At 58.6% G+C, this 227803-nt stretch carries 229 protein-coding genes, 4 tRNA genes and 1 riboswitch (1 of these 234 running past the window's edge); of the genes, 77 read left to right on the top strand and 156 right to left on the bottom strand.

The features are described from left to right. Positions 1–11 precede the first annotated feature (11 nt). The 7 genes from hisD (at position 12) to FB593_RS06855 (ending at position 4566) form a co-directional block, all read left to right on the top strand. The gene (gene hisD / locus FB593_RS06825) at positions 12–1310 is read left to right on the top strand and encodes a histidinol dehydrogenase (RefSeq protein ID WP_145166405.1); all 1299 of its coding nucleotides are present in this window, start codon (positions 12–14) and stop codon (positions 1308–1310) included. 3 nt (positions 1311–1313) lie between these two features. Beyond that, on the top strand, positions 1314–1787 hold the full coding sequence (locus tag FB593_RS06830) for a UPF0262 family protein (protein WP_003515052.1): 474 nt from the start codon (positions 1314–1316) through the stop codon (positions 1785–1787). Positions 1788–1789: 2 nt separating this feature from the next. Then, the gene (locus tag FB593_RS06835) at positions 1790–2278 is read left to right on the top strand and encodes a low molecular weight phosphatase family protein (RefSeq protein WP_065688347.1); all 489 of its coding nucleotides are present in this window, start codon (positions 1790–1792) and stop codon (positions 2276–2278) included. 210 nt (positions 2279–2488) lie between these two features. Next, positions 2489–2707, top strand: a complete 219-nt coding sequence (gene infA / locus FB593_RS06840; RefSeq protein ID WP_003493814.1) for a translation initiation factor IF-1 — start codon at positions 2489–2491, stop codon at positions 2705–2707. Positions 2708–2741: 34 nt separating this feature from the next. After that, positions 2742–3365, top strand: coding sequence for a Maf-like protein (locus FB593_RS06845; protein WP_003515050.1), 624 nt, complete (start codon positions 2742–2744; stop codon positions 3363–3365). Positions 3366–3368: 3 nt separating this feature from the next. Continuing rightward, the gene (yacG, locus tag FB593_RS06850; RefSeq protein WP_003515047.1) at positions 3369–3596 is read left to right on the top strand and encodes a DNA gyrase inhibitor YacG; all 228 of its coding nucleotides are present in this window, start codon (positions 3369–3371) and stop codon (positions 3594–3596) included. Positions 3597–3744: 148 nt separating this feature from the next. Beyond that, positions 3745–4566: a DUF6030 family protein gene (locus tag FB593_RS06855; protein WP_019564315.1), complete on the top strand. Its 822-nt coding sequence runs from the start codon at positions 3745–3747 to the stop codon at positions 4564–4566. A gap of 27 nt (positions 4567–4593) precedes the next feature. Here the strand turns inward: FB593_RS06855 and galE are convergent, their stop codons facing one another. The 3 genes from galE to mscL form a co-directional block, all read right to left on the bottom strand. Next, entirely contained in the window at positions 4594–5625 is a 1032-nt protein-coding gene (galE, locus tag FB593_RS06860; RefSeq protein ID WP_003515036.1) for a UDP-glucose 4-epimerase GalE, read from the bottom strand. A gap of 326 nt (positions 5626–5951) precedes the next feature. Next, positions 5952–7118: a pyridoxal phosphate-dependent aminotransferase gene (locus FB593_RS06865; protein WP_019564317.1), complete on the bottom strand. Its 1167-nt coding sequence runs from the start codon at positions 7116–7118 to the stop codon at positions 5952–5954. Positions 7119–7270: 152 nt separating this feature from the next. Next, a complete protein-coding gene (gene mscL / locus FB593_RS06870; protein WP_003515034.1) occupies positions 7271–7699 on the bottom strand; it encodes a large conductance mechanosensitive channel protein MscL in 429 nt (142 codons plus the stop codon). A 216-nt stretch (positions 7700–7915) separates the two neighbouring features. Between mscL and FB593_RS06875 the strand changes: the two genes are divergently transcribed. Then, entirely contained in the window at positions 7916–11425 is a 3510-nt protein-coding gene (locus FB593_RS06875; protein ID WP_013635457.1) for a hybrid sensor histidine kinase/response regulator, read from the top strand. Between the two features lie 55 nt (positions 11426–11480). On the opposite strand, the gene FB593_RS06880 is transcribed toward FB593_RS06875, so the two are convergent. The 13 genes from FB593_RS06880 to FB593_RS06940 form a co-directional block, all read right to left on the bottom strand. Continuing rightward, the gene (locus FB593_RS06880; RefSeq protein WP_003515028.1) at positions 11481–13328 is read right to left on the bottom strand and encodes a methyl-accepting chemotaxis protein; all 1848 of its coding nucleotides are present in this window, start codon (positions 13326–13328) and stop codon (positions 11481–11483) included. Positions 13329–13479: 151 nt separating this feature from the next. Then, positions 13480–14181: a transcriptional regulator VisR gene (gene visR, locus FB593_RS06885; RefSeq protein ID WP_003515015.1), complete on the bottom strand. Its 702-nt coding sequence runs from the start codon at positions 14179–14181 to the stop codon at positions 13480–13482. A 58-nt stretch (positions 14182–14239) separates the two neighbouring features. After that, entirely contained in the window at positions 14240–14971 is a 732-nt protein-coding gene (visN, locus tag FB593_RS06890) for a transcriptional regulator VisN (RefSeq protein ID WP_003515014.1), read from the bottom strand. Between the two features lie 371 nt (positions 14972–15342). Further along, complete coding sequence (fliF, locus tag FB593_RS06895) at positions 15343–17025, bottom strand: flagellar basal-body MS-ring/collar protein FliF (RefSeq protein WP_003515013.1); 1683 nt, start codon at positions 17023–17025, stop codon at positions 15343–15345. A 131-nt stretch (positions 17026–17156) separates the two neighbouring features. Then, positions 17157–17540 carry a chemotaxis protein CheT gene (gene cheT / locus FB593_RS06900; RefSeq protein ID WP_003515012.1) on the bottom strand — a complete coding sequence of 128 codons (384 nt, stop codon included), beginning with the start codon at positions 17538–17540 and terminating at the stop codon, positions 17157–17159. A 14-nt stretch (positions 17541–17554) separates the two neighbouring features. Next, on the bottom strand, positions 17555–18100 hold the full coding sequence (gene cheD, locus FB593_RS06905; RefSeq protein ID WP_003515010.1) for a chemoreceptor glutamine deamidase CheD: 546 nt from the start codon (positions 18098–18100) through the stop codon (positions 17555–17557). Further along, on the bottom strand, positions 18097–18486 hold the full coding sequence (gene cheY2 / locus FB593_RS06910) for a chemotaxis response regulator CheY2 (RefSeq protein WP_003515008.1): 390 nt from the start codon (positions 18484–18486) through the stop codon (positions 18097–18099). The genes cheD and cheY2 overlap by 4 nt, the downstream gene beginning before the upstream one ends. Continuing rightward, a complete protein-coding gene (cheB, locus tag FB593_RS06915; RefSeq protein WP_013635453.1) occupies positions 18486–19541 on the bottom strand; it encodes a protein-glutamate O-methylesterase CheB in 1056 nt (351 codons plus the stop codon). The genes cheY2 and cheB overlap by 1 nt, the downstream gene beginning before the upstream one ends. Beyond that, positions 19538–20446: a protein-glutamate O-methyltransferase CheR gene (cheR, locus tag FB593_RS06920; protein ID WP_019564320.1), complete on the bottom strand. Its 909-nt coding sequence runs from the start codon at positions 20444–20446 to the stop codon at positions 19538–19540. Before cheR ends, cheB begins: the two co-directional genes overlap by 4 nt. Before the next feature lie 13 nt (positions 20447–20459). Next, on the bottom strand, positions 20460–22727 hold the full coding sequence (locus FB593_RS06925; RefSeq protein WP_141193533.1) for a chemotaxis protein CheA: 2268 nt from the start codon (positions 22725–22727) through the stop codon (positions 20460–20462). A 16-nt stretch (positions 22728–22743) separates the two neighbouring features. Beyond that, positions 22744–23109, bottom strand: coding sequence for a chemotaxis response regulator CheY1 (gene cheY1, locus FB593_RS06930; protein ID WP_003493773.1), 366 nt, complete (start codon positions 23107–23109; stop codon positions 22744–22746). Further along, entirely contained in the window at positions 23106–23405 is a 300-nt protein-coding gene (locus tag FB593_RS06935) for an STAS domain-containing protein (RefSeq protein ID WP_003514997.1), read from the bottom strand. The genes cheY1 and FB593_RS06935 overlap by 4 nt, the downstream gene beginning before the upstream one ends. Further along, positions 23405–25000: a methyl-accepting chemotaxis protein gene (locus FB593_RS06940; RefSeq protein WP_244420493.1), complete on the bottom strand. Its 1596-nt coding sequence runs from the start codon at positions 24998–25000 to the stop codon at positions 23405–23407. The genes FB593_RS06935 and FB593_RS06940 overlap by 1 nt, the downstream gene beginning before the upstream one ends. A gap of 516 nt (positions 25001–25516) precedes the next feature. On the opposite strand from FB593_RS06940, the gene FB593_RS06945 reads away from it, so the two are divergent. The 7 genes from FB593_RS06945 (at position 25517) to mnhG (ending at position 32001) form a co-directional block, all read left to right on the top strand. After that, entirely contained in the window at positions 25517–25894 is a 378-nt protein-coding gene (locus FB593_RS06945; protein WP_038489792.1) for a hypothetical protein, read from the top strand. A gap of 106 nt (positions 25895–26000) precedes the next feature. After that, a complete protein-coding gene (locus tag FB593_RS06950) occupies positions 26001–28919 on the top strand; it encodes a monovalent cation/H+ antiporter subunit A (protein WP_003514994.1) in 2919 nt (972 codons plus the stop codon). After that, positions 28919–29254 carry a Na+/H+ antiporter subunit C gene (locus FB593_RS06955; RefSeq protein WP_003514993.1) on the top strand — a complete coding sequence of 112 codons (336 nt, stop codon included), beginning with the start codon at positions 28919–28921 and terminating at the stop codon, positions 29252–29254. Before FB593_RS06950 ends, FB593_RS06955 begins: the two co-directional genes overlap by 1 nt. After that, entirely contained in the window at positions 29251–30897 is a 1647-nt protein-coding gene (locus tag FB593_RS06960) for a monovalent cation/H+ antiporter subunit D (protein ID WP_003514992.1), read from the top strand. Before FB593_RS06955 ends, FB593_RS06960 begins: the two co-directional genes overlap by 4 nt. Next, positions 30894–31382 carry a Na+/H+ antiporter subunit E gene (locus tag FB593_RS06965; RefSeq protein WP_003514990.1) on the top strand — a complete coding sequence of 163 codons (489 nt, stop codon included), beginning with the start codon at positions 30894–30896 and terminating at the stop codon, positions 31380–31382. The genes FB593_RS06960 and FB593_RS06965 overlap by 4 nt, the downstream gene beginning before the upstream one ends. Continuing rightward, positions 31379–31660: a K+/H+ antiporter subunit F gene (locus FB593_RS06970; protein WP_003514989.1), complete on the top strand. Its 282-nt coding sequence runs from the start codon at positions 31379–31381 to the stop codon at positions 31658–31660. Before FB593_RS06965 ends, FB593_RS06970 begins: the two co-directional genes overlap by 4 nt. Continuing rightward, positions 31657–32001, top strand: coding sequence for a monovalent cation/H(+) antiporter subunit G (gene mnhG, locus FB593_RS06975; protein ID WP_003514988.1), 345 nt, complete (start codon positions 31657–31659; stop codon positions 31999–32001). The genes FB593_RS06970 and mnhG overlap by 4 nt, the downstream gene beginning before the upstream one ends. Before the next feature lie 246 nt (positions 32002–32247). Here the strand turns inward: mnhG and FB593_RS06980 are convergent. The 5 genes from FB593_RS06980 to FB593_RS07005 all read right to left on the bottom strand — a co-directional run bounded on the left by FB593_RS06980 (position 32248) and on the right by FB593_RS07005 (position 38642). Beyond that, positions 32248–32323: transfer RNA gene (locus tag FB593_RS06980), tRNA-Phe, on the bottom strand. A 285-nt stretch (positions 32324–32608) separates the two neighbouring features. Beyond that, positions 32609–33031: a hypothetical protein gene (locus FB593_RS06985; RefSeq protein WP_013635445.1), complete on the bottom strand. Its 423-nt coding sequence runs from the start codon at positions 33029–33031 to the stop codon at positions 32609–32611. A 169-nt stretch (positions 33032–33200) separates the two neighbouring features. After that, positions 33201–35417 carry a 3-hydroxyacyl-CoA dehydrogenase NAD-binding domain-containing protein gene (locus FB593_RS06990; protein ID WP_145166406.1) on the bottom strand — a complete coding sequence of 739 codons (2217 nt, stop codon included), beginning with the start codon at positions 35415–35417 and terminating at the stop codon, positions 33201–33203. 187 nt (positions 35418–35604) lie between these two features. Further along, entirely contained in the window at positions 35605–36813 is a 1209-nt protein-coding gene (locus tag FB593_RS07000) for an acetyl-CoA C-acetyltransferase (RefSeq protein WP_013635443.1), read from the bottom strand. Between the two features lie 32 nt (positions 36814–36845). Beyond that, a complete protein-coding gene (locus FB593_RS07005) occupies positions 36846–38642 on the bottom strand; it encodes an acyl-CoA dehydrogenase C-terminal domain-containing protein (protein WP_065658363.1) in 1797 nt (598 codons plus the stop codon). 376 nt (positions 38643–39018) lie between these two features. Here FB593_RS07005 and podJ point away from each other — a divergent pair, with 376 nt between their 5' ends. The 4 genes from podJ to FB593_RS07030 all read left to right on the top strand — a co-directional run bounded on the left by podJ (position 39019) and on the right by FB593_RS07030 (position 45401). Next, the gene (gene podJ, locus FB593_RS07015; protein ID WP_145166408.1) at positions 39019–42792 is read left to right on the top strand and encodes a cell division protein PodJ; all 3774 of its coding nucleotides are present in this window, start codon (positions 39019–39021) and stop codon (positions 42790–42792) included. Positions 42793–43055: 263 nt separating this feature from the next. Beyond that, positions 43056–43982, top strand: coding sequence for a sulfite exporter TauE/SafE family protein (locus tag FB593_RS07020; RefSeq protein WP_003514964.1), 927 nt, complete (start codon positions 43056–43058; stop codon positions 43980–43982). Beyond that, a complete protein-coding gene (locus FB593_RS07025; RefSeq protein ID WP_013635439.1) occupies positions 43979–44803 on the top strand; it encodes a TIGR02186 family protein in 825 nt (274 codons plus the stop codon). Before FB593_RS07020 ends, FB593_RS07025 begins: the two co-directional genes overlap by 4 nt. A gap of 160 nt (positions 44804–44963) precedes the next feature. Continuing rightward, positions 44964–45401: a universal stress protein gene (locus FB593_RS07030; protein WP_003514961.1), complete on the top strand. Its 438-nt coding sequence runs from the start codon at positions 44964–44966 to the stop codon at positions 45399–45401. An 18-nt stretch (positions 45402–45419) separates the two neighbouring features. On the opposite strand, the gene pdeM is transcribed toward FB593_RS07030, so the two are convergent. After that, positions 45420–46148, bottom strand: coding sequence for a ligase-associated DNA damage response endonuclease PdeM (gene pdeM, locus FB593_RS07035; RefSeq protein ID WP_025592414.1), 729 nt, complete (start codon positions 46146–46148; stop codon positions 45420–45422). Positions 46149–46182: 34 nt separating this feature from the next. Beyond that, positions 46183–48774, bottom strand: a complete 2592-nt coding sequence (locus FB593_RS07040; protein WP_321186259.1) for a ligase-associated DNA damage response DEXH box helicase — start codon at positions 48772–48774, stop codon at positions 46183–46185. A gap of 50 nt (positions 48775–48824) precedes the next feature. On the opposite strand from FB593_RS07040, the gene FB593_RS07045 reads away from it, so the two are divergent. Both FB593_RS07045 and FB593_RS07050 read left to right on the top strand, forming a co-directional pair. After that, positions 48825–49328, top strand: coding sequence for an RrF2 family transcriptional regulator (locus FB593_RS07045; protein ID WP_013635435.1), 504 nt, complete (start codon positions 48825–48827; stop codon positions 49326–49328). A 101-nt stretch (positions 49329–49429) separates the two neighbouring features. Further along, positions 49430–49891, top strand: a complete 462-nt coding sequence (locus tag FB593_RS07050; protein WP_065658364.1) for a carboxymuconolactone decarboxylase family protein — start codon at positions 49430–49432, stop codon at positions 49889–49891. Positions 49892–49917: 26 nt separating this feature from the next. Here the strand turns inward: FB593_RS07050 and FB593_RS07055 are convergent, their stop codons facing one another. The 3 genes from FB593_RS07055 to FB593_RS07065 all read right to left on the bottom strand — a co-directional run bounded on the left by FB593_RS07055 (position 49918) and on the right by FB593_RS07065 (position 52320). Next, the gene (locus FB593_RS07055; protein ID WP_003514952.1) at positions 49918–50559 is read right to left on the bottom strand and encodes a YitT family protein; all 642 of its coding nucleotides are present in this window, start codon (positions 50557–50559) and stop codon (positions 49918–49920) included. Between the two features lie 73 nt (positions 50560–50632). Further along, positions 50633–51244 carry a YitT family protein gene (locus FB593_RS07060; protein ID WP_025592410.1) on the bottom strand — a complete coding sequence of 204 codons (612 nt, stop codon included), beginning with the start codon at positions 51242–51244 and terminating at the stop codon, positions 50633–50635. 134 nt (positions 51245–51378) lie between these two features. Continuing rightward, entirely contained in the window at positions 51379–52320 is a 942-nt protein-coding gene (locus tag FB593_RS07065; RefSeq protein WP_162690611.1) for a class I SAM-dependent DNA methyltransferase, read from the bottom strand. 168 nt (positions 52321–52488) lie between these two features. On the opposite strand from FB593_RS07065, the gene FB593_RS07070 reads away from it, so the two are divergent. Beyond that, a complete protein-coding gene (locus FB593_RS07070) occupies positions 52489–52755 on the top strand; it encodes a DUF6460 domain-containing protein (RefSeq protein ID WP_003514949.1) in 267 nt (88 codons plus the stop codon). A gap of 1 nt (position 52756) precedes the next feature. Further along, positions 52757–53254 (top strand): CAP domain-containing protein, encoded by a 498-nt coding sequence (locus tag FB593_RS07075; protein ID WP_013635432.1) that lies wholly within the window; start codon positions 52757–52759, stop codon positions 53252–53254. 125 nt (positions 53255–53379) lie between these two features. Here FB593_RS07075 and FB593_RS07080 read toward each other — a convergent pair whose 3' ends face one another. Next, positions 53380–54471: a quinone-dependent dihydroorotate dehydrogenase gene (locus FB593_RS07080; RefSeq protein ID WP_003514947.1), complete on the bottom strand. Its 1092-nt coding sequence runs from the start codon at positions 54469–54471 to the stop codon at positions 53380–53382. Further along, positions 54471–54824 carry a DUF952 domain-containing protein gene (locus tag FB593_RS07085; protein WP_003514946.1) on the bottom strand — a complete coding sequence of 118 codons (354 nt, stop codon included), beginning with the start codon at positions 54822–54824 and terminating at the stop codon, positions 54471–54473. Before FB593_RS07085 ends, FB593_RS07080 begins: the two co-directional genes overlap by 1 nt. 244 nt (positions 54825–55068) lie before the next feature. Here FB593_RS07085 and FB593_RS07090 point away from each other — a divergent pair, with 244 nt between their 5' ends. Together FB593_RS07090 and FB593_RS07095 are read left to right on the top strand one after the other, a co-directional pair. Next, on the top strand, positions 55069–55719 hold the full coding sequence (locus FB593_RS07090) for a response regulator (RefSeq protein ID WP_003514945.1): 651 nt from the start codon (positions 55069–55071) through the stop codon (positions 55717–55719). Between the two features lie 111 nt (positions 55720–55830). Next, positions 55831–56481: a helix-turn-helix transcriptional regulator gene (locus FB593_RS07095; RefSeq protein ID WP_145166409.1), complete on the top strand. Its 651-nt coding sequence runs from the start codon at positions 55831–55833 to the stop codon at positions 56479–56481. Between the two features lie 74 nt (positions 56482–56555). Here the strand turns inward: FB593_RS07095 and FB593_RS07100 are convergent, their stop codons facing one another. Both FB593_RS07100 and uppY read right to left on the bottom strand, forming a co-directional pair. Next, positions 56556–57308, bottom strand: coding sequence for a polysaccharide deacetylase family protein (locus FB593_RS07100; RefSeq protein ID WP_080799448.1), 753 nt, complete (start codon positions 57306–57308; stop codon positions 56556–56558). Positions 57309–57335: 27 nt separating this feature from the next. Continuing rightward, positions 57336–58631 carry a Wzy-type polysaccharide biosynthesis protein UppY gene (gene uppY, locus FB593_RS07105; RefSeq protein ID WP_113292034.1) on the bottom strand — a complete coding sequence of 432 codons (1296 nt, stop codon included), beginning with the start codon at positions 58629–58631 and terminating at the stop codon, positions 57336–57338. Positions 58632–58981: 350 nt separating this feature from the next. Between uppY and uppX the strand changes: the two genes are divergently transcribed. Further along, positions 58982–60208, top strand: coding sequence for a Wzx-type polysaccharide biosynthesis protein UppX (uppX, locus tag FB593_RS07110; RefSeq protein ID WP_321186269.1), 1227 nt, complete (start codon positions 58982–58984; stop codon positions 60206–60208). A gap of 40 nt (positions 60209–60248) precedes the next feature. Here the strand turns inward: uppX and FB593_RS07115 are convergent, their stop codons facing one another. After that, the gene (locus FB593_RS07115) at positions 60249–61010 is read right to left on the bottom strand and encodes a transporter substrate-binding domain-containing protein (RefSeq protein WP_019564339.1); all 762 of its coding nucleotides are present in this window, start codon (positions 61008–61010) and stop codon (positions 60249–60251) included. Between the two features lie 170 nt (positions 61011–61180). Between FB593_RS07115 and FB593_RS07120 the strand changes: the two genes are divergently transcribed. After that, positions 61181–63118, top strand: coding sequence for a glycosyltransferase family 2 protein (locus FB593_RS07120; RefSeq protein WP_162696530.1), 1938 nt, complete (start codon positions 61181–61183; stop codon positions 63116–63118). Between the two features lie 135 nt (positions 63119–63253). Here the strand turns inward: FB593_RS07120 and FB593_RS07125 are convergent, their stop codons facing one another. The 4 genes from FB593_RS07125 to FB593_RS07140 form a co-directional block, all read right to left on the bottom strand. Beyond that, positions 63254–63547, bottom strand: coding sequence for a hypothetical protein (locus FB593_RS07125; protein ID WP_162696531.1), 294 nt, complete (start codon positions 63545–63547; stop codon positions 63254–63256). Positions 63548–63637: 90 nt separating this feature from the next. Beyond that, positions 63638–64324 (bottom strand): aquaporin Z, encoded by a 687-nt coding sequence (gene aqpZ, locus FB593_RS07130; protein ID WP_111782833.1) that lies wholly within the window; start codon positions 64322–64324, stop codon positions 63638–63640. A gap of 607 nt (positions 64325–64931) precedes the next feature. Further along, positions 64932–65633 (bottom strand): hypothetical protein, encoded by a 702-nt coding sequence (locus FB593_RS07135; protein WP_112401884.1) that lies wholly within the window; start codon positions 65631–65633, stop codon positions 64932–64934. Then, the gene (locus FB593_RS07140; protein ID WP_321186260.1) at positions 65630–66196 is read right to left on the bottom strand and encodes a helix-turn-helix domain-containing protein; all 567 of its coding nucleotides are present in this window, start codon (positions 66194–66196) and stop codon (positions 65630–65632) included. The genes FB593_RS07135 and FB593_RS07140 overlap by 4 nt, the downstream gene beginning before the upstream one ends. 233 nt (positions 66197–66429) lie before the next feature. Here FB593_RS07140 and FB593_RS07145 point away from each other — a divergent pair, with 233 nt between their 5' ends. The 4 genes from FB593_RS07145 to FB593_RS07160 all read left to right on the top strand — a co-directional run bounded on the left by FB593_RS07145 (position 66430) and on the right by FB593_RS07160 (position 67565). Beyond that, positions 66430–66669 carry a hypothetical protein gene (locus tag FB593_RS07145; protein WP_145166411.1) on the top strand — a complete coding sequence of 80 codons (240 nt, stop codon included), beginning with the start codon at positions 66430–66432 and terminating at the stop codon, positions 66667–66669. Positions 66670–66743: 74 nt separating this feature from the next. Then, positions 66744–66938 (top strand): hypothetical protein, encoded by a 195-nt coding sequence (locus FB593_RS07150; RefSeq protein ID WP_321186261.1) that lies wholly within the window; start codon positions 66744–66746, stop codon positions 66936–66938. Position 66939: 1 nt separating this feature from the next. Then, positions 66940–67248, top strand: a complete 309-nt coding sequence (locus FB593_RS07155; protein ID WP_111797784.1) for a hypothetical protein — start codon at positions 66940–66942, stop codon at positions 67246–67248. Continuing rightward, entirely contained in the window at positions 67245–67565 is a 321-nt protein-coding gene (locus FB593_RS07160; protein ID WP_145166412.1) for a hypothetical protein, read from the top strand. The genes FB593_RS07155 and FB593_RS07160 overlap by 4 nt, the downstream gene beginning before the upstream one ends. A gap of 20 nt (positions 67566–67585) precedes the next feature. On the opposite strand, the gene FB593_RS07165 is transcribed toward FB593_RS07160, so the two are convergent. The 6 genes from FB593_RS07165 to FB593_RS07190 all read right to left on the bottom strand — a co-directional run bounded on the left by FB593_RS07165 (position 67586) and on the right by FB593_RS07190 (position 71092). Further along, positions 67586–67909 carry a phage holin family protein gene (locus FB593_RS07165; protein ID WP_112401880.1) on the bottom strand — a complete coding sequence of 108 codons (324 nt, stop codon included), beginning with the start codon at positions 67907–67909 and terminating at the stop codon, positions 67586–67588. Between the two features lies 1 nt (position 67910). Then, positions 67911–68150 (bottom strand): hypothetical protein, encoded by a 240-nt coding sequence (locus tag FB593_RS27810; RefSeq protein WP_112401879.1) that lies wholly within the window; start codon positions 68148–68150, stop codon positions 67911–67913. A gap of 123 nt (positions 68151–68273) precedes the next feature. Continuing rightward, a complete protein-coding gene (locus FB593_RS07175) occupies positions 68274–69203 on the bottom strand; it encodes a glycoside hydrolase family protein (protein ID WP_145166413.1) in 930 nt (309 codons plus the stop codon). A 44-nt stretch (positions 69204–69247) separates the two neighbouring features. Continuing rightward, positions 69248–70408, bottom strand: coding sequence for a phage late control D family protein (locus FB593_RS07180; protein WP_112401877.1), 1161 nt, complete (start codon positions 70406–70408; stop codon positions 69248–69250). A gap of 2 nt (positions 70409–70410) precedes the next feature. Continuing rightward, positions 70411–70623, bottom strand: coding sequence for a tail protein X (locus tag FB593_RS07185; RefSeq protein ID WP_112401876.1), 213 nt, complete (start codon positions 70621–70623; stop codon positions 70411–70413). Positions 70624–70627: 4 nt separating this feature from the next. Further along, positions 70628–71092, bottom strand: coding sequence for a phage tail protein (locus FB593_RS07190; RefSeq protein ID WP_112401875.1), 465 nt, complete (start codon positions 71090–71092; stop codon positions 70628–70630). 75 nt (positions 71093–71167) lie between these two features. Between FB593_RS07190 and FB593_RS07195 the strand changes: the two genes are divergently transcribed. Beyond that, complete coding sequence (locus FB593_RS07195) at positions 71168–71494, top strand: hypothetical protein (RefSeq protein ID WP_112401874.1); 327 nt, start codon at positions 71168–71170, stop codon at positions 71492–71494. Between the two features lie 2 nt (positions 71495–71496). Here the strand turns inward: FB593_RS07195 and FB593_RS07200 are convergent, their stop codons facing one another. The 32 genes from FB593_RS07200 to FB593_RS07350 form a co-directional block, all read right to left on the bottom strand. After that, positions 71497–73644, bottom strand: a complete 2148-nt coding sequence (locus FB593_RS07200; RefSeq protein ID WP_145166414.1) for a phage tail tape measure protein — start codon at positions 73642–73644, stop codon at positions 71497–71499. A gap of 124 nt (positions 73645–73768) precedes the next feature. Further along, complete coding sequence (locus tag FB593_RS07205; protein WP_112401872.1) at positions 73769–74038, bottom strand: phage tail assembly protein; 270 nt, start codon at positions 74036–74038, stop codon at positions 73769–73771. Positions 74039–74113: 75 nt separating this feature from the next. After that, entirely contained in the window at positions 74114–74626 is a 513-nt protein-coding gene (locus FB593_RS07210; protein WP_080810748.1) for a phage major tail tube protein, read from the bottom strand. Between the two features lie 12 nt (positions 74627–74638). After that, positions 74639–76102: a phage tail sheath subtilisin-like domain-containing protein gene (locus tag FB593_RS07215; protein WP_145166415.1), complete on the bottom strand. Its 1464-nt coding sequence runs from the start codon at positions 76100–76102 to the stop codon at positions 74639–74641. A 116-nt stretch (positions 76103–76218) separates the two neighbouring features. Beyond that, positions 76219–76737, bottom strand: a complete 519-nt coding sequence (locus FB593_RS07220) for a DUF4376 domain-containing protein (protein WP_112401870.1) — start codon at positions 76735–76737, stop codon at positions 76219–76221. Between the two features lies 1 nt (position 76738). Next, entirely contained in the window at positions 76739–78115 is a 1377-nt protein-coding gene (locus tag FB593_RS07225) for a hypothetical protein (RefSeq protein WP_112401869.1), read from the bottom strand. A 61-nt stretch (positions 78116–78176) separates the two neighbouring features. Beyond that, positions 78177–78350 carry a hypothetical protein gene (locus FB593_RS27475; RefSeq protein WP_186447892.1) on the bottom strand — a complete coding sequence of 58 codons (174 nt, stop codon included), beginning with the start codon at positions 78348–78350 and terminating at the stop codon, positions 78177–78179. A gap of 9 nt (positions 78351–78359) precedes the next feature. Next, positions 78360–80621, bottom strand: coding sequence for a hypothetical protein (locus tag FB593_RS07230; RefSeq protein ID WP_145166416.1), 2262 nt, complete (start codon positions 80619–80621; stop codon positions 78360–78362). Positions 80622–80633: 12 nt separating this feature from the next. Further along, positions 80634–81299, bottom strand: a complete 666-nt coding sequence (locus FB593_RS07235) for a phage tail protein I (protein WP_145166417.1) — start codon at positions 81297–81299, stop codon at positions 80634–80636. Continuing rightward, on the bottom strand, positions 81296–82243 hold the full coding sequence (locus FB593_RS07240; protein ID WP_321186262.1) for a baseplate J/gp47 family protein: 948 nt from the start codon (positions 82241–82243) through the stop codon (positions 81296–81298). The genes FB593_RS07235 and FB593_RS07240 overlap by 4 nt, the downstream gene beginning before the upstream one ends. Positions 82244–82245: 2 nt before the next feature. Then, entirely contained in the window at positions 82246–82623 is a 378-nt protein-coding gene (locus FB593_RS07245; RefSeq protein WP_145166418.1) for a GPW/gp25 family protein, read from the bottom strand. Next, complete coding sequence (locus tag FB593_RS07250) at positions 82574–82771, bottom strand: hypothetical protein (RefSeq protein ID WP_112401865.1); 198 nt, start codon at positions 82769–82771, stop codon at positions 82574–82576. The genes FB593_RS07245 and FB593_RS07250 overlap by 50 nt, the downstream gene beginning before the upstream one ends. A 9-nt stretch (positions 82772–82780) precedes the next feature. Continuing rightward, the gene (locus tag FB593_RS07255) at positions 82781–83332 is read right to left on the bottom strand and encodes a phage baseplate assembly protein V (protein WP_145166419.1); all 552 of its coding nucleotides are present in this window, start codon (positions 83330–83332) and stop codon (positions 82781–82783) included. Further along, positions 83332–84078, bottom strand: a complete 747-nt coding sequence (locus tag FB593_RS07260) for a hypothetical protein (RefSeq protein ID WP_145166420.1) — start codon at positions 84076–84078, stop codon at positions 83332–83334. Before FB593_RS07260 ends, FB593_RS07255 begins: the two co-directional genes overlap by 1 nt. Positions 84079–84086: 8 nt before the next feature. After that, positions 84087–84551, bottom strand: a complete 465-nt coding sequence (locus tag FB593_RS07265; RefSeq protein ID WP_321186263.1) for a hypothetical protein — start codon at positions 84549–84551, stop codon at positions 84087–84089. Further along, positions 84466–84789 (bottom strand): DUF2190 family protein, encoded by a 324-nt coding sequence (locus tag FB593_RS07270; protein ID WP_145166421.1) that lies wholly within the window; start codon positions 84787–84789, stop codon positions 84466–84468. The genes FB593_RS07265 and FB593_RS07270 overlap by 86 nt, the downstream gene beginning before the upstream one ends. A gap of 75 nt (positions 84790–84864) precedes the next feature. Next, the gene (locus tag FB593_RS07275) at positions 84865–86523 is read right to left on the bottom strand and encodes a hypothetical protein (protein ID WP_145166422.1); all 1659 of its coding nucleotides are present in this window, start codon (positions 86521–86523) and stop codon (positions 84865–84867) included. Positions 86524–86620: 97 nt separating this feature from the next. Continuing rightward, complete coding sequence (locus FB593_RS07280; RefSeq protein ID WP_112161066.1) at positions 86621–87271, bottom strand: hypothetical protein; 651 nt, start codon at positions 87269–87271, stop codon at positions 86621–86623. After that, a complete protein-coding gene (locus tag FB593_RS07285; protein WP_145166423.1) occupies positions 87258–88805 on the bottom strand; it encodes a phage portal protein in 1548 nt (515 codons plus the stop codon). Before FB593_RS07285 ends, FB593_RS07280 begins: the two co-directional genes overlap by 14 nt. Next, complete coding sequence (locus tag FB593_RS07290; protein ID WP_003513776.1) at positions 88805–88999, bottom strand: phage head-tail joining protein; 195 nt, start codon at positions 88997–88999, stop codon at positions 88805–88807. The genes FB593_RS07285 and FB593_RS07290 overlap by 1 nt, the downstream gene beginning before the upstream one ends. Beyond that, entirely contained in the window at positions 88999–90780 is a 1782-nt protein-coding gene (locus FB593_RS07295; protein ID WP_112401856.1) for a phage terminase large subunit family protein, read from the bottom strand. Before FB593_RS07295 ends, FB593_RS07290 begins: the two co-directional genes overlap by 1 nt. After that, positions 90695–91429, bottom strand: coding sequence for a MerR family transcriptional regulator (locus FB593_RS07300; RefSeq protein ID WP_186447893.1), 735 nt, complete (start codon positions 91427–91429; stop codon positions 90695–90697). The genes FB593_RS07295 and FB593_RS07300 overlap by 86 nt, the downstream gene beginning before the upstream one ends. Before the next feature lie 160 nt (positions 91430–91589). Beyond that, positions 91590–92159 (bottom strand): hypothetical protein, encoded by a 570-nt coding sequence (locus FB593_RS07305; protein ID WP_145166424.1) that lies wholly within the window; start codon positions 92157–92159, stop codon positions 91590–91592. A 242-nt stretch (positions 92160–92401) separates the two neighbouring features. After that, positions 92402–93088 (bottom strand): transcription termination/antitermination protein NusG, encoded by a 687-nt coding sequence (gene nusG, locus FB593_RS07310; RefSeq protein WP_145166425.1) that lies wholly within the window; start codon positions 93086–93088, stop codon positions 92402–92404. Then, a complete protein-coding gene (locus tag FB593_RS07315) occupies positions 93078–94346 on the bottom strand; it encodes a helix-turn-helix domain-containing protein (protein WP_145166426.1) in 1269 nt (422 codons plus the stop codon). The genes nusG and FB593_RS07315 overlap by 11 nt, the downstream gene beginning before the upstream one ends. Continuing rightward, complete coding sequence (locus FB593_RS07320) at positions 94346–94639, bottom strand: hypothetical protein (RefSeq protein WP_010970900.1); 294 nt, start codon at positions 94637–94639, stop codon at positions 94346–94348. Before FB593_RS07320 ends, FB593_RS07315 begins: the two co-directional genes overlap by 1 nt. Beyond that, entirely contained in the window at positions 94636–95277 is a 642-nt protein-coding gene (locus tag FB593_RS07325; protein ID WP_321186264.1) for a hypothetical protein, read from the bottom strand. The genes FB593_RS07320 and FB593_RS07325 overlap by 4 nt, the downstream gene beginning before the upstream one ends. After that, entirely contained in the window at positions 95274–95909 is a 636-nt protein-coding gene (locus FB593_RS27815; RefSeq protein WP_321186265.1) for a DUF4031 domain-containing protein, read from the bottom strand. Before FB593_RS27815 ends, FB593_RS07325 begins: the two co-directional genes overlap by 4 nt. Next, on the bottom strand, positions 95906–97291 hold the full coding sequence (locus tag FB593_RS07335; RefSeq protein WP_186447894.1) for an SAM-dependent methyltransferase: 1386 nt from the start codon (positions 97289–97291) through the stop codon (positions 95906–95908). The genes FB593_RS27815 and FB593_RS07335 overlap by 4 nt, the downstream gene beginning before the upstream one ends. Further along, a complete protein-coding gene (locus FB593_RS07340) occupies positions 97291–97536 on the bottom strand; it encodes a hypothetical protein (protein WP_111827568.1) in 246 nt (81 codons plus the stop codon). The genes FB593_RS07335 and FB593_RS07340 overlap by 1 nt, the downstream gene beginning before the upstream one ends. Continuing rightward, on the bottom strand, positions 97533–98030 hold the full coding sequence (locus tag FB593_RS07345) for a hypothetical protein (protein WP_111827569.1): 498 nt from the start codon (positions 98028–98030) through the stop codon (positions 97533–97535). Before FB593_RS07345 ends, FB593_RS07340 begins: the two co-directional genes overlap by 4 nt. 209 nt (positions 98031–98239) lie before the next feature. Next, the gene (locus tag FB593_RS07350) at positions 98240–98548 is read right to left on the bottom strand and encodes a transcriptional regulator (protein ID WP_186447895.1); all 309 of its coding nucleotides are present in this window, start codon (positions 98546–98548) and stop codon (positions 98240–98242) included. Between FB593_RS07350 and FB593_RS07355 the strand changes: the two genes are divergently transcribed. From FB593_RS07355 to FB593_RS07395, 9 genes are all read left to right on the top strand, one after another. After that, the gene (locus FB593_RS07355) at positions 98547–99242 is read left to right on the top strand and encodes an XRE family transcriptional regulator (protein WP_111827570.1); all 696 of its coding nucleotides are present in this window, start codon (positions 98547–98549) and stop codon (positions 99240–99242) included. The genes FB593_RS07350 and FB593_RS07355 overlap by 2 nt on opposite strands. 498 nt (positions 99243–99740) lie before the next feature. Further along, positions 99741–100163, top strand: a complete 423-nt coding sequence (locus FB593_RS07365) for a tellurite resistance TerB family protein (protein WP_145166427.1) — start codon at positions 99741–99743, stop codon at positions 100161–100163. Then, positions 100163–100312, top strand: coding sequence for a hypothetical protein (locus tag FB593_RS27480; RefSeq protein ID WP_162691384.1), 150 nt, complete (start codon positions 100163–100165; stop codon positions 100310–100312). The genes FB593_RS07365 and FB593_RS27480 overlap by 1 nt, the downstream gene beginning before the upstream one ends. A 59-nt stretch (positions 100313–100371) precedes the next feature. Next, positions 100372–100563, top strand: coding sequence for a hypothetical protein (locus FB593_RS07370; protein ID WP_145166428.1), 192 nt, complete (start codon positions 100372–100374; stop codon positions 100561–100563). Between the two features lie 59 nt (positions 100564–100622). After that, on the top strand, positions 100623–100805 hold the full coding sequence (locus tag FB593_RS07375) for a hypothetical protein (RefSeq protein ID WP_111827574.1): 183 nt from the start codon (positions 100623–100625) through the stop codon (positions 100803–100805). Positions 100806–100834: 29 nt separating this feature from the next. After that, the gene (locus FB593_RS07380; RefSeq protein WP_111827575.1) at positions 100835–101167 is read left to right on the top strand and encodes a hypothetical protein; all 333 of its coding nucleotides are present in this window, start codon (positions 100835–100837) and stop codon (positions 101165–101167) included. 59 nt (positions 101168–101226) lie between these two features. After that, entirely contained in the window at positions 101227–102132 is a 906-nt protein-coding gene (locus tag FB593_RS07385; RefSeq protein WP_145166429.1) for a YfdQ family protein, read from the top strand. Between the two features lie 65 nt (positions 102133–102197). Continuing rightward, a complete protein-coding gene (locus FB593_RS07390; protein ID WP_145166430.1) occupies positions 102198–102428 on the top strand; it encodes a hypothetical protein in 231 nt (76 codons plus the stop codon). Further along, positions 102415–103437, top strand: a complete 1023-nt coding sequence (locus FB593_RS07395; RefSeq protein WP_145166431.1) for a tyrosine-type recombinase/integrase — start codon at positions 102415–102417, stop codon at positions 103435–103437. Before FB593_RS07390 ends, FB593_RS07395 begins: the two co-directional genes overlap by 14 nt. A gap of 949 nt (positions 103438–104386) precedes the next feature. Here the strand turns inward: FB593_RS07395 and FB593_RS07400 are convergent. The 7 genes from FB593_RS07400 to FB593_RS07430 all read right to left on the bottom strand — a co-directional run bounded on the left by FB593_RS07400 (position 104387) and on the right by FB593_RS07430 (position 109360). Next, positions 104387–105082, bottom strand: coding sequence for a hypothetical protein (locus tag FB593_RS07400; RefSeq protein WP_145166432.1), 696 nt, complete (start codon positions 105080–105082; stop codon positions 104387–104389). Continuing rightward, complete coding sequence (locus FB593_RS07405) at positions 105082–105864, bottom strand: hypothetical protein (protein ID WP_145166433.1); 783 nt, start codon at positions 105862–105864, stop codon at positions 105082–105084. The genes FB593_RS07400 and FB593_RS07405 overlap by 1 nt, the downstream gene beginning before the upstream one ends. After that, positions 105749–106522 (bottom strand): TIGR04255 family protein, encoded by a 774-nt coding sequence (locus FB593_RS07410; RefSeq protein ID WP_210246032.1) that lies wholly within the window; start codon positions 106520–106522, stop codon positions 105749–105751. The genes FB593_RS07405 and FB593_RS07410 overlap by 116 nt, the downstream gene beginning before the upstream one ends. A gap of 215 nt (positions 106523–106737) precedes the next feature. Next, the gene (locus FB593_RS07415; protein WP_145166435.1) at positions 106738–107340 is read right to left on the bottom strand and encodes a hypothetical protein; all 603 of its coding nucleotides are present in this window, start codon (positions 107338–107340) and stop codon (positions 106738–106740) included. 61 nt (positions 107341–107401) lie between these two features. Beyond that, positions 107402–107623 (bottom strand): hypothetical protein, encoded by a 222-nt coding sequence (locus FB593_RS07420; RefSeq protein WP_145166436.1) that lies wholly within the window; start codon positions 107621–107623, stop codon positions 107402–107404. Between the two features lie 509 nt (positions 107624–108132). Continuing rightward, positions 108133–108206 (bottom strand) — tRNA-Gly (locus FB593_RS07425). Between the two features lie 56 nt (positions 108207–108262). Then, on the bottom strand, positions 108263–109360 hold the full coding sequence (locus FB593_RS07430) for a 2'-deoxycytidine 5'-triphosphate deaminase (protein ID WP_003514935.1): 1098 nt from the start codon (positions 109358–109360) through the stop codon (positions 108263–108265). A 73-nt stretch (positions 109361–109433) separates the two neighbouring features. Further along, a riboswitch (SAM riboswitch) is annotated at positions 109434–109512 on the top strand. 42 nt (positions 109513–109554) lie between these two features. Here FB593_RS07430 and FB593_RS07435 point away from each other — a divergent pair. Continuing rightward, positions 109555–110739, top strand: coding sequence for an O-succinylhomoserine sulfhydrylase (locus FB593_RS07435; protein ID WP_003514934.1), 1185 nt, complete (start codon positions 109555–109557; stop codon positions 110737–110739). A gap of 236 nt (positions 110740–110975) precedes the next feature. Further along, positions 110976–111368: a Co2+/Mg2+ efflux protein ApaG gene (gene apaG / locus FB593_RS07440; protein WP_003514932.1), complete on the top strand. Its 393-nt coding sequence runs from the start codon at positions 110976–110978 to the stop codon at positions 111366–111368. Positions 111369–111406: 38 nt separating this feature from the next. Here apaG and FB593_RS07445 read toward each other — a convergent pair whose 3' ends face one another. From FB593_RS07445 to FB593_RS07455, 3 genes are all read right to left on the bottom strand, one after another. Beyond that, the gene (locus tag FB593_RS07445) at positions 111407–112396 is read right to left on the bottom strand and encodes an Hsp33 family molecular chaperone (protein WP_145166437.1); all 990 of its coding nucleotides are present in this window, start codon (positions 112394–112396) and stop codon (positions 111407–111409) included. A 223-nt stretch (positions 112397–112619) separates the two neighbouring features. Beyond that, positions 112620–113537, bottom strand: a complete 918-nt coding sequence (argF, locus tag FB593_RS07450) for an ornithine carbamoyltransferase (protein WP_003514928.1) — start codon at positions 113535–113537, stop codon at positions 112620–112622. Between the two features lie 54 nt (positions 113538–113591). Continuing rightward, positions 113592–114794: an aspartate aminotransferase family protein gene (locus FB593_RS07455; protein WP_145166438.1), complete on the bottom strand. Its 1203-nt coding sequence runs from the start codon at positions 114792–114794 to the stop codon at positions 113592–113594. Positions 114795–115224: 430 nt separating this feature from the next. On the opposite strand from FB593_RS07455, the gene FB593_RS07465 reads away from it, so the two are divergent. After that, positions 115225–115758, top strand: coding sequence for a GcrA family cell cycle regulator (locus tag FB593_RS07465; protein WP_003514924.1), 534 nt, complete (start codon positions 115225–115227; stop codon positions 115756–115758). 301 nt (positions 115759–116059) lie between these two features. Here the strand turns inward: FB593_RS07465 and phoB are convergent, their stop codons facing one another. The 7 genes from phoB to phoR form a co-directional block, all read right to left on the bottom strand. Then, entirely contained in the window at positions 116060–116743 is a 684-nt protein-coding gene (phoB, locus tag FB593_RS07470) for a phosphate regulon transcriptional regulator PhoB (protein ID WP_003493692.1), read from the bottom strand. 31 nt (positions 116744–116774) lie between these two features. After that, positions 116775–117500 (bottom strand): phosphate signaling complex protein PhoU, encoded by a 726-nt coding sequence (gene phoU / locus FB593_RS07475; protein ID WP_003514921.1) that lies wholly within the window; start codon positions 117498–117500, stop codon positions 116775–116777. Positions 117501–117598: 98 nt separating this feature from the next. Beyond that, positions 117599–118414 (bottom strand): phosphate ABC transporter ATP-binding protein PstB, encoded by an 816-nt coding sequence (gene pstB, locus FB593_RS07480; protein ID WP_003514913.1) that lies wholly within the window; start codon positions 118412–118414, stop codon positions 117599–117601. A gap of 14 nt (positions 118415–118428) precedes the next feature. Beyond that, positions 118429–119751: a phosphate ABC transporter permease PstA gene (pstA, locus tag FB593_RS07485; RefSeq protein WP_003514911.1), complete on the bottom strand. Its 1323-nt coding sequence runs from the start codon at positions 119749–119751 to the stop codon at positions 118429–118431. Continuing rightward, positions 119748–121232, bottom strand: coding sequence for a phosphate ABC transporter permease subunit PstC (gene pstC / locus FB593_RS07490; protein ID WP_003514909.1), 1485 nt, complete (start codon positions 121230–121232; stop codon positions 119748–119750). Before pstC ends, pstA begins: the two co-directional genes overlap by 4 nt. A 274-nt stretch (positions 121233–121506) precedes the next feature. Continuing rightward, positions 121507–122541: a substrate-binding domain-containing protein gene (locus tag FB593_RS07495; protein WP_003514907.1), complete on the bottom strand. Its 1035-nt coding sequence runs from the start codon at positions 122539–122541 to the stop codon at positions 121507–121509. A 195-nt stretch (positions 122542–122736) separates the two neighbouring features. Further along, positions 122737–123996, bottom strand: coding sequence for a phosphate regulon sensor histidine kinase PhoR (gene phoR, locus FB593_RS07500; RefSeq protein ID WP_046205579.1), 1260 nt, complete (start codon positions 123994–123996; stop codon positions 122737–122739). A gap of 240 nt (positions 123997–124236) precedes the next feature. On the opposite strand from phoR, the gene ppk2 reads away from it, so the two are divergent. Continuing rightward, entirely contained in the window at positions 124237–125118 is an 882-nt protein-coding gene (gene ppk2, locus FB593_RS07505; RefSeq protein ID WP_003514903.1) for a polyphosphate kinase 2, read from the top strand. Between the two features lie 61 nt (positions 125119–125179). Here the strand turns inward: ppk2 and FB593_RS07510 are convergent, their stop codons facing one another. Continuing rightward, entirely contained in the window at positions 125180–126325 is a 1146-nt protein-coding gene (locus tag FB593_RS07510) for a hypothetical protein (RefSeq protein ID WP_013635415.1), read from the bottom strand. A 255-nt stretch (positions 126326–126580) separates the two neighbouring features. On the opposite strand from FB593_RS07510, the gene FB593_RS07515 reads away from it, so the two are divergent. From FB593_RS07515 to FB593_RS07530, 4 genes are all read left to right on the top strand, one after another. Next, positions 126581–127543: an NAD(P)H-dependent flavin oxidoreductase gene (locus FB593_RS07515; protein WP_025592384.1), complete on the top strand. Its 963-nt coding sequence runs from the start codon at positions 126581–126583 to the stop codon at positions 127541–127543. Between the two features lie 137 nt (positions 127544–127680). Further along, positions 127681–127756, top strand: a tRNA-Thr gene (locus FB593_RS07520). Positions 127757–127923: 167 nt separating this feature from the next. Next, positions 127924–128082, top strand: a complete 159-nt coding sequence (locus tag FB593_RS07525) for a YqaE/Pmp3 family membrane protein (RefSeq protein ID WP_003514897.1) — start codon at positions 127924–127926, stop codon at positions 128080–128082. Between the two features lie 327 nt (positions 128083–128409). Beyond that, positions 128410–128652, top strand: coding sequence for a DUF982 domain-containing protein (locus FB593_RS07530; RefSeq protein WP_003514896.1), 243 nt, complete (start codon positions 128410–128412; stop codon positions 128650–128652). Positions 128653–128718: 66 nt separating this feature from the next. Here the strand turns inward: FB593_RS07530 and FB593_RS07535 are convergent, their stop codons facing one another. The 6 genes from FB593_RS07535 to FB593_RS07560 form a co-directional block, all read right to left on the bottom strand. Further along, positions 128719–129111: a PRC-barrel domain-containing protein gene (locus FB593_RS07535; RefSeq protein WP_003514894.1), complete on the bottom strand. Its 393-nt coding sequence runs from the start codon at positions 129109–129111 to the stop codon at positions 128719–128721. A gap of 128 nt (positions 129112–129239) precedes the next feature. Next, positions 129240–130121 (bottom strand): helix-turn-helix transcriptional regulator, encoded by an 882-nt coding sequence (locus FB593_RS07540; RefSeq protein ID WP_003514892.1) that lies wholly within the window; start codon positions 130119–130121, stop codon positions 129240–129242. Between the two features lie 102 nt (positions 130122–130223). Continuing rightward, positions 130224–132413: a TonB-dependent siderophore receptor gene (locus tag FB593_RS07545; RefSeq protein ID WP_080799606.1), complete on the bottom strand. Its 2190-nt coding sequence runs from the start codon at positions 132411–132413 to the stop codon at positions 130224–130226. A gap of 172 nt (positions 132414–132585) precedes the next feature. After that, positions 132586–134262, bottom strand: a complete 1677-nt coding sequence (locus tag FB593_RS07550; RefSeq protein WP_145166439.1) for an ABC transporter permease — start codon at positions 134260–134262, stop codon at positions 132586–132588. A gap of 72 nt (positions 134263–134334) precedes the next feature. After that, on the bottom strand, positions 134335–135351 hold the full coding sequence (locus tag FB593_RS07555; protein ID WP_112752218.1) for an extracellular solute-binding protein: 1017 nt from the start codon (positions 135349–135351) through the stop codon (positions 134335–134337). A gap of 153 nt (positions 135352–135504) precedes the next feature. Beyond that, positions 135505–136554 carry an ABC transporter ATP-binding protein gene (locus FB593_RS07560; protein WP_013635410.1) on the bottom strand — a complete coding sequence of 350 codons (1050 nt, stop codon included), beginning with the start codon at positions 136552–136554 and terminating at the stop codon, positions 135505–135507. A 355-nt stretch (positions 136555–136909) separates the two neighbouring features. On the opposite strand from FB593_RS07560, the gene FB593_RS07565 reads away from it, so the two are divergent. The 3 genes from FB593_RS07565 (at position 136910) to FB593_RS07575 (ending at position 141335) form a co-directional block, all read left to right on the top strand. Further along, positions 136910–138622 carry a long-chain fatty acid--CoA ligase gene (locus FB593_RS07565; protein ID WP_003514883.1) on the top strand — a complete coding sequence of 571 codons (1713 nt, stop codon included), beginning with the start codon at positions 136910–136912 and terminating at the stop codon, positions 138620–138622. Between the two features lie 127 nt (positions 138623–138749). After that, positions 138750–140375, top strand: coding sequence for a glucose-6-phosphate isomerase (gene pgi / locus FB593_RS07570; protein ID WP_013635408.1), 1626 nt, complete (start codon positions 138750–138752; stop codon positions 140373–140375). A gap of 90 nt (positions 140376–140465) precedes the next feature. Then, positions 140466–141335, top strand: coding sequence for an ornithine carbamoyltransferase (locus FB593_RS07575; protein ID WP_013635407.1), 870 nt, complete (start codon positions 140466–140468; stop codon positions 141333–141335). A 16-nt stretch (positions 141336–141351) separates the two neighbouring features. On the opposite strand, the gene FB593_RS07580 is transcribed toward FB593_RS07575, so the two are convergent. From FB593_RS07580 to FB593_RS07665, 17 genes are all read right to left on the bottom strand, one after another. After that, positions 141352–142080 (bottom strand): esterase family protein, encoded by a 729-nt coding sequence (locus tag FB593_RS07580; RefSeq protein WP_013635406.1) that lies wholly within the window; start codon positions 142078–142080, stop codon positions 141352–141354. Then, a complete protein-coding gene (locus tag FB593_RS07585) occupies positions 142077–143042 on the bottom strand; it encodes an acetylxylan esterase (protein ID WP_145166440.1) in 966 nt (321 codons plus the stop codon). The genes FB593_RS07580 and FB593_RS07585 overlap by 4 nt, the downstream gene beginning before the upstream one ends. A 124-nt stretch (positions 143043–143166) precedes the next feature. Beyond that, on the bottom strand, positions 143167–144093 hold the full coding sequence (locus tag FB593_RS07590; RefSeq protein ID WP_065659839.1) for a carbohydrate kinase family protein: 927 nt from the start codon (positions 144091–144093) through the stop codon (positions 143167–143169). A 97-nt stretch (positions 144094–144190) separates the two neighbouring features. Beyond that, complete coding sequence (locus FB593_RS07595) at positions 144191–144889, bottom strand: orotate phosphoribosyltransferase (RefSeq protein WP_003514873.1); 699 nt, start codon at positions 144887–144889, stop codon at positions 144191–144193. A gap of 64 nt (positions 144890–144953) precedes the next feature. Next, the gene (pyrC, locus tag FB593_RS07600; RefSeq protein ID WP_003514871.1) at positions 144954–145991 is read right to left on the bottom strand and encodes a dihydroorotase; all 1038 of its coding nucleotides are present in this window, start codon (positions 145989–145991) and stop codon (positions 144954–144956) included. Between the two features lie 113 nt (positions 145992–146104). After that, positions 146105–147142, bottom strand: coding sequence for a 4-hydroxyproline epimerase (locus tag FB593_RS07605; protein ID WP_013635403.1), 1038 nt, complete (start codon positions 147140–147142; stop codon positions 146105–146107). 128 nt (positions 147143–147270) lie between these two features. Further along, positions 147271–148593: an alpha/beta hydrolase gene (locus FB593_RS07610; RefSeq protein WP_013635402.1), complete on the bottom strand. Its 1323-nt coding sequence runs from the start codon at positions 148591–148593 to the stop codon at positions 147271–147273. A gap of 189 nt (positions 148594–148782) precedes the next feature. Then, a complete protein-coding gene (locus tag FB593_RS07615; protein ID WP_112290910.1) occupies positions 148783–150279 on the bottom strand; it encodes an acetyl-CoA hydrolase/transferase family protein in 1497 nt (498 codons plus the stop codon). 268 nt (positions 150280–150547) lie between these two features. Further along, on the bottom strand, positions 150548–151348 hold the full coding sequence (locus FB593_RS07620) for a phosphodiesterase (protein ID WP_065659837.1): 801 nt from the start codon (positions 151346–151348) through the stop codon (positions 150548–150550). A 65-nt stretch (positions 151349–151413) separates the two neighbouring features. Beyond that, on the bottom strand, positions 151414–152706 hold the full coding sequence (locus tag FB593_RS07625; protein WP_025592292.1) for an ABC transporter substrate-binding protein: 1293 nt from the start codon (positions 152704–152706) through the stop codon (positions 151414–151416). A 42-nt stretch (positions 152707–152748) separates the two neighbouring features. After that, a complete protein-coding gene (locus FB593_RS07630) occupies positions 152749–153570 on the bottom strand; it encodes a carbohydrate ABC transporter permease (protein WP_003514860.1) in 822 nt (273 codons plus the stop codon). Then, positions 153570–154496 carry a carbohydrate ABC transporter permease gene (locus FB593_RS07635; protein ID WP_065659836.1) on the bottom strand — a complete coding sequence of 309 codons (927 nt, stop codon included), beginning with the start codon at positions 154494–154496 and terminating at the stop codon, positions 153570–153572. The genes FB593_RS07630 and FB593_RS07635 overlap by 1 nt, the downstream gene beginning before the upstream one ends. Then, on the bottom strand, positions 154493–155638 hold the full coding sequence (locus tag FB593_RS07640; RefSeq protein WP_186447897.1) for an ABC transporter ATP-binding protein: 1146 nt from the start codon (positions 155636–155638) through the stop codon (positions 154493–154495). The genes FB593_RS07635 and FB593_RS07640 overlap by 4 nt, the downstream gene beginning before the upstream one ends. 217 nt (positions 155639–155855) lie before the next feature. Further along, positions 155856–156668, bottom strand: coding sequence for a class I SAM-dependent methyltransferase (locus tag FB593_RS07645; RefSeq protein ID WP_145166441.1), 813 nt, complete (start codon positions 156666–156668; stop codon positions 155856–155858). Between the two features lie 174 nt (positions 156669–156842). Next, positions 156843–156919: transfer RNA gene (locus FB593_RS07650), tRNA-Arg, on the bottom strand. Positions 156920–157136: 217 nt separating this feature from the next. Next, positions 157137–158555: a sensor histidine kinase gene (locus tag FB593_RS07660; RefSeq protein WP_034501842.1), complete on the bottom strand. Its 1419-nt coding sequence runs from the start codon at positions 158553–158555 to the stop codon at positions 157137–157139. Positions 158556–158810: 255 nt separating this feature from the next. After that, positions 158811–160838 carry a methyl-accepting chemotaxis protein gene (locus FB593_RS07665; RefSeq protein WP_003514848.1) on the bottom strand — a complete coding sequence of 676 codons (2028 nt, stop codon included), beginning with the start codon at positions 160836–160838 and terminating at the stop codon, positions 158811–158813. 348 nt (positions 160839–161186) lie between these two features. Here FB593_RS07665 and rpmH point away from each other — a divergent pair, with 348 nt between their 5' ends. Genes rpmH through yihA form a run of 4 tightly spaced genes read left to right on the top strand, consistent with a single transcriptional unit; the run spans position 161187 to position 164193 of the window. Beyond that, positions 161187–161324 carry a 50S ribosomal protein L34 gene (gene rpmH, locus FB593_RS07675; protein ID WP_013635393.1) on the top strand — a complete coding sequence of 46 codons (138 nt, stop codon included), beginning with the start codon at positions 161187–161189 and terminating at the stop codon, positions 161322–161324. A 36-nt stretch (positions 161325–161360) separates the two neighbouring features. Further along, positions 161361–161744, top strand: coding sequence for a ribonuclease P protein component (gene rnpA, locus FB593_RS07680; protein ID WP_003514841.1), 384 nt, complete (start codon positions 161361–161363; stop codon positions 161742–161744). Beyond that, positions 161744–163543: a membrane protein insertase YidC gene (gene yidC / locus FB593_RS07685; protein ID WP_003514840.1), complete on the top strand. Its 1800-nt coding sequence runs from the start codon at positions 161744–161746 to the stop codon at positions 163541–163543. Before rnpA ends, yidC begins: the two co-directional genes overlap by 1 nt. Next, entirely contained in the window at positions 163540–164193 is a 654-nt protein-coding gene (gene yihA, locus FB593_RS07690; RefSeq protein WP_003514838.1) for a ribosome biogenesis GTP-binding protein YihA/YsxC, read from the top strand. The genes yidC and yihA overlap by 4 nt, the downstream gene beginning before the upstream one ends. Positions 164194–164206: 13 nt before the next feature. Here yihA and FB593_RS07695 read toward each other — a convergent pair whose 3' ends face one another. Next, a complete protein-coding gene (locus FB593_RS07695) occupies positions 164207–164584 on the bottom strand; it encodes a hypothetical protein (RefSeq protein ID WP_003514836.1) in 378 nt (125 codons plus the stop codon). A 360-nt stretch (positions 164585–164944) separates the two neighbouring features. On the opposite strand from FB593_RS07695, the gene argB reads away from it, so the two are divergent. Beyond that, the gene (argB, locus tag FB593_RS07705; RefSeq protein WP_003514834.1) at positions 164945–165829 is read left to right on the top strand and encodes an acetylglutamate kinase; all 885 of its coding nucleotides are present in this window, start codon (positions 164945–164947) and stop codon (positions 165827–165829) included. 48 nt (positions 165830–165877) lie between these two features. Here argB and FB593_RS07710 read toward each other — a convergent pair whose 3' ends face one another. Further along, positions 165878–166795, bottom strand: coding sequence for a DMT family transporter (locus FB593_RS07710; protein ID WP_145166442.1), 918 nt, complete (start codon positions 166793–166795; stop codon positions 165878–165880). Between the two features lie 106 nt (positions 166796–166901). Between FB593_RS07710 and FB593_RS07715 the strand changes: the two genes are divergently transcribed. Next, entirely contained in the window at positions 166902–167615 is a 714-nt protein-coding gene (locus FB593_RS07715) for a pyrimidine 5'-nucleotidase (RefSeq protein ID WP_013635389.1), read from the top strand. A gap of 122 nt (positions 167616–167737) precedes the next feature. After that, positions 167738–168334: an EF-hand domain-containing protein gene (locus tag FB593_RS07720; protein WP_025592284.1), complete on the top strand. Its 597-nt coding sequence runs from the start codon at positions 167738–167740 to the stop codon at positions 168332–168334. A 43-nt stretch (positions 168335–168377) separates the two neighbouring features. Here FB593_RS07720 and FB593_RS07725 read toward each other — a convergent pair whose 3' ends face one another. Then, the gene (locus FB593_RS07725) at positions 168378–168635 is read right to left on the bottom strand and encodes a DUF1150 family protein (protein ID WP_003493591.1); all 258 of its coding nucleotides are present in this window, start codon (positions 168633–168635) and stop codon (positions 168378–168380) included. A 56-nt stretch (positions 168636–168691) separates the two neighbouring features. After that, on the bottom strand, positions 168692–169117 hold the full coding sequence (locus FB593_RS07730; RefSeq protein ID WP_019564411.1) for an Hsp20 family protein: 426 nt from the start codon (positions 169115–169117) through the stop codon (positions 168692–168694). Positions 169118–169329: 212 nt separating this feature from the next. Here FB593_RS07730 and FB593_RS07735 point away from each other — a divergent pair, with 212 nt between their 5' ends. Further along, entirely contained in the window at positions 169330–170274 is a 945-nt protein-coding gene (locus FB593_RS07735) for a nucleoside hydrolase (protein WP_013635386.1), read from the top strand. A gap of 70 nt (positions 170275–170344) precedes the next feature. On the opposite strand, the gene FB593_RS07740 is transcribed toward FB593_RS07735, so the two are convergent. Continuing rightward, entirely contained in the window at positions 170345–172690 is a 2346-nt protein-coding gene (locus FB593_RS07740) for a methyl-accepting chemotaxis protein (protein WP_145166508.1), read from the bottom strand. 166 nt (positions 172691–172856) lie between these two features. After that, entirely contained in the window at positions 172857–173717 is an 861-nt protein-coding gene (locus FB593_RS07745) for an LOG family protein (RefSeq protein WP_111795113.1), read from the bottom strand. 144 nt (positions 173718–173861) lie between these two features. Here FB593_RS07745 and dapD point away from each other — a divergent pair, with 144 nt between their 5' ends. The 3 genes from dapD to FB593_RS07760 are packed head-to-tail and all read left to right on the top strand — an operon-like array spanning position 173862 to position 176507. Further along, positions 173862–174716 carry a 2,3,4,5-tetrahydropyridine-2,6-dicarboxylate N-succinyltransferase gene (gene dapD / locus FB593_RS07750; protein ID WP_003514821.1) on the top strand — a complete coding sequence of 285 codons (855 nt, stop codon included), beginning with the start codon at positions 173862–173864 and terminating at the stop codon, positions 174714–174716. A 14-nt stretch (positions 174717–174730) separates the two neighbouring features. Further along, entirely contained in the window at positions 174731–175927 is a 1197-nt protein-coding gene (gene dapE / locus FB593_RS07755) for a succinyl-diaminopimelate desuccinylase (RefSeq protein ID WP_113473018.1), read from the top strand. After that, on the top strand, positions 175911–176507 hold the full coding sequence (locus tag FB593_RS07760; RefSeq protein WP_065661437.1) for a hypothetical protein: 597 nt from the start codon (positions 175911–175913) through the stop codon (positions 176505–176507). The genes dapE and FB593_RS07760 overlap by 17 nt, the downstream gene beginning before the upstream one ends. 15 nt (positions 176508–176522) lie before the next feature. Here the strand turns inward: FB593_RS07760 and truA are convergent, their stop codons facing one another. From truA to def, 3 genes are read right to left on the bottom strand one after another with little or no spacing between them, the layout of a single operon-like run. Next, positions 176523–177323 (bottom strand): tRNA pseudouridine(38-40) synthase TruA, encoded by an 801-nt coding sequence (gene truA, locus FB593_RS07765; protein WP_113473017.1) that lies wholly within the window; start codon positions 177321–177323, stop codon positions 176523–176525. Further along, positions 177323–178258, bottom strand: a complete 936-nt coding sequence (fmt, locus tag FB593_RS07770; protein ID WP_145166443.1) for a methionyl-tRNA formyltransferase — start codon at positions 178256–178258, stop codon at positions 177323–177325. Before fmt ends, truA begins: the two co-directional genes overlap by 1 nt. Before the next feature lie 47 nt (positions 178259–178305). Next, positions 178306–178818: a peptide deformylase gene (gene def / locus FB593_RS07775; RefSeq protein WP_003514812.1), complete on the bottom strand. Its 513-nt coding sequence runs from the start codon at positions 178816–178818 to the stop codon at positions 178306–178308. A gap of 148 nt (positions 178819–178966) precedes the next feature. Here def and FB593_RS07780 point away from each other — a divergent pair, with 148 nt between their 5' ends. Together FB593_RS07780 and FB593_RS07785 are read left to right on the top strand one after the other, a co-directional pair. Continuing rightward, positions 178967–180160, top strand: a complete 1194-nt coding sequence (locus FB593_RS07780; protein WP_041694298.1) for a DNA recombination protein RmuC — start codon at positions 178967–178969, stop codon at positions 180158–180160. A gap of 53 nt (positions 180161–180213) precedes the next feature. Then, entirely contained in the window at positions 180214–181113 is a 900-nt protein-coding gene (locus FB593_RS07785; RefSeq protein WP_013635377.1) for a ribokinase, read from the top strand. A 12-nt stretch (positions 181114–181125) separates the two neighbouring features. Here the strand turns inward: FB593_RS07785 and trmB are convergent, their stop codons facing one another. The 27 genes from trmB to sppA all read right to left on the bottom strand — a co-directional run bounded on the left by trmB (position 181126) and on the right by sppA (position 210379). After that, positions 181126–181824 (bottom strand): tRNA (guanosine(46)-N7)-methyltransferase TrmB, encoded by a 699-nt coding sequence (trmB, locus tag FB593_RS07790; protein WP_003514809.1) that lies wholly within the window; start codon positions 181822–181824, stop codon positions 181126–181128. A 173-nt stretch (positions 181825–181997) separates the two neighbouring features. Beyond that, entirely contained in the window at positions 181998–183260 is a 1263-nt protein-coding gene (gene metK, locus FB593_RS07795; protein ID WP_003514808.1) for a methionine adenosyltransferase, read from the bottom strand. Between the two features lie 188 nt (positions 183261–183448). After that, the gene (locus FB593_RS07800) at positions 183449–183868 is read right to left on the bottom strand and encodes a helix-turn-helix domain-containing protein (protein ID WP_003514807.1); all 420 of its coding nucleotides are present in this window, start codon (positions 183866–183868) and stop codon (positions 183449–183451) included. 134 nt (positions 183869–184002) lie between these two features. Next, a complete protein-coding gene (gene lnt / locus FB593_RS07805) occupies positions 184003–185592 on the bottom strand; it encodes an apolipoprotein N-acyltransferase (RefSeq protein WP_003514805.1) in 1590 nt (529 codons plus the stop codon). Positions 185593–185790: 198 nt separating this feature from the next. Continuing rightward, complete coding sequence (locus tag FB593_RS07810) at positions 185791–186936, bottom strand: hemolysin family protein (RefSeq protein ID WP_003514803.1); 1146 nt, start codon at positions 186934–186936, stop codon at positions 185791–185793. Between the two features lie 15 nt (positions 186937–186951). Further along, complete coding sequence (gene ybeY, locus FB593_RS07815; RefSeq protein ID WP_019564421.1) at positions 186952–187458, bottom strand: rRNA maturation RNase YbeY; 507 nt, start codon at positions 187456–187458, stop codon at positions 186952–186954. 9 nt (positions 187459–187467) lie between these two features. After that, positions 187468–188523 (bottom strand): PhoH family protein, encoded by a 1056-nt coding sequence (locus FB593_RS07820; protein ID WP_003514799.1) that lies wholly within the window; start codon positions 188521–188523, stop codon positions 187468–187470. Between the two features lie 40 nt (positions 188524–188563). Next, positions 188564–189967: a tRNA (N6-isopentenyl adenosine(37)-C2)-methylthiotransferase MiaB gene (gene miaB, locus FB593_RS07825; RefSeq protein WP_162632883.1), complete on the bottom strand. Its 1404-nt coding sequence runs from the start codon at positions 189965–189967 to the stop codon at positions 188564–188566. A 64-nt stretch (positions 189968–190031) separates the two neighbouring features. Continuing rightward, the gene (locus FB593_RS07830; RefSeq protein ID WP_003514789.1) at positions 190032–190826 is read right to left on the bottom strand and encodes a lysophospholipid acyltransferase family protein; all 795 of its coding nucleotides are present in this window, start codon (positions 190824–190826) and stop codon (positions 190032–190034) included. Between the two features lie 30 nt (positions 190827–190856). Then, a complete protein-coding gene (locus FB593_RS07835; RefSeq protein ID WP_003514787.1) occupies positions 190857–191285 on the bottom strand; it encodes a Fur family transcriptional regulator in 429 nt (142 codons plus the stop codon). 69 nt (positions 191286–191354) lie between these two features. Further along, complete coding sequence (locus tag FB593_RS07840) at positions 191355–191849, bottom strand: GNAT family N-acetyltransferase (protein WP_003514785.1); 495 nt, start codon at positions 191847–191849, stop codon at positions 191355–191357. 39 nt (positions 191850–191888) lie between these two features. Continuing rightward, the gene (gene tsaB / locus FB593_RS07845) at positions 191889–192557 is read right to left on the bottom strand and encodes a tRNA (adenosine(37)-N6)-threonylcarbamoyltransferase complex dimerization subunit type 1 TsaB (protein ID WP_013635371.1); all 669 of its coding nucleotides are present in this window, start codon (positions 192555–192557) and stop codon (positions 191889–191891) included. A 21-nt stretch (positions 192558–192578) separates the two neighbouring features. Next, on the bottom strand, positions 192579–193142 hold the full coding sequence (locus FB593_RS07850) for a NifU family protein (protein WP_003514783.1): 564 nt from the start codon (positions 193140–193142) through the stop codon (positions 192579–192581). Between the two features lie 169 nt (positions 193143–193311). Next, positions 193312–193803, bottom strand: coding sequence for a universal stress protein (locus tag FB593_RS07855; RefSeq protein ID WP_003514782.1), 492 nt, complete (start codon positions 193801–193803; stop codon positions 193312–193314). A gap of 115 nt (positions 193804–193918) precedes the next feature. After that, entirely contained in the window at positions 193919–194983 is a 1065-nt protein-coding gene (trpS, locus tag FB593_RS07860) for a tryptophan--tRNA ligase (RefSeq protein WP_003514781.1), read from the bottom strand. Positions 194984–195086: 103 nt separating this feature from the next. Beyond that, positions 195087–195491 (bottom strand): VOC family protein, encoded by a 405-nt coding sequence (locus tag FB593_RS07865; RefSeq protein WP_019564425.1) that lies wholly within the window; start codon positions 195489–195491, stop codon positions 195087–195089. Continuing rightward, a complete protein-coding gene (gene murJ / locus FB593_RS07870; RefSeq protein ID WP_003514779.1) occupies positions 195491–197080 on the bottom strand; it encodes a murein biosynthesis integral membrane protein MurJ in 1590 nt (529 codons plus the stop codon). Before murJ ends, FB593_RS07865 begins: the two co-directional genes overlap by 1 nt. A gap of 7 nt (positions 197081–197087) precedes the next feature. Then, positions 197088–199916, bottom strand: coding sequence for a [protein-PII] uridylyltransferase (locus FB593_RS07875; protein ID WP_003514778.1), 2829 nt, complete (start codon positions 199914–199916; stop codon positions 197088–197090). Between the two features lie 95 nt (positions 199917–200011). Beyond that, positions 200012–202663: a DNA mismatch repair protein MutS gene (gene mutS, locus FB593_RS07880; protein ID WP_080799660.1), complete on the bottom strand. Its 2652-nt coding sequence runs from the start codon at positions 202661–202663 to the stop codon at positions 200012–200014. Between the two features lie 190 nt (positions 202664–202853). After that, positions 202854–203735, bottom strand: a complete 882-nt coding sequence (locus FB593_RS07885; RefSeq protein WP_003514771.1) for a GNAT family N-acetyltransferase — start codon at positions 203733–203735, stop codon at positions 202854–202856. A 95-nt stretch (positions 203736–203830) separates the two neighbouring features. Further along, positions 203831–206062: a hybrid sensor histidine kinase/response regulator gene (locus FB593_RS07890; protein ID WP_065688380.1), complete on the bottom strand. Its 2232-nt coding sequence runs from the start codon at positions 206060–206062 to the stop codon at positions 203831–203833. 55 nt (positions 206063–206117) lie between these two features. Continuing rightward, positions 206118–206606 (bottom strand): signal peptidase II, encoded by a 489-nt coding sequence (lspA, locus tag FB593_RS07895; RefSeq protein WP_003514769.1) that lies wholly within the window; start codon positions 206604–206606, stop codon positions 206118–206120. Continuing rightward, on the bottom strand, positions 206606–207466 hold the full coding sequence (locus FB593_RS07900; RefSeq protein WP_145166444.1) for a TrmH family RNA methyltransferase: 861 nt from the start codon (positions 207464–207466) through the stop codon (positions 206606–206608). The genes lspA and FB593_RS07900 overlap by 1 nt, the downstream gene beginning before the upstream one ends. Next, a complete protein-coding gene (locus FB593_RS07905; RefSeq protein WP_145166445.1) occupies positions 207463–208596 on the bottom strand; it encodes a class I SAM-dependent methyltransferase in 1134 nt (377 codons plus the stop codon). Before FB593_RS07905 ends, FB593_RS07900 begins: the two co-directional genes overlap by 4 nt. Before the next feature lie 93 nt (positions 208597–208689). Then, on the bottom strand, positions 208690–209031 hold the full coding sequence (locus FB593_RS07910; RefSeq protein ID WP_003514766.1) for a LapA family protein: 342 nt from the start codon (positions 209029–209031) through the stop codon (positions 208690–208692). A gap of 65 nt (positions 209032–209096) precedes the next feature. Further along, complete coding sequence (locus FB593_RS07915; protein ID WP_219256707.1) at positions 209097–209423, bottom strand: integration host factor subunit beta; 327 nt, start codon at positions 209421–209423, stop codon at positions 209097–209099. Between the two features lie 2 nt (positions 209424–209425). Further along, positions 209426–210379 carry a signal peptide peptidase SppA gene (gene sppA, locus FB593_RS07920; protein WP_013635364.1) on the bottom strand — a complete coding sequence of 318 codons (954 nt, stop codon included), beginning with the start codon at positions 210377–210379 and terminating at the stop codon, positions 209426–209428. Between the two features lie 249 nt (positions 210380–210628). Here sppA and lptC point away from each other — a divergent pair, with 249 nt between their 5' ends. The 6 genes from lptC (at position 210629) to ptsN (ending at position 215757) form a co-directional block, all read left to right on the top strand. Further along, the gene (gene lptC, locus FB593_RS07925) at positions 210629–211294 is read left to right on the top strand and encodes an LPS export ABC transporter periplasmic protein LptC (protein ID WP_003514764.1); all 666 of its coding nucleotides are present in this window, start codon (positions 210629–210631) and stop codon (positions 211292–211294) included. Between the two features lie 13 nt (positions 211295–211307). Beyond that, on the top strand, positions 211308–211874 hold the full coding sequence (locus FB593_RS07930; RefSeq protein ID WP_003514763.1) for an LptA/OstA family protein: 567 nt from the start codon (positions 211308–211310) through the stop codon (positions 211872–211874). 9 nt (positions 211875–211883) lie between these two features. Then, positions 211884–212693 (top strand): LPS export ABC transporter ATP-binding protein, encoded by an 810-nt coding sequence (gene lptB, locus FB593_RS07935; RefSeq protein WP_003514762.1) that lies wholly within the window; start codon positions 211884–211886, stop codon positions 212691–212693. 153 nt (positions 212694–212846) lie between these two features. Further along, positions 212847–214397: an RNA polymerase factor sigma-54 gene (gene rpoN, locus FB593_RS07940; RefSeq protein ID WP_145166446.1), complete on the top strand. Its 1551-nt coding sequence runs from the start codon at positions 212847–212849 to the stop codon at positions 214395–214397. A 234-nt stretch (positions 214398–214631) separates the two neighbouring features. Continuing rightward, entirely contained in the window at positions 214632–215213 is a 582-nt protein-coding gene (gene hpf, locus FB593_RS07945) for a ribosome hibernation-promoting factor, HPF/YfiA family (RefSeq protein WP_003514759.1), read from the top strand. An 82-nt stretch (positions 215214–215295) separates the two neighbouring features. Next, on the top strand, positions 215296–215757 hold the full coding sequence (ptsN, locus tag FB593_RS07950; protein WP_003493488.1) for a PTS IIA-like nitrogen regulatory protein PtsN: 462 nt from the start codon (positions 215296–215298) through the stop codon (positions 215755–215757). Positions 215758–215887: 130 nt separating this feature from the next. On the opposite strand, the gene grpE is transcribed toward ptsN, so the two are convergent. Next, a complete protein-coding gene (gene grpE, locus FB593_RS07955) occupies positions 215888–216523 on the bottom strand; it encodes a nucleotide exchange factor GrpE (protein WP_003514756.1) in 636 nt (211 codons plus the stop codon). A gap of 113 nt (positions 216524–216636) precedes the next feature. Then, positions 216637–217728, bottom strand: a complete 1092-nt coding sequence (gene hrcA, locus FB593_RS07960; RefSeq protein WP_003514754.1) for a heat-inducible transcriptional repressor HrcA — start codon at positions 217726–217728, stop codon at positions 216637–216639. Between the two features lie 136 nt (positions 217729–217864). On the opposite strand from hrcA, the gene rph reads away from it, so the two are divergent. From rph to hemW, 3 genes are read left to right on the top strand one after another with little or no spacing between them, the layout of a single operon-like run. Continuing rightward, on the top strand, positions 217865–218581 hold the full coding sequence (gene rph / locus FB593_RS07965; RefSeq protein ID WP_003514752.1) for a ribonuclease PH: 717 nt from the start codon (positions 217865–217867) through the stop codon (positions 218579–218581). Between the two features lie 17 nt (positions 218582–218598). Then, positions 218599–219243, top strand: a complete 645-nt coding sequence (gene rdgB / locus FB593_RS07970; RefSeq protein ID WP_003514751.1) for an RdgB/HAM1 family non-canonical purine NTP pyrophosphatase — start codon at positions 218599–218601, stop codon at positions 219241–219243. A 5-nt stretch (positions 219244–219248) separates the two neighbouring features. Then, positions 219249–220448 (top strand): radical SAM family heme chaperone HemW, encoded by a 1200-nt coding sequence (gene hemW / locus FB593_RS07975; RefSeq protein WP_065703902.1) that lies wholly within the window; start codon positions 219249–219251, stop codon positions 220446–220448. A 74-nt stretch (positions 220449–220522) separates the two neighbouring features. On the opposite strand, the gene dnaA is transcribed toward hemW, so the two are convergent. The 4 genes from dnaA to mutM all read right to left on the bottom strand — a co-directional run bounded on the left by dnaA (position 220523) and on the right by mutM (position 225026). Next, positions 220523–221986 carry a chromosomal replication initiator protein DnaA gene (gene dnaA, locus FB593_RS07980; RefSeq protein WP_003514748.1) on the bottom strand — a complete coding sequence of 488 codons (1464 nt, stop codon included), beginning with the start codon at positions 221984–221986 and terminating at the stop codon, positions 220523–220525. An 871-nt stretch (positions 221987–222857) separates the two neighbouring features. Beyond that, positions 222858–223124, bottom strand: a complete 267-nt coding sequence (rpsT, locus tag FB593_RS07985; RefSeq protein ID WP_003493474.1) for a 30S ribosomal protein S20 — start codon at positions 223122–223124, stop codon at positions 222858–222860. Between the two features lie 194 nt (positions 223125–223318). After that, the gene (locus FB593_RS07990; RefSeq protein WP_003514743.1) at positions 223319–224092 is read right to left on the bottom strand and encodes an enoyl-CoA hydratase; all 774 of its coding nucleotides are present in this window, start codon (positions 224090–224092) and stop codon (positions 223319–223321) included. A gap of 31 nt (positions 224093–224123) precedes the next feature. Next, positions 224124–225026, bottom strand: coding sequence for a bifunctional DNA-formamidopyrimidine glycosylase/DNA-(apurinic or apyrimidinic site) lyase (gene mutM, locus FB593_RS07995; protein WP_080799679.1), 903 nt, complete (start codon positions 225024–225026; stop codon positions 224124–224126). A gap of 143 nt (positions 225027–225169) precedes the next feature. Here mutM and ubiE point away from each other — a divergent pair, with 143 nt between their 5' ends. From ubiE to FB593_RS08010, 3 genes are all read left to right on the top strand, one after another. Beyond that, entirely contained in the window at positions 225170–225946 is a 777-nt protein-coding gene (gene ubiE, locus FB593_RS08000; RefSeq protein ID WP_080799684.1) for a bifunctional demethylmenaquinone methyltransferase/2-methoxy-6-polyprenyl-1,4-benzoquinol methylase UbiE, read from the top strand. Positions 225947–225982: 36 nt separating this feature from the next. Beyond that, complete coding sequence (gene ubiB / locus FB593_RS08005; protein ID WP_019564439.1) at positions 225983–227557, top strand: 2-polyprenylphenol 6-hydroxylase; 1575 nt, start codon at positions 225983–225985, stop codon at positions 227555–227557. Between the two features lie 163 nt (positions 227558–227720). Then, positions 227721–227803 carry the 5' portion of a sterol desaturase family protein gene (locus FB593_RS08010; protein WP_013635359.1) on the top strand. 832 nt of this gene lie beyond the right edge of the window, so the window shows 83 of its 915 coding nt (coding positions 1–83); its start codon is at positions 227721–227723; its stop codon lies off the right edge, out of view.

The following is a 227803-nucleotide window of genomic DNA, read 5'->3' on the forward strand; positions in this document are numbered from 1 at the left end:
AGGGTAATGGCGTGGCAATCTGGCTGGAGCGGGCATCGGCTGATTTCGAACAGAAATTCGCTGCCTTCCTGACAACCAAGAGGGAAGTTTCGGAAGACGTCAACGCGACCGTTCGCGACATCATCGATGACGTCCGCAATCGCGGCGATGCGGCCCTTGCCCACTACTCCATTAAATTCGACGGCATCGATTTCTCGAAGGTCTCGATGCGGGTGACAGCGGAAGAGATCGATGCGGCCGTCGCAGCCGTTGACAGAAGTGTCATCGAAGCTCTCGAACTCGCAGCCCGGCGCATTGAAAAACACCATGCGCGGCAGATGCCGAAGGACGATATCTACGAAGACGAGATCGGTGTGGGCCTCGGTTCACGCTGGACGGCGATCGAAGCTGTCGGCCTTTATGTGCCCGGCGGCACCGCGAGCTATCCAAGCTCCGTCCTTATGAATGCTGTCCCGGCCAAGGTTGCCGGTGTCGAGCGTATCGTCATGGTCGTGCCGGCGAATGGCGGCGTGATAAACCCCGCCGTTCTTGCCGCCGCGCGCATCGCAGGTGTTGAGGAAATCTACCGCATTGGCGGCGCACAGGCCGTGGCTGCACTCGCCTACGGCACGGAAACAATCACGCCTGTCGCCAAGATTGTCGGCCCCGGCAATGCCTATGTGGCGGCCGCGAAACGGCATGTCTTCGGAACTGTCGGCATCGACATGATCGCCGGGCCCTCCGAAGTGCTTGTCATTGCCGACAGGGACAACGATCCGGATTGGCTGGCCGCCGATCTTCTGGCGCAAGCGGAGCATGACCGTGGCGCGCAGTCCATCCTCATCACCGACAATGCCGAACTCGGCAAGGCGGTGGAGGCGGCGGTGGAACGGCAGCTGAAACGGCTGTCGCGCGCCGAGACGGCAGCGGCGAGCTGGGCGGATTTCGGTGCGATCATTCTCGTCGAAAAGCTCACCGATGCCATTTCCTTGGCCAACCGCATTGCGGCCGAGCATCTGGAGCTTGCCGTTGACGATCCGGACGCGCTGATGGCGCATATCCGCAATGCCGGCGCGATCTTCGTCGGGCGCCATACGCCTGAGGTGATCGGCGATTATGTCGGCGGCTCCAACCACGTTCTGCCGACGGCGCGCTCAGCGCGCTTCTCTTCCGGCCTTTCGGTGCTGGATTTCGTCAAGCGTACCTCGATCCTGCGTCTCGGGCCTGAGCAGCTGCGGCAGCTTGCGCCGGCGGCGATCACCCTTGCCCGTTCGGAGGGGCTGGACGCGCATGCGCGCTCCGTCTCCATTCGCCTCAACCCGGAAAGTTAAGAGATGGCTTCAGGCGATTTCCGGCTCTGCGATGTGGTTCTGGACGATAGCATCGGCCGGTCCACGCCGGACGTGGAGCATGAACGCGCCGTCGCCATTTTCGATCTGATAGAGGAAAACACGTTCGAACCATTCGGCCATGAGGGCGGTCCATACCGTCTGCACATATCGCTGGTCGATGCCAAGCTGGTTTTCTCGATCAAGACCGAAGACGAGAAGGATGTCTCGACCCATATCCTGTCGCTGACGCCGTTTCGCCGCATCATCAAGGATTATTTCCTGATCTGCGAAAGCTATTACGAGGCGATACGCTCCTCCACTCCAAGCCAGATCGAGGCGATCGACATGGGCAGGCGGGGCATTCACAATGACGGCTCGCAGACTTTGATGGACCGGCTTTCCGGCAAGATCAAAATCGATTTCGATACTGCGCGCCGTCTCTTCACCCTTGTCTGTGTGCTTTATTGGCGGGGTTAGAGATGAGAGATCCCGCCACGGCTCCAAATGGGGGACAGGCTCCCAAATCGGTCCTCTTCATGTGCGGTATGAACTCCATCCGTTCTCCCATGGCCGAGGTCATCGCCAAACGACTGGTGGCACCCGGCATCTACATCCAGTCGGCCGGCGTGCGTGCGGGCGAGCGTGACCCCTTTGTGGATGCGGTGCTGGAAGAACAGGGATTTTCGCTCGGCAAACACAAACCGCGCACATTGGACGAGATCGAGGATGATTTTTTCGATCTGATCATTACATTGACACCCGAAGCTCATCACGCAGCACTTGAACTGACACGCTCGAACTCGCTCGACGTTGTCTATTGGCCAACCATGGACCCAACCGTCATCACCGGTACGCGGGACCAGATTCTGGATGCCTATCGCGAGGTGCGGGACCATCTTGCCAGGCTGATTACCGAACGCCTGCCAGGAAGGCCGCAGCCGGCGGCGGATACGCTTTCAAAAGACTGAGGTTGAGTGTCCGTTTCGATCGGACCAGACACTTCAAACGCCGCACAGGACAGGCATTTATTCGATCCGCACCTCCCACCTGGCGAAAATCGGTTCCGATTTTCGCCGTGATGCTTTAGAGGTTCACAAATGTGCCGGGATTGTGTAGTTTCCGCGCAATTTTCCCGGACACGACAGGTCCGGCACTATCAACAGGAAGAAAACCCTTACATGACAAAAGAAGAAGTCCTCGAATTCCCGGGCATCGTAACCGAATTGCTGCCGAACGCAACATTCCGCGTGAAGCTTGAGAACGAACACGAAATCATCGCCCACACGGCGGGCCGCATGCGCAAGAACCGTATCCGCGTTCTGGCGGGCGACAAGGTGCTGGTCGAAATGACGCCTTACGACCTGAGCAAGGGCCGCATCACCTATCGCTTCAAGTAATCCGTTTTCGGCATTCGGAAGCCCGGGCAGCGCAATGACCAACTCAAAACAAAAGCTCGTTCTGGCATCCGGTTCGCCGCGGCGTCTGGAACTATTGCACCAGATCGGCATCGAGCCGGCACGTCTGATGCCGATGGATATCGACGAAACGCCCGTAAAGCTTGAGCATCCGCGCACGCTGTGCCGTCGCCTGTCGCTACAGAAGGCCGAGGCTGCGCATGCGGCGCTGAAGAGCGAGCAGACGTGGAAAGACGCCTATGTTCTCGGCTCCGACACCGTGGTGGCCGTGGGTCGCCGCATTGTCGGCAAGGCGGAATATACCGAGGAGGCTTCCGCAGCGCTGCATCTTCTCTCGGGGCGCAGCCATTGGGTCTATACCGGCATCTGCCTTGTGACGCCCGGCGGCAAAATCCGTCAGAAGGTTGTGGAAACCAAGGTGCGTTTCAAACGCCTTACCACGCGCGAGATCGACGCCTATATCGCCTCCGGGCAATGGCGCGGCAAAGCCGGGGCCTATGGTATCCAGGGCATTGCCGGCTCATTCGTGCAGAAACTGACCGGCTCCTACACCAATGTCGTCGGCCTGCCGCTGTATGAGACCATGTCGCTTCTTTCCGGTGAAGGATTCGAGGTGACGTCGGGCTGGCTCGAAGGATAGACCATGACAAAATCATCTCCTGAAGGTTCGGGAAATGTCACGCCGCTTCGGAAAACGAAGCCATGTCCGGAGTGCGGGCGGCCCTCGACACGGGAAGACTATCCGTTCTGTTCGGATCGCTGCCGCTCGCTCGATCTCGCCCGCTGGCTGAACGGCTCCTACGCCATTCCTGTCGCCGACGACGAAAGCAGCGCGGACGAGCAGGACTCGTTCAAAAATTCCTCCGAATAACGTTGCGCCGCCGGAAAATCCGGCGGTGAAATACAGAATATTTTTAATGACCTTCAGCTCGCAGTATATTCACCGGGTTGCCGACAGCCCGAAAGCCATATCAAAAACCGGTTGACGCCCCTCCCCCGGCAGCCATTAGGGTTCCCCGATGGACGCAAGCCTGCAAAAAAGAGTAAGGCCTGGCGCGCTGCTGTTTGCGGTGCTGGCAGTTTGTCTTGCCATATTGGCAACGGTGCTGCTTGCCAATGACAAGAAACATCTCAAAAGCCTGCTGAGCTATCTCAACCTTGCGCCTGCCACACGCTCCGCCGAGCAGCCAGCCCGGATGAAGCCCGTCAAGCGGCAAAAGGTTACCGCCCAAAAGCTCAATCTGCCGCCGCATCTGCTGAAATTCGAGCAAGGCGGCGACAGGGCATCCTTTGCCCGCGACTTCGTTCTGTCCGGCAAGGACCTCTGCGACCGCTTTACCGCGGCGGGCTTTTCCAACCCGCAAGGCTGGCACGCAAGCCCGGTGAAGATCCGCAATTTCGAATGCATGGCCGACCTTGTGGTCGGGGACACGGCGAACGCCTCGGAACGGGCATCGCTTTTTCTCGACATCAGAGGCGAGGCGTCCGACGAGGTTCGCTCTATCAGGATGAAAGTGGTTGCGCCGCAGACACCTGATGGTGCCGTTATTCTGACGAAGCTTGAGGACGCGTTGGCGATGATCATCGAGCAGACCCGCTGGGCGGACCTCGCCAGCATGCTTGAGCCGGCACGCAGGCTGCAACCCTATCAGGCAGAGCATTTCGGTATTTCGGTCTCCCTAAAGCCGGAGCCGTCTGCGCCGCATCGGCTGAACCTGATTTTGCTGGCAACGGAACAATTGCCGGGACTGAAGCTCACGCGCAGCTTTTTCGACAGCGAGAAATGGCTTCCCGCTGCCACTCTTTCGGATCGACCGGTCCTCTATTTTTCCGTCAGGTAGAACCGCATCCCGAAAACCAACGGCCGCTCAGCCTATCGCTGCCAGTTTATGCCGCCCAGGCAGAATCCTGTCGCTTCGCTGGGCTTGACGTTTAGCCTCCCACTGAAGGGCCGTGCGAACGATGGTTGTGAGATCATTGAAACGCGGCGACCATCCGAGTTCCGACTGGATACGGCTCGAATCCGCAACCATCGTGGCAATGTCGCCGGCGCGGCGGGGACAGTGGATAACCGGGAAATCGTTTCCAGATTCCCGCTGCACGGCATGCAGCACGTCCAGTACCGAATAGCCGACGCCATAACCGCAATTGAGCGTTCGTGTGCCGCCACCAGCACGCAGATGCGCCATGGCGAGCATATGCGCGTCGATCAGATCGCTGACATGGATATAGTCGCGAACGCCGGTGCCGTCAGCGGTCGGATAATCTGTTCCGTAAACCTCCACCTTGTCGCGCCGGCCGGTTGCCGCTTCGCACGCTACCTTGATGAGGTTCGCCACACCCGTGGGGGACGGACCGGCACGGCCCTTCGGGTCGGCGCCAGCAACATTGAAGTAACGCAGCGCCACATAGTTGAAATCATGTGCCTGCACGACATCGCGCAACATGATTTCTGAGGCGAGTTTCGACAGGCCGTAGGGATTTTCCGGGCTGAGAACTGCCGTTTCCGGCACCGGGCCATCAAAGGGTTGGTTCCCATAGACCGCGGCAGTTGAAGAGAAGATGAAATTGCGGATACCATGACCGACTGCCGCCGCAACAAGGGCGCGGGTCGTGCCGGTATTGTTTTCGTAATATTCCAGTGGCTGGCTAATCGATTCAGGGACGCTGACGGAGCCAGCGAAGTGGAAAATGGTCTCGATCTGGTTGTGTTCGAAAATCTGGCCGAGCAAGTCGCGATCGGCGACGTCGCCGAGATAGAAACGCGCCGCTGGCGCGACCGCCCAACGTGATCCCGTCGAAAGACGGTCGACAACAACGACGTCTTCACCGGCGTCGAGCAAAGCCCACACCATGTGGCTTCCTATATAACCGGCCCCACCGGTGACCAGAACAGCCATGACATTACTTCCCTGTTTGCTTTTGTTGCGTCCATCAAAGCCAATAATTCTTCATCATTGATTACTTGCACAGCAAATACCCCACCTATCCCTCGCCCCTATGAAAAGGTGGCTTACGATTGGTTAGCGCAATGAAGTGTGTTTTATTTATTAGATGAAAATGTTCTCATAAATGGAACACAAGGCGCATAGCACAGAAAAGCCCGCACGTCGATTGGTACGCCGTGAGGTTGTAGTTTTAGCGGCTCGCCATGATTCTTTTGGTAGAAAATCTGCCTGCCGCGGCCAAATTCGGCGCGGCAGGGCGGGCTATCGCAGGATTGCGGTTATCTGCCGAGAATATAGGACGCAAGCCGATCGGCTGCGTCTTCGATCTGCTTTGGGTTGCGCAGGAAGCAGGCACGGAGAAACAGCTCTCCGCCTTGGCCGAATGCGGTGCCCGGCGCGAGGCCGACGCCGGTCTTGTCAACGATATCCAGAGCCGTGGCGCGGCTGTCGGTCACGCCGTCCACCTTGAGGAAGGCATAAAGAGCGCCATCCGGCTTCAATGTTTCCACGCGGTTCGTCGCGATCAGCGCATCGCAGAGAATGTCGCGGGATGTCAGAGCGCGTTCGTAGTTCTCGCGGACGAAACCGTCGCCATGGTCGAGAGCCGCGACTGCGCCGCGCTGCATGAACTGCGCCACGCCGGAGGTGGAATATTGAATAAGGTTCTCGATCACCTGCCCGATGACGGGTGGCGCCACAAGCCAGCCAACACGCCAGCCCGTCATGGACCAGTTCTTCGAAAAAGAATTGGCGAAGACGATTTTGTCATCCGGTTCCATCACGTCGAGGAACGACGGCGCACGGGTGCCGGTATAGTGATAAAGTGCGTAAATCTCATCCGCCACGATCCAGAGGTCGTGTTTGCGGGCGAGTGCCAGAACATCGCGAAGATTGTCTCGCGTTGCGGTCCAGCCGGTCGGGTTGGACGGCGTGTTGATAAAGAGCGCCTTCGTCTTACCGGTGATCGCACTTTCCAGCTTGCCGATATCGAGATCCCAGCGACCATCGTGGAAATCGATGCCGGCTGCGACCGCCTTTGCGCCCGCCACGCCGATGGCGGCAACAATATTGGGCCAGGTGGGCGTGAGATAGATCATCTCGTCGCCCGGCGAGGTCAGCGCCTGCACCGCAAGCGCAATCGCCTGCATGCCGGAACCTGTTACGTAAAAATGATCTGCGGATAGAGAGGCTGAAAAGTGACGCTCGTAGTAGCTGCTGAGCGCCTGGCGCAATTCGGGAATGCCGCGTTGCCAGGTATAGAAGGTCTCGCCATTGTTGAGCCCGTCGATGGCCGCCTTGTTGATGAAGTCCGGGCTCGGCAGATCGCCTTCGCCGACCCAAAGCGGCAGAAGATTGTCCCGTCCCCGGGCATAATTCACGACCTCGACAATGCCGCTCTCGGGAGCCGCCAGAGAGCGCGCACTCAGACTGTTCAAAATGGACATTAAAGACACTCCGTTTGGTGTCTTCTTATCGCATCGAACGGGCGATATGCATGATATTCCGTGCAACAGTCATGGATTTTCTTTATGGATGGATGCCCGGCGAGAGGAAGCTGACCCATGGTCAGCAATATCGCGCCGGGACAATCTAAGCTTCAGCGCGTCTTAAGCAGATCGCGGATTTCGGTAAGAAGCTTGACGTCTTCCGGCGGCGGAGCCGGTTCCGACTTTTCCTCGATCTTTTTCCGGTCGACAGAAGCGCGAAGCTTGTTGACCCCTTTGACCATCAGGAAAATGATCCAGGCGAGAATGAGGAAGTTGATGAGGACCGTGAGAAAGTTACCATAAGCGAAGACAGCGCCCTGATCGCGCGCGGCGGCAAGCGAGCTGGCGGTGACGCTGGAACTGAGCGGCAGGAAGTAGTTCGAAAAATCGAACCCGCCGAAAATCGCACCGACGATCGGCATGATAAGGTCGTTGACGACGGAATCGACGATCTTGCTGAACGCCGCCCCGATAATAACACCCACGGCCAGATCCATGACATTGCCACGGGCAATGAAGGTTTTAAATTCGTTAAGCATCAGATGGTCCCTCTCCTGCTTCGCGAGCTGAAGCTATGTGACTGTCCCTACGGGTTCAACCATATAGATTCCCTGTCCCATTTGGAATTCGTCAAGATTGCATTTATTAGGCTTTTTGCACGGTAGTCTTGAACTTTATGATCAGACCGCGCTCATTCTCAACGGCCCGGAATTCGCCTATGCTCGTTTTCAGGGATTGTTGCATGGGGAGGATGCGTGCTTCCTGGGTGGATCATATTCGGTTCGGCCTTCGCTTATGTCCTGCTGCTGTTTGCGGTTGCAAGTTATGGGGACAGGAACAGCCGGAAAAGAAACGCTCCCAAAAAGGGGCGGCCGTTCGTCTATGCGCTTAGCCTGGCGATCTATTGCACCTCCTGGACCTATTTCGGCGGCGTCGGGCTTGCGGCAGACAAGGGGCTGGAATTCCTTGGCATCTATACCGGGCCGATCCTTGCCTTCACCATCGGCATGCCGATCATTCGCCGCATCGTGGAGCTTGCCAAAACCGAAAAGCTGACGTCGGTTGCCGATTTCATTGCCGCCCGCTACGGCAAGAACTCCACCGTGGCGATGATTGTCGCCATCATCGCGCTTGTCGGCGCCATTCCCTATATCGCGCTGCAATTGAAGGCCGTTTCCAGTTCGGTGGCGACGATGGTCGATCCCGGCGATTACGGCATTGGCAGCGGCAACCTCTATTTCCTCGATCTGCCGCTGCTCGTCACCATCGTCATGGCGGGCTTCGCCGTCATGTTCGGCACCCGGCATACCGACGCCACCGAACACCAGGACGGGCTTATTCTGGCGATTTCAATGGAATCGCTCGTCAAGCTCGTCGCCATGTGCACCGTCGGCTTTTACGTTCTGTTCGTCCTATTCGACGGCCCCTCGCATTTGTGGGAACTTGCGTCGGGCAATGAACGGGCCATGCGGGCCATATCCTATCACACGCCCATCAGCCGCTGGATCGTGATGACCCTGCTTTCCGGTTTCGCGATCATCCTGTTGCCGCGCCAGTTCCATGTCACCGTGGTTGAAAATCGCACGCCGGAAGAGCTGCGCATGGCGGGGTTCCTGCTGCCGCTTTATCTGATTGCGATCAACATCTTCGTGCTGCCGATAGCGCTTGCCGGAATTTTGACGCTCGGCGCCAATGGCAACGCCGATCTTTACGTCCTGCAATTGCCGCTCGCGCATCAAATGCCGGTCGTTTCGCTGATTACCTTCATTGGCGGATTTTCAGCGGCGACCGCGATGGTGATCGTTGCCTCGGTCGCGCTGTCGATCATGATTTCCAACGACATCGTCATGCCGATCTTTTTGCGGCAGAAGCTGTTGAACCGCTCGCCGCACCGGGACAACTTTGCCAAAACGCTTCTCAACATCCGCAGAACAGCGATCTTTGCGGTGATGCTTCTGGGCTACGGCTACTACCGTGCGGCCGATAGTGCCACCGGGCTTGCCTCCATCGGCCTCCTGGCATTTGCCGCCATCGCCCAGATGGCCCCTGCCCTTTTCGGTGGGTTGTTCTGGCGGCGCGCCAATGCGCGCGGTGCGATTGCCGGTTTGAGTTCAGGCTTTTTTGTCTGGGCCTACCTGCTGTTTCTGCCAAGCTTCGGCGGGCCTGATAATTCGGAGGTCGCGGCCACCGTTCTCGGCTTCCTCTTTTCTGGCAGTACGGTCTTCAACGGTCCCGAGGCCGACCCTTTTGTGAACGCGGTCATCCTCAGCCTGCTCGTCAACAGCATGGCTTTCGTACTTGGCTCGCTTTCACGCAACCCGCGACCGGTGGAGCGCATCCAGTCCGGCATCTTCGTGAAGCGCCATTCGAAATCACAATTCGCCACGCGTGGCTGGAAAACCCGCGTCAGCGTCGGCGATCTCAAAAGCGCGATTGCCCGTTATCTCGGTGAAGAGCGCATGCTGCGCTCACTGGCGACCTATGAAAAGACGGCGGGCAGGAAGCTCAACGACGACCAGCCCGCCGACATGGCGCTGATCCATTTCTCCGAACAATTGCTGGGCAGCGCCATCGGCTCCTCCTCAGCCCGTCTCGTGCTTTCGATCATTCTCCAGAAGGCGGAGGACACCAGCGCCGACACGGCCTGGCTGCTGGATCAGGCAAGCGAGGCGCTGCAATATAATCAGGACATGCTGCAAACGGCGCTGGCGCAGATGGACCAGGGCATCGCCGTTTTCGACAGCTCGCAGCAGCTGACGATCTGGAACCGGCGCTTCCGCACCCTTCTCGATCTACCTGAGCAATTCGGGCAGGTGGGGCTGCCGCTGACGGACATCGTTTCCATGCTGCAGGAGCGCGGCGACATGCCGCCGGGCGACACGGAACAGCTGATCACCAGTTTCCTGACCATGGACCTGCCTTTCTCGCTGGTGCTTGGCGGCGGTGAGCGCATCATCGAAGTGCGCTCCAACACTATGCCGGACAAGGGTATCGTCGCCACCTTCACCGATATCACGCAGAGAGTGGCGAGCGATCAGGCACTGAAACAGGCCAATGAAACGCTGGAACAGCGGGTGGCGGAACGAACCGTCGAGCTTACCCGCGTCAACCGCGAACTTGCGGAGGCAAGGGCATCGGCCGACGAGGCGAACATCGGCAAGACACGGTTTTTTGCTGCCGCCGGCCACGATATCCTCCAGCCGCTGAATGCCGCGCGGCTTTATTCCTCCTCGCTGGTCGAGCGGCTTGGCGCCTCGGGGGAAAGCGATCTCGTCCAGAACATCGATTCGGCGCTCGAGTCGGTAGAGACCATTCTCGGCGCGGTGCTCGATATTTCCCGCCTCGACACCGGTTCGATGAAAGCGCGCATGACATCGGTGCCGCTGAACGAGCTGCTGAAACGCATCGAAACCGATTTCGCGCCTATGGCGCAGGAAAAGAACCTCGATCTCGTGGTCATGCCCACCTCGCTCACCGTCCGCTCCGACCCCAACCTGTTGCGGCGGCTGATACAAAACCTCGTCTCCAACGCCATCAAATACACGCTGAGTGGCAAGGTTATCGTTGGCGCGCGCCGCCGGGGAGGCGATGTCGTCATTCAGGTGACGGATTCCGGCATCGGCATTCCCGCATCCAAATTCCGCACGGTTTTCAAGGAATTCGCCCGGCTGGATGAGGGTGCAAAAACGGCCTCCGGCCTCGGACTTGGTCTTTCAATTGTCGACCGGCTGTCGCGCATGCTGCACCATCCGGTACAGCTGATTTCCACACCCGGAAAAGGTACGACATTCCGTATCCACCTGCTGCGCGAGGCAGACCGCCTGACGCCAGCCAAGGCCGCTGGCGGGATCGCCAATCCGGTGGCGAGCGACCGGCTTGCCGGCGTCAGGGTACTCTGCATCGACAACGAGCCGAAAATCCTCGAGGGCATGACGTTATTGCTGACGGGATGGGGCTGTGAGGTCTTACCCGCAGGTTCAGTGGCCACACTCGAAGAACCGTTCCTGACAATGTCAGCGGTGCCGGATGTCATCATTGCCGATTATCATCTCGACGACGGCGACGGTATCAGCGCCATCCGCCTGATCAGGACATTCTACGGCAAAACGATCCCTGCCCTGCTTGTGACGGCGGACCGCAGCCCGGAAGTGCGCAGCGATGCGGAAAAATATGGGATTACCGTCCAGCATAAGCCGGTCAAACCGGCGGCGCTGCGGGCCTATATCAACCAGATATCCAGCACGGCCCGCGCGGCGGCAGAATAAAAAAACTCCCGGACCTTGCGATCCGGGAGCTCTTCGACTTTCAAAAATTCCAATGTCAGGCTGCGCGGCTCAGTCGATCCTGGCCGGTCGCCGAGCCCTGCTCCATCTGAAAACGCTGAACCAGATCGAGCAACGCTTCCACTTCGCCCGACAGCACCCGGCTGGCTGCGCTCGACTGTTGGGCAAGCGCCGCGTTCTGCTGGGTCATCTGATCCATCTGGTTGACGGACCCGTTGACATTGTGGAGCGCGGAGGACTGATCCTGCGTCGCCGTCGCGATGGTTTCGACATGCTGGCTGACGGCGACGATCTGATGGCTGATGGCTGAAAGAACCGTGCCCGCTTCCTGCACCAGCTTCGATCCGGAGCTCACCTCATGCGTTGACTGGTTGATGAGCTGCTTGATTTCACGTGCCGCGTCCGCGGAGCGTTGTGCAAGTTCACGCACTTCTTGCGCCACGACCGCAAAACCTTTGCCCGCCTCGCCCGCACGCGCAGCCTCGATGCCGGCATTGAGGGCGAGAAGGTTGGTCTGGAACGCGATGTCATCGATGACCTCGATGATCTGCTCGATCTTGCGCGAGGCGTCTTCGATACGGCCCATGGCGTCCACGGCATTGCTGACGACCGAACCGGAACTGTCGGCGCTCTGTTTGGTGATGCGGACGGCTTCGTTGGCTTCACGCGCCCGCTCGGCCGACGATCTGACCGTTGCGGTGATTTCCTCGACAGCCGCTGCCGTCTCTTCCAGCGAGGCTGCCTGATTCTCCGTGCGCTTCGACAGATCGACCGACGATTGCTCGATTTCAAAACCGCTATGCTGGATGACCAGGGTGCGCTCGCGGATTTGCCCCAGCGCATCGCGCAGGTTGAGAAGGGATTCGTTGAAGTCCGTGCGCAGACGATCCAGACGGCCGTTAAAGGGTGTCTCGATCGTGCGGCTCAGATCACCGCGCGAAAGCCTGCCGAGGCCGGACGCGATCTCGCTGACTGCGAATTCGATCTGGCCGTCCAGCTCCTGCTTCTCGGCATCGTTGCGGTGACGCTCCGATTCCGCCACGGACCGTTCCTCGGCGCTTTTGCCCTCGATCGCGAGTTTCTCAAGCGCATTCTCGCGAAATATCACGAGAGCGCGGGCGATGTTGCCGAATTCATTGGTATTGGTGGCATAGGGGATCGGCGTATCGAGATTGCCGTGCGAAAGGGACTTAACCGCATCGGTAAGCTTGCCTAGAGGCTGCAGGGTGCGCCGGATGACGAAATAGGCGAGCAATCCCACGCCGACCATGGCGAGCGCGCCACAGATCAGCATCAGGTCGCGCAGGCCGAAAATCTGGGCTTCGTAGACGGCCATGGGAACGCCCACGAAAAGAATACCGACGGTCGCTCCGGACTTGTTGAGAACCGGCATGTATCCGGTCATGTAATTGGTGCCGAAAAGCGTGGCGGCGCCGAAATAACCCTCACCCTTGGAGACCTTTTCGAAAGCGGGATGGTCGGTAGCGAGCTTCGTGCCCGCTGCTCTCTCGCCCTTTTCGTTCTTCAGATTGGTGGTCATGCGAATATAATCGCCTGCCTTGGCTTCAAAAACCGTCGCGATGCCGCCATTACCGGCAGCCGTGCGGTCGACGAGATCATTGTCGCGCAGTGTCCCGATGCTGGCGCGGCCGATACTCTTGAGCTCTCCATCCACCATTTCGAGGGCTACACCGCCGACCTTCATCTCGTAAAGGATCGCCATGCCGCGCATCGCGCTGTGCGTGTCACGCAGCGCAGTGGTGATGATATTGTCCTTCAGGCGAATGTATGTCGAAAAACCAACTGCCGCGACGCTGAGCGCAATCAGGCCGATCGTCAGCACGACGACCTTACCCGCAACGGACTTAAAGAGCCGGTTGTGCATGAAACAGTTCCCCAAAACCAAACTTATAAAAGTTCTAGTTGGCAACTGTTAAAAAAACGCGAAGTACCGATAGCAGCTTTTAGAGTGGATTACACAAGCCGCGCCGGCGCCTGCCGGCTTACAGGGACGGGAAAGCCCGCCCCCTCCCCAATCAATGGATATAGCCGAGCCGGATGGCCTTTGCGATCGCCTGGATACGGTTGACGGAATCGAGCTTGATCGTCGCTGAACCCAGATAGGCGTTGACGGTGTGTACCGAAAGCCCGAGCTTCACCGCGATTTCTTCGCTGATACGACCATCACCCGCCAGTTGCAGACAGGCGATTTCCCTTTCGCTCAACGCTTCAGACGGTGCCACCTTGCGCTCATCCAGCGCCAGCATATCGACCATGATCTCGCAGCATTTAATGTGCTGTTCGATGACGACCTCGTTGTCGAGAACGAGGTTGCTGCCACAGAAAACGATGTAGCCGTTGCCGATCGTGCCGAGCCGCACCGGCAAAGCCAGTCCCGCATAGGGCAATGTATCGTTCTCGATCCGGCGCATCAAAGCCGGCACGTCAGGAAGATCGGCAAAACCGCCGGCATTCTTGTTACGCCAGATGACCGGCAGCAGCGATGTCTCGATATGATCCAAAAGAATATCGCCGACCGCGCGGATGAACTGCGCGCTCTGTTCGGCGGCATTCATGCCCCAGTTCTCCAGCTCGCAGGTCAGCTTTTTCTTGTTGGGGAAGCCGGAGGCGGCAGCCTTCGTCACCACGAAATTACGTGCGCCGACCAGTTTCTGCATGGCGACCAGCTTCGGAAACAGATCCGACCGGCTTGTCACAACAGGGCTGCGGTAAAACATACCGCTGCTTTGACTCGTACCCTCATTATCTTTCGTCTGTACCATGGGTCCCGACCATCTACACGAGGTTGTTGCGCACGGCGTAGGCGATTGCCTCCGAGCGGGTTTTCGTCGCGGTTTTCCGCATCACGCTTGTAATGTAATTATTGATCGTATTGCGCGAAATGCCAAGTATCATCGCAATTTCGTCGCTTGTCTTGCCTTCCGCGATCCAGAACAGGCACTCAAGCTCACGTTCTGTGAGGTCGATGTCACGCACGGCCTTTGCTTCGCTGGCAATGCCGAAGCTGACGCAATAGCCGGTCAGAAGCGCGATTTCGCGCAGACGGTCCGGCGAAGGAACCGAGTGTTCAGGAAACAGCAGCAGAAGCGAAAGACGAATGCGACCCACACAGAAGGAAAGCGCCGAATATTGCCGGTCGATGCCGAAAGGGACAGAAACGTCGTCCGGAAGAACAAGCAATCGCGGCTGCAGAAGCGAAAGGCACTTTTCCATTTCGCTCGATCTGTTCTGGCTGTTGGCGAGTTCGGCACCAAGCCTGCGCACCAGATCGAAAGGCCAGTCGGATGTGATGATGAATTTCAGTCCGGTTTCTTCGAGAAGATCCTCCCGCGCCAGCAGATAATGCGAGGCGCCGGCGTAGGTTACGAGCAGATCCAGCGCGCCTGAAACGTTGCCGGCAGCGGCCGAGGCTGCGACGTTCTTGGCAAGCTGGTCGCGTGGCAAGGGCTTACCCATGCCCTCCATAGGCTTGGCAGACAGCCTGCGGATATCAACATCGACTTTCAATCGCCTACGCCCTCTTGCTCCCAATGGGGAGATTATACCTCGGGATGGAATCATTCCATTCGAGAAGCTTACCAAAATGGGATGGTGAGCCCCCGGAGACCGAATCACTTCATTTTATGGAACGGACCGGGATTTGCCATTACCTGACACCAGCCTTTCCACGTATTTCCTTGTTCGTCTATTCCTAAAAAACATACTGAAAAGCTGACCAATCCATAAACGGCATTCTCAGCCTATTCCCAGCAAACTGTATCGTTGCTGAATTTTTTGTAAACAGTGTCCCAAAGCGGGAATGCGACGGCGCGCGGCGCCAAGATACCAAAGAACCCGGAAATGCGCAAAAGGCCGGGATAACCCCGGCCTTTTTCAAATCATGCAGCTTTTTCCACTGCCCATTTGCGAAGTATCTTGGCTGCGCGTTCTTCGCTGATTTCCACCATGCGGGAGAGCCTGCGCTCGGGTCCTTCGCGAACCCGGCGGTTGAAGGTGCCTTCGCTGTCGCCGCCCGCCAGAAGATCGTCGGTGCTGTCGAAGCCGAAATCCGCCCCAAACCCTTCCATGAGACCACCAGCACCCGCATCCATGCCGGGAGAGAAATCCGGCAATTCGAGGCCTGCGGTCTCCTGGCTGATCTGGCCTGCTGCCGCGCCGTTGCCAGTGACCGTACGAACCAGAGGACGTACACCGAGCCAGACGACGAGGAAAGCAACAGCGACGAAGGCGAGCGAGTTGATGATGCCTGCCGAATTGCGGCTGAGCACTTCCATGATGCCCGGCCCGCTTGCGGCTTCGTCGAGCAGCTGCGTTTCGAGGAAGTCCATCGCCGTCAGCGTGACGATATCGCCGCGATCGGAGGAAACCCCCGCAGCCGAGGTGACGATCTTCTGCATTTCGGCAAGATAGGCGTCGATCTTGGCCTGGTCGACGGGTTCGCCGACCATCTTGGCGATGCGACCCTTGTTGACGACCACGGCGACCGAAATCTTTTCGACGGTATAGCCATTCTTGACGGTGGCGACCGTTTTGGAATTGATTTCGTAGTTGGTCTGCTCTTCCTTCTTGGCAGACTGGTCGGAAGACTGCGGGCCACCTGCGCCGCCCTGGGGCGCTGCCTGCGGTACGTTCTGTTCCACGGTCGCGGCCGTATCGGGCTGCGTTTCCTGGGACTTCTGGTCTTCCTTAACGGTGCGGACGGAGCGCTCGACGCGCGATTCCGGATCGTAGACGGTTTCCTGAATCTGCCGGCTGTCGGTATTGAGCTGCGCCGTCACGCTGGAGCGGAAATTGTCCATGCCGAGGAAAGGCGCCAGCGCCTTGTCGATATTGGTGGTGATTTCCTGCTGAACGTTCTGCGCCAGCGTCAGCGAGCGGTTCATGGCTGCGTTGGTGACGTCGTCACCGGAAGCGAGGAGCTGGCCGGTGGAATCGAGCAGCGTCACGTCATCGACTTCAAGGCCGGGAACGGCCGAGGCGACGAGATGACGGATGGAAGCGGACGCCTTGCGCCCGGCGGTGGCATTGGCTCGAATCATGACCGATGCGGTGGGCTTCTGCTCACCGCGGCGGAAATTACCGACATCCGGCATGACGATATGGACGCGTGCGGCCGCAATTCCGTCGATCTGCTGAATGGAGCGGCTGATCTCACCCTCAAGCGCGCGAACCCGGGTCACTTCCTGCATGAAGGAAGTCAGTCCGAGAGAACCGACATTGTCGAAAAGCTCATAACCGGCATTGGCACTGTCAGGCAGGCCGCGCTCGGCCAGAAGCAGCCTTGCCTTGCTGGTGAGGCCGACCGGAACCTGGAGGCTGGCGCCATCCGTTCCAACCTGAAAGTCCAGCCCCGCTTCGGCGAGTGCAATGCTGATCTTGTTGAGGTCGCTTTTTTCAAGTCCCACATAAAGGGTCTCGTAAGCGGGACGGTTCACGTAAAGTGCTGCAGCAAGGATAATGGCCATGGACAAAATGCCCACGCCGCCCAGCATCAACAACCGTGTCTGACCCAGCGCCGCGAAATTCTTCAAGACCTGAGGGATTTGATTTAACAGATTCATTCTGTTCCGCACCGTCATTCATAGAGTCCGAGACCTTTTGGCCCCGTAATGATAATAGGGTGCGAAGCTTGCGCGAGCGTTGCCTTTATCCGCAATCCGCGAAAGGAAGGGAACCGCCAGATGAATGCTGTCTAAAACAGATCGAAGTCTCCGGCGACCTTGTCCAGCGGCTGCGAATGGCCATGGCGGATGGCTGCGCCCAGCGCCTTTTGCATTTCTGCCAGCTTGACGAGGCTGAGCGCGGTCGAGACATCCACGATCCAATCACCGGGAATAGAGCCGGTGACGGTATCGATGAACTCGGCAAGGCCGCGGGTTTTCTGGACGGCAAGGTCGATGCCCTGCAAGAGCTTGACGCCATCGCTGGACAATTCGCCGCTTGTCGCTTCCAGCAGTTGCGGCTCGATGCGCTCGATCAGATAGGCGACATCGTGCAGTTCCGATACCACGCGCATCAGAACGTCGGGCAAGGCTTCTTCGAACGGAGTGGTGCCGGTGTTGTTTGCAATCTGCATTGGAAACTCCGTGACTAGAAAAATTCGATGTCGTTGGCGACGGGCTTGGGGGCCGGCACCGGACGCGTTTCCATGGCGACCGTCTTCTGGGTTTCCGCGCCGCTCAGCGGATGCTGTCGTGCACGGCCCGAAACCGGCCAGAACTCGATCTTGCGGCCATGATCCCCGCCCGTGGAGGAGCTGATGACCGGTATGCCTTCATCCTTCAGAAACTGCATGGCAAAGATGGCGTTCTGCTCACCGACATTGGAGAAGCTGGCAATCGTTTTTGCGCCGCCGAAAACCTTCGCCTCCAGCCGGTCGCGGCGTGCGCCCTTCTTTAGAAGACCGTTGATCAGCAGTTCCATAAGATGCACGCCATAACGCGTCGCATCCCCACCGGTCACGTTGCCCGTTCCCGGCAGCAGGAAGTGGTTCATTCCTCCAATGCCGGCAACGGGGTCTCTCAGACAGGCGGCCACGCACGAACCGAGTATCGTCGTCATGACCACGTCGGGATCGCTGACAACCTTGTACTCGCCCTGAATGATATGTACGCGCTTGGCCGCAGCTTCAATCATTTCAGCGATCCGAAAACCGCTTCGATGGCTGCGCGCATCTTGTCGATGGTGAAGGGCTTGGCCAGCACGTTGTTTGCGCCGAGCTGCGCTGCCTTCTGCACCAGCGCACGGTCGCCCTGTGCGGTGAGGATGATGAAGGCCGCCTTTTTGAGGGTCGGGTTGGCCCGCACGGCGTGCAGGAAACCGAGACCGTCCATCTTGGGCATGTTGAAGTCGGAGATAACGAGATGATGGGGCTGCTGCTCCATGATCTTCAATCCCTGCTCGCCGTCGCCAGCGGCAGTGATCTGCTTGAAGCCGAGCTGTGTCAGCGCATCGCTGAGCAGCAGCCGGCTGGTCACCTGATCGTCGACGATCAGAACTTTGATCTTTTCTGCGAGAGACATTAGTCAGCACCTTCTTTGCGGGCAGTGGTTAGTTTCAGGATTTCTTCGCCGATTGAGGCCAGCGGCAATTGCAGTTCAACGGCGCCAAGTTCAAAGGCCACTCTGGGCATGCCGTAGACGACACATGTTTTTTCGTTCTGGCCGACGGTTCGCGCACCGGCATGCCGCATTTTCAGCAGCCCGGCCGCGCCATCCCGGCCCATGCCGGTGAGAATGACGCCGACGGCGTTGCGTCCGGCAAGCTCGGCGACCGAATCGAACAGCACATCAACTGAAGGGCGATGGCCGTTGACGGGATCGCGCTCGATAAGCCGGCAGCAGGGCGCGTTACGATTGGAAATCTGCAAATGGCGTTCACCGCCCGGCGCAAGGTAGATCTTGCCGGTCTGCAGGCGCGCGCCATCGGTCGCCTCTTCCACGACGGGCGCGCAGATGCGGTTCAACCGTTCCGCGAAACTCTTGGTGAAAGTCGGCGGCATGTGCTGGGTGATGACCGTCGGCGGACAATTGGCCGGAAACTTCTGGAGCACGGCAATCAGTGCCTCGACGCCGCCGGTGGAGGAGCCGATGGCGACGACTTTGCGGCCGGCACGATAATCGCTGACCGGGGTCGGCTGGGCTGCGACAACGGGTTCCGGGCGCGCCGCGCGGTAAGCTGCGTGTTGCGACCGTGCGGCGGCCTTCACCTTGTCGGCCAAGTCGCCGAAGGGACGCGCATCGCCTGGAGCCGGCTTGCCGACACAGTCGAAAGCACCGATTTCAAGCGCGGCGAGCGAGGCATCCGCGCCGCGGTGCGTCAGGGACGAGACCATGATGACCGGCATCGGCCGCAGTCGCATGATCTTTTCGAGAAACTCGAGGCCGTTCATTTCCGGCATCTCGATGTCGAGCGTCACGACATCGGGATTGAGCTGCTTGATGGCGGCGCGCGCTTCCATGGCATTGCCGGCCTGCCCAACCACCTCAACCTCCGGATCGGCCTTGAGGACGGCGGAAATCAGGCCACGCATGGTGGGGGAATCATCGACGACGAGGACCCGTGCGAGTGCGCTCATGCCTTCCTCCCGGACGTGTGACCAATGTAGCGGTAGGTGGTGATGCCGGTATTGTCGAACAGGTTCTTGGCGTCGCCGGACACTCTTTCGGAATGGCCGATGTAAAGATGACCGCCTTCCGGCAGCAGGCCTGCAAAACGCGTCCAGATACGCATCTGGGTCGGCTCGTCGAAATAGATGACGACGTTGCGGCAGAAGATGACGTCGAAATTGCCCTTGAAGGGCCATTGCGTCATCAGGTTCAGTTCATTGAACGTGATGAGGCGCTTGACCTTGTCATCGATGCGGAACTTGCGGCGACCGCCGGCATCAACTTCCGTGAACCATTGCTTGCGCATCGCGGGAGACACGGTTTCGAGAGCGTTGTCATCGTAAACGCCTGCACGGGCCTGCGCCAGGATCTTCGGATCGATGTCCGTCGCCAGGATCTTGAAATCGTAGTCCGCCGCATTGGGAAACATGGCGAGCACGGTGAGCGCAATCGAATAGGGCTCCTGCCCGTCTGAGCAGGCGGCCGACCAGATGCGGACGCGCCCGCCAGTCTTTGCCCTTGCAATGAGGCCCGGCAGGACCTCGTCGCGCAGGTGTTCGAAATGGTGGTTCTCGCGGAAGAAGCGCGTGAAATTCGTCGTCAGGTGCGACAGCATTTCGCGGCGCGCAGCCGCTCCATCGGGCGATGACACCAGTGCGCAATATTCCCGAAACCCGGCCAGTCCGAGATTGCGGATATGCTTGGACAAGCGCGAATAGACCAGCGACGCCTTGGTGTCGTTGAGATAGATGCCCGCATCCGCGTAGATCATCGCAGCGATCTCCGACAAATCGCGTCTCGTCAGCGGATATTCGCCGCTGGCAAGAACGTCATCGGGAGACTGTCGCTGATCGCTGAGATTAAGTGCTGCCATTGGATATCCGCCTTCAACCCGCCGCCGCGAGTGACATTTCCTGTTTCAGTGGCTGCCCGCGCGAAGCGCTGACGATGGCGTCGACATCCAGAATGAGCGCAACGCGTCCGTCACCCAGAATGGTGGCGGCGGCAATGCCTGGAACATGGGTATAGTTGGCTTCCAAAGACTTGATGACGACCTGGCGCTGTCCCTGGATCGCATCGACCATCAGGGCGCGCTGGCCGCCGCCTTCCGATTCCACCAGAAGCGCCACGCCTTCCACAGGATCGGCCTGGGTCGGACGGAAGTTCAGAACGCGTCCCACGTCGACCAGCGGGCAGAAAGAGTTGCGGATGGAAATCAGCCGCTGGTTGGCGCCGAAGGAGTGAATGTTCTTCGCTTCCGGCTGCAGGGTTTCCACGATTGCCGTCAACGGAACGACAAGCGTCTGGCCGGCCACGGTTACCACCATGCCGTCGAGAACGGCAAGCGTCAGCGGCAGGCTCATGGTGAAGGTCGAGCCAAGACCGGGGCGCGAGGAGATGTTGATGCGGCCGCCGAGCGCCTGAATGGAACGCTTGACCACATCCATGCCGACACCACGGCCGGAAATGTCGGAAATCTTGTCCGCGGTAGAGAAGCCCGGCGCGAAGATCAGATTGTCGATCTCCTCGTCCGTGAGGTTCGCATCGGCGGCAATGAGATCGTTGTCGATCGCCTTCTGGCGAACGCGCTCGCGGTTGATGCCCGCGCCATCGTCCTGAAGCTCGATCAGGATGCGGCCCGACCGGTGCTTGGCCGAAAGCTTGATGGTGCCTTCCGGGTTCTTGCCAGCGGCTTCGCGTTTTTCCGGCGTTTCGATGCCGTGGTCCACCGCATTGCGGATCATGTGCGTCAGGGGTTCGGCCAGCTTGTCGATGACCGTCTTGTCGACTTCCGTGTTCTCGCCTTCGGTAACGAGGCGGATCTGCTTGCCGATCATGTCGGCAACTTCGCGAACGATACGCGACATGCGCTGGAAGACAGGCTTCACCGGCTGCGCACGGATCGCCATGACGCTGTCCTGGATTTCGCGCGTCAATTGCTGGAGTTCGTCGAGACCCATGTTGACGGCAGACGTGCCGCTCGCATCGTTTTCGATGACGCTCTGCGACAGCATCGCCTGATTGATGACAAGCTCGCCGACGAGGTTGATCAGGCGGTCAACACGGTCGAGATCGACACGGATGGTCTGGCCGGCGCTTGCATTGGCCGCGGCATTGGCATTCGCCTGCGCTGCGGCCGGCGCTGCCGCAGCCTCACGCTTTTCGATGGCGGCGTTGACGCTCTGGGCGATCTGCGTCGTTGCGACGGCAGCCTCGACGACTGCGGCAACGTAGGGCTCTTCCGCCCCGGCGGTCACAACGGCCGGTTCCCCTTCCGCATCGCCGTCGAGAGCCGACAGGTCGAACGGAACCGGGATCATCGGCAGCTCTTCCGCATCCACAGCGGTTTCCGAAAGAATCGGGGTGATTTCGAGATCGCAGTCCCATTCGGCGAATTCGAAGACGCTGCGGATACCCTCTTCACCCTTGTCGGTCGAGATCGAAACCGTCCAGGAGAAATAGGACGCTTCTGGATCGAGCTTGTCGAGCGAGGGCAGTTCCGACAGGTCGCAATTGACGCTCATCTCACCGATGCGCGAGAGATCGCGCAGGAGAAGGGCTGCTTCATTGCCTTTCGAATAAAGCGATGCGTGCGGCTTGAAGGTTATCTGGAAAGACGGCGTCTCCATCAACGGCGTCGTTTCATCGGCAAAGTCCGAGAAGGAGAACGGGATAGGCTCGAAACCGCTATCGTCCGTCGGCTTGGGCGCAACGGGTTCCGGCATCTTTGCGACAACCGGCGCTGCCACCGGCGCGGATGCGTGGACGGTTTCGCCGTTGGCCAGGGCTTCCAGTTCCTTGACGAGGCCACGGGTGCGGCTTTCGTCGACGCTGCCGCCGTCTCTTGCCGCATTGGTCAGGTCCGCCAGCACGTCGGCGGAACGCAGCATGACTTTCAGGACGTCCTGTGTCGGTTCCAGCTTGTTGGAGCGAACGCAGTCGAGGGTCGTTTCAAAAACGTGGGCGAAGGCCACGAGATCATCCAGACCGAAGGCACCCGCCCCGCCCTTGATGGAATGAACGGCACGGAAAACGGCGTTGACGGTTTCCGGATCACGGTCACCGTCATTCAATTTAAGAAGCCCCGATTCCAGTTCCGCGAGTTGTTCCTCGCATTCCTGGAAAAAGATTTCCTTGATTTCGTTCATATCCATCGTGAAATGTCCCGTATCAGGCAGTTACGCGTTCAATGGCATCGATGAGCTTCGCAGGATCGAATGGCTTGACGATCCAGCCGGTCGCACCGGCCTGACGGGCGCGGTTCTTCTTCTCTGCGTCGCTTTCGGTCGTCAGAACGAGGATCGGTATGGCCCGGTACTTCTCGTTGCGACGCACACCCTCGATGAAGCCGAAACCGTCAAGACGGGGCATGTTGATATCGGTCACGATGACGTCGGGGTTGCTCTGCTCCAGCACTTCGAGACCCTCAATGCCGTCTTCGGCCTGAATTGTCTCGAAACCGGCATTGTTGAGCGTGACCAGGAGCATGTTCCTGATCGTTCTGGAATCATCCACAGTAAGAACTTTTTTCTTCACTTCTTGATCTCCTTCAGGAGCAAATGATCGATTTCGACGCCTATCAGTTTCATGGTCTTGTCGAATGCATCGGACACTCTGGCAAAACCGAACGGCTTGCCGTCCTCTTCCCAGGACTTCGCACCGGCCATCAGGACCTGGGCGCAAAGCGCACCGATACGTTCCACCTCGGACGCATCCACCGACAAAGGTGCTCCTCTCAGCGTCATCAGCTTGCCGTGCAGCGCCGATGCCTCGTTGAGATCCAGCACCGGTGACAGTCTCAGCGTCGCCTCAGCTGCTTTTCTGGCTGCCATTACATGACTCCTTGGCGTCTGAATTGTTGGTAATCCTGGCCGTAATCCGTGCGGTTATCCGCACGGGCCACAAATGATGTGTCCTGCCGAGCCGTAGCGGCGACAGCTGCCGCCTGTCCCTGACGGGCAATGCGGAATTCGCGAATGGTGCGGCCGAGTTCCAGAATGACAGTGTGAAGCGTATCGGCCTCCGAGGAGCCATTGCCCATATCGGCAAGGTTCCGGTCTGCCTGTCTTTGCTGTTCACCGATGTCGGCAGCGACTGATTGCAATTCGCCGGCGTGCTCTGCCGCGTGCCGGGAGACCTCGGTGATCATGTCGTTGATGCCGGATACCTGCCGGACAACACCGCCGATTGCGTCCTGCGTGCGGTTGACCATGTGCACGCCGCCTTCGACCTGCTTTTTCGTGGAGCCAACGAGGCTTTTGATCTCTCTTGCAGCGTCTGCGGAACGCTGGGCCAATGCCCGGACCTCCTGCGCGACAACGGCAAAACCGCGTCCGCTGTCACCGGCGCGTGCTGCCTCGATGCCGGCGTTGAGGGCGAGAAGGTTCGTCTGGAAAGCGATCTCGTCAATCGTGCCGATGATCCGTCCGATCTGCTCGGCGGATTGCTCGATATCCGACATGGCGTTTATCGCCTCGCCGATTGCCTTGCCGCTTTCGACCGCCGCCTCACGGGCATGGGAAACCGCCGTCTCCGCCGCCGAAATGCGGGCGCCGTTTTCGGCCACATCCCCGATCATCGTCTGGATCGCACGGGAGGTCTCGGCAAGGGCCGCGGCCTGCTGGCGGGAGCGCTCCGCCATTGAACGGCCAATGTCGGCAAACCGTGCGCTCAGCGCCTCGGCTTCGCCGATGCTGTTTTGCGCCGATGTCAGTGACGCGCCAATCGTCTCGAGTGCCGCATTGAAAGTGGCAGCAACGTCGCGGTAGGCGTCGGGCACGTCGCCGCCGATGCGGGCCTGCAAATCGCCTGCGGCAAATGCCGTCAACGCTTCGCCCAGCAACCTTGCAGCTTCAGAGCGGTCATTGTCACGCTGTTCTGCCAGTTCCCGGCCATGGCGCAGGCGCAATTCATTGAAGCGCAACGATACGGCAATCTCGGTATCGACCATCACCAGACGGACGACGTTCTTGACGGCTTCCGCCAGTTCGCGGCTCTTTTTGCGGTTGCCGGGCAGGATGGAGCGCGGCGCGTGCTCAGTCACCAGACCACCAAGAAGATTTTCCAAAACGACGGCATGGCTGGCGATCTGCCAGCGAGGATCGAGACCCATGCGACCGGCATTGTCGGAAAGCACTTTCACCCGTTCGGCATAAAGCCCATCGAAACGCGCATCGGTCAGCACGCTCCAGTGCGAGGATTGCAAATCGTGCAGGCGGTCGAGCTGGTTTTCGCTTTCGAAAGACGGCGAACAGTCCGGCATAGACTGGAAACGGTTCATCACATCGCGCAGGCCAGCCTTAACGTAAGGCTCCAGCATACTGCGATAATTGCGCAGGAAATCGGATTGCGTCTCGTCGAGGCCGGCAAAGCGCAACCGCCCCGCCAGGCTTGCGCCTGCCGATCTCCGCGCTTGTTCTGATGGCAAGTCCTGCCCCAACCGACGACCCCAATAATATGACGGCCGGTAAAACCCGGCCAAATGGCAAGGTTCAGAACGCCAGCACCCTTACGGGGGATTTTTGAACGAACATACCCATCGCGGACGATGCGGCATCGACGCTTGCCTGACCTTCTTGAACCAAGAAACGAAATACCGGATCGGGCCCGGTACGGCAGTGCGGCGTCATGCCTGGAAGGGGAGATAACCCCATTCCGCCGTGGAAATACCATCAATCTTTATGGTTAATTCCTTGCTTGAAAGTTAAGAAACATCAGCACCGGCGTCAAACGGTAAAATTTGTAAAAGCTTTTAGCCGTTGTCGCCCCTACTTTGCCGCAAACGGGCAAAAACGAAAAGGAATCGGACGCGACGGGCGGTTTTTCCAGCCTGTGCGCTGGACAAGCGTGTCCGCCTTCCCCTAAAACAAATCAACGGGATATTCGCTCAGCGGTGATGCTTTAGAGAGACCTTTACGATCAAGGAGACGCCAACTTGTTACGGATGGAGAAATGCCGCTGTTCAAGGCGCCATCCGCAAGTGTTGATCGGTCTTGTGGTTGCGAGCCTGCTCGTCATCATCGGCTTTCAGGCGCCATCCGGCATCAAGGCAATCTCAAAGACCAGCCGTCTGGAACGATTGCAGACGGCTGACCTAAGCCACTCCCCCTCGCTTCGCGATAAGGACTGCACCACCGGCGACGATCACGGCTGCAAGGCTCACAACGGTGCTCCGGGGCTTCGCCCCGTCGGTTTTCCCTCGACCATCCTGCGGATCGTGGCTGACGCCAAACCGGCCGTCACGCCTGTTGCCATCGCGCCACAAACTTTCCGAGACTTTGCGAACGTGGTTCCAAGAGCACCTCCGCATATTATCTCTTAGTCATTCCGGCGGTCCTCATCATTCGGTTCCTTGCGAACCTTGAGGGATCGGAGTCGTCGGAAACCCGCCGTAGGCTCCAATTCCAGAGAGAAAACCGCCGCCGCATATGACACTTGCAACCGTTCTACCATTTATTATCGCATTGCCGTTCGTCGGCGCACTCATAACGGCCTTCATGCCGCGCGAAGGCGCGGCCGCAAGCGCGGCCTACGTAGCTAGCGCCGTAGCCCTCTTCGGCCTGGTCGGCAGCATCCTTCTTTATCCAAATGTCAGTGGCGGTGGCGTGCTGAAATACGATGTGGAATGGCTGCCGCAGCTGGGGCTTAATTTTACCCTGCGGCTGGATGGCTTCGCCTGGATTTTCGCGATCCTCATTACCGGCATCGGCCTGCTCGTGGTTCTCTACGCCCGATATTACATGTCGGCCCAGGACCCTATTCCACGGTTTTTTGCCTTTCTGCTCGCCTTCATGGGCTCGATGCTCGGCATAGTGCTGTCCGGCAACGTCATTTTGCTGTCGATCTTCTGGGAAATGACCAGCATCTTCTCGTTCCTGCTGATCGGCTACTGGCACCAGAATGCCGGCGCGCGCGATGGCGCCCGCATGGCGCTGACCGTGACCGGCATCGGCGGCTTCAGCCTGCTCGCCGGGCTTCTGATACTCGGCCACATGGCGGGAAGCTACGATCTGGACAAGATCATCGCGGCCGGTCCCGATATCCGCGCCCATTCCCTTTATCTGCCCGCACTTATTCTCATCCTTGGCGGCGCGCTGACGAAAAGCGCACAGTTTCCGTTTCATTTCTGGCTGCCCAATGCCATGGCGGCGCCCACGCCCGTTTCCGCCTATCTGCACTCGGCCACCATGGTGAAGGCCGGGGTTTTCCTGCTGGCGCGGTTCTGGCCGGTGCTGGCAGGCACGCCGGAATGGTTCTGGCTGGTGGGTGCTGCAGGCGTCATCACCCTGCTGCTCGGCGCCTACTTCGCCATGTTCCAGCAGGACCTGAAAGGCTTGCTCGCCTATTCCACCATCAGCCATCTGGGGCTCATTACCACGCTTTTGAGCCTGGGCAGCCCGCTTGCGGCGGTTGCAGCGATCTTCCACATGGTCAACCACGCCACCTTCAAGGCATCGCTGTTCATGGCGGCCGGCATCATCGACCATGAAACCGGCACGCGCGACATGCGGCGGCTGAGCGGGCTTTACACCTATATGCCGGCAACAGCGACGCTCGCCATGGCGGCGAGCGCTGCAATGGCCGGCGTGCCCCTGTTCAACGGCTTCCTCTCCAAGGAAATGTTCTTTGCCGAGGCCGTCGAAACCCACGCAGACTCGCTGCTGGACCGGGCTTTGCCATACGTCGCGACGTTGTCAGGTGCCTTCGCCGTTGCCTACTCGCTACGCTTTATCCACACGGTCTTCTTCGGCCCCAAGCCGGTTGACCTGCCGAACCCCAATCCGCATGAGCCGCCGCGCTGGATGCGTTTCCCTATCGAGTTCCTGGTTTTCGCCTGCCTGATCGTCGGCATCGTTCCAAGCCTGTCGATCGGCCCGTTCCTGCATTCGGCCGTGCTTTCCGTTCTCGGTCCGCAAACGCCCGTCTACAGCCTGTCGATTTGGCACGGTTTCAACCTGCCGCTCATCATGAGTATTGCGGCACTCGGCGGCGGCGTTGCCATCTATGCCCTGCTCGGCGGCTATTTCTCCCGCTGCGACGACGGCCCGCCGATCTTCCGGCATCTTCGGGGACAGCGCATCTTCGAGCGCATTCTCGTCACCGTGTCCTGGAAGTGGGCGCGGTGGCTGGAAAGCACGCTCGGCACCCGGCGCCTGCAGCCGCAGCTGAGGCTTCTGATCCTCGTGGCGATTCTTGCCGGTTTCTCGCCGCTTTTCCTCTCGGAATTTTCATTGTCGCTGCCGCGCGTGACGTCCTTCGATCCGATCTTTGCCATTCTGTGGCTGATCGGCATGATCGCCGCGCTGGGTGCCGCCTGGCAGGCGAAATATCATCGTCTCGCCGCACTCATCATGCTCGGCGTCTCCGGCCTTGTCACCTGCCTCACATTCGTCTGGCTTTCTGCACCCGATCTCGCGATCACCCAGTTGCTGGTCGAAATCGTGACCACCGTTCTGATCCTGCTCGGTCTCAGATGGCTGCCGAAACGCTTCGAGAAGGTGGACAGCAGCGATGAATTGCCGGCGCAGCTTCGCCGCGCCCGTGACTTCCTGCTGGCCGCAGCAAGCGGCATTGGCATGTCCGTCATCGCCTATGCGGTCATGACCCTGCCCGTGCCGAACGCCATCGCGACCTATTTCCTCGAGCGCGCTTATTCGGAAGGCGGCGGCACCAATGTCGTCAACGTCATCCTCGTCGATTTCCGCGGCTTCGACACGTTCGGCGAAATCGCGGTGCTGGCGATCGTGGCGCTGACGGTCTTTGCGCTGCTTCGCCGTTTCCGCCCTGCGCATGAAAGCATCGGGGTGCCGGAACAGCAGCAGATGCAAAACGCCTTCGATGCGGAGCGGCCCGACCGCAGCAAGGGCGATACGGTGCGCGATTATCTCTATGTACCGTCCATCGTCATGCAATGGATGTTCCCGGTTATCGTCACCTTTTCGATCTTCCTGTTCATACGCGGCCACGATCTGCCCGGCGGCGGCTTTGCGGCCGGCATCACCATGGCAATCGCGTTCCTGCTGCAATATCTCGCCGGCGGCGCGCGCTGGGCGGAGGATCGCATCCGCATCCTGCCGCTGCGCTGGATGGGCTTCGGCCTTCTGATGGCGGCGGCAACCGGCATGGGATCATGGTACTTCGGCTATCCGTTCCTGACCTCTTATTTCCAGTACACGGAGATACCCTATATCGGCAAAATGCCGACGGCATCCGCCTTGCTGTTCGACCTCGGCGTCTTCTCGCTGGTCGTCGGCTCCACCGTTCTTATTCTTATAGCACTGGCACACCAATCGTTGCGTAACTACCGCGTTCGCACGCCTGAAGCCGCAAAAGCGGAGGACGTGTAATGGAACTCATTCTTTCAATCGGCATCGGCATCATGACCGGCTCCGGCGTCTGGCTGATCCTGCGCCCACGCACTTATCAGGTCATCGTCGGGCTTTCGCTGCTGTCCTATGCCGTCAACCTGTTCATCTTCGGCGTCGGCGGAATCAAGACCAATGCGCCGCCGGTGCTGGTGAACGGCGTCGACAGTTCCACGCTTGCCGACCCCGTGCCGCAGGCGCTGGTGTTGACGGCAATCGTCATCGGCTTTGCGACGACTGCGCTGTTCCTCGTCGTGCTTTTGGCCGCCCGTGGGCTTACCGGCACCGACCATGTGGACGGGAGGGAATCGAAATGATGTCGTTCCCCTTCCACATCGTCATCGCGCCCATTCTGGTGCCGCTGATCACCGCAGCCCTCCTGTTGTTCTTCGACGAGCGCCAGCGGGTGGCGAAGGCCGCCATCAGCCTTGCCTCGACCGTGATATTGCTTGTTGTCGCCATCCTGCTGTTTCGCGAGGTGAACTCGACGGTCAATACCGAGATTGCGGCGGTGGTTTCGAGCGGGGTCTATCTGCTCGGCAACTGGCCGGCGCCCTTCGGCATCGTGCTCGTTGCCGATCGCCTCTCCGGGCTGATGGTGCTTTTGACGGCACTGCTTGCCATTCCCTCGCTGATCTATTCGCTGGCGAAATGGCATAAGGCAGGCGCGCATTTCCATTCGCTGTTCCAGATGATGCTGATGGGCGTCAACGGTGCTTTCCTGACCGGTGACCTCTTCAACCTCTTCGTTTTCTTCGAGGTTATGCTCGCGGCATCCTATGGTTTGCTGTTGCATGGCTCCGGTCAGCAGCGCGTCAAGGCCGGGCTGCATTACATCGCCATCAACCTCGTCGCCGCATTGTTCTTCCTGATTGGCGTCAGCCTTATCTATGGCGTCACCGGCACGCTGAACATGGGTGACCTTGCCCACCGCATCGACGGCCTCAACCCGGACCAGCGCATGCTGCTTGAAACCGGCGCTGCGGTTCTCGGCATCGCGTTCCTGGTCAAGGCTGGCATGTGGCCGCTGAATTTCTGGCTGCCTTCCGCCTATGGCTCGGCTTCAGCACCTGTCGGCGGGCTGTTTGCTATCATGAGCAAGGTCGGCATCTATGTCATTGCCCGCCTATCCTTCCTGCTTTTCGGGCAGACGGCCGGGGAATCGGCCGGTTTTGGCCATGACGCCCTGCTTGTCGGCGGCATCGCCACCATCATCTTCGGCGCCATCGGCGTTCTCGCCTCGCAGGCGCTTGGGCGGCTGGCCGGGTTTTCGGTTCTAGTGTCCTCGGGAACGCTTCTCGCCGCCATGGGCACCGGCAATCCCACTGTTGCAGCCGGCGCGCTCTATTATCTCGTCAGTTCCACACTCACCATCAGCGCTTTCTTCATGCTGATCGAACTGGTGGAACGCGGGCAGGATGCCGGCGCGAACGTTCTTGCCGTAACCATGGAAGCCTATGGCGAGGGCGAAGAGGAGGAAGAGGAAGAAGAAGTCGGCGTGACCATGCCCGGCACCATGGCGGTGCTCGGGGCGTGTTTTGCAGCCTGCGGCATTCTCCTCGCCGGTCTGCCGCCGCTCTCGGGCTTCATCGCCAAATTCTCCATGCTGACCGCCATTCTCAACCCTTCAGGGCTGGGGGCCAATGACAGCGTCTCCACCCTTTCCTGGTGGCTGGTCTTCCTGATTGTCTTTGCAGGTTTCGCCTCGCTGATCTCGATGACCCGCGCGGGCATCCGCACCTTCTGGGCCTCCCTCGAAGGCACAGTGCCGCGTGTTCTCGTCATCGAAATAGCGCCCATCATGCTGCTGCTGGGACTGACACTCGCCATGACCGTGCAGGCGGGGCCGGTGATGCGCTACATGCAGGAGACGGCGCGTATTCTCGATCTGCCGGCCAGCTACATTCAGGGCGTCATTTCCGCCCCAAGAGCGGGAACCAATCCGGAGGCGCAGCCATGATAAGCCGTGTCCTGCCCTACCCGCTGCTGACGGTTTCGCTGATCATCTTCTGGATGACGATCAACAGCTTTTCAGCCGGACATCTGCTGCTAGGCACCGGTGTGGCCCTCATCGCCTCCTGGGCTATGGCGTCGCTCCGGCCGGCAAAACCGCGCATCCGCAACTGGCACAAGCTCGTCAAGCTGATCGCGATCGTGCTTTACGACATCGTCCTGTCCAATATTTCCGTCGTGAAGATCATTCTGTTCCAGCGCGAGAGAGATCGCAAATCCGGTTTCCTCGCGGTGCCGCTGGATATTCGCGATCCGATGGGATTGGCCGTTCTGGCGACAATCCTCACCTCGACACCGGGAAGCGCCTGGCTCGAATATAATTCCAGCCAAGGCACGCTTCTGCTTCATGTTCTCGACGATGAGGATGAGGCGGCCTGGATAAGCCTCATCAAGAACCGATATGAAAAACTGTTGATGGAGATATTCGAATGAGTTCGATTATCCTTTTCTGGTCCTTTTCGCTCGCGCAGCTGATGCTCGCCATTGCCATGACGATTTCCGTTTACCGCATCGCCATCGGCCCACGCGCCCAGGACCGGGTGCTCGGTGTCGACACGCTCTATGTCAACGCCATGCTGCTTCTCTTGACCTTCGGCCTGCGCACCGGCAACGACATCTATTTCGAAGCCTCGCTGCTCATCGCGATCCTCGGCTTCGTCTCCACCGTTGCCCTTTCCAAATTCATGATGCGTGGCGAGGTGATTGAATGAACAATGCCGCAGAATTTCCGCTCTGGGCCGCCATTCTGGTGGCGTTCTTCGTCCTTCTGGGCGCCTCGCTAACTCTGATCGGCACCATCGGCTTTGCCAAGCTCAACAGCTTCTACGAGCGCCTGCACGCACCGACGCTCGGCACCAGCTGGGGCACCGGCGGCATCGTCATGGCCTCCATCATCTATTTCTCCGTCTCCGGCGACCGTTTCGCCTTCCACGAGATCTTCATCGGCATCTTCGTGACGGTGACGACACCGGTTTCCCTGATGCTACTCGGCCGCGCCGCGCTTTATCGGGACCGGGCGGAGCAGAATACGGATAACCGGGAGCATCTGTAGCACCGCGGACTCAGATAATTTTTGCGTGAATTACCTTCCTGAAGATCAAGGAAACTCTCCTGCGACGAGTCTTATCCGATGATCCACTTGCGGGCGGCTTTCCGATTGTTGGACAAGTAGGCAGACGTAACGCATCGAGTTACATCGTCCGCGCTAAAAAACCGATGACAACGGAAGCAATCTGCTCTCGCCAGCGCGGAGGAGGCAACACGCATTCAATTCAGGAAAAAATGAAATTAAGAAGAATGGTGCCCGGAGGCGGATTTGAACCACCGACACGCGGATTTTCAATCCGCTGCTCTACCAACTGAGCTATCCGGGCACTTCAGGTCCTTGAAGAACCTCCGCTTTTGGCGGGCGGGGCTGTTTGGTGCCCCGAAAGTGAGCGGGGTTATAACATCTTGTTCGGACATGGCAAGCGCCATAGCGAAGTTTTTTGACAGTTTTTTCACGGCGCCTGTGGATGGCTGGAATACGTGCGCTGTGAAGGCCTTATCGTGGCTGGAAACGCGCTATCGGCAATCCGCCAGAACTGATCGACATCAGTCAGGTGGCGGATTCAGGCGCGGCTGATCCGGGCGAGCGGCGGTTGGGCGGCTTGGGGCAATTATGCCCCTTCCCTGCGCCGTGCGGCAAGTCCAAGCGCAAAAGGCACCACAGCCACCAGAGCCGCCATGACGGGTGAGGACGCGAAGATGCGGCTTGCAAGCGAGGTAACGGCAACGGAGCGCACAACCATCATCAGGCGCGAATTCTCGTGGTCTTTCTCGTGCCTGATATCTGTGGGTTTGTGGCGGGTTGGATGGGACGCCGATTCCAGCTTTTTCACATCGCGGCGCAGCTTTTCCAACTGTTTGCGGAGTTCGTCCAGTTCCGCGCGTATCGACTGGTCCACCGTAGCGGAAGCACGCGCCTCTCGGACAGCGGGCTTTTCTGCCTCTTTCTCCGCAGCTTCTTCATCAAGTTCAGCCAAGTGGTCGTCAAGGTCCGATGGTTTGTCGAAACCATGGGATCGCAGCGATGTCTTCATTGCAGTCTCCTGAAGTGTCCTGAATTGCGGCACCGGGCGCGCATCGCCCGTTCACGCCTTCTCAACGCCCCAGCCGGGCAAAGGATGCACATAAAGCGACGGTATCGGCACGATAGGCCGATAAAAAAACAGGCCCCGAAGGGCCTGTTCATTTGTGTGTCTTGAAGGCTTATGCCGCTTTCGCGGTGCTGCCATAGGGATCGAAGCGACCGTAGAAGGTCTCGCCCTTGGCCGCCATGTCCTTCAGAAGCGGCGTCGGCTTGAAGCGTGGGCCATAGGTCTCGCTCAGCTTCTCGGCCAGCGCCACGAAGGTCTTCACGCCCATGCCGTCGATATAGGAGAGGGCGCCGCCGGTGTAGGGCGCAAAGCCGAAACCGAGGATGGAGCCGACATCGGCCTCACGCGGGTCGGTGACGATGCCTTCTTCCACGGTGCGGGCGGCTTCCAGCGCCACGGTGACCAGAAAGCGCTGTTTCAGCACTTCCATATCCACATCCTCCGGCTTCTGCTGAGGATAGAGATCCTTCAGGCCGGGCCAGAGGGACTTCTTGGCGGGCTTTGGCGGGTAGTCGTAAAAGCCCTTGGCGTTCTTGCGGCCAAAACGGCCCTCGCCTTCCACCAGCTTCTTCACCAGTTCCATATGGCGCGGATCGACAGCCTTTTCACCGAGATCGGCAACGGTTGCTGTCAGGATCTTGTAGGAAAGATCGATTGCCACTTCGTCGTTCAGCGCCAGCGGGCCGACCGGCATGCCGGCGAATTTCGCGGCATTCTCGATCATGGCGGGTGGCACACCCTCGATCAGCATGTCGTAGCTTTCCGCCATGTAACGCAGCACGCAGCGATTGACGAAGAAGCCGCGCGTATCGTTGACGACAATCGGCGTCTTCCTGATCTTGGCCACATAATCCAGCGCGACCGCCAGCGCCTTGTCACCCGTTTCCTTGCCCAGGATGACTTCCGTCAGCATCATCTTCTCGACCGGCGAGAAGAAGTGGATGCCGATGAAATCCACCGGGCGCTTGGAGTTCTTCGCAAGCCCGGTGATCGGCAAGGTGGAGGTGTTGGAGGCGAAAATTGCGCCTTGCGGCAACACGGCTTCCACGGCCTCGATGACGGCCTTTTTCACGTCGCGGTCTTCGAAGACGGCCTCGATGACGAGATCGGCGTCGGAGAGCGCCGCGTAATCCGCTGTCGGGGTTACGAGGTCGAGCAAGGCCTTGCCTTCATCCTGCGTCAGCCTGCCCTTGCCAATGGCGGCCTTGACGCTTTCCTCGCAATGGCCCTTGCCCTTGTCGGCGGCTTCCTGATCGCGGTCCACTAGCGTGACGGGGATACCGGCTGCGGCAGTGACATAAGCAACGGCAGCGCCCATGAAGCCCGCGCCGACGACGCCGACCTTTCTGAACTCCGTCTTCGGCTGACCGGCCGGGCGGCGCGCGCCCTTGCCCAGTTCCTGCATGGAAACGAACAGCGAGCGGATCATGCCGAAGGCTTCCTTCGAGCGAAGGATTTCGGTGAAATAACGCTGCTCCACCTTCAACGCCGTATCGAACGGCAATTGCAGACCCTCATAGACGCATTTCAGGATAGCAAGTGCTGCCGGATAGTTGCCGGCGCTTTCACGGCGCAGGATCGCCGGAGCGGCCGGCCAGAGCTGGGCAGCGGCCGGCGTCCAGATGCCGCCGCCGGGGGCCTTGAAGCCTTTTTCATCCCAGGGGGCAACCGGCTTCAGGCCGTCCTTGATCATTTGCTTGGCAGCGGAAATGAGCTGATCCGGATCCACCACCTGATGAACCAGCCCCATGGCCTTAGCGCGCGCACCGGTCAGCGACTGACCGGTGGTCATCATCTGCAAGGCGGATTGCGCATCGGTCAGGCGCGGCACGCGCTGGGTGCCGCCGGCACCAGGGAAGATGCCGACCTTGACTTCAGGAAGGGCTATCTTGAGGCTCTTGGCATTCGACGCGACGCGACCGTGGCAGGCAAGCGACAGCTCGAAAGCGCCGCCCATGCAGGTGCCGTTGATGGCTGAGACCCAGGGCTTACCGTTGGTCTCCAGCTTGCGGAACAAGCCGGTCATGCGGCCGACCAGTTCGAACAGCTTGGCGGCTGCCTGATCCGGGTCCTTCGCCTTCTCGTCATTGTAGAAGGAGAACATCGACTTGATCATCGAAAGATCGGCACCGCCGGAAAACGTGCTCTTGCCGGAGGTGAAGACAACACCCTTGACGGCAGCGTCGGCGACAGTTGCGTCAACGATGGCGTTCAGTTCGTCCATCACCTCGGAAGTGAAGACATTCATGGACTTTTCCGGCATATCCCAGGTGACAAGGGCAACGCCGTCTGCGTCCGTCTCGATGGTGAAATTGGTATAAGTGCTCATTTTGGGATTCCTCTTCCCTGAATTTCGTTTCGCCGGACTTCCCGATCCCTCATTCCCGTGCCTGTCACAGGAACCCAGTCAGCCCAAGTCTTTGGGCTGGAAGACTCTCGCGCGCCGCAGACGCGGCGCTGCTGGGATCCCTGTGACGAGCAAAGGGATGAGGAGCCTGGGGTTAGCCCTCCGTAACTCAAACCCGCTCGATAACGGTCGCTGTGCCCATGCCCGCGCCGATGCAGAGCGTGACGAGCGCGGTGTTCAGATCGCGCCGCTCCAACTCGTCAAGCACCGTGCCGAGGATCATCGCTCCTGTCGCACCCAGCGGATGGCCCATGGCGATTGCGCCGCCATTGACGTTCATCCTCTCGTGGCTGATGTCGAAGGCCTGCATGTAACGCAGCACGACGGCGGCGAAGGCCTCGTTGAGTTCGAAAAGATCGATATCGGCAAGCGACATCCCGGTCTTTTTCAGAAGCTTCTCGGTCACATCCACCGGGCCGGTCAGCATCAGCGCCGGATCGGAACCGATATTGGCGAACGCCCTGATGCGGGCACGCGGTTTCACGCCCATCGCCTCGCCGCCCGCCTTGGAACCAACCAGAACGGCGGCCGCGCCATCGACGATACCGGACGAATTGCCCGCATGGTGCACGTAGTTGATACGCTCCACTTCCGGGTGCGCCATGATGCCAACGGCTTCGAAGCCACCCATTTCACCCGGCATCTGGAAAGAGGGGTTGAGGGAAGCCAGCGCCTGCATGTCCGTACCGGGGCGCATATGTTCGTCGCGGTCGAGGATCGTCAGGCCGTTGCGGTCCTTCACGGGGATAACGGACTTGTTGAAATAGCCCTTTTCCCAGGCATGCGCGGCGCGCTTCTGGCTTTCGACAGCATAGGCGTCGACATCGTCCCTGGAGAAACCGTATTTCGTGGCGATGAGATCTGCCGACACGCCCTGCGGCATGAAGAAGGCGGGGAAGTTGACCGAAGGGTCCATGTACCAGGCGCCACCAGACATGCCCATGCCAACGCGCGACATGCTTTCCACGCCGCCGGCAATGACGATATCGTCGGAGCCTGCCTTGACCTTGCCGGCCGCGAAGTTGATGGCATCGAGACCTGAAGCGCAGAAGCGCGAGATCTGCATTCCCGGTGCCTTGTTGGAATAACCGGCCTCGAAGGCGGCGGCTTTCGGGATAACTGCACCGGCATCCATGACAGGATCGACACAGCCCATGATGATGTCGTCGACAGCAGACGTATCGAGCCCGTTGCGGTCGCGGATGGCTTCCAGCGTCTTGGCGGCAAGGCGAACGGAGGGCACCTCATGCAGGCTGCCATCCTTCTTGCCGCGTCCGCGCGGGGTGCGGACATGGTCATAAATGTAAACGTCGGTCATTAACTCTCTCCCTCGGCGCGTGACACGCCCTGTCAGAATGCTTCCGCAGCCAGTTCCATCATGGTGTCCGCACCGGTTTCGATGCGGGCCTTGCGTAGCGCCGTTTCCGGCATGATGCGCTCCATATAAAACTTCGCCGTGACAAGCTTGGTCTTGAGGAAATCCTCGTCCGAAGTGCTACCTGCCGCAAGGGCTTCGCTCGCCGCCTTCGCCATGCGGGCCTGCATGTAACCCAGCACCACGATACCGAAGAGGTGCATGTAATCGGTCGAACCGGCACCGGCATTGTCTGGCTTGGCCATGGCGTTCTGCATGAACCACATGGTTGCGGCCTGCAGGTCGTTCAAGCCCTTCTTCAGGCCCTTTGTGTAAAGGCTGAGCTTTTCGTCGGCGCGGTTTTCCTCGCAGAAATCGCCGATTTCCTTGAACAGCGCCATGACGGCACGGCCGCCATTCATGCCGAGCTTGCGGCCGACCAGATCGAGCGCCTGAATGCCGTTCGCACCCTCATAGATCATGGTGATGCGGGCATCGCGGACATATTGGCTCATGCCATGTTCCTCGATATAGCCGTGACCGCCGAAGACCTGTTGCGCCATTACGGCATGGTCGAAGCCCTTGTCAGTCAGCACGCCCTTGAGGATCGGCGTGACGAGACCGAGCAGGTCATCTGCCGTCTGACGCTCTTTCTCGTCGGTCGACCGGTGGGCGATATCAGATTGCAGCGCGGTCCACAGAAGGAAGGCGCGACCAGCCTCGTTATAGGCCTTGATAGTCATCAGCGTACGGCGGATATCCGGGTGCACGATGATCGGATCGGCCTTTTTATCGGGGAATTTTGCCCCGGAAAGTGAACGGCCCTGAATGCGCTCGCGGGCATATTCGACCGCATTCTGATAGGCGATCTCACCCACGGACAGGCCCTGAAGGCCGACGCCGAGGCGGGCCTCGTTCATCATCACGAACATGGCGGAGAGACCCTTGTTCTCCGCACCCAAGAGATACCCCGTCGCATCGTCATAGTTCATGACGCAGGTGGCGTTGCCGTGGATGCCCATCTTGTGTTCGATCGCGCCGCAGGTGACGCCGTTGCGCTCGCCGAGCGAACCGTCCTCCTTCACGAGGAATTTCGGCACGATGAACAGCGAAATACCCTTGGTGCCTTCCGGCGCGCCCTCGATGCGGGCAATCACCAGATGGACGATATTGTCAGTCATGGAATGTTCGCCGGCCGAAATGAAGATCTTCTGGCCGGAAATCTTGTAGCTGCCGTCGCCCTGCGGAACTGCTTTTGTGCGCAGCAGGCCGAGATCGGTGCCGCAATGGGGTTCTGTCAGGTTCATGGTGCCGGACCATGTTCCCTCGACCATCTTCGGCAGATAGGTTTCTTTCTGCTCCTGCGTGCCATGGACGAGGACGGCAGCGATGGCGCCCTGCGTCAGGCCGGGATACATCATCAGCGACAGGTTGGCGGACGACATATACTCGCCAATCGCCGCATGCAGCGTATAGGGCAGGCCCTGCCCGCCGAATTCCGGCGGTACGGCGAGGCCGATCCAGCCGCCTTCACAATAGGCGTCGTAAGCCTCCTTGAAACCATCAGGAACGGAAACCGAACCATCATCTGCACGCTTGCAGCCCTGTTGATCGCCAGACAGGTTCAGCGGGAAAAGCCGCTCCTCGGCAAGTTTCGCCGCCTCGCCGGTAATAGCCTCGATCATGTCGGGGGTTGCATCCTCGAAGCCGGGCAGGTTGTTATACCGCTCGAGGCCAAGAACGTCGTTCAGAATAAAAAGCGTGTCTTTAACTGGGGCCTTGTAAACAGGCATTACCGATGTTCCTCCGCATCGTGAAAGCCGGAGCCGATCCGGCCGATATGGGATGACAATATTTGACGTGCGCGTAAACGTCAAATAAATTCCGGTCGAATGTCATGGCCCTTTTTCCGCGCAATGCTCGGCCAGCCCCACGCGAAAGCGTTACGCGCCGCAAAAGTTAAAAAATTCCAACCATAGTTAACCACTTCTTTACCACGTTTCGTGAATTCTCCGACACGAGGTAACTGCTTCGTCAATCGAAGCATTTTCCTCCATGGGGGCAAATACCGGCTCTAGAATTGCTGCATGTTGTGCGACGGCATTATCAGGCGGGTAGCCGTTGCAACAAACACCGGGCACGCCGGACGGAAGCGAAGCGAGCGAGAAGATGAACGGATTGCGATCGAAAAACCAAAGCCCGAGCGACAGGTCGTCTCTTGATGCTCTCAATCGCACCATTGAAGGCCTTGAAGCCCGCATCGAAGGGCTGATGAGCCAGAAATTTCCGCGCGACCCCCGCGCCACGACAGCTGAGCCGAAAAACGAGGCCCATGCCGCGCCGCGCGAGCCACGCGCCACCGTCACCCCGCCGCAACTCGACCCGGTCAACGAAATCCGCCAGCGCCAGCGCCTGCTTGAGGCAAGCTTCCAGCGCCCGCAGGAGCCCGTTGCGCGCCCGGAACGAACCATTACCAGACCGCTTGCGCCTGAATACCGGCCGAACGACGTGCAGAACGCGACGGCCAACCCCGCCCCGCGCGCGCGCTCCATCCCGCCCTATCAGGAGCAGCAGCGAAACGACGCGGCCTTGCAGGAGATCGCGCAGGCGCTCGTCAACCTGCGGCATGAGCTGAAGCACGATATTTCAGAAGGCGTGGCGCGCGAAGCGCAAGGGCTGCGAGCCGAAATCCGAAACATTCGCGCGATCGCGGAAGACCAGCAGTTCATCGGCGACCTGCGCGACGATATTGCAAGGCTTGCCGGCAGCATCGACCAGCTCGGCAATCTGGCCTCTCCCGATGCCTACGGGCTGCGCAATGAATTCGATGACCTGCGCCTCACCATCGATCAGCTTGCGCGTGAAGACAGCGTACATCGGATCGAAAGCCGCTGGAACACCGTGGAAGACACGTTGCGCGGCTTCGACACGGCCTCGCTGCAGGATGAAATCGTCTCGCTCGCCTATCGTCTCGACGACATCAAGACCCAGCTCGGCGGCATGAGCAACAATCCCGCCGTGCGCGTGCTTGAGGAAAAGCTGATCACCATCGCAAGCGCGGTGGAGCAGCTCGGCAAGCATATGCAGCCGAACGAGGCTGCCTTTACCGAACAGTTTTCCGGTCTGGACCAACGACTGGATGAAATCAGCCGCGCCATTGCCGCTACTGGCGCCCGCTCCAACAATGCACAGGCCACCGACAACGCACTGGCACAGCGGCTGGAAACCCGCCTGAACGGCCTTGCCGAACAGCTCGGTGATATCAATCGTATTGCCGCCGCAAAGCCCGATCCTGCTGTGGATCTCACCGCCCGTCTCGAAACGCTGGCCGCCAAGATCGACGAATTGAGCACGGCGCGCGACGCGGCACAGCTGCACGAGCGACTGGACCAGCTTTCCCTGCTTCTGGAGCGTTCGCAGCGCCCCTCACAGCAGGCGGAACTGACATCGTTTCTCAGCGACATTTCCCGCAAGATCGACGCGCTGGATCACGGCACTGTCAATGACGGCCTGGCGGAACGGCTCGACACGCTTTCCCGGCGCATCGAAGACCTTGACTATCGCTACAGCCAGCCGCAGCCCGTTGCTGGTTTCAACGAAGGCACTTTTTCGCGCCTGGAAGAACGGCTTGGCGATATCGCGGCCCGTCTGGACGAGACCGCCCATGCCGCACCCGCCGACAGCGGCGCTTTGCTCAGCCTCGAAAATCAGATCGCCCATCTCTCCTCGCTAATCAGCCAGCCGGGTCATCACCAGCCGGCGGGCATGTCGCCGGAACTCGATGCCCGCATGTCGGCGATCGAGGACTACATGGCGTCCAACGATGAGTATATCATCGAAGCGGCTCGACAGGCGGCCGAGGCCGTTCTGGACGCCTTTACGCGCAACAATGTCTCCTCCGGCGCAAACCTCGCCGATATGACGATGCTGACCGATCTTGCCACCGATCTGCGCAGCCTCGAGGCACTGAGCCGCAACACGGAAGAACGCACGCACCGCACCTTCGAGGCGCTGCACGAGACGCTGGTGCAGATTGCCGGTCGACTGGACAGCCTTGATAATCGCGCACCCGCTCCCGCCTATCGCGAAGAGGCAGCGCCACGCAACGTCGCGCAGCATATGATTACGCCCGCCCGCGAAGACGTGGCCATGCCGGCCGCCATCTTCCCGCAAGAGGGCTACATCACCGAAGAACAGCTTATTCTCGAAGACACGCGCGATGCCGGCGAAAACGGCGCGGATGCGATGGCAATCGTGCCGCCCGCCGCTGCAAAACCCGCAAAAGCAGAGAAAAAGAGCCTGCTTGCCGGCCTGACCAAGCGTTTCAAAACCGGCACGGCGAAGACCGCCAAATCGGCAGAAGAACCCGTATCGGCAACCACCACCCGCACGCAGGTGGAACCCGCCCCTTCGCTCGATCCGATCGACGTGCTGCCCGCGGGCCAGGAGAACGAACTTCTGGAGCCCGGCTCGGGCGCGCCTGACATCAAGAAAATACTGGAACGGGTGCGCGCCAGCCAGGTCGCTTCCAGCGGCAAGGCGGCGGACGCAGAAGGCCGCACGGATTTCATCGCCGCCGCCCGTCGCGCAGCGCAGGCTGCCGCCATGGAAACCTCCCCGGAGAAGCTTGAAACCGGCAAGAAAAATCGCAAGCCCGACGCTTCGGCGCTTTCACGTTATCGTCGCCCGCTGCTGCTCGGCATCGGCGCCATTCTTCTTGCGATGATGGCCATGCCGCTCGTCAAGACGATGATGGGCGGCGCGGAAGCCCCGGCACCGGTCATCGAAGAGAAGATGGGCGATGCCCCGGTCTCCGCACTTCCCGAGACCGGCGACAAGGCCGTGACCATTCCGTCCGAACTGGCTATCGATCCGCAGGAGGCGGCATCCGCCGACAGCATCGAAAACGCAGCACAATCGGAAAACACCATCGATCCGCGTACCATTGGCGGCGCGCCGCTTGCCAATGAACCGCCTGTTGCCGATGCGCCCGCTGTGGATGCGGCGACATCAGGCACTGTCGCACAGAGTGAGCCGCAGGCACCGGTGCAGGCCGCCACCACGGCTGCCGCCGCCCAGGGCGCGATCGCGGTTCCCGCCGGTATCGAGCCAGCATCGCTGGCGGAAGCCGCAGCGAAAGGCGACACACAGGCGCTGTACGAGATTGCAGCACGCTACACCGAAGGTCGCGGCCTTGCCGCCGATCGCACGGAAGCAGCCAAATGGTACAAGCTGGCTGCGGATCGCGGCCTTGCTCCCGCACAATATCGTCTCGCCAACCTTTACGAGAAGGCGAATGGCGTCGAGCGCAACCTTTCCGAAGCGAAGCGCTATTACACGCTGGCAGCAGAACAGGGCAATGCAGGCGCCATGCACAATCTCGCTGTCCTGCTCGCCTCCGATGCGGCCGGCCAGCCGGATTTCACCACCGCCGCGCAATGGTTCATCAAGGCTTCCGAACTCGGCGTCCGCGACAGCCAGTTCAACCTTGCCATTCTCTACGCGCGCGGAAGCGGCGTGAAGCAGGATATCGAGGAATCCTACAAGTGGTTCTCCATTGCGGCCAAGGATGGCGACACGGACGCTGCCCAGAAGCGTGACGAGGTTGCGGGAGCGATGAACCCGCAGCAGCTTCAGAGCGCACGTGCGAAAGCCGACGCGTGGAAGGTCAAGCCGCTTTCGGAAGACGCCAACAGTGTCAACCCGCCCGAGGAATGGGCTGGCAAGGACGGCGTGAAGACTGCCTCCGTGGACATGGAAAAGGCTATCCGCAACATTCAGGCGATCCTGAACAAGAACGGTTTCGATGCCGGCCAGCCCGACGGCAAGCTTGGCAAGAACACGGTTACCGCCATCAAGGATTTCCAGAAATCCGTTGGCCAGACACCCGACGGGCGCATCACCAACGAGCTGGTGACAGCGCTGCTCGCCCGCAACAAATAACCGTTTCGCAACGGACGAGGCGGCCTCACCGGCCGCTTCCCCGCAGTTTGGCGCCGGAATGTGGCGCTGCTCCCACGCCTGATCGCTATCTTTCCAAATTATCAACGTATTTACCGTTGAATGTTGACACGTCGGACCCTCGCGGGCATGACGGATGAAGGCTGGGCATGCCCGGTCTTTTCAGACAGAAAATGTAAATCGCGGCGCGGCCCCACACCCGGACAAGCCCTGCCGCCCGGAACCATTTGCCCGAGGTCCGAGCCGTGACTGTCTATCTGCCGATTGCAGAACTGTCGGTGAACATTTTCATCATTCTCGGCATGGGCGCGGCCGTCGGTTTTCTTTCCGGCATGTTCGGCGTGGGGGGCGGTTTTCTCATCACCCCCTTGTTGATTTTTTACAATATTCCGCCCGTAGTGGCTGTGGCGACGGGCGCAAACCAGGTGGTGGCCTCTTCCGTCTCCGGCTCGATCACGCACTTCCGGCGCGGAACGCTGGATGTGAAGCTTGGGAGCGTCCTGCTGGTCGGCGGCCTTGTGGGCGCTACGGTGGGCGTGTGGATATTCTCCTTCCTGCGCAGCATCGGCCAGCTCGATCTCATCGTTTCGCTGCTTTACGTCATCCTGCTCGGCACTGTCGGCACCTTGATGCTGAAGGAGAGCATTTCCGCCCTGCGCCGTGCTGCCCGTAATGAGACGGTGACGCTGCGCCGCCCCGGCCATCACAACTGGGTTCACCGCCTGCCGCTGAAAATGCGGTTCAAGAAGTCGAAGATCTATCTCAGCATCATTCCCGTCGTCACGCTGGGTTTCGGTATCGGCATCCTGACCTCGATCATGGGTGTCGGCGGCGGCTTCATCATGGTGCCGGCCATGATTTATCTTCTGCGTATTCCGACCAACGTCGTTGTCGGGACCTCGCTGTTCCAGATCATTTTCGTTACCGCCTATACGACCATCGTTCAGGCCGCGACGAACTATTCCGTCGATGTGGTGCTGGCCTTCATCCTGATGGTCGCGGGCGTCATCGGCGCGCAATATGGCGTGCGCGTCGGGCAGAAACTGCGCGGCGAACAGCTGCGCGCGCTTTTGGCGCTTCTGGTGCTTGCAGTCGCCCTTCGCCTTGCCGTGGCACTGGTTGTTCGCCCCGAAGACCTGTTTTCGGTCGCCGTCGGAGGGTTAGGTTATTGACCCACCGCCTGCTGCTTTGCGCCTTTCTGCTTATCGGTTCCTGCCTTGCCTTTACCGCTTCGGCGCAGACACCGCCGCTTGCCCTGCCTCCCGGCACACAGCAGCGGTCCTTGCAGGAAAATATCGAAATCGGCGCATCGACGACGGAGATTCCGATCACCTCCGATTTTCGCGGGGCGGATTTCACGCTTTTCGGCGCTCTTAACAACACCGACCAGTTACTGCTCGCTATCGGCCAATATGATATCGTCGTCACCCTCGAAGGCCCCAGCGACTACATGACGGTGCGCAAGAAGGAGCGCGTGGCCGGTATCTGGATCAATACAAGCGCCATCACCTTCACGCCGCTACCGGAATCCTATTCCATGGCCAGCACGCGCGATATCAGCGCCGTCGCTTCGCCTGGCACCTTGCGGGCAATGGGGCTGGGTGTCGAACATCTGTCGCTCAAAAGTGCGGTGTTTTCCGGCGTGCCCGACAATGTCTTCGATTTTCAGGAGGCCTATCGGCGCCTGCGGCTTTCAAGCGGCATCTATCGCAACGACACGACCGGCGTGCGGCTTGAACGCACCGGCCTGTTCTGGGCAACCCTGCGCCTGCCCGCCAACGTCCCGAACGGCGTGCATACGGCCCGTGCCTATCTCTTCAAGAGCGGCAACTTCATTGCCCAGCGCGAGCTGAAACTGCGCGTCGTCAAGACCGGCATGGAACAGGCAATAACCGATGCCGCGCATCAGACACCGCTTGCCTATGGCGCGCTGTGCGTTCTCCTCGCCGTCGTCACGGGCTGGAGTGCCAGTATTATTTTCCGCAAGGACTAAGTGTTTTTCATTCCCGTAAAAGAGCGCGTCTTTCGCCTTCGGCGTAAAAGATAGCGTTCGCTTCCTTCAATGGTTTGCGGTAAAATTCAAGACGTTACAACCACGTACGCAGCTTATGGCGGCAAGTGCGGTTGTGACCGGGATGAAAAGGAGAAATGTCATGTTCAAGCACATTCTCATTCCCACCGATGGCTCGCCGCTGGCGCAGATCGCAATCGACCAAGGGTTCGCTCTCGCCAGAGAGGCAGGCGCAAAGGTGACCGTCGTAACGGTGTCCGAACCCTTTCACGTGATTGCCAGCGATGTCGAGGACATTGCCGCCATTGCCGAAGAGGAATTCCACCGTTGCGAGGAGGCGGAGCATTTTCTGAGAGATACGCAGGCGCACGCCGCATCGATGGGGCTGGATTGCGAAGCCCTGCTGGCGCGGGCGGGACGGCCGGATGAGGCGATTGTCGAAATCGCCAACAGGACCGGCTGCGACCTCATCGCCATGGCTTCACACCGGCGCAGAAGCTTCGTCGAGATGCTTGTCGGCAGCGTTACGGCCAAGGTGCTGAAAAACTCGAAGATACCGGTGCTGGTATACCGCCAATAGACGGGCGAAGCGATGCGCTCAGCCGAGCAGATTTGAAAACCGTACCGAATAGATGCGGTCCCGCCCCATCAGATGCGCGACGAGTGCAGCGTGGTCAAAGAGACCGCGCATGGCCTTGTGTCGCAAATCCAGTCCGCCGCTCATCACTCCGAAGGCCGGCATCAACAGGCGGGAACCATCGGTGGCGAAACAGGGGCGCCGCACCGTTTTTTCGCGACGGCGAACAGTGGCGGAGGGATGCAGATGGCCTGCGATTTCACCCGCGGCATCTCCTACCTTAGGCTCGTGGCGGAAAACGAGATTGCCGTAAAACATCTCATCTACCGAAGACCCCGGCAGATCGACCGTGCCATCCGGATCGTGATTGCCGTTGATCCATATCCAGTCACGGCCACGGGCCATCTCGCGGATCAGTTCGCGCAGCATAAGCGGCAGATGCTCGGACCCGACCCGATCGTGGAAATTGTCGCCGAGGCTGACGACGATCTTCGGATCGTAACGGCTGACAAGGGAAGACAGGATTTTGAGGGTAGCGATCGTGTCGTAAGGCGGCAGCATGCGCCCGCGCCGGGCAAAGGCCGCACCTTTTTCCAGATGCAGGTCCGAGACAACCAGCAGCGATAGATCGGGCAGGTAAAGCCCACCCAACGGGTCACACCAGGCGGCGACGCCGTTGATGGCAGTTTCACTGCCAAGGCATTCGAAGCCATTGGAAAACCTGTCGCTCAATGTCAGTCGGCTCAGCACTTTTGTGGTCGTTCCTTCATTCCAGTTTGATGCCTCAGGACATGGCTTCGGCGATAAGCTCGTCTGCGGCCTCGGCCAGCACCTGATCCATCGCCTCGCCCGCCACCGTCTCGCGGCCGATTTCCAGCATGACGGGAACGGCAAGCGGCGAGACGTGCTCCAGTGCACGATGGGTGGTGTGACCCTTGATTCGCTTCAGCATATCGCCAAGACGGCCAATGTCCAAAAGTCCCGCCGCCGCATCACGTCTGGTTGCCTCCAGCAGAATATGATCCGGCTCATGGCTGCGAAGAACGTCATAAATAAGATCGGCGGAGACCGTGACCTGACGGCCCGTCTTTTCCTTTCCGGGATGGCGGCGTTCGATGAGGCCTGAAATGACGGCACAGTTGCGGAAGGTCCGCTTCAGCATGAAGGATTCGTCCAGCCACGCCTCGAGATCGTCGCCCAGCATGTCCTCGTCGAGAAGTTCCGCCAACGACAGGCGGCGGGATTTCAGCCGCCTGCCAATATCCTCCATGGCCCAGATGGCGAGCGAATAATCGGTGGCAACGAAGCCCATGGGCTTTGCGCCCGCCCGTTCCAGCCGCCGTGTCAGAAGCATGCCGAGGGTCTGGTGAGCCAGACGCCCTTCAAAAGGATACATGACCATGAAGAAGCGTTTGCGGAAGGGAAATGTCTCGACCAGCAGCTCGTCGCGCTTGGGAATGATCGATTTTTCCTTCTGGATTGCCAGCCAGTCGCGCACCTGATCCGGCAGCGACTGCCAGCGGGCGGGATCGGACAGCATGGAGCGCACCTGGTCCGCAAGGTAGGTGGAAAGCGGAAACTTGCCGCCGGCATAGGAGGGTATCTTCGGGTCCATCGAAAAGGCCTGCGACACCAGGCATTCATTCTCCCGGATGCCTTCGAAGCGCAGAACCTTGCCGGCAAACAGGAAGGTATCGCCCTGCACCAGCTGCTCGAGGAAATATTCCTCGACCTTGCCGAGCGACATGCCACCGCGTCCGACCGAGCCCTTGGCATTGCGCTTGACCATGCGGACATTGAGTTCCGCAGCCTCGACGATGGTGCCGAGGTTGAGGCGATATTGCTGCGCGACCGCCGGATTGGAGACACGCCAGCGGCCGTCCTTCATCTGGCGGATGCGGGCGTAACGTTCATAGGTGCGCAGTGCGTATCCACCGGTAGCGGTAAAATCCACGACGCGGTCGAAGGTAGAACGCGGTAGATCAGCATAGGGTGAAGCGCTGGTCACTTCACGATAGAGATCATCCGCATCGAAAGGTTCGGCGCAGGCCATACCGAGCACATGCTGGGCAAGAACATCCAGTGCGCCTTGCGCGATGGGGGGCGTATCCTGCGCGCCGATATAGTTCGCATCGAGTGCGGCCCGGCACTCCATCACCTCGAAACGGTTGGCGGGAACGAGGATTGCCTTTGACGGCTCATCCATGCGGTGATTGGCGCGGCCGATGCGTTGGGCAAGGCGGCTCGCCCCCTTTGGCGCGCCGACATGCACGACGAGATCGACATCGCCCCAGTCTATGCCGAGATCGAGCGTGGAGGTGGCGACGACCGCGCGCAATTTGTTTTCAGCCATCGCGGCCTCCACCCGGCGGCGCTGTCCGGCATCCAGCGAACCGTGATGCAAGGCGATCGGAAGATTATCGTCGTTTACATTCCAGAGTTCCTGAAAAATCCGTTCCGCCTGCGAGCGGGTGTTAACGAAGATGAGCGTCGTCTGGTGCGCCTTCAGAGCGGGATACAAATCCTTCATGGCGTAGCGCGCGGAATGGCCGGACCATGGAATACGCTCCTCCGTCTGCAGAATGGCGATGTTTGGCTTGGCTCCGCCTTCCACTGTTATAAGACCTGCGGGCGGTTCTCCCTGCCCCTGCGGTGCCAGGTAACGGCGCAAATCCATCGGCTCCGCCACCGTGGCGGAAAGGCCAATGAAGCGGACATGCGGCGCGTGCCTGCGCACCCGCGCGAGCGCGAGCGACAGCAGATGGCCACGCTTGGAGGTGACGAGCGAGTGCAGCTCATCCAGCACCACATATTTCAGGTCGCGGAAAAAGCGCTCGGCTTCCTTGTTGGCAAGCAGCAGCGACACCTGTTCCGGCGTCGTCAGGAGAATATCGGGCGGTTTGACCTTCTGGCGCTGGCGTTTTGCCTGCGGCGTATCGCCGGTGCGGGTTTCGATTAAGATCGGCAGGCCCATTTCCGTGACAGGCTTGGTGAGATTGCGTTCGATATCCACCGCAAGTGCCTTGAGCGGCGAGATGTAAAGCGTGTGCACGCCGACAAAGGCGGAGCCCGGCGGCACCTTGCCGCGTTCAGCAAGATCGGTGAGCGACGCCATGAAGCCGCCCAGCGTTTTGCCGGCACCCGTCGGTGCAATCAGCAGCATGTTTTCGCCGCCACGCGCCCGAGCCATCAGCTCCAATTGATGCGCGCGCGGGGACCACCCTTTTTCGGCAAACCATTTCTGGAATGAAGGGGGCAAGGTGCCGACATGCGTGCCGGAATTGGGAGACTCAGCGTGTTTCACGCCTTCAAGGTAGTGAGAAACCTTGAAAAAAGAAGAGCGGAACAGAGCCGCTTGACAGGAATGCATAATCATGGATAAATAATATCCATGATACTAAAGCAAACCAAACGTGAGCAAATCGGATGAAACTCGGCGACGGCGTTGAACAGGCCATTCACAGCGTAGGCATGTTAGCGGGACTTTCCGAAGGCGGCGTGCTTTCGGCGGCGGCGCTGGCAGAATTCCATGGCGTTTCCACGAGTTATCTCTTGAAGCACCTGCAATTGCTTTCCGGTGCCGGAATAGTTTCCACTGTACCGGGGCCGAAGGGCGGTTATCGTCTGGCCCGGACAACCGACAAGATTACCCTGCTTGATATTGTTCTGGCCGTGGAGGGACCACAGCCTGCCTTTCGCTGCGCGGAAATTCGCCAGCGCGGGCCGAACCCCTTGCCGGGACGTTATTTCACCAAGCCCTGCGGCATCAACGCCGCGATGCTGAAGGCGGAGAAAGCCTATCGGGCGGAACTCGCTAAAACCAGCATTGCCGACATTCTGGGCGACCTTGCCGCCACTGACGACGGCGGCATTGCGGCACGCGGCTGCGCCTTTCTGGAGCTGAACGAGCGCAGGACGGCGACGCGCTAGAACCTAAAAAGACCCAACCATCTGAAATACCGGAGAGCTCCGCAGCTTCCCGGAACGATGACACATGCCCCTCAAACTGAACCACGAATGGAGAGAGACACATGAAAACCCGTTTGAACTATGCCAAGGCATCCCCCGAAGCCTTCAAAGCCGTGATGGCGCTCGAAACCTACGTCCAGAGCAGCGGCCTCGAGCGCCGCTTCGTTCATCTCATCAAGCTGCGCGCATCAATCATCAATGGCTGCGCGTTCTGTGTGGACATGCATGTGAAGGAAAGCCGTCACGACGGTCTTTCCGAACAGTGGATCAACCTGATGAGCGTTTGGCGGGAATCCCCGGTATATACCGAACAGGAACGGGCGTTGCTCGGCTGGGTGGATGCGGTGACGAAGATTGCCGAAACCGGCGCTCCGGATGACGCCTTCGAGGCCCTGAAGGCGCATTTCTCCGATGAGGACATCGTGAAGATCACCGTTGCCATCGGTGCCATCAACACCTGGAACCGCATCGCCGTCGGCTTCCGTTCGCAGCACCCGGTCGAAGCGGCAGCAAAAGCAGCCTGATCCGCTTTACCTGCACCGGACGACCGTTACATGGCGATGTAGCGGTCGTTTCTATGATTGATGGCGAGCGCGAGGTTCATGACCAGCGCGCCGAGGATGGAGCAGAGGATGACGAAGGGTGTCGCCACGAAGAATGAGCAGGCCAGCACCATGCCATCGAAGGCGAGCTGGACGAGACCGGCGCGCCAGCCAAAACGGTCCTGGAGATAAAGCGCCAATATGCCGAAGCCGCCGAGGCTGGTGCGATGGCGGAACAGTGCCAGCATGCCTGCCGCGACCGTCAACCCGCCGAAAAGGGCGGCCGCCACGGGATTGATGCTTTCGAACGCGAAGAAGCCCGGCATATATTCCGAAAGCAGCGCCGTCATGGCAATGGCGCAAAAGGTCTTGACCGTGAAGGCAAGGCCGAGACGGCGGAAGGCGAGATAATAAAACGGCAGATTGACGAGGAAGAACACCGCGCCGAAGCTGAAGCCGATCGAATAGTGCACCAGAAAGGCAATACCCACCACACCCCCGGTGAGGAGGCCCGCAGCGGAAAGCAGCGTCACGCCGAGCGAGACCAGCATGCTGCCCGCCAGAACGCCCTGGGCATCTTCCAGCAGCGAATGGCGATCGGGCGCGGAAGCCCAGATATTCACGCGCTTTCGCGTAGTCGTATCGCCCATGCCTGTTCCCCTGATTTTCCGGCCTTGATCGAGCTATTGCGCCCAAGCGCGAGAGATTTCAAGCGTACTTTATTCAGCGCACAACGATGTATCTGTCCGAGCGGTGGTTGATGGCGAGAAACATGTTGAGGACGAAAGCGCCGACAATCGAATAAATAACGGTGGCCGGATCGATGACGAGGAAGGCGCAGAGCATCACGAATGCATCGAAGGCAAGCTGGATCAGGCCGGCGCGGATGCCGAAGCGGTCCTGAATATAGATGGCCAGAATGCCGATGCCGCCGAGGCTGGCGCGATGGCGATAAAGCGCCAGCAACCCGTAACCGAGGAGCAGGCCACCGAGCAGCGCCGCCCAGAGCGGGTTGATGCTGTCAATGACCATCCAGCGCGCTTCCACTTCCGTCAGCACCGAAACAAGACCGATGGCAATGAAGGTCTTGATGGAAAAGGCAAGACCGAGGCGGCGGAACGAGAGGTAATAGAAGGGCAGATTGACGAGGAAGAACAGGAGGCCGAAGCTGATGCCGAAGGCATAGTGAATGAGGAAGGCGACGCCGGCGGTGCCACCGGTCAAAAGGCCGACCTTGTTCAGCAGATAAAAACCGAGCGCCGATACGATAGCTCCGGTAACGATGCCCTGCACGTCTTCCACCGGCGCATGTTTGGCCGGATCCGAACTCCACATGCTGTAAACGCTTCTCGTTCTGCTCACGCTTTTTCCCTCAGGTTTCCGCGCATTTTGCACTGCAACAAACACGCGATCAAGATGGATACGTAAGGACGACTGACCTATCGTGAAAAAGGCAAGAAACGAAATGTTCAGGCTTTGGCGCGGGCAAGAAAAAGAATGCCGGAAAGGGGTTTTCCGGCATCCTTGCGAATGGTGGTTTTGCGGATTTCGATAAGAGAATAGCCCGCCCGCTCAAGAAGGCCGCTCACATAGCTTTTCGAATGTGCGTAACGCAGCGATTCCCGCAGCACGAAACCATCTTCATCCCCTGCGTCCTCCACCGAAAAGGCGAAGAAGCCGGAGGGCTCAAGCAGGGCCGAAACGAGGGGCATGACGGTTTCGAGACTGCCGAGATACATCATCACGTCGGCGGCGGCGACGAGGTCCGCGCGGTGGTGCGGCATTGCCGACGCGAACAGTCCCGAGGCGTCAGCTTCCAGCGATAGATCGGCCTGGCCGAGATGGTCGTAAAGTCCCTTTTCCTCCGCCTTGGCGAGCATGTTCTGGGAAATGTCGAAACCTTCCAGCCGCTTCGCCAGGGAGCGGATTTCAACGCCGAGAAGGCCGGTGCCGCAGCCGATATCGACAATGGTGTCGAAGACGCCGCCTCCCGCCGCCTTGCCGATCAGTTCCGCCAGCTTCTGCGGTACGCTGTAATCCAGTTTCTCGACGAGCGACGTTTCGAAACGGTCGGCATAATCGTCGAACAGCCCTTCTACATAACGGCTCGGCGGCTGCTCCGGTGTGTCCGCGGCGCCGAGAACCGCGAGTTTCAGTTCGGCTGCAAACAGCCCTTCCGTATCCAGTTCGGCGACTTTTTCGTAAGCCGCCACGGCTTTGTCCGTTTCCCCCGCCTTTTCATGATATTCCCCGAAGCGAAACCAGCCCGCCGTCCACCGTGGCGCAAGTTCAAGCGCCTGCTCCATGAGTTCGGCGGCGGCGGGATAATCACCGCTCTCCGCCAACATGCGGGCATAGTCCGCCCGGCGGTCGGCAATGACGTCACCGGAAGAAAACTGGTTTGGGGCCATTCAAGATTTCCTGAGAAGATGTCGGCTGTCATTTATCAAGCCATAAAAAAACTCAAGTCCTATTTCATGGCGCACTCATGGAATTGCGAATATGACGCGATATAGTGCACCGAAACTTGCATCGAAGCAGCGTGCTTCATATGTCAGGACAAAACAGGAGACTTGCTGATGGCCGGTGAGGTCAACAAAATGCTGGGTGATACGGTGGCCCGCACCGTGGTGAAGCTGCTGGTGGTTTCATTGCTCGTCGGCTTTCTGATGGCGATCTTCGGATTGACGCCATGGAATATCATCTATGGCGCACGCGACTTCGTGGTCGATCTGTGGCGCAGCGGTTTCCACGCGCTTGGCGCAATCGGCGACTATCTGATCCTTGGCGCGACGATCGTCATACCCATTTTCATCATCCTGCGCCTCCTGAGCTATCGCCGCTGACATGACCGACACATCTTTCCAGACGCTTACGCGGCGCGGCTTCGTGCTGATTTCCGCCGGTTCCGTTCTTTCCGCCTGTGTTTCCGTGCCTACAAACAAGGGCATGCCGTCAGGCACCCGCGATGAGACCGCGGCAGCGCTTCCAATGGTCAACGAGTTGCGCCGCTCGAAAGGGCTTTCGCCACTCTCCTTCAGTAGTGCGGCAAGTGGTGCGGCCGCTTATCAGGCCGGACGCATGGTCAAGGCGCAGAAGATGGCGCATCTGATCGGCCTGACCGACAGTTTCCTCATCCGCATGAAGGACGGCAATGTGCCGCTACCAGCAGCGGAAAACGTGGCGGCCGGGCAGGACAGCGTGGAGCGTGTCGTCAAGGCCTGGATCGGCTCGAAACATCATCTCGAAAACATGCTCGGACCATATAATGGCCTTGGCGTCGCGGTTGCCTATGATGCCGCAAGCCGCAACCGGCCCTATTGGGCGATGGTGCTCTGCGCGTGAGATAACGGGGGGCGGCCCCCTCCACCCTCATTCCTGTCCCTGTCACAGGGATGAGGCAGGAGATAACACCGCCACGATAAGCACTTATCTTAACCGACGCAGCGTCTCGACCGTTCAGGTCATCGTCATCCAAGCTTGCGGTCGGCCCAGCGGTCGACCGTGCTGTCGCGTAGGTCACGAATGGACTGCACACCTTCGCGAGAGACCAGCTTCGACAGGCCTTTGACGATGGACGACGGCAGGCCGGGGCCTTCATAGACCATGCAGGAATAGAGCTGAACCAGATCGGCCCCTGCCCTTACCTTTTCCAATGCCGTTTCCGGCGAAGAAACGCCACCCACGCCGATGATGGGCAGATTGCTGCCGACGCGCCGGCGCATCTTGGCGAGAACAGTGGTCGAAAGCTCGAATAGCGGCTTGCCGGACAGTCCACCCGCCTCACCCTTATGCGGACCGGGCCGCAGGCCTTCACGCGAGAGCGTGGTGTTGGAGACGATCAGGCCATCGAGATCATGGGCCAGCGCCTCTTCCGCCACGTCATCCAGCCCTTCCTCGGTCAGATCGGGCGCGATCTTCAGGAAGATCGGAATGCGTTTGCTGAAGCGTTCGGCTTCTGCCCTGCGGCGCTCCAGCACGGCGCCAAGAAGTGCCGCGAGGCTTTCGCGCGCCTGCAAGTCACGCAGACCCGGCGTATTGGGCGAAGAGATGTTGACGGTGAAATAGGATGCGACCGAATAAAAGGCCTCTATGCCCTGCACGTAATCGGCGATGCGGTCTTCGCTGTCTTTGTTGGCACCGATATTGACGCCGACGATGCCACGTAGCTGCGCCTGCTTCAGGCGCTCCAGCGCTGCGGCATGGCCTTCATTGTTGAAACCGAGGCGGTTGATGACGCCTTCATCCTCAACCAGACGGAAGATGCGCGGTTTGGGATTGCCGGATTGCCCACGCGGCGTGACGGTGCCGATTTCAGTAAAGCCGAAACCGAGCCTCAGAAGCGGTCCCGGGACTTCCGCATTCTTGTCGTAACCCGCCGCCATGCCGAGCGGATTGGGGAAAACGAGGCCTGCAACGGTCTGCTGCAGACGCGGATCGTGCGGCACCATGCAGGTGGGCAGAAAGCCGCTTTTCAGCGCCGCCACGGACAGACCATGTGCCTTTTCCGGATCGACAAGAAACAGGCCCTTGCGGCCGATTGAGGAAAATAATCCGCTCATCACAAAATCTCCGGAAACTGGTGCTGGCCATCGTGGCCAAGTGAAAGCGGCGTTTCCCAAAGCACGGCGGTCAAGGGAAGAGACGCATAGAGATGGGGGAAAAGATCGCCGCCTCTCGAGGGTTCATAAACCAGCTTGTCGCCAAGTGCTGCACCATCAACAGCGATCAGAAGCAGGTCGGTCTGGCCGGAAAAATGCCGGGCGGCAGTCTCGGCCGCCTGCTTTGCCGTTGAAAAATGAATGAACCCATCCGTCAGATCGATGGCGGCGCCTTCGAAGACGCCTTGTGCCCTGGCTGCATTCCACAACGTCTCCGGCACGATTTTATAAATGATCGCGGGCGTTTCGTGCATGGGGCTCTCCGAAGGCTTTCCAAGGCTTTTCAGTCTGGGCGGTTTGCCGCAAAGCGGGTCGATTGTCCACAGTTTCCACGGCATTTTTATTGGCGCGACGGCTGTTCCCAAGCTTTTTCTTGTAATACGCAACCGATTAGAGCAACCTTTCAGCAGAGGAGCCGGAAGCAGTCTAGACTGCCGGCAAACGGGAGTGCGCCATACCTTTCAAAGAACCGCATAACGCCCTTGGGAGGGGGCCAGAATGTCGGAACTTGTCATTATCATCGCAGACGACCACCCGCTTTTTCGCGGTGCCCTCAAACAGGCCGTATCCGGTCTCGACGGGCAGCAGACAATCATGGAAGCCGGGGATTTCGAGGCTGCCAGAAGTGCCGCGACGGCATGCAACGACGCCGATCTGATGCTTCTGGACCTCGCCATGCCGGGTGTCAGCGGATTTTCGGGCCTGATGGCGCTGCGGGCGGAATTTTCCAGCCTGCCCATCGTCATCGTTTCGGCAACGGACGACGCGACCACTGTTCGCCGGTCCATCGAACTCGGCGCTTCCGGTTTTATTTCCAAATCCTCGGGCATCGACGATATCAGGGATGGCATTCGCGCGGTTCTTGAAGGCGATGTGTGGATACCGGCAAGCTGTCAGGGCGAAAAGGAGCATGATCCTGACGTGGCTGATCTCATCGGCCGGCTCAGAACGCTGACGCCGCAACAGAGCCGGGTTCTGGGCATGCTGGCCGAAGGCCTGCTGAACAAGCAGATCGCCTATGCGCTGAATGTTTCGGAAGCCACCATCAAGGCGCATGTCTCCGCTATTCTGTTGAAGCTTAAGGTCGATAGCCGTACACAGGCGGTGATACAGCTCAGCAAGATAAACACATCGGCCATGGTGGCATAATCGAGGATTTTATTCCTTTCTTTTCTTTACTCCTGACGGGATATGGTCTAGATTCCGCGGAGTAAACGACAGGAGCTTTTCCGCCACGGGCTCCACCTGCGGGCTTTCATCATGCTTTCACACGAGACGATCTGGAGCGCCATCGATACGCTTGCCGAACGTCACCAGCTGACGCCTTCGGCCTTGGCGAAGCGTGCCGGTCTCGATCCCACCTCGTTCAACAAATCGAAACGTTTCGGCCCGGATGGCCGCAAACGCTGGCCTTCGACGGAATCGGTATCCAAGGTGCTGGAGGCGACGGGGGCAAGCGTCGACCAGTTTTTTGGTTATGCTTTCGGCAGGACGCAGACAATGCAGCCTTCCGGTGCGGACAATGCCATCCCCCTGCTCGGTTTTGCGCAGGCGGGCTCCGGCGGCTTTTTCGACGATGGCGGTTTTCCGGCCGGTCAAGGCTGGGATGTGGTGGAGTTCCCCTCTTCTCCCGAACGCAAGCAGGGCGTCTACGCGCTGGAAGTACAGGGCGAAAGCATGATGCCGCTTTACCGCGACGGCGATATCCTGATCGTGGAGCCGGGCGCGCAGGTGCGGCGCGGCGACCGCGTGGTGCTGAAAAGCCGAGACGGCGAAGTGATGGCCAAGGTGCTGGCGCGGCAAAGCCCCAAGAATATCGAGCTTCTTTCGCTCAATCCCGAACATCCGAACCGCAGTTTCGACATGGCCGATGTGGAATGGATCGCCCGCATCATCTGGGCCAGCCAATAGACACCCGCCATTGCGAAGACAGGCGTCCTACTTGCCCGGGCACAACTCAGAGAGCAGGCGTCGATACTATCCCTTTACAGACCGAGTGACGTTGCCGCGGCATCAACCGTCATGATCTTCGCACCGCCGGAAGCTGCCCTGCGGACAAGGCTCTGAAGTTTGTCTTCCGGGCAACCGTAAAAGCTCGGCGTCTGCGAAACATCATGGGTGAAAATGATGAGCCAGCCGCCATTTTGCAAAACATCCTCGAGCCAACGATCGGCGGCATCGAGATAGTTTTGGTCCGCGCGCAACTCCACCCCGGCAAGATTGTACGGATCGATGCTGCCCCGGTTGATGCCAGGCATGATGCCGCGAGCGGTCTTGAACCTTCGTCGTAACAGGGGCTGCATGACGGGCGAGGCCATGCCGAAAGGAACGGAGAAATTCCGCCTGCCTCGGTTTTCGGCGAACGATCCCAGCACGGTTTCGTTGTGATCAAGATCTTCTTCAAGCCCGCGCCGTGAAAAGCTCGAGAGTTTGCGATGGGAAAAAGTATGGCAGGCAAGCTCGTGGCCGGCCGCTGCAAGTTCCGAACAGCCTTCGGTTGAAATCATGTCCTGCTGTTCATAGTGCTTGTCGATAAAAGTACCTGCGAGATAAAATGTCCCGCGAACACCCTCGCTTTCCAGAATGCGCGCGCCCTTTGTCCAGGCGGTCGCCGGCACATCATCGAATGTGAAGGAGACGATTGGTTCGGACGTTTTGATCAGCGACGCCGGTCCTGGAAAGTACTGCACCAGCCGGTTATTGATCCTGTCTGCAAATGTCCCGATTTTTTGTGTCATGCATAAGCCCCCCGGCCTGTCTGCAAATTACTGCCCCTGCTCAAGTATGTCGTAAGCCTGATGCCTCAAACAATAGATTGCAATCAGTAGAGAAGACCAGATAGGCCCGGTTCCGGTAAAGAAATTACTCTCAAGACACGAAGAAAGCAGTGCATACACCCAAATTCTTGCAAAAAGCCGCGTTAATGCCGGATCGGTACCCTTGTTCACAGCTATATGAAAATCGTTTGCGGGTATGATGACGAGCCATATGACGATGAGAACAAAGGCCGGCAGGCCGCCATTCAGCAGGCTTTCGACAAAGCCGTTATGGGCATGGAAGGCGGTGACCGCCCAGGTGCCGGCAGTATCGGCCTGCGCCAGAAGCCGGTCACTCGTCCAGAATGCCTGAAAACCCTGCCCGAAGATCGGCGATTGCGCAAACGTGTCGAAGGACAGGCGCCATATATCCGTTCGGCCGGTAAAGGTGGAATCGATCCCCAGACTATCGACCACATGCCGTATGCTCGGAAAATAGGTGGAGCCGACCGCGAGGATGTTGAGGAAAGCCAGAAGACCTCCGATCATCAGCAATGTCCGACCGGCATGTCTTTCCATGACCCAGACCAGCGCAACAGTGACGGGCAACAGCATTGCTGCGGTTTTCCCGTTGGTTTTCCAGAGGAAGAACCCTGCCAGAAGCGTGATGACAATGCCGCCAACCGTCGACCAGCTATTGCGCAGGTAAAGCCCGATCATGACGAGAATGATCATGGCCGGAGCGGCGGCATTCTTGTGATTGAAGATGCCGCGCCAATCGCCGGCGAGCGCCGTTTCATCGAGATCGTAGGGCTGGTGGATCGAGCGCGAGCGCAGGAAGATCACCCCGAAGTAGCAGAGCGCCAGCAGGATGACGGCGAAGATGGCCATCATCCGGTCGAACTGCCGCCTGTCGCGCGGCATGACGACGAGGACACTGGTGATGAAGCACAGAAGGCCCGTAAAGAGCAAACGTTGCAGCGAAGTGCCAGGCTGGGAGCCAAGCACCGAACAAATCACCAGCCAGGAAAACAACAGCAGAATGGGCAGACGCGGCCGCAACAAAAGCCCCGTCAGCCGATGACGCAGGGCAAAAACACCCAGCATCAGCGCAATCACCAGCCCGGTCAGCTGGTTTGCGGCGGCGTGCGGCACGGGTGCAGCCGCAAGATTTTCGAAAGGCGCAACGGAAATCCAGATATAAAGCATCGTGACGACGAAAAAAATCGCGTCGCGACGGCCGCCCGTAAGCGACATGCTGTTGCTTTGTACAGGAATGGACTGCGTATCAGTAAAAGGCGGCATCGTCGGCCACATCGAAAAAGGATAATCGGATCATTGGCCTGCCTTGTGACGAACAACGAAACCCTTTTTGAAACCGGGCCATGTCCAAATAACCATAACAGTCATTATCATCATTATTATACAATTGCTTTAACCCTCTCTTACCTCAAGAAGGCTAAGACTGGGCAACTGCCCTTCATAGAGGTCGACGGCCTTCGAATTATTGCCCCCTTGCCGGGTTTTTCAGTTCATCAATTTTAAAAACACGGCAGTTATCTTGAATTCGCCCGGCGACGCCGGAAAGCACGGAGAATAAGGTGTCGTTGAATACGCCGCGGTTCAGCCATCTAGTCAGACTGGGATTGACCTATATGGCATCCGGCGGGGCGCTTTTGATGTCCAGCGCCGCCCAGCTTTTGACCTTCGCCCTGCTTGCCCGCCATCTCGGCGTGGAACAATTCGCGCTCTATGCCTCGATCACGGCCGTGACCAATCTCGGCGTACAGATTTGTGGTTTCGGTTCGCAGGAATCGCTGATCCGCCGCGTGGCGCAGGATCGCAGCATGTTTCCCGTGATGCTCGGCCACAGCTATCTCTTGAGCGCCGCTACCGGTATTGTGTTGACCATCATCGGCATGGTCACGATCCCGGTGTTTTTCCCGACGTCGGAAACATTGCTGCATACCCTCATCACCACTTTCGTGATCCTGGTCACGAACCTCATCCTTTTGAAAGTCATTTCACTTTCCACCCAAAGCTTCATCGCCCATTCCGACTTCGCCTCGGCCAACAAGCTGGAAGTGATGTTCGCCGTTGCCCGCACAATTGCCGCCGTGGTCGCCTGTCTCATCTTCAAGGTGGAGACGGTGGAGGCCTGGGCCCTGTGGAACCTGGCTGCCCATACGATTGCGGCAGTGATTTCGCTGAAGGCGATCGGCAGGCTCGGTCGGCCGATTTTCCGGATCGTTCGCGATGAAATCCGCATCGGCATCCTGTTTTCCACCCAATTCCTGTTCAAGGCCGTGCGTGGCAATGCCGATATTCTCGTTCTCGGTGCCGTTGCCAGCGCCGAGGTTCTGGGCAGCTACTCCATTGCCCGGCGAATTCTCGACAGCTCCTACCTCTCCGTCGAGGCTCTCAACCGGCTGATCTATCCGGGGTCGGCCTCAGCCGCCCTGCAGGGTATCGGAAAGACTATAGAGCGCGCTTATAATGTGCTGAAGGCAGCGCTTGTCATCGCAGTCGGCAGCGCGCTGGTCATCTTCATCATCGCACCCTTCCTGCCGCTACTGTTCGGCGACGAATACGTCTCGCTGCCGATCATCACCCGTATCCTTTGCTGGGTCGTGCTGCCGATGGCCGTTGCGGCGACCGCGCTTGAGGCGCTTGGCGCATCCGGACGGCAGGATATCCGCGCCAAGATATGGAACAGCGGCAATCTCATCGGCTCCGTTATCGTCGCCTTCCTCACCTGGTCCTTCAGCATTTCGGGAACGATCGGCAGCTATTTCTTCGTGGAAGCCGCCATCGCCGCCGCCGTTTGGATCGCTCTTTTGCGATTGCGCCGCAACGAAGAAGCCTTTGCGCCCGCCAAATAGAACGTCATCCGGGCCCCGATCCGAGTGAAACCGGATTTCTCTAATAAAGCCCGTAGGGGAAATAACGCCGGTAGATTTCTTCCAGCCGGCCATTGCGCGAAAGTGCGGCAAGCGCCTGATCAAAGGCCGGTACAAGCACATCGTCCGGATCAACTGCCATGATGGAAAGGCCTTCGCCAAGAAATCTGTCGGATAAATAAGGTCCGCCGAAAAGCGCACAGCAAGCACCGGACGCGCTTCCCGAAACCCAGAAAGGCAGGCGCAGCCCATCCGCAAAAACCGCGTCCACCTTGCCCGTCTTCAACGCCTCATACATGGGTTCGTAACCATTAAAGCCTTCGGCCGAGGCTTTGGGAAAAAATGCCTTGAGCATCTGTTCGTGCCGCGAGCCCGTGACCACACCCACCTTCTTTCCCGACAGGGCATCTGCGCCGGAGCCAGTGAATTTCGCCGCCTTGTTGACGGCAAGACGCGCGGGCAACAGCAGATAGGGTCGCGAGAAGGTGAAACTCTTTCGCAGATCGGCGGTGGTGGCAATGCCGGAAATCACCGCTTCGCCCTCTCCCATTTCCAGCGCTGCCTCCAGCTCGTCAAACGGCAGTGCCTGCACCTGGCATTTGCTCTCAACCTTCAGCTGGGCGCAGATTTCGCGCACCAGATCGACATGAAAACCGGCAAGCCGGCCTTCCTGATCGGTAAAATTGAAGGGTGGGAAATCGACCGACATCAAAAACCTGATCCGGGGCACGGAGGACAGATCGCCACCCGGAAACCGCTCCTGCGCATCAAACAGCACCGGCATGCGGTTTCTGTCCGAGAGACCTTCCGCGTGAAGTTCTCCCAAATTACCACCGAATTGTAAAGCGATAGCTAAAGTAAAACCAATAACTATATTTCGCGTTACATTCATCATTCTCATCTATACTATCCGTAGCAAGAAGCAGGGCGTTACCATGGCGGCGGCAGCGATGCATGGATTATTTTAGGCACTATACACGAGAATCGTTCCGCACGACGTCAGCGGGGCGAAAAATTGCGTTTTCGCTCATCGGCGACAATCCACTTTGGACAGCGCCCGAACCGGACGAGCATGGGCCAACACGCTTTCTCTCTTCGCTGGGGTTCGGCAAACCTTACATCGCTGCATTCGAAGAGCAGGCCCTCAAAAACGGCTCAACCGTGGAAGACGAATTGCTGGCGAGCCGCCTGGTCGATGCGGATGCGTATTACGGTGCTTTTGCCAGATTGTTGCGATTGCCGTTTCGACCGGAAATCGATCCGGGTCGTGTGGCAGACATCAATCACCTGGACGCGCAACTAGCCGAACCACGGCTCCTGCGGTTGACACCGCTGAATGGTAAGCCAGTGCTGCTGATCGTGCCGGAACTGGCAAGGATGGAATTGCTGAAAGGCATCCTGGATCAGCGTCCGTATCTTCTTGAAGAACTTGCCGTGACCACGCCACAGGCCATGCGCAGCGCAATCTGGAAGGCCGGCGAAGCACGCCGCTGCCGAGACACGCGGCATCAGCTTTTCAACGCGGCGCCGCAGCATTCCGCAAGGATCACGCTGCATGGCGAGCAGGGTTTTGTCAGCGGCATTTTCGTTACCCTGCTCGTTCTGTCGCTACTGTTTTATACGCAGGCGGCCCTGGCCTATATTCACGTCACCCTCACGATGCTTTATCTCTCCACCTTGCTTTTCAGGTTGTTTGCACTCGTCCATACGCCAAAAGGAAACGATGCGAAAACCGTCATACCACTCCAGCAGGACGGGGAGCTGCCGGTCTACACTATTCTTGTGGCGCTTTATCGCGAAGAGGCGGTCGTTGAGCAGCTCATTCATGCGCTGGAGCGGCTGGACTGGCCCAAATCCCGGCTCGATATCAAGCTCGTATGCGAGGCAGACGACGTAGCGACGATCGAGGCCATCCAGCGGATAAATCCCGGTCCGCATATCGAGATCGTCAAGGTGCCGCCATCCATGCCACGCACGAAGCCCAAGGCCCTGACCTATGCGCTTTCCGGCGCGCGTGGCACTTTCGTTGCCGTTTACGACGCCGAGGACCGGCCGCATCCGCTGCAATTGCGCGAAGCCTATGCCGCCTTCCGCGGCCAGCCGGACGAGGTGGCCTGTGTGCAGGCGCCGCTTATTGTCAGCAATGCCAGCTCCTCCTGGCTCAGCGCCTGTTTCGCACTGGAATATTCCGGCCTTTTCCGCTGCATGTTGCCCGTTCTTGCAGCGTGCAAGCTGCCGCTGCCGCTTGGCGGCACCTCCAACCATTTTCGCACCGCCGTGTTACGCCGGGTGGGAGGATGGGACCCGTATAATGTGACGGAAGATGCCGATATGGGCCTCCGGCTGCACAGGCTGGGTTATCGCTGCGGTGTCATCCGGCGGCAGACACTGGAGGATGCTCCGACCTCCCTTTCCGTCTGGCTGAACCAGCGCGCGCGTTGGTACAAGGGCTGGCTGCAAAGCTGGCTGGTCATGACCCGCTCGCCCTTCACGACCGCGCGCCGCATGGGATGGATCGCCTATATCGTCTTTCAGCTGCTGATTGGCGGCATGCTTCTGTCGTCGCTGGCCCATCCCTTGCTGTTTGTTTCCTTCGCCTTCATGGCCATGGCAATCCGGGAAAACGGCACGGATATGCTGCTTTCCTGGCAGGGCATTCTGTTTTTCATCGATACGCTGAATATTTTCGGAAGCTACGCCATCTTCGTACTGATGGGCAGAAACAGGATGATAGCTCATGAGAAACAACAGGTCGGACGGCGCTGGTTGGCGATCCCGCTTTACTGGCTGATGCTGTCACTCGCCGCATGGCGCGCCGTGGTGGAATTGAAAACCAAGCCGTTCGTCTGGAACAAGACGCCGCATATGCCGGTCATCAGGAACAAGGCCTGACGACCAGATTTTATAAACGAATTCCGGTTCCGTCAGCGCCGCCATTGCGGATATGGCACAAACCAAAACGCCTTGCCGAACGAGGCTTCTCCACCGGCAAGGTTTATCGCTTCGCAAAAGATCGGCCGAACAGCTCTACTTGGTAACGAGCTTGTTCTTGATGAGGCCGACAATGATCTGGACAATCAGGCCGCCGACGCCGCCGCCAACAAGCTGGCCGGCAAGAGCGCCTATATCCATGCCGCCGGCGGCAGCAGTTCCCGCCGTCCCGAGCAGCGATCCGAGCACGGTTCCTCCGCCGATGCCGCCAATAGCGCCGGCAATCAGGTTGCCGAGCGCACCGAGATCAGAATCCTTGAGTATTTTTCCGCCGGCCGAACCGCCAACCGCACCGCCGACAATTTGGGCCAATATCGAAGCAAGATCCATGTCACCCTCCTCACAGGTTTCCCCGACCATTCGGGGAAACAATGCTTCCCATTCATGTCTGTGCGGGCCGGAGAAAGCGGGCCTTGAGCCTTAGTCTTTCTCGCCGAAAAGTTTCCAGACCACGGCGCCGATTGCGCCGCCGAGGATCGGAGCGAGCCAGAACAGCCAGAGCTGTTGCAGCGCCCATCCACCAACAAACAACGCCTGTCCCGTCGAGCGGGCCGGATTGACGGATGTATTGGTGACCGGAATGGAGATCAGATGAATAAGTGTGAGAGCAAGGCCGATTGCGATCGGCGCAAAACCAGTGGGAACCCTGCCATGCGTCGATCCCAGAATGACGATCAGGAAAAATGCCGTCAAAATGACTTCGATCAGCAGCGCCGACACGAGCGAATATCCACCCGGCGAATGTTCCCCGTAACCATTTGCGGCAAAACCGCCAATATCGGCACCGGCTTTGCCGGTAAGGATGACATAAAGCGCCCCCGCCGCGACAATCGCCCCCAGAACCTGCGCCACTATGTAAGGAGCGAGGTTCGATGCCGGAAATTTGCCAGCAACGGACAGACCGACGGAAACGGCCGGATTAAAATGACCGCCCGAAATACCCCCGACCGTATAGGCCATGGTCAAAACCGTCAGACCGAAAGCGAAAGCGACACCAAGAAAGCCAATGCCGAGTTCAGGGAAAGCAGCGGCAAAAACCGCACTGCCGCAACCTCCGAACACGAGCCAGAAAGTGCCAAGAAATTCCGAAAGAAGCTTGCGACTCATAACACTCCCCCAATAATGTTACGACCGCATCAACTATTACGTGCAATTTAATTGTAGTCAAGCTAAATCGCATAGTCGCACGTTTGCCGGAGCGATGGCGGTGACATGCGCGCTTTTGGCTGGCCAGGAAGTGGTTTGGATTGCCTTGAAAATATGGAGCGGGTGAAGGGAATCGAACCCTCGTATTCAGCTTGGGAAGCTCAGTCTAACGTAACGATTTCAATACATTGCGGGTAAAACTCTTCCTTTGGCGTCGAAATTCTCTCAATGTTTTCAAGAGTGCTGTAAAACTATACGCGCCCGAAAACACGCGGAAAGACTTGGACATTTTGGGTAAGGGCGCCAAAAAAATCCCTAATATTTCTTGATAATGGTACCCCACGCCGGGCCGCTGATTTTGAATGAAATCAGCGGCTTGTCATCGTATTGGACGTCACTGTTTTCCATGCAATGATTATGCTTTTTCAAAAAGTGTCCAACCCCTTTCATGATCTCTGGCTTCCGATTCCAAAGGTCACAGGTTCGAATCCTGTCGGGTGCGCCATAGTCCTTAAGGGTTTCCGCTCTCGCTCAGTAGCAAATCTGATTCGGCAGGACACCGCCCACATTATCCTCGCCCGTAACCTAGAGAATAGAGTTGGTCTTGCTTGCTTTGAAGCAAATCGGAGGAAGGTCGCCAACCAAAGGCGTCAAAAATCTCGACTAACATAGAACGCGCAGGCTCTTTGGGGTCGCCCCCGAGAAGCTGCGAGGCATCCAGTGTCCTTTCGACTTTGACAGACTTCGATGAGGTAACGCGACGCACTGTGAACGGCATGCGATTAGGCTCGTCCATCCAGAGTTCGCGCCCATGCGAACGGCCAAGCGTAAAATCTATTTGCGTACCACCCGCATACAAGCCATGGCGGAACAAACGGTGTGCGAACTCAACCACTTCGGTGACGGTGAATATCAAACTGCCGACGCCGACCACCGGTCGGTGTTTCGGAACGTGTTCTTCGTTGGTTAAATCCTCGCGAAGCGATTTGTAATGTAGGAACTGTCCGCTCTTATACATCCTCCAAAACTCTCGGTGGTGATGCCAATCGCACCAGTTTTGAGTAAACTCCGCGAAATTGTCGAAACCACCTGAATTATCATTACGGTGCGAGATATGCGGATAATCCCAGCCCCGCAGAGATACGCTGGACGCCTCAACGATCCTTTTTGCGTCCGCTGTCGAGATGCTTTCGGGATTTCTCTGCGGCCTGATAACAACGCGGGTATACCCCGTCGACTTGATCAAATCGGCAAAACCTTCTGGCATCATAGGCCTTCAAGCTCCTCGTTGAAGTCATAGGTTTGCGCTGGTATGGCCTGGAGGCCAAGAGCTTCGAAATTCCGCATGCGAAGAACTGTAGCCCTGTCCAAAAGATCGCGCATTTCCGAAGAATTATTGATGCGCTCACTACATGGACGCTTTGTTTTGCCGCGATAATAAACGTCCCCCTTTCGGAGTTCGTTCTTTTTGCCTCCATCCTTTTTACAGATGACAGGTAGAAGTTTAAAAGGTGCCACAGCTATTACCACGTAATTCAGTCCGGCTGTGTCAGGCACCTTATTCACCGTGAACTCTACAAACGGATCAGCAAAAAGGCCGACCGCGTCTTTGATTTGGTCGGAGTTATAGGATGCTAACTGCTCTTCAGTCATACCTTGTCGAGAATAGGTTTTGTCTTCGATACCTATGACTATACGGCCACCATCTTCGATGTTTGCCATGGCCAAGATGTCTTTGATAATACCTTCGTCCCAATTCATGGCGCCCTTAAACTCTAATGCGTCGGTCTCTTCTGCGCCTTCCAGAAGCTCTTCAAGTTCGTTCGCCGTCACAATTGGCCGCTCCGTGCTAGACATCCCTGTTTCTTGACTCTCAAAATTCTATGCACAACGCAAGGAAGAATTTGAAGGATAGAACACCCATAACATGTCGCGAGAGAATGCATCGTCAAGTTAATTTGGAAACATTACTCGCGGGGCGAGCGCCCCTAAAACATGGCGGACACACCATATTGACTCTCTCCCAGAATGAGAACATTTATAGAACAAACGAGAGAGCAAGAAATATGTCTGACGCCGAAAAGATCATCGTGGTGCAGTTCAAAAAGGGGCGCTACGGGATAGTGCCGGGCGATATGCGGCCCGCAACGAACGCGGCATCTGCCGAGAAAATGGCGAATGCAATGGCACCTCGCCACATCGGCGTCGCGGCATACGCCGTCACCGTGGACGAGGAAAGCGGCAGCATGACAAACCCGCGCCTGCTTGTCTCGCACGGCCAAATTGCAGACCTTATGCCAGACTGATTTACCGGCGCGGGGGCGCGCGCCTTTTTAATGACAGGGAAAACTTTGCGGCTCTGAAACAGGAGATTGGAAACGTGCGCCCGAACGCAATCAAACAACCGGACGAGATCGCGGCCTATGTCATCCAGTGTCATGACGGCAATGCTGTTGCCGCCGTTGAAACGCTACTGGACGAAATCCACCATTTGCAAAATCAGCTATCCATCGCCGTCGCAGCAATGGGCCGGGGATATACACGGGGATGGAAGCCGAGCGCCGAGCGGGAATGACATGCGCCATCGTCGCGGTATCGATCTGACCGGCGGCAACAACGACAACATGCCGCCGAAGCCGACAGGCATTTTTGTGCCGCAGCGGGACCACTCGGCGACCTTGGCCGATTTGCCGCAATGGTATGTCGTCGGTGCGCAATGCTGGCGCTGCAAACGCGTCGGCATGTTGGACAGGTGGGCGCTACAGCGCCGTTATGGAAAATTCCGTCCGATCATATCCATGGAACCGCTTTTGCGGTGCCTTGGCTGCGGCAACCGTGAGAAAAACAGTTTCGTTCTGGCGCGCGCAAAAAGGGACTGGCCATGAGCTATGAACCCACGCCCGGCACCTACGGTTATTTGTGGGCAGAATGCTACACCGTAACTGCATATTGCGACCCATGTAACCGCGTCGTCAAAGTCGATCTGGAAAAGATGCCTGCCGAGCAAAGCTACATCAATCGGCGCTGGCGGTGCCAGTATTGCCACGGGTTGGGACAGGCCAATCTAAGCCCGGATCATTCGCCGAGAGATTCGCCCGCCGCCAAACAGCACGATATAGAGCGGGCGCGCCGCACGGAGGTGCTAGCGCAACGAATGGCCCTTAAACGCAAAAAGCCGCCCGGCGAACCGGACGGCTTTTAATAATGTGGCACGGTATGCGGTTAACCCGCCATGCGCCGGTCAAACCACTTATGGAACAGCGCTTCTACACCACGCGGCCCGAGATAGGCCAGAAGTGCAATCAGCCCGGTGGATGCAGGTTGGCCGAGATCAGCATAGGCCGCAGCACTTTCCCCGATAACTGCCATGCCGAGCGCGACCGGCAGTTCCCAAAGCAGTTCGACGCCGAAGAACTTGCGGCGACCCTTGCGGGCCTCGTTGCCGTGCCACATGAAGCGGCCAAGCAGGGAGGCGATGATAGTGGTGAAAGCACCACCAACCCACGCATTCATCAATTCGATGAAAGAGGTGTATTTCTCCGGCATGTCAGCGCCCTTTTCCATGGCGGGCGCATTCGTCCCGGTTCCACACGTCGCCACCACAAAGGCCCACAACAGTCCTGTCGATTTTCCGTTGATCTTCCGGCGTTGCGCCTCGTACGCCGATCAAGTCAGTTCCGACCACCCGGCGCAGGCCGGATACATCGCCCGGCCCCGAAATCCCACACCCCGCCAGCGCAATCGTCAAAACGATAACGAGCGCTGTCCGCCCGATCCCCAGCCGCATTATTTTGCCTTTCAGTTTTTATAACCGCGCGATCTGTCGCATTGCGGTCGATGATGAGGATGCCGGTGGCGATGAGAGACACCGCCGCCAACCCGAGCGAAAGATAAAGTGCGGTTCTTGCCATCACACCGCGACCTCGCGACCAAGCAAACTATTGATCCGGCGGGCGAGGACATCGCGTTTGCGGTAGGCGATGATACCAAGCACGACCGCCGCAAAAAGAAGCGCGATCCACCCCCAGGGCAAACCGAGCGACCATGCGGCAAAACCGGAACCGAAGAGCGAACCTGCGCCGCCCTGCACCGCTTCTTTCGTGGCGGCAGCGTCACGACGCAGCTGCGACAAGGTGGCGGGACCAATAATCCCATCGGCAACAAGATGCGGGTGTGCAGACTGGTATGCCTTAACGGCGGCGGCGGTCTTTTCGCCCATCCAGCCGTCGATTGCGCCGGGATTGAAGCCCTTTGCAGAAAGGATCGCCTGCGCTTCCTTCACTACCGGATCGGGCTGCATCGGCGCAGTCTCTTGCGCGGAGCGCGGCACTCCTTCACCAACGCCCGTGTAGATGCCCTTTTCTAACAAAAGGGCTTCTTCCTTGCGCCTGCGAACGAGGCCGGGCAGCTTCTTGCCCCCTGCCGTATTGTAGTGGCTGGCGAGATAGTCCGCCGCCTGCTTTTGCTTTCCGGCGCGCCAGAATTTCGCCCACTGCCAATCCATGGCGCCCGTGCCAAGATTGAATATCGCCGACACTGCCGCATCCATTTCATGCTGTTTGCGCGCATTCGGCGACTTGGCGACCACCGCAGGCTCGAATTCATCCCGAAGCACTGCCGCGAAGATGGCATCCGATTGGGCTGACGTGAGTTTCGTTTTGCCCGGCACCAACTTTGTAATGCCGATCTTTTCCAGTTCGTGGCGAACTGATCGGCTTCGCATCGTGAAGCCGCGCCCGATGGTTGGAATACGGACAGGATCAAGGTAGCAGGTAAGCGGGTTTCCTTCATGAGCGCTCATAAAAGCGCGCCCACGCGGTGACGTGGTCACAACGGACATGGATATCTCCTTGAGATTTTGGGGAAGAATGGGAGGGCCGCGCCCTAGTTTTCGTCCGTCCGCCCGAAGCGGCGCGGTGTCAGGAATGAGGAAGGCGTGGCAGGCGTACCGGGCGCACTGTTCGGAGCGACCTTGCCGGTTTGTTTGGCGGCATCCGGGGCAGCGCTGGAACTGCCGCTTTCTGTGCCAGCCGATTTTTCGGTCGCGGATTTGCCATCGTAGAGCCTCCCCGAAACCGCCACCTCAAGACCGCCGGTTTTGGTGTACGCCGTTTTCGCCGTCTTGATGATGTACGGCACGCCGTCTACGCCGGGCCGGATATCGGCGAACAGCAGCGGCAGGCCCGCATCAATACCCGCATCGCCAATCACGGTGGCGGAAACCGAGCCTTCGCCTCGCTGCAATTCCTTGGCTTTCGCCTGCGCCGCCTTGTCGGCTTCGGCAGGAGATGCAAAAGGTTCCGGCAAACGATAAACGCTATCGCCATCTGCATCCGCATCCGCTTCGATTTCCACGCGTTCAGCCTTGTCGGAATCCTGATAGTAGGCCACGACCTTGCTGTATTTCGTGCGGTCGTTGATTTCGACTTTCAGGCTTCCGACCTTGATTTTCTCGGGCGTCAGGATGACGGAGCCGAGCGCCGCACCCGAAGCCGAAAGACCCGATCCAAGCCGGGTGAAAATCAGGCGCTTTTGCTTGACGGCGAAGAGGCCGTTATGACGTTCCGCAAGCCGCCGCAGGAAATTGATATTGCTTTCGTCCTGCTGCGCCAGCCATTCATATTGGAAGCCCGCAAGGTCGTCATCAACGGCGGGACTTAACCCGCTTTCGCTGGCGATCTGTGACAGGATATCGCCGAGCTTGGTTTTGTCCCATGACCTTTCCTGCCGCTCTTTCAGCTTTCCGCTGCGAAGATCCGCAGCCTTGCCGGAAATCGACATTTTATACGGCAGGCAATCGACATTGACTTTGTCCGCGGTGAAGACGCCTTTCGGCACGAGATCATCACCGAAACCCATCTTGACCGAAATGATTGCCCCCTTACGCGGGATCGCCAGAAAGTTCGGCGGGCCGTCATTCAGTTCAATATCTACCGTGTCGGATTTCATGCCCTCTTCGTCAGTGACGGTCAGGGAGAGCAAACGTTCATAAAAATGGCCTGCCACCGGCACGCCGTCGATACTCACTTCCACGCGCGGTTTCATGGTCAGTCCCAAAGGCTGGTCAACGGCTTCGCCGTGCTGGTGGAAGGAATGTCCGGCATGGTGACTTTCGTGCCGAGCGGAAGAACAGGCCCGAGCGACGCAAGACCCGGATTAGCATCTATGACGGCTTCGACCACTTTGGCCGTGCGCCCATAGAAAGCGAGGCAGGCGAGATCAACCGTCTCGCCCTGCCGCGTGGTGTAAATTGTCGCCATATGATCACCGGAAAAGTTCGGAGAGGAAGGATGCAGCCCGATCCACCAGGCTGCCCGCACTTGGCATTGTGCCGGAGCCAGAGCGCTTGAGCGTGATGGAATAGGCGTTGCGCCCTGCCTCGCCCCGGCGGTTAATGTAACTGCGGTCCTCTTCCACGCTTTGGACCGTAAACATGCCTTGGATGACCCCCTGCGCGGCATCGCCGGTCACAAGCATCATTTCAGTCCCGGCCATGGAAGCGGCAATGATACCGTCAAGCTGCGATTGCCCGCCAAACTCTTCGGGAAAAAGCACGCCGGAAATTGTTACTTCGTCGGACGTGGGGCCGGTCCATTGCTGCTGATTAAGGGTTTGGCCAACAGGCATATCCACCCAAGGCGTGTTCACCTTGCGTTTGACACCCTGATAGCCAAAGCCCAAACCCTCGAAGGCGAAGCCCCCGAGCATCATTGACGTTACGCCGGTCATTCTAATCTCACTTTCCGAAGATGACTCGACAATACGGGAGTCATCTGTTTTTCATTGCGCGAAGCAGGGGGCGAAATGAGCGAAAACGAACTTCTAATTTTATTCATTTTGGCAGCGGCAATTGGTGGCGCTTGGGGCGCGCGCAGTTCTGGCACCGAAGGATGGCGTGGCGCAGTCGTTGTTACCGTCTCAGCATTGGTCACGAGCGCGATATTCATCGCACTGGCAATCAATAACTCCCTGCTGTCGATATTGGTTAATATCGCTTTGGCAGGCGTGATCGGCGGAGCGCTCAAAATGGCACCCCGCCAAATTGCGGTGACAATTGTAGGAGCGCTTATCCTCTCATTTGTCGCGGCAGGACTCATAAGCCTGTTTGGATTTTCCGCACAGCGCAATTGAAGCTAGTCGCTAAAGGTGCCTTCTAGCTTCGACAGTTCACCTTCCAACTCCCGTACCACCTGCGATGCTGCCGCCTGCGGGTCCGCAACGCCGGTAATGCTTATCGGCGCGTGAATAGTTACATTTGGCCGTTGAGGATTGACCACCCGAACGTCTTGTGTTCCAGCAGGTTTGATCATTTCAGACATAGAAGAGGCGTCGATACGCACTGTTCTCATGCCTAAATCGTCAGCAGTTTTTCCGGGCAAAACATCGGTGGACCCGCCCCGTATGCCATTAGCGCGGGCTTGGACGGCGTTGTCCATGGCCATCTGTGAGTAAACCGAAGTTGGCGCAGGACGGCTATCTGATTGCGTCCACGATCTAGGGCTCCCCACATTTTTTTCTAGCCAATCGTTGTATCCGTCCCACCGCTTTTTGTTCTTCTCCATGAAATTCTGCATCTCGTCTGCCCCATCCGGCAGAGAATTAAGCAGAAACGCTGAGTTGAACAGATTGAGCAACCCGCCGGACCATGGTGCCGTCGTGGAGTTTTTCCGTGAGTTAGCACTACCTCCGTTCCCGGCTCCACGTGTGCTTCCCCCACCTCCGCCGGATCGCCCATCTACAATATCGGCGATTCCTTTCACCGCTTTCAAAGCCCCGAGCAAGGTACTTGCGCCGGACAGTACAAACAGCGCTGCCGCTAGTTTCCGAATGGTGCCAGCCAGCATGGAAATACCCATTCCCCACGCAAAAAGCTGGAAGCCGTAACCAGACATTTCGGCAAAAAACTTGGCGATAGGGTTATCCTTAATTGCATCGTTCAATTCGCGGATGGAAGCGCCCCATTCCTTCGCCCTCATGAAGATGGCCCCGATGCGGTCGGCGGCGTTTGGATCAACCGGACCAAGCAACAGGTCACCGAGATCGTTCATGAATTCCTTCATGCCGCCGGTATAACCGAAGCCCTGCGCAAACCCCTTCGTGAAATTCGTGATCTGGTCGAAGATCGTCACGCGGTTGCCGAGCGTGTCCAGCACCTCGCCAATGCCCTGCGCGCCCTCGCGGATGGTCGGCAACATGCTGTCACCGATTTCCGCAAAGACGTTCGAAATCTTGTTCCCGAGCAATTCCAGAACGTTTTGCGTGGTGCTGGCGCGCTGGATGTACTCATTGAATGCGGAGCCTGCATATTTCGTGCGGTCGGCCACACTGTCCAGCGCTTGATCCAGCAGCTTGATATTGCCGACCAGCGGCATGAAGGCGCGCGCTTCGTCGCCGAAGAATTCGGACAGCAAGGAAACCTGCTTGTCCTTCGGCGCTTTCGCAATCGCCGTCAGCACCTTGCGCATGGTGCCTTTCGCATCTTTCTGCATATCCTTTGCGATGGACGGCAGATGCAGCCCGAGTGCCTTGGCGGCGTCACGCTGCGACTTCTTGGCAAACTCGCCCTTCGTCAATGCGCGGATGACGTTCAACATAGCGGTTCCCGCCGTGCTGGCATCCGAACCGGCGGAGATCATGGCGCTACCCATGGCCGCGAGTTCTTCTTTTGCGAAGCCGCCCATTTCACCGAAGGAGCCAACCCGCAACATAAATTCGGTCACGTCCTTAGCCTTGGACGCCATGTTGTTGGACAGATAGTTGATGGCATCGGCCATGTCGCCCGTTTCGGCGACCGTCAAACCAAGCTGCGTTTTCAGCTTGGCAAGGCTTTCCCCTGCCTCACCTGCGCCGAGATCGAAGGCGATGCCGACGCGTGCGGCCATTTCCGCGAAGCTTTGCAAGTCTTCGGTCGCGATACCGCTTTCACCTGCGGCGGCGAACAGTGCGGCGATGTCATTTGCGGCCAGCGGGATTTCGCCCGACATGCGCCGGATGCTTCGGCGCATGTTTTCAAACTGTTCTTCATTGGCTTCGACCACCTTTTTCACGTCCGCAAATGCAGACTCGAAACTGATGGCCGCGCCCGCCGTCGCTTCCAGACCGCGCGTGACACCGAAGTAACCAGCGCCGAGCGCAACCGCCTGTCCGATCAAACCCCGCATTGGCGCGAAGGCGGAAGCGGATTGCGCCCGCAGGCCGTCCAGCGCACGCCCGATATGTAGCGCGGTGGCGCTTGCATCATCAATAAGCGAGATACGGAGGCTGCTTTGCTGGACACCCATGGTCATTCTCTCATGATTTTTCGCAACTCATTGGCCTTGTGGAAGTAAGCCAGGAGTTTTCGGGCGGGCCACCGCTCAATTATGTTGAGCGGTGTATGCGTGATATTTGCGACGTAGACGGCTACTAGCCGCCAGTCGTGTTCTTCTGGTCGTTTCCCAAAAGCGGTTTAGTCTTGGCGATGATCGCCTTGAAATCGCTGCCCTTGATCCGCTTGAATGCGGGTAGCGGCACATCGGAAATGAGGGCTAACAGCGTGACCATCCGCGCGAGGTCGGACGTGGTCTCGTCCGCCACAAGCAAATCGCCGACATCCGGTTCGCGGAAGGTCAGGTCGGTATAGGTCTTGCCGTCATGCTCGACCGGCTTGGCGAGCGTTGCAGAGATTGCGTCCATGGTTTCACCTGAAAAAATGGCCCGCAGAACGCGGGCCGGATTGGAAGTATTGGGAGAGAGTGGGAGCGCTAGCCGTTACAGCAGCAACGCGTTGCGGATATCGCCGAACTGCGAGACGCCACCGACCTTGAAATCAAAATCGTCCATCTCGTAGATTTGCTCGCCGTCGATTTCGAGCTTGTAATAGTTCACGTCCACGCCGTAGTCGTTTTCGGAAAGCTCGCCTGCCTTCCACGTCCCGGCGTCCGGCTTGTAGAGCCTGCCGCGAATGGTCATCACGGCGCTATGCGTGGTGCCATCTTCGTCCACCAGCGCCCCGGTGATCATGAAGGGCGTTTCCTCACCGATCTTGATGCCGTGCAGCTTCAAAATCTGCGGGTCCACGCCCGGCATCTTGAAGCTGAATTCCAGCGCGTTGTAACCGAGATGCACCTTGCGGGCCTTGATCATCCCGGCATTGCGGACATCCTCGCGGACGGCTTCGGGAACCGGCGGCGTGATATCGCCGATCTGCCCGAGCTTGCTTTGACGGTCCGCCCACAGCATGCAGTTCCGCAGGATGTAGGCGGGGAGAGTTTTTTGCGCCATGTGAAAAGCTCCTTACGCGGCGACCGAGAGCGCGCCGATTTCGATTGCCCCGTTCACCTCGTCAATCAGCAACTGATACCGGACGATGTTGCGGTGGGTGGTGATGTGGATTTGCTCCATGAGGCCAACCGGCTCGAATTCGACCCCAAGCAGGGTCTTGCCGTTGACCATCAAGGTCGGGTCGTTCTGGTCGGACAGCCAGACGCTGCCGCCGAGAATGTCTTCGTTCTTCGTGAAGACACGCATTGCGGCGTTGCCGTCTTCGATGAGCATCTTGAAATTGCCCTTAGTGGTCTTGCGATCCACATAGAGGAAATAGAGGTCTTCAAGAGACTCATTGATCATGTCGGCGGTGGCGCGCACACTGTCGAACTGCCACAGCGGATCGTCAATCGCGAGACGGCTACCCCACGTCCTGAAACCGCCGCGCTCATTGATGATCGTGGCGACCTGATTTTCGTTCAGGTAGTTGCTGTCATCAGGATAGGAGATCGTCCGAGCTACACCGTCGATGGTGCGAATGATCTTGTTCGACACCGACCCGGAGAAGCCTTCCGCCGACGCCACGACACGGGCGCGGACGCCAGCGAAGACAGCGGCGACAGGCTTCGTCACCGGCACGCCGTTGACGTTCTTGATCACCTTCGGATCAATGATCAGGATGCGCCCGCCGTTGACCGTCTGACGGAAGCGCACGGCTTCGGCGTCGGTCGTGTTCGGACCCGAGATATAGGCGCGCGCGCGGATTTTCGGGGTGACGGCATTGAGCGCCGAAACAAAGGGGTTCGCCACGTCGCCGACATTGGCGGTGGCGGTGGCCAGCACCTTGCCAGCATCAGCCCCGCCGCCCGTAAAGGTCAGGACAGGAGCTTGCGACATTTTCTTGCCGGGCGTGACGACCTTGACCGAAACAACTTTGTCGGCGTCGGTCCCGGTTCCCATCACAGCTTCCAGCGTCGGCAGCACCTTGCCGGGATCATTGCCACCGCCCGTCGCAGTGACGACCGGTGCTTCGGTCAGGTTATCGCCCTGCGAAGTCAGCGATACCGAAACAACGCCGTCTTCGATCCACGCGCCGGTATCTCCGGCGGTGATGATGACACGCGGCTGATAGCCGGTCAGGGCCTTGGCGCGGAGCGCGGCATAAAGGCCGGTCCGGGCCACCGGATCGCCAATCAAGTTGTTCTGCAGCGTGGCAGCATCGGCGCTTTCAGGGACACGGTTGACGATGCACCAAGAACCACCTTCATCGAAAACGGTGGTGATATCTTCCAGCAACGTTCCTGCCGCACCAAGCGCGGTTGCAGCCGTCAACGACCGCACGATCGTTGGATAGTTCAGAGGAAAGGCGGCAGGGTCCGCGTTCGGCGCGATGCCGTTGACGAAAGTGATGCCGCTGCGGGTCACGCGTGCGATTGCCGGGGAGTCGGCGCTTTCGACAAGCTTGACGCCATGATGATAGGACAGGTCAACCATTCGGCTGGTCTCCGTTGAAGGTTCCAAATTTTGAAGGAAGGGTTCCGGCTCACACCCGGACATGAGGGCGCGCACCGCCAGACAAGGCGGGGCGGGTTTTCAAAGAATGAGAGGCATCAAGGCCAGTAGGTTGCGTTGGTCGCAAAATCCGCCGGGATGGGGTTCATGTCTTTCAGCGCACGCGCTGCAAAGATATGAGCCTGCTTATGGGCCATTGCGGCCTGCCCCATGGCGAAGGTCGATTGTGCGTCAAGCGGATGCATTGTGTTGTCAGCAGCAATCCACACAAAGTCCTCGCCGCCGCCGTGCCAGCGATAATTGCCGGGTTGAGCACCAGCACTTATGGCAGAAAGTGCCGCAACTGACGCGCCTGCGATATTTTCGCGATCTGCACGGCGTGACTGGTAGAAGACGCCATTGAACGTGAAACCAGCAGAAATTCGACGGTCGCGTTCAGCATCAACCTCGCCTTCTGTCAGACTTGGCGGAACATATGGAGGGATATTATTCCCTTCCTCCTCCCATTCGGCAATCATCTGACGAAGGCGACTCGACATTTCGTCGGGAACATCCCACTTTTCGCCTTCGATAGTCGCACTGATCGAACCCGAGGCCGTGTATCCGTGAACCTCCATATCAAAGCTCCGAACTTAATTTCAGACTACCCAACGCGGCTTCTGTGTTGACGTTTCCCGGGTCGCAATACCAACGAGCTTGCGTTGTCGATCGCTCTTCCAGGATGAATGTATTTCCAGAATTCCAACTTATGTTGGGAGCCGTGCGCATCGCCGTACGAAAGAACACACTGACGCGACGTACAGATGCGCTACCACTGCCAGAGTAAGCGAAGAACGTGCCGTAATACTCCTGATAAAACCTCTCGCAAAGTGTTTGCTCAAGAGCATCAGGACGCGCGGAAAAGGGGTTCGGGTCGGCTCGCGCATCACCCTCCACGAGCGAAATATGCGCCAACGCGATTGTCGCATTAGGGTCTGTATTCAACCACTCAAACAGGACCCACAAGGCATCATCGCCATTGCTGCCGAAGGTTTTTGCCGCAAGTTTTCCGAGCGTGAAAACAAGATCGAACCTTTGTAAGAGGCCCCCTCCAGCGAAAACAAACTCGGTGGGTCCTTGGTATACCTCCGTTGCGGATGGCGCACCGCCTGTGCCGAACCTCTGCTGAAGATTCCCCCGGATTTTGGTCGCGGCGGTAGCCCTTGCCCAAATCGTCAGGGTGCAAAGCGACCCTGCCAGTGTCCGCGCACCCTCTATCTTGTGTAAAAGATAAGAGGGGGCAGAACCGGCAACCGTTCGCGTCCACGCAAGTGCGTACTTGTCGACAAACGGAAGGCTGTCATCGGCAATAAAATCAGATCGCGACACGGAATTTGAAGAACCCGCCCCCGGTTCAAGCCGCCACATATCAGCCGTGTAACCGGATGTAGTGAAGGGACCAGGACCCTTTTGCCAGATGGGAAGGCCACCGTTGATGAGTTTATTGCGGTGACCAGCCAGAACGCCCCCGCCGATGTTGGCGATAACCTGTCCCTTTTGGGCCAAGCTTAAATTCTGCGCCTCATCAAAACCAACCTTCTTATCCAGCGCAGTCTTTTGCGCGTCACTCACCGGCTTGTCTTTGTCTGCCGTGTTGTTGAGCTTATCCAGCCCGACATCACTTTTAGTAAGTTCGATATCCCCGGACAGTTCTTTACCGTTCACCTTTCGAGTGTTCGGCACCTTGCTGCCAAGGCCATCCGTCAGAGCCTGCGCCGTGGCGTAGAAGGCGGGCAACTGCCCGCCAAACTTGAGCGTATCGGGTGCCTTGCCACCGATAATGATCTGGTCAATTTGCTCCTGTGCCAGATTGATTGCCGCTTGAAGGCTGGCGATCTGCGGGGCGACATTGACTTGAATGTAGTCAAGCGAGGCCTGAATACCCTGCGTCATCAACGTCTCGAAGGATGCTTCCAACTGTTCGCGGGCAACCAGTCGCGAGTGAAGATCGGCCATCGTGCTATTCCACAATGGCCGATCAATGAGCGTCTTGGGGTAGGATGGAAGCTGATAACCGTCAGACCTCTCTGGCATAGTCCAGCACCTCGTCACCTTCCTGCTCGATGATCGCCGCGACGACCGCTCCGCGCATGGTGATTTCGTTCAGCGGCTTGTAGGTGAAAGCTCCGCGCTTCACAGGGCGCGTAAGCTTCACCTCATAGGATTTGTCCGTGTCGATCTTGAAAGCCATGGGAACCCCCTAGAGTGCAGCAATGAACGCGTCCTGCACGAACGGCACGGACACGACATTCGTGGTGGCGGCGGCAGGGCGCATGCGTGCGGCGTTGGCAGCAGCGCCCAGCGTGTAGGTTGAAAGGTAGGTCCGGCGCGTCGGCACCTGTGCGTCAACGGTGACTTCCGTTGTGTCAGGATTTATCACCGCGTTGCCCACCATGATGGCGGGTGTGAAGGTGTGGCGCTCCGGGTCGAAGCTATCCAGCGTGTATTGCGTCTGGATATGCGTTGTCGCAAACCCGAACTGGAAGCTTTTGGTGACGGCCCGCATGGTGCTGCGGTTTCTCGAAACGCGAGAGACTGCTTTTTGGTCAAGCTGGATCATTGGCTGCAAGTCAGCCGTTCCCATCATGACCATGCGCAGTTCCACCGAAGCCGGAAGACCAACAAGCGGGTTCGTCGCCGGGTCCCCGTCATCCAGTTCCGTCCAGACTGTCGAACCGGAAGGCCGGATTTCCCATCCGAGTGTACAGCCGCCCGGCACCCATCCGGCAAACAGCATGTCGATTTGCGTCATGCCGTCCGCGAGGTTCAAAGCCTGCATCGGAATAACTGTGCGCGGGCTATGATAACGAGCAGCATTGAGCCGGAAGCAGATATCCGTTTCGGTCGAACCTTGCGAAAACGCGCCGTCCGTTGTCAGGAATTGCGTGCCGCCCGTGTACTTGTTCGACGCCGAGACATGCAGCGCATGCGCACCAGTCGTTACGGTCACGAACGCGTAGCGCTTCCCGCTTTCAAGCAGCGTGATAGGCAAAACAACCTTATTCCAGCCAACAACAAGATCGGCGTGGGTCAACTTGCCCTGCGCCAGAACAGCATCAAATCGCGGCATGCCGCCCGTGGTAGTTTCCACGATGAAGACATGCACATCACCATCAGCGCCGACGCGGGCAAACGACAGGTCGAGACTGGTCAACTGCATCGGCTGCGCAACGAGGAGGGACTGTCCGTAGATGGAGCCGTTCACGCCCACATCTTCGGTGACGTATTCCCAATAAGGCTCGTTATAAACCTCATAACGTAGCTGCCGGACACCATACTGTGAATGCCCATGGTTGCGGGTGTAGACGTCGACCACTTCGAAGGTCTCGCCACCCACGTTCAGCATTTCTCCCACGCGGGCGTCTTCACCGAGGCCGGACCATCCAGCCTGATTTTCGCAGGCCCACATCGTCGGCCCGTAGGTGATGCGGACACGGGACACTTCCTTTCGGACAAGAGTGGTTTGCGTATGCACCAACTGCGAAATATTCAGTGTTCCGTCCAGCGAGGTGTTGGCAATACGCGTTACCTCTTCGAAGGCTGGCACCATACGGCGACCACGAAAGGCAATCTTCGGATCATCTTCCGCCTGCACCTCAAGCCGCGCCTGCACTTCGGCTGCAAAACCGAACCGAACGCCTTCTTCAATGCGCGCCAGCCAATCCACGTTGGTCATGTCCCAACGGTCTTTGATAAGCGCGTTATCGAAGACGAAGGCACGGGCCTCGTCCGGCAGGTCGACTTTCAGCCGGGCAGCACCAATATCGCGCTGCATCTGGCGAATGACTTCACGGCGGGGGATTTCCGTAAGCTTCGCCTGAATATTGACGATCTGCGTTTCAATCGTCTCGGTTCGCATGAAAAGGCCATCAAGATCGACTTCCAGAGCCGTAACACGTCCTTCCACTTCATAGAGTGTTTTCACGCGGTCGCTATTGCCTGGTTCAATGGCGTTGACGCCGGAAGAGGTCAGCAGCACAAAGGCAATGCAAGCATCTGTGGCATCCACCACCGGCTTGACGGGAACCGGGTTGGCTTCACCTTGCTGCACGATCAACTCGACAACGCGGCGAATAGTCTTCGGCGTCGTGCGGTTGACGATGACGCTGGTTTCCGGATCATCGGACGTTTCGAAAGGCCGCGTCGCCATGTCGATAACTTCCTTGCCGCGCAGCAGTACGGCAACCCAACGCTGATCTGATGCAGCAGCCGGGATATGAAGTTGCAGGTTCACATCCTTCGGCGCTACCTGCGCGTAGACGATTTTCCCGGCGACGTAGCGACCGGCAGAAACCGTGATTTCCTGCGCCGATTTGCGTGCGACAGTAAACGCGGCCCAATGGGCAGGATAGCCAATAGCATTCTGCCAAAGATCATCCGTCGCGGCCTGCGCCTGCAAACCGATGTTTTCGAAATCAGCGTGATCGGCGATTTCAGCTTCTGCAAAGGAAGTGCGCTGCATGTGTCGTTACCCTCAATCCAGCCGCTTGCGATCCATGTAACCGCCGATGGCATGGCTTCCGTCGATGAAAATATTGTCGTTAAAGGTGATGCCGCGCCGCCATGCGAAGGACACCGAATAGAGCGTTTCCGGCGTCTTGGCGGTCGTCATCGCGCGCTTGGCGCGGCGGATAGGTTCAAGGTCAACCGCCGTCATCGCCGCACGCCCGAAGGCGCTGCGGCCAATCTGGAAGCGGTTCTTCGGTGCTGCCAGCGTGACGCGGACAAGGTAATGCGCAACGAAAGGCTGGTGCGCTATCGGTGTGCGACCAATCACCGCCCGCCCGAAGGTGAAGCGGTTCGGATGGGCGATGCGATCCACGATTTCCGCATCCACAAACGCAAGGTAGCGCTTCAACCCGGCAAGCGTGCCTTTCAGCACCGCCAAAGGTGACGCGGGATAGAGCGTCGAAACCCCGGCGGATTGCGCAATCATTTCCCGCTTGCGCTCTTCGGTCCAGTCGTCAAACCAGAGATCGACCGAATGATGCACGGCAAGCCATGGCAGGAACCGTGCGGGCGTCTGGTACGGGTCCATCAGCACCGCAAAGGGTATCGGTAGATCGTCCGACATACCGGCGGCGAGCGCCTTTTCGAATGGCTCCGCCGATGAGGGCAGCAGCACGCCTACGTCGCTCATGCCCGCACCTCGACAGTGATGTTAAGGCTGGTCATCACCGGCACCTTGTAGGCGTCGGGCTGGATGACAACCGGCGCGAGGTCGCGGACCCTGATAACGCCGTCACCAAAAGCAGCCCCTGAAAATAGGGCTTCGGGAATTTCACCGCCAATCAGAATGCGGGCGGTCGCCGCTGCGGTGACACGCTTTTCCGCTTCCTGCCGGACGATATCGGCAGACGGCCCCACAGCCGGAATTTCAAGGACGAGGGAGACCGCGTATTCGGTACGCCCAGCAGACATGACCGAAATGGCGACCGCTTCCGGCGCACGGTTCGGGTTCGTTACCGACGCCCGGACAGCGTCCAGCTCCAGGACGGTCGGAAGCCTGCCCATGGGGCCGATGACAACAACGTCCGTATCACCGCGACGGCCATGGACCGCCCGGCCATTCACCCGCGCGTCCCAAAGCCCAAGGGTCTTGTCGGCAGATTGCGGCCAAGCCGTCCACGCATCATAGAGGTAGCGACCGGCAGAACCGGCGGACGGCAGATCGTAAGACAGCAGATAGCGGCGCAACAGTGCGTCATCGCCCTCCACAATCGCCGCTGCATTCGCGGTTGCGGCAACCACGGTCAGGCGGACTATGTTCCGGTTTGCGGCGATGGCATCCAGATTGGAACCCTTCGCATAGGCCGCGAGAAGCGCGCGGAAGGTGTCATTGACATTCTGCCGGTCCAGAAGACGGAGGTAGGACCAAGCTTCACCGACGACGCCCGCAGGGTCCGTTTCGAGATCCTGCACGTCATATTCCGGTAGCGACGGATTGACCGCCCGCAGCGTGTTCCAGAATGCAAGGAACCGCACCTTGAACTCGCTATAGAGCGTTTCGAAATCCAGCGGGCTAATCGCATCGGGCAACGGCAGGCGGGAAACATCAATCGTCGTCGGTGCGTAAATCGCCATGGTCATTTGCCCGGATAAATGACGCGGACGCTGGCGCTCTCCGCAATGGAGTAATCGCCACGATGGCCGCGAGGATAATAGGTGCCGAAGATATCCAGCGCGATGACGCCATTGGCATCCGCTTGGGTCACGCGCCCGGCTGTCATGCGGAAGCGCGGTTCCCATTCAAGGATTGCGGTTGCTGCGGCGGAATAGAGCGCAAGCACGTTCCGCCGCGTCATCTTGCTGTCTATGAAATCAGGAACATTGCTACCGAAGGTCCGGCGCATGACGCGCGAGCCTTTCGGCGTTTTCAGGATTTTGCGGATTGACTGCTGCGTATGCGGCCAGTCATTCAGCGGCGCGCCGGTCTGCCCGTTTACGCCGGTTGAGCTTGCCATGGGCGCTATCCTCTTTTTCAGGGAGAACGACATTGCCGAAGGGCGGAGCAAGCTCGCGGGCTTCGTCGTCGGTCAGGGGGATGGTTTCGCCAGCCGACCGCCAGCGCCCGGCGATCTCGCAGCCGGTTCGAACCTTGTAGTTTTTCATGGGGTTTCCTCAGTCCACCGCGAAGACTTTTTCCGAGCCTTCGACAATCGGCCACATACCAGCGGATGAGCCGCTTGCGACGTGCACCTTGTCGCCGATCCGGGCGACCTGCTTACCGCCGTCCCCGCCAAGCTGTACGTTGGGCGATTCAACAATCACCTTCGGCGACGTGACTTTTGCCTGTCCCGCCGACGCCTCAATCACGGTATCGCCGATCTTGATATGAAACGGCGTGTTGCTGTTTTCGCGGGCGTTGTCGTCGCTGTAGGTAGAAAAATCTATCTGCGCATCGGTCATGTCACCGTTTTCGGAAACAACATCCACCTGTTCGCCGACGCTGTAGAGGACATCCACCTTGACGCCACCGGCAGCAAGGGTCCGCGCCTTGATCCATGGCGTTAGGTACGGCTTGCCCGCCTGTTCCGACAGCTTGACGCGATATTTCGACTTGTCGTCACTGACTTCCGCAATCGTACCCTTGCGCCGCCGGTTGCGGTTCCGGCGCTCAAGTTCGGCCATGCGGACATAAAGTTCCGTGATCTGGTCCACCAAACTAGCCATCAGGGCGACCCCTCGTAAGGCGTGATCAACATGGCGTCGGCCTCGTCATGGATAAGACCGTATCGCCGCATTGCCGTTTGCAATTCGCTGGCATCACCGGAAAGATGCGCCCGCATGAGGGCGATCTTTTCCGCCATGGACGGATCATTCGGAACAAGGTCGCTTTCGCACTTCAAAAGGAATTTCGCGAAAGGAGAGCCGGGATTTAGCGGTTGCCCGCACAATGGTTCGGCCACCATATTGGCGGTGATTTTCAGTTGGTGCGCGGCAAGCCGCACGCCGTTCGTATCGCCGCTTATGCGCGAGCGCGATGCGGATTGAAACGACAGACAGAGAGAGCGGAAGATTTCCGCCCATTCGTTGTCGGGGTCATTGAGGGCATCGCCGGTCTGGCGAAGCGCCATATCAAGGTGAAACTCAAACGTCGCGTCTGTCGCGGGCATCCCGAGAATAACACTTTCGTCCGTCTCGGCATCGGTGACGGCGTGCGCCGTGGTCACGCCAGCCTCAAAAACGATATCGAGTTGCCCCGGCGATGCCAGCGAGCGAAGCTCCAGACCTTCCATCAATTTCGAACCGTCAGTATAAACGGAGATGAAAGGCTTATCCTTATCCGTCCGCAAAGAGCCATCGGCAGCGATATCGAGCACGCCAATTTCGCTATCCAGCACGTTTTCGCCAACGACCGTATTGCCCTTGGTCGCCTCCACGGCAGAGATGCGGGCGGCAAAGCGAATGAAGGACATAGAGGCTCCTAAATCTCTTTCAGGGCAACAGCGATAAGGTTGCTATGCCGGTCACTGACAAAATCGACCAACCAAACGGGTTCGCCCGCCCGATCCATTGCCCGCACCTTGTCTCCGGTTTTCAGCGCCGGGCCTTCGTAGGTCGAGCGGTCAATGAACAACACAGCATCCGCCGCAGCGAAGCGGACGCGATGGGGGCCGCTAGCGGCATTGCCAGCGGGTCGCGTTGAGTCGTCCTCTGTGTGCAGAGCTTCGCAGCGGATGACAATTTGCGGGCGGTCCGGGTCCGTCTTGCCGTTCACCAAGAACGACAGGCGGACCGTCTCGCCAAAAGCGCCGCCAACCTTCCGGTCAACGGCAGCTTCCAGTTTTCGCCAATCGACCATGTTACTGGTCAACCAGCACTTCGCCGAAATCGGACGGATTGATTGCAACAGCGGCAGCAAAACCGACTTTGGTGTTTGCACCGCCATTGTCGGCGGTCGTGGTCTTAGCACCGTCCCAATACAAGATAGCGCCTTCGGTCCAAGCCTGTCCGTTCGTCTTTGGCAGCGTGAAAAGACCCTTGCGGGCGATGTTGACGCGCTCGCCCGCCTTGGCGGAGAACTCCGCAACGCCAAAGAGCTTGCCGACAAGTACGCCGTCGCCGGATTTGACATCGGCAGGCGCGGTGACTTCCACCGTATCGGCGGGGCCTCGATAATTTTTCATGGTGATCTTCCTTGCGATCAACGTGACGGGAGAGGAAGAGCCGGGCGGCTCTCCCAACGAAGTCAGGCGGGCGGCTTACTGGCCGGGGTTGCGATAACCGAAGCGGAAATCGGTCGCGCCGCAACCGAAGTCGTGTTCCACGGACATGCTGAAACCCTGCGACCCGAACGGTTCATCCATACGAACGCGCGGAGCCTCGTAACCTTCGAGGTAACCCCAACGATAGTTGGAGCCGGTCGCCGGATCGGCAAAAAGATTCCAGGAGTTGTCACCGATCTGCGAGGTTTCCACCAGTTCGAACTTGCCGGAGAAGATGTTGACGGTGGAAACCGTGGCGGGCGTAATCGAAGCCAGCAGCTTTTCCGCTTCGGTCAGCTTGTTGGGGCCGACCAGCATAATACGGGCCGGGTTTGCCAACATCGGTTTCTTGTCAATCGTCTTCTGCTGGCTCATCGCCTTGCGGCCATCACCCACGCTATCGACCGTGATGGCCGAACCCTCTGCGGCAAGGTTTTCATGGTCGGCGTGGAACACGGCCTTGCCGTCTGCCAGCTTGCCGTTGAAAGCACCGGCATAGAAGGTGACTTCTTCGAACAGGGCGACGGACGCGCCATAGCTCGTCAACAGTTCGGCGATGGCGCCAAGATCGTCATTGATGAGCATCTGCCGGCTGATATTCAGGGCGATGGCGTAGCTGAAAGCCTGCACGGCTTCCTTGCCTTCGCCGAACGAACCGAACTTGATCTTGCCGTTTTCCAGAATCTTTTCCAGCATCGGGAAATCGCCGGTCTTAACGACCGTATCCGGGCGAAAATCGCGGAAGTTCTTCTTGCGGGCGAACCGCTTGAAGGTGGGCTGCGCCAGCGCATAACGCTGTTCCAGCGTGCGGTTAACAGCACCTTCGAAGATAACAGGGAAATCCGAAGTCGAGTGCGCGGCGCGGCTGAAGATATTGTCGATATCGCGCGCGTTCAGCATGCGCCGACCATGATAGTTCACGCAATCGGCAGCGATATCGACCAGCCCTTGGCCCATGTACTGACGGGCGGCGGCAGACGGGCCAGCCTGTGGGACCGGCGCGCCGAGACCATAGGCTAGCGCCTCGACACGGGCCGAACGGGTGGTATCGGCTTCGTCGTTACCGACCTGCACGCGAACGCGGCTGTCGGTCGGGGCGGTGCGCTCATTGGTCACCATGTGATCCAGCAGCAGGCCCCGGAAGCTGTCCAGCGAAGTGCCGGAGCGGATATGGTCACGCGCGAAGTCAGGAAAACCCGCACGCGCCGCCAGATCATCGATAGTCGTCACGCGCTCGCGTTCGGCACGTTCCGCATTCTGCGCAACAGCCTGCGGCGTGGTGTTGACAGGCGTGGGAGCCGTACCGCCTCGCTCCGCAGTTTCGAGCGTTGCAATCCCGGCGCGGACGCCATCCAGTTCGGCAAGAATGTCCGAATGCTCTTTTTCGATGGCGCGGGCGGCTTCATCGGAAAGCCCTTCCACCAGTTCCTTGCGCTTGTTTTCGGCACGCGTCGTCAGGTCGGCGGCGGTCGCCCGCAATGCCAGCAGTGCCGGGCTGGCCTGATAGACATGATCCAGAATGCCGCGCGTCTGCACGAACGCATCGTGGCTCATGAGCGAGGCCGCGTGGGAAGGGTCAGCGGAAAGAATGGTGAAGGCAAGACCGAAGCAGACGATTGCGGCGACGGTCGCGAAAACATATGCAGCCTTTTTCATGGCGTGCGGTTCCTTTTGTATTACCGGGAAGGACAAGCGCCGTCGCCCTGCATCCCCGGTGGAAGTCAGGCGGCGAACTGAAAAAATGGAATCAGTGTCAGCCGAAGCGGCGTTCGGCTTCGGCCATGCGCATGCGAGCGGCCCGAAGGTCGAGACATGCCGCAGACTGGATAGAGAGGGGGAACGTGGCTTCGCTGGATCGAACCTGCGCGCCGGGATCGGCGGGAACGGTCACAAAAGAAATCTCGTTCGGCGTCCAGCGCTCTACGAAAATCTTTTCAACCTCGCCTTTCTTCGCCGCTTCCTCCACCCGGATTTTATCGATGGAGTAACCCACCGACACATTCTTGATGATCTTGTCAGAGACCAGCCCGAACATGCGGTCGGCGGCGAGGTCAATTCCGGCCTTCGGGAAACGGATGGTCGCCCATCCTTCACTTTTTTCGATCCACGCCCGTTCAACAACGGCGATCTGCGAAAAGGTGGACCACCGGGAATGGCTGTCCAGAACCGGCGCACCCAAATTCATGCGTGTGAGGTCCAGCGCCCGTTCGCTAACGACAAGGACTTCATCGAACGGGACAGCCGTGTCCCATCCGGTATAGCGCAGGCGGCGTACCGCAGCGCCGGTCGTGAATACCAGCGTCACGGTGCGCGCCTCTTCATCGATAGAACCGATATTGAGGTCTTGTCCGCGAACCTGCATCGGCAGGGAGGCGGGCGCTTTGCGCAGTTCAAGTTTCGTCATCGTCGGGGTCCTTGTCGTCGTCTTCCGACTTGTCGTCGGGCGGGTCGTCGGTTTCGTCCCGCTGTTGCACCTGTCCGGCCTGAGACATCCGCCGGGGGTCGCTGTCGAGAACAAGCTTCCGCTTGTCGATCTTGGCAGCGTCGGACGCGATTTCGTCCAGCACCTCATCCGGGTTTTCGCCCATCTCGGCGATGACGCTGGACAGGGAACGGAAGCCCGACCGCACTTCCTTGATGCGGGCGTTCACGTCTTTCAGCGGGTCGGCGGAATAGAAGCGCGGCGGCGACCATTCCACGGCAACCTTTGGGGTCTTGATGATGCCAGCGAAGTAAGCCGCATCGCAGAACCAGTCCCAAATAGGCTGCAACACCATTGGAATGAGGATCAGCCATTGAACGGCGGATATGGTCCGCCGAAAGCCTTCCAGCCCGATCTTGCTCGACGAATAGTTCACCTTGTCCAGCCGACCCGACATGATGGCATAGGGAACCCGCCAGCCCGCCGCGATGGTATGCAGCATGGAAGACTTGTAGGGATCATAGCTATCCGTCACCGCTGGTTGCGAGAACTCTATGCCCCGGCCACCAACGGCATTGTAGAACATGCCGGGTTCGAATTTCTCGACGCGCCTGCCGTTGACATCATAAATGCCCGGCTTTGTCGGACTATTATCTGCCATGGGCATGCCAAGCTGGTCGCCTTCGTCGCCGCCGGTCATCACACCGACAAGGCAGGCTTCCAGCCGCTTGCGCGTTAATTCCGCCTGTTCGTAGGACGCAAGATCGTAGGTGTCGGCCATCGCTGGCGTACCCCACGGCGCTCCCATCACCTGCGTTCGCTGCTTTTCGAAAGCATGGGCAATGTCGGAAGCGGGAACGGGCTTCGAAACAATCGTGGACTTCGGGTCAAAGAAGCTGTTGCCCGGATGCGAACCGAACATCCAGTAGGCGCGCTTCCTGCCGATGGCATCAAATTCGATGCCTTGGATGATCTTGCCGCCATCGGAAAGGACGCCTTCCTTGGTCGTGTCGATCAGGTCCGATTCAAGAACCTGCAATTGCAGCGGGACCGGCAGGCCATCTTCCAGCCTGCGGCGGCGGCGGCGCACAATGCCGTTGCCGCTTTCGAACATTTCACGGGCCGTCAGGTTGACGATACCGTTGAAATCAAGATCGCCGTCCGCATCACAAACCTTGCTCCACTCCGCAAAAAGCTTGTTCAGCTTCTTGTTTTTCGAACGGGGAATGATCCCGTCACCGATGGCGTGGGTGACAAGTTCGTGGATAGCCTTCGCAGCATAGGGATTGTTGCGGGCGAGATCGCGCATGCGGTTGCGCAGAGTCCGACCGGCGCGCGCAATTTCCGCGTCCGCCGATGTTGATGGTGCGTGCCTGCCGGATTTCAGGCGGCTGGTATCTGCGCCAGCGTATGCGCGTGACATGATTTCCAGCGCGGCGCGGTGCTTTACCCGCCGAAGGCCAGCTTCGGGCGAGAAGTAACCAATGGTCCGGTCAAGAACGGTAGCGAGGCCCATCAGTCGAGCGCCGCGTAAATGGTGCGGGAGCCGCCCGACCGGTTGGATTTGAGGGCAGCAAGTGCCTCCCTCATGTCTTTGAGAGAGTGATATTCCACCTCGCGGCGCGTGCCGCCAGAGTGGAATATCACCTTTCGCGCGCCCATTGCGATTGCATCTTCAAGCGCAGCAATTTGATCGTCTGTAGTCGCCATTATGCAAGCCACTCCGGTTTCGCGATTTCTTGTGTGTAGGTAGCGACCGCCGGTTCCGGCGGTGTCGAAAGCTCGCCCTCGCGGTGCGCCCAATTGGCATTGACCATCTGGCGGGCGGCGAAGGCGTATACCGTGCAGTCAAGCGCTTCATGGCGTCGGCCTGGTATCGGAACGAACTGGCGGCTTGGCTGGCCGCGCAGATAGCGGACTTCCATCTTTTCGCCCGCAAGCTGCTCGTACCAAACTTCCGGCAAGTCCTTCGAAAACCGGATTGATTTGGGCCGGGCCAGCCTTCCGAAAATGTGGCTCTTGATACCGTCCACGCCGACGATGAAAAGGCGTCCGCCCTTCACGTTCGTTTTGGAGCGCTCAATCCATGGCCGATTGCCAGCCGCTCCCTTGATCGCCAGAACGCGGCGATTGAAGCGCGGGAACGCGAAGCGATAGACTGTTTCCATCGTCTCGCCGTCCGAGCTATCGACGCAAACGGCATCGACCTTGATCTTGCCGCCAAGGGGATGATCCCATTGCGTCGTCAGGGCAACGTCCAGTTCGGCCCATGTGGTATGGTCATCATAGCGACCCCACACAACGGTATGGCCGAGAACATAGGGGATACCCTCTTTGTCCCAACCGACGAAGGTTGCTTCCAGACGATCATCCTGCACGTCCACGCCGACCGTGATAATCAGCACTTGGACCGGGATATTTTCCAACCCGAAATCTTCGGCGCGGCCTGCAAGCTCGATATCGTCCAGTTCGTCGCCGTCCTCTTTCCACCCTTGGGCAAGAATGGTGTTGACGAAGGTTTGCAGTGTCGAAGGGTCGTTTTTGACCGTGACGAATTCGCGCGCCAGCCGCCCCCAGGAGGCGTTAGGCAAAAGCGAAATCAGGGCATTCATGCGGAAACCGGCATGATCCTTGATTTCCGGTCGAAGCGCGCGCCAGCGCCCATTCGCCACCATGCCCGGCTTGTGCCGTTCATCCACCACCGAACCGCACTCGACGCAAACATAGTACGCCTTTTCCGGTTCACCTTCGGGCCAATGGATATCGGCCCATGTGATTTCATGGAAGTGACCGCACTCGGGGCAAGGCACCTCATAAATGCGCTTGTCCGATTGCTCGTAGGCCCGCAGCACGTAGCTGGTCGCCTCGTAGACCGGCGTTGAACCCATCACAATCTTGCGGTCAGCGAACGACAGCGTGCGGCGTTCTGCCAGCAGGATCGGCGATCCTTCCTTCGTCGCGTCCATGCCGTCCGCCTCATCAATGAAGAGGATACGGACATTGTGACGGCGCAGGTTACGCGGAGCCTTGGCGGCAATGACTTTCAGAAAGCCACCCGGAAAGCGGCGGGCAAGGAGGGTATTGCGCCCGCCTTCGCTGGTGTCGCCGGTCAACAGGCCGCGAAGCGCTGGCGAGGCGTCGAAAATCGGTTCAACGTCCGAAACCATGTAGTCGCGGCAGTCGGCCTCTGTCGGCAGAAGCGAAAGGATCGGCGACGGATCGTTCGAACAGAAACTTGCCATGGCGCTGGTCAGCAGCGTCGTGAAGCCGACACGGACCGGCTTGACCAGCGTAACCCGCTCGATTGCCGTATCACCAATGGCGTCGGCGATTTCTTTCTGCGGAGGCCAAAGCCGCACCTTGCCGGTCAGCGATGAAACGCCTTCCGGCAGATGGACGGTATGTTCAATCCATTCCGACAGCCGAAGTTTCGGCGGCGGCAACAGGCTGTCCCATACCGCTCGCCGCAATGTCGTCAGCGCCGTTGTCATCGTCCTCGTCACCAAGTTCGGTAAGCGCCGACCGGATTTCTTGGCCGATCAGGTCCACATCGTAGGTCGTGAGATGCGGGAGCATCTGACGACAGCGCGAAGGCACCGACAGAACAGCGTTGCGGATGCGTCGGCCTATCGAAACCCATTCGTTCCGCACGTCCGTCATCGAAACCATTTCGCGGCGCATGGCTGCGTTTTTCATGGCTGTCTGGTCGGCCTGTTCGCGCGCCAGTCGAGCGCGTTCGGCAGTAAGAACATCCGCGCCGTCACCACCGCGACCGGCAGCAACGATGCGCAAATGCTCACAGTAGAGTTGGATGGATTGGCGGAGATCAAAGCGATTCCGTTCTGTCTTCACCACGATTCCACGCTCTACGAAATCCGAGACCGCGCGCTTCGAAACCTTCAGGAGTTCCGCCAGTTCGGATGCGGTGATTTCGATATCGAGCGGTTGCTTTTCCGGTTCGGCAGGTGCCGTTTCGTTAAGCAGCGGGAGGCTTTCGCCAGCTTCCGCATGTTTCTTGTGCGATTTGGCCGCGAAACTCGGGCTGACGTTGAACTTTGCCGCCGCTTCCCGAACGGTGTGGCCCTCGTCCATGAAGGCCACGACCTGTTCACGCAACTCGTCAGGATAGCTCTTTGCCATCTGATTCCGATTCCATCGAAAGGGCGGTGGAACCCCCCTATAATTTTCTTCACAGAGCGAAATCCCGCAGTCGCCCACACCCGCTACTTGGCCTCTTTTGGGGGAGGACCCGACCGAGGGGGGCATGGGGCGGGTCGAGGTCGGGGGTCGGGGTGGCCGGTCAGGGGACCAGCTTGGCAAGGGCGGCTTCGACCCGCTCTTTCAGCAAGGGCGCTGCTATGCGCTGGAATGCTTCGGCTGTCGCGCCGCTGGTCATTTCCTTCGGGATGAAAACGCCCGAGCGGGCGAAGGTGATCTTCGTGCCGGAGCGGTTGAGCCGGTAATAGGCATGGCCGTTGAACTGCGACACCGGCTTTCGGTCGGGGAACTGTCCACCGCGCAGGAACGCGCCGGGATAGAGCGTCGGCTTTCCGAATGGTCGAGCCACGACACCGGCTTCGGTTTCCTTCGGGCGCAGATATTTGAGGCGAATGTTGCCGCCCCGCGTGGTCATGTCATAGACGTAGCGGCCCGGCTTCGCGGTTGCCGGATTGCCGATGGCCTTGACGATGGTGGCGCGCGGCAAGCCCGTCTGTTTCGTCAGTTCGCGGATGACAACGGTTTTTGTCCTGTTGCCAACCTGATTGACGATACGCGGCAGAACTGTCGGGAAGCGCCGTTTGAGTTCCGCTATCCGGTCGCCGTATTCCGCAAGATTGCGGTCGGCCCATTTCATGGACAGAACAGCCATCGTCAGATTATCCCGGAAGTTGCCTACACCCTATGCAAACGAAAAAGGCGACCGGGTTAGGGTCGCCTTCGCTCAAGTCCGCCGATGATATAGCTGTCGCACTGGCCTTGAATCGGTCTCTCTGGCGAGAGGGTCAAGGCAGGGTCTACCCGGCATATCCGCGTGGGAGGCTTTAACTCCACTCGCCGGTCGAGACCGACGCGCTTGCACAGGATCAGCAGATCATCCTGCGCTATGCATAGTCACAACTTTTCGAGCAATGCAAGAGAGGTTTCGACAGGCGTAACAGCACCAAACATCTCTACGACGATGATAGCGCCGCTCGCGATACGTTCGCCGTCAACCACCTTATCCTTGCGCAGTTTGGTGACATGGCCCGCGAAACCGACGAACGGCCCGCTGCTAAAGCGGACCTTATCGCCGCGCCGAAAGCTCTTGCAGTGCTCCAAATCAAGGTCAAGCTCTTGAGTACCGAAGAGCTTGAATCGATTCATTTCCTCGTCTGATACACGATGCGGTTCAATCATGCCGCCGACGAAGCCCGCGACACCTTCCAGCCGGGCAATACCGCAGACTGCGGCGGGCGAATAAACCATGTTGACCAGCACATAACCGGGCATCATCGGGCGCAAAACATCATGGATGACGCGACCACGAACGACCTGTTTACCGCAATTTTCCATGGGCAAAAAAACTTTCACACCGGCCTTGAAGAGAGCTTCCTCAACAACTTTTTCGGCCTTGTGCTTCGTCTCCACCACGAACCATTCGTGCTTGCCCTTCTGATTCTCCGCCGCCATCGAAAGCATCGTGGCGGTGAGTCGCTTCGTGTTCTGCATCTGGTCGAACAGAGAGGCAAAGCGCGTCAGGTCATAAAGCTCCGGGTTGACCGGCTTGCTGGCGGCATAAATCTTCACGTTATGCATCATTGGTGCGTCCCTCGCTGATGGTGGAAAGAAATTTGGAAAGCGCGGCATCAACTGCCGCTTCGAGATCGTCAGCCCCGTCATCGACCGGGGGGAAGTAGACCCATTCGGGCGGATGTTCGACAAAGGGCCAGCCGTTGCGCTCATGCAGGCGCTTCCATGCCGCGAACACATCGCTGTCGCGGTGCACCTGCCGGAAGTCCTGCACCAAGGGGAGAAGCGAGAGCGAAGTGTTGAAAGGCTCGCGGCGACGGGCAAGGTCACGCATGGTGTTGACGAGTGGCCAGCCATTGTCACGGCGCTTTTCGAACACAAGCTGTTCGCGGGAAATCATGCCCTTGGCGATGCGGGTTTCGTCAAAGCTGGTCACATACAGCAGGCCGGTCGGTTCTTTCGACAACGCCTCAAAGCGCGTCCCCATCCAGAGCTTGCCACAGACCTTGGCAATACCATGGGTGTTGATCGGCTCAGCAAGAACATGTTCCGGCAGGTCGCGCCAGTGACGGTTTTTGAGGTAGACCGCTGCGGCCATCAGGTCGGCAGGCTTGGCCCAACGAAGATAGGCGGGCGTCCGCTCCACGCACTCGGTCCGATCTTCCGGAGAAAGAGCGAACCACGCGTTGCGGGCATATTCGATATCGCCCTTTTTCCACGTCGCGAACCACAGCGTGAAAGCGTGCTCTATCTTTTTTCGATCAACCTTTTTCAAAACTCCCTCTTCCGCGCCAGCGGCTGGAGAGTTTTCTGGAATGTTAGTTGGAAGATTCTTATCTTGGTGGAACTCCTCCACCACCTTCCGGTCGTCATTTCCACCACCTTCGGGAACGATTTCCACCACCTTGACGGCGGAACGCGGTGGAACTGTTCCACCACCTTGGAAGGTGCTAGCATCATCGGAACGTGGTGGAGGATTTCCACCACCTTCATTTTCTTCGCTGCTGGCAGCATTGCCGGAAAGGTCGCGTCCCGGCCACCGCGCAACGTATTCGTTCCGCTTCCATTTCTGGCCGCGAAAACCGTGTTGCGTGACGACAATCCAACCGCTCTCTTCGGCGATTTCGAGGTGTTTCAGGACGGTTTTCTTATCGAGTCCCGTCAGGTCCACCAGTTCCGAAATAGGCGGATAGCAGGAACCGCCGGTCGCATCCATTTTCAGGCCAAGCGTATGCAGCACAAGGCGCGTGATCGGCGGCAGGCCGGATTTACCGACCGCGTGACGCCAAGACCATGCGCGCGACATTGCGCCGTGATCCGGTTCCATCACTGTGCACCGCCTTTCCGCACCACGTCGCGCAGGAAAGAGCGCACGGCATGGACGCCGAGAACGACCGTATGCGGCAACCCGCCGTCCGGGAGGCGCGTGGCGTTGATAGCTGCAAATTCCACGTCCAGCGCGTCCACGCCGAGCGTAAAATGCGCTTCCTGCAAAACCCGGCGGATCGTGGTGTGGTCGCGGTAGATGACGCCCTGCGGCGCGCGCAAAAGCCAGTCCGCGCGCGCCGCGTCCGTCTGGCAGTCCGCCAGAATTTCAACGATAGGCATAAGGTCGGTCATCGGCTGATTTCCCGCTCTACCTTGCGCGCCAGAGCGCGGTAGCTGTCCATCGCCTTGCAAAGATCACCATGCGCCCGGCGCTGGTCGGCAGCAGCCTTTTCGGCGCGTGCGGTCGCTTCCTCGCAAGCGAGGAACGCCCCTTCCACCAGCTTCGTCTCTTTCAGGAATTCATCATAAAGCGGGTTCGATCCTGCCGGGCCGAAGAACTGGTCGCGAACCTGCGCCACCCAATCGCGCGGAACGCCCAAATCCTTCGCCACGGCAGCATCCGTCCAGGGGGATTTGTAGGCGTCCTTGCCATAAACCTCGTCCAGCTTGTCATTGATAATCCGCCGGTCATCGCGGCTCATTTCGCGGGGCTTGTCTGCAATCGTCGCTACGGTATCCGCCATGGCTTTCTGTCCTTTACGCTTGGCCGGGCTGGCGTGAACCGGGCAGAAATCCTTGCGCGGATTGCTGCCGACCACCCATCCCTTGTTCTGGAAATGTTGAGTTGCCGCGATTGGCGGCTTGCGATTGACCCCGGTTTGATGCGGGAAATAGGCGACAGCGCCGCAGCAGGCGCAGGTGATCCGCATGGCCTTTGTGGACTTGTCGCCGTAGGAAATCGGAACTTCTGGAAAGATGCGGTCGCTCACACGGAAACCCTCTTTTTCCACACGCCGAAATCCGTCCGCAGTTCGATGAAAACCGACTGCGCCCGTTCGTCCGTGTTGAGTTGTGTTTTGCTGGCGATGCCGATCAGGCTTTTCAGCACGGTGTCGGCATGGTCTTGGTTGTAAATCGCGCGCGTCTTGTCCCGCATTTCTAGGAAACGGTGAAACAGCGGCTCCGCGCAAAGAAGATCAGCCGACGCGGCAAAGTCACCCTCGCGAGGTCCACCTTGACGCACCTGCGCGCCGTGGTGCCGGACGCGAATGGCCTCATATGACGCAAGGCGTTCGCGTGCTGCCCGGATTGCATCGTCGTTCCCGGCGGAGATCGCCGCCGCAAGCCGGAGCTTCGCCGTGTGGATTGCCGGGCCGAAACGATCTGTTTCGATGGCACCAAATTTGACCGCAAGGGTGCGCTTCGAGAGGGCGATATCGAAATGAACCCAACTGGCGTTTCGGTGCGCGCCGAAAGAGAGAACCGGATGCCCCTGAATCCACTTCCGCTGGACGCGAATGCGGTCCGCCATAGCAAGCAGTTCGTCATCCGAATCCGCCCACATGTGACACATCACCATGTTGCCGAAAGGAGCGCGCATGTCGTCGACGTAAACGCTCATGCCGCCTCGCTTTCCGCCGAGGTGGCGGCTTCCTGCGGCTGGAATTCCTTCCAGTCCACGCGGCGAACGATGGTCGCGCTGCCGTAGCTGCCGTCCTCGTTTCGCTCCCAAACAAACCACGCCGTGTTCATGCGGCTGGAGGCTTTGTTGCCCTCCCATCCGTCGCGGTGCATCATAGGCAGGCGACGTTTGAAGACGTAAACGCGCGCGGGCGGGCAATCGTCCATGACGAAATTCCGGTCGTCATCCGCGAAACCGCACAGGAAATTCAGGTTGAGCAAAAGCGCCATTTTGCGCGGCTGGTAGACCCGCAGGGCATGTGCCACGAAGGCGTTTAACACGTCGCCGTAAGGCGGGTTGGTGACGATATCGTATGAGCCGGCTTCCAGCGGTTGCGAGGTCAAGAAGTCCTGCACCGCCTGCAATTCGCCGTTGCCGTCCGCCGTGCCGTAATCGTTGATATCGGCCAGCACCACGCCGTAGCTATTGGCTTCCAGCATACGGGAGATTGCGCCGCGCCCGCAGGCTGGTTCCAGCACGCACGCGGTAAATTCTTCCAGCGCCAGCAGCGTGAACATCGCTTCCGGCGGAGTCTCGTAAAGGTTTGCGCCGCGTTCTTCCTTCGTTGCGCTCGCCGTACCGACTGCGGCGCGAAGATTAGCCTTAGTCGGTTCCAGACCGGCGGAGATACGGGCTTGAATAGCACGCTCAACAATACCGGGGTCACGGTGTTCCGCTGCGGAGTAACGCCGCGCTTCGACCATTTCCTTGCTCGACAAACCAGTGTCGGCGGCAAAGAAAACACTTCCATCGGAAGTGTTTTTCGGCCTCCCAATTTTTAATGCCTGCCCGGACGCCTGCGCCTCGTCCCATTTGTCCGCAATGATGATTTTTGCGCGGGTTTCGATCAGCAGCGCGTCGGCCTGCATGCGTCGAGCCTTGGCGACGAGCTTTTCGGTTGCGCCGATTTGTTCGGCGAACTGCGCAGCGGTCTTCGCCTGATTATAGGCGACCGAAGCGACAATGCGGGCGTTGATGACATCCCCATCATCCAGCAGCGCCCGCGCTCGCTCCACCGTGGCGACCAGCCCAGACGCATCCGCGACCGGCACCATAGCGGTTTCCGTTTCGCGTTCCGGCATGTCGCCCGGCTCCGCAATGCCTTCCAGCATGGCAAGCATTTCGCGCGCGCGGTCGGTCGGGTAATAGGTTTTCCCGTTCTTCTTGTCCCGCGTCAGGTAACCGTTGCTGACCGACTTGTTTGCCGCCGCGCCCTGCTGCTGCGTTTCCACGGTTACGGTTCCGTCGCGGACAGCGGCGGCGATGACGATAAGGGCGCTTGGGCCGGGCTTGGGAAGTTTGACTTGCTTGTAAGGGGCCATCAGTGCGCCCTCATCAGCCGGTCAAGATACGCCTGCCCCAAGCCTGTCAGCTTGGCGGTATCGCCATCGGCGGTGATATGGACGTAACCGCAGCGGCGGCACTCTTCGGCGAGTCGTCGCCGAACGGGTGTGTAAAGCTCCAGCTTGCCGCGCTGAAACTTCACCTCGCGCAAAAAGCCCCTTGCACTATCGGACAAGGGGCGATTCATCAATTCGGTGATAGCCGGATCGGTCAGGGGCTTCATTCCGCACCCCCGACAACACTAAATCCGACTTTGTGGCCGCCCTTGGCTTTCACGCTGGCGAGCGCCTTACGAAGCGCGGCCAGTCCGGCTTCCAATTCCGCTGCGTCCCGGTCCATCTTTGTAGCTTCGGCAGGCGTTACCATCATGTCGGAAATCGCGACCGCGCCGCCGGAGATCAAATCGCCAGCCTTTCGCACCATGTCGGAATAAGCAACGACAACACATTGCTCCGCGGCGCGCTCGCCTTCCGGGTCCGATAGCCGCCGCCCGTTCAGTTCGGCCATCGCAGAGGTGACGACCGGCACGCCGCATTCACTTTCCAGCGCATAGACGCAATACAGGGGCATCAATTCCGGGTCGGTCGCCGCATTCATGCGCCCAATCTGGCTTTTCGAAACAGAGGTAATCTGCGCCGCACGATCGATACCGCCCACGAGGCGGATAAGGTCACGTTGCGCGGCTTTGATGCGGTGAAACCATGCGTTTGAAATCATGAGACAATACCTTTCCCGCGCCGGGAAAATCCCGGCGTTTTTCCCGTGGTGGGAATTGATTGGAGATGAGAGTTTCAGGGCGTCAGGAAGCTACGGAGGCCCACATGCAAAACGAGAGTTGCCCGCGCCGGGCGAGAAGAAGGAAAGCGCACCGGCGCGGGTCGCAGCAGGCCGGGAGGATTGGCCGCGCGAAAGGGAAACGAGGCCGTTCATTCTGCGGCCTCCAATTCAGCGGGTCCGAATACGTCAGGCCGCTGAACATGACGGGAGACACCGAAGGCTTTTTCTAGCTTCAGGACGTGTTCCGGCGGAATTGCCTTCCACTGCGCTACCGCTTGTGGAGTTACCCCAATAGCGCGCGCAATCGCGCTAGCGCCGCGTGCGGCACCTTTTACTGCGATTAACCCATTCTGATTGAGGTTCGTGTCCATGAGCGCGATTAAAAGCACAGCTTTAAAATCCATGCAAGCTATACTTAAATGGACGAGCGATGAAAGTTCCCCTTTCATCCCGCCCATGGATCAAAACGAACTTCGAAGAAAAATTGGCCAAGCCATTCGAACCGCACGCATTCGGCGGGGGCTGGTGATGCGCGATCTCGCCGAGGCAGGCGGCGTAAGTACTGGCGCTGTTGGCAACTGGGAACGCGGTGCGAACGCTATCGCAATGGAGCATCTTCAAGCGATTTCGCAGAAGCTGCGAATCGATCCTGTCGCCCTAAGCAACGGCACGCTGCGATATCTGGATGACGAGGAAGCGTTAGCCGACGCCGAGCAAATCACAGATTTAGGACCTGCGCCGACAGGTCCTATGGACGTCGAGGTTTTGGGAGTAGCCGTAGGGGGAGACGATGGCGATTTCACCTTGAATGGTGAAGTCTCTGGCTACGTTCGCAGACCCCCAGGAATTGCGCATCTCAGGAAAGTTTTCGCGCTTCACGTGCTCAGCGAAAGCATGATTCCGCGATACGATCCCGGCGAACTCATCTATGTTGGCGGACGCGAGGCCGTCGCTGGCGACCATGTAGTGATTGAAATGTTCCCAGATGATGGCGCAACGGTCGGCAAAGCGTACGTGAAGAAGCTTAAAGGGCGGACGAAGGGCGCGATAGTTTGCGAACAATACAATCCGCCCAAGGAGCTGCAGTTCGACGCCTACACGATAAAGAACATGTGGCGGATCATCCCGCTACGCGAACTGCTTGGCTATTGATACGCCAAGCTTCCGCCCTGATACGGTCGTTTTCAAATGAAAATGCGGCTTGGATGGATATATTCCGACCGTCCAGCCCTTCCGACTGGCAGGCCGAGCACACTAATCGACTGCCCAGATCTACAAGCTTAGTAGCAGGGCCGACTCCGCGCACTCGGTAAAGCTCCTGCGGCTTCCGCCAGCGCATACGGCCACAATCTCCGCACTCAATAGAAAGCGAAAGCACTTGGTTCAGTGTGGCAGCAGCACCCGATTGCATCCATTTCTCTCCGTTCTGTTCTTGTTGTGTTCTAATAATTGATTCTTTTTCCCGCGTTGTCGAATCGTTTTTCAGCGCTTTAGTTTTAAAGTATGACTTGCACGTATTTTAAAGCTGTGCTTGTATGCCGCCAACCAAACCGCTAAACCTCGTTGCGGCTTGGGTAGACTGCCGGGCGGCGCACCCTCGAAATGTGAACATGCCGCCCGGCTCCCTCAACGAAAGAAGGATGGAGCCTTATGCTTGCAATGTTCAAAAGCCTCGTCGGTGACAAGGCGAAGAAGTTTTCCGGCAAGACTGATTTTCTGGAAGCGGTTTGCGCCGCGTCCGCCCTCGTCGCCACGGCGGACGGCGACCTTGACGACAAGGAACTTCTGGCCGCCGTCGCCGCTGTGAAGTCCAACGCCGCCCTTTCCGGTGCTTTCGATGCCCGCGCCATCGAAACCACGATGGACAAAATGTGCAGCCGCTCCGTGGGCCGCGTCGGCAAGGCCGGTCTCTTCAAGGAAATCGAAGACATCAAGGCCGACCACGACATGAGCGAAACAGTGCTTCTGGTCGCGCTGGACGTGGCAGACAGCGGCGGCATTTCCGATGAAGAGAAAGCAGTGCTTGCGAAGATCGCGTCCACTGTCGAGCTTGATCTGGCCAAGTACCTCTAATGATGGCGACCGCGAAGAATATCGCCTTGGCGACGGCGGCGGGCCTTCTCGTCACCATGCAGGCCCTCTTCTTTTCCTTCGCCATGGACCTCGTTTCCAGCGTCCTGCTGGTCGCAATCGGCTTCGTCGCAGGCCGATTGTCCCGCTGAAAAGCCCTCCCGAGCATGAGGCAAAAAGGCTCGCCCCACCCCAATCAGGAGATACCGGAATGCGCATCAATACCGCTAACGACACCGAACTGACACAGGCAATGGCGGACGCCATCCAGCGCGTGGGCGAAGGCTGCACGAAAGCCGACCTTCGCGAATGGTTTACCGCTGAGGAAATCCATCGCTGCGGTGATGCAGCTATTGCCCGTTTCCACGACATACGCGTTGAGGACGCCCGCGTTGCGGCCTGAAACGTCCGCTCCGGTTTCCGCCTCACGCGAGGCGGTTTCCCGAACGGATGGAGACAGCCTTGATCCAGATTTACCCCATGATCCCGACAGAGCGCCCGCAGCAGACAACGCCGCCCTATGGCCGGTTCTTTCTGGCCTGCGCTTGCGCCGTCCTCATCCTTGCCATCATCGGCGGCGCGGCGCTTTGCGCCACGAGCCTCGCCGAGATCAAGCGCCACCACGTCGCCGCCGGGCGCGCGTGACCTTCCTCAAACCACAAGGAACCATCCGCATGAAGAAAATACGCGATGCCTCCACCATTATCGGCATGCTGGAAAACGGCCAGCTTAACCCCGCCTTTTCCGCCGAGATCGGCCAGACGCTGGAGAAGCTTTCGGACATGTCCGAAGCCAACGCCATGCAGACTTTCAAGGGTTCCGTCACCCTGAAACTCGCCCTGTCCGTCAAGGATGGCATGGTGACGATTTCCGCCGATATGGAATCCAAAACCCCGAAGCTGCCGCGCAAGAACTCGGTCTTTTGGGTTGTCGAGGACGGCGCGCTTTCGACCGAGCATCCCCGCCAGCACGACATGTTTTCGCCCCGCGAAGTCTCCGCAGGCTGATTTCCCAACTTTAGCAACTGCGACCGGCCAGTGACCGGCGCACCAACAGAGGAACTGAAATGGACCAATTCACCCACACCGCCGTCGCCGAAATCGCAAAGCTCGCGGCGCAGACCAACGCCACGATTGTGCAGGTTCCGGCACCTGCCGACGCCAAGGGCATTCCTGCCACCGTCCCGGCGCTGCTGGACCCGACCAGCGGCAAGCTGTCGGACGTGTCCACGATCTTCGCGCCATGGCGCACCCGCCCGGAGCGCAAGCATGGCACGGCCAATGTTGAAACGCTGGATTCCTTCGTCAAGCTGGTCGAGCGCCACAAGACGGACAACAGTGTAATCTTTGCGGTTACGGACTGGCGCACCCCCGCCTTCACCGCCGTTATCGACTACCACGGCGACGACCCGGATAACGGCAAGCACCGCGTGCACTATGCGTTTCCGCTTTCCGAAGAGTGGAAAGCTTGGCAGGGAATCCATGGCAAAGCCTTGACGCAAAACGAGTTTGCGGAATTCATCGAAGACCATATCGCCGAACTGGCCGCGCCGGACTCTGACGAGGTGAAAGACCTCGAATTGCTCTTCCGGGCAAAGATCGCCTATCCGAATGAACTGGTAGTGCTTTCGCAGGGCTTGCAGATCAATGCGGAAACCCGCGTCAAGACGGCCCTGAAACTGCAAACCGGCGAAAGCCAGATCGTTTTCGAGGAAGACCACAAGAACGCCAACGGCGACCCGATCACCGTGCCGGGCGTCTTCGTCCTCAACATCGCTCCGTTCTTCCAGGGTGAAAGCATCCGCCTTCCCGTGCGCCTGCGCTACCGCCTTCGTGAAGGCACGCTTTCGTGGACGTGCATGCTTTACCGGCCCGATATCCACATCACCAAAGCCGTTAACTTCGCCCTGCACGAAACCGCCGCAGAACTTGGCCTGCCGAAGTTCGCGGGCAAGCCGGAAATGTCGGCCTGATTTCACCCGGAGCGCGGGCGGTTGCCGCCCGCGCTTGCAATCAAAGTCACTGAGAACGGTACAACATGACCGCCGCCATACCAGCCGCTCACAGAAAACAACGTCGCCCTACCCTTCGAGTTCGCGATGTCACCGCTACGCTTGAGGCACTGAAAAAGAACGGGTTGACGCCAACCGCGCTGGACACATTGCCAGACGGCACATTTCGATGGCATTTTACGCCACCGGCACAGAACGACGAAGACGATCTGGACCGCGAACTTGCGGAGTTTGATAAAAAGCATGGTTACAGTTGAGCTAAAGGGCATCCACACCGTAAGGGCCAAGGGCAACATCTACTATTACGCTTGGCGCGGCGGCCCAAGGCTCGACGGCCAGCCGGGAACGGCGGCGTTCATGGCATCCTATAACGAAGCCATCGCCAGCCGCATGGAGCCGGAAAGCGGACGCTTCCGCTCTATCATCACCCACTACAAGGCAACCGAGTTCAAGAAGCTCGCCGATTCAACTAAGCGCGTCTGGACGCCGTGGATTGATCGAATTTCCGAGTACTTCGGCAATTTGAGCATTGCGCAGTTCAACCGCACGGACAAAATCCGCCCTCGCATTCGCCAATGGCGCGGCCAGTACAGTGAGACGCCGCGCGCCGCAGACACTGGCATGCAGGTTCTTTCCCGCATCTTGTCCCATGGCGTAGACCCGATGGGCAAGCTAAGCGCCAATCCAGCCGAGGGCATCAAGCATCTGTACAGTTCCGACCGTTCAGAAATCATCTGGACGGATGCCGACATTGCGCAAGTCAAGGCCGCTTGCTCTGACGAGTTGAAGTGGGTTATCGACCTCGCCGCCCATACCGGCTTGCGCGTCAGCGATCTGCTGAAACTTTCATGGTCGCATGTCGGCCCCGATGCCATCATTATTTCGACCGGCAAGAGCAGGCACAAGCGCGAGGCGATCATACCGCGCTACGACGCCTTGAATGAAATTCTTGAGCGCATCGCCAAGCGCTCGCCCGTCATCCTTACCAGTTCCAAAAAGAAGCCGTGGAAGCCGAGCGGATTGAATACGATGTTCTGGCGCGCGAAAGAAAAAACGAACATGCTGGAGCGCGATCTGCACTTCCACGACTTAAGAGGGACCGCAGCGACCAAGTTCTATATCGCCGGGCTGTCGATACGCGTCATCGCAGAAATCATGGCGTGGGAGGAAGAGACGGTTGAGAAAATTATTCGCCGCTACGTGGGCCGAAATTCCGCCACGAAAGAGATGATCAAACAATTAAACCGAGCAAGGACTTTATCCTAACTAAACCTGCCAATCGTATTGGGGATCATCGGCCCTTATTACCATATCACCACGGGGAGATCGCCTAACGCGGCTGTTAGTGGGACTGGGGCCAACGTCAGCCATTAGATAGGCTGAGAAGCGGTGGTTCACCCCGAATACATCTTGCCACCTAACTTCCAGATCAAAAGCAATCTCATTGCCGTCGGCGAAAACCGATTTGCCTGTTAGATCTGTTTTATCGTCTGGGACGTTCACTCCCCAAAAAAATGGAATATCCTCTACAGCGAAGCTATTAGCGTTCACTGGCTGTAGGTCACCAGTAGTTTCGTCAGAAGACACGAAAGTTAGTACTCGCGGACGCGACCGGGTACCACCCACTTCAAACACCCGCAGTGACGCGACATAGGACACGTTTGTCGCTGGCGACTGGCCCGTGTTTCCGATCTCTATCGCAACAGCGATTTCCTTCTTTGACAATCTATATTTAGCTGATTTTAAGAACAAATATGCGCGCGTTTGAGCCTCACCTACCCTTCTCGCGGTTGCAACGGCGTCGTAGGCAGCGTCCGCGCTACGCCGCGCTTGCGCAGTTGCCGCCCTGGCATATATCGCTGCCGCAGACGCTGCGGCCAATGTCGCCGCTCCAACAATCATACCACCCATAGAAAGATAGAATGATCTTGCCGCCCAACTAACCGCTGCCTCAGCAGCATCTGCACTCTTCCATTGCGCGCACAGTTCCGTCCATTGATGTTTGCACGCCGGATTAGTTACGTTTGTGTCTGATCGAACATCAGAGAGGGAAAAAGGAGGTGGAGGAACTACTACCTCTGAATTTGCTGAAGGTGCAGAGTGGGAGTGAGTGGCAAGGCATAAATTGGTTAGAACAAAAAAGAACGCGAGCACTGGCACTGGTGGGTGTCCAGAAGCGACCTCGTTCCCGCGGCCCATTGTCCAACATTTGAAGTCATTTAGTTTTCGCAGCAGATGCTCCGCCCTCACAATCAGAAGAGTCGACCCCGTTGAGATCAGCCAAAATTTCTTCTGCCATCTTGATCGCCAGATCATATTTCGTTGGATATGCTTGAGAGATAACGCAAGCCGCAGCTTCTTCTGGCCTTATTCTAACGCCGTCCCTAAAATTCTCTAGTGCCAAAGCGTGGTCGGGAAAGTACTCGTAAAGGACATTTACTATATGGTCTTTCCATGCAGCGTCCGCTGCGCGATCTGGCCAGCTCCCGGCGTCTACAATCGTAAAACCCATTGCGTGAAAAAGTTCTAATATGAATGTCGCACAGGTGAGGCCCATCCCCGGCGAAGGGAACTCTATAAATTCCCCCTTGGAATTAAACACGGGTCCTTTTCCCGAGAAAAAACCGTAAGATATATATCCCCTCTTTTGCTTGAGGGTGATAATTCGAGCGGCTAATATTTTAGCGCTCTCTTCGTCATCTTCGAAGACTCCCGATTCTGCCCAATGATAGTCAGAGCGAGCGTTTTCAAATCGAAGGTCATGGTGAAATGCAAGATGACAAAATTGTACTCCCTGAGAATCTCTATACAGCAGTCCAACGTGATTTTGAGAATCACTGACCTGCTTAATAGCTACTCCAATGTGAGAAGCCATTGTCCCGGGGTCAACAACCGCACCGTCATTCACCATTAATCAATCAGTCCGCGAAGAAGCTTAGCGCTATTACGTCCTTCACCCTCAATTGCGACGCTAGTGCGTGACCGCAGCAGTGACCAATTCGCGATCTGGTCACGGCATGGCAACGTGATACGGAGCGCTGCGACTAGAAATGCAATCGGGGTGTTCTCGGTATTCAAAACCGCAAAAAGATCACTAACTTCCTCGTGCAGGTTGCCTTGGAGTCGAGATTCGATAAGGTTAATTATCTCGGCAATGTCTTCTACGCGCTGATAATCTTTTCCTATTTCAAACATTGCTCGCGCAGACGCAATCCACTGGCTTCGGCTCGATGGATAACCTTGCACATCCGGCAACTCCAAGACGACCTGAGCCGCATCACCGTAATGGATGGCAACTTTGTGGCGCGGATGCGTCAGATCCTCGGAGTTACTTCCGAGAGAAATAACAAACGGAGCGAGCCGTCCTTCTAGTTCTTGGAGCATCACCAGCATCAACGCAGAGTTTTTTTTGACAGGCTTTGGCTGGTAGAGCGTGTGAAAATAAGAATAGACTAGTTCCTGCTTTTTGATGCGCTGGTTCTCTCTCACAGCCGTAAACAACTGCGATAGCCAACTGTCGAAAACGCCAGATGGAGCAGCGTCACTCGTGCCGTCAAACCACCCTAGGCCCGACAGCTCAATCCCGTTTTCGAACAGGCTCTGGCCCGAGAGCTTGGTGTAATTTTTCAGTAATGCAGAACCGGAAGACCGGTCCTGAGTACGTGTGTAGGCGACTGAGGACGCCGATCGCATTTTCAACTCCCGCTGTGCTGACAGCTACCTGAAAGAAATCCGAATCAATCAAAAACGCTTTGTTTTCATTTTGGTTGAGCACAAAACTCGTTTGTAGATTCACCCTAAAATCTTCAACAGCGAACGTAGCCGCCGAAGCTGTGTGATCTACAACTATTTCACCCAATTCAGGCGCATCGAATATCCCGAGCAAAACCGGCGTAATCAACTCTGCCCATGCACACCCCAACAAATCCAAAGGTTCTGGATCAATGATGTCGCGGTATCTTAAACCTATCCGAGAGAAACTACCAATCTTATAACACTTCAAGAGTGCGTTTATAATTTCTCTCAACCGATATGAAAACTCTTCCCATCGAACATAGTCCGAAGTAGACAAGGTAAGAGAGTCGGAAGCTAGCGTCACGCTCCATCTGTCATCGCCGGATTTGAACAGATACTGATTCGTCATAACCGCATTAGGATTTCCCCCTTCGATATCAACGTGAAGCGCGCCTTGAGGCTCGAAGATGGGGTACGAATCTAATAGCTCCTGCTGGAACTGGGTCGGAAGCGTTGATGCAATAAGCAGCGAAGTCGGAAACTTTATTTGCGCTAATACCTCTACGAGAGGATTTTTGCGATAAATCACTCGCTCGTAGTTATCGAGAAGTTTCAACACTCGCCCCTCTACAAACAAACCGCGCAAAATCATGAGAGTAGCGTCAAGCTAGCCCCAAGCGGCGTCAGAGTTAGGGATAGGTTGATAATTGCTTCGACACAAGTACCCACCGTAAATCAAATTGAAAAATCGGGTCCGGTCGACAGACGATTTACAGTTCACGCGTTTGCGGCGCGAAGGGAAAATAAATTATGCTGAGAGGAAACCGGACGTCATCCCACCGCGTGGATGTTGACATGCATCAGCGGCCAGATGTTGCCCAAAACCATCTCAACGAAATCAACAGGAACTTCGACGTGTTGGGCGACCCTGTTAATTAGCGCGTCATCAATTGTTGCGGCAGATGCAAGGATGTCCTCACGTAGGCCGAAAGGAAATAATATGGCGAGGGCCTGATACTTTGCGACCTCGTCAAAGAAGCTCTGGATGTTGTTATCATCCACGTCGTCAAACTTCACATTACCGCCAATGTGGTGTCCTAGCCTCACAACCTCCAGCTTCGAACTCGTTTTGATCGGATCGCGGTCAAAAATATGAACGAGTTCCTTGGCACACACCAATCGTTGCCACTCATTCGCCTGCTGAACGCTATAAGCTGCAACTGCTACGCGTTCAGGCATCAGTGCAGAATCTTTGAGCGGTTCGATATGGTAACGGTAGTGAAATCCACGTAGCTTATTAGCCGGTCGGTCGTATCCATGTATCTCTACTCGCTCATCAAGAGTGACGGCTTGTATTTGTTTTAGGATATCTGGAATCTGCACTGGAGCGCGTCCTAGGCCCTCAAAGTGCCGAATAATTTTTACGATCGACATCGATTCCCCATAAAAAAAGCCCGGGCAACAGCCCGGACTTTTCTAAATACCAAAAAAAACTTTAAAGGCTAGCCACGAAGTCAGCGTGCGCAACTTTTTCACTAGCCGCCATTGGCATTACAATCTTGCTTTTCCCCGAAGTTACTTCAGAGATAGCAAGAAATGCCTCATCAAAGAGTTCTTCCGAGGAGGCGCACTCTTCGCCGGGGAAGAACTTCAGGTTATCGAGCACCCTTCCCTCCTCGAAGAGGAGCGAGAGTAGTCTGTCTTCGCTCTTGGTCATTTTGACCTCCTTATGGTTACGACGCATAGTCCCACATGAATGCGTCAGATTTAAGATTCGCAGGCGCGAACCAACACACCTTATTCTCATTGTCAAGATGCAACAGAGAAGTTAATTAGAACTTACCAGCTGCACGAGTGTTTGGCTAGAGGGGGTTGACTTTGCAATTAAAACCTCCGCCGGTTCGTTAATTTGGAATTGCGCTGAATTAACATAAGCTTGCAAAATTGCGCGACGCTTACGCAAAAAACATTTCCAAATTTTAATTCGAACTGTTGCAACACTGCACGCGGCAAACGGCAATCACGACACATGGTTTCAAATAATTGCAAACATTTGCAACGCGCGCCGAACGCCATCGCGACCTGCTTTAATAGATAGGATCAAAAATCTAAAATAAAAGTGCCACCGTTTGAACGCACAAACCAAGAACCGCATCCGTAAAACGACCTGTAAAACTCACGAATTTTTATAGCGTACGAAATTGCCAAAAGCCCTGAGAAATAAGGTGGAGCGGGTGAAGGGAATCGAACCCTCGTATTCAGCTTGGGAAGCTGCTGCTCTACCATTGAGCTACACCCGCGCCGCGCACAAGACATCGGACAGTTCTTATCGGGTGTCAAGCACCCGACAGGATCATTACTCCGCGCGGAAATGCTTGGAGAGCTTCAGGCCCTGCGCCTGATAGTTGGAGCCAAGGCCGCTACCGTAGAGGCCATCAGGTTTTTGCAACATGTGCTCGTAAACCAGCCGGCCGACGATCTGGCCGTGTTCGAGGATGAAGGGCACCTCGTGGCTGCGCACCTCGAGAACGGCGCGGCTGCCCGTGCCGCCCGCCTGCGCATGGCCGAAGCCTGGATCGAAGAAGCCCGCATAATGCACGCGGAACTCGCCCACCAAGGGATCGAAGGGTGTCATTTCGGCCGCATAAAGTGGCGGTACATGCACCGCTTCACGCGAAACGAGAATATAGAACTCATCCGGATCGAGGATCAGTTCGGCACGGCCGCGGGCGTATAGAGGTTCCCAGAAATCGAGAACATCGTGCTGAGCCTTTTTGTCGACATCTACCACCGCTGTGTGATGCTTGCCGCGATAGCCGATCAGCCCTTTTTCGCCAAAACCCTTAAGGTCGATGGAAAGCGCGATGCCGCCGCCGGTCACATTAGGGGTTTCGCTGGCGACCAGCATCTCCGTCTCGTGCAATTTCAGAAGCTCGGCTTCGTTGAGCAACGAGTGGCCGATGCGGAAACGGATTTGCGAGAGGCGCGAGCCACGGCGCACGACGACCGGGAAGGTGCGCGGGCTGATTTCCAGATATAGCGGGCCGGCATAGCCCGCAGGTATCTTGTCGAATTCCTGCGCATTGTCGGTCATGACGCGGGTGAAGATATCAAGACGCCCCGTCGAGCTTTTCGGATTGGCCGAAGCCGACATATCCGCCGGCAGCTCCAGGCTCTCCATCAAGGGCACGATGTAGACGCAACCGGTTTCCAGAACCGCCCCCTCGCTCAGATCGACCTCGTGCAGGCTGAAGCGGTTGAGCTTGTCGATGACTCGGGTTCCGGGGCCGGGCATGAAACTGGCGCGCACGCGATAGGCTTTGGAGCCCAGTCGCAGATCGAGGCTGGCGGGTTGCACCTGATCGACATCGAGATCAGCCTCGCTTTTCAGCTTGCCGCCCGCAAACAGCGCCCTGATCGCGCCATCCGCCAAAATGCCCGTGGTTCTGGTCATGATCATCATTCCTTTTTACGGCGACAAAACCAAAAGGAAAGCATTGACGCAAGCCGGTAACGGCAGTATGGCAAGCTTATCCCGTGGTGATTTGGCCGGTCGGCTTGCAGCCACGTTAAACAAGTGGCTAAAAAGACCGGGTGCTAGGAACCGGTCTGCTTTTGCGACCGGTTTTTTTGTTTTGAGGTGATCACATGAGCAATAAATGGCGCCCGGCAACCCAGCTCGTTCACGGCGGTACGCTACGCTCACCCTATGGTGAAACGTCGGAAGCGATCTATCTGACCCAGGGTTTCGTTTACGAAAACTCCGAAGCCGCCGAAGCGCGCTTCAAGGGCGAAACGGATGGCTTCATCTATGCCCGCTATGCAAGCCCGACCAATGACATGTTCGAAAAGCGCATGTGCCTGCTGGAAGGTGCGGAAGACGCCCGTGCGCTTGCCTCCGGCATGGCCGCCGTGACAGCCGCCATCATGTGCCAGCTGCGTGCCGGCGATCACATCGTTGCTGCCCGCGCGCTTTTTGGCTCCTGCCGTTGGGTGGTAGAAACGCTTGCACCCAAATACGGCATCGAGTGCACGCTGATCGACGGACGCGATCTCAACAATTGGGAAAAGGCGATCCAGCCGAACACCAAGCTGTTTTTCCTCGAAAGCCCGACCAACCCGACGCTCGAAGTGGTGGATATTGCCGGCGTGGCGAAGCTCGCCAACCAGATCGGCGCGAAAGTGGTTGTCGACAATGTTTTCGCCACACCGCTTTTCCAGAAGCCACTCGAACTCGGCGCCCATATCGTCGTTTATTCGGCGACGAAGCACATTGACGGTCAGGGCCGTTGCCTTGGCGGCGTGATCCTTTCCGACAAGAAGTGGATTGAGGAAGAGCTGCAGGACTATTTCCGCCACACCGGCCCAGCCATGTCGCCGTTCAATGCCTGGACGCTGCTGAAGGGCATCGAAACCCTGCCGCTGCGTGTCAAGCAGCAGACGGCCAATGCCTCGAAGATCGCCGATTTCCTCGCCGACAGCGGCAAGGTTGCCAAAGTGATCTATCCTGGTCGCGCCGACCATCCGCAGGCAGACATCATCGCGCGGCAGATGTCGGGCGGCTCGACGCTCGTGGCTTTCGAACTGAAGGGTGGCAAGGAAGCGGCATTCGCACTGCAGAACGCGCTTGATATCGTGAAGATTTCCAACAATCTCGGCGATGCCAAGAGCCTCATTACCCACCCTGGCACCACGACGCACAAGAACCTGACCGACGAGGCGCGTGCCGAACTCGGTATTTCCGGCGGGACCTTGCGTCTTTCCTGCGGTATCGAAGATACGGACGATCTGCTGGAAGATCTGGCGAAGGGTCTTGCGGCCGTTTCAGTTTAAGGATTCAGTCGACATACCGCCATGGCCCGACTTCCCCGTCGGGCCATGGCACGCATCCCGCCTGGGTGAAAGCCCGCGTCGGGCAACCAATATTTACCTTTACCGTTATCCCTAACGGTGAAAAAACGGCGCAACAGAAGATGCACGTGGTCGTCAAGTCATTCATTTTCTTGACGATAGCCAGAACCTGTAGTGTAGGATGATGGCAGCAGGGAAAATATCGAGGTGTGGCGCGTATGTATCGTGCTCTGACAAGGGATATCGAGGTAACGGTCGATCCGTATTATCTCGAGGAGCAGTCCGACCCGGATGACGATCGTTATGTCTGGGGCTATAAAGTCGTGATCTCGAACAATTCTGATGTTCCGATAACACTCGTCAACCGCTATTGGCACATCACCGACCAGAACGGACAGGTGGATGAGGTCTACGGGCCGGGTGTCGTCGGCGAAAAACCGCATCTGAACCCCGGCGACAGTTACGAATATTCATCCGGCTGCCCGCTGGATACGCCGTCAGGCCTTATGTTTGGCCACTATGAAATGGAAACGGACAAAGGCGAGGTGTTCAATGTCACCATCCCCGCCTTTTCACTGGATTCACCCGGCCTGTTGCGGGTGCTGAACTGACAAAAAAGCCGCGCCATTCACAAGCGCGGCTCTCCTCGTCAGACGTTTTCAAACTCGCTGAGATCGTAGCGATAGGTCGTGGAGCAGAACTCGCACGTCACGGCAATCGCACCGTCTTGCTCACTCGCCTTGATCTCTTCGGCGGTGAAACCGGACAGCACACCCTTGATCTTGTCCCGTGAACAGCTGCAACGGTCGAAAATGACCTGCGGATCGTAGATGCGAACGCCGCTCTCGTGGAAAAGCCTGTAAAGCAGACGCTCCACTGGCACCTGCGGATCGGTCAGCTCGTCGGTATCCACCGTATTCAGCAGCGACACTGCCTCTGTCCAGGCATCGTCCTCCGCCACTTCATAATCGCCCTCGTCGCCGTCACCGCCATGGAGATCGCGCATGCGCAAACGCTCGGGCGCCTGCGGCAGGAACTGGGCAATCACGCCGCCTGCACGCCAGCTATGGCGTGGCTTCCCTTCGCCGTCACGGTCGAAGAACTGGGCAACGCCGAGGCGCACGCGGGTGGGAAGCTGTTCCGACTGACGGAAATAAACCCCGGCGATTTCTTCCAGCGAAGAACCGTCCAGCGGCACGATGCCCTGATAAGGCTGCATGCCGACGCCCTGATCGATGGTGAAGGCCAGAATGCCGGTTCCGAGCAGTTGTTCGGGCGAGGTTTGCCCCGCAGCAACAGCTTCCGCCAGCCGCTCCTCATCGAAACGGGCATAAGCGCGCATGCTCTCGGGCGCGGTGAAATCCGCCACCAGAAGGTCAACCGGGCCGTCGCCCTTGGTCTGCACAGTCAGCTTGCCGGAAAATTTCAGGGATGTGCCGATCAGCGCCGTCAGAACCGTTGCTTCCGCGAGCAGGCGGGCGACAATCTCGGGATATTCGTGACGTTCGAGGATGGCATTCAACAGCGGCCCGACCTGTACGGCGCGACCGCGCACGTCCAGACCTTCGACCTGAAAGGGCACAACCTTGTCGTCGCCAGCTAAATCGAGATTGTCCAGTTCAACCGTTACATCTGCCATGTCATAACTCCTTGGCGCAGCCGTTGCGCCGCTACCGTCCAAAAGTCCGGCTTTTAAAATGTACTTTTTCAGCTTGTCGCACAGAGATCCGGGAAGCGAAACCGCCTCCGGGGAAAATCGTGCAAATCGTGAGGTGGCCCGCCAGCGAAAAGCCGACGAGCGTCTTCGAAGCCCCACAGATGGGAATGTGCATCGCCGAGTTCAAGCACCCGGCCGATAGCGGTCAGATGACGCCCATGCACCATGCGATAATGGACTTCTGCGCATGGAGCCGGTTTTCCGCCTCGTCGAAGACCACCGATTGCGGCCCGTCGATCACTGCATCCGTTACTTCCTCGCCGCGATGCGCCGGCAGGCAGTGCATGAACAGCGCTTCCTTGTTGGCCTTCGCCATCAGCGCTTCATTGACCTGATAAGGCTGGAAGATATTGTGGCCGCGCGCCTTGTGTTCCTGGTTCATGGACACCCAGGTATCGGTGACGACGCAATCAGCGCCCGCCACTGCCTTGTCGGCATCGTGGTACAGCGAGATTTCGCCACCATTGTTGCGTGCCCAGTTCAGGAACTTGTCGTGCGGTTCCGAACCCATCGGGACTGCCATCGCCATGCGGTAACCGAAACGGGCGGAGCCTTCCACGAACGAATGCAGCACGTTATTGCCGTCACCCGTCCAGGCAATGGTCTTGCCCTTGACCGGGCCGCGATGTTCTTCGAACGTCAATATATCCGCCATGATCTGGCAGGGATGCGTGTCGTCCGTCAGGCCATTGATAACAGGCACGGTGGCGTGTTCGGCAAGCTCGAGCAGACGCGAGTGATCCGTGGTGCGGATCATGATGGCATCGACATAGCGCGACAAAACCTTGGCCGTATCGCCAATCGTTTCCGCGCGGCCCAGCTGCATTTCCGTGCCCGACAGGAACAGGGTCTCACCGCCGAGCTGGCGCATGCCGACATCGAAGGAGACGCGGGTGCGTGTGGACGGTTTTTCGAAAATCATTGCCAGCATCTTGCCAGCAAGCGGCTTTTCCGCCGTGCCGGTTTTGGTGGCAATCTTGCGCGTGCGCGCATCATCAAGAATTGTCCGCAGATCCTCCGACCCGACGGCCGAGAGGTCCAGAAAATGTTTTGGTGAACCCATTCTAATCTGTCCCATGCTTGCGAGCCCCTGAAGAGAGGCCCGCTCTTGATTTTTTCAGGCGCTTTTTGCCTGTTTCGCAACCGTCAGGGAGGCGGCAGCCGCGTCGATACGTGCAAGACCCTCACGGGCCTCTTCCGCCGTGGTGACGAGCGGCGGCAGAAGACGGATGACATTGTCGCCCGCAGGAACGCCAAGCAGATGCTCTGCGCGCATGGCCTGCAGCAATTCGCCCGAAGGAATCTTCGCCTTGATGCCCAGAAGCAGACCTTCGCCGCGAATTTCCTCGATCACGTCAGGATAACGGTCCTTGAGCGAGGCCAGACCCTGCCGGAAGACCAGCGCGACGTCACGGACCTTCTCGAGAAAACCTTCGGAGAGAACGACGTCAAGCACGGCATTGCCGACTGCCATGGCCAGCGGGTTGCCGCCATAGGTGGTGCCATGTACGCCCGCCATCATGCCGGAAGCGGCATCTGCCGTGGCAAGGCATGCGCCGAGCGGGAAACCGCCACCGATACCCTTGGCGACCGCCATGATATCGGGCGCAACACCGGTATGTTCATAAGCAAACAGCTTGCCTGTGCGGCCGACACCCGTCTGGACCTCATCGAAAATCAGCAGCAGGCCGTGCTCGTCGCACAATCCGCGCAGAATTTGCAGGAATTCCTTGCTGGGCGAGCGAATGCCGCCCTCGCCCTGGATGGGCTCGATCAGAAGTGCTGCAGTCTCAGCCGTGATGACGGCCTTGAGGGCATCGACATCACCGAACGGAACCTGATCGAAACCTTCGACCTTGGGACCGAAACCTTCGAGGTATTTCTGCTGGCCACCCGCGGCGATCGTCGCCAGTGTACGGCCATGGAAAGCGCCTTCGAAGGACACGATGCGGAACTTCTCCGGATGGCCCTTGGTATAGTGATAACGGCGGGCGGTCTTGATGGCGCATTCCAGGGCTTCCGCGCCTGAATTTGTGAAGAATACCTTGTCCGCGAAAGTCGCTTCCGTCAGGCGCCTGGCGAGTTTTTCCTGTCCCGGCACTTCATAAAGGTTCGAGACGTGCCAGACCTTCTCGGCCTGCGTCTTGATCGCATCAACGAGGTGAGGATGGGCGTGGCCCAGCGAGTTGACAGCGACACCGGCCGCAAAATCCAGATATCGCTCGCCGCTTTCCGTGAACAGCCATACACCCTCACCGCGCTCGAAGCGCAGGGGGGCTCTTGAAAACGTATCAAACAATGGCGCGCCGGCTTCGGCCATGGCTGTATCACTCCTTGCGCAGATGCGCTGTCAAACTGTTGTCAATAGGCTTGCGGGGTTATCCCTCGCCTGAAAATCAAAATGCCGCCTTGCGGCGGCAGGGGCACTATTGTCACTTCGTTTGCCGATGTCAACAAAAGTCAGCGTTTCCCGGGCTTCTCAAGCACTAGTATGCGGCGGCGGGCCAGCCCCAAGGTGTTGCCTTTCAGACTCAATACGCCAGCAAGTTGGGGAAAACCGGAAAATCGATTCCAGATGATTCCCGCGACTCTTGCCACGGAGTCGGGCTGGCACTAGGTTAATCGCTAATTACTAGACTGCATTGCGGCGGAACTAGTCACCGAAAATCAGGCGGAAACCACGCTTGCGGCATGCGCGCGAGACGGAGAGGGATTCTGCCGAAAATACACGCGACAAGCGGAGAAGCGGCATGAACTGGACAGACGAACGAGTCGAAAAGCTCAAGAAATTGTGGTCCGAGGGCCTTAGCGCCAGCCAGATTGCAGCGCAGCTGGGCGGCGTCAGCCGTAATGCCGTGATCGGCAAGGTCCATCGTCTCAATCTGCCGGGACGCGTCAAGGCTGGCGGTCCAGTGACTTCGGCACGCTCCGCGCCGAAGCGCACAGCTGCCCCTGCCCCGCGCGCGACGACTTTCGCAGGTCGCGTCAACGCGGCACCGGCGCGTATCCTCACCCGTTCGAACGCGGCAACGGCGCTGCACGAGGAGATCGATATCGAGACCGCGCAGGTGCTCGATTACGTTCCTTCCAAGAACGTTGTCACGCCGATTTCCCGTCGCCTGACGCTGACGGAACTGACCGAGCGCACCTGCAAATGGCCGGTTGGCGATCCGCTGAAGGACGACTTCCATTTCTGCGGTTGTGAAGCGCTGGAATCTTCGCCCTATTGCAAGTTCCATGCGAAACTCGCCTACCAGCCGGTGAGCGAGCGCCGCAAGGCTTGAGTGTTGCGGCACGCATTCAGCACTCAAAAATTACGGGCCTTCGGGCCCGTTTTTTTTATGACAAAAATCAAGCCGCTTTCTGGGGCGACTTGATGGCAGGCCACACCCTTTCCCCTTACTATTGGGCGTGACCCTTCTATCCGGATCTCAACGCGCCGCCGATCTCCTCCGGTCAAAACGGACAATGGCATCGAGTTTGGCGGATATTCATATTGAAAAAGCCCGAAATCGTTTCAGATTTCGGGCTTCCTGATTTTTTGGTGCACTACTTCGCCAGCGAAACCACCTGGTTCCGCGTCGCTCAGGCTTCCATAGAATATCCCGCGCCACGCACCGTGCGGATGACATCCTGCATGTGCGAGAAATTCAGGGCCTTGCGCAGACGTCCGACGTGCACATCGACAGTGCGCTCGTCGACATAGATATCATGACCCCAGACGCCATCCAGCAATTGCGAGCGGGAAAACACCCGACCCGGCGACGTCATCAGGAATTCCAGCAAGCGGAATTCCGTCGGGCCGAGGCGCACTTCGCGGCTTTTGCGGTGAACGCGATGGGTCTCGCGATCCAGTTCGATATCGCCGCATTTGAGCACCGACGACAGAACCTCGGGACGGGCCCGGCGCAACATGGCCTTGACCCGGGCCATGAGTTCCGGCGTCGAGAACGGCTTGACGACATAATCGTCAGCGCCGGTAGCGAGACCGCGAACCCGTTCGCTCTCTTCGCCACGCGCCGTCAGCATGATGATGGGCAGGCGTTCTGTTTCCGGCCGCATTCTCAAGCGCCGGCATAGTTCGATACCGGAGACACCGGGCAACATCCAGTCCAGGATGAGAAGATCCGGAATGCGCTCCTGCAGCCTGATTTCCGCCTCATCGCCACGGGGTATCGTGTCGACGTCGTATCCCTCAGCCTCGAGATTGTAACGAAGCAGGACGCTCAACGCTTCCTCGTCTTCCACAACTGCAATCTTGGGCACCATATGCTGAACTCCGCAAGCTTCTGCTTGTCTGTTACTCGGTCACCGAACCAAGCGTGTTGGAACTGTCGTCCTTCGGACGCTCGCCCTCCGGCTGGCTGCCGGTGGTCATGTAATAGATCGTCTCTGCGATATTGGTCGCATGATCGCCGATACGCTCGATGTTCTTGGCGCAGAACAGAAGATGCGTGCAGGTGGTGATGTTGCGCGGGTCTTCCATCATGTAGGTCAGAAGCTCCCGGAAGAGCGACGTGTACATGGCATCGATTTCCTCGTCGCGTTCACGGATCGCATTGGCCTTTTCGGCGGAACGCGTGGAATAGACGTCGAGGACTTCCTTGAGCTGCACCAGCGCCAGGTCGGACAGATGCTCGATGCCGCGGGCGAGCTTGCGCGGAACGCCGGTGCCGGCGACAGCGATAACGCGCTTGGCCGTGTTCTTGCCAAGATCGCCGACGCGTTCGAGATCGGCGGCGATACGCAGGGTGCCGATGATCTCGCGAAGGTCTGCCGCCATCGGCTGACGCTTGGCGATGGTTACGATCGCCTTGTCGCCGATTTCGCGCTCAGCGTGGTCGAGAATGGTATCGTCCGAAATGACTTTCTGCGCGAGCGCAGCATCGGAATTGACGAGTGCGCGCACGGCGTCACCGCACATCTGCTCGGCAAGACCGCCCATTTCGGCGATGCGGCGCGTCAGAAACTTCAGTTCGTCGTCATAGGCAGACAGGATATGCGAATGGGTCGTTGTCTGTGTCATGGTCTATTCCTCCGGCTTGGCCTGCATGCGCGTGCCCAACAGCGGGGCACGGCAGAGGCACCAGTCTTGTACGGTTACGATAAAGCACCGGCCGGGGATCAGCCGAAGCGGCCCATGATGTAGTCCTGCGTGCGCTGGTCGTCCGGATTGGTGAACATCTTGTCGGTTTCGTTTTCTTCGACAAGATGACCAAGATGGAACATGGCCGTACGCTGGGAAACGCGCGCCGCCTGCTGCATGGAGTGCGTGACGATGACGATGGTGTAGTTGGTGCGCAGTTCGTGGATCAGTTCCTCGACCTTCGCAGTCGCGATCGGATCCAGCGCCGAGCACGGCTCGTCCATCAGGATCACTTCCGGGCTGACGGCAACCGCGCGTGCGATGCACAGACGCTGCTGCTGGCCACCGGAGAGGCCCGTGCCGGATTCCAGCAAACGATCCTTCACCTCGTTCCAGAGACCCGCTTTCTGCAGGCTATGCTCGACGATCTGGTCCATATCTGCCTTGTTGCGGGCGAGACCATGGATACGCGGGCCGTAGGCGATGTTCTCATAAATCGTCTTCGGAAACGGGTTCGGCTTCTGGAACACCATGCCGACGCGGGCACGCAGTTCCACGACGTCGATCTGCTGATCGTAGATATCGTCGGTATCGAGCGTGATCTTGCCGGTGACCCGGCAACCGTCGATCGTGTCGTTCATGCGGTTCAAGGTGCGCAGGAAAGTGGATTTACCGCAACCGGACGGGCCGATAAGTGCAGTCACCGTGTTTTCGCGGACATTGAGGTTCACGTCGTAAAGCGCGCGCTTTTCGCCGTAATAAACCGAAACATCCTTGCCGATCATCTTGTATGAGACTTCATTCATTTTCTTGTCCAGCGCCTTTTCAACTGCTGCTTCCGACAACATGTTCATTGCTCTAGCTCCCTCTACCAGCGCCGCTCAAAGCGGCGACGCAACAGGATTGCGCCAACATTCATGAGAATGAGGAACAGAAGCAGGATGATGATAGCGCCAGATGTCCGTTCGACAAAGGCGCGCTCAGCTTCGTTCGCCCACATGTAAATCTGCACCGGCAGGGCCGTGGACGGATCCATAGGCGTTGTCGGATAGTTCGCGACGAATGCCACCATGCCGATCAGAAGCAGCGGCGCCGTTTCGCCCAGTGCGTGGGCGAGACCGATGATGGTGCCGGTCAGAATGCCAGGCATTGCCAGCGGCAGGACGTGATGGAAAATCGTCTGCATCTTGGAAGCGCCAAGACCGAGTGCGGCGGCGCGGATCGACGGCGGCACGGCCTTCAATGCAGCGCGGGTGGCGATGATGATCGTCGGCAGCGTCATCAGCGTCAGGACGAGGCCACCGACCAGCGAGGCCGAGCGTGGAAAGCCCATGAAGTTGATGAAGACGGAGAGACCGAGCAGACCGTAAACAATGGAGGGAACAGCCGCCAGATTGTTGATGTTGACCTCGATAAGGTCCGTCAACCGGTTCTTGGGGGCAAATTCCTCCAGATAGATGGAGGCCGCAACACCGATCGGCAGCGACAGCACCAGCACAATCAGCATCATGTAGAACGAGCCGATCAGCGCAACGCCAACACCCGCGGCTTCCGGACGGCTCGAAGCGCCGTTGACGAAGATGCCGGTATTGAAATGCTTGCCAAGCTGTCCGCTTTCCACGAGCTGGTTCATCCAGCCGAGCTGCTGGTTCGAGATACGGCGGTTTGCTTCATCCCCCGACATGTCGACCTGGCCCTTGAAGGCGCTGTCGACATCACCCGACGCCAGAAGCGTGACGCTGCGCGTGGTGCCGATGACGGACGGATCGGCGACGACGATATCACGCAGCTGGGTGCGTACGCTGTCGGAGATCATGACGTTGACGGCGCGAAGACCGGCCTTATCCGTCGGCGCGACGCCGAGAACCTTTGCCACCGCATCACGGGCGAGGACGGGGTAGTTGGCCGTCATCAGCTTTGCCGGATTGGTTGCGCGCTCGTTCTTTGGATCGATGATCAGTTCGGAAAACTCGACCGGAACGGTGATCATCGTCTGCTGGAAGGCGGTGTGACCCTTGGATACGACCGACCAGAGCAGCAGAAAGAGGAAGATGAGGCCGAACGAGATTGCTGCCAATCCATAGGCGCGGAAGCGGCGTTCAGCTGCATAGCGACGCTTGATGCCGATATCACGGCGCGTGGCCTTGTTCACGGCGGCAGCACCGGCCGCCGGGGAAACGATGTCGGTCATTCATATTGCTCCCGGTATTTGCGCACGATGTAAAGCGCGTAGATATTCAGGCAAAGCGTGATTGCAAAAAGAGTTATGCCCAGCGCGAAGGCCACCAGCGTTTGCGGCGAGGTAAACTCAAGGTCACCCGTCAGCTGGCTGACAATCTTGACCGTCACTGTTGTCATGGGTTCGAAGGGGTTGAGCTGCAGGCGGGCAGCGACACCAGCCGCAAGAACCACGATCATGGTCTCGCCGATCGCACGCGACGCCGTCATCAGCACGGCGCCGACGATGCCGGGAAGAGCGGCGGGAAGGATGACCTTCTTGATGGTTTCAGAGCGCGTGGCGCCGAGACCGAGAGAGCCATCGCGCAACGAACGCGGCACGGCGGTGATGATGTCGTCAGACAGCGACGAAACATAAGGGATCAGCATGATGCCCATGACGAAGCCGGCGGTGATGACGCTCTGCGCCTGGATGAAGTTGGCGTAGTTGCCTGTCGCAAGACCGCTGATCTGCGTAGAAATATCTCGCAGGAAAGGACCAACAGTCGTCAGCGCGAAGAAGCCGTAGACGATCGTCGGGATGCCCGCGAGCACCTCGAGCAACGGCTTTACTATCGAGCGAAGGCGCGGCGTCGCATATTCCGACATATAGATCGCCGAAAACAGCCCGACCGGAACGGCGACCAGCATGGCGACGAAACCAATATAGAGCGTGCCGGCGAGCAGCGGGATCAGGCCGAACTGGCCGGAAGAGTCGGTCGCACCGGCAGCGGCAAAACGCGGATCCCATACCGTTCCGAAGAAGAACTGGTGCGCCGGAACCATGGTAAAGAACTGGATTGCTTCCGAAAGCATCGAAAGGACGATGCCGATGGTCGTCAGGATGGCGATGGACGACGCGACGACCAGAGCCGCGAGAATGACCCGCTCCACCCTGTTGCGCGCCCGAAAACGCGGCGCGATTGAACGCAGTGCATAAGCGGCACCGGCGAATGCGGCCAGCAGCACGGTGGCGATCATGCCCAGGCGGCTGGTGGAGGTCATCGCATTCAGCGTCTGGGCGGCATCGACCATGAAACGCTGGGGTTCGCCGGCAATTGCCACGCCCTTCGATGCAAGAAGCGATCTTACCGCAGCCGTATCCGCATCAACCTTTGCGGTTTCTTCCGGCGTCAGACGTTGAAGACCGCGGGCGATGGACGTTACCATGCCATAGGTCAGGCTCTGCTGCGCTTCGGATTGGGAGCGCACATCTTCGGGAAATTCGCCACGCACCGCAGAGGTAACGATCAGCGGGCTGATAACAAGCCAGATACAGAGAATGAGCGCCGCAGGCAGCACCGCCCAGACGACAGCGTAGGAACCGTGATAACCGGCACGGGAATGCATGCTGGAGGGACGCCCACCAGACAAAGCAACGGCGCGGCGGCTGCCGAGCAGATAACTGCCGATGCCGATCAACACCAGTATCAGCAAAAGGATCGATGTGTTCATTAGAGTTCCCTCGTCGTGCCTCAAGAGCACGGTGCGATATCGGGCAAATCAAAAAGTCATCAAAACGAGACCGCTGGACCATCCAGAGATGCTTGCCGCCTGACTGTAACAAAGTCTGGCAAGCGTCAAGGTTGATACATCCTATCCATCTGTAATCCATCAACAATTATGTGGACGGCGATGGATGGGAACTGTCAACCGGAGACAGCCGCCTTAAGCACAACGGTACCGGAGCGGAGAGAGGGGTGCGGCAGGCCGCACCCCTCCTTGTTTATTACATCGAAGCGCCGGCAGCGAACTTGGAGCGAATTTCTTCGCGTTCTTTTTCCGGAGCGGCAACGAGGCCGTAGTTTGCGAGCGGGGAGTCGGGGCCGATCATTTCGTCAGAAACGAAGAACTCGACATATTCCTTGAGGCCCGGGATAACGCCCAAGTGAGCCTTCTTCACGTAGAAGAACAGCGGGCGCGAAACCGGGTACTTGCCGCTGGCAACGGTTTCCGTGGACGGAACAACGCCGCTGACGGTCGCAACTTTCAGGCGGTCAGCGTTGTTTTCATAAAATGCCAGGCCGAAAACGCCGAGGCCGGTCTTGTTGGCGTCGATGCGGGCAAGCGTCTCGGTGTAGTCGCCGTCGATGTCGACTGCAGCGCCGTCCTTGCGAACTGCAACGCACTTGGCAGCAGCCTGCTTGGCGTCGGTGATCAGCGCCTTGATGGCGTCGGTCGCCTTGGCTTCCTTGCAGCCGTCAGCCATGATCTTCTCTTCGAAGACTTCGCGTGTGCCGTGCTTGGAACCCGGAATGTAAGCGGCGATCGCTACATCAGGCAGTTCCTTGTTGATTTCCGACCACTTCTTGTAAGGGTTGGCAACGAGCTTGCCATCCTTGACGATTTCAGCGGCGAGCGCGAGGTACAGATCCTTCGGCTCGAGCTTGATGTCCTTGTTGGAAGAGTCCATTGCGAAGACGATGCCGTCGTAGCCGATCTTCACTTCCTGAACGTCGGCAACGCCAGCGGCCTTACAAGCGGCAAGTTCGTCGCTCTTGATCGGGCGCGAAGCGTTTGCAATGTCGATGGTGCCTTCGCCGACGCCGGAGCAGAACGCCTTCAGACCGCCGCCCGTGCCGCCAGACTCAACAACCGGAGCCTTGAAGTTCGGGAAAGTCTCAGCAAAAGTTTCGGCAACGATCTTGGCATAGGGCAGAACCGTGGAGGAACCAGCAACCTGGATCTGGTCGCGAGCAGCGGCGGCGCCAGCGAAGGCGACAGAAGCCACCAGAGCTGCTGCGGAAAATTTAACGAAGTTCATTTGTCTCTCCCGTCGTGGGCTTGTTTGTGGACGCAGCCGATAGCGGCAGACGCTCTTAGCATGCGCTCGGCGGTCTCTTCTTAACCACCGTAACCACTTCCTTTTATGTCACTTCGGTGAAAGATTTGTGACAGACTAAATTATTGATTTTATTTATAAAATTTTTCGAAGCCAAAGACTGTAACGTACTCTATGTCAGAATCTGACGGTAAAGTCCGTGCCATTGCCCAGTTCCGATTTAATGATGAGGCGGGCGCGGTGGCGAGTGAGGATGTGCTTGACGATGGCAAGCCCGAGGCCGGTCCCTTTTTTGGAGCGACTGTCAGCGACACTGACGCGGTAAAACCGTTCCGTCAGACGCGGCACATGTTCAGCAGGAATGCCCGGCCCCTTGTCAATGACGCTCACCTCCACCGGCTTACCGGGTTCGGCACGCAGCCAGACATCCACGACCTTGCCTTCCTGGCCATATTTACAAGCATTTTCAACGAGGTTCTGAAACACTTGCACCAGTTCGTCGCGGTCGCCCTGCACTTCTGCCGGCCGGTCGGGCAGATGCAGCGTAATAACCACATCCAGCTCGTTGGCGAGTGGCAGCAACGCATCCCGGACATGGCCGATGACTGGGACGAGATCGACCTTCTGATCCGGCGCAATATTCGCCCGCAATTCCAGCCTTGAAAGCGACATGAGGTCATCCACTAGCCTGCTCATGCGTGTGGCCTGATCCAGCATGATGGCGAGGAAACGTTCCTGCGCTTTGGGGTCGTTGCGGGCCGGCCCCTGCATGGTTTCGATGAAACCGCGCAGCGAGGCGAGCGGGGTGCGCAATTCATGGCTTGCATTGGCGACGAAGTCGCTGCGCATGCGGTCGATGCGGCGAAGCTCCGAAACATCGCGGAACGACAGGATGTAGAACGGTGGACCCGCCGCCTCTCCCGCATCCGCCCGGGCAATGCGGACGATGAAGACCCGCTCTGAGGGAAAACGCTCGGAATGCTCGACCTGGTTGGGCTGGCCGGTGGTGATGGTTTCGCGAATGACATCCAGCAAGCCCGGCGAACGCAGCCGAGCGGAAATATGCGCGCCGGCCGGAAGCTGGCCAAAGGCGCGTTCCGCCGCGCCGTTCTGATAAAGAACGCCTGCGTTTTTATCGAGGATGAAGACCGGCGTATCCAGAACGGCCAGACCCGCCCTCACCCCGGAAATGACGTTTTCGCCGGGCACATCAGGTTCTTCCGCCTCAGCAGCTGCGGTTTCATCCTTAGCCGGCTCCTCCGGCTTTTGCCGAGCGGTCAAAATAGCGATGACGGCGCAGAGCCACAACACGGCGGGCATGTAGGGTGTTTGCAACTCAGAAACGGCAGCGACGGCAAGCATGCTGACGACGAGAACAGGCAACCAGTTTCGGCCAAGCTTTTTCGCAAAAAGCTTCAATCCACTCTCGCCTTTCATGACTGCCATTTCAGCACACTTTCCACTTTCACCTGACAGCGCATCGGAGTCTCATAGGCCAGCTTCATGACAGAGATTCATCATCGCGTATTTTCCACAGCGTATATGCGCAAAATCTGCGCCGCAATCGTCACTGCGGTAGCACTCCGGCTAACCAATCCTCTTTCACTTGAATTATGCGGGTGGATATGAACTCATTGGCAGCGAGTTGCCTTTACACAACAACATCAGGAGGAAAGCATGGGCGAAGAAACGAAGAAGCGATCGGTGGAGATCACCATTGGCGGCAAGCTGCGCAGCTTCGACATCGACGATCCGGTTCTTCCCGACTGGGTGGAGGAGAAGAAGCTTTCCGCCGGAGATTTTCCTTACGACAAAAAGATGAAGCGGGAGGAATACGACGCCACCCTCGAGGCGCTGCAGGTGGAGCTGGTCAAGGTGCAGTTCTGGCTGCAGGCCACCGGCAAACGGGTGATGGCTGTCTTCGAAGGACGCGATGCCGCCGGAAAGGGCGGCGCGATCTTTGCGGCCCACGCTTACCTCAACCCCCGCTATGCCCGTGTCGTGGCGCTGACCAAACCAACCGAGACCGAGCGTGGCCAATGGTATTTCCAGCGCTATATCTCGCATTTCCCGACGGCTGGAGAATTCGTCCTCTTCGACCGTTCCTGGTATAACCGCGCCGGGGTGGAGCCTGTCATGGGCTTCTGCACCCCGGAAGAGCACAAGCGCTTTCTCAAGGAAACACCACGCCTCGAAAAGATGCTGGTCCACGAGGGTGTTCATCTGTTCAAGTTCTGGCTTGATATCGGCCGCGAAACGCAGATCGAGCGCTTCCATGACCGTCGCCACAGCCCGCTGAAATGCTGGAAGCTTTCCGACATGGATATCGCCGCGCTGACGAAGTGGGACGACTACACACAAAAGCGCGACGAGATGCTGGAAAAGACCCACACCGATGTCGCCCCGTGGACGGTGGTGCGCGCCAACGACAAACGCCGTGCGAGGGTGAACCTCATTCGCCACATCCTCAATACGCTTGACTACGACGGCAAGGACAAAAAGGCGATTGGCGAAATCGACGACAAGATCCTTGGATCAGGACCGGGTTTTCTGAAATAAGACTGGGAGACGTCAACAAGCGCCCCGGCTGCGGCGCTTGTTCCCTCTTCTTGCTGGATTCTTACTGACCCGGCAAAATGCGCACGGAGTACAGGTTCACCGGGCGGGCATTGCCATCGATATCGCTGTTGATGAAGATCTTGCCGGGCGCATTCGGGGCAAGCGAACGCTCGAACGTCGTGTTCAGCAGCATATCCGCACGCTCGGCCGTGGCCGTGAAACGGTGACGGGAGCAATCGCCCAACGTGGCGAAATCGCATGCTACGGAAACCTGCGTTTGCCGATCGCTGGAGGATTGCAGCGTGATCGAGATGGTCGAGGATTTACCCGCCATGTCGCGCATCACTTCCACCGGAACCTCGACGCTGATTGCGCCGTCCTGAGAGACGCTTCTCGACGTCACCCGTATCGCCTTGCCGGCGGGTGTGGCGATGTTCTCGACATTGGCGCGGGGGCCTGCCGAAACTCCGGAACTGCCGCGCTCCGCATTAAATACTTCCACCCAGTCGTCGGAAAAACCGCGGCCGGCGGAAAGGCTCGGCGCGGGCTCAGTACCGTTGAAGTCCTCCGCCTGGACTTGTGCCGGCGGATTGGGCACGCTGGTATCGCGCTGCTCCGGCGTGAGCAGCAGGCCGGAGGAATAGACCCACCAGGCGCCGAAACCAACAAAGGCAAGCAGTGTCACGAGCATGAAAAGCCGGGCGAAAAGTCCGCGACGCTTGCGGCGGCCAACGGCACCTTCCGGACGAAACGCGAGCGAGGCGTCACCTGCGCTGGAGCCTCTTCTTGGCGGTTTTCCATTACGACGTCCAGCACTCAGAGGTTCCGGAGCGGCAGCGGCGCCCGGCCGCACGTCGCGCGTTTCGCCACGCAATTCCGGCTCGACGGCCATATCGCCGTGATGCTGCGATTGTGAGACGGGATCGACCGAGGGGCCGTCATGCGCCGCACTTTCCGGCGCAGGCGGCCGCAACTGCTGCTCCACCCTGTCCAGAAGACGATTCCGCTCTTCATTCTCTATAACATGGATCAGGCTTTCGAGCCGCTGGCGCTGCTGGCCCACAATCTGCGGGTCGTCTATGCCCTGCTTGCGCAGGCCCGCTTCCAGTGCCTGACGGGACGATTGGTAAATTCGTGCACGAACTTCGGCGTTCGATCTGTCCGATTTTTCCAGAGCATTTCTGATTGCCGTTTCCAGTCCGCTCACGACCGATCCTTATTCTACTGCTCTTCGCAAAAAATATGTGGCAGTGCGCCATTGGTTTACGATTCGGTAACGGCTATGCCGCGCCTCCGCAAGCATCGTTTGCGATAAAGACCGGATTGCCTTGGGGAAAATCGATCCATTGTGGCGCTGCGAGCGCAGGTCTGCCGGACCAGTGCGACGCTGTTTTCGCTTTCAATCCGCCGCCGAACACGATATTGACTTACGTGCGCGTAAACGTAATCCGTGGGAGGAGACATGCTGCCGTCCGTGCTGAAAGACAATCTGCGTCTTCCGGTCATAGCGTCACCGCTATTCATTATTTCGCATCCGCAATTGACGCTGGCGCAATGCAAGGCGGGTGTCATCGGCGCTTTCCCGGCGCTGAATGCGCGGCCCGAAAGCCAGCTGGACGAATGGCTGGCAATGATCACCGAGGATCTGGCCGCCCACAACAGGGCCAACCCCGAGCGCCCGGCCGCTCCTTTCGCCGTCAACCAGATCGTACATATGTCCAACCGGCGGCTGGAACACGATCTCGGCCTCTGCGTCAAATACAAGGTGCCGGTGGTGATTTCCTCGCTCGGTGCAGTACCGGAAGTCAATGCGGCCGTGCATTCCTATGGCGGTATCGTGCTGCATGATGTCATCAACGATCGCCACGCCCGCTCCGCCATCCGCAAGGGCGCGGACGGGCTGATTGCAGTGGCAACGGGTGCCGGCGGACATGCGGGCACGCTTTCACCCTTCGCCCTGGTTCAGGAAATCCGCGAATGGTTCGATGGTCCCCTGCTGCTGGCTGGCGCCATCGCCAATGGCGGCTCCATCCTTGCGGCGCAGGCCATGGGCGCGGATATGGCCTATATAGGCTCCCCCTTCATCGCGACGCAGGAAGCCAGGGCCTCCGACGCTTACAAGCAGGCGATCGTGGAGGCACAGGCCAAGGACATCGTTTATTCGAACTATTTCACGGGCGTACACGGCAACTACCTGAAAAGCTCGATCGTCGCCTCAGGCATGGACCCCGACAACCTGCCGGAAGCAGACCCTTCCAAGATGGACTTCGAAACCGCCACCGGCGGCGCAAAGGCCTGGAAGGATATCTGGGGCGCCGGACAAGGCATCGGCGCGGTCAAGGTGGTGGAGCCGGTGGCTGACCTCGTCGATCGGCTGGTACGCGAGTATGAGGCAGCCAGACAGCGCATCTGCGCGAGAGGCTGAAGCCACCTATAAACAACGGGCAGGCAAAGCTTTTTTTCGGATTTTTCGAAACCCGCGCATTCAAGGCTTGAAATCCGTCAGCATTGCCTGTATCAGCCCGCCATGAAGCTGATCCGTAACAAACGGGTCACAATCGGGCCGCTTTAGCTCAGTTGGTAGAGCACGTCATTCGTAATGACGGGGTCACGTGTTCGAGTCACGTAAGCGGCACCATTTCTTCCTAAAAAATTCATTTCCGACATTGAGTTGTCTTTGGCGCGGCGTTGTCCACTGGCGGAAATCGTCATTTGGCGCTGCTGCTGCAATCATAAAACCTTTGAAACCAAACAGGCCTCCGCACGTTGAGCAGCAAGTCGCAATCAAATGGAAAGCTTGCCATCGTGGATGTCCTTCGTATTCTCATCGCCATCATTCTTCCGCCGGTTGGCGTGTTTCTCCAGGTCGGACTTGGCCTCCATTTCTGGTTGAATATCCTGCTCACGCTTTGCGGTTACATTCCCGGCATCATTCACGCGATCTGGGTGATCCTGCGCAAATGAGATTTGCGCAGCATATGACGGGACAACCATCAGATGCGCACAATATTTTAGTACGTGATTAAATTCGTAATGACGACTGGAACCTCATCTTCTCCCTCACGTTATGGTGATGACACCAGCTAAGGAGAAAATCATGAACCAGATCATCTACATCGTGGGCCTCGTCGTCATCGTTCTGGCGATTCTGTCGTTTTTCGGCTTTCGTTGATCACCGTTGTCAATTCGATCGCTTGCGCTTATTCTAATCAGCGGTAACACACGGCTGCGTTCATGGGTTGCTTTGCTGTCGGGTGTATTTCGGGATCGCGTTGCTCTGGGAGGTGCACGATGAAGAACGAGAGATGGACAGAGCCTGTCGAGGTCAATCTCGAGGCGAAGGGCAAAAGCGTTATCGCCGGGCCGTTCGAGGCACTGATGTTATTGACGGAAGGCTGGCCCAAAATTCGCGGATTGAGTTTCGTGAGAGCCAGAAGCGCCTGCCGCGCTGCGCTTGATGGACGTAAATCGCCGGAGGAAGCGCGAAAGTGCTTTACCGATGCGGTTTCCGAGATGCAGAAAAATCCGCACTGACCATATTCAGACGACAAATGGCCCCTCGAAAGGGGCCATTTTCATGCTTGCTATATTTCGTTCGATCTACATCCAGTAAGGTGCGACGCCGTAGTAGTCGTAAACCTTGCGGTCTCGCGCATGCAGCAGGTCGTCGTCGTCCAGGTTGGCGAAGTGAGGCGCATTTTCGATCTGCTCTTTGGTAAGATCGATGCGATAGCCATCAAGCTCTTCGTCATAATGGAGCTTTTCCCACGGCAGCGGATAATAGTCGTCGCCGATCCCGAAAAAGCCACCGAAGCTCAAAACCGCATAGGCGACACGGCCGCCGCGTTTTTCCAGAATGATCCGCTGGATCGAGCCGATATGCTTGCCATCGGCGCCATAGACGCGCGTGCCCTCAACCTTGTCGCTGGCGATTAGGCTCGGTGTATCCTTGACGTAAGGGTCCTGCCCGGCACGGGGTTCTTGATGCAACATAACGTCTTTCCTCCTTGGTTTTTTCCTCGTGAGTATTACGCTTGGTAAACCCCTCCACCGGAAATTCGTTCCGAAGCTTTTCGCGCGCTGCGGACTGAAGACGCGGATCAGGAGGCGCGGAAAAAGCCCTATTGGCGGATTTTTTGCCAAACGGAAGGAGAAACGCCGACCATTTTACGGAAGACGCGGGAAAAATGCGCCTGATCCGAAAACCCGGCTGCGATGGCGATGTCGGTCAGCGCCATGTCGGTTCGCATCATCAGGTCCTTGACCCGATCGATACGCGCCTGCATCTGCCATTGATGCGGCGGTACGCCTGTCGACGCCTTAAAGGCGTGGCTGAAATGGGATTGCGACAGGTTGGTGAGTTCTGCCAGTTCCTCCAGCCTTATCGACCGCAGGCAATGTTCGCGAATGTAATCGGTCGCCGCCCTCAACTGCCAGGAGGCCAGCTTGCTGCGTTTTTTGACCGGCTCCCGCTTCACCTTGAGGAAATCCGTCAACAGCGCCAGCACGAGGCTTTCGCCGTATAGATCGTGCAAAGGGTCTGGATTATCACATTCGGCGGCGATCAGCCGCGCAAGCACCAGCAGGCGCTCATCCTCGAACATCAGGTGCGGATCGAGCAACCCGTGCGGATCGAACCCCTGCACCAGCCGCGCCCCCAGCAATCCCGCATCGAAGTGCAGATCGAGATGGCGCACGAAGGAAACATTGCTGAGTTCCGCATGTACATCCAGGTCGGCCGGTACGAAGGAAATGCGGTTCGCTTCGGATGACGCGTAATTGTCGCGGCGGCTACGGTTCATCATGAACCGGCCATCATCCGTCCCATCCATATCGAGCAGGAAAACGAAACGCGGGTCCTTGCCGACATACCGGCCACCCGCCTTCGATGCGCAACGCACGTCCCAGAGATCGGCGACGATGCCGTTCCACACCCGCGAGCGTGGGCCGCCGATGACGGCAAAGCCCTCGATCTCATTTTCCATCCGAACGCGGAAAGCCATGGCCTCTCGATCCCGCAAGGCGCAAAGGCGCCCCTATAAACATGATAAGACTATTCATGTTTATAGGGGCAAACTATTTTTCCCGCAACTGCCAGCTACCCGTTACCACTTCTTGGAAAGCTTGAAGGTGATGGTGCGGCTGTCACCCCAGCCGCAAACCGAGACGCCGGCGCAACTCTTGACGTATTCCTTGTCGAAGACATTCGCGACGTTGACGGATGCCGTCCAGTCGTTCTTCTCGTAGCGGATCGCGGCATCGAAGACCGCAGCATCCGGAACACGCAGCGTGTTTGCCGCATCTGCCCAGGACTTGCCCTGATAACGCACGCCGCCGCCAATGCTGAGGCCTTCAAACGTATCATCGGTGAAGGCGTAATCCACCCAAAGCGACGCGGTGTGAGCAGGCACGATCCACGGCGATTTGCCGATCAGGTTAGGATTGGCGTCCTTGGTGATATCGAGATCGGTATAGGAATAGGAGGCAATGGTTTTCCAGTTGTCGGTGAGATTGGCCTTCGCCTCCAGCTCAAAGCCGGTAGACTCCACCTGTCCGAACTGGCCGCTCGTCGTTACGCCGCCGGCGGTATAGGAAACGATGGCGTTGTCCTTCACAAGCTTGAAGACAGAGGCGGTGATGCTGCCATCGAAGAAGGTCGGCTCGTATTTGATACCGGCCTCGAACTGATGTCCTTCCTCGGGTACGGCGGAGCTGCCATCCGCAAGTGTATCGATGAGCGGATTGAAGAAGGTGGCCGCCGAGACATAGGGCGTCAGGCCATTGTCGAATTCATAGGCAAGACCGGCGCGACCGCTTAGCGCATCGTCATTTGAGCGGCGAGACACACCCGCTGGCAGCCTGTTGTTCAGTTCGGTATCGACGTAATCGTAGCGCCCGTTCAGCGTTACCAGCCAGCCATCGCCGAAACGCAGCTGGTCCTGTGCATAGATGCCGATCTGCTGCTGCGTCACCACGTTATTGGCGTAGACGAAATTCGTTCCCTGCGTCGAACCATAGACCGGGTTGAGCGCACCGATCGCATTCGATCCGCAGCACGCCTGCACCTGATCCAGCTTGTAGTATTTATAATCGAGACCGAAGAGCAACGAATGGCTGACAGCACCGGTATCGAACTGGCCTTCGACGCGGTTGTCGACGCCGAAACTGTCGACCTTCGACAGGCCGTCATAACCAAAGCGGGTCAGCATATAGTCATTGGTGGTGGCATCGAGGATTGGCTGGCCATTGGCGTCGGTATTGGCCCAGCCGCCCGCATAGGGTCCGGTTTCGTGCTTGTAGAGGTGGCCGTAGCGGGCGTTTTGGCTGATCTTCCAGCCATTGTCGAATTCGTGGCTGACTTCGTAACCCACCATGGACTGGTAGACGCGACCATTGTCGATATCAGGCTCGCCATAAAAGGCCTTGCGGTCGAGCTTGCCGAAAGGTGCGTCAACCACAGTCCCGACATAGGGCAGGAAGCCATTGCCGACATGCACCTGATCCAGCGCCGAGAAATAGCCGTAGAGCGTGGCACTGGTCTGAGCATCCGGCTCGAAGGTGATCTGCGGCATGATGAAGCCACGCAGATCCTCGGAGTAGTCGGTGTAATTATCGCCGCCCGAGACCTTGCCAGTGACGCGGTATTTCCACACACCCTCACCATCGATCTTGTCGCCGAGATCGAAACCGAAGAAAGCATTGCCGAAATTGTTGATGCCGATTTCCGTTTCGCGGACCGGCTCATCCTGCGGGCGCTTGCGAACCATCTGCACGATGCCGCCGGGATTGGCGCCGCCGTAGAGCACCGAAGCCGGTCCCTTCAGCACCTCCACCCGCTCCAAACCATAGGCATCCATCTGGAAACCGCCGAAACCGTAGCTGAACAGGTTCAGCCCATCCAGAAACACGCCGGTCTGGGTTGCCTGGAAACCGCGAATGTAAAACCAGTCCGTATCCGGATCGGTGCCGAAAGGTTCCGCCGTTACGCCGGGCGTGTAGCGCAGTACCTCGTCGATCTTGGTCACGACACCGCGGTCATCCATTTCCTTGCGGCCGACGACCGATACGGACTGGGGAATGTCCTTCGTTTCCATCTCAGTTTTCGAACCCGTCGCGCTTTTCTTCGCAACGTACCCCCGGACCGGACCAGTGGCGTTTTCCGCGCCCTGCCCCTCGACGGTGATCTCACGCAGGACGGTCGTCTGCTGTGCGTGACCTACCAATGGCGCCATCAAAACAATGGCAGCCGTTCCCAAAGCCAGGCGGCCCAAAAACATCTCATGCAAATTTTTCAAGATATGCCCCGAAACAGATCACGGCCGACGTTTATATACGGCAGGCCGCAGCACCTCAATTAAGCTGAGTATTTACATCAGGATTAAGGCCGGATGCTTGTCGTTTTCTGGGCAGATTTGAAGCTTATTGGCTTCTCGCACAGTTTTGCGCCTGTCATTTATGGTGCAGGCGTCAGCTCTTGCGCCGCCCGATCCTTGCAAGCTGCATGACCGGCAGGATGCCGATGACGACAATCGCCAAGGCCGCAATCGACGCTTCCTCGTAGGTGCCACGCGCCGCCTCACCGTAAAGATGGGTTGCGAAAGTCTCGAAATTCAGCGGCCGTAACAGGAGTGTGGCGGGAAGTTCCTTGACGCAATCGACGAAGATCAGCAAGGCGGCGGCGGCCAGCGATGCCTTTGAAAGCGGCAGATGGATCTGTCTGAATGTCTGTGTTGCGGATCGTCCCAGCGTTCGCGAGGCGTGATCGAAGGATTGCGGGATACGGCTCAGGCCGGCATCAACGCCGCCAGCCGCAATGGTGAGGAACCGCGCCGAATAGGCGTAAATCAGGGCCGCACCACTGCCGATGAAAATGAGGCCTGTGGATATGCCGAACCAGTCGCGCATGGTCTGGTCGACAAACCGGTCGAAGCCGCCAATCGCAATCAGCACACCTATGGCGATGACCGTGCCGGGGGCCGCGTAACCTACCGTGGAAAGCCGGTAGGACCAGAGCGAGAGGCGTCCCGGAGCAAGGCGCATCGCGTAAGCGACCGCAAGGCCGAGGACGAGGGTGATCGCCGTCGCCAGTCCGGCAAAGAGGATGGTATTCAGAGCCTCATCGGCAAAACGGGACGACAGTCCGCTGAACCGGAAACGCTTCCATGCCTCGGTGACGAGATAGCTTGCCGGCGCCACGAAGCCGATCAGAACCGGCAGGCTGCCGAGCGCAAAGGCACCGCAAGCTTTAAGACCGGTGAGACGCACAGGCTCCAGTTCCCTGCTTTTCTGCGCCGACACGGTATAACGCTGCTTGCGCCGCGCCCATCGTTCAAATGCCACGAGGGCAACCACGATGAATAACATGGAAAGCGCGATCTGCGCCGCACCGGGCAGGTCGGATTTCGTGACCCATGTGGTATAGACCGAAACGGTGAGTGTTCGGACACCAAGGAATTCCGATGCGCCGATATCGTTCAGCGCTTCCATCAGGGCAAGGCTGATGCCGACCGCGACGGCCGGGCGTGCCAAAGGCACCGCAACCTTGAAGAAAGCCGCGCGTCTGGAAACGCCAAGCGTGCGTGCCGCTTCAAGCAGGTTGCCCGCCTGCGTGAGGAACATGGCGCGCACGGGAATATAGACATAGGGAAACAGCACGAAACCGAGCAGGATGATGCAGCCCGTCATGGACCTTATGTCCGGCAGGCGGAATTCACGCGGGCTGGAATAGCCCAGCAGCCAGCGGATCGCCCCCTGCACCGGCCCGATCGGATGCAGGATATCGAGATAGGCGTAAGCGACGATATAGGTGGGCATGGCGAGCGGCAGCAGCAGCGCCCATTCCAGTATTTTGCGGCCGGGAAAATCATAGGCCGTAACCAGCCAGGCGGCAAATGTGCCGATAACACCGGCCAGCAACCCGACGCCGAGCATCAGAACGGCGGTATCCGGCAAAGCCGTCAAAATCACGCTGGAACCGAGATGGGACCACAGGCCATCAGACCCCTGCACCGCCTGCGAAACGAGTGCCAGAACCGGCAGCATGGCGCCACAGACCGCTGCCAGAGACAGGCTCAACCACCAGAAGGAGGATGAAAACCTTGGTCTTGCGCGGGGCATCAATGGCTGGACGGCGTCTGGATTCATGAGCTTCTTGAAAATACAGGGAAGGCGCCCGCGGATGCGAACGCCTTCCAACTTGTTGTCGCCAATTGGCCTTTACTGGTCGAAACCGACCTTGTCGACCAGCTCGCTCGCCTGTCTGCGATGAGAGACGATCTCCGTCAGCGACTTGTTGTCAACCTTCAGGGTGCCGAAGGAGGCAACGATGTCGTTGAGTGCTGCGCCCTGCCTGACCGGATATTCGAAGTTGGCTTCGGCATAGATCTTCTGGGCTTCGTCCGAAACAAGGTATTCCAGAAGCTTGACGGCTTCGGCCTTGTTCGGTGCGTTCTTGGCAACAGCCGCACCGCTGATGTTGACCTGCGTGCCACCATTCTTGAACGTCGGCAGAACGACCTTGATCGCGTCGCCCCACTTCACCTGCTCCTCGCCACCCTTGCCCGAGCGCATCAGGCCGACATAATAGGAGTTGGCGATGCCGATATCGCAAATGCCGCCGAGGATATCCTTGGCAACGTCACGGTCGCCGCCGCCTGCCTTGCGGGCCAGATTTTCCTTGACGCCGGCAAGCCACTTTTCGGTGTCCGCTGCGCCATAGTGAGCGATGTAGTCGGCAAAGAGAGCCGTATTATAGGGATGCTGGCCGGCGCGAATGCAGATCTTGCCCTTCCACTTCGCATCTGCCAGGTCTTCATAGTTGAAGGAGGCAAGGTCTAGATCCTTCGCCGCATAGAGAACGCGGGCACGCATGGAAAGTGCGAACCAGTGGCCCTTGGCGTCGCGAAGTTCCGCCGGAATAGCCTTGTTCAGGGTTTCGGATTCAACCGGCTGAGTAACACCCTTTTCAGCGAGATCGACGAGATTGCCGGCATCCACCGTCATCAGCACGTCGGCAGGTGAGCTCGCGCCCTCGCTCAGAACGCGCTCTGCAAGGCCATCCTTGAGGAATACGGTGTTGACCTTGACACCGCTGGAAGCCGTGAAGGATTCCAGCAGGGGCTGGATCAGGGCCGGCTCTCTCGTGGTGTAGATATTCAGTTCAGCAGCGCTGACTGATCCCGCTGCAAAGGCGACCGTGCTGGCAAGCAGGGCAAGTTTGGCAAATTTCGTCATGGTGTGTCTCCCTCTTCGATGCGCAATATAGGGGGAGCAAACATCATACATGACGTATCAAATCAAGTTTTATTTGGCCGTTTTCAGACGGGTTTCGATCACCAACAGTTGAAAATGGAGTGAAAATAAACATGCAAATCCGCTCATTCAACTTCAGGTAAATATCAGGACACCCTTCGGATCGATGCCGAAGCGGACGGCCTTGGTCTTGGCGGGTGTGCGCTGCATCGTCCTGACGCGCAGGTCGGCTGGAAGGCCGGGAACGGCTATGCCGAGTTGTTCGATCTCGCCGAGGAACACACGACTTGATATTTCGCCGGCAATCCCGTCTTTCGCAGCGCTGTCCTCGATGATCGAAATCGCATTGGGGCGAACATAGGCGGTGGCGGCAAGACCTTCCGCCAGACCGGACGCATCGCCCAGAGGCCCGAGCGGCGTTTCCACGCGCCCCTCCCTCACCCTGCCCTCGATCTTGTTGAAGGCGCAGAAAAAATCGGCGGCGTAGCGGCTTTTGGGGTGATCGTGGATTTCGTAGCCCGTGCCGCTCTGGACGATACGACCGCGCTGCATCAGCACCACACGATCGCCGGCGGAAAGCGCTTCTTCCGGATCATGGGTGACCATGATCGCCGTCGTGCCCAGTTGCCGCAGGACGCCCAGCGTTTCCTCGCGCACAGTGTCGCGCAATCCCCGGTCCAGATTGGAAAAGGGCTCATCCATCAACAGCAGGCCGGGTTGCGGGGCAAGGGCGCGGGCGAGGGCTACGCGCTGCTGCTCACCGCCCGAAAGCGTGTGCGGATAGCGCTTGGCCAACTCCTGCAGATGAACGTGCTCGATCATCTCCGCAGCCCGGCGGCGGGCCTCGGCCTTTGGCAATGACCTGAGACCAAACATCACATTCTGTTCGACAGTGAGATGCGGGAAGAGCGCATAATCCTGAAAGACGAAACCGATATTGCGCTTTTCCGGTTCCACGAAACCAGCCGGACCAGCAACGACTGCGCCATTCACACAAACGCTGCCATGATCCGGCGTTTCCACACCCGCTATAATGCGCAGCAGGGTCGATTTTCCACAGCCGGAACGTCCCACCAGACAAATGATTTCGCCGCGTTCGACGGTCAGATCGATATCGGACAATACATCCGTATCGCCGAATCTTTTTCCGACCGATTTCAGTTCAAGCGCTGCGTTGCCTGCCATTTCCAATCCTGCCCTGCTTTGCGAATTATGTTGATCGCTCAAATCAGGATTAAAGTCAAAAGGCGGAGAAAATAGGTTTCCATTCACGAGGTTGCGAGATGTTCGGCAGGAATATTGACGTTTACGTTAGAGTTAAATAGGCTTTGCCGATACGATGGACGTCAGGTGATTAGACGTCTATCATTCGTCATCGGGGAGCGGAGGAGCAGTCGATCCGGTGACGCCACATGCGGTTCCCTCAATCCGGCCATTACGCCGGTTGATTAGGGGGACTTCATGATGATCAGGCAGCTTATAGCGCCTTTCATGCGTTCCATCGAACGCACGGCGCGACAGAGACTCTGGGAGGAGAAGCATGAGTGAATTGTCCCTGGGACATCCGGAAAATGTCAGCGCAGAGAAGCGCTGGCTGGCATCCTACCCGCCGGGCGTACCTTCCGAAATCCCCGCATCCGCCAATACCTCCCTTGTCGAACTTCTCGAAAAGAGCTGCGCGAAATTTGCCGACAGGAAGGCCTTTTCCAGCATGGGAAAGTCCCTGACCTACCGGGATCTGGATATTGAAACCCGCGCGGTGGCAGCCTGGCTGCAATCCAGAGGGCTGGAAAAAGGCGACCGGGTTGCGGTGATGATGCCGAATATCCTGCAGAACCCCGTCGCCGTATACGGAATTTTGAGGGCAGGCATGATCGTGGTCAACGTCAATCCGCTCTATACGCCGCGCGAGCTGGAACACCAGCTGAAGGATTCCGGCTCAAAAGCACTTTTCGTACTGGAGAATTTCGCCCATGTGGCGCAGCAGGCGGTGCCGAAAACCGCCGTCAGACATGTGGTCGTTGCGGCCATGGGTGATCTCCTCGGCCTCAAGGGACATATCGTCAATCTTGTGGTTCGCAAGGTGAAGAAACTGGTGCCGGCCTACGCTATTCCCGGCTCCATCAGCTTCAAGGCCGTGTTGAAGGAAGGTCAGGGTTTTTCCCTGAAGGCGGTCCGCCTCCTGCCGCAGGATATCGCATTCCTGCAATATACCGGCGGAACGACGGGCATTTCCAAAGGTGCGATCCTCACCCACGCCAATCTTCTGGCCAACAAGGCGCAGATCAGCCTCTGGCTGGATGCTGCTTTCACCCAACGCAAGGACCGTCCAGAAGTCCTCAACTTCATCTGCGCGCTGCCCCTGTGCCACATCTTTGCACTGACAGTGAATTCGCTGATGGGCATCGCGCTTGGCGGCCATAACCTGCTGATCGCCAATCCACGCGATATTCCCGGCTTCGTGAAGGAGTTGTCGCATTATCGACCGCATATTTTTCCGGGTATCAATACGCTGTTCAACGCGCTGATGAACAATGAGGATTTCCGCAAGCTCGATCTGTCCTCGCTCATTCTCGTTCTCGGCGGCGGCATGGCGGTGCAGAGGCCGGTGGCCGAGCGTTGGCTTTCCATGGTCGGCTGCCCGATCGCCGAAGGTTACGGGCTATCGGAAACATCGCCCGTTGCCACCGTTAACAGACTCGATGCCACGGAATTCAGCGGCACCATCGGCCTGCCTATTTCCTCTACGGAAATCGACATTCGCGACGAGGAAGGCAAAAGCCTGCCGACCGGCGAGGTCGGCGAGATCTGCATTCGCGGGCCGCAGGTCATGGCCGGTTACTGGCAGCGGCCGGATGAAACCGCGAAAGCAATGACCGAAGACGGCTTCTTCCGTTCAGGCGACATGGGCTTCATGGACGAGCGCGGCTACACCAAGATCGTCGACCGCAAGAAGGACATGATCCTCGTTTCCGGTTTCAACGTCTATCCGAACGAGATCGAGGAAGTGGCCGCCAGCCATCCCGGCGTGTTGGAATGCGCGGCAATCGGGGTTCCCGACGAACATTCCGGCGAGACCGTCAAGCTTTTCGTCGTCAAGAAGGATCAGTCGCTGACGGAAGCGGAACTCAAGGCCTTCTGCGCCAAAAGCCTGACAAACTACAAACGGCCGAAAATCATCGAGTTCCGAACGGAGCTGCCGAAATCGAACGTCGGCAAGATCTTGCGGCGTGAGTTGCGCAATCTGAACTAAAGGACGAGAGCCGGGTGACCGGCTCTTTTCTTTTCTCCCAGTCCATTTCTTTTACCGAAGTCGCCTTGATTTGGTCGCCTGAAAAAGAATAGTTTCCTCATCCTTCCAGGAAGCCGAGGAGCACGAGATGCAGGCCACCATCGAAAAACTGAAAGCAACGGCAAGCAGCACAGCCGCAACCGATCTGCGCGCTGCTTTTGCGGCCGACGACAAACGATTCAGCCGTTTCAGCGCCAAATTCGATGACCTGCTGATGGACTATTCCAAATGCGCTATTAATGACGAAATCGTCACGCTTCTCGAACAGCTGGCGCGCGACGGTGGCGTCGAGGCAAAGCGCGAGAAGATGTTCTCCGGCAAGGCGATCAATTTCACCGAAGATCGTGCCGTGTTGCACACCGCACTGCGCAATCGCTCCAACACGCCGGTTCTCGTTGACGGCAAGGATGTGATGCCGGATGTGAACGCCGTTCTTACCGCCATGGGCAAGTTTGCCGACGCCATTCGCTCCGGTTCCCTGAAAGGTGCGACCGGCAAGAAGATCACCGACATCATCAATATCGGTATCGGCGGCTCCGATCTCGGCCCCGTCATGGCGACGCTGGCGCTTGCGCCTTTCCATGATGGTCCGCGTGCGCATTTCGTCTCCAATATCGATGGCGCGCATATTGCCGACACGCTGAAGCTCGTTGATCCCGAGACCTCGCTCTTCATCGTCGCCTCCAAAACCTTCACCACAATCGAAACGATGACGAATGCCGCGACCGCGCGCCGTTTCATTGCCGAAAAGCTGGGTGAAGAGGCTGTGAAGCACCATTTCGCCGCCGTTTCGACAGCATTGGAAAAGGTTGCCGCCTTCGGCATCGAGAGCGATCGCATCTTCGGTTTCTGGGACTGGGTTGGCGGACGTTATTCGATCTGGTCGGCTATCGGCCTGCCGCTGATGATCGCCATCGGGCCGGAGAATTTCGGAAAGTTTCTGGATGGCGCGCATGCCATGGACAAGCATTTCCGCGAGGCGCCGATCCGTGAAAACCTGCCGATGCTGCTCGGTCTCATCGGATTTTATCACCGCAACGTGCTGAACTATTCCACGCGGGCGATCCTGCCCTATGACCAGCGCCTGTCGCGTTTCCCTGCCTATCTGCAGCAACTCGACATGGAATCGAACGGCAAGGGCGTGACGATCGACGGGACACCTGTCGAAGGCCAGTCCGGCCCGGTCGTCTGGGGCGAACCCGGCACCAATGGCCAGCACGCCTTCTACCAGCTCATCCACCAGGGCACGAGCGTCATTCCGGCGGAATTCATGATCGCCGCCAACGGTTTCGAACCGGAACTGCGCCATCAGCACCAGCTTCTCATCGCCAATTGCCTGGCGCAGTCGGAAGCCCTGATGAAGGGCCGCACGCTGGCCGAAGCGAAAGCTCAGCTCACCTCCAAGGGCATGGAAGACAGCCAAGCCGATTTCATCGCGCCGCACCGCGTTTTCACCGGCAACCGCCCGTCCATTACCTTCGTCTACGACAAGCTGACGCCATTTGCGCTTGGCCGTCTGATCGCGCTCTACGAACACCGCGTCTTCGTGGAAGGCGTGCTGTTCCGCATCAACTCCTTCGACCAGTGGGGTGTGGAGCTTGGCAAGGAACTGGCAACCGGCCTGCTTCCCGTCGTTGAAGGCAAGGAAAGTGCAGCCGGCCATGACAGCTCGACACAGGGTCTGGTGAAGGTACTGTCGGGACTGGCGGGGTAAAATCCTTGCTCCCTTGATGATTACGAAAGCCGGAAGGAAACTTCCGGCTTTTTCAATTCAGCATCGATGGAACGCCGATTGGAGGCACATATGGCACTGCGGCAAGGCAAGGATTTTCTGGCGTTTCATGACCTGCCTGAAGATGCGGTGCTGTCGATCATAGACCGTGCAGGCAGTCTGGCGCAGGACTGGTCAAAGGGCACGATGCCACAGCTGCTCAAGGGAAAACGCATCGGGCTGATCGTCGACGACACCGGTTGGCGCAACACCGCTGCCTTCGATCTCGGCATTCAGGCCATGGGCGGTATTTGTGTCACCGTCCCGATCAGCTTTAATGGCCGCGAAGAAATCGCCGACCTGGCGGGCTATCTCGACAACTGGTTCGATCTAGTCATTATCCGCACGAAAGAACTCTCGACCCTCCGGGTGCTTGCGGGCGAAATGCGCGCATCCGTCATCAACGCGCGGACCAAGTCCAATCATCCCTGCGAGACGCTTGGCGATCTTGCCCACATCAAAAGCTTGAGAAGCCGGGTCGACGGTCTCAAGATCGTCGGCGTCGCGCCGGATGCCAATATTTTGCGCTCGTGGGTCGAGGCCTCGATTTCCCTGCCAATTCAGGTCACACAAGTTTACCCCGAACAATGGCACGTCACCGATGCTGCGCTCATCAACCCGAATTTCCGGGCCAGCTCTGATATGGCGGAGTTGCTGGACGCGGATGTGGTCATTACCGATTCCTGGCCCACCGGTTCGGATCATATCCTGATCGACTACCGCATATCCGCATCCCTTCTCGACAGGATGCAGCCCGAGGTGATCTTTTTACCCTGCCCACCGGTCGCCCGTGGTCAGGAAGTGACGGCAGACGCAATGACCCATCCGGCCTGTCAAAGCCGGCCCGCAAAGGCATTTCTTCTGCACGCGCAGAATGCCCTGATGGAATTTCTCCTCGCCTGAGGCGGCGCCGGTCGCCTCAGATATAAAGCGCCGCCATCTTGCGCCAGGGGCCTGCCCGATGGGCACGTCCCTCCCAGACATGCAACTGATGCCCTATCTGCTTGTCGTTAAGAATCCGGCTCAGGTGATGGTTGTTGTCCAAAAACGGATCGGCATCGCCGATGGTGAAAACCATGTCGATGCGGCGGAGGTTTTCAAGCCGCCAGCCGCAGGCGAGGTCCGGCAGAAAGTGGCTCGGCATGTGGAAATAGACATCGTCATCGTAGTAACCGTCGAACAGATCGCCGAAGGATTCCACCTTCATCGTCAGATCGTAGCGGCCGGAAAAGGCGACGAGCTTGCGGAAAAGATGTGGGTGACGAAAGACGAGGCTGGCGGCCTGAAACGCGCCGAGACTGCAGCCCTGCACGATGGTATCACCATGCGGGTTTTTCTTAGCCATCAGCGGCAGCACTTCATTGAGAATATAATCTTCGAAGGCGGCATGGCGGCGAATGCGCTCGGACGGGTGATTATGGGCCGCATAAAAGGTCTCTTTGGCCAGCCCCTCGATACAATAGAGCTGAAGATGACCGGCCTCCACTTTATCGGCCATACTGTCGACAAGGCCAAGTTCCTCATATTCGAAGAAGCGCCCGTCGCGTGTGGGAAACATCAGCACCTTGGCGCCAGAATGACCGAATATCAACAGCTCCATATCACGATGAAGCCTTTGACTATACCAGCGGAGATATTCGCGTTTCATGGTACCTTGAAAAACTGTCTGACCTTGTCCCTGTGGACCGCATCTTGGGATGCACTGTCAGCGTATTCGAAATGTCCCGCGTCTAGGATGAAGATTTCATTAAATTTTGAGAACGGCAGGGCATTGGCAACCGCAAACTGGCACGGCGGCGCCACCGCCGGATCGAACAGGGCGGGCGCGACCAGCATCGGCACTTTTATGCGGGAAGCCGCAGAAGCGGCATCGAACAGACGCAGCATTTCCAGCACATTGGCATGGGTCTTCTGATAGGTCTGGACCGCATCCGCGCTGCCGACGGTCGGCAGCGTCAACCAGAACGGCCGGTGTCCGAATGTCGGTACGACCAGATGGCCCCGGTCGATGCGCGCATCATATGGTATCGCCAAAGCCCCAATCCCGCCCCCGAAGCTGATGCCGCTGTAACCCACCTGCCCTTCCAGCCATGGATAGAGCGTGACGAGCGTGGAGACGGCGATCCACAGATCATCGACACAGCCACCAATGATGTAGTCGTCTTTTCTGTCGATGTTGTAGAGGACATGAAGGGCCGGGTCGGACGAAATCTGCGGACAGGCGCTTAGCGAAAGCCCGCGAAAACAGGGAAACAGCACGGCCGTTTCTTCCACCGGCACATCGAAATCGGGCTCTCCCCGCCCGCCATAACCATGGCCGACAACAAGTCCGCGCCGCACCTGTCCTTTGCGCGGCAGAAGCATCCATCCACCGATGCGGAAGCCGCCGGTGGATGTGTATGAGATATCGAGAACATGCCAGCGGGGATGGCTGAGTTTGCTCTTGCGCAGCACCGGTCGCGGATCCGTGGCCAGCGCGCGGCGATAACGCTTCTTCCAGAAATCATCAAAGCCCGGCGGCGCCTCAGGCGGGATAATGGCCAGCAACTGCTCGCGCCGCATGCCATAGGTCGGGTCGAAATCGAAAGGATGGGTTGTTGGAACGCTCATGCGATGCTTGTTTCGTGAAAGACCGGCCGACACAAGCTTCTTGATATCCAAATATCGGTTTTTTACGACCCTGGCCCAGGCAAGAGTGGTGAACCGCCTTCTCAAAACGGTTCAACCATATCCTTTACAATCCGATTTCATGCGCGAAGGGCGGATTTGCGCCAGCTCGCGAGACGGTCACCGCAGCAGCCTTTGCACCGAGCGCCAAAGCCTTCCTGATCTGCTCTTCCGTCAGCGAAGCGACCTGCGCCTTCGTCAGAAGCCCCTGCATTTTCAGCGAGGCGAGAATGCCGGCGTCGAAGGTGTCGCCCGCGCCGACGGTATCGACGACCTCCACCCGCTCGGAAGCCACTTCCACCTTGAAATTGGCGGTGTAACCGACCGCACCCTTGGCGCCACGGGTGACGACGACCAGTTTCGCGCCGTGATGCAGCCAGTGGCGAGCGAGCGTGTCCTCGTCACCTTCCAGACCGAACCACTCGAGGTCTTCGTCGGAGAATTTAACGATATCCGACATGGCAGCCATACGGCGGATGCGGGCCATATGCGACTGCTTGTCCTTGATGAAACCGGGGCGGATATTCGGATCGAGGGAGATGACTCGGCTTTGATGCTCGCGCACCATCAGCGCCTCATAGGTGCTGCCGCAGGGTTCCGGAATGAGGCTGATCGCGCCGAAATGCAGCGCCTCGCAATCGGCGCCCAAGGCCGGAAGCTCGGCCTCGGTGATCATCCGGCCGGCAGTGTTTTCGTCATAAAAGGCGTAGGTGGCATGGCCATCGACGAGCTTGACGAAGGCGATGGTGGTCGGCCGCGAAAGTGTTGCGCAATAGCTGAAATCCACGTTGCTCGCCCGCAGGGTTGTCCGCAGGATATCGCCCATCATGTCATCGGAAAGACCCGTGAAGAACGCGGACGGGACATCGAGACGCCCGAGCGCAATGGCCGTGTTGAAGACCGCTCCGCCTGCATAGGGGGCAAAACCCGCCTCACCCAGCGTCGTCTGCCGGGGCAGCATGTCGATCAGGGCTTCACCACAACACAAGATCATTACGGTCCTCCTCAAACAGCAAATCAAATGGACTTAAATCGATTTAGACGAAGATCGATCGGAAGGCCAGCCACAAGCTGGCTGGCCGCATCCGAAATTAAGATTGCGGCAATTCGCTGACGCCGCCGCGCTTTGCAGACCAAGGCAGCGGGTTATCGAGGAAGGCCTCGACCTCCGACAGGGTCTTTTCGTCGAACAGCTTTTCAGCCCGGGCAACAGCCAGAACATCGCGCCAGGTCGTGAGATAATGCAGCTTGACATTGCCATTGGCGAAGCGCGCTTCGGCCTGTTCGAAAATGCCGTAATAGAAGAGCGCAATACCGTGATCGACAATGCCGCCTGCCGCGCGGATGGCGTCGATGAAGGTGAACATCGAGCCGCCGGCCGTCGTCAGGTCCTCAATGACGAGCACGCGGGCGCCTTCCGGCATATGGCCTTCGATCTGGGCGTTGCGGCCATGGCCCTTTGGCTTCTTGCGGCAATAGATCATCGGCAGGCCAAGACGCTCAGCAAGGAAAGCCGCAAAGGGAATGCCCGCCGTTTCACCGCCCGCGACACAGTCGAATTTCTCGAAACCGGCCTCGCGCATCACCGCCGCTGCCGCAAAATCCATCGCCGCCGAGCGAATACGCGGGAAGGAAATGAGCTTGCGCATGTCGATATAAACAGGGCTCTTCATGCCCGACGCGAAGGTGTACGGGCTTTCCGAATTGAAGTGGACTGCCTTGATTTCCCACAACATCTTCGCAACCAGTTCTGCAACGACAGTGCGGTCAGTGAATGTGAAATGGTTCATAGGCGTTCTCCTTTTTCGGCCTTCATAACAAAACCGCCGGCAGTGCCGGCGGTCATTAAAAAAATCAGCTCACGTCCCAATGAAGCGGGAACATCGGATCGAATACGGTCACCGGCCCGGCGCCCGTCTCGATCTTGGCGGGAAACGACACCGGCTCCTCGCGCTTCACCAGTGTGATGGTCTCCTCATTTGGCGCCAACCCGTACCAGGCTGGGCCGTTGAGGGAAGCGAAGGCTTCCAGCTTGTCGAGAGCGTTTTCCTGCTCGAAGACATGCGCAAGACAGCTCATGGTGTTGATCGAGGTATAGATGCCGGCGCAGCCGCAGGCGCATTCCTTCAGCGGATCGACATGCGGGGCGGAATCGGTGCCGAGGAAGAAGCGGGCATCACCCGAAATCGCGGCCGCACGGAGTGCCAACCGGTGCTCCTCGCGCTTTGCGACGGGCAGGCAGTAATAATGCGGCTTGATACCGCCGACCAGAATGGCGTTGCGGTTGATGATGAGATGGTGAGTGGTGATGGAACCGGCGAGATTGGCCTTGGACGACTTGATGTAGTCCACGCCATCGCGGGTGGTAATGTGCTCCATCGTCACCTTGAGCTCAGGCAGGCGCTGGCGCAGCGGCTCCAGAACCGTGTCGATGAAGGCTTTCTCGCGGTCGAAAATATCGACCTCCGGCGTCGTCACCTCGCCATGCACGCAAAGCGGCAGGCCGATCTTCGCCATGCGTTCCAGAACCGGCATCGCCTTGTTGAAATCGCGCACGCCGCCGTGGGAATTGGTGGTCGCGCCGGCCGGATAGAGCTTCACGGCGGTGATAAGGCCACTTTTCTTGCCCTCTTCCACGTCGTCGGCCTGCGTGTCCTCGGTGAGATAAAGCGTCATCAGCGGCTCGAAACGGTCGCCCGCAGGAATGGCCTTGACAATGCGTTCGCGATAGGCGCGGGCATCGGCGCAGGTGACCACCGGTGGCACCAGGTTCGGCATGATGATTGCGCGGGCGAAATGGCGGCTCGTATCCCCGATCACGCCTTCCAGCATGGCGCCATCGCGCAGATGCAGATGCCAGTCATCAGGGCGGCGAAGGGTGAGCGACTTCATCGGGATACCTCGGAGCATGACGGAATTGGCGCCCGCTTAGCATCTTTCGTCACAGGAAAACAGCCGCCGAGAGGCATCGGGCGGCTGTAAATGTCATTTTTTTGAAGCGAGCCTCAGATGCCGCCCGCTTCGGGACCCCACACATCCGTCATAGCAAAGCCGTCCGCAAAGGGATCGAAGGGGTCAAGGCCGACCTGGTGCAGCCCGAAGGTGAAACCGCGCCCGGCAATGGTGGGAATGACCGCCGGACGACCTGCCACTTCGGTGACGGCGGAAAGGCCGACATCGAATTCCGAACCGATGATCGAACGGGATTTGTATTCGTCTCCCACCTTCACCTTGCCGCGTGCATAAAGCGTGGCGAGATTGGCGGAATTGCCGGTACCGCAGGGCGAGCGATCCGCCCGGCCCGGCCACATGGTGGTGCAGGTGCGGATGGAACCATCGGCATCCACATCGCGGAACATCACATAGGCCACGCCTGATATGGCGGGGATTTCGGGATGCACGACCGTGATTTCACTGTTGACGAGGTCCTTGAGGATCATGCCCGCAGCAACCAGTTTCGCTGCATTGGCCTTTTCGATGGTCAGGCCGATCTGGCGCACATCGACCAGCGCGTAAAAGATACCGCCATAGGAAATATCCATCGTCACCTTGCCCCATTCGGGCGTGTCGATGGTCACATCCAGCTCATGCACGAAGGACGGCACCATGGTCAGCTTGACCTTTTCGCAGCGCCCGTCGCGGCATGTGGCGGTGGCCTTGACCAGACCGGCGGCCGTTTCCAGAATGACGACCGTTTCCGGTTCCTGCATCTCCACCATGCCGCTTTCCAGAAGTGCTGTCGTCGCGCAGATGGAATTGGAGCCGGAACTGGCATGCGCCTGATCCGGCTGGAGAATGACGAAGGCTGTATGGGCATCCGGGTGCTTCGGCGGCAGCAGAAGATTGACTGACCCCATGGGCGTGCCACGCGGCTCCAGCGTCAGAAAGCGGCGCAGGGCTTCCCCTTTTGGATCGGTATTCATCCAGTTAAGCTGCTCGGCCACGGTGTTGCCGGGAATTTTCGGCGCGCCGCCGGTGACGACACGGCCGATTTCGCCTTCGCAATGAACATCGAGAAGCTGCAGGGTGCGTTTCCAACGCATGGGATCTTACTCCGGAAGTTGAGCTGTTGACCCGACCATATAGGTAAAAATACAAGCTGTATACAAATCTGCGCGAGCTGGATGGCGAAAATCGTTTATGGTTTTCGCCATCCACTTCTCATCGTGATCTAGCGATTGCGGCACTCCGCCCGGTTACGATTGGCGGCGGCGTCACAATTCACTCTCGAAGACTGAACTGCCTGATCGTCCACCACGGAGCCGGCCGTATCACCAACCGATCCGACGGTGTTTTCAACAGAGCGGCCGAGCCTCTCCACCTGCCTGCCGTAATTTTCACGCGTGCGCGGATCGAACACCGCAATGGGCGCGCTGACCACGACGCTTGCCGCCGTTCCGACAGTTTGCGCGGCACCGATGCTGACCGCGCCCAGCGCCTCCCCCAGACCGACATCGGAATCCGTCACAGTCTGGCCGGCAATGAGGCGGTCGCCGATCAAGCGCACGACTTCAGGGCTTTCTGCAAATTTGCCGTGGTTCAACCGGTCACCGGATTGCAGCTTGGTCAGATCAAGAACAGTGATGCCAGCCTTTTCCAGCTGGCTGCGATAGGGTTCGACGGAAGGGTCGATCTGGCCCAGACGGTCGACATTGCCGGAAATGCGGCGCGACAGGCTGAGCGCACGGTCATCCTGCGAGACGAACAGGGTGAATTTCGGCGGCGCCTTGCCGAAGCTGGCGAACTGCCGGCTGAACACGTCCACATCGAGATCTGGTGCTGCCAGAATGACATTGCTGATCTTCGGATCGACGCGGCCGTTGCGGATGGCCATCTGGCGCAGCGCCTCCACGGCAAGCCATGTGCCCATGGAATGCGCCATGACCGTGACCTCGCCGATCGACTTGTCCTTTGCCAGACGAGTCAGCATTTCCTCAAGCGCATCGCGCGAGTAATTGGTGCTTTCCTTGTCGTAATTATAATCGAAAATACTCGCCCGTGACGGCCATGTGAAAACCACAGGCACGACATCCGAGCCGGAATCATAGACGATCTGCGCAAAGCGATAGACCGATTCCTCGTAACGATTGTTGAAACCGTGCACGAAGACCAGAACGCGGCGGTCCTTATGGATATGTTTGCTGATCCAGCTTTTCGTCTCCGCTTCGGAACGAACAGGCTCAACCGCCACCGTGGTAAAATCCTTCAGAGGGTTAGGCGGCAGCTTCTTCGGCCACTGCACCTGCCCGACCTTGCGGTTGGCCTTGGGCGGAATGGAGATGGTGACGGCATCGACCTTCAAGCCGGTTCCGCGTTCGCCGCCGAAAAGCACGGCGGCATTGTCCGAGGGTGCTCGCGTGGTGGCAACCAGGAGATTGACGGGCGTGGTTCCCGCCACGGTCTGCCCTGTTGGCGTCATGACCCCGATGGGACGCCCCCCGCAGCCAGCGAGCAGGGCAACAATCGCGATTATGGCTACGAAGCGGATGGGCATCACATCATTCTCCTGCAACCCAAAGGCAGCCGGATAGCGGCCAGAGGACAGGAATTTCTACCGGAGGCGGAACTGCCGCGCCAGCAACCATCGCGCAAGCGCGGAGATTTCCGCGCCGGTGTGTCCAAACAGACCCAATTTTTCCGCCTTGCGAAGCCGCGAGACGTGATTGTGACGTGCAGGCGAGTTCTATCGCTGCGGCAGCATTGTGCCCCTTTCGCGAAGGGCATTGTGCCAGGACAGCGCCTCTTCAATGAGGTGCGGCGTATGTCCGCCGCGTGCCACTGCCCGCTGGAAATAGTCCGTCAGGGCATCGCGATAGTGGGGATGCACGCAATTTGCGATAATGACCGCAGCGCGCTCACGCGGGGCAAGGCCGCGCAGATCGGCCAGCCCGATTTCCGTGACCAGAATATCCACATCATGTTCGGTATGGTCGACATGGCTGACCATCGGCACGACGCTGGAGATGGCGCCGCCCTTGGCAATCGACTTGGTGACGAAGATGGACATATAGGCGTTGCGGGCAAAATCCCCCGAGCCGCCAATGCCGTTCATCATGTGAGTGCCACCGACATGAGTGGAATTGACGTTGCCATAAATATCGAATTCCAGCGCGGTGTTGATGCCGATGATGCCGAGGCGGCGGATGACCTCCGGGTGATTGCTGACCTCCTGCGGACGCAGGATCAGCCTGCTCTTGTAATCGGCCAGTCGCGGCATGACCCGTTCGTTCATGGCAGAGGAGAGCGTGATCGATGAACCGGAAGCGAAAGTCAGCTTGCCCGCGTCGAAAAGCTCGAAGGTCGAATCCTGCAGAACTTCCGAATACATTTTGAGATCGTGAAACGGCGTATCGATGAAACCGTGCATGACGGCATTGGCGATGGTGCCGATACCGGCCTGCAACGGCTGGAGTTCGTGGCTCATGCGGCCATGACGGACCTCATTCAGCAGGAATTCGGTGAGATGGCCGGCAATCGCCTTGGTCTCGTCATCAGGCGGCAGCACCGTCGAAAAACTATCGCTCTTGTCGCTCAGGACGATTGCGGCGATTTTTTCCGGCGGCACCGGAATGAACGGCAGACCGACGCGGCTGTCCGTTGCCACCACCGGAATGGGCATGCGGGTCGGGCGTTTTGCGGGGATGAAAATATCATGCAACCCCTCGAGAACGTCGGGTTGCGACAGATTGATCTCAACGATGACCTTTTCAGCCAGAATGGCAAAGCTCGCCGAATTACCGACGGATGTGGTGGGCACGATACCGCCGTCCGCCGTAATCGCCACCGCCTCGATGATGGCAACATCGACGCCGTGGATCTGGCCGCCCCGCAATTGCTCGACCGTTTCAGAAAGGTGCTGGTCGATGAACATCACCTTGCCGTCATTGATCGCCTTGCGCAAAGCGGGGTCGGACTGAAACGGCATACGGCGCGCCAGCATGCCCGCCTCCACCATGGTCTTGTCGAGATCATTGCCAAGCGATGCACCGGTCATCAGGGTGATCTTCATCGGGTGCGTCTTCGCACGCTCGGCCAGCGCCAGCGGTACCGCCTTTGCTTCGCCGGCCCGCGTAAAGCCGCTCATGCCCACCGTCATGCCATCCTGAATGAGGCCGGCAGCCTCTTCGGCGCTGACGATCCTGTTCAAGAGGGACGCGTTGCGGATACGCTTTTCAAGCATGCACTTCTCCATGATCTGCATTCCAGATGGCGCGTCACGTGGCTGGCCACCTCACCAGTGACTATGGCGCGGAGTTTCAACGATGAAACTGACATAGATCAAGGGTGTGAACGGGACCATGGCTTTGATCCATCAAATCTGATCGACAGACCGCAAGTGGCGCATCGGCGCGACAGGCTGCGGGGCGATCGCAGCATCGCAGCCGACCGCAACCGCTGATGAGGCGTATGGATCGCCTCGTCGCATACCGGAGGGTTGCCTCAGCGATTCAGGGGCCTTCGCATGCGGAGGCCTGACCCAGCACGACCTGCCCTACCTCGACATCATAGGCACGCAGGCCGAATGTACCGAGGCTGATCACCCGGTAACAGGGGTTGCCGCCGGTCCACAGGGGATCGACAACCTCGATATCTGTGATGAAGCGATGCGCGCAGGCCTGGCCGGAACTATAGGCGATGCCTTCGGCGCTGGTGCCCGCCATCGGAACGTGGATATGGCCAAAAACAATATGGCGCACGCCGGCCGGATGTCTGCCTAGACGCTGCATAACCGCGCCGTCATCATGCATGCCGATGTTTTCGAAATGCCGGATACCGCAATCCATTGGCGGGTGGTGAACGAAAACCGTCACGGGAAGGTCGCCAGCGCCTTCAAGCGCCTTGTCCAGCCATGTCAGGCGATCCGCACCGTACATGCCGCCGATGACATCGGCCTCGTGGCTGTCGAGAAACAGCAGCCGGCCGAATTCGGTATCGATAAAGGACTGGATATAGCCGTTTTCATCCCGTGGCTGTTCGGGAAAGGCCGCCACGAATTCCGGACGGCGGTCGTGATTGCCGAGCATCAGCCGCACGGGCAAGGACACGGACGCCAAAATGTCGCGAAGGAGTTCATAGGCCTCCGGCTCGCCGTAATTGCAAAGATCGCCCGTCATCACCAGAAGGTCGGCGTCTGCGTGTTTTTCGACGATATCTGATATCGCCGCGCGCAACTGCTTCTCGGGATCCACGCCGTTTATCGCGATGCCTGGCGGTAAAAGATGGGTGTCTGTAATCTGGATGATCTTCATTGTCGGTCTCTCTGCATAAAATGGCTGCGGGAATGTGGTTCCCGCAGCCTTTTCGATGGTATCGCTTACTTCAGCAGGGCGTTGGTCTGCTCGACGATCTGCTTGAGACCAGCTTCCGGCGACACTTCACCGCGCATGACGGTGCCGATGATATCGCGCTGGGTGCGCCAGATGCGGACGGAATCGCCACCGGGATAACCGGCCCACGGCAGAGAACGATCAGCCTGCAGCGAAGCTGTCTTCACATTCGGGTTCTCGGCGTAATAGGGAGCCAGGAAGTCAGCGCCGGTTGCCAGCTTGTTGGTCGGCAGGTAGCCGGTGATGCGCACGATGGTGTTCTGCGCCTCGGGGCCGGTGATCCACTTCAGGTACTTCCAGGCAGCATCCTGCTTGGCTTTTTCCTGCGTCAGTATAACGGCAGAGTTGCCACCGGTCGGCACGCCGCCCTTTTCCTTGTTGTCGAGCGGGAAGGTTGCCGTCTTCAGTTTGAAGCGATCGCCAACCAGACCTTGGATTGTCTGAACGTGAGCGGGCGTCGAGAAGATGAAGCCGGTAAGGCCTGCACCGAACTGCTGGCGCGACTGGTCCCAGTCGAGCAGGTTCTGGCCACCTTCGGTGACGAACTGGCGGGTCATCTTCAGGGCGTTGAGGCCGATCTCGTTGTCGAACGCAACGGTCTTGGTCTTCTCGTCAACGAGCTTGCCGCCCTGTTCAAAAACAAGCGCCTGCCACAACCAGTCATCCGGCCAGCCATTGATGTCGTAGCTCATGCCCGCAAACTTCGGGTCGAGTGCCTTGATCTTCTTGGCGAGAGCGATCAGCTCCGGAAAGGTCGTCGGCATCTTGTCCGGGTCGCCGCCAGCCTTGGTGACGAGGTCGGAGTTGATGTAGATGATCGGCGAGGAAGCGTTGACCGGCAGGCCGTACTGCTTGCCGTCGATCTGGCCGAGAGCTGCCATCTTCGGGCTGTAGTTCTTGTCGAGGAAGGCCTGACCGCCTTCAGCCTGGATGAATGGGCTAAGATCGGTGATCTGGTTACGCGGTGCGAGCGTGTGCACCAGTTCCGCCGTCAGATTGTAACCCGAGAAATAAACATCGGGCAGATTGCCGGTGACGGCCGAGCGCAAGACCTGCTGCTGGCCTTCATTGTAGCCTGCGGCCGGAGCGAGGAAGTTGATCTTCACATCCGGGTTCTTCTTCATGAATTCATCGGCCAGCGGCTGATGGAATTTCGTGAAACCCGGCAGGTTGTAGAGAACGTTCAGCGTGATTTCGTTGGCAAGAACCGGCGTTGCGAGGCCTGCAAAGGCCACGCCGAGTGCCAGACCGCCCATCAGAGCGCGTCGGTTGATTTTCATGTCATTCTCCAAAATGGGTTGGGAGGAAGAGTTCGAACGACGTCACTTGACGCCGGTCATGGTAATACCGGCGATGAAATGCCGCCGTGCGAGGAGGAAGCACAGCACCATTGGCGCGGTAATCAGTGTTGCGCCCGCCATCAGGGCACCGTAATTGGCGCCGGATTCGACATCCGCAAAAAGCATCATGCCGAGCGGCGGCGGGGCGAGATTGGTGTCGGAGACTACGATCATCGGCCAATAAAGGTCGTTCCAGTGGGCGACGAGCGAGAAGATCGAGAAAGCCGCGAGCGAAGGCAGCGAGCCCCGCAGCACCAGTCCCCAACAAATCTCCATTTCCGAAAAACCATCCATACGGGCCGCTTCGATGATTTCATCCGGGTAGCTGCGGAAGGACTGGTTGAACAGGAAGATGGCGAAGACCGACAGGAAGAACGGCATCATCATCGCGAAATAGGTGTTCAGCAGTTCCGTCTTCGCCAGACCGACGAAAAGCGGCAGGGCAAGTGCCTGAATTGGCACGCAGAGTGCCGCGATGATGAGACCCAGCAGCAGCTTGCGACCCGGAAACCTGAGCTTCGCCAGCGCATAGGCCGCCGGCACCGATGTCAGGACTTGTACGACGAGGATGCCGACGCAGACGATGACGCCGTTCAGCATGAAACGTGCCATCGGCACCTGGCTCGCTGCGCGGGTATAGTTTTCGACGGCATCGAATTTCGCCGGGATCGGCCAGAGCGAGACGTCGAATATTTCCGCAGGCGAGCGGATCGACGTCAACATCATCCAGTAGAACGGCAGGAGCATCACGAAAGCGCCGAGTGCCAGCACTAGATGCGGGAAGTATTTGCGGAGCGCGGCCATCAGTAGTGCACCTTCCGGTCCATATGCAGCGTCTGGCCGATCGAGAGGATCAACACGATAGCGAGGAAGATCACCGTCAGCGCGGCGGCATAACCGGTGTTGGAATATTCGAACCCTTCAAGATAGAGATCGAAAAGCAGGGTTTCGGAACCGAAGCGGCCCTTGGTCAGCACGGCAACCGTCTCGAACACCTTGAAGGCCGAGATCGAGGTGGTGACCACGACGAACATCGTCGTCGGGCCCAGCATCGGCCAAGTCACCGTCAGAAACCGGTCAATCGGGTTTTTCGCGCCGTCCAGTCTCGATGCCTCGTGCAGATCCTTCGAAATGGCGGTGAGGCCGGCGAGGAACAGCACCATGTTGAAGCCCAGAACCTGCCAGACACCCATCAGCGCCATGGTGGGAATGAGCAGAACCGGGTTGGAGAGGAACGCGACGGGCTCGAAGCCGAACCACTTGATCGCCGCATTCACCGGGCCAAGCGAAGGATGCAGCAGAAATTGCCACACGGTCGCCATGGCGACGAGCGTTGCGGTGACGGGCAGGAAATAAGCGACTTCCCAGAAGGCACGGCTGCGCTTGCGATTATAAACGAGCAAAGCGACGCCAAGCGCCAGGAACACGCCGAAGGGAATGACGATGACCGCATAAATGGCGGTATTCGCCAGCGCGCGCAGGAAGACCGGGTCGTGGAAAGCCTTCACGAAATTGTCGAGACCCACAAAGCGGGTGGAGAGTGCGCCGAGCTTGTAATCTGTGACGGAAAAACCGGCTAGAACGAATATGGGAACGATATAGATCGCCAAAAGCAGCAGACTTGCCGGTGCCGCGAACATCAAGCCACGCCAGATCATCCGCCGGTCCGCCTTCGAGAGGCGCGGGCGAGACTTTGCGCCCGTGGCCGAGGAAAAATCAGCCGCCGTCATGCCGGCACCATTTCACGCACCGTCGTCTTGCGACGCAGGCCGTCTGCGGCAAAAAGATGCACGCGCTCCGGCGCAAAGCCGAGGTTCATCACGCCGTTCTCATCGGCGCCCAACATCTCGCCCGCGGCCTGACGCAGGGTAATGGCGACGGTCTCATCGCTCAGAAGACGGCAGTTCACGAAACGGTCCGCGCCATGGGTTTCGCTGCGGGTCACCCGCACCGCGAAGCCTTCCGCACCCGGGCGCAGATCCTCGGCGCGAAGGCCAAGCGTCGCCGGGCCGGCATCACGACCAGAGGCCTCGACGCCAAGATCGCGGCCGAAAGCCGTGACCTTACCTTCAGCATCGATTTCCACCGGCAGCAGGTTGATCGACGGCGTGCCAATGAAGCGCGCAACCGTCAGTGTCGCCGGTTTCCGGTAAAGCTCGTCTGGCGTGCCCAGTTGCTCGATACGACCTTCCGACATCAGCGCGATGCGGTCCGACATTGTCATCGCTTCGATCTGGTCATGGGTGACGTAGATAAACGTCGCGCCCAACCGCCGGTGCAGCCCGGCAAGCTCCTCGCGCATGTGAGCGCGAAGCTTTGCATCTAGGTTGGAGAGTGGTTCGTCCATGAGGAATGCGGCAGGCGAGCGCACCAGTGCCCTGGCCAGAGCCACGCGCTGGCGCTGGCCGCCTGAAAGCTGGGCCGGCTTGCGGTCCAGCAGATGCGCGATCTGCAGGGTCTCGGCCGCCTGTTCGACGGCAGCATCGATCTGGCGCAAAGTTTCGGCAGGCGCCGCAAATCTTCCGATCAGTGGCAAGCGTGCAGCAAGCGGCAGACGTCGCATCCGAAGCGGCGTCGCAATGTTCTGGCGCACGCTCATATGCGGATAAAGCGCGTAGGATTGAAACACCATCGCCAGATTGCGGTCACTTGGATCGATCTCCGTCACATCCTGACCGCCGATCGTCACCGAACCGCGATCCGGCGTTTCCAGCCCCGCGATGATGCGCAGCAGCGTTGACTTGCCGCAGCCGGACATGCCGACGAGGGACAAAAATTCTCCGGGACGGATGGAAAGATCGATCTCTTTCAGAACATCGTCAGCTCCAAAGCCTTTTCCGATACCGGAAAGTTCAAGTGATTGTGGCGTCATTCTGCGCTCCTTTTCTGGAGCGCATATGCTTATATTGTATGACAATATGACGAAGGTTTGCAGAAAGTTCCGTGACACTGAAAAGCCCGGCAATCCCGGCTCATCGCCATGCCTTGAGATACCGACCTTGACAAAAAACCGCTAATATCAGGGGGCAGTTCGACTATCCGAGCTCGACGCTTGTTCACCGGCCCTGCGAGCCTCGCGGGCCAGGTTTCTAAACGGCTGCAAGAATCACATGAGCCTGAATTTTGGTGACGACTTCGTCGCTGCCATAGCGCGCTTCAATGGCGGATGCGGCGCAGTCCGTCGCGGCTTCAAGTTTTCCCGGCGCTCTGGCTTCGATTTCGGTCCGGAGAACCGTTCCCTGACAATAGGCGATGGCAGGAATGCGCGGTGACGATGCACGGCTTTGCGCCGCTATCGTCTCGATCACCACCTGAGAGAAGCCGGCACTTTCCAGCTCACCACGAATCAATGTCGTATCGTGGTAGCCGTGCGGGGTGCGGACCATGAAGCGCGGCGGATCGTCGGGAAACAGGCTTGCAAGGGCGTTCGTCACCTCATTCGCGAGATGATTCTCCTCGATGCGGTCCCATACGTTGAATAAATAATGGCCGCCGGGCTTCAGCACCCTCTTCGCTTCGCGATAGGCAGACGGGCGGTCGGGAAAAAACATTGCACCGAACTGGCAGATAACGAGATCGAAAGCAGCATTTTCGAACGGCAGCGCCTGAGCGTCGGCTTGGCGCCACCGGATGCGATTGTCGGGCACCTGGCGCGACGCCGCAAAGTCAAGCATCGGCTGGTTGAGGTCTGTCACGACATAGTTTGCGGCGGGCGGTAATCCTGGTGCCAGTTCACGCGTGACAACCCCGGTACCTGCGGCGATTTCCAGAACATTGATCGGCGTCAACGCCGCCGCCCGCCGTGCCAGATCGCGGGCGAATGGCTCGAAAATCAACGGCACCATATAGCGGTCGTAGTTTTCCGGGATAGAGCCGGAAAAAACCTTGTCCGTTTCCAACATGGCTTTCACCCTGCGGTCAGCTGATGACCCCGGAACTTTAGCACATATAAGGGAAATTCGGAATCTGTTCGGCCACGTGGGTTTTACGTATATGCCAACGGTGCCGATATTCTATCGGCATGACTAAAAGCCTTGAGTAAAGGCCGTATCATAGTGTTTTTGTGGGAAGAGAAATGGCGCACCCGAAGAGATTCGAACTCCTGACCCCCAGATTCGTAGTCTGGTGCTCTATCCAGCTGAGCTACGGGTGCGTGCCGTTCCGGTCATTTCCGGTGGCGTGGCGATCCTCTAAAACGTCCTCATTCCGATTGCAAGCGATTTCGTTTCGAAATTGTCATTTTTCCGCAGCAATTCATTTATCTTATTGATTATACTACAAATTCCATCAAGGGCATTTTTGAGTGGCTATATGGGGCGCATATTCCGGGAGGTGCGGCGATTGTGCAGGACCTTCTTCAGGCGAAGTGATCAGGCGGTCCGAGCGGCGTGTACGGAGGCGGCGCGGTCGGCGATCTCGATGCGAAACTGCGTGCCGGGACCGGGTTTTTCGACAAGCGCTATCGTGCCGCCATGGGCAAGCACAAGTTCCCGCGCAATCACGAGGCCGAGACCGGTGCCGCCGGAGCGGGCCGATCCCCTGAAGGCGGAAAACAGGTTCTCTTTCGCCTTGCGCGGCATTCCCGGCCCGTTGTCGTCTATCACGATGCTGACGACGTTGCCGGCCCTCTGGGCTGCAATCGACAGATGCCGAGGCGACGCGTTCGCCGTGTCGGATTGCAGTGCCTGAACGGCGTTGCGACAGAGATTGTGGATCACCCGGAAAAGCTGCTCGGCATCCGCATCGACGGTGAGATCGGGCGGCACGCTATCGTGAAACTCGATGCCGCTTTCCGGATCGAGCGCCAGAATGTCACGCACATCCCGCACCAGAAGACTTAACTGCACCGTCTTGCGTTTCGGCGCGCCCTCCGTCGCCTGCCCGTAGGCCAGAACCTCGGTTGTATAGGCCACGGCGCGGTCGATCGTGCGCAGCAGTTTCGGCGCAAAGCTCCTGACCATCGGATCCTTGGCGTCCACCAGCCGGTCCGACATAAGCTGTGCGGATGACAGGATATTGCGCATGTCGTGATTGATCTTCGAAACCGCCAGACCGAGATCCACGAGGTTTTTCTGTTGCCGCAGGGTTTTCTGCAACTCCGTCTGCATGTCGGCCAGGTGACGGCCCGCGACGGACAACTCGTCGCTTCCCTCCTCCGGCACGAAAATCCGCTCGGGATTACCTGGTTCCTCGGAAAAACGCTGCATGCCGAGCGTCAGGCGACGTATGGGCCGGATCATGATGCGGTTGATGGAAACGAAGATGAGACCGGCGGTGACAAGCGACAGGACGATGGAGATCAGGAAAACATTGCGGGCATAAGCCAGCATCGCCGCCCGTAGTTTGTTTTCACCCAGCACGAGTTCAATGATGGTGTCGCTGTCTCCGACCACATCGAAAACGCGGATGACGCGATTGCCGCCAAACAGCAATGTGGAGAAGGCATCCCGCACCGCTGCCAGTTGCGAGACATCGGATAGATCATATTGCTCATCGACCCCGGGTGGCGTTTCCGCCACGGCAAGCAGGCGCGACGTGCCATCCTTGCGCAGCGCAATCAGCTTCGCCCCGGTGGCCATCAGCGTGTCGTTCTGCACGCTCCGCGGCAATTCGGCCTGCAAGCCATCGATCACCGCGCCGGCTGCTGCCGCCGTGTTCAGACGGTCCCGCAGCCATGAAAGGCGCATATTGGCGACCGAAGGCACGAAGATCAGCACTTCGGCAATCATCACGAAAATAACGGTGAGCAACAGCAGGCGCCCGGAAAGCCCCCCGGTCAATCCCGGCATGCAGTGCACCGGATTGTCTTCCGTGCCGTCCAAGCTGTCTACGCCTTTAGAAAACACCGGGCCCTGATCCTGTATGCGCGCCGCCGCTTCGGTGGAACGGCTCGGTTTATATGCAAGCACGATAATAGGACCTAACAGATATTTTTCAAATGCGTTGCAAAACAAACGTTTCCATCGCCTGAAAAACAAAACGCCGCCCGGGAGGGCGGCGTTTGACTTAGAACCGGTCTCAAGCGAAACCGCAGGCGGAATGGCTTAGAACTCCTGCCAGTCCCCGTTCGCCACAGCAGCGGCTGGTTGGGCGTTGAGAGCGCGGCTGACGCTGCTCATCAATTTACGTGCCGGAGAGGCCACGGCCGCTGCCCTTCCGGACACCGCCACTGGCCGCATCGGCTGTTCTGCGCGAGAGCGGATCTGACCATCCTCTACGCCGACCTTGAAGCGCGACACCAGCGTGACGAGATGGCCCGCTTCACCGCTCAGCTTGTGGGTTGCGGCCGAGGTTTCCTCGACCATTGCGGCATTGCGCTGCGTCACCTGATCCATCTGGTTGATGGCGGTATTCACCTCATGCAGGCCGGTCGACTGTTCCCGCGCCGCCGTGGCGATCGAATGGATATGTTCGTTGATAGCCAGAACGCGGGTCTCGATCTCGCCCAGCGCGCTACCGGTTCTCTGCACCAGCGACACACCGCGACCGACCTCTTCGCCGGACTTGGTGATCAGCGCCTTGATGTCCTTCGCAGCCGTCGCGGAGCGTTGCGCCAGTTCACGCACTTCCTGTGCGACGACAGCGAAGCCCTTGCCCGCCTCACCCGCACGCGCGGCCTCAACGCCGGCGTTCAGCGCCAGGAGGTTGGTCTGAAAGGCGATCTCGTCAATGACATTGATGATCTGGCTGATTTCCCGCGAGGCATGCTCGATCCGATCCATGGCGGAGACGGCATCGCGCACGACATTGGCGGATTCTGCCGTCTTCTGCTTGGTCTCGGCGACCATGGTGCTGGCTTCCTGAGCCCGATCCGTGGAATTGCGAACGACGGCGGTGATTTCGTCGAGGGCGGCGGAGGTTTCCTCCAGTGCCGCAGCCTGCTGTTCCGTCCGCTTCGAAAGGTCGTCAGCCGCCGAACGCAATTCGTTCGCATTGCCGCTGATGCCCTCCGTGCTGCTGCGCACTTCCCGCATCGTCTCCCGCAGCTTGGCCAGCGTCTCGTTGACATTGGTCTGGAGCTCGGCGAACACGCCGCGGAACTCGCCATCCATCTTTTCCGTCAGATCGCCCCGCGCCAGACCTTCGATGACGCGGCTGGTCTCGGAAACACCATTGTCCACGCCGGTGAGCAGGGCATTGATCGTCGCAGCGAAACGATTGAGGTTTTCGTCGCCGTAATCCTTGTTGATGCGGCGGCTGAAATCGCCCTGGGCCGCAGCGTCGACGACAACGGCCATGCCGGCCTGCAGATCATCGCTCTTGGCACGCATGGCGGTTTCCTGCGCATTCATGCGGCGCACTTCACGACCGTTCTTCTTGAAGACTTCGACTGCTGCTGCCATTTCGCCGATTTCGTCGGTCCGGCCGAGATAGGGAACGTCCGCATCCAGATTTCCGTCCGCAACGGCATTCATCACTTCCGAAACCTTGCGGATGGGCGCGCTCAGCTGCCGCGCTCCGATGTAGAGGCCGAACGCCGCGCCGGCCAATATGCCGCTGCCGGTGACGATGATGACCAGCCAGAAGGTCGTCGTTACAAACCCGTCGATGCCCGCCTTGACGGCTTCAAGCCCGGCGATGTCATTCTTCACGACAGCATCGATTTCCGCCTGATAGGCTTTGCGGTTGGCCCGGTTCGCGTCGTTGTTACCCTGCTGGTTGGCGGCCTGCGGGCCGGCCTCGCGGGCAAGCCGCGCCGTTTCCAGACGGAAGGCCTTGAATTCCTTGAAGCGACTGGAGAGATTGTCGAAGGCCGCCTTCTGTTCTGCCGGAACGAGAGGGGTCCAGGTTGCGATCAGCTTCTCCATGGCGTCGAGGTTCTTGACGATGCCATCAGCAAAAGGTGCCGCCTTTTCGATATCGGGCGCAGCGTAGACCCCGCGCGCCTCCATGACGACCGCAGTCACAAGCCGGTTCAGCGCTTCACCCTTATAGGCGCGCTCCGCTGCCTTTTCGTATCCGACCGTGCGCACCTGAAACTCGCTGACCGCATATATGGACAGGCCGCCGATGGTGCAGGCCACAAGGCTCATAAGCCCGACAAGAAGATTGATACGACCGCGAATTCTCAATTTCGTTCCCCCAAAAGCCAGCCGCACGATGGAAAATGGGAAGCTGGCATAACTTTTCCCATCACAACATTTATCAATGCCGCCTTAAGAAAGAATTTCAGAATTTACCGATCGTGCGATCGGAATGCGCCCGCAGCGCCCGTGAGCGAAGCCGGTTTCATGGCGCTTCCGCAAAAGGTGAAGCGCGAAAACCCCTTCGGCAATTGACTTTGCTCGGCCTATGCCCTTATAAGCCGCGCACGCTCGGCCATTAAAAGCTCGCCCAGGCGGGGTTAGCCGTGCAAAAAACGAAACGCTCTTGCAAATAGTGCAAATTCAAGAAGGGCCGCACACCGCGGTATTAAATAAATGTCGAAGCGTACATTCCAGCCATCCAAGCTTGTTCGCAAGCGTCGTCATGGTTTCCGTGCCCGTATGGCTACTGCCGGCGGTCGCAAAGTTCTCGCAGCCCGCCGTGCGCGCGGCCGCGCAAGTCTGTCGGCTTAATTGCCGTCTCTGTGGCCCGATGAAAGTCGCGGGCACATGAGCAAGACAAAAAAACTGCCCGGCCGGCTTAAAAACCGGTCGGATTTTCTTGCCGTGCAGACGGGGGAAAAGCGTCGGGGAGGCACCTTTCTTCTGGAGGTTCTCGACAGGAAAACCCCGGAAACCGAACCTCGGGTCGGTTTCACCGTAACGAAAAGACAAGGCAACGCGGTCGAGCGAAATCGCATGCGCCGCCGTCTCAAGGAAGCCGTCAGGCTTTCTGCCGGATTCGCAATGAAGCCCGGCCATGACTATGTGATTGTCGCCCGCAGGGACGTGCTCGAGACGGCCTTCCCGAAACTTCAGTCTCTCCTTACCGAGCGAATTGAAGGAACGGCGAAACCGAAACGGTCCCAGGACACCCGCTCCAGGAAAGAATGATGGAAAAGAACCGCAATTACTTCATCGCGATAGCCCTTTCGGTTGTCATCGTCCTCGCCTGGCAATTCCTTTACATGAATCCGCGCATCGAGCAGCAGCGCCGCGCCGAAGAGGCCCGCCAGGCGCAGCAGCAGACGACGCAGCAACAGCCGGCACCGGGTGCCGCACCCGGCGTGACCGTCGACGGCGCACCGCCTGCCTCCTCCACGCAGGCCGCCGCCACGGCGACGCGTGAAGAAGCTATTGCAAAAAGCCAGCGTGTCGCCATCGACACCAACGCCATCGCCGGCTCGATCAATCTGACCGGCGCCCGCTTCGATGACATCCGGCTCAAGGGCTACCATGAGACCGTCGATGACTCGAGCCCGATCATCACGCTGTTTTCGCCTTCCGACACCAAGGACGGCTACTTCACCGAACTCGGTTACGTTGGCGGTGCCGATGCCGGCAGCGTTCCCGGTCCTGCGACCGTGTGGACACTCGCAAGCGGCGACAAGCTGACGGAGACCACCCCGGTTACCCTGAAGTATACCAACCAGAATGGCGTCGTTTTCTCCCGTACCGTTTCGATCGACCAGCATTACATGATCACGGTCAACGACAAGGTCGAGAACCCCGGGCAGGCGCCCGTCTCCTTTGCCACCTACGGCCGCGTGACGCGCAACAACAAGCCCGCAATACCGCCCGTTTTCGTCATCCATGAAGGCTTCCTCGGCGTCTCGGGCAAAGACGGCAGCCTGACGGAAGAAAAATACAAGGATGTCGAAGAAACCCCGGTAACGATTGCCAAGGCGACCGGCGGCTGGCTCGGCATCACCGACAAATATTGGGCCGCTGCCATTGTGCCGCCGCAGATGACACCGTTCGAAACGCGTTACTCGCACATCAAGGGCAATCAGCCGAGCTACCAGGCCGATTTCAAGAGCGACACGATGACGGTCGAACCCGGCCAGTCCATCGAACTGAAGAGCCTTGTCTTCGCCGGTGCCAAGGAAGTCCCGCTGGTTGACCGCTATGAAACCGAATATTCCATTCCGAAGTTCGACCTGTTGATCGACTGGGGCTGGTTCTACTTCATCACCAAGCCGATGTTCAAAATGATGGATTTCTTCTTCCGTTATTTTGGCAACTTCGGTGTGGCCATCCTGCTGACCACCATCGTGGTCAAGGCTCTCTTCTTCCCGCTCGCCAGCAAGCAATATGCATCCATGGCGAACATGAAGCGCATGCAGCCGAAGATGGAAGAGCTGAAGGCCAAGCATGGCGATGACCGCATGGCCATGCAGCAGGCGATGATGCAGCTCTACAAGGAAGAGAAGATCAATCCTGTTGCCGGCTGCTGGCCGATGCTGCTGCAGATTCCGGTCTTCTTCGCGCTCTACAAGGTCATCTACGTCACCATCGAAATGCGGCATGCACCGTTCTTCGGCTGGATTCACGACCTTTCCGCGCCCGATCCGACCTCGCTTTTCAATCTGTTCGGCCTTCTGCCCTACGACGTGCCGCACTTCCTGATGATCGGCGTCTGGCCGCTCGTCATGGGCATCACGATGTTCCTGCAGATGCGCATGAACCCGACCCCACCCGATCCGACACAGGCGATGATCTTCACCTGGATGCCGCTGATCTTCACCTTCATGCTGGCTTCGTTCCCCGCCGGTCTGGTTATCTACTGGGCATGGAACAACACGCTGTCGATCTCGCAGCAGGCCCTCATCATGAAGCGTCACGGTGCCAAGATCGAACTGTTCGATAATCTCAAAGGGCTATTCAAGCGAAAGCCGGTGCAATCGAAATGAGTGAAACCGGCCCGGCAACCGAAAAGCCCCTCTTCGGGCGACCCTGGATATTCATTCGCGGCGTTCCCGCGATGAAATTCCTGCCGCCCGAAGGCCCGCCGGAGATTGCCTTCGCCGGACGTTCGAATGTCGGCAAGTCTTCGCTCATCAATGCGCTGGTGGGCCACAAAGGCCTTGCCCGCACCTCCAACACACCCGGACGCACGCAGGAACTGAACTACTTCGTTCCTGAGGGTTATTCCGGTGAGCCGGGCGACCTGCCGCCGATGGCGCTGGTCGATATGCCGGGTTACGGCTATGCGCAGGCGCCTAAGGACCATGTCGATGCCTGGACGAAGCTCGTCTTCGATTACCTGCGTGGACGTGCGACACTGAAGCGCGTCTACGTGCTGATCGATTCCCGCCACGGAATAAAAAAGAACGACGAGGAGGTTCTTGGCCTGCTCGACAAGGCGGCCGTGTCCTATCAGGTCGTGCTGACGAAGACGGACAAGATCAAGGACGTTGGCGTTCCCCGGCTGATCAGTGAAACGCTGGAGAAAATCCGCAAGCGTCCCGCTGCCTATCCGGAAGTTCTCGCTACCTCGTCGGAAAAATCCTTCGGGCTGGATAGCCTGCGCGCCGAGATCGTACGAACGGTCTCGCTCTAAAAGACCATCGCCTTCAGGCGATGGTGAAAAGCAGGACGGCGGTCCACAGCATCGCCGTCAATGCCAGAAGCCGCCAGAAACGCACGGAATTCCACACCTCCAGAAGCATCGCCGCGAATATGCTGCCATTGCGAAGCGGCTGGCCCTTGAATGGCAGACCGGAGCGAAGCGGATCCCTGTCAAGCAGTGCTGCAACGCCCGCTCTTTCGCGATATTCGGTTTCCGCCAGATTGTCCCGCCAGCGCCTGACCATGGCCGCAAACTGGCGGTCGCGTTTGACGCGTTTTGCAAGCTCCGCCATGCTTTCCGGTGGCAAGGCACCCAGCACATATTCGCCAGCGAGTACTTCGTCCCGCAAACCGCTTTGCTTGTCTCGATCCGGTACGGTCATATGTTTTCAAACTCCTCGGTCGTTCAGGCCAGCATCGTTTTTGGCGATGCGCAACGATCCTCCGTCGCCCTGCTGAATAACCCCTCCCCTGCTCGCCACAAGGCTGGTCCGATTGGTGCTTTATGTCAATCTCATTACGCGCCGCAGGCCGCCCAAAAGCGGAATTTTACTATGCGCCGACACAATATGGCCCGGAGGTTACTTCATTCATTCACCCCGCGCATTCACCTGTCCTTGCTAACGCATCGACATGCCGAATCTGCGCATCCTGCACCGCAAAAATCGATTCCGATTTTTGCGCCGATGCTGTAGAGCGATGAAAGGCTCTCAAGGGCCGCAACCACAGACCGAGGTTTTTCCATGACTGCTTCCGAAAGCGAGACTCAGGCGCGGCTGCTCGCACAGGCTCTGCCCTTTATGCAGAAATATGAGAACAAGACCATCGTGGTGAAATATGGCGGTCATGCCATGGGCGACTCCACACTTGGAAAGGCTTTTGCGGAAGATATCGCCCTGTTGAAGCAGTCCGGTATCAACCCCATCGTCGTGCACGGCGGCGGCCCGCAGATCGGCGCGATGCTGACGAAGATGGGCATTGAATCGAAGTTCGAAAGCGGCTTGCGCGTCACCGATGCCAAGACAGTCGAGATTGTCGAAATGGTTCTGGCCGGCTCGATCAACAAGGAGATCGTCGCGCTCATCAACCAGACGGGCGAATGGGCCATTGGCCTGTGCGGCAAGGACGGCAACATGGTCTTCGCCGAAAAGGCGAAAAAGACCGTCGTCGATCCCGACAGCAATATCGAGCGCGTTCTCGATCTTGGTTTTGTCGGTGAAGTCGTCGAGGTCGACCGCACCCTGCTCGACCTGCTTGCCAAGTCGGAGATGATCCCGGTCATCGCTCCCGTCGCTCCCGGTCGCGATGGCGCCACCTACAACATCAATGCCGACACCTTTGCCGGCGCAATCGCCGGTGCGCTCAACGCCACCCGCCTCCTGTTCCTCACGGACGTGCCTGGTGTTCTCGACAAGAACAAGGAACTCATCAAGGAACTGACGGTCTCCCAGGCGCGTGCGCTGATCAAGGACGGCACGATTTCCGGTGGGATGATCCCGAAGGTCGAGACCTGCATCGAGGCCATCAAGGCCGGTGTTCAGGGCGTGGTGATCCTCAACGGCAAGACCGCCCATTCCGTTCTTCTGGAAATCTTCACGGAAGGCGCCGGCACGCTCATCGTGCCCTGATACGGTTCATGTGGCGGACGGGAATGCCTGTCCGCCACGACAACACTTTCAGCCGAATATCAGAAGCGACAGCACGCCCAGAACGATCAGCAGGCAGCCCGAAAGTTCCAGCCGGTTGATCTTTTCCTTGAAGAAGAGCACGGTCGAGGCGAAGGCGAAGAGCATCTCCACCTGCGCCAGCGCCTTGACCACGGCCGCCTGTTGTAACGTCATCGCCGTGAACCAGCCGAATGACGCCGTGGCCCCCACGAAACCGACCGCAAGCGACGGTTTCCATGCCTTCGCGATCCGCCGCAATTCGTCCCTCTCCCGCCATATGATCCACAAGAACATCGCCAAGGTCTGCGTCACGATGACAACGACGAGGGTAAAGCCGGCCTGCATCACCGCATCCGGTGCCGGCAGGCTGGGTGCTAGCGCCAGCGAGGCCGAACGGTAAGCGACAGACGACAGGCCGAAAAAAGCCCCCGAGGCGAGGCCGATGCCCGCCGTCCGGCTGAAGATGGAGGTGAGAATGGAGGCAGGGGTCACTTCCGTGCGCGCAACCGAAATCAGCATGACGCCGGCCACCGAAATAGCGATGGCCGCAAGAGTGCCGCCATTGACGCTTTCGCCAACGAAAATCAGCGCAAACAATGCCGCCTGCGCCGGCTCAGTTCGGGAATAGGCCGTGCCAACCGCGAAGTTGCGGAAGGAAAACAGGTGCACCAACAAGAAAGTGGCGGCGATCTGCGCCATGGCCCCGACCATCGCCCAGAGGGCGAATGACATGTTCGGCACCGGCAGCGGCCGGCCAAGTACACCATGCAGAAAACCGAGATAGGCAAGAGCGAAGGGCATTCCAAAAACGAAGCGCACGAAAGTTGCGCCCGTGGTGCCCATCATACCCTTCAGGTGTTTTTGCAGGGTCGAGCGCAGGTTCTGCAAGAACGCGCTTGCGAAGGTTATGCCTATCCAGAGTTCCATGATCTTGGCGGTATCATGCGCTGGAGGCCGCAGCCAAGCCCGATTTTCCCGTCTGTCGTCGTCTTTTCGATTTTCTTCGGCATACGAAACGGGCATAAAGCTGCCCATGGACACAAAGCCGAAAAACCTGCCCGATGCCGCCGATTTCGCCCACGTCAGCGAATGGGTCTTCGACCTCGACAACACGCTCTATCCGCATCACGTCAATCTGTTTTCCCAGATCGATCGTAACATGACGGCGTATGTTGCGGAGCTTTTAAAGCTCGAGCCCGACGAGGCTCGCGCGCTTCAGAAGCGCTATTACCACGAACATGGCACCACGCTTCAGGGCCTGATGATCCACTACGGCATCAGCCCGGACGAGTTTCTGGAGCGCGCGCATGCCATCGACTATTCCGCGCTGAGCCCGCATCCGGAGCTCGGCGAGGCAATCAAGGCTTTGCCGGGCCGCAAGTTCATCCTCACCAATGGCAGCGTCAAGCATGCACAGGCAGCGGCGGGCGCGCTCGGCATTCTCGACCATTTCGAGGATATTTTCGATATCGTCGCCGCAGACTATCTGCCAAAACCAGCCAGCGCGACCTATGAGAAGTTTGCCGCACTTGCGAAGCTCGACACCAGAAAAGCCGCCATGTTCGAGGACCTGCCGCGCAATCTCGCGGCACCCAAGGCACTTGGCATGAAGACCGTGCTGCTCGTTCCTTCGAACCTCGAAGGCGTGATCATGGAGCGCTGGGAGATCCCCGCTGCGACGGATGAGCATATCGACTACATCACTGACGATCTGACCGGTTTCCTGATCAAAACGATCGCCCGCTGACAGGTGACATCGAAATCGAGCGCAGACGACATTACCGAAGCTTCATGCACCTTACGGATGTTTAAGTAGTGAACTGCCACCTGCGCCACTATCTTCCTCCTCAGGGACACCAACGGAAGGTAATGACGATGTCTACACGAAAGATCGCACTCTCTGCTCTTGGCGCAGCCCTCTTGCTCGGCTCGGCCGCTACAGCCAGCTTTGCGGCCCCGCCAGCGCACGGCAAAGGCCACGGCGAGCGCATGCCGTTTCGCCCGGAACTGGCGTTCGTTCAGCTGCTGAAGGTGGCGGACACCAACAAGGACGGCAAGATTACCAAGGAAGAGTTCGCCGCACGTCAGGACGCACTTTTTGCCGAGATCGACAAGGACAAGGACGGTTCGATCACGCCAAAGGAAATGCGTGAATACCGCCAGGCCAAAATGGAGGCGTTCCGTGCGGCTCATCCGCGCCCAGAGGCTGCCGACGCCAAAGCGGGCGAAGGCAAGGGACCTGAGGGCAAGCGCGCCGAACGCGAACATGGCGGTCGTCAGGGCTGGGGCAAGCATGGCGGCAAGGGTGGGGCGTTCGCGATGATGCGCATGGCCGACACCGATGAAAACGGCCAGGTCAGCAAGGCCGAATTCACCGCAGCCGGCGAAAAAATGTTCGAACGGCTGGACAGGAACAAGGACGGCGTCATCTCTATCGATGATATGCCAGACCGCCCGTTCCTTTAATCACATAAGAAAAAGCCCGCTCAATCGGCGGGCTTTTTTCCTTTCAATGCAGGCTGACGGTTTTCAGATCGTCTTCGGCAGCCTTGAAAAACGTGCTGGAACGATTGTCTGTCAGGAGGATCGGCGTGCCATCCGCGCCAAACAGGGCCCAGAGATCGAGTTGCGGATCGAGATCAGGCGCTTCCGGGAAACAGCGGCTTACGTCTTCCGCACGGATTTTACGGATATAGCCCACTTCTCCCTCGCCGATATGAGCGAGCTGGGACCGGGTGAGACGCGCATGCGCTTCTTTTAAAAGCATATTTCAGCCTCCTTCTTCACGCCGAGCGATTCGTGTCGGATTCCGGCGTTCACGTTCTACTCTGAGACGGAAATATTAATTTTCTTTACCACGTTTGAAATTTCGGGCTTCACCAGATCGATGGCAAGAAGGCCATTGCGCAGGCGCGCGTCCCTCACCTGCATGCCGTCTGCAAGCACGAAGACCCGCTGGAATTGCCGGGCAGCGATACCCCGGTAGAGAAAATCCCGCTTTTCCTGCTCCTGCTGGCGACCGCGAATGACGAGCTGGTTGTCGGCCGTCGTCACATCCAGATCGTCCTGCGAAAAACCGGCGACTGCAATCGTGATACGCAGGCGTTCCGGCACGTCTTCAGCGCCGGGCAGACGCTCGATGTTGTATGGAGGATAGCCATCATTGGCCTTCGCCATACGCTCCAGCGTTTTTTCCATGGCATCAAAACCCAGCAAAAGCGGGTGGGTGAATGGCGTCATGCGGCTCATATCGTCTCTGTCCTTGCAACCAAGCGACGTTTCGCGGTCCCGCTTCCGGCAACCCTGCCGGTCAATCTTACCGGCTGTACGCAATATGGGAAGCAAAACCACGATGCGCAAGGCGGGGCCACAAGGCAAAGGCAGGCACGCCGAGGAATGAGACTTGACAAGTGAGCGTCCGCCGCTCGAAAAAAGCGCCTTATCTCAACGGCGGGCAAGACATGGCAGAACGCAGAAAAATCATCATCGACACGGATCCAGGTCAGGACGACGCGGCAGCCATCATGCTGGCTTTCGCAAGCCCGGAAGAAATTGAAATTCTCGGTCTGTGCGCCGTCGCCGGCAATGTTCCGCTGAAACTGACCAGCCGCAACATCCGCATCATCTGCGAATTGTGCGACCGCACCGATATTCCCGTCTATGAGGGTGCCGAGCGGCCACTGGTGCGAAAGCCCATCACTGCCGAGCATGTTCACGGCAGCACCGGCCTTGATGGCCCGGTTCTCGACGAGCCGACGATGGAGGCACAAAAGCAGCACGCCGTCGATTTCATCATCGAAACGCTGCTGCGGGAGCCTGCGGGCACCGTGACCCTCTGCACGCTCGGCGCGTTGACCAATGTGGCGCTGGCCTTGCAAAAGGCCCCTGAGATTGCCGGCCGCGTCAAGGAACTGGTGATGATGGGTGGTGGCTTCTTTGAAGGCGGCAACATCACACCGGCTGCGGAATTCAACATCTATGTCGATCCGCAGGCTGCCGATATCGTCTTCCGTTCCGGCGTGCCCATCGTCGTGATGCCGCTTGACGTAACCCACCAGTTGCTGACCACCAAGGCGCGTGTCAGCCGCATTCGCGATATAGGCACACGCCCGGCAATCGCCATGGCGGAAATGCTGGAATTCTTTGAGCGTTTCGACATCGAGAAATACGGTTCGGACGGCGGCCCCCTGCACGATCCAAGCGTCATCGCCTATCTCCTCAAGCCCGAGCTATTTCAGGGCCGCGATTGCAATGTCGAAATCGAGGTCAATTCCGAACTGACCATGGGCATGACGGTGGTGGACTGGTGGCGGGTGACCGAGCGCCCGGTCAACGCCCGCGTGATGCGAAATGTGGATGCGGACGGCTTTTTCGAATTGCTGACGGAACGTTTCGCCCGCCTCTGATGGAAACGCAGACATGAAAAGGGCCGCTGGCATGACCAGCGGCCCTTTCATTTGGAACCACGGGATCTTCTCAGAACTCGGTCCAGTCGTCCTGTGCCAGCGCGTTTGCGCCGCTGGTTCTTGGGCGGGAACGTTGGGTCGCAGCCGAGCGGCCCGATGCCTGTGACGGGGCGACAGGCGCACGCATTGCCGCCGCGGTGGCGCGCAATTGCTGGCTCGACTGGCTGGAATGACCGCCGGATACGGAGAAGCCGGCAACGAGCGATTTCAGCGTTTCCGCCTCGCTGTTCAGCGTCACGCTTGCCGCCGTTGTTTCTTCCACCATGGCAGCATTCTGCTGGGTGACCTGGTCCATCTGAGTGACGGCGGAGTTGATTTCCTTGAGACCTACCGCCTGCTCGCTGGCGGAGGCCGAAATCTGCCGTATCAGCTGGTTGATCTGCAGAACCTGATCGGCAATCTTTCTCATCGTCTCGCCGGCCTTGCCGACCAGCTGGACGCCCTCGCCCACCTGCCTTGCGGAGGTGTTGATCAGACCTTTGATCTCCTTCGCGGCTGTCGCGGAACGTTGCGCCAGTTCACGTACTTCCTGCGCGACAACGGCAAAACCCTTGCCAGCCTCGCCCGCACGGGCAGCTTCCACACCGGCATTCAGCGCCAGAAGGTTGGTCTGGAAAGCGATTTCGTCGATTACCCCGATGATGCGGGAGATTTCCGCCGAGGATTGAGCGATGCCTTCCATGGAACTGACGGCCTGCTGCACGACCTCGCCCGACTTGCCGGCGTCGTCGCAGGCATTGCTGACAGCTGTCGCCGCCTGCGCTGCGTTTTCCGCACTGGAATTGACCTGCGCAGTCAGCTGGTTGAGGGCGGCAGCGGTTTCTTCCAGGCTTGCAGCCTGCTGTTCCGTGCGGTGGGAGAGATCGCTCGCAGCGCGGGTGATCTCGCCGGTGCCGTTGCCGATGCTGGCAACGGTTCCGTTGACGGTGGAAACGGTTTCCTCCAGGCTGGCGAGCGCCGAGTTGAAGTCGTTGCGCAGCTTTGCATATTCACCGGGGAACTGGTCCTCGATACGATAGGTCAGATTGCCCTGCGAGAGCGCATTGAGACCCGCGCCTAGTACGCTCACGATATGTTGCTGCATCCGGCTGTTCTCATTGCGCTCGGATTCGGACCTTTGGCGCTCCGTTTCCGCATTGCCACGCTGCACGGCGGCATCCGCTTCCATTTCGCGGATACCGGCAAGCTTCGCACGGAAGCCTTCCAGAGCCGTTGCCACCGCGCCCGTCTCATCCCTGCGGTCCTGTCCGGAAACCGGCACATCGTAACGACCGTCGCTCAGTGTTTTCACATCGGAGACCAGCGAGGCGAGCGGATTGCGGACGAAATAGCGGACGGAGAAATAAAGCGCGGCAATAACCGCCGCAAGAATGACGATCGCCCCAAGGATCATCAGATAAGTCTGCTCCTGCACCGGCGCGTTCAACGCCTGATGCGGGATATCCACCAGAACCACCCAGGTGGCATTGAGGCCCGGAACCGCAAACGGATAGACAAGGCGGTTATAGGGCGCGTCGGTATCAAGGCCGAGATTTTCGATCAGGCCCTGCTTGCCGGATGTGATCGCCGCCTGAACGGTGCTTGCACCCTCTCCGTCATAGGCCTTCATGTTCTGCTCGGGCGTCGGCGGTACCAGCCATTGGCCGCCCTGCGAAATGAGTGTCACACGGCCGGTTTCGAAAGGATGCAGCGCCTGCAGCTTCTGCGACAGAGCTGCCAGAGAGATATCGACCCCCGCCACACCAATCATCTTACCATCAGACATGACGGGATAGGCAAGCGAGGTCATTGTGGTGGGCACTTCCGTGCCTTCGGCCAGATAGGGCTGGGTAATGGCACCCTTGCCGGATTTGGCAGCCAGCGAATACCACTCCGCCGCATAGTCGTTCTTGAAGGTCGAAAACTGGATGTCGCCTTTCTGGGTCTTCGACCAGTAGGGGGCAAATGCACCCGTTGCATTGGTGCCGAGATCGAGCCTGTTGGCGATCTCGGTGGTCTGTCCGTCGAAAAGGCCCAACTGCTCACAGAACCAGCTTCCGAAAGCGAAAGCATTCTGCTCGACATTGGCCTTGAGGATGTTGACGATGCCCGGGCGGTCCATCGATTTCGCCTGGTGCGCACGGCCGATGATACCGGCCATGGAGCGGGCAGCGCTATCGAGTTCACCGACATCTGCGGCGATGACGTTGGCGATGGCGCGTGCCTCGGTGTTCGCCTGATCCATGGTCAGCGAATGGACACGGTCGCTGGTCTGGGAAATGAGGAAGGAATTCGATGCGACAAGGACCGTGGTGATTGCACAGCCGGTTACAAGGATCAGCTTGGTCGCAAGCGACTTCACTTTGAAATTGAACATTTTGGCCTCGATCAAATCGCCGGCCGAAAAGGCTGGCGTCAACGGATGAGAAATCTCCGTCATGGAGGCCCGCCCGCTGGGGGCAGTGCGCTGCAACGCGACGAGGGGAAATTAGAATATCTTTGCTAATTAACCCCTAAAATTCCCCCGTCGCATCAAGCCGAAATCAGTGCTCGTAATAGGCGGATACGATGTTCCATGCATCGTCGGCGGTTTCGGCGAAATGTAACAGCTCCATATCTTCGGGTGCAATTGTTCCGAAGTCCGCGAGGAATTCGAAATTGACGACGGAGCGCCAGAATTTCTCCCCGAAGAGAATGAGCGGGATGGGCGCCATGCGCTTCGTCTGGATCAGCGTCAGCGTCTCGAACAGTTCATCGAGCGTGCCGAAACCGCCGGGGAAGATCACCACGGCCTTGGCCCGCATCAGGAAATGCATCTTGCGGATGGCGAAATAGTGGAAGTTGAAGCTCAGCTCCGGCGTGACATAGGGGTTGGGAGCCTGCTCATGCGGCAGAACGATGTTGAGGCCGATGGACGGGCCTCCGACATCGGCTGCGCCGCGATTGCCTGCTTCCATCACGCCGGGACCACCGCCGGTGACCACGACATATTCCAGATGGTCCGATTTCGCGCCGTAGTCGGTGCAGAGCCGGGCGAACTTGCGCGCCTCCTCGTAGTAAACCGAGGATTGCTCCAGATTGCGTTTCTGCGTCTCGTTGCGGGCCGCCCAAGCCTCCCCGCCGGGCTCGGGAATGCGCGCGCCGCCGAACATGACGACGGTGGACTTGATGCCCCGCTCGGTCAGCGCCATTTCCGTCTTCAGAAGTTCGAGTTGAAGCCTGACGGGGCGCAACTCCTCGCGGCAGAGAAAATCCATATCCGCGTAGGCAAGCCGGTAGGATGGGGAATCCGACTGCGGTGTTTTGGGAATGACATCGGCCTGCTGCTTGTCCGCAGAGCTACGCTTCAACGGGTCCCACACCCCATCCTTGCGCCGCAATTTGCCGTTTTTCAGTCGTGCCATTTCCAAGCCTTTCGTCTGGTGCGCCAAATCACCCAAATCACATTGACGCCTTTCCAACACTCCCTTAGATCAAATGACCAGAGCCTTCCAGCGGCGCGGGACCATCCGTGGCCAAGAACACACGCGACATTCAAGGAATTTTCCATGAGCCTTCCGGATCTCACCTCCCTCGAAACCACCATCGAAACAGCCTTCGACAACCGTGACGGTGTGAACGTATCGACGAAGGGCGAGGTTCGCGACGCGGTGAACACATCTCTTCAACTTCTCGACAGCGGCAAGGTACGCGTCGCCGAAAAGCAGGCGGACGGGAACTGGAAAGTGAACCAATGGCTGAAAAAGGCCGTGCTCCTCTCCTTCCGTCTGAACGACATGGAAATCGTCACCGGCGGCCCCGGTGAATCCACCTGGTGGGACAAGGTGCCGTCGAAGTTCGAGAACTGGGGTGAAAACCAGTTCCGCGCTGCGGGCTTCCGCGCAGTGCCTAACGCCGTCGTGCGCCGCTCGGCCTATGTGGCCAAGAACGTGGTGCTGATGCCTTCCTTCGTCAATCTCGGCGCCTATGTCGATGAAGGCACGATGGTCGACACCTGGGCGACGGTCGGCTCCTGCGCGCAGATCGGCAAGAACGTGCATCTGTCCGGCGGCGTTGGCATCGGCGGCGTTCTGGAGCCGCTTCAGGCCGGCCCGACCATCATCGAGGACAATTGCTTCATCGGTGCCCGTTCGGAAGTCGTAGAAGGCTGCATCGTGCGCGAAGGCGCCGTTCTTGGCATGGGCGTCTTCATCGGCAAGTCGACCAAGATCGTCGATCGCGCCACCGGCGAGATCACCTATGGCGAAGTGCCACCCTATTCCGTCGTCGTTGCCGGCACCATGCCGGGCAAGCCGTTCCCAAACGGCGAGCCGGGCCCGAGCCTTTATTGCGCCGTCATCGTCAAGCGCGTCGATGAAAAGACCCGCTCCAAGACCGGCATCAACGAGCTTCTGCGCGACTGATAAAAGCTGATACCATGACCACGACCGATCCCGTTGCAAATCTCGCCGCCCTCATCCGTTGCCCTTCGGTGACGCCCGCCGAAGGTGGCGCGCTATCGCTGCTAGACACCCTGCTTTCACCGCTTGGCTTTGCGGTGGAAAAGATGGTGGCGAGGGAAGCGGGAACGCCTGACGTTGAAAACCTCTACGCCCGGCTTGGCACGGAAGGTCCGCACCTGATGTTTGCGGGCCATACCGATGTCGTTCCGGTGGGCGACGAGGCGGCATGGAGCCATCCGCCCTTTGCCGCTGAAATTGCCGGCGGGGAAATGTTCGGCCGTGGTGCGGTGGACATGAAGGGCGGCATTGCCTGTTTCGTTGCTGCCATTGCCCGCTACATCGAGAAACACGGAAAACCGAAAGGTTCCGTTTCTTTCCTGATCACCGGTGACGAGGAAGGCCCCTCGATCAACGGCACCTCCAAGCTGCTGGAATGGGCCGCCGCCAAAGGCGAGACATGGGATGCCTGCGTGGTGGGTGAACCGACCAACCCCGACCAGCTGGGCGACATGATCAAGATCGGCCGCCGGGGGTCGATTTCGGGCCGCATCACCGTGCATGGCGTGCAGGGTCATGCCGCATATCCGCATCTGGCCGACAACCCCATTCGCGGGCTGCTGCAACTGACCCACGCGCTGATGTATCCGCCCTTCGATCACGGTACGGACGACTTCCAGCCGTCCAATCTGGAAGTGACGACCATCGACACCGGCAATGCCGCCACAAATGTCATTCCGGCGCGGGCGACGGCGTCGTTCAACATCCGTTTCAATGACAGCTGGACGGTGGAGAGCCTGCGGGCGGAAATCATCCGCCGCCTCGATGCCGCCGCTGCCGAGGGAGAACTTCGTCCCGACCGCAGCCCGGTCAAATATGAGATCGTCTGGGCCGACCGTCCTGCCCATGTTTTCCTGACCCGGAACAATGCGCTCATCTCATCGCTTTCCGGCGCCGTGGAAGCCGTGACAGGCAAGGAGCCCAAGCTTTCGACCACTGGCGGCACGTCGGATGCGCGTTTCATCAAGGATTATTGCCCCGTCGTGGAATTCGGCCTCGTCGGGCAGACCATGCATATGGTCGATGAGCGCGTGGAAGTCGCCGATCTGGAGACGCTGACACGCATCTACGAGACCTTCATCGAACGCTGGTTCTCCCATGCCGACGGCAAGTGAAGTAAGGCTCTATCTGAAAGGCCTCTGGCTGCTGCTGCTCGGCGACCATACCGGCGCGCGTTATCTGGATCTGTCCGAACGCGGCATGTGGCGGTCCTTCTACTCCGCCCTCTGGTGCCTGCCCGCCATGCTGGTGTCCTGGCTGTGGCTACGTAACGCCTTCCTTGCCAGTTGTCCGCCTGGAACCAAAACGGGACTAATCTACTTTTTCCGCTTGGCCATGGTCGAAGCCATCTGCTGGATCGTGCCGCTGCTGTTGATCGGCATGCTGCTGTTCGCTTTCGGCGCGCGGGAAAAATTCGCCCCCCTCGTCACCACCATGAACTGGCTGTCGCTGCCATTTTCCTATGCCTATGCGGTTCTGATCCTGATCGCGTTTTTTCTGCCGCCCTTGCAGGGGCTGATCGCCATCCTCTGGCTGGCACTCCTGCTGTCGCTGGTCTTCGCCTTTTCGCGGATCGTGCGCTTCTTCATCCGCGACCAGTCGTTGCTTGTCTCGGCGATCGTCATGACCCTGCTGGTGCCGGGCATGCTTCTGTCCGAGGCGCTGCAGCGTTTTCTCGGCGTTTATCCGGCCTGAGAAACGAGACGGACTTCAGTCCGTGTCTTCGACCGTCTCGACCTTTGAATAGACACGCGGCGGAATGACGTCGGGATAATCGACCTGCATGAAATAGAGACCATCCGGCGGCGCGACTGGGCCGCAGGCTTTGCGATCCCGTGCTTCCAGTGCCGCGCGCACGTCTTCCGGTGTCATGCTGCCTTCACCGGCCATTTTCAGCGTTCCGGCAAAAGAGCGTATCTGGTTGTGGAGAAAGCTCTGCGCGGTGGCGCGTATCTCGATAAGATCGCCATTGCGCGTCACATCCAGCCGGTCGAGCGTTCTGACCGGGCTGCTCGCCTGACAATGAACCGAGCGGAAAGTGGTAAAATCGTGCCGGCCGACGAGCATCTGTGCAGCTTCATGCATGCGTTCGTGGTCCAGATCTTTCGATACCCACCATGCACGCTTGTGCTCGAGTGCCAGCCGCGCTTTCCGGCAAATGATGCGGTACAGATAATGGCGGCGAAGCGCGGAGAAGCGCGCGTCGAAATCCTCGGTCACCGCCGTTACGTCGATAACCGAGACGGCCTCTTTCGCCATGGCTAGATGGGCGTTGAGAGCATTGCGAAGCTTATATGGCGCCCAATCGCGGGAAAGATCGACATGGGCTACCTGTCCCACGGCATGCACGCCGGAATCGGTGCGGCCAGCGCCGCGAATGGACACAGTCTCGCCGGTCAGCGACCGGACGGCAGCTTCAAGCGCGCCCTGAACCGAAGGGCCGTTATCCTGTCTCTGCCAGCCGAAGTAAGGCGTACCGTCATATTCGACGGTTATGCGGAAACGCGGCATCAGCCGAGCCTCGTTCTGGCGGGAACAGGTGTGCCACGAACGAAATCGGCAGCCGATAGCGGCTTGCCACCCGCCTTCTGCAAACGGGTAAGCCGCACCGCGCCACTGCCGCAGGCGATGGTCAGGGCTTCATCGAGCACAGCGCCTGCTTCGCCCATACCGCTCGCCAGTTCTGACGCCAGAACCTTCACGCGCTCGGCCTTACCGCCGATTTCCATTTCCAGCCAAGCGCCGGGAAAAGGCGAAAGGCCGCGGATATGGTTATGGACGTCCTGTGCCGGCCGGGAAAAATTAATCCGGGTCTCGCCCTTGTCGATTTTCGAGGCATAAACGACGCCTTCTTCCGGCTGCGCAACGAGAGGAAGATCGTCTGCTTCCAGCTTGTCCATCGCCTGCCGCATCAGCCGCGCGCCTGTCAGCATCAGGCTGTCGTGCAATTCACCTGCCGTGGTATTCTCACCGATCGTGACCTTGGCGGTCAGCGCCACCGGGCCGGTATCCAGCCCCTTTTCCATTTTCATGACCATCATGCCCGTCTCGGCATCGCCAGCCATGATCGCCCGCTGAATGGGAGCAGCGCCGCGCCAGCGCGGCAGCAACGAGGCGTGGCCGTTATAGCAGCCAAGACGCGTACCGCTCAGGATAGCCTCGGGCAATAGCAGCCCATAGGCAACTACAACAGCGACGTCCGCATCGAATTCCCTGAATTGCTGCCGGTCTTCCTCGGCCTTGAAATTCACCGGCGTCAGCACGGGCAGACCCAGCAGTTCGGCCGCCTGATGCACCGGCGATTTCTGCAGATCAAGGCCACGGCGACCGCCTGGGCGCGGCGGCTGCGTATAAACGGCAACGACCTCGTGACCAGCGTCCACCAATGCACGCAGCGTGGGAACGGAAAAATCCGGCGTGCCCATGAAAATGATGCGAAGAGCCATATCGCCCCCTGCCCTCTATGCCGGTCCGTCTACATATTTAAGACGAATCAGACCTTAGCGCGGGCTGCTTTGGTGAATTTCTTGATGACCATTTCTCGCTTCAGCCGCGAAATATGGTCGATGAACAGAATGCCGTTCAGGTGGTCGATCTCATGCTGCAGACACGTCGCTAGAAGTCCGTCCGCATCGACCGTCTGCTGCTTTCCGTCACGATCGACATATCGCACTGTTAGGGATGCGGGACGCTCTACCTCGGCATAATAATCGGGAATGGAGAGACACCCTTCCTCATAGGCCGAGACGTCGTCCGACACTTTGAGGATTTCCGGATTGATGAAGACGACCGGCTTTTTCTCCTCGTCCTCGCGCGAAACGTCTATCACCAGCATGCGGCGCGGCACGCCCACCTGAATGGCGGCAAGGCCGATACCCGGCGCATCATACATGGTTTCGAGCATATCGTCGGCAAGGCGCAACACTTCGGCATCCACCTGTTCGATGGGCCTTGATTGCTGGCGCAGCACGGGATCGGGCAAAATGATAAGCGGTTTGATAGTCATGGCTTCCCATAACGTATCTCTTGCGCGGAGGAAATAAAAAATACGCGGTCGAAATGAGACCTTCGTCCGGTTTTGCCCGACTCAATTCCGCCGCATGAATGTTCTTGTTTTGATCTTACGAATCACTGGAAATCTGGTAGATTTAGCCATGAGTATCGATTTCTCTTTTCTCCTCGATCCCGCCATGCGGGCCGGCTCCGTCGACATCAGCTTCGGCGGGCTTCTTGCGGCTCTCGTTTTCGGCCTTTCCGCTTTTTGGATGGTCACGAAAAGTCGTGGGAAAAAAGCGGAAGCCGATGGTGAAATTTCCGATCTGTTGAAAACCCAGTCGGAACTGCACGGCCGGATCGCGGCGATGGCCGAGACGCTCGGCACGCGCCAGAGCGAGATGGGCCAGACGATCAACCAGCGCCTCGACGGCATGTCGCAGCGGCTGGGCGAGACGCTGACCGAGCAGACCCGGTCGACGCACGAGAATCTAAGCCGCCTGCAGGAGCGGCTTGCGGTTATCGATGCCGCGCAGGGCAATATTCAGGATCTGGCAAAAGACGTGGTCGGGCTTCAGGCGATCCTCTCCAACAAGCAGACGCGCGGCGCTTTCGGGCAAGCGCGCATGGAAGCGCTGATCGCCGATGCGCTTCCCGCCGGGGCCTTTCAGCTTCAGCCCACGCTTTCGAATGGCTACCGACCGGATTGCATCATCAGGATGCCGAACAACGCCCCGTCCCTCGTCATCGACGCCAAGTTTCCGCTGGAGGCGTGGAATGCGCTGAAGGCGGATGAAACGCCCGAGGGCAAACGGGCTGCAACCCAGCAGTTCCGCCGCGATATGGAAGTGCATATTCGCGACGTGGCGGAGAAATATCTGATACGCGGCGAAACGCAGGATACGGCCTTCATCTTCGTGCCGTCGGAATCGATCTTCGCCGATATTCACCAGCACTTCGAATATCTCGTGCAGCGTGCCCATCGCGCTCGTGTCGTCATTGTCTCGCCATCGCTTTTGATGCTGTCGGTGCAGGTTATCCAGTCGGTGCTGAAGGACCAGCGCATGCGCGAGCAGGCGCACCTCATTCAGGGTGAAGTCGCGCTTCTCATGGATGACGTGCGGCGGCTGGACGACCGGACGCGCAAGCTGCAAGCCCATTTCGGGCTGGCGCAGAAAGATGTCGACATGATGCTGATTTCCTCCGACAAGGTGCTGGCGCGTGGCCAGAAGATCGAGGGCCTCGATTTTTCGCCGACGGAAAAGGAGACCTCCCATAGCGAAATCGAGCAGGCGCGACGCTTTGCAGAGAACAGGGCAGGAACGGCCAAGTTGCGGGTGGTTGACGACGAGTGATCCCCTCGGGCAAAGTCGCCGCCTTGCTTTGAATTTCATACGGACATGCCCTGATGATTACTGTTTTCGGCTCCATCAACATGGATCTCGTCGCCACCGCCAAACGCCTGCCCAAACCCGGTGAAACCGTGACGGGAGAGACCTTTTCCACGGCGGCCGGCGGAAAGGGAGCCAATCAGGCGCTTGCCGCACGGCGCGCAGGTGCAACGGTCAAAATGGCGGGCGCTACGGGTGATGACACCTTTGCCGCGCCAGCGCTGACATTGCTGCGCGATGCCGGCACCGATCTGTCGCTCGTCAAGACCGCGCCCGGCCCCACGGGAACCGCCGTAATCCTGATCGGTGAAGGCGGGGAGAACATGATCTCGGTCATTCCCGCCGCCAATGGCGAAGTTTCCGCATCCGACGCCGCAAGAGCCGTGGCGGAGATGGCAGCGGGCGATATTCTGATGCTTCAGTTCGAGGTGCCCGCACCCTCAATCGAAGCAGCACTGACGGCCGCGAAGGCTAAACGCATCACCACTATCATCAACACCGCGCCGCTGACCGCGGACGGACCGCGCCTTGCCAGCCTTGCCGATATCGTCATCGCCAATGAAACCGAGTTCGAACTGCTGATCGGCAAAAACGGACTTTCAGCCTCCGAACGGGAAAATGAACTCAAATCCCTGCATGAGCAGACCGGCCAGACATTGATCGTGACGCTTGGTGCTGATGGCGTGATCGCCATTCGCAACGGCAAGGTCTTCAAGGCGTCCGGTCTCAAGATCGAGCCGGTCGATACTGTTGGCGCTGGCGATACATTCTGCGGTTATCTCGCCGCCAGCCTCGATCAGGGTATGGATTTCGAAAAGGCGCTGAAGCGCGCCGCAGTCGCAGGCTCGCTCGCCTGCACCCGCGCCGGCGCCCAGCCTTCCATTCCGGTTGCTGCCGAAGTGGACGCGAATATCTGACGGTTCGAGCTGTTAAATGCGAATGAAAGTGAGATAGGCCGAGCTGCGGCCTTCTCTTTTCGCCTTGTTCTCATAACGCGTGCCCGGCCAGTTGGCATAGGGGGTGTGCCAGTCCTCGGCACTTGCCGCCGTCCACTCGAAACCGCCGTGGCGAGCGCAATGCTGTAGCGTCCAGTTGACGTAGGTATCGATATCGGAAGCAAAGCAGAACTTGCCACCGGGTTTCAGGACGCGATGGAAACGGGCAAGATTGACGTCGGAAACGAAACGGCGCTTCCAGTGCTTCTTCTTCGGCCAGGGATCGGGATAGAGAAGATCGATGTGATCGATCGACCCATCCGGCAGCCAATCCAGCAATTGCGTCGCGTCATCATCGTAAAGGCGGATATTCATCAACTCGCCTTCACGCACGCTTGCCAGCAGCTTGGCCATGGAATTGACGAAGGGCTCGACGCCGATAAAGCCGGTCTCAGGATTTTCAACCGCGCGGTGGGCAAGGTGCTCGCCGCCGCCGAAACCGATTTCCAGGCGGACCGATTTCACATCCGCCGGAAAGAGAGCGACGAGATTTTTCGGAGGCGCGCTTTCCAGATCGATTTTCAGCAAAGGCAGCAGGTTTTCGATCGTATCGATCTGCTGATTGCGCAGTGGCTTGCCCTTGCGTCTGCCAAAAAACGCTTCCGTTGCGCGCGAACGCCGCTCTTCCGTCATGTCATACTCTCAAGAACAAATAGACTAAACCCGCACAGGGCCACTTGAATGGCACTATGCGGGTTACAAATGGTGCAACCGGTATCTCTCAATCCCCATCGAATGACAAGGCTTAGAACAAGTCCCCGCATTTTCCGAACGTAAAATCGCTACGCAATTTTACTGGAAATGCTTCAAGCGCTCAAAGCTTCCTTGAGCGGCTTCACCAGATCGAGCTTCTCCCAGGAGAAGGAACCGTCACGGCCCGCCTTGCGACCGAAATGGCCGTAGGAGGACGTCTTGGCATAGATCGGCTTGTTGAGATCGAGATGACGGCGAATGCCCGACGGCGACAGATCCATGACCTTACGGATGGCGCCTTCGACCTGATCTTCGCTGACCTTGCCGGTACCGTGCAGATCGACATAAATCGACAGAGGCTGGGCGATGCCGATCGCGTAGGAAATCTGAATGGTGCAGCGCTCGGCCAGACCGGCAGCCACCACGTTCTTGGCCAGATAGCGGGCAGCATAGGCCGCGGAACGGTCGACCTTGGTCGTGTCCTTGCCGGAGAATGCACCGCCGCCATGGGGGGCAGCACCGCCATAGGTGTCCACGATGATTTTGCGGCCGGTCAGACCCGCATCGCCATCGGGACCACCGATGACGAATTTGCCCGTCGGGTTAATATACCACTGGCAATCATCGGCGATCTTCAGGTCACCCAGCGCTTCGCGGATATAAGGTTCGACAACTTCGCGAACCTTCTTCGAATCCCAGCTGGCATCGAGATGCTGCGTGGACAAAACGATGGACACGGCTTCCGAAGCCTTGCCGTCGACGTAACGAACCGTCACCTGGCTCTTGGCGTCGGGACCGAGTTTCGCAGCTTCGCCTTCGCCGCTTTTACGGGCGGTCGCGAGCAGCTGCAGAATACGGTGGGAATAATAGATCGGAGCTGGCATCAGGTCCGGCGTTTCCTTGCAGGCGTAACCGAACATGATGCCCTGGTCGCCGGCACCCTCGTCGCCCTGCTTGTCGGAGGCGTTGTCCACGCCCTGCGCGATATCCGCCGACTGCGGATGCAGGAGAACGTCGATCTTCGCCGTCTTCCAGTGGAAACCATCCTGCTCGTAGCCGATGTCGCGGATCGCCTTGCGGGCAGCCGACTTGAACTTCGAGGGATTGATGACCGGGTGGCCGGCAGCATCCTTGAGAACCTTGCCGTCCTTGTCCTTTTTTAGCAGGGTATCGGGAACCCGAACCTCACCGGCGATAATGACGCGGTTCGTCGTCGCAAGCGTTTCGCATGCGATGCGCACGGTCCAGGGGTCGACACCCGTCTTGGATGCCTCACGATAGATGAGATCCACGATTTCATCGGAAATACGATCACAAACCTTGTCCGGATGACCTTCGGCCACGGACTCGCTGGTGAACAGGTAATTGGCACGCATGCGGGATTCCCCTCAAAGAACGGTCTTCGAGTTTGTTAGTCATTTCAGCCATGAAAGACAAGGACACAACCACATAAATATATCTTTATGTGAGAATTCCTTTCTAATTGGGCACAAAAAAACGGCCCTTGCGGACCGTTGAGTGTCCAGCGCCGTACGCTGGAAAATAAAGCAGTCGCCTGCGAGTGCTACTCGGCATCCCCTTCGGCGGCGAGCGACTTGACGAGATCAACGAGGCGGCGGCGAACCTTCGGGTCGGCGATCTTCACGAAAGCGCGGTTCAATTGCAAGCCTTCGGCAGACGACAGGAAATCCACCACGTAATTGGAACTCGATGCTTCTGCCATGCCCGTCGTGCCGACGGCCTGATCACCCGGCGCGTCCTCGAAGAAGAAGGAAACCGGCACATTCAGGATCGCGGAGATATTCTGCAGGCGGCTGGCGCCCACGCGGTTCGTGCCCTTTTCATACTTCTGAATTTGCTGAAAGGTAATTCCGAGGCTTTCACCCAGCTTTTCCTGGCTCATGCCCAGCATGGTTCTGCGAAGACGAATTCGGCTTCCGACATGAATGTCGATGGGGTTAGGCTTTTTCTTATTTTCGGTCATCATGCGGTCCTGACACTCGGAAAGGGTTGATATCTCGTTTCATTGCTTATTCGAAGAAATGAGCTGGTATTTCGACAGCGTCTAAACTTGTTTTACGACTGACGTATTCACTATGCAATTGTAGGGGTTCCCGGTCAATTCTGGCGCCTGGCAAAACGCCAGGCAGAAAATACCGAAACGGTCAGCATGATAGAAAAAATCAACCAGAAATACGTCCGATGTATGTCGTAAGTAACAGCGTCATTTGACCCACCACTCAAGGTGGCGTCAACAATTCCGACCCGGCCGTAATCCAACCCGGCAATAATACGACCATAGGGATCTATAACGGCGGAAATTCCGGTATTAGCGCCGCGAATCACCGGCACTCCCGTTTCAACGGCCCGTACTCTTGCCTGCAGAAAATGCTGATAAGGGCCGGGTGTATCGCCGAACCAGCCATCATTCGTGACGTTCAGGATCGCTGCGGCGCCCGCCAGACCAGGGGTCATCTCTTCGGGAAAAATGATCTCGTAGCAGATCAGGGGATAGAGGGTTTTACCGGAAGGAAGCGTCAAAGGCGTGCGCGAAGACGCGGCTGAAAAGCCGCCCGGCAGGCTGATGACATTATTGATGCCGAATCCCCGTAGAATATCTTCGAAAGGGACATATTCTCCAAAGGGTGTCAGGTGGACCTTGTCGGTCGCGCCGATGATCTCGCCCTGACTGTCAATCGCATAGACCGAATTGTAGTAACGCGGAGGCCGGCCGGCACCGGCATCTTCCATTCTGACCGCACCGGTAAACAGGACCTGCCCGTCTTCAAGCGTCTTGGCGATTTCCGCCAGAGCGTCCGGATTTTGCGTCAGGATGAAAGGCACGGAGGTTTCCGGCCAAACAATGATATCTGGGCGTTTTTTTCCTTCGCCGGGCGGCAGGCCCGTCAAGCGCAGATGCTCGCTGAAAATCTCGGCCCTGTCTGCATTCAGCATCTTGCGGGACTGGTCGATCGACGGCTGCACGATCCTCACGGTCAGCGCATCCGCAGGTGTCTCCAACGGTGTCTGAAGGCGGTAAAAGCCATAACCAAAATGGCCAGCCAGCAGCAGGCCCGCCACAATGAGACCCGGCCACATGCCTTTTTTCGTGCCGATCAAGGCAGGCGAGGCGAAGATGAAGACGGCAAGCGTCGTGACACCAAAAAGACCAAGCAGATGCGCCGACTGCATCATGATCGGCACAGGCATGATGCCATAACCGATAGCGTTCCAGGGAAAGCCAGTTGCTATGAAGCTGCGGAGCCATTCCAAAAGGCCGAATGCGGCCGCAAGTGCGGCGATACGGCCGAGACCGTCCGACCAGACGATATTGGCGGCTGCGACCGCAAAACCGTAAAACACGGCGAGAACAGCCGGAAGGCCGAGGATGGCGAGCGGTAGCGCCCAGGCGAACTCGTCAGCTTCCAGCAGGAGCGCATTGCCCAGCCACCACAGGCCCGCCACGAAATAACCAAGGCCGAAACACCAACCGATGCCGAAAGCGGGCATGATGCGGCTGAAGATGCCGCCGCCCGGCTTGCCGGTGCAGCCATCGACCAACCAGACAAGCAGGGTGAAAGACAAAAAAAGCGCTGCGAAAAAGCCAACCGGAGGCAAGGCCAGCGCTCCAACCGCGCCTGCGGCAATCGCCATCACTGCGCGGCTTTTGCCGCCGGCCAGCATTACCCTGCCTGCAAGACGCTCCATGCCATCTCCGTTTAATGCCCACCCGGAAAAGCCCAACCCGGCATGGCCGCGCAAAGGAATTTCCCTTTAGACTCGACGTAAAGGAAAAAAGATTCGCAGTCCACAGAAGGGATGATCGCCGGAGCACCGTGCGTCCTTTTGGACTCTTGATGACGCGTTCAAGGAGCGGCGGCGACGGGGAGCATCCCGTCGCCCACCTCAGTCAGCGTTTTGCTGGTGGGTGATGAGGCGAACATCCGGCGCGGGCAGCGGAATAACCTCATCGGCATCGGCATCGCCCGGCGCGCGGTCATCCTGCCCTTCCGAGCCATGATCGCGGACGATACGGACACCCTTGATACGCCTTGTATCCGCATCGAGGATCTGGAACTCGAAACCAGGTACGGCCCTGACCACTTCACCCTTGGCCGGAATGCGGCCGAGTGCGAAGAATATCAGGCCGCCGAGCGTATCGATTTCTTCAAGATGTTCGCGGACATCGAATTCCGGTCCGATTGCCTCGGCAAGTTCTGTAAGCTCTGCGCGGGCATCCGCCACCAGCACGTCGGCGGACAAACGCGAAAACATCGTCTCGTCCTTGTCGTGCTCGTCATCAATGTCACCCACGACCATCTCGACGATGTCCTCATGGCTGACGAGACCGTCCGTGCCACCATATTCGTCGATCACCAGGGCAAGCTGTGTTCTCTGTGCCTGCATGGTCTTCAAAAGATCGGAGGCCAGCATGGAGGGGGGTGCAAAAAGAATTTTACGCACCAGCCCGGCATCGGCGACCGTCTGTTCCAGATCCACCCGTGCCAGGTCAAAATTCGGTCGCGGCGAGCGCGGAGCCTTCGCCTCGCCATAGGCAACGCCACGCGATCCCACCCGGCGCTTGTTGCGCGCCTGCTTGGCGACATAGGCCAGCAGATCGCGAATGTGGATCATGCCCTTCGGATTATCCAGCGTCTCATCGTAGACCGGCATGCGGGAGCGCCCGGTTTCCTCAAAGAGGATCAGAGCTTCGCCGATGGTCATATTCTGGTCGAGACCGTCGATATCCACGCGTGGGATCATGATATCTTCGACCCGAACCTCCCGGAAACGCAGGATATTGTTCAGCATCGCCCGCTCTTCGGGCGAAAAGGCTGCACCGATTTCGGTGTCGTCCATCAGCGCGTCGGTCAAATCCTCGCGCAGGCGCTCGCCCTGTGACGGTTTCAGCAACCGTCCAATGCGCGACCAGATCGTCGATCTCGGCTTTGCATTGGAGTCGTTCCGTAAATGACTACTGCCCTCCTCCGAGGAGGACTGCTCGCCGTTTTCTCTGCCCTCATTGGCAGGTCGTGCAGAATGTTCGTTCATGGCTCCAGACAATATTCAAAGCGGTTCCTGTCCCGCGTAAGGATCAGATAGGCCAAGCACCGCCAAAATGCGAGTCTCAAGCGACTCCATTTCTTCCGCCTCCTCCTCATCCATGTGGTCATAACCGAACAGGTGCAGGAACCCATGAACAAGAAGATGGGTCAGATGATCCTCGAAACTCTTCTCAAGTTCAAGAGCCTCGCGTTCAACCGTCTCGCGCGCGATGACGATATCGCCCAGCATCGGGCCGGGCATGCCGCCCGGTTCCAGCGGAAAAGCGGGGAAAGACAAGACATTGGTTGCCTTGTCCTTGTCGCGCCATTCGGCATTGATTTCCCGGATATTTTCATCGTCGGTAAAGACCAGCGACAGTTCCACCGGCATTTTCGGGAAGGGTTGTTTCTCTTCCCGCTTCAAAAAATCAACCGCTGCGTCCAGCGCCTTGGTGGCAAAGGCAAGAAGGTCCTCTTCCGAGGACCAGCCTTCGGCCTCGACGCTGATTTGAATATCCAGAGCTGTCATTGTCTTGCGTCAGTTGCCCTTCACGAGGCTTTCATCCGGCACCGCCGTGTGGGATTCGTACGCCCGCACGATGCGCGCCACCATCGGATGGCGCACGACGTCCACATCCTTGAAGCGCACGACGGATACACCTTCCACATCGGTGAGGATTTGCAGGGCCTCGACAAGACCCGACTTCACGCCGCGCGGAAGGTCCACCTGGCTTGGGTCGCCGGTCACGATCATGCGGCCTTTCTCACCGAGACGGGTGAGGAACATTTTCATCTGCATGGTCGTGGTGTTCTGGGCTTCGTCCAGAATGACGGCGGCGTTGGCAAGCGTGCGTCCGCGCATGAAGGCCAGTGGCGCAATTTCGATGACGCCCGCCTGAATGGCGCGCTCCACCTTGTCACCCGGCATCATGTCGTAAAGCGCGTCGTAAAGCGGGCGCAGATAAGGATCGACCTTCTCCTTCATGTCGCCCGGCAGGAAGCCAAGGCGTTCGCCCGCTTCTACTGCGGGACGCGAGAGGATGATGCGGTCGACCGCACCACGCTCCAGAAGTTGCGCTGCATGCGCCACGGCAAGATAGGTCTTGCCCGTGCCGGCGGGGCCGACGCCGAACACCAGTTCGGATTGCTCCAGCGCCCGCATGTAGACATCCTGGGTGGGCGTTCGGGCAGCGACGGTCTTCTTGCGCGTGGAAATCTGCGCCATGGAGATCTTCGCCTTGCGCTCCATCGTCGGCAAGGTCAGCTGGTCATCTGCCGCCATTGCCATGCGGATCGCGCCTTCCACGTCGGAAACCTCGGCGGTTCCGCCCTTGAGCAGACGTTCGTAAAGGAAATCCAGCGCCCGGCGAGCCTGATTGGTGGCAACGACATCGCCGGTGATGGCAACGGAATTGCCGCGCGGGCGCGCATCGATGTTGAGGCGTTGTTCCAGCAATTTGAGGTTCTGATCGAACTGACCGAATAGCTCTCCCGCTATCCTGTTATTCTCGAACGTGAGGACGAAGTGATTGGCGTCGGTCGCGGCTTGGCGTGGCTGGCGCGATGAAGGTGATACCAATTCATGTGCGTTCAAGCGGTCAGGCTCCTGTCCCAATCAGTGTCGGCTCCTCACTCTAACTCTCTGCCACCTCGGCAAACAAGCTGTTTGGACCCGTTGCGGTGATTCGTACATTAACAATGTCACCGATTTTCAAAGTCTTTGCATCAAGATTCACAGATTGCAGCCAGGGAGAGCGACCTATCAACTGTTCAGGCATGCGGCCGGGCTTTTCCAGCAACACATCCATCGTCTTTCCGACCAGCGATTCCGCAAATTCCTTCTGCTGCCGCAAGAGCAGCGCCTGCAATCGTTCCAGCCGCTCGGCCTTCACCTCTTCCGCAACCTGATCCGTCAGATCAGCGCCCGGCGTTCCTGGGCGTGTGGAATATTTGAATGAAAAGGCCTGCGCATATTTCACCTGTTCGATGAGCGCCATCGTGTCTTCGAAATCACGATCCGTCTCGCCGGGGAAGCCGACAATAAAATCCCCGGACATGGCGATATCAGGGCGGGCGGCCCGGATTTTTTCAATGAGCTGGATATATTCCTCACCTGTGTGGCGACGATTCATCGCCTTCAGAATGCGATCCGACCCGGACTGAACAGGCAGATGCAGATAGGGCATCAGAATGCGCAGGTCGCGATGTGCGCCAATCAAGCGGTCATCCATGTCGCGCGGATGGCTGGTGGTATAGCGAAGGCGTGCAAGACCGGGAATTTCCGCCAGCCGGTAAAGAAGCTCGGCAAGTCCCCATTTTTCGCCCTTCGAGCCTTCGCCCTGCCAGGCATTGACGTTCTGGCCGAGCAGCGTGATTTCGCGCACACCGGCATCCACCAGTTTCATCGCCTCATCGACGATCTGGCGCACGGGACGCGAAACTTCCGAACCACGCGTATAGGGCACAACACAGAAGGTGCAGAACTTGTCGCAGCCTTCCTGCACCGTCAAAAATGCCGTGACGCCGCGCGTACGCAGTGTTGCCTTTTCGGCCACCGGCAGATGTTCGAACTTGTCCTCAACGGCATATTCGGTCTCGATGACGCGCTCGCCGCCGCGCACCCGCTTCAGGGCGTCCGGCAGGCGATGATAGGTCTGTGGGCCGATGACGACGTCGACGGCTGGCGCACGGCGAAGGATTTCCTCGCCTTCCGCCTGTGCCACACATCCGGCAACGCCGATCACGAATTCGCGGCCCTGTTCTTCGCGCGTTTTTTTCATGTCGCGCAGGCGGCCGAGCGCCGAATAGACCTTTTCAGCGGCCTTCTCGCGGATGTGACAGGTGTTCAGAAGCACCAGATCCGCCTCGCCCATATCCTCCGTCTGAACGTAACCGTCCTTCGCCAGCGCATCGCTCATGCGGACGGAATCGTAGACGTTCATCTGACAGCCATAGGTCTTGATGAAGACCTTCCTGCTGTTAGAGCCCTCGCGGGCAATCATTTCGGGGGCATCGAGGCCAAGCGTTTCCTGGGTCATGGCGGTTATCTAGTGTTTTTCACGCCCGGATTAAACAGAAAAATACCGGAAAAGCTGGAATGCTCTATTTCCGCCAGCCACCACGCAGGCTGAAAGCCAACATGGAACGGATAGAAGCGGCGATATCGGTCGCCAGACGCTTGCGGTTATCCGTGCTGTGAAACGGAACGCTGTCGCCGAATGTAACGTCGACGTCGATAGCACCTGCCCTGATGATACCGAGCAGATGCGGCACCAGAGTTATGCTGCCCGGCCAGGCCGCAATGACCCGGTGGTAACGTCCCATGGCCATGCCCTGCACCCGCGTATAGGCGATTGCGACCGGCTGCACATAGACGAGCTTGCCCGGAACCTGCTCGGCAGCCGTGGAGGCTGCGCCAAACAGCGAGGATTTGACGGCAAGCATGCGGTTGCCGTCAGAGGTGGTGCCTTCCGGGAACAACACGACGATCTCGCCATCGGCCATGCGGGCGGCGATCTCGCCGACCTGCGCACCGGTGCTGCGCTTCTGCTCGCGCTGGACGAAGATGCTTTTCTGCAGACGGGCGAGCCAGCCAAAGACGGGCCAGTCACGCACTTCCGTCTTGGCGATGAACACCACGTCGGCAATACTGCCGAGAACGAGAATGTCCTTCCACGAGGCGTGGTTGACCGCCAGCATCAGCGGTTTTGCCCGCTCCACATCCCCATGGACATGCACGCGAATGCCGAGGACATGGCAGGCGATGCGGTGCCAGATGCGGGGAATGCGGCGACGAAGCTGCCAGTCGAAGGCAAGGCCCAACAGTTGCAGCGGCAGCAATATAAGCGTGACGATCAGGAGAACGACCGCAATATAGGCTGTCCGGAGCCACATCATGATTGAACCGTGCGCTTGCTCACCAGCGTCTCAATGTTCGCCGGGCTTCAACGGTACACCGTAGAGTTCGAGCCGGTGATCAACGAGCTTGAAGCCATGCTCCCTGGCGATCTTTTCCTGAAGCGCCTCGATCTCGGGTGAATGAAACTCGATGACCACACTGTTCTTCAGATCGATCAGATGATCGTGATGTTCCTCAGGCACGGTCTCGTAACGCGAGCGGCCATCGCGAAAATCATGACGCTCGATGATGCCGGCGTCCTCAAACAGCTTCACCGTTCTGTAAACGGTGGAAATCGAGATGCGCGGATCCACGGCGGAGGAACGGCGGTAAAGCTCCTCGACATCCGGATGGTCTGCCGATTCCTGCAGCACGCGGGCGATGACACGGCGCTGGTCCGTCATCCGCATGCCGCGTTCGGCACAAAGTTCCTCCAGCGTTTTCGAAAGGTCTATCACGTCTTCTGGCCTTTTGAGTATTCCGGTTGAATTTCGGGGCTGTCGCCGAAAAATGCCTGTCGCAGGGAACTAGCGAAGATCGCGGCGCATGACAAGCGCCGTCGACTTCGCGCCATCCTTGGCGGTGTAGTAGGCCTTGCGCTCAGCGACCGTTTTGAAGCCGAGCTTTTTATAAAGTCCCAGGGCGGAGGCATTGTTGCTGTCCACTTCCAGGAACATCGTTTCGGCACCGCGCATCATCGCCTCACGGACGGCCGATTGCATCAGGCGCCAGCCGAGGCCGGTGCGCGCGAACTTGTCGGCCACCGCAACGGTCAGGATTTCCGCCTCGCCGGCCACTTCGCGCGCAAGCACGAAACCACCGAGCGGTTTGCTGAAAAATGCGTTCGTCTGCCGCGCGACGGCACCGAAAACCGAGCCTTGCGTCAACAGCCCGGAAAACTCCCCGTCATTCCAGGGGCGCGGAAAGCGCAGCGCATGCAATTCCGCCACTCCGGCGCAATCCTCATGCTGCATCGGCACGATCTCGAAATAGGGCTTCCAGCTTAGATATTCGTCAAACATAACAAGGAATCATCCGCACGCATTTACGGGTGCCACCTATCAGGCAACGCTCTGGCGTGCCAGCGCAAAACCCGTCTGCGGCCGGGCATCCGGGCCGCGAAGGTAAAGCGGTGCGGGTTTCGGCATGCCTTTCGGCTTGCGTCCACCCGCCCGCGCGACAGTGGAAATCGGAAAATGATCGGGACCCGACCCCGTGTCGAAACCCTGAAAAAGGGGTGCGGCGGAACCGATAATGGCGCCATCGAAACCGGAGAGAGCCGTTTTGGCATCCTCCAGAGACAAAAGCGCGGCCTCGAGGAGCGGCGATCCATCCTCTGCAAATGTCTGGAGGTAGGCTTCGCCCCGTTTGGCGTCGAGCCCGACAGCCACTGGCCGGCCGGGATTTTCCAGCAGATGATGCAAGGCGATCGTCTCAAGCGTGGTTACGCCGACTGCCTCTATGCCGAGCGACAGGGCAAAACCACGCGCGGCGGCAACGCCGACGCGAATGCCGGTAAAGGAACCCGGTCCGATCGTTACCGCGATGCGTCCGACTTTCTGAAGCGGCAGCTGCGCCTGCTGCAGGGCACCATCAATCACAGCCATCAGCCGCTCGGCATGACCTTTTCCGATGGTTTCGCATACCTCGCCAAGCACCGTGTCGGAGGCGCTGTCATAGACGCAGGCGGAACAGTCCACACCTGAGGTATCGAGTGCGAGAACAATCATGGCGCGGCCTGGTTTATAACGTCATACAGCTTCGACTTCGCGCACTTCCGGCACGAAATGACGAAGCAGGTTCTGGACGCCGTGCTTCAGCGTGGCGGTGGAGGACGGGCAACCGGAGCAGGCGCCCTTCATGTTCAGGAACACGGTGCCGTCGCGGAAACCACGGAAGGTGATATCGCCACCATCCTGCGCCACGGCGGGGCGGACGCGGGTATCCAGCAGTTCCTTGATGGTGGCGACGATGGTTTCGTCACCCGCTTCAAAGAACTCGCCTTCCTCATCCGACACTTCAGCCGCAATGGCAGTGCCCATGATGGGGCGGCCAGACATGAAATGCTCCATGATCGAACCGAGAATGGCGGGCTTCAGATGCTGCCATTCGGCGTCATCCTTGGTTACGGTGATGAAATCGAAGCCGAAATAAACGCCGGTGACACCCGGAATGGTGAAGAGGCGCTCTGCCAGCGGCGAGGCCTGCGCCTGCGCGGGGTTGAGAAACTCAGCCGTGCCGCTTTCCAGCACCACCTTGCCCGGCAGGAACTTGAGGGTCGCGGGGTTCGGCGTGGCTTCCGTCTGAATGAACATTATCTGTCTCCTTCGAGGTCGCCGTTCACGCCCCGCAATTTAGAATTCTTCCAAAAAATACGCCTGGCGAAGCCTTACTTCAAGCCCTGACATGATAATTACATTCAAGAAATCGTCAGCCCCAAATTCTTGCCCGAATCCGTTCCTGCCTTTCGGGGTCGAACAAAGTTCAGCAGAGGGCGTCGATTTCCTCATCCGTCAGCGTATCCGGTAGCACGGTGACGGGGATGGGGAAGGCCGCACCGCGTCCTGAGATGGAGGAGACGAGCGGTCCCGGCCCTTCCTTCGTTGATCCTGCCGCCAAAACCAGAATGGCAATATCGCGATCTTCCTCGATGAGCCCGTGGATCTGTTCGGTTGCGCCGCCTTCACGGATCACCGCTTCCGGCTCGATGCCGATGGTCTCACGGACCTTCTGGGCGATCTTGGCAAGCGTTGCTTCCGCCTCCTCTCGCGCCTCGGCCCGCATGATCTGCTCGACGCCCAGCCACTGCTGGAAATCGCCTTCCGGTATCATGTAAAGCAGAACCAGTCCGCCATTGGAGTTCTTGGCGCGACGACCGGCATAATGCACGGCCCTTTCGCATTCCGGTGTGTCATCGATAACAGCGAGAAATTTGCGACGATGCCCTTCCAGACGCGACAGCCGTTTTGAAACCATTCCGCACTCCCTGTGTCCGCCGCGATCCGAAAAACCGCCCGACGGTTCGGGCGGAGATTATATCAAATCACGGCAGGCGCAAACCGCCCGCCGTGATCCGCAAGGCGATACGTGGTCAGCGCAGGAACCCGATGATGTCGCGCACCTCGTTCATCGTGTTTTCGGCGATCGCGCGCGCGCGCTCACCACCCTGTTTGAGGATGGCATCGATGTGGGTGGGATCGTCGAGAAGGCGGCGCATCTCGTTGTTGACCGGAGCCAGCACATTGACGGCAAGCTCGACGAGAGCCGGCTTGAAGGCCGAGAACTGCTGTCCGCCGAATTCTAAAAGAACTTCCGCTTTCGTCTTGTCAGACAGTGCTGCATAGATACCAACTAGGTTTTCGGCCTCCGGGCGGCCCTTCAGGCCTTCCACTTCGCTCGGCAGTGCATCCGGGTCCGTCTTCGCCTTCTTGATCTTTCTCGAAATGGCGTCGACATCGTCCATGAGGTTGATGCGCGACAGATCCGACGGATCGGACTTCGACATCTTCTTGGTGCCGTCCTTCAACGACATCACCCGCGGTGCCGGACCGCCGATCAGCGGCTCCACCATCGGGAAATAGGCATGCACCGGCTCATTGCCCACGGTGATGTCGAGCCCGAGACCGGCGTTGCGGATATGGTCACCGAAATCGATGTTGAATTTCTGGGCGATGTCGCGGGCCAGTTCCAGATGCTGCTTCTGGTCGTCGCCGACAGGAACGTGGGTCGCGCGGTAGACGAGAATGTCCGCAGCCATCAGGCTCGGATAGGCAAGCAGCCCAAGCGACACCTGCTCGGCATTCTTGCCGGACTTGTCCTTGAACTGCGTCATGCGCTCCATCCAGCCGATACGCGCCACGCAATTGAAGATCCAGGCGAGTTCGGCGTGCTGCGGCACAGCCGACTGGTTGAAGACGATATGCTTCACCGGATCAATGCCTGCGGCAATGAAGGCGGCAGCGATCGAGCGGGTCTGCGCCTTCAGGTCCGAATGAACGAGCTGGGCGGTGATGGCGTGCATGTCGACGACGCAATAGATGCAGTCGTTATCTTCCTGCAACGCCACGAATTTGCGGATGGCCCCGAGATAATTGCCGAGATGCAGATTGCCGGTCGGCTGGACGCCCGAGAAAACCAGCGGCTTGAATGCGTTCATTGTCGTCCTCGAAAAGGCTTGTGGAGGGCCCCGCCCCGTGGTTGGAATTGCACGCGCGCTTATGCACCTACAGCCCCTCGCAATCAAGCGGTTTCAAGGCGCGTCAGCCGCGTGGCTGAAGAAGATCCCAGTGATTTCCATAAGGGTCCGCAAAGACCGCGACGGAGCCATAAACCTCATGGCGCGGTTCTTCCAGAAAGCGCACGCCGCGCGCAAGCATCGTCTCGTAGTCACGACCGAAATCGTCGGTATGCAGGAAAAACCCGACACGGCCGCCGGTCTGGTTGCCGATGGCAAGACGCTGCGCTTCGCCATCCGCCTCGGCAAGCAAGAGGGCACAGCCATCGGTCCCTTGAGGCTTCACCACCAGCCAGCGTTTGCCGTCATCAAGAGGTTGGTCGGAAAGGCAGTCAAACCCCAGAACCTCGCAATAAAACGTCTTTGCCCGGTCATAATCGTCCACCACGAGTGTGATGAGGGCGATGCGACGGTTTTCTGCGAAGGACATCAGCTTGTCTCCGTCTGGGCATTCTTATTGCGGCGCTTTTTGATGGCTCTCTTGACCATGCCGAGATCGGCACCACCCGAAACGAAAGCCAGCACGAAATAAACGAGCATGGCGGAGAGCACGAGGCCCATGATGGTTCCGGCCCGGACGAAAATGGAAGAGGCGGAGGACAGCTCGAAGCTGAGATAGGTCAGCGCATAGTGAACGAAGCCCGCCATAAGGGCGGCGGCCAGCAGCAAGCGCGGAATGCGGGTGAGGAGCGGAATGTCCACATGCCAGTGACCCCGCCACAACAGCATGCCGAACAACAGGGCGGCATTGACCCAGCCGGCGGTGATCTCGGCAATGGCGATGCCCGGACCTCCGAGACGCGGAAACAATGTCAGCGCCAGAGAGACGTTCACAACCACGGAAATCGCCGCGAAGATCATCGGGGTGCGGGTGTCCTCGCGGGCAAAGAAGCCGGGAATGAACGCCTTTATCAGCACGAAAGCCGGCAGGCCGAGGCCATAAATACCGAGGATCTGCGCGACGGTGACGGTGGCCGAAGGCGCGAAATTGCCGCGCTCGTACAGAAAGCGCACGATGGGTTCCGCCATGACGAGAAGGGCAGCGGCAGCGGGCAATGTCAAAAACAGCACGAATTCGACCGAGCGGTTTTGCAGGCTTCCCGCCTCGACCATATGTCCGCCGCGCAAAGCCCGCGCCAGCTCCGGCAAAAGCACGGTGGCAACGGCGATGCCGACGACACCGAGCGGCAGCTGGTAAATCCGGTCGGCATAGGCGAGCGAGGAGATCACACCCTCACCGGCAGACGCGATATTGGTGTTGATCAGGAGATTGATCTGGGTGATGCCGCCGGTGATAGCGGCCGGCAAAGCAAGGACCAGCAGGCGCTGGACATTCTTCGTCAGCCGGGGTCTGCGGAAACCGATGCGCATGCCGGCATTGCGCACGGCGATCCAGACGATGCCAAGCTGCACCACACCCGCCGCCATGACACCCCAGGACAGGGCATAACCCACCTGAAGCGGGTCGTAATGCTTCCACCAGGCCAGCATCAGAACACCAATCAGAATGATGTTCAGGAAGACCGGTGCAATCGCGGCAGCGAAATAACGGTGCAGCGAATTCAGCATGCCGCCCATCATTGCCGCCAGCGACATGCAGGCGAGATAGGGAAACATGATGGTTGCGAGACGGACGGTGTTGTCGAATTTCACCGGGTCTTCCAGAAAGCCCGGCGCAATAACGGTGCGCACGATGAACGGCATCGACAGTTCCATCAGGATCGTCAAAGCCAGAAGCACGGTGAACAGAACGCCGAAAACTTCTTCGGAAAAGCGCCTTGCGCCCTCCATGCCGTTCGCCTCGATCTCCTTGGCGAAAAGCGGCACGAAGGCCGAGTTGAACGCGCCTTCGGCAAAAAGGCGCCGGAAGGTGTTCGGGAACCGGAAGGCAGCATTGAAGGCATCGGCAACCGGGCCGGTACCGACGGCTGCGGCCATCAGCGTCTCGCGGAGGAACCCGAAGATACGGCTTCCGAGCGTGGCCGTGCCGACCGTGGCGAACTTTCCGATCAAGCTCATGGGAATTTCAAGCCTTTGCCGTGCGCGTGGCCGGCAGCGCCGCCACATCGGGATGGGCGATGATGCCGTTTGGCATGCGATCGCGCAATTCGTCTTCCTGCTCGCTCATCACGGCCTTCAGACGCGTGGCAATGCTGGCCTGCCGGTTGTCATTGGTGACCTTCTGGCCGAAGAGATCCGTCACGTAGAATGTGTCGATGACCTTCTCGCCGAAGGTGGTGATGCGTGCGGAATGAATATCCAGCGACAGATCGGCAATGACAGCCGTCATATCCGCCAGAAGCCCCGGCCGGTCGAGGCACTCGACCTCGATAACGGTGAACTTGTTCGAAAGCCCGTTGGAAATGATGACGGAGGGCGGAATGGTGAAGGCGCTTTTCTTCCTCCGGCTCTTGGTGCGGGTGGCAATCATTTCCGGCAGGCGCTGACGACCGGACAGAACCTCTTCGATCAGCTTGCCGACATTGTTGCCGCGCCGCGTCTCGTCTTCGTCGATCGGAAATTCGCGGTTGATCAGGATCGTATCGAGCGCCCGCCCATCGGATGTGGTGAAGATTTGCGCGTCGGCAATGTTGGCGCCGGCCGCAGCGCAGGCGCCGGTAATGATCGACAGCAGGCGCGGATGGTCGGGCGCCAGCACGGTGATTTCGGTGATGGCGTGGAAGGAATGTGTGCGCACCATGGTCGACAGCGCTTTTTCCTGCTTGTCGGCCTCGCGGATGAAGCGGGTGTGACGCACCTGATCTTCCAGCGCCACCGTCAGCAGATAGGGCTCATAGTGCAGCTTGGTGTATTTGCGCCGTGCCTTCTGGCCCCAGTCTTCCAGCGCGTCGTAAAGCGCCTGACGGGCAATATGCGCCCTTTCCTTGCGTGAGACTTCCGAAAAGCCACCTGAGAGAAGCAGCTCGGTCTCGTAATAAAGCGAGCGGAGCAACTGACCCTTCCAGCCGTTCCAGACACCCGGACCGACCGCGCGGATATCGCAGACCGTCAGGATAAGCAGCATCTTCAGCCGCTCCATGGATTGCACCTTGTCGGCGAAATCGGTGATGGTCTTGCGGTCGTGGAGGTCGCGCGTCTGGGCGACCATGGACATCAGAAGATGCTGCTCGATCAGCCAGACCACCATTTCGGTCTGCTTGCCGGTCAGCCGGAAACGCTGGCAAAGCTTGCGGGCCACCCGCGCGCCGGCAATCGAGTGGTCCTCCTGCCGGCCCTTGGCCACATCGTGCAGCAGAACGGCCACATAAAGTGCCTCACGCTCCTCAACACCCGGCATCAGCTGGTTGGCAAGCGGATGGGCATCCACAGCCGTCCCCTTGTCCACCTCCGACAGTACGCCGACCGAGCGGATCAGATGTTCGTCCACCGTATAGTGATGATACATGTTGAACTGCATCATCGCGACGATCTTGCCGAATTCGGGAATGAACTTGCCGAGGACGCCAGCCTCGTTCATGCGCCGCAAGGTGAGCGCCGGATCACGCCTCGAGGTGAGGATCGCCAGAAACAGCCGGTTCGCCTCCTCGTTCTCGCGAAGCCCGTCATTGATCAGCGACAGCGACCGGGTAACGACACGCAGCGCATCCGGGTGAAGTTCGAGATTGTTGATATCGGCGATATGAAAGAGCCGGATCAGATTGACCGGATCGTTTTTGAACACGTCCGGCTTGGCCAGCGCGATGCGTCCGCGATCCTCGACGAATTCAACAGAACCGGGAATTTTGCGGACGCGGTGGGCAAAGCGGCTGAGAACACCCGACAGGCCCGGCACGTCCTTTGCCTGCCTGTCCTCCAGTGCGGCGCAGACGATGCGGGTCAGGTCACCCACATCCTTCGCCACCAGGAAATAATGCTTCATGAAACGTTCGACGGCGGAAAGCCCGGGGCGTGGCTGGTAGCCCAGCGCATCGGCGATCTCGCGCTGAATGTCGAAGGACAGGCGCTCTTCCGCCTTGTTGGTGATGAAATGCATCTGGCAACGGACGGCCCAGAGAAAATCATCGGCCTTTTCGAACAGCCTGAGTTCGCGCTTAGACAGGACGCCAAGCTTGACGAGATCGGCTGTATCGCGGACATGGTAATAATATTTGGCGATCCAGAACAGCGTGTGCAGGTCGCGCAGGCCGCCCTTGCCTTCCTTGACGTTCGGCTCCACCAGATAGCGCGTATCGCCCGCCTTGCGGTGACGCTGGTCACGCTCTGCCAGCTTGGCGGCGATGAATTCCGGCCCGGTGCCGGTGACAACTTCCGACTCGAAACGTTTTTCGAGATCATCGGTCAGCGATTTTTTGCCGCAGATTGCCCGCACTTCCAGAATGGCGGTGCGGATGGTCATATCGGATTTCGACAGGCGGACGCACTCATCCACCGTGCGCGTGGCGTGGCCGACCTTGAAGCCGAGATCCCAGAGCAGATAAAGCACGAACTCCACGGCCTTGTGCATATCCGGCGTGTTCTTGGCCGGCAGCAGGAACAGAAGGTCGATATCCGATCCCGGCGCCAGCGTGCCGCGACCGTACCCCCCCACCGCTGCAACGGCGATTTGCGGCGCGTCTTTCGGATAGACATATTGGCAGGCGAGATCATAGAGGATTTCGATCAGCCGGTCCTGGAGCCAGGAGATACGTCGGGCGCAATCGATGCCGCTGCCGTCGGATTTCAGCAGTTCGCGAGCCTTTTCCCGGCCTTCCGTGCTGGCCTTGCGAAAGATCGGCAGCAGGTCTGACCTGACATCGGCGATGCGCTTGCCGTCGTTCTTGAAGATGATGTCGCATTCGCGCTTCAGCGCCGAAACATCGAGAATTTCGGAAAAATCCAGGTCCTTGATGGCCATTTATGCCGTTATCCATGTCCTGTGGGAAAGCCACCGCTTGCGATGGGATTGTCCTATAGCGAGTTTCAAAGGCGATGGACAGGCAGTCTATCCTCTTAAGCCTTGCCAAGTTCTTTCTTTAACGCATAGAGCGCGTCCAATGCCTCACGCGGCGTCATTTCGTCCGGGTTGAACCCCTTCAAAGCTTCTTCCACCTTCGATGGTCCAGCCTTGCGGGTTTCCTCACGGCGAACCGCGATCTGGAATAGTGGCAGATCGTCGATCAGCTGACTGGCCGGGTTCTTTCGATCGGCATCTTCGAGCTTCGTCAGCACCTCACGGGCGCGCTCCACCACCGATGCCGGAAGTCCGGCGAGCCTTGCCACCTGAATACCGTAGGAACGATCTGCAGCACCCGGTCCGACCTCGTGCAGGAAGATGACGTCACCCTCCCATTCCTTCACCCGCATCGTGGCATTGGAAAGGCGACCAAGTTTTTCCGACAGCACCGTCAGTTCGTGGAAATGCGTGGCGAAGAGGCCACGGCAACGATTGACCTCGTGCAGATGCTCGACCGCCGCCCAGGCGATCGAAAGGCCGTCGAAGGTTGCCGTGCCACGGCCGATCTCATCCAGAATGACAAGCGAGCGATCCGTCGCCTGATTGAGGATGGCGGCCGTTTCCACCATTTCCACCATGAAGGTCGAGCGGCCACGCGCCAGATCGTCGGACGCGCCGACGCGGGAAAACAACCGGTCTACGATGCCGATATGGGCGGCTTCTGCCGGAACGAAGGAGCCGATCTGCGCGAGGATGGCGATGAGCGCATTCTGACGCAGGAAAGTCGACTTACCGCCCATATTAGGGCCGGTCAGCAGCCAGATCGCACCATTTTTGCCGCCCTCAGCAGCCGACAGATCGCAATTATTGGCGATGAACGGCCCGGCGGACTGGCGCCGCAGCGCCTGTTCCACAACCGGGTGGCGCCCGCCTGTGATCGCAAAGGTCATGGAGGCATCGACGATCGGGCGGCAATAAGCCTGTTCGGTAGCGAGATAAGCAAGGCTTGAGGCGACATCGATCACCGCAAGCGCCAGCGCACCCGCCTTGATCGCCTCCGCCTGCCGCACCACGGCCTCGACCATGCGCTCGAAGGCTTCCAGCTCCATGGTCAGGGCTTCTGCCGCGGCATTGGCGATGCGGCTTTCGAGATCGGCAAGTTCGGTGGTGGTGAAGCGCATGGCGCCGGCCATGGTCTGGCGGTGAATGAAGCGCGCCTTCGCCTCATCCGTGGCCATCATGACATCGGCGTTGCCCGCCGTTACCTCGATGAAGTAACCAAGCACGTTGTTATGCTTGATCTTGAGCGACTTGATGCCGGTTTCCTCGGCATATTGCAGCTGCAGCCCGGCGATTACCCGGCGCGACTGGTCACGCAATGCGCGCACGTCGTCGAGTTCTGGATTGGCGCCCTCACGCAGAAAACCGCCATCACGCTTCAAAAGCGGCAGATCGTCGGCGAGCATCGAGCCAAGCATGGCTTCCAGCCCGCCCGGCAAAGCCTTCAGATCCGCAAGTGCAGCAGCAAGCTCCTGCGGCAATAGTCCCTGATCGAGAATGGCGGCAATTCTCTCGGCCGACGCCAGGCCCTGCCTGATCGCCCCGAGATCGCGCGGGCCACCGCGCTCCAGCGCAAGACGGGAGAGCGCGCGCGGCATATCGGCAACCTGTTTCAAGGCATCGCGCAGGCCATCGCAAAGGGAGACGTCATCAATAAGATAGGCGACTGCATCGAGACGGGCATTAACCCTTTCCGGGTCGGTCAAGGGAGACATCAACCGCTCGGCCAAAAGCCGCGCACCGCCGCCCGTGACCGTGCGGTTGAGGGCATGCAGGAGCGATCCGTCCCTTTCGCCTGAGAGCGTCTTCACCAACTCCAGATTGGCGCGGGTCGCGGGATCGATGAACAGCGTGGAGGCAGCGCTTTCGCGTTCCGGCGCACCAAGCGGCGGGCGCTCGGCAATCTGGGTCTTTTCAACATAGGCAACCGCGGCAGCGGCAGCGGCCATTTCCACACGCGAAAATGTGCCGAAACCATCTAGGGTCGAGACGTTGAAGTAACGCGCGATCCGCCCTTCCGCCGTAGCGCTGTCGAACAGAATGGCCGGCTGCGGCACGGCGACACGGCCAAGCATATCGAAAACCGGTCGCAGCTCTTCGTCATGGAACAGACTGTCGGCAACGATCAGCTCACGCGGATCGATGCGCCAGATATCAGCGAGGAGACGCGTCAGCGTGGTTTCCGCCAAGCGGAAGACGCCGGTGGAAATATCAATCCAGGCAAGCGCAAACTGTGCCTCCGCACTGCCGCGAATACGAGCGAGCGCCATAAGATAGTTGGATTCCGTCGGCGACAGCAGCTTTTCTTCCGTGAGCGTGCCAGGCGTGACAAGCCGCACCACATCGCGTTTTACCACGGATTTCGATCCGCGCTTCTTCGCCTCGGCCGGGTCCTCCACCTGCTCGCAGACGGCGACGCGATAACCGCGCAGGATGAGCTTCTGGAGATAATCATCGGCGGCGTGTACGGGAACGCCGCACATGGGAATATCCTGCCCCATATGCTGGCCGCGTTTCGTCAGCGTGATGCCGAGCGACCGAGAGGCTTCCACCGCATCGTCAAAGAACAATTCGTAAAAATCGCCCATGCGGTAAAACAGCAGCGAACCGGGGTTGTTCGCCTTGATCTCGATATATTGCTCCATCATGGGAGTGGCCGTGGCGCGGCTCTCTTCCGAGATCAGGGAAGCGGTGGTCAAAACGTCCGTCAATGGCTTGCCGATGTCATATCGTGTTGCGGAAAGGGAGCGCCGACACTAGCGGCAATGGCCGCACCAAGACAACACACACGGCACCGCTGCCCACAGGAACATCCCGCTTGATCCGAGTTAAAACCGGTCAGCCGTTGATGCGCTCGGTCTCGCCGCCGTAATAGCTGATGTAGCGGCCGGCGATAGAGGAAACCGGCAGGACCACGAGAACATCTGTCGTGTTGAAGGCGTGGTCCACCACGGCGCCGGAGCCGAACATGGCGCCGAGACGCATATAGCCTTTGATCAGCGGCGGCATGGCGTTCAGCGCCTTGCGGGCATTCAGCGCCTCAGCCGGTACCAGGTCCATCTCGTGATAAAGCTCGGGAAGAGCGGAAGCCGCCCACTCGCCCTTTGCAACGCAATTGTGATGCAGGAAGGACAGAGCAAGCGCGTGGGCTTCCGGCTGCACGCCGGGGAACGAAGCGCAACCGATCATGGCATCCATGCGGTGTTTCACGGCATAGGCCCAGTTGCCCTGCCACAAAAGCTCAACCGTGCGCTTGGTGCGATATTCCGGCAGCACGCAGGAGCGGCCAAGCTCCATGAAGCGCTTGCCCGGATGGCGCGCTACCAGCCCGGCGATGTCGAATTCGCTTGCGGAATAAAAACCGTTATTCGCAAGTGCAGTTTCCTGACGTAACAGACGGTAGGTACCGACGATCTGGTCTTCGCTGTCGCCTTCAATCGCCTTGTCGAGCACGAGCAGATGGTCGCAGACACTGTCCCAGGCGTCGATGTCGCGCTTGCGGCGCATGGCGTCTGCGGGAAGGCGCGCCTTCATTTCATCAACGAAAACCCGATAACGCACGGACTGCGCCGCGTCGATCTCCCGCTCGTTTCTTGCGAGCCGTGTTTCCAGCGAGCCGATACGGCCGAAAAGCCCCTCATTGTCCTGAGCGGTGTCTGGACGAGGATGAATAACAACTTTGTTTTCACAAATGTCGTGACTGTAGATTTCGGCAACCATGGGGAATCGCTCCGCCACCAAAAGATTTTTCCTGTCATAAATCACTAATTGACGACAGAATAGTGACAAAATGCAGCCATTGCGAGTCTCTCAAGTCATGATGGCAACAGGCGTTTCGCCTCCAGCAAGCGGCGGATTTCCTCGACCAGTCGTCTCGGGTCGGCAGGCTTGGTCAAAACCTTGGCCGCACCGGCATTCAGCAGGATTTCGGCGGTTTCAACGCTCGCATCGCCGCTGAGCACGATGAGCGGAATATTTCTTCCGCCCTTCAGCGTGCCGAGAAGCTCCGGCAGCACCTCAAGCCCCTCGCCGCCCGGCATATTGAGATCGGATATGATGAGGTGCGGCAGGCGGGTTGTGCCCGGCGCCACGGCTTGCTGCAGGGCCTGAAAATCGTCGACACCGCGCACGATGTAACCGCTTTTTTCCAGAACGGCCCGGATGATGCGCGCATTGACGGCGTCGTCCTCGGCCACGAGGATATCGATACCGCTTACCCCCTCCGTCACCCGTGACGAAAACCCCACATCCGGATGGTTGTCGTTGATGGCATCGCGCCGTTCTATGCCGCGCAGACGACCGCAGAGGACGTCAATCAGGGACTTTTCGCGCAGCGGCCGGATCAACCAGGCGTCGAAGGACGCATGCATGGTCGACGCCCGCTCTTCGGGACTGACCAGCAACGTGCGGCGGACATTCTGTTGCGGCCAATCCCTTAGCGCGTCTCTGAACAGAGGCGAAATACGCCTGTCGACAATGATATCGGTGAGATCGGCAGCTGTACCGTGCAGCCTTTCCAAGTCCTCCGGTTCGTGGATAAGAGCGCATTTACCGCCGAAAGCCTTGATCGCCTCCATCGTCACCGTCGCTGCCACGCCCCTCGGCGCGATCAGCAGGACATTGGTATGCTGCAGGCAATGGTGCCGGTCCGGGTCCGGCGTGCCGGTGGACGAACTGCCCGGACGGAATGCCAACTTGAAGGTGCTGCCCTCACCCTTGCGGCTGAAGACCGTGAGGCTGCCGCCGAATTCCCGGACGATGCGGGCGGAAATCGCGAGCCCAAGCCCTGTTCCCCCACTTTGCTGCGACATCGGGCCTGCCTGTTCGAATTCGCCAAAGATACGGGCTTGGTCCGCTTGGCTCATGCCGGGGCCGGTGTCCTCGACGGTGATATGCAATTCGCCTTCAACCATGCGCGCCCGGATGATGACCCCGCCCACCTGCGTGAATTTGACGGCATTGCCGAGGAGGTTGAACAGAACCTGACGCAGCCTTGCCGGATCGAAATCCAGATAATCAGGCACATCCGGCGTGACGAAGGAGGTGATTTCGATGCCCTTTTCGTGGGCGCGATGCGCCAGCATCTCGACAATGCTCTCGATCAGCCGACGCAGGTTTTCCGCACGCGGATTGAGTTTGAAACGGCCCGCCTCCATGGTCGAATAATCCAGCAGGTCCTCGACCAACTGTACCAGCGACTGACCGGACTGCTTCATGCCGTCGAGATAATTACGTTGCTCTTCATTGAGCTTCGTCTGCGACAGAAGATGGTTCATGCCGAGCATGCCGGAAAGCGGCAGACGGATCTCGTGGCTAACAGTTGCCAGCAGCCTTGCCTTTTCGGCATCGGCCTTTTCCGCGCGTAACCGGGCGTTTTCCCGCTCACCGAGTGCCAGCCGCTCCTCGGTGACATCTCTCGCGATGCTGCTGATGAGAAGACGACTGCTTGCCAGATCGCGGGTGACGACATCGTGCCAGGAGAAAATGCGCTGACCGAACGGGGTCGCGATTTCCACATCATAAGCGTGGGCCTTGTCGCCTGGCCGGAAAGCGATGCCGATTTCCTCACAGCTCAGCCCTTCGGGTGCCGAGCAGCCCGTTACTTCACGAAAAACCGCATTCGCCTCGACGATGCGCCGATCCATATTGCGGATGACGATGATATCGCCCATGGCCTCCTGAATCTCGGCAATCAGCGATCGGTTTTGAGTTTGGCGTAGCCGTACATCCAAATCATCTGCAGGTAGTTTGCCGGGATACTGGAAGGATTGGCCGAACATGGCGTAGTACAGGAGACCGACCAGCACCGCACCGAAGAAGGATGCCAAGGCGACGGTGACCGCATAAGGCACCGCAAGCGCGATCAAGGCCGCGGAGAAGGCACCCACCGACAATGACGCGGCAACGTATAGCGTGATCGATCTGGCATCTATCCCGCGCCCCGCACCGCCATGGTGAGATGTCGTGTCGACGCGATCCGCCGGCTGCGCCGGGGTGGCGGCGAGGCCATCTGAAACTTTTTCCCGCAGTCGTGCCAGTTCGCTCATGCACAACCGCTACCACGGCAGCGGTTTTGATATGTTTGGCTCAAACGCTAAAATTTTACTTTTTAGCCGCCCGGGCGTGCAGAAACTCATCGAGAATGACGCAACCGGCACCGATTGTTATGAAAGTGTCGGCCAGATTGAAGACCGCGAACGACCATGTATCGGTGTGAAACAGGATGTAGTCGATGACGTGACCGTAGAAAAAGCGGTCGAGAAGATTGCCGGCCGCTCCAGCAATGATGAAGGCGAAGCCAAGATGGGCAAAAGTCCGATCCGCCGCCGTCTTGCGCCAGAGCCACAGAACGAAGACCACGATGACGAGCCGCATGCTGACGATGAACCAGCCGTGCATGTCCGCAAGCATCGAAAACGCCACACCGAGATTATAGGTTCGGTAAAGCGCCAGGAACGGAATGACCGGCACCATCTCCTGCAACGGCAGATAGGTCTCGACCAGTTGCTTGACGACCTGGTCCAGCACAAGGGCAGCAACGATAAGCGCGAAAGCCGGGCCGAATTTCGAAAACAACGCCGCTTTGGCCATTACTTCACCGGTGCCAGTTCGAGGAGATGTCGCCGCGCCTCGAAAAGCATGACAGCGGTTGCGATGGCGAGATTGAGACTATCGGCACGGCCCTGTTGGGGAATGCGCGCCAGTTGGTCTGCCTTGCCGGCCAGTTCAGGCGGCAGGCCGGATTGTTCGTTACCCATCAAAAGCACGACGGGCTTTCCGGCGTAATCGATTTTTCGATAGTCCACCGACCCGGCAAGATGGGTGGCAACGACACTGACATTGACTGATTTTTTCCATGAGAGGAATTCCTCAACCGAGGCGCGGGCAACGGGCGTAGCGAAGACCGAACCCATGGTCGCACGCACCGTTTCCAGCGAAAACGGATCGGTGCAATCGCCGACCAGAATGACACCTGAGGCACCCGCCGCATCCGCCGTGCGGATGATGGTGCCGAGATTGCCGGGATCACGCACCCGATCGAGCGCGATATAGGTCTCGCCTTTTTCCGGACGGATATCCTTCAATGGCTTCCATCTCTGGTCAAAGATGCCAACGACCATTTGCGGATTGTCGCGGCGGGTGATCGAGGCGATGACTTTTTCGCTGACTTCGAGCACCAGCCCGCCGGAAGCGACCGTCTTTACGGCCGCCTGCTCCACCAGCGGCTTGCCCTTGGCCGCCTTGGCGTAAACCAGGGTGCGGATTGTCCAGCCCAGTTCGAGCGCGTCGATAACCAGCTTCAGGCCTTCCGCCATGAAGGTGCCGGTCTCTTCCCTGCCCTTTTTTTGGGTAAGCGCCTTGATATCCTTGATGATGGGATTGGCAAGGCTGGTGACTTCCTTGACCTGGCCAACCCGGCGCGTCGTGTTTTCGCGCATGTCGTTCGTCATTTCGGCTCCCAGCGGCTGAACAGCGATGTGGAAAGCACCCGGCCCGGCGTCTTGCCATCAAGCCCGGCCTCGCGAATGACGAGCTCGCCGGACGCAACGACGCCACCGGCGCCGCGCATGATTTCGCGCATCAATTCATGCATCGAATAGAAGCTGGCCCTGATAGAATAGGCCGTCAGCACCAGACCGAGCGCTTTGGGCGACAGGATTTCCCGGCAGATATCGAGCATCAACGGAAGATGGTCGAACAATTGCCAGATTTCACCATGGGTGCCGCGGCCGAATTTCGGCGGGTCGGTGAGAATGATGTCGTAGGTGCTGCCGCGACGCTCCTCGCGCTGAATGAACTTCATCGCGTCTTCGCAAATCCAGCGGATCGGCGCCTGTTCGAGCCCGGCAAGCGCCTGGTTCTCCTTTGCCCAGCCGATAGCTTTCTTGGAGGCGTCGACATGGGTCACTTCAGCGCCTGCAGCAGCGGCGACCAAAGAAGCGACGCCGGTGTAACCAAACAGGTTCAGGACTTTCAGCGGCCGGTCAGCCGTTTCAACGGCATTTTTCAGCCATTCCCAGTGGACAATCTGCTCCGGGAAGACGCCGACATGCCGGAAGGCCGTGAAACGGCCGAGAAATTCGACGCCGAGCAGCGACAATGGCCAGGTTTCGCCAAGTGCTGCCTTTGGAAAACGCCAACGGCCCATGCCGTCTTCATCCGTGTCGCCGGTAAAAATGGCGTCGGCATTCTGCCATACGCGGTCGGGAACCGACGGCTGCCAGAGAGCCTGCGCCTCGGGACGGACGACGCGATATTCGCCGTATTGTTCAAGCTTCAGGCCATTGCCGCTGTCGATGAGATGAAAATCACCCGCGCCACTCGATTCCAGAATTACCGGAACCTGTTCTGCGGGACGTTCGCCGGTGCGATGCTTGAGGGGCCGCGCAGGCACCTGCTCAACGGCCGGTACTGGGGCTATCTTTTCCCTCGGCGCAGGTTTGGGCGCGCTGCGCACCGCGTCCGGCTCGCGCTTTTTCGGTGCCGCGTCCGTCCGCCGTGCCGGCTTTGCGGCATGAACCTGTCTTTTCTCGCTCCCGGCACGCACGCGATTGCCCGGCCGGCTGTCTTTTTTCTTCAATGGAAATCTTTCCGCTTCTGCCCGCGTCTTATCGCGCCAGCAAATAGCATTCCAAGCGTCGCTCGACTAGAGCCGCAACGAATGTCGGCACCATCACTTTGCCGGGAGTTGGCCCGCATTCGGAAGCTGCGCGGCTGTTGCCGCTTTGTGCCGGTTCGCCTCGTCATGCCAGCGAACGGCTTCCTTCGCCTCGATCCGGGCGCGCTTGCGATGCTTGCCCTGCGCAAACCAGGTGGCGGAAGATCCCAGAAGCACACCGAAAATGACGGCCAGAAACAGGAACACGAAAAACGGCGCGGTGAAGGAAAGTACACCATCCTCCGGCCGGAACGGATTGAGCGCGAGCGTCACGGACTGACGATTGGCCACGCACAGGATGACGAGGATAATCGCCAGCGGAAGCAGGATGATGAGGTTGATGATTTTTTTCGACATCCGACATTACTCCATCGCGGCGTGCATTCCCTCGGCTCCGTTTCCGGCGCGGCGGGTGAGAACGATCAATCGTCCTCTTCGTCACCCATACCGGGGTTCAGGCGTTCACGCAGTTCCTTGCCCGTCTTGAAGAAAGGCACCCATTTTTCCTCGACGAAAACCGATTCACCCGTGCGCGGGTTCCGACCGGATCGCGAAGGACGGTTCTTCACCGAAAATGCGCCGAAACCACGAAGCTCGACACGATTTCCCGCTGCCAAGGCATCGGTGATTTCATCCAGCACCGCATTGACGATATTTTCCACGTCACGGTGATAAAGGTGCGGGTTACGCGCAGCAACGATCTGCACCAGTTCAGACTTGATCACGGTTGCCCCCTGAAAGAATTGGATTTTTAATGCGGCTCAACCTGCCAAACGGAAACAAGACCGTCAAGAAACAACTTGTCCGCACCGAGCTGACCGGAGCCCGCAAACGGTATTAAATCGTCATATCCCAGAAGCTTCGCTATTTGCGCAACACTGAAAAGCGAAAAAGGCGAACTGGAAGACGGTGCGCGCCATTCCACGATCGGCAGATCCTTGGCAACACCGCGCGTTTCGAAATAGCCGCGAATTTCCTTTTCGCCGCCAAGCGTGTCGACCAGCTTGTTGGCGAGCGCCTGTCTGCCCGTGAAAATCGATCCGTCCGCCAGTTTCAACACATCCTCGCGCGGCAATTTGCGGCGATCGGCCACAAGATCGACGAACCAGCCGTAGCTGTCCATCACCATGGAACGGATCATCGTCTTCGCCTCTTCGGGCGCCTCATGGAACGGCGAAGGCTCCGCCTTCATCGGAGAGGACTTTATTTCCTGCAGCGAGACGCCGAGCTTATCCATCAGCTGGCCGATCTGGGGATATTGAAAGATCACGCCGATCGAGCCGGTGATCGAGGTTTCGCCAGCGACGATGACGTCACCTGCAGATGCGATCATATATCCAGCGGAGGCGGCAAGCGTGCGGACATCGGACACCACCGGCTTCTTTTCCGCAACGCCGCGAATGGCCTTGAAGATGCGCTCGCCGCCATAGGTGGTGCCACCGGGCGATGAAATCGACACGATCAGCCCTTTGACATTGTCGCTCTTGGCAATCTTGTCCAGCCGCTCCAGAAGTTCGGTATTGTCCTGGATCAGCCCGGAGATCTGGACACGGGCAATATGGGGTCTCTCGCTTTGCTGCGGGGTGGCCCATAAAAACCGGTAGAGGCCGAAAATGCCGGCGACAAACAGAAAAACAGCGGCAATCCGCCAGAAAGTCAGCTTGCGGCGCAATCGTCTGCGATCCGCTATCGCCATATTATCCATCGAAAACCCCTGCCTTCCGGCATTTGAAGCGTAATGTAAGCGTCATGGCCATATGGTTCTTCTAGCGCGAAGCCGCAAGGAAACAATAAGGAAACCAGAATTACGATTAAATTCGCATTTCCCTTGCACCTTTCCAGACAAAAACCATATTGGCAGGACACAGCACTCATGCCAAAGACATCAAGATAAACATATAAGCTTCAGTTGCGCGCCAAAGTGGCGCCCAGGAAGTTTTCCGGACCCACTCTTATGCTCGAAAGACTCCGCCAACCCGCGCCAGCGTTTCCGCTGCCCAATGACCAGAACGGCGCTTACGAGCGCGCGCTGAGGCATTCCGCGCGCGTGAAGCGGCTGAAAATCATTCTGCCGCTCGGTGCGGCGATCATCTCGTTTGCCTTCGTCGCCGTTTCGCTCATTCGCACCTGGGCGCCCGAAGAGGTTTCGCTTGAAAGCGCAAGGATCGAAGACGGCAAGATCGTGATGGAAAAGCCGGCCGTTGCGGGCCGCAACGAGAAGGGGATCGACTACTCCATGAACGCAGACCGTGCGTTGCAGGATATCGCCAACCCCAACCTCATGACGCTCGAAAGGGTTCTGGCCGCGGTGCCTGTGAACGACAGCGTCGCCCAGGTGATAGCCAAGGAAGGCATTTTCGACCGGGCCACCAACACGCTGAAGATGACCGCCCCTTTTGACATCAATCTCAGCAATGGCATACAAGCGAAGTTCCAATCTGCGGATGTCGATCTGAAGGCTGGAAAAATGAGCAGCAAAGAGCCGGTTTCGATCAAAACAAACGACGGCGCCATTGTTGCGCAATCGATTGATATCGCGGATAATGGCAAGACTATTACATTTTCGGGGCAGGTACGCGCACGTATCGCTGCATCCAATATCAAGAATGAAGGCAAGTGAGAGCCCGGTCCAGATGATGCAAATTTCCCGTCCCGTTTCCCTTGGCAAATCCGCAGGCGTTACAGCCGCAGCTTTTGCTTTTTCCTGTCTTGCAACCGTGGCTTTCGCTCAGAACACCACCAGCAACATGACAGGCGTCAAGCTCTCCGGCGACCAGCCGATCGCTATCGAAAGCGATCAGCTCGAGATTCGGGACCAGGAGCGCAAGGCCTATTTCACCGGTAACGTGAAAGTTGTGCAGGGCACCACCACCCTTCAGGCCGGCAAGATGACGGTCAATTACAAGGGTGAAGGTTCCTCGCTCACCAGCGGTGACGCCAACATCGAAAAAATCTTCGTCGACAATAACGTCTACCTGACGTCCGAGACGCAGAAGGCCACGGCCGATCACGGCGAATTCGACATGGCGGCGCAGACCTTCATTCTGACCGGCAAGCAGGTTGTGCTGTCCGAGGGCGCGAATGTTTTCACCGGCTGCAAGCTCACTGTTCTGATGAATTCGGGGCAGGCAAAGCTTGAAAGCTGCGGCGGCCCTGTCCGGATCATGCTCGATCCGAAATCGCAGCAGAAGAAACAGTAGTCTCACCTCGTGAAGATAGCCTCGATCTCAAAAATATTTGGCGGTGGGCGCGACCGACCTGTGGACGCTGCGTCGCAGGCCGACAAGGCTCGCTATGACGGAACCCTGATTGCGCATGGTCTGACGAAGACCTATAATACACGACGCGTCGTCAACGGCGTCTCGCTGGTCGTGCGCCGTGGTGAAGCCGTGGGGCTGCTTGGCCCGAACGGCGCGGGCAAAACCACCTGTTTCTACATGATCACGGGCCTCGTACCTGTCGATAGCGGCAAGATCGCCATCAACGGCAACGACGTCACCACCATGCCGATGTACAGGCGTGCCCGCCTCGGTGTCGGCTACCTGCCGCAGGAAGCCTCCATTTTCCGCGGACTGACAGTCGAGGAAAACATCCGCGCCGTGCTGGAAGTGCACGAACCTGACAGCGCCAAGCGCAGCCGCAAGCTCGATGAGTTGCTGGAAGAGTTCCACATTGCGCAGCTGCGCAAATCGCCCGCTGTCGCGCTGTCGGGCGGCGAACGTCGCCGTCTGGAAATCGCCCGTGCTCTGGCGACCGATCCGACCTTCATGCTTCTGGACGAACCTTTTGCCGGCGTCGATCCGATCTCCGTCAGCGACATTCAGAACCTTGTCAGACATTTGACCGCACGCGGGATCGGCGTTCTCATCACCGACCACAATGTCCGCGAAACGCTCGGCCTCATCGACCGCGCCTATATCATCCATGCCGGTGAGGTTCTGACCCATGGCCGTGCGGACGATATCGTCAACAATCCGGATGTGCGCCGGCTCTATCTCGGCAATAATTTTAGCCTTTAAGCTCCCGGGCGCGAAAGATTCTTCATCGCGCCCCGCAGTGACGCTTGACCAAACATAATAAAAAAGCAATTTTTGGGCCAAGTTTCGTTGCCTGCGCAAAATTTATGAAATTTGTGGCGACGAAGAAGCTGTAAGGGGAGTTTCGCGTCCGCCATGGCATTATCTGCCAGCCTTTTGCTGCGTCAAAACCAGTCTCTCGTGATGACACCGCAACTGATGCAGTCCATCCAGCTGCTTCAGATGACGCATTTCGAACTGACGCAGTTCATCGCGCAGGAGGTGGAGCGCAATCCTTTGCTTGAAATTGCGGCAAACGACGGGGATTTGAGCAGCGATAGCCCTGTTGATGCGGAGAATTTCGGCGATGCCGACAGCGAAGGGTCCGACAAGTCCGCGCCGGTAACGGCCGACAGCGACGACTGGTACGGCGATCGCGCGGCAAATCTCGGCGAACAGCTCGACACCAGCTTCGAAAATGTCTTTCCCGACGATACCGAACCCAGAAAGCCCGACGCACCCGAACTGGCGGGGCAGTGGAAATCCATGCCCGGGCAGGAGTCAGGCGAGAGTTACGATCTCGACGACTTCGTTGCCGCGAAACAGACCCTCAGCGACCATCTCAATCAGCAATTGCCTCTCGCCATATCCTCTGTGGAAGACAGGATGATCGCCGATGCGCTGATCGGCCAGCTCGACGAGACCGGATATATCGCCGTAGATGCTGTCGAAGACGTCGCTGAACGGCTGGGGGCGGCGCCTTCGGCAGTGGAGCGAATTCTGGAGACGCTTCAGGGCTTTGATCCTCCCGGCGTGTTTTCCCGCTCGCTGAGCGAATGTCTGGCGATCCAGCTTGCCCAGAAGGACAGGCTTGATCCGGCAATGCGGGCTTTTATCGACAATCTGGAGCTTCTGGCGAAACGAGATTTCGCTTCTCTAAAAAAACTCTGCGGCGTGGATGAGGAAGACCTTCTCGACATGCTGGCGGAAATTCGCACGCTCAATCCGCGTCCGGGCGCTGGTTACGATTCGACCGTTTCCGAGACAATCGTTCCTGATATCATCATTCGCCCCTCCTCTGCCGCCGGCTGGCTTGTGGAAATCAACCCCGAGACCCTGCCGCGCGTGCTCATCAACCAGACCTATTTCGCAGAGGTTTCAAGGCACAAGTCGCGTGAGGGAGAGGATCAGGATTTCCTTTCCGAATGCATGCAGACGGCCCATTGGCTGACCCGCAGCCTCGACCAGCGCGCCAGAACGATCATGAAGGTGGCGACCGAAATCGTGCGCCAGCAGGACGCCTTTCTCGTCAATGGCGTGGACCACCTGCGCCCGCTGAACCTCAAGACGGTGGCCGACGCCATCAAGATGCACGAATCCACCGTCAGCCGGGTGACGTCGAAAAAATACATGCTGACGCCGCGCGGCCTGTTTGAGCTGAAATATTTCTTCAGTGTTTCCATCAGCTCGGTGGAAGGCGGTGACAGCCATTCGGCAGAAGCGGTGCGTCATCGCATCAAGGCGATGATCGCGCAGGAGGCCGCCGACGCAGTGCTTTCCGATGACGATATCGTCGATAATCTGAAAAAGAGTGGTATCGATCTTGCTCGCCGCACCGTGGCCAAATATCGCGAGGCGATGAACATCCCATCCTCCGTTCAGAGACGGCGCGAGAAGAAGGCCCTGGCCAGACTGTCGGCGTTCTGAGCGGTGGCGCTGGTCACGTTTTCAGGGCTTTCCAGCCGCACCATTGACTCTTGCTACGGCAAGGGCTAGAAGCCCGCCGCACACGTAAGCAAGGTCATTTGTAACGGATTCATCTCCACCGTCCATGGGCGTAAAATTCGAATGGGGGCTTTTAAAGGCCTTCGAAACGCTTGGATGCGCGCGCGGCTTGACGTAAGCTCGTACTCGCAAATCACTACAAAAAGGAAATTTTCCATGAGTGTGCGTGTATCTGGTAAACATATGGAGATCGGCGAATCTTTCCGGCAGCGGATTGAGGACAATATAGGTCTGGCAGTTACCAAATACTTCGATGGGGGGTATTCAGGCCAAGTGACCGTAGAGAAGTCCGGATCGCGTTTTGCAGCCGATTGCAAACTGCATCTCGATACGGGCGTTGTATTGCATGCGGCGGGTCAGGCAAATGATCCGCAAGCGAGTTTCGATGCCGCCGCCGAGCGTATCGAGAAGCGCCTGCGTCGCTACAAACGGAAGCTGAAGGACCATCACCACAATGGTTCTGCGGCGAACGGCGCGATGTCGGAAATCGCCTATACGGTAATGGATGCTGTCCCCGATGAGGACCACGAGGTTCCGGAAGACTACGCACCCACGATCGTTGCGGAAAGTTCGAAACAGATAAAGACGATGTCCGTCGCCAGCGCCGTGATGGCGCTCGACATGACGGACGAACCGGTTCTGCTGTTCCGCAGCCCCGGCAAGGAATATCTCAACATCGTCTACCGACGACATGACGGCAATATTGGCTGGATCGACGCGGAAACGATCAAGAGCTGAACAGTCTGACAAGACATGGGAGGCAGAGCGCGAAAGCGTATCTGCCTCCTGCATCGTCTCGATGGCATGAAGGAAAAAGAGAATGGCGTTGGCAGATTTGCTGCAACAAGATGCGATTATTCCCGCCCTCAAGGTGAATTCCAAAAAGCAATTGCTTCAGGAGCTGGCCGCAAAGGCAGCCAGAATTACCGGAGTCTCGGAACGGGAAGTTTTCGACGTCATCCTCCAGCGTGAGAAACTCGGCTCCACCGGTGTGGGGCACGGCATTGCCATTCCGCATGGCAAGCTGAGCAGCATCCATCAGATCACCGGCGTCTTCGCACGTCTTGAAACACCTGTTGATTTCGAGGCGCTGGATGACCAGCCGGTCGATCTGGTTTTCCTGCTGCTTGCACCCGAAGGCGCCGGCGCGGATCATCTGAAGGCGCTGTCGAGAATTGCCCGAGCTTTGCGCGACCCCGAGCTGGTGGCCAAGCTGCGTGCCACCGATTCCGACACGGCAATCTACGCCTTCCTCAATCAGGAGCAGGCGACCGCTGCCTGATCAAAGGCTGCCGACGGTCCTTTCCATGGACAAAAAAACGCGCCCTTGAGGCGCGTTTTTTATTGGAGCATTTCAAACGAAAGCGCGTCCAGCTTTTTACATCTGGACGCGCTTTAGATGATGGAATGCCTCACGCATCCTTCTCGTTGACGGAGGCGGTGCCCGGCTCGGGCGCTGCGGCGGTCTCCACCTTCGGGCCACCCTTTGAGACGCCAACCATGGCGGGGCGCAGCACCCGGTCACCGATGGTGAAACCGGCCTGAACCACCTGAAGTACCGTGTTGTTCGGAACTGCCGTGTTCGGAATTTCGAACATCGCCTGGTGGAAATTCGGATCGAATTTTTGGCCTTCCGCATCGATCTTTTTGACGCCATGGCGCTCCAGCGTCGAGAGCATCGAGCGCTCCGTCATCTCGACACCTTCGATCAGGCCGTTGAGACCGGCTTCGCCATTGGTCTTGAGTTCGTCCGGAATGGCTTCAAGAGCGCGGCGAAGATTGTCGGAAACGGCAAGCATGTCGCGCGCGAAAGCGGCGAGAGAATAGGCCTTCGCATCCTTGACTTCGCGTTCGGTGCGGCGACGAAGATTGTCCATTTCTGCTGCAAGACGCAGGAACTTGTCGCGCAGATCGGCATTTTCGGCCCTGAGCAGTTCGATCGGATCGGGCTCGGCAGCTTCCGCCGTCTCTTCCCCTGTAAATGCGGGTTCGACAAACTCTTCGGCGACGTCCGCGTCAGGTCCGGGCTTTTTCGTATCGTCGGTCATGACGTTCTCCAGATTTGAATATTGTTGGTTGCGCCCGATATCGAGGTTTGAAGGGCAAAAATCAAGGCTTGCGGCGAAAAGCTTGCCGCATTCTCTAACCTTGCGGGCTTGTCCTATCTCTGCTTTCGGGAAAGGCGGGCCATAATTTGTGCGGTGTAGTCCACCATAGGCACGATACGGGCGTAATTGAGCCTCGTGGGACCGATGACGCCGACGGCACCCACAACGCGATTTTCCTCATCCCGATAAGGTGCCACGATCAGTGACGAGCCGGACAGCGAGAAGAGCTTGTTTTCCGAGCCGATGAAAATCCTGACGCCTGAGCCACTTTCTGCAAGGTTGAGGATCTCGATGAGGTTTTCCTTGCGTTCCAGATCGTCGAACAGCAGGCGCACACGATCGATATCTTCCTCACCGGCCAGACCTTCCAGCAGGTTGGAGCGTCCGCGTACGATGAGGCGGCCGAGCTTGCCCTCTTCATTGTCGCCCGCCCATATGGCGAGACCACGTTCGATGAGGTCCTGCGCGAGCGTGCCGAGTTCCGACTGCAATTCGGCACGCTGCGTCTGAAACTGGCCCCGCAGTTCCTGCAGCGTCTGCCCGGAAAGATGGGCATTGATGAAATTCGCCGCCTCTGTCAATTGCGATGACGAAATGCCGACCGGCAATTCGATGATACGGTTTTCGACCTGATTGTGGTCCCCTACCAGCACGGCAAGCGCCTTGGTGGGCTCCAGCCGGATGAATTCAACGTGCTTGAGAATGACGTCGCTCTTGGCCGTCAGCACCAGGCCCGCACCGCGCGACATGCCTGAAAGCATGCGGCTTGCCTCCGTCAGCAACCCTTCCAGCGATTGCTCGTGGCCGGCGACTGGACCGATCTGGCGGTCGATACTGGCTCTCTCATCGGCGGGCAGATCGCCCACCTGCATGAATGCGTCCACGAAGAAGCGCAGCCCCGTCTGGGTGGGCAGGCGACCGGCGCTGATATGCGGCGAATAGATGAGACCCAGTTCCTCGAGATCACTCATGACGTTGCGAACGGAGGCCGGTGAAAGCGACATCGGCAACAGCCGCGACAGGCTGCGCGACCCCAAGGGTTCGCCGGTGTCGAGATAGCCTTCGACGATGCGCCGGAAAATCTCCCGCGACCGTTCATCCAGCAACGATGCCTGATCTTTTGAAAGCGGTGCGGAAAAGCCCATATCATCCGTTCTTTATCGTCAAAACTCTGTCCGTACCAATATAATGCGTTGCACCGCTGCGGCAAAATGGAAATTGGCTTTGCAAAACCCCGGGGCGCGCCTTAGAAGGCAGGAACCAACATGGAGAGTGGATCATATGCGGCCTTCAGGCAGAAAAACCGATCAGATGCGCAAGGTTTCCTTCGAGCGCAATTTCTCGAAACATGCCGAAGGTTCCTGTCTGGTCAAATTTGGTGATACGCATGTGCTCGTCACCGCAAGCCTTGAGGAAAAGACGCCGCCGTGGCTGCGCAACAGCGGCAAGGGCTGGGTCACCGCCGAATACGGCATGCTGCCGCGTTCCACTCATGAGCGGATGAAACGCGAGGCCTCGGCCGGCAAGCAGGGCGGACGCACGCAGGAAATCCAGCGCCTCATCGGCCGCTCGCTGCGTGCAGTGGTCGACCTGCAGGCGCTTGGCGAGCGCCAGATCAGCATCGACTGCGACGTCATTCAGGCCGATGGCGGCACGCGCACGGCTTCCATCACCGGCGCATGGATCGCCCTGCATGATTGCCTGAAGTGGATGGAAACTCGCAACATGATCAAGGTCGAGAAGGTCCTGAAAGACCATATCGCCGCGATCTCCTGCGGCATCTTTGCAAAACAGCCGGTCATCGATCTCGATTATCTCGAGGATTCCTCCGCCGAGACCGATGCGAATTTCGTCATCACCGGCTCCGGCGGCATCGTCGAGGTGCAGGGAACCGCGGAAGGTGCCCCCTTCTCCGAAGAGGAATTCCTGACGCTGCTCGGTCTTGCAAAGGCCGGATGCAGCGAACTGGTCGCCCTTCAGAAGCAGGCAATCGCCTGAGCCGACAGGAAAACGTCATGCGCAAGCTCGATACCAGAACGATCGTTGTCGCCAGCCACAACAAGGGCAAGATCGCCGAAATCGCCGACCTGATCGGGCCTTTCGGCTTTTCAGCCAAATCGGCTGCGGAGCTGAACTTCGTGGAGCCGGACGAGACAGGCACCACCTTTGAGGAAAATGCTGCCATCAAGGCGCTTGCGTCTGCGAAGGCGTCCGGCCTGCCGGCTCTGTCTGACGATTCCGGTCTGGTGATCGATGCGCTGGATGGCGCGCCGGGCGTTTACACCGCCAATTGGGCGGAAACGGCTGACGGTACGCGCGACTTCGCCATGGCCATGCAGAAGGTCGAGGATGCGCTTGCCGAACGCGGTGCAACGAAGCCGGAAGACCGCACGGGCCGCTTCGTCAGCGTGCTGTGCCTTGCCTGGCCGGACGGGCATGTCGAATATTTTCGCGGCGAGGTGGAAGGCACGGTGGCGTGGCCACCGCGTGGAACGAGCGGTTTCGGCTATGACCCGATCTTCAAACCGGAAGGTTACGACACCACATTCGGTGAAATGACCGCAGACGAAAAACACGGCTGGAAGCACGGCGATGCGTTTGCGCTCTCCCACCGTGCCCGCGCGTTCAAAAAATTCGTCGAAACCTGTCTGGAGGCATGAACCCGATGACCGGGGAGCACCAACTTTCTGCCCCCGGCGCGTCGCTTCTGCCGGATACGGGCGATCCCGGTTTCGGGATCTATCTGCACTGGCCCTTCTGTGCGGCCAAATGCCCCTATTGCGATTTCAACAGCCATGTCCGCCACCGCCCGGTGGATCAGGACCGGTTCACTGCGGCGTTCCTCAGCGAAATGGCAAAGATGCGGGCGCTCAGCGGTCCGCGTGTCGTTACCAGCATTTTCATGGGCGGCGGCACACCTTCGCTGATGGACCCGCAGACCGTAGGCGCGCTTCTTGATGGCGTTTCGCGCTTCTGGCATGTGCCTGATGGTATCGAGATCACCATGGAGGCCAATCCTTCAAGCGTCGAGGCGGAGCGGTTTCGCGGTTACCGGGCAGCCGGCGTCAATCGCGTCTCGCTCGGCGTCCAGGCGCTGAACGACCGGGACCTGAAGTTCCTTGGCCGTCTGCATGATGTTGCCGATGCGCTTAAAGCCATCCGTCTGGCGCGGGAAATTTTTCCGCGCATGTCCTTCGATCTGATTTACGCCCGCCCGAACCAGACGGTGGCCGAATGGGACGCTGAGCTGAAGGAAGCCGTCTCCTACGCCGTCGACCATCTGTCGCTCTATCAGCTCACTATCGAGGAAGGCACGCCGTTCTACGGGCTGCACAAGGCTGGCAAGCTGATCGTACCGGATGGCGAGCATTCGGCGGTGCTTTATGAAGCGACGCAGGAAATCACCGAGCGTTACGGCATGCCGGCGTACGAGGTTTCCAATCACGCCCGCCCCGGTGCGGAAAGCCGCCATAACCTGACCTATTGGCGTTATGGCGATTATGCCGGTATTGGACCCGGTGCGCATGGACGCCTGACCAATGGCGCCTCCAAGCTCGCCACCGTCACCGAGCGCCATCCCGAAACCTGGCTCGATACCGTCGAGCGTGAAGGCCACGGCATGGTCGATCAGGAGCTTCTCGGCGTCGACGAACAGGCAGACGAACTGCTATTGATGGGTCTTCGCCTGCGCGAAGGCATTGATCTTGCTCGCTGGAGCGATCTCTCCGGCCGCGAACTCGACCCGGAGAAAGAGGAATTCCTCCTGCAACACGGCTTCGTGGAACGGATCGGCAATTCCCGCCTGCGCTGCACCCCTTCCGGCATGCTTATTCTGGATGCCGTGGTCGCCGATCTCGCCTGCTGACCGGCAGCCTGCCTGGTCCTGAGCCAATCAACAACCGAGAAACCAATAAAAAAGCGGCCCGAAGGCCGCTTTTTTCATGCGTTGTTTTCGTTGATCAGGCGCTTCAGCAGCTCAACCTCGTGGCCGAGCTTGGTGTCGCCGGAAATCAGATCCTCGATCTTGCGCACCGCGTGAAGAACCGTGGTGTGGTCGCGACCGCCGAAACGGCGACCGATCTCGGGAAATGAGCGCGGTGTCAGCATCTTTGCCAGATACATGGCGATCTGGCGCGGCTTGACGATGACGCGGGTGCGACGGTTGGAAACCAGCTCCTGCCGCGACACATTATAATGCCTGGCGACGATGCGCTGAATATCCTCGATACGGACGCGCTTGGCCTCCCCACTGCCGACGAGGTGCGACAGCAGCTCATCGACACGGTCAACCGAGAGGTTCGGCTCGAAAGAGCGTCTGAACATCAGCTGGTTGAAGGCGCCTTCAAGCTCGCGTCCGCTCGCCGTCACGCTTTTGGCCACATGGGTCAGTATTTCGTCCGAAATCTCGAAAGACGGATCGTCCTGACGTGCAGAACCCATGCGACGGTTGAGCATTTCGTAGCGCATGTCGTAATCGGGACCTTCGATCTCGATGGCCATGCCACCCTGAAGGCGCGAACGGACACGCGGATCAAGCGATTCCAGCTCCCACGGCGCGCGGTCAGCGGCCACGACAACCTGCTTGGCGCTGTCGAGCAGCATGTTCAACAGGTGGCAGAATTCGTGCTGGATCATCTTGCCCTGCAGGAACTGCATGTCGTCGATGACAAGAAGGTCGATATTGCGCAGGGTGTCCTTCAGCGTCAGCGCATCATTGTCGCGGATCGCGGTCGCAAAACGCCACATGAAATATTCGGCCGTCAGATAGACCACACGCGGGTTGCGCGGGCTGTCGATGGCGGCATTGGCAATCGCCTGTAGAAGGTGTGTCTTGCCAAGCCCGACACCCGCATGAATGAACAGCGGATTGAAGCGCACAGCACCGGCACCCGCTTCAGCGATCGTCTTCGCCGCCGCAAGCGCGACGCGGTTGGACGAGCCCTCGACAAAAGTGTCAAAGGTGAAACGTGTATCGAGCGGCGAACCGAACAGCGGCCCGGAGCTACCCTGCCGCAGCGTCGCCTGCGCCGCCGCAGGCTGTGCAGAAGGTGCTGTCGCCGGCTGCGACGGAATGAAGGACTTGTTGCGCGCAACCGCGCCCATGTCCTGAACGGGCTGCACCCGTTCCTCGACCTGCGCGGGGCGGGCCGGGCGGCTGGCGGAGCGGACAAGAATTTCCACCTTCAGCACGTCCGGATCCTCGCTTTGGACGAGACTGGTGATCAGATCCATATAACGGTTGTTGATCCAGGACTTCAGAAAGGTCGTCGGAACGGTAAAACGGACGACGCTTTTCGAAACGGTGTGGAGTTTGAGCCGTGCAAACCAGCTTGCATAGACCTCGGGACCAACCTGTGCCTTCAGCCGCGCGCTAAAACGTTCAAACAGCGCATCGTGCTTCATTGCCGATTTATCCCCTGCCGCTTCTGAGCAAGCTGCATCACGAGCCTGTGGTGCGCGGTCCCCATCGGCCACCGCACCCATCGCCAAATTCAATTTCATATTGCCGCCTTTCAAATTGCCAATCATAGCCTGACGATCAAAAAACGATCGCCAGAGATCCCCCTCGTATTATTTCCCGCCTCCAGCACTCCCCTCGAAAGAGCGTCAAAGACTACTACTTGTTTGCGAGCCGGTTATCCCATTTCCCTCCCCTTCATGGAGAGGCCTGCGACACGCTAAAAACGCTCCTTTCGCTACAACTGTAAGGCGCATTCTTAAGGACAAAAAGCTCCAGCCCGTTCCGAGACCGAAACGGCACAAAAAGCTCAATGACCTGAGAAAACGGACCTCGAAAGGCCCGCCAGCAAGAAGGTGAATATCGTCGATACGATCATCGAGATAATCTGTGGACTGAGATCCGCACCCCTTGTTGAAATGCATTTAGGCAGGATCGTGGGGAGAGATCAATGGCGTTTTTTCTGCAAAAACTCAGATCGACCATTGACTCGCAATGGTCGTTTTGCATCACCGGCAAGGTCCGAAGCAGAATCGCTTATGAATCAATGAGATTCAATTTTGGCATTTTTCGATAGCCCGTTTTGGCAAAAAAATAAAAATCTTCTTGACTCAAAACTGGCTGCGACTTCCGTAGAGAAAGCTTCCCATTTTTCGGGAGACCTCCGGCAATCCATTGTTTTTATTCAGTTTTTCTTGTCGCTCATCTGACATGCGTTTGTCACGTTACGGCAGGAATGATTAACGTAGGGTTAGAATCACAAAAAGCCCGGTCAAAAGACCAGGCTTTTTGAATAGTTAATTGTGATTAGCCGGATTAGGCGGAAAGAGCCTTAACGCGCTGGGCAAGACGCGACACCTTACGGGATGCCGTGTTGCCATGCAGAACGCCACGCGTCGCTGCGCGCTGGATCTCAGGCTGAGCTGCCTTCAGAGCTTCGGTGGCTACTGCCAGATCGCCCGAAGCGATAGCTTCCTCGACCTTGCGGATGAAGCCGCGAACGCGCGAACGGCGAGCCTTGTTGACTGCGGTACGGCGAGCGATCTTGCGGGTCGCCTTTTTCGCCGAAGTTGTATTGGCCATGTATGCCTCTCTTCGAATTCAAACCAAATTCCGCAACCAGAGGATCGGGTCGTTCGAAGACCTCACTTAACCCAAGAATGCGGGAGTAATTTCGGACAAGCCGGATGGCTTTCCTTAACCGTGGGCGGGCATATACCGCTAAAGCGTACGCCCGTCAACGCGCAAATGGCGGAAAACGCCGATATTCCGAATCCTTAGCGATTCCGGAAAGCGGGTTTGCGCTTTTCAACGAAGGCCGCCATGCCCTCCTTCTGATCCGCTGTTGCAAAGAGCGACTGAAAGGATCGCCTTTCATATCTCAGCCCTTCCGAAAGAGGAACCTCGAAGGATCGATTGACGCTTTCCTTGGCCATGAGAACGGAAGCGCGAGACAGCGAGGCGATGCGCGTGGCGGCATCCACCGCCTCATCCATAAGATTTGCCGCGGGGACGATCCGCGAAACGAGGCCGGCGCGCTCTGCCTCGGCCGCATCCATCATGCGGCCGGTCAGAACCAGATCCATCGCCTTCGCCTTGCCCACCGCCCGCGTCAGCCGCTGCGAGCCGCCCATGCCGGGAATGACGCCAAGCGTGATTTCCGGCTGGCCGAATTTCGCAGTGTCCGAAGCGATGATGAAATCGCACATCATTGCCAGCTCACACCCGCCGCCCAGCGCAAAGCCGGAGACTGCGGCAATGACCGGCTTGCGGGTCGATGCGACCTCGTCCCAGCCGCCGAGAAAGTCGCCGACATAGGCATCGACAAAATCCAGCCCCTGCATTTCCTTGATGTCCGCGCCAGCGGCAAACGCCTTTTCCGAACCCGTTATAATGATCGCACCGATGGAGTCGTCGGCAGAGAACGAGGAGAGAATGTGCCGAAGTTCCTTCAGAAGCACCGAATTGAGGGCGTTGAGCGCCTTGGGCCGGTTTAGCGTGATGACGCCCACCTCGTCGCGTTTCTCGACCAGTATCGTTTCATAATCCACGGCAGTCTCCCTCGCCATTATTCCGCCTCAGCTACTTCTGGCAGGCCGCGCAATAAAAGGTCGAACGACCGGCCTGCACTATCCTTTCAACCGTACCCCCGCAGCCGGGTGTACGGCAAGGCTGGCCTTCCTGATCGTAGACTGAAAAGGAATGCTGGAAATAACCGAGCGTTCCGTCCGTCTGTATATGGTCGCGCAGGGAAGAGCCTCCGGCAGCGATTGCGTCCGCGATCACGTCCCGGATCTTCTCCGTGAGATTGATGAGCTGCGGCTTCGGTTCTCCGGTTTTGGTCACCAGCGTTCCCGCCGCCCGCAAAGGCGAGAGATGGGCACGCCACAGCGCCTCACAGACGTAGATATTGCCGAGGCCCGCAATGACCTTCTGGTCCAGCAGCGTGCTTTTTAACGGCTGGCTTTTACCCTGGAACCGGCTCGCGAGATAATCCGCGCTCAGCGCGTTGCCGGTCGGTTCCGGTCCCAGCTCCGCAAAAGCGGGGTAGAGGTCGAGCTTGTTGCGCTCCACCAGATGCATGAAGCCGAAGCGGCGGGGATCATTATAGATGACGCAGATGCGCTCTTCGCCTTTATCCAGATGAAAGATGACATGATCGTGCTTGCCGTCCTTCGAGCGGGCATAATGAAACGCGCCGGGCGCGTTCCTATTCCCTGCCTCATCTGCCGCCGCCTCGATACGGAACGAGCCGGACATTCCAAGATGGGCAACGATCGTCAGCCCGTCTTCCAGCTCTATCAAGAGATACTTCGCCCTGCGCCCGAGCGATATGATCGCCCTGCCCTCGATCAGGCCCGCGAAGTCCTCCGGGAACGGAAAGCGCAGATCGGGACGGCCAAGGTGGAGCTTGCGGATTCTTGCCCCTTCCATGGTGGGCGCGAGGCCGCGTCTGACGGTTTCGACTTCTGGCAATTCTGGCATCTGGCTTATCCGGCAGTTTATCGTTAGGACCATGTGGTCTATACAATGCACGCGAAATGTCGCGCCCAGGCGATGCGGCAACAGATAGCGTCGCCATGGCGTTTCCGCTATGGTCCGCCACGCAATTAATATGGAGACAGACGATGACCGACGCCCGTACCACTGCCCAAGGCGGCATGGAAACGTCCTATGGCTTCCACAAAGTGGACGAAGGCAAAAAGCAGGGGCTGGTCAACGATGTCTTCCACAAGGTGGCCAAGCGCTACGACATTATGAACGACGTGATGTCGGCCGGCCTGCACCGGCTGTGGAAGGACGCCATGGTGTCCTCGCTTTCACCGCGCAAGGACGCCTCTTACAAGGTGCTTGACGTAGCTGGTGGCACCGGCGATATCGCCTTCCGCATCGTGGAAGCCTCCAACCGTCTGGCGCATGCCACCGTTCTCGATATCAACGGCTCGATGCTTGCCGTTGGCGAGGAGCGCGCGGCAAAACGAAAGCTCTCCGACAATCTGACCTTCGTTGAAGCCAATGCCGAGGAGCTGCCCTTCGAGGCGAATACCTTCGACGCCTATACGGTCGCCTTCGGCATTCGCAACGTACCGCGTATCGACGTTGCGCTGAAAGAAGCCTACCGCGTACTGAAACGTGGCGGGCGACTGCTGGTGCTGGAATTTTCCGAGGTGGAAATGCCGCTACTCGACCGCGTCTATGATGCATGGTCGTTCAACGCCATTCCGCAATTCGGCAAGATGATTACCGGGGATGCCGAGCCCTATCAATATCTGGTCGAGTCTATCCGCAAATTCCCCAATCAGGAGGATTTCGCGACGATGATCCGTACCGCCGGCTTTTCGCGCGTGACCTATACAAATTACACCGGCGGTATCGCCGCCCTGCATTCCGGCTGGAAGCTTTAAGACCATGTCCGGCAAAAGCAGGAGACAAGCATAAGCATGAGCACTTTGGGCGCATATTTCCGCCTCGCAAGGGTTGGCTGGGTTCTCGTGCGCGAAGGCGTCGTGCTGGCCTTGCCATCCGATGACCTTCCTGCCTCCGCGCAAGTGATGAAGGCATTGCTGAAGCCATTCGCCCGCAGCAAGGCCAAGCGGGCGCAGCGTAGCGACCGGCTGGCGGTAGCTGTCGAGCGGCTTGGCCCGTCCTATGTGAAGATGGGACAGTTTCTGGCCACAAGGCCGGATGTCGTCGGCGCCGACTTCGCCGACGATCTTGCGAGCCTGCAGGACCGCATGGCATTTTTCCCCGCAGCCGCGGCCAAGGCTAATATTGAAGGTTCGCTCGGGCGGTCTGTTTCGGAACTCTACAGGGAATTTGGCGATCCGATCGCCGCCGCTTCCATCGCCCAGGTTCACCCGGCGATAGTGGATACGCCGAAAGGGCCGCGCAAGGTCGCCGTCAAGGTCATTCGCCCCGGCGTTCGCCAGCGCTTCCAGAACGATCTGGAGGCGATGTATCTGATCGCCGACCTGCAACAGCGTTTCGTCCGCTCTGCCCGCCGCCTGCGGCCGGTGGAAGTCACTCGCACCCTGGAACAGACAACCAAGATCGAGATGGATCTGCGGCTTGAGGCCGCCGCCCTTTCCGAACTTGCCGAAAATACCAAAGAAGACCCCGGATTCCGCGTTCCGGAGGTAGATTGGGAACGCACCGGCCGCGATGTCGTCACCATGGAATGGATCGACGGCGTCAAGATGTCGGATATTGAGGGACTGAAGGCTGCCGGTCACGATCTGAACAAGCTGGCTGATACCCTCATCCAGTCCTTCCTGCGGCACACGTTGCGCGACGGCTTTTTCCATGCCGACATGCACCCCGGCAATCTCTTTGTCGATCCGCAGGGCATGATCGTAGCCGTGGATATGGGCATTGCCGGGCGGCTGGGCAAAAAAGAACGCAGGTTCCTTGCCGAAATCCTCTACGGCTTCATCACCCGCGATTACATGCGCGTCGCGGAGGTGCATTTCGAGGCCGGTTATGTGCCGGGCCATCACGATAAAGCCAGCTTTGCGCAGGCGATCCGCGCCATCGGCGAACCGATCCACGGCCAGCCGGCCGAGACGATCTCCATGGGCAAGTTGCTGACGCTGCTGTTCGAAGTTACCGAGCTCTTCGACATGGAAACGCGCCCGGAACTGGTGATGCTGCAAAAGACCATGGTGGTGGTGGAAGGCGTATCCCGCATGCTCAATCCGCGTTTCAACATGTGGAAAGCGGCCGATCCGGTCGTCAGCGGCTGGATAAGAGACAATCTTGGCCCGAAACGTATTGTCACCGATCTGAAGGACGGCGTGAAGGCGGCTCTCAAGCTTGCGGAAGCGGCCCCCGAGATCGCTGCCAAGACGGAGAAGCTGCATTCCGACCTGGTGTATATGAGCGAGAACGGCCTGCGTTTCGACGCCCAGACCGCGGAAGCGATCGGCAAGGCGGAAGCGCGCCACACCAAATGGGGCCGGGCGGCGCTCTGGGTGATTGCGCTCACGCTTCTCTATATCGCGATCAGGATCAGCTAAACGATATTCAAACTCGGCGCTCACGCCGGTGCGGCACACTTTCGAACCGAAAATCGCCGGTCTTCCAGTTTGATAGATGCGTACCATGCTGCTGCAACATATCGAGGATAATGACCTGATCTTGGTTGAAAGTTAAATGATTGCCGGACGGGAATTGAGATTGATGGCAAAAAATGAAGCCGTAAAACGGGTCCTTACCTATTGCTCGTGGCCCATGGTGTTTTTTCTCGGTCTTACCGGGGCTTA

The sequence above is a fragment of the Rhizobium sp. SJZ105 genome (genome assembly GCF_007828365.1).
Taxonomy (GTDB): Bacteria; Pseudomonadota; Alphaproteobacteria; order Rhizobiales; family Rhizobiaceae; genus Agrobacterium; species Agrobacterium tumefaciens.

Coding starts and splice junctions, on each gene's coding strand:
- FB593_RS06830 (WP_003515052.1), top strand. CDS start 1,314: ATGGCTTCAGGCGATTTCCGGCTCTGCGATGTGGTTCTGGACGATAGC.
- FB593_RS06835 (WP_065688347.1), top strand. CDS start 1,790: ATGAGAGATCCCGCCACGGCTCCAAATGGGGGACAGGCTCCCAAATCG.
- infA (WP_003493814.1), top strand. CDS start 2,489: ATGACAAAAGAAGAAGTCCTCGAATTCCCGGGCATCGTAACCGAATTG.
- FB593_RS06845 (WP_003515050.1), top strand. CDS start 2,742: ATGACCAACTCAAAACAAAAGCTCGTTCTGGCATCCGGTTCGCCGCGG.
- yacG (WP_003515047.1), top strand. CDS start 3,369: ATGACAAAATCATCTCCTGAAGGTTCGGGAAATGTCACGCCGCTTCGG.
- FB593_RS06855 (WP_019564315.1), top strand. CDS start 3,745: ATGGACGCAAGCCTGCAAAAAAGAGTAAGGCCTGGCGCGCTGCTGTTT.
- galE (WP_003515036.1), bottom strand. CDS start 5,625: ATGGCTGTTCTGGTCACCGGTGGGGCCGGTTATATAGGAAGCCACATG.
- FB593_RS06865 (WP_019564317.1), bottom strand. CDS start 7,118: ATGTCCATTTTGAACAGTCTGAGTGCGCGCTCTCTGGCGGCTCCCGAG.
- mscL (WP_003515034.1), bottom strand. CDS start 7,699: ATGCTTAACGAATTTAAAACCTTCATTGCCCGTGGCAATGTCATGGAT.
- FB593_RS06880 (WP_003515028.1), bottom strand. CDS start 13,328: ATGCACAACCGGCTCTTTAAGTCCGTTGCGGGTAAGGTCGTCGTGCTG.
- visR (WP_003515015.1), bottom strand. CDS start 14,181: ATGTTTTACCGCAGCCCTGTTGTGACAAGCCGGTCGGATCTGTTTCCG.
- fliF (WP_003515013.1), bottom strand. CDS start 17,025: ATGAATCTGTTAAATCAAATCCCTCAGGTCTTGAAGAATTTCGCGGCG.
- cheT (WP_003515012.1), bottom strand. CDS start 17,540: ATGCAGATTGCAAACAACACCGGCACCACTCCGTTCGAAGAAGCCTTG.
- cheD (WP_003515010.1), bottom strand. CDS start 18,100: ATGATTGAAGCTGCGGCCAAGCGCGTACATATCATTCAGGGCGAGTAC.
- cheY2 (WP_003515008.1), bottom strand. CDS start 18,486: ATGTCTCTCGCAGAAAAGATCAAAGTTCTGATCGTCGACGATCAGGTG.
- cheB (WP_013635453.1), bottom strand. CDS start 19,541: ATGAGCGCACTCGCACGGGTCCTCGTCGTCGATGATTCCCCCACCATG.
- cheR (WP_019564320.1), bottom strand. CDS start 20,446: ATGGCAGCACTTAATCTCAGCGATCAGCGACAGTCTCCCGATGACGTT.
- FB593_RS06925 (WP_141193533.1), bottom strand. CDS start 22,727: ATGGATATGAACGAAATCAAGGAAATCTTTTTCCAGGAATGCGAGGAA.
- FB593_RS06935 (WP_003514997.1), bottom strand. CDS start 23,405: ATGGCAGCCAGAAAAGCAGCTGAGGCGACGCTGAGACTGTCACCGGTG.
- FB593_RS06945 (WP_038489792.1), top strand. CDS start 25,517: ATGGAGAAATGCCGCTGTTCAAGGCGCCATCCGCAAGTGTTGATCGGT.
- FB593_RS06950 (WP_003514994.1), top strand. CDS start 26,001: ATGACACTTGCAACCGTTCTACCATTTATTATCGCATTGCCGTTCGTC.
- FB593_RS06955 (WP_003514993.1), top strand. CDS start 28,919: ATGGAACTCATTCTTTCAATCGGCATCGGCATCATGACCGGCTCCGGC.
- FB593_RS06960 (WP_003514992.1), top strand. CDS start 29,251: ATGATGTCGTTCCCCTTCCACATCGTCATCGCGCCCATTCTGGTGCCG.
- FB593_RS06965 (WP_003514990.1), top strand. CDS start 30,894: ATGATAAGCCGTGTCCTGCCCTACCCGCTGCTGACGGTTTCGCTGATC.
- FB593_RS06970 (WP_003514989.1), top strand. CDS start 31,379: ATGAGTTCGATTATCCTTTTCTGGTCCTTTTCGCTCGCGCAGCTGATG.
- mnhG (WP_003514988.1), top strand. CDS start 31,657: ATGAACAATGCCGCAGAATTTCCGCTCTGGGCCGCCATTCTGGTGGCG.
- FB593_RS06985 (WP_013635445.1), bottom strand. CDS start 33,031: ATGAAGACATCGCTGCGATCCCATGGTTTCGACAAACCATCGGACCTT.
- FB593_RS06990 (WP_145166406.1), bottom strand. CDS start 35,417: ATGAGCACTTATACCAATTTCACCATCGAGACGGACGCAGACGGCGTT.
- FB593_RS07000 (WP_013635443.1), bottom strand. CDS start 36,813: ATGACCGACGTTTACATTTATGACCATGTCCGCACCCCGCGCGGACGC.
- FB593_RS07005 (WP_065658363.1), bottom strand. CDS start 38,642: ATGCCTGTTTACAAGGCCCCAGTTAAAGACACGCTTTTTATTCTGAAC.
- podJ (WP_145166408.1), top strand. CDS start 39,019: ATGAACGGATTGCGATCGAAAAACCAAAGCCCGAGCGACAGGTCGTCT.
- FB593_RS07030 (WP_003514961.1), top strand. CDS start 44,964: ATGTTCAAGCACATTCTCATTCCCACCGATGGCTCGCCGCTGGCGCAG.
- FB593_RS07040 (WP_321186259.1), bottom strand. CDS start 48,774: ATGATTATGCATTCCTGTCAAGCGGCTCTGTTCCGCTCTTCTTTTTTC.
- FB593_RS07045 (WP_013635435.1), top strand. CDS start 48,825: ATGAAACTCGGCGACGGCGTTGAACAGGCCATTCACAGCGTAGGCATG.
- FB593_RS07050 (WP_065658364.1), top strand. CDS start 49,430: ATGAAAACCCGTTTGAACTATGCCAAGGCATCCCCCGAAGCCTTCAAA.
- FB593_RS07055 (WP_003514952.1), bottom strand. CDS start 50,559: ATGGGCGATACGACTACGCGAAAGCGCGTGAATATCTGGGCTTCCGCG.
- FB593_RS07060 (WP_025592410.1), bottom strand. CDS start 51,244: ATGTGGAGTTCGGATCCGGCCAAACATGCGCCGGTGGAAGACGTGCAG.
- FB593_RS07065 (WP_162690611.1), bottom strand. CDS start 52,320: ATGGCCCCAAACCAGTTTTCTTCCGGTGACGTCATTGCCGACCGCCGG.
- FB593_RS07070 (WP_003514949.1), top strand. CDS start 52,489: ATGGCCGGTGAGGTCAACAAAATGCTGGGTGATACGGTGGCCCGCACC.
- FB593_RS07075 (WP_013635432.1), top strand. CDS start 52,757: ATGACCGACACATCTTTCCAGACGCTTACGCGGCGCGGCTTCGTGCTG.
- FB593_RS07080 (WP_003514947.1), bottom strand. CDS start 54,471: ATGAGCGGATTATTTTCCTCAATCGGCCGCAAGGGCCTGTTTCTTGTC.
- FB593_RS07085 (WP_003514946.1), bottom strand. CDS start 54,824: ATGCACGAAACGCCCGCGATCATTTATAAAATCGTGCCGGAGACGTTG.
- FB593_RS07090 (WP_003514945.1), top strand. CDS start 55,069: ATGTCGGAACTTGTCATTATCATCGCAGACGACCACCCGCTTTTTCGC.
- FB593_RS07095 (WP_145166409.1), top strand. CDS start 55,831: ATGCTTTCACACGAGACGATCTGGAGCGCCATCGATACGCTTGCCGAA.
- FB593_RS07100 (WP_080799448.1), bottom strand. CDS start 57,308: ATGACACAAAAAATCGGGACATTTGCAGACAGGATCAATAACCGGCTG.
- uppY (WP_113292034.1), bottom strand. CDS start 58,631: ATGCCGCCTTTTACTGATACGCAGTCCATTCCTGTACAAAGCAACAGC.
- uppX (WP_321186269.1), top strand. CDS start 58,982: ATGGCATCCGGCGGGGCGCTTTTGATGTCCAGCGCCGCCCAGCTTTTG.
- FB593_RS07115 (WP_019564339.1), bottom strand. CDS start 61,010: ATGCCGGTGCTGTTTGATGCGCAGGAGCGGTTTCCGGGTGGCGATCTG.
- FB593_RS07120 (WP_162696530.1), top strand. CDS start 61,181: ATGGATTATTTTAGGCACTATACACGAGAATCGTTCCGCACGACGTCA.
- FB593_RS07125 (WP_162696531.1), bottom strand. CDS start 63,547: ATGGATCTTGCTTCGATATTGGCCCAAATTGTCGGCGGTGCGGTTGGC.
- aqpZ (WP_111782833.1), bottom strand. CDS start 64,324: ATGAGTCGCAAGCTTCTTTCGGAATTTCTTGGCACTTTCTGGCTCGTG.
- FB593_RS07135 (WP_112401884.1), bottom strand. CDS start 65,633: ATGATGCCAGAAGGTTTTGCCGATTTGATCAAGTCGACGGGGTATACC.
- FB593_RS07145 (WP_145166411.1), top strand. CDS start 66,430: ATGTCTGACGCCGAAAAGATCATCGTGGTGCAGTTCAAAAAGGGGCGC.
- FB593_RS07155 (WP_111797784.1), top strand. CDS start 66,940: ATGCGCCATCGTCGCGGTATCGATCTGACCGGCGGCAACAACGACAAC.
- FB593_RS07160 (WP_145166412.1), top strand. CDS start 67,245: ATGAGCTATGAACCCACGCCCGGCACCTACGGTTATTTGTGGGCAGAA.
- FB593_RS07165 (WP_112401880.1), bottom strand. CDS start 67,909: ATGCCGGAGAAATACACCTCTTTCATCGAATTGATGAATGCGTGGGTT.
- FB593_RS27810 (WP_112401879.1), bottom strand. CDS start 68,150: ATGCGGCTGGGGATCGGGCGGACAGCGCTCGTTATCGTTTTGACGATT.
- FB593_RS07175 (WP_145166413.1), bottom strand. CDS start 69,203: ATGTCCGTTGTGACCACGTCACCGCGTGGGCGCGCTTTTATGAGCGCT.
- FB593_RS07180 (WP_112401877.1), bottom strand. CDS start 70,408: ATGAAACCGCGCGTGGAAGTGAGTATCGACGGCGTGCCGGTGGCAGGC.
- FB593_RS07185 (WP_112401876.1), bottom strand. CDS start 70,623: ATGGCGACAATTTACACCACGCGGCAGGGCGAGACGGTTGATCTCGCC.
- FB593_RS07190 (WP_112401875.1), bottom strand. CDS start 71,092: ATGACCGGCGTAACGTCAATGATGCTCGGGGGCTTCGCCTTCGAGGGT.
- FB593_RS07195 (WP_112401874.1), top strand. CDS start 71,168: ATGAGCGAAAACGAACTTCTAATTTTATTCATTTTGGCAGCGGCAATT.
- FB593_RS07200 (WP_145166414.1), bottom strand. CDS start 73,644: ATGGGTGTCCAGCAAAGCAGCCTCCGTATCTCGCTTATTGATGATGCA.
- FB593_RS07205 (WP_112401872.1), bottom strand. CDS start 74,038: ATGGACGCAATCTCTGCAACGCTCGCCAAGCCGGTCGAGCATGACGGC.
- FB593_RS07210 (WP_080810748.1), bottom strand. CDS start 74,626: ATGGCGCAAAAAACTCTCCCCGCCTACATCCTGCGGAACTGCATGCTG.
- FB593_RS07215 (WP_145166415.1), bottom strand. CDS start 76,102: ATGGTTGACCTGTCCTATCATCATGGCGTCAAGCTTGTCGAAAGCGCC.
- FB593_RS07220 (WP_112401870.1), bottom strand. CDS start 76,737: ATGGAGGTTCACGGATACACGGCCTCGGGTTCGATCAGTGCGACTATC.
- FB593_RS07225 (WP_112401869.1), bottom strand. CDS start 78,115: ATGGCCGATCTTCACTCGCGACTGGTTGCCCGCGAACAGTTGGAAGCA.
- FB593_RS27475 (WP_186447892.1), bottom strand. CDS start 78,350: ATGGCTTTCAAGATCGACACGGACAAATCCTATGAGGTGAAGCTTACG.
- FB593_RS07230 (WP_145166416.1), bottom strand. CDS start 80,621: ATGCAGCGCACTTCCTTTGCAGAAGCTGAAATCGCCGATCACGCTGAT.
- FB593_RS07235 (WP_145166417.1), bottom strand. CDS start 81,299: ATGAGCGACGTAGGCGTGCTGCTGCCCTCATCGGCGGAGCCATTCGAA.
- FB593_RS07240 (WP_321186262.1), bottom strand. CDS start 82,243: ATGGCGATTTACGCACCGACGACGATTGATGTTTCCCGCCTGCCGTTG.
- FB593_RS07245 (WP_145166418.1), bottom strand. CDS start 82,623: ATGGCAAGCTCAACCGGCGTAAACGGGCAGACCGGCGCGCCGCTGAAT.
- FB593_RS07250 (WP_112401865.1), bottom strand. CDS start 82,771: ATGAAAAACTACAAGGTTCGAACCGGCTGCGAGATCGCCGGGCGCTGG.
- FB593_RS07255 (WP_145166419.1), bottom strand. CDS start 83,332: ATGGCTAGTTTGGTGGACCAGATCACGGAACTTTATGTCCGCATGGCC.
- FB593_RS07260 (WP_145166420.1), bottom strand. CDS start 84,078: ATGTCCTTCATTCGCTTTGCCGCCCGCATCTCTGCCGTGGAGGCGACC.
- FB593_RS07265 (WP_321186263.1), bottom strand. CDS start 84,551: ATGGCGGTGCAAACACCAAAGTCGGTTTTGCTGCCGCTGTTGCAATCA.
- FB593_RS07270 (WP_145166421.1), bottom strand. CDS start 84,789: ATGAAAAATTATCGAGGCCCCGCCGATACGGTGGAAGTCACCGCGCCT.
- FB593_RS07275 (WP_145166422.1), bottom strand. CDS start 86,523: ATGAAAAAGGCTGCATATGTTTTCGCGACCGTCGCCGCAATCGTCTGC.
- FB593_RS07280 (WP_112161066.1), bottom strand. CDS start 87,271: ATGACGAAACTTGAACTGCGCAAAGCGCCCGCCTCCCTGCCGATGCAG.
- FB593_RS07285 (WP_145166423.1), bottom strand. CDS start 88,805: ATGGGCCTCGCTACCGTTCTTGACCGGACCATTGGTTACTTCTCGCCC.
- FB593_RS07290 (WP_003513776.1), bottom strand. CDS start 88,999: ATGGCGACTACAGACGATCAAATTGCTGCGCTTGAAGATGCAATCGCA.
- FB593_RS07295 (WP_112401856.1), bottom strand. CDS start 90,780: ATGACAACGGCGCTGACGACATTGCGGCGAGCGGTATGGGACAGCCTG.
- FB593_RS07300 (WP_186447893.1), bottom strand. CDS start 91,429: ATGGCAAAGAGCTATCCTGACGAGTTGCGTGAACAGGTCGTGGCCTTC.
- FB593_RS07305 (WP_145166424.1), bottom strand. CDS start 92,159: ATGGCTGTTCTGTCCATGAAATGGGCCGACCGCAATCTTGCGGAATAC.
- nusG (WP_145166425.1), bottom strand. CDS start 93,088: ATGATGCATAACGTGAAGATTTATGCCGCCAGCAAGCCGGTCAACCCG.
- FB593_RS07315 (WP_145166426.1), bottom strand. CDS start 94,346: ATGGAACCGGATCACGGCGCAATGTCGCGCGCATGGTCTTGGCGTCAC.
- FB593_RS07320 (WP_010970900.1), bottom strand. CDS start 94,639: ATGACCGACCTTATGCCTATCGTTGAAATTCTGGCGGACTGCCAGACG.
- FB593_RS27815 (WP_321186265.1), bottom strand. CDS start 95,909: ATGAGCGTTTACGTCGACGACATGCGCGCTCCTTTCGGCAACATGGTG.
- FB593_RS07335 (WP_186447894.1), bottom strand. CDS start 97,291: ATGGCCCCTTACAAGCAAGTCAAACTTCCCAAGCCCGGCCCAAGCGCC.
- FB593_RS07340 (WP_111827568.1), bottom strand. CDS start 97,536: ATGAAGCCCCTGACCGATCCGGCTATCACCGAATTGATGAATCGCCCC.
- FB593_RS07345 (WP_111827569.1), bottom strand. CDS start 98,030: ATGATTTCAAACGCATGGTTTCACCGCATCAAAGCCGCGCAACGTGAC.
- FB593_RS07355 (WP_111827570.1), top strand. CDS start 98,547: ATGGATCAAAACGAACTTCGAAGAAAAATTGGCCAAGCCATTCGAACC.
- FB593_RS07350 (WP_186447895.1), bottom strand. CDS start 98,548: ATGGGCGGGATGAAAGGGGAACTTTCATCGCTCGTCCATTTAAGTATA.
- FB593_RS07365 (WP_145166427.1), top strand. CDS start 99,741: ATGCTTGCAATGTTCAAAAGCCTCGTCGGTGACAAGGCGAAGAAGTTT.
- FB593_RS27480 (WP_162691384.1), top strand. CDS start 100,163: ATGATGGCGACCGCGAAGAATATCGCCTTGGCGACGGCGGCGGGCCTT.
- FB593_RS07370 (WP_145166428.1), top strand. CDS start 100,372: ATGCGCATCAATACCGCTAACGACACCGAACTGACACAGGCAATGGCG.
- FB593_RS07380 (WP_111827575.1), top strand. CDS start 100,835: ATGAAGAAAATACGCGATGCCTCCACCATTATCGGCATGCTGGAAAAC.
- FB593_RS07385 (WP_145166429.1), top strand. CDS start 101,227: ATGGACCAATTCACCCACACCGCCGTCGCCGAAATCGCAAAGCTCGCG.
- FB593_RS07390 (WP_145166430.1), top strand. CDS start 102,198: ATGACCGCCGCCATACCAGCCGCTCACAGAAAACAACGTCGCCCTACC.
- FB593_RS07395 (WP_145166431.1), top strand. CDS start 102,415: ATGGTTACAGTTGAGCTAAAGGGCATCCACACCGTAAGGGCCAAGGGC.
- FB593_RS07400 (WP_145166432.1), bottom strand. CDS start 105,082: ATGGTGAATGACGGTGCGGTTGTTGACCCCGGGACAATGGCTTCTCAC.
- FB593_RS07405 (WP_145166433.1), bottom strand. CDS start 105,864: ATGCGATCGGCGTCCTCAGTCGCCTACACACGTACTCAGGACCGGTCT.
- FB593_RS07415 (WP_145166435.1), bottom strand. CDS start 107,340: ATGTCGATCGTAAAAATTATTCGGCACTTTGAGGGCCTAGGACGCGCT.
- FB593_RS07420 (WP_145166436.1), bottom strand. CDS start 107,623: ATGACCAAGAGCGAAGACAGACTACTCTCGCTCCTCTTCGAGGAGGGA.
- FB593_RS07430 (WP_003514935.1), bottom strand. CDS start 109,360: ATGACCAGAACCACGGGCATTTTGGCGGATGGCGCGATCAGGGCGCTG.
- FB593_RS07435 (WP_003514934.1), top strand. CDS start 109,555: ATGAGCAATAAATGGCGCCCGGCAACCCAGCTCGTTCACGGCGGTACG.
- apaG (WP_003514932.1), top strand. CDS start 110,976: ATGTATCGTGCTCTGACAAGGGATATCGAGGTAACGGTCGATCCGTAT.
- FB593_RS07445 (WP_145166437.1), bottom strand. CDS start 112,396: ATGGCAGATGTAACGGTTGAACTGGACAATCTCGATTTAGCTGGCGAC.
- argF (WP_003514928.1), bottom strand. CDS start 113,537: ATGGGTTCACCAAAACATTTTCTGGACCTCTCGGCCGTCGGGTCGGAG.
- FB593_RS07455 (WP_145166438.1), bottom strand. CDS start 114,794: ATGGCCGAAGCCGGCGCGCCATTGTTTGATACGTTTTCAAGAGCCCCC.
- FB593_RS07465 (WP_003514924.1), top strand. CDS start 115,225: ATGAACTGGACAGACGAACGAGTCGAAAAGCTCAAGAAATTGTGGTCC.
- phoB (WP_003493692.1), bottom strand. CDS start 116,743: ATGGTGCCCAAGATTGCAGTTGTGGAAGACGAGGAAGCGTTGAGCGTC.
- phoU (WP_003514921.1), bottom strand. CDS start 117,500: ATGACACAGACAACGACCCATTCGCATATCCTGTCTGCCTATGACGAC.
- pstB (WP_003514913.1), bottom strand. CDS start 118,414: ATGAACATGTTGTCGGAAGCAGCAGTTGAAAAGGCGCTGGACAAGAAA.
- pstA (WP_003514911.1), bottom strand. CDS start 119,751: ATGACCGACATCGTTTCCCCGGCGGCCGGTGCTGCCGCCGTGAACAAG.
- pstC (WP_003514909.1), bottom strand. CDS start 121,232: ATGAACACATCGATCCTTTTGCTGATACTGGTGTTGATCGGCATCGGC.
- FB593_RS07495 (WP_003514907.1), bottom strand. CDS start 122,541: ATGAACTTCGTTAAATTTTCCGCAGCAGCTCTGGTGGCTTCTGTCGCC.
- phoR (WP_046205579.1), bottom strand. CDS start 123,996: ATGAAAGGCGAGAGTGGATTGAAGCTTTTTGCGAAAAAGCTTGGCCGA.
- ppk2 (WP_003514903.1), top strand. CDS start 124,237: ATGGGCGAAGAAACGAAGAAGCGATCGGTGGAGATCACCATTGGCGGC.
- FB593_RS07515 (WP_025592384.1), top strand. CDS start 126,581: ATGCTGCCGTCCGTGCTGAAAGACAATCTGCGTCTTCCGGTCATAGCG.
- FB593_RS07530 (WP_003514896.1), top strand. CDS start 128,410: ATGAAGAACGAGAGATGGACAGAGCCTGTCGAGGTCAATCTCGAGGCG.
- FB593_RS07535 (WP_003514894.1), bottom strand. CDS start 129,111: ATGTTGCATCAAGAACCCCGTGCCGGGCAGGACCCTTACGTCAAGGAT.
- FB593_RS07540 (WP_003514892.1), bottom strand. CDS start 130,121: ATGGCTTTCCGCGTTCGGATGGAAAATGAGATCGAGGGCTTTGCCGTC.
- FB593_RS07550 (WP_145166439.1), bottom strand. CDS start 134,262: ATGAATCCAGACGCCGTCCAGCCATTGATGCCCCGCGCAAGACCAAGG.
- FB593_RS07555 (WP_112752218.1), bottom strand. CDS start 135,351: ATGACGAAATTTGCCAAACTTGCCCTGCTTGCCAGCACGGTCGCCTTT.
- FB593_RS07560 (WP_013635410.1), bottom strand. CDS start 136,554: ATGGCAGGCAACGCAGCGCTTGAACTGAAATCGGTCGGAAAAAGATTC.
- FB593_RS07565 (WP_003514883.1), top strand. CDS start 136,910: ATGAGTGAATTGTCCCTGGGACATCCGGAAAATGTCAGCGCAGAGAAG.
- pgi (WP_013635408.1), top strand. CDS start 138,750: ATGCAGGCCACCATCGAAAAACTGAAAGCAACGGCAAGCAGCACAGCC.
- FB593_RS07575 (WP_013635407.1), top strand. CDS start 140,466: ATGGCACTGCGGCAAGGCAAGGATTTTCTGGCGTTTCATGACCTGCCT.
- FB593_RS07580 (WP_013635406.1), bottom strand. CDS start 142,080: ATGAAACGCGAATATCTCCGCTGGTATAGTCAAAGGCTTCATCGTGAT.
- FB593_RS07585 (WP_145166440.1), bottom strand. CDS start 143,042: ATGAGCGTTCCAACAACCCATCCTTTCGATTTCGACCCGACCTATGGC.
- FB593_RS07590 (WP_065659839.1), bottom strand. CDS start 144,093: ATGATCTTGTGTTGTGGTGAAGCCCTGATCGACATGCTGCCCCGGCAG.
- FB593_RS07595 (WP_003514873.1), bottom strand. CDS start 144,889: ATGAACCATTTCACATTCACTGACCGCACTGTCGTTGCAGAACTGGTT.
- pyrC (WP_003514871.1), bottom strand. CDS start 145,991: ATGAAGTCGCTCACCCTTCGCCGCCCTGATGACTGGCATCTGCATCTG.
- FB593_RS07605 (WP_013635403.1), bottom strand. CDS start 147,142: ATGCGTTGGAAACGCACCCTGCAGCTTCTCGATGTTCATTGCGAAGGC.
- FB593_RS07610 (WP_013635402.1), bottom strand. CDS start 148,593: ATGCCCATCCGCTTCGTAGCCATAATCGCGATTGTTGCCCTGCTCGCT.
- FB593_RS07615 (WP_112290910.1), bottom strand. CDS start 150,279: ATGCTTGAAAAGCGTATCCGCAACGCGTCCCTCTTGAACAGGATCGTC.
- FB593_RS07620 (WP_065659837.1), bottom strand. CDS start 151,348: ATGAAGATCATCCAGATTACAGACACCCATCTTTTACCGCCAGGCATC.
- FB593_RS07625 (WP_025592292.1), bottom strand. CDS start 152,706: ATGAAAATCAACCGACGCGCTCTGATGGGCGGTCTGGCACTCGGCGTG.
- FB593_RS07630 (WP_003514860.1), bottom strand. CDS start 153,570: ATGGCCGCGCTCCGCAAATACTTCCCGCATCTAGTGCTGGCACTCGGC.
- FB593_RS07635 (WP_065659836.1), bottom strand. CDS start 154,496: ATGACGGCGGCTGATTTTTCCTCGGCCACGGGCGCAAAGTCTCGCCCG.
- FB593_RS07640 (WP_186447897.1), bottom strand. CDS start 155,638: ATGACGCCACAATCACTTGAACTTTCCGGTATCGGAAAAGGCTTTGGA.
- FB593_RS07645 (WP_145166441.1), bottom strand. CDS start 156,668: ATGTTGGAAACGGACAAGGTTTTTTCCGGCTCTATCCCGGAAAACTAC.
- FB593_RS07660 (WP_034501842.1), bottom strand. CDS start 158,555: ATGCCGGGATTGACCGGGGGGCTTTCCGGGCGCCTGCTGTTGCTCACC.
- rpmH (WP_013635393.1), top strand. CDS start 161,187: ATGTCGAAGCGTACATTCCAGCCATCCAAGCTTGTTCGCAAGCGTCGT.
- rnpA (WP_003514841.1), top strand. CDS start 161,361: ATGAGCAAGACAAAAAAACTGCCCGGCCGGCTTAAAAACCGGTCGGAT.
- yidC (WP_003514840.1), top strand. CDS start 161,744: ATGGAAAAGAACCGCAATTACTTCATCGCGATAGCCCTTTCGGTTGTC.
- yihA (WP_003514838.1), top strand. CDS start 163,540: ATGAGTGAAACCGGCCCGGCAACCGAAAAGCCCCTCTTCGGGCGACCC.
- FB593_RS07695 (WP_003514836.1), bottom strand. CDS start 164,584: ATGACCGTACCGGATCGAGACAAGCAAAGCGGTTTGCGGGACGAAGTA.
- argB (WP_003514834.1), top strand. CDS start 164,945: ATGACTGCTTCCGAAAGCGAGACTCAGGCGCGGCTGCTCGCACAGGCT.
- FB593_RS07710 (WP_145166442.1), bottom strand. CDS start 166,795: ATGGAACTCTGGATAGGCATAACCTTCGCAAGCGCGTTCTTGCAGAAC.
- FB593_RS07715 (WP_013635389.1), top strand. CDS start 166,902: ATGGACACAAAGCCGAAAAACCTGCCCGATGCCGCCGATTTCGCCCAC.
- FB593_RS07720 (WP_025592284.1), top strand. CDS start 167,738: ATGACGATGTCTACACGAAAGATCGCACTCTCTGCTCTTGGCGCAGCC.
- FB593_RS07725 (WP_003493591.1), bottom strand. CDS start 168,635: ATGCTTTTAAAAGAAGCGCATGCGCGTCTCACCCGGTCCCAGCTCGCT.
- FB593_RS07730 (WP_019564411.1), bottom strand. CDS start 169,117: ATGAGCCGCATGACGCCATTCACCCACCCGCTTTTGCTGGGTTTTGAT.
- FB593_RS07735 (WP_013635386.1), top strand. CDS start 169,330: ATGGCAGAACGCAGAAAAATCATCATCGACACGGATCCAGGTCAGGAC.
- FB593_RS07740 (WP_145166508.1), bottom strand. CDS start 172,690: ATGTTCAATTTCAAAGTGAAGTCGCTTGCGACCAAGCTGATCCTTGTA.
- FB593_RS07745 (WP_111795113.1), bottom strand. CDS start 173,717: ATGGCACGACTGAAAAACGGCAAATTGCGGCGCAAGGATGGGGTGTGG.
- dapD (WP_003514821.1), top strand. CDS start 173,862: ATGAGCCTTCCGGATCTCACCTCCCTCGAAACCACCATCGAAACAGCC.
- dapE (WP_113473018.1), top strand. CDS start 174,731: ATGACCACGACCGATCCCGTTGCAAATCTCGCCGCCCTCATCCGTTGC.
- FB593_RS07760 (WP_065661437.1), top strand. CDS start 175,911: ATGCCGACGGCAAGTGAAGTAAGGCTCTATCTGAAAGGCCTCTGGCTG.
- truA (WP_113473017.1), bottom strand. CDS start 177,323: ATGCCGCGTTTCCGCATAACCGTCGAATATGACGGTACGCCTTACTTC.
- fmt (WP_145166443.1), bottom strand. CDS start 178,258: ATGGCTCTTCGCATCATTTTCATGGGCACGCCGGATTTTTCCGTTCCC.
- def (WP_003514812.1), bottom strand. CDS start 178,818: ATGACTATCAAACCGCTTATCATTTTGCCCGATCCCGTGCTGCGCCAG.
- FB593_RS07780 (WP_041694298.1), top strand. CDS start 178,967: ATGAGTATCGATTTCTCTTTTCTCCTCGATCCCGCCATGCGGGCCGGC.
- FB593_RS07785 (WP_013635377.1), top strand. CDS start 180,214: ATGATTACTGTTTTCGGCTCCATCAACATGGATCTCGTCGCCACCGCC.
- trmB (WP_003514809.1), bottom strand. CDS start 181,824: ATGACGGAAGAGCGGCGTTCGCGCGCAACGGAAGCGTTTTTTGGCAGA.
- metK (WP_003514808.1), bottom strand. CDS start 183,260: ATGCGTGCCAATTACCTGTTCACCAGCGAGTCCGTGGCCGAAGGTCAT.
- FB593_RS07800 (WP_003514807.1), bottom strand. CDS start 183,868: ATGACCGAAAATAAGAAAAAGCCTAACCCCATCGACATTCATGTCGGA.
- lnt (WP_003514805.1), bottom strand. CDS start 185,592: ATGGAGCGTCTTGCAGGCAGGGTAATGCTGGCCGGCGGCAAAAGCCGC.
- FB593_RS07810 (WP_003514803.1), bottom strand. CDS start 186,936: ATGAACGAACATTCTGCACGACCTGCCAATGAGGGCAGAGAAAACGGC.
- ybeY (WP_019564421.1), bottom strand. CDS start 187,458: ATGACAGCTCTGGATATTCAAATCAGCGTCGAGGCCGAAGGCTGGTCC.
- miaB (WP_162632883.1), bottom strand. CDS start 189,967: ATGACCCAGGAAACGCTTGGCCTCGATGCCCCCGAAATGATTGCCCGC.
- FB593_RS07830 (WP_003514789.1), bottom strand. CDS start 190,826: ATGATGTGGCTCCGGACAGCCTATATTGCGGTCGTTCTCCTGATCGTC.
- FB593_RS07840 (WP_003514785.1), bottom strand. CDS start 191,849: ATGTTTGACGAATATCTAAGCTGGAAGCCCTATTTCGAGATCGTGCCG.
- tsaB (WP_013635371.1), bottom strand. CDS start 192,557: ATGATTGTTCTCGCACTCGATACCTCAGGTGTGGACTGTTCCGCCTGC.
- FB593_RS07850 (WP_003514783.1), bottom strand. CDS start 193,142: ATGTTCATTCAGACGGAAGCCACGCCGAACCCCGCGACCCTCAAGTTC.
- FB593_RS07855 (WP_003514782.1), bottom strand. CDS start 193,803: ATGGTTTCAAAACGGCTGTCGCGTCTGGAAGGGCATCGTCGCAAATTT.
- trpS (WP_003514781.1), bottom strand. CDS start 194,983: ATGAACGCATTCAAGCCGCTGGTTTTCTCGGGCGTCCAGCCGACCGGC.
- FB593_RS07865 (WP_019564425.1), bottom strand. CDS start 195,491: ATGTCCTTCGCAGAAAACCGTCGCATCGCCCTCATCACACTCGTGGTG.
- murJ (WP_003514779.1), bottom strand. CDS start 197,080: ATGAGCTTGATCGGAAAGTTCGCCACGGTCGGCACGGCCACGCTCGGA.
- FB593_RS07875 (WP_003514778.1), bottom strand. CDS start 199,916: ATGGCCATCAAGGACCTGGATTTTTCCGAAATTCTCGATGTTTCGGCG.
- mutS (WP_080799660.1), bottom strand. CDS start 202,663: ATGATGGAGCAATATATCGAGATCAAGGCGAACAACCCCGGTTCGCTG.
- FB593_RS07885 (WP_003514771.1), bottom strand. CDS start 203,735: ATGGTTGCCGAAATCTACAGTCACGACATTTGTGAAAACAAAGTTGTT.
- FB593_RS07890 (WP_065688380.1), bottom strand. CDS start 206,062: ATGAGCGAACTGGCACGACTGCGGGAAAAAGTTTCAGATGGCCTCGCC.
- lspA (WP_003514769.1), bottom strand. CDS start 206,606: ATGGCCAAAGCGGCGTTGTTTTCGAAATTCGGCCCGGCTTTCGCGCTT.
- FB593_RS07900 (WP_145166444.1), bottom strand. CDS start 207,466: ATGACGAACGACATGCGCGAAAACACGACGCGCCGGGTTGGCCAGGTC.
- FB593_RS07910 (WP_003514766.1), bottom strand. CDS start 209,031: ATGTCGAAAAAAATCATCAACCTCATCATCCTGCTTCCGCTGGCGATT.
- sppA (WP_013635364.1), bottom strand. CDS start 210,379: ATGGATAATATGGCGATAGCGGATCGCAGACGATTGCGCCGCAAGCTG.
- lptC (WP_003514764.1), top strand. CDS start 210,629: ATGCTCGAAAGACTCCGCCAACCCGCGCCAGCGTTTCCGCTGCCCAAT.
- FB593_RS07930 (WP_003514763.1), top strand. CDS start 211,308: ATGATGCAAATTTCCCGTCCCGTTTCCCTTGGCAAATCCGCAGGCGTT.
- rpoN (WP_145166446.1), top strand. CDS start 212,847: ATGGCATTATCTGCCAGCCTTTTGCTGCGTCAAAACCAGTCTCTCGTG.
- hpf (WP_003514759.1), top strand. CDS start 214,632: ATGAGTGTGCGTGTATCTGGTAAACATATGGAGATCGGCGAATCTTTC.
- ptsN (WP_003493488.1), top strand. CDS start 215,296: ATGGCGTTGGCAGATTTGCTGCAACAAGATGCGATTATTCCCGCCCTC.
- grpE (WP_003514756.1), bottom strand. CDS start 216,523: ATGACCGACGATACGAAAAAGCCCGGACCTGACGCGGACGTCGCCGAA.
- hrcA (WP_003514754.1), bottom strand. CDS start 217,728: ATGGGCTTTTCCGCACCGCTTTCAAAAGATCAGGCATCGTTGCTGGAT.
- rph (WP_003514752.1), top strand. CDS start 217,865: ATGCGGCCTTCAGGCAGAAAAACCGATCAGATGCGCAAGGTTTCCTTC.
- rdgB (WP_003514751.1), top strand. CDS start 218,599: ATGCGCAAGCTCGATACCAGAACGATCGTTGTCGCCAGCCACAACAAG.
- hemW (WP_065703902.1), top strand. CDS start 219,249: ATGACCGGGGAGCACCAACTTTCTGCCCCCGGCGCGTCGCTTCTGCCG.
- dnaA (WP_003514748.1), bottom strand. CDS start 221,986: ATGAAGCACGATGCGCTGTTTGAACGTTTTAGCGCGCGGCTGAAGGCA.
- rpsT (WP_003493474.1), bottom strand. CDS start 223,124: ATGGCCAATACAACTTCGGCGAAAAAGGCGACCCGCAAGATCGCTCGC.
- mutM (WP_080799679.1), bottom strand. CDS start 225,026: ATGCCAGAATTGCCAGAAGTCGAAACCGTCAGACGCGGCCTCGCGCCC.
- ubiE (WP_080799684.1), top strand. CDS start 225,170: ATGACCGACGCCCGTACCACTGCCCAAGGCGGCATGGAAACGTCCTAT.
- ubiB (WP_019564439.1), top strand. CDS start 225,983: ATGAGCACTTTGGGCGCATATTTCCGCCTCGCAAGGGTTGGCTGGGTT.